Raw genomic sequence first — 230686 nt, 5'->3', positions numbered from 1 at the left:
GAAGCCCTGTTTATCCGTTCTTTGGTGTATTATCACTTGGCCATTGGCTTTGGAAATATACCGTTGCAATTAACTCCCTATGTATCTGGTGACGAGCTTGTTCAAGTGGACCAAAACACTGTATTGGAGCAATTGATAACCGATTTGACCACTGCCGAAGGCAACCTTCCCGTGTCATATTCAGGAAGTCAGGTAGGCAAGGCAACAAAAGGAGCTGCAGCTACCTTATTGGCCAAAGTATTGTTGACCATGGGAGATAATGGTGCCGCAGAAACTGTTTTGAGACGAATCATCTCCGATTACGGTTACGAATTATTGCCTAACTATTCGGATTTATGGGGCGTTGCCAATGAAAATAATGCAGAATCCATTTTTGAGGTTCAGTACATCAGTGGAGGTATTGGCCAAGGAAGTCTTTACACCAACGATTTTTCACCCAGCACCGATTTACAGACAGGTTCCGGGTTTGGAAGAAACCGTCCAACAGTTTCTATGTTAGAGGCTTACGAAGATGGAGATTTAAGATTTGAACCCTCAATGGGAGCTACGTACGTCAATCTTGAAGGAGAAGTTGTCGAGGCAAGACATGTCAGAAAATACCAATCCGATTTGGCCATAGAGAACGATTCCGACATCAATTTTGTGGTGTTCCGCTATGCAGATGTTCTACTTATGCTAGCAGAAGCCTTGGGTGAAACACCAGAAAGTTATGACTTGATCAACGAGGTAAGAAACAGGGCCGGGTTACCGGATATCGATGCCACTACACCAGGCACTTTTGAGGAAAAGCTGTTACATGAAAGAAGAGTGGAACTTGCCTTTGAGAACCATAGGTGGCCCGACCTAAAGCGCTTTGGTGCCACGGAAAAAGTTATAGAGGCAGAGGATTTTATAACAAGTACGAAAGAGTTTTTCTTTATCCCGCAAAGGGAAATGGATATCAATCCAAATTTTAATCAGAATTAGTATCAAAAATTAATGTTTTCATTCATTAGGTTAGTTTGATTGATCAGTGCACCCAAACCATGGATTTCCTACTTATCACTATGCGCGATAACTGACCTGTAAATGGAATGTTTTTAATGCAAAGGTTTGGTTGCTTCACAAGAGGCGACTAGGACTGGAATTGTAAAATTTTAAAGAAACCATATAATAAAATAGAAAAATGAGAAAGTTAGTAATGGCAGTTTGTTTATGCTTTGCATTTACAACGATTCAAGCACAACAGAAAAAGGCCTTGAATATTCTGGCAATTGGTGCGCATCCCGATGATTGTGATTCCAAGTTCGGGGGAACAGCGGCACTGTTTGCCAAAATGGGGCATAATGTAAAGTTTTTGGCTTTGACCAATGGAGACGCAGGACATTATGCCATGGGCGGTGGCGTCCTTGCCAAAAAACGCCGGCAAGAAGCCAAGGATGCGGCAAAGGCACTTGGCATTGCAGAATATGAAGTGTTGGACAACCACGATGGGGAGTTGTTCCCCACCTTAAACGTACGATTGGAAGTAATCCGTAGAATCAGGGAATGGGATGCAGACATCGTTTTGGGACTGAGACCGAACGATTATCACCCAGATCATAGAAATGCAGGTTCCGTGGTACAAGATGCCGCTTATATGAACATTGTGCCAAATGTGGCCCCGGACACACCACCATTGGAAAAGAACCCGGTTTTTCTTTATATGAGCGACCATTTCAAAAAACCGTACCCTTTTCAAAAGGATATAGCCGTGATTGTTGATGATGTTATAGATACCAAGGTAAAAGGCCTGGCGGCACACGATTCGCAAATGTTCGAATGGTTGCCATGGACCAATGGGGTAGATGTTTCGACCATTCCAACCGGTGAACAAGAACGTTTAAAGTGGCTCAAAGAAAAGTGGATGAACAGAAAGCCGGATGCAAGCACTTTGGAAGCCGTTAAAAAATGGTACCCTAACGTAGATACATCAAAAGTTAACCAAGTGGAGTTCTTTGAAATCTGTGAATATGGAAAACAGCCTACGGATGAAGAGATCAAACAAATGTTCCCAATGTTGGGGTCCAAATAGGTAAATACCACTGACCGCCCAGGTAGCATCCAAATTAAATAACCAACCAATATATCATGGAGACCAGCAAGCCCAAGACCAAAAGATACATCCACATTATAGGACTGGTAATGATCGTATTCTTTGTGATTTCGTTCATAACCAATATCCTAAATTCAATAATCGTGGACGTTAAGGATAGTTTTGACCTCAGTCTTACCTTAACAGGCCTATTGCCGTTTACTTTTTTTATAGCGTATGGCATTATGTCCATACCGGCAGGCTTTTTATCCGAAAAGTATAGTGAGAGGACATTACTTTCAATATCGTTCTTGGTCATGGCGCTTGCTTCCCTGGGTTTTGCCCTATTACCACAATACGGCGTTTTTAGCATAACCTTGTTTGTGTTGGGATGTTGTATGGCGGTGCTTCAAGTAATTATAAATCCAATGTTGAGGGTGGCAGGAGGCGAAGAACACTTTGCGTTCAATTCCGTGTTGGCTCAATTGGTTTTTGGAGCGGCATCATTTTTAAGTCCTTATTTATATAAATACCTGGTAAGCAAGAATAACACAGGTGACACATTTGCGGAAATGTTGCGCGGATGGGTGCCACAGGATTTACCATGGGCATCGCTTTACATCGTTTTTGCGGCGATATCGTTGGTATTGTTTTTCTATGTCTTTTTGACCAAATACCCAAAATTTGAAAAGACCGAGGAAGAAAAGGCCGGAGACACTAGTTCGTATTGGGATTTGTTGAAGAATAAATGGACCATACTTTATTTCTTGGGAATCTTTTGCTACGTGGGCACAGAGCAGGGTGTTGGAAACTGGATATCGCAGTTTTTGAACCAATATCACGGACTGGACCCACAGACAGTCGGAGCCAATACAGTATCCTATTTCTGGGCCATGTTGACTGTTGGTTGCCTATTGGGCTTATTGTTGTTAAAGTTTATGGACAGTAGAAAGCTATTGATTTTGGCAACTTCCATCACCATCATAAGTTTAATTTTGGCACTTACCGGTTCGGAGCAAATGGCGTTGATAGGTTTCCCAATGGTAGGATTCTTCATTTCCGTAATGTACTCCATAATCTTTTCCTTGGCACTCAACTCCGTAAAGGAACATCATGGTTCGTTATCCGGTATTCTTTGTACCGGTATTGCAGGAGGAGCAGTGATACCATTTATCGTGGGAGGCTTGGGCGAACTAATGTCATTAAAATCAGGAATGTTCTTTTTGATAATTCCCTTGGCGTTTATCCTATCCATAGGATTTTGGGCCAAACCCTTGGTGAACAATAAAACCATAAGCTTAAAAAAGGAATAGTGGGCAAAAAAGCAAAAACGGTTTTGGGGGTTGATATTGGCGGAACCAAAATCAAAACAGGGAGAATCTTTGGTGAAGAGGTGGTGCAGACCAGTCTTTCCAAAGTAAACCAAAATGACTCGCTGGAGGATTCGATCTCCAGATTATTGATGACCATTGATGAAGTCATGACCACCGACGTTGAGGCTATCGGTATCGGGGTGCCAGCGGTAGTAGACCCGGATTCTGGCATGGTATACGATGTGCAGAACATTCCAACATGGAAAAAAGTCCCATTAAAAGAACTGGTACAAAAACAGTTCAACGTCCCCGTACACCTGAACAACGATGCCAATTGTTTCGCATTGGGAGAAAAATATTTCGGAAAGGGAAAGCCCTATAAAAATTGTATTGCACTTTCATTGGGAACTGGACTCGGCATGGGGATTTTAATAGACAACAAACTCTACAACGGAGTCTTGTGCGGTGCAGGCGAAATAGGTATGCTCCCCTACAAAGATGGGATTCTGGAGCAATATGCGGGAAGCTTCTTTTTTGAAGAAACTTATGGGGAATCTGCCAAGATACTGTATCAAAAAGCCATGGACAACGATACCGCTGCATTGTCTGCTTTTAAAACGTATGGTGTTCATCTGGGTATTGCCATAAAGGCAATTCTCTATCTGTATGCACCAGAATGTATCGTTCTTGGGGGGTCTATCAGTAACGCGTATACATTTTTCAAGGCTTCTTTGGATGATGCTCTGGATTCATTTGCCTATCAAAAACAATTGGAAAACTTTAAAATCGAAACATCAGATTTGGTGGATTCGCCCATTTTGGGTGCAGCTGCACTATGTCTGTAAAAAATAACTTTACTACACTACACAAATGAGAATAATACTATCACTATTGCTGGCATGTTTTCTGCTCAAATCCTGCTCCCAACCCATAGAGAAAGGGAAACAGGTGGCCATAACGGTAGAAAACAATAAAAAGGGCGCTCCCATAACCTTGGGAATACCTTTCCCAAAAGGAGAATTGAATTCCGTAGATCATCTACGTTTACTCACCGCCGATGGCACGGAAATACCTTGTCAGACCACGGAAGTAAGCAATTGGGGGCCAACGGACGACAGTATCAAATGGGTATGGGTGTTCTTCTTTTCAGAAGATACACAGGACTATGTGCTGGAGTATGGGGATGGCGTGGTGCCCATCCTTCCAGAGAAGAAGGTGGTTTCCATGAACAACATGAGACCTCAGGGCGGAATAGATGTAAATACAGGACCGCTATCATTTTCAATACATAAAAAAGGAAACGGTTTTTTGGATGAGGTCTTTCTTGATTCCAACAAAGATGGAAAGTTTACCGAAGAAGAACTGATCGGTTCATCACCAGAGAAAAACAGAGGATCTTTCTTTGACCTTTTGGACGATTCGGGAATTGATGCGTCCAAAGCAGTGATTAACGAAGTTTTTAGGGAAAAGGGTTCCGGCCCCTTGCACACCATTTTCCGAATAGAAGGGACCTATACCTACAATAGGGAAGATAACAACCTATCACCATTTACCATTTGGTTGCATGCCTATGCAGGCAAGAGCTATATAAAAGTATTGCATACCATGACATATACCGGTATTCCCGACAAGCATAAAAAACAAAAGGGAGAGCACGCGAACATTGCAACGCAGAACAGCGAAATTATTTCGGAGAGTACAGAAGACGATATGGGCTGGACAGAGCCGAACGATCAGATTGCCGCCATAGGACTCCAGTTAAAATATCATTTGGATGATAACGTAAGCGTTTCGATGCCACTTTATGAGGGATCTTGGAAAAATGATGAAGCGGATACCGTTATGGAGGAAGTTGCCGTAAATGATGAAACACCAGTTCAATTATTGCAAAAAGGACCGGATAGACGTAAAAGCATTAGTTTAAGAAGTCTTTATCTTAACAACTTCAGCAAGAAAGGAAAGAACAGTGATTCCGAAGCAGAGTTGGATTTTGAGGCAACCGTCTCCAAAGGTGAAACCAATGTGGCCCAAGCTCAAAAAGCCAAGGGATGGATTAATGTAACCGATGGAAAAAGAGGTGTTGGCCTGGGCATTAAGAATTTTATGAAAGAATACCCAAAAGGTATTGAGGTAGATCCTGTCAACAACATCTTGTTGGGAAGTATCTGGCCCAAAGAAAATGGCCCAATGAACTTTGCCAGGCACAATACAGAGCCAGATGGAGGCATGTTGGACAATTTTGCCCAAGGTATCACCAAAACCACAGAGTTTGTTTATTATTTCCACGATAACGATGCCACAGAATCTGTGGGCGACAAAATGGAGTATGTTACCGAAAGCCCGGTAGCACATGCCACTCCCGAGTGGTACACAAATTCAAAAGTATATGGGAATATGGCACCAGCTTCCCAAGCACACCCAGAGTTTGAAAATGCATTGCAGTATAGATACCAGTGGTGGGCCTATAACCAAAAGAACGAGCCTTGGTATGGCATGTTCAATTATGGTGACGGAAAAAGCTATTTCTTTGATGGCAAATGGGTGCAATGGACCAACAATGAGCCTACTGTAGATTTTATGCTATGGACCAACTTTATGCGTACCGGTAATCCCAAGTATTTTAAAATGGCACAAGCCATGAGTAGGCATACCATGGATGTGGACAACATCCATTGGCCTAAAAAACGAACGTATTACGGAGAGATCAATGATGCCATTGATTTTTGGAATTATGAAGATGAGCCAGAATCCACACCATACCTTGGTATAGGGCGAAGACATGCCAATGAACATTGGTATGCACTCCTGAGTGCCCATGTTTGGATTCAGGGATGGATAGCGGATTATTACCTATCAGCTGACCACAGAGCGTTGGAGGTGGCCAAAATGACAGGAGACACTTATATCAACCGTATTTGGGGAGAGCACGACCTTAGGGGTAGAAGACTATATCTATCTGTGTTAAATCTAGTAGAGTTGTACGATGCGACTAAATTGAAGAAATACAAGGAAGAGCTAGATGATAGGGTTGGTTTAATGTTGGAACTTCAGGAAAGACAAGGGGGCAATTTACTATTGGATAGATATGGATACAGTCAGACCTATGTGGCGCAAGGACTTTATAAATATCAGCAAATAACAGGTGATGAAGAAGTAAGAAAGGCATTGTTGAAGCATGCCAGATGGGTCAGGGACGTACCTCCATTGAACCACGAAATGGAATCTTATTTAGCCACTATTTATCCTTTGTTGCTTGGTTATGAGATAAGTGGTGAAAAAGTATACTTGGACGAAGCATTGGCCAGGGCCGAATTGTTGAAAATAGGTGAGCTTCCAAAGTCACCGGAAGACTATGAAAATGCAGAGGCCTATAGCAAGGACCTTTTGGAAATCTCCAATTTGCCTATGAGCAAGGGACGATTTACCAATTGGCAAACCAACCAAGGGCTCAGGGTATTTGGTTGGACCCACGCATATAATATTCCTTATTTATTGTACTGGATAGACAAGGAGAATATCGATTAAATCTAGTAATCTTCAGAAAGGGATGGTGACGCCGCACATTGGCCGCCGTCCTTTTTTTTTGCACACAACTAAACAACAACAATATGTCATACAAGCGGTTTGGGGCTATTCTTGGCCCTATTCTATTTATTTTGATTCACTACTTTTTTAATGGAGAAGGGCTTTCGCCACAAGGACGGGACATATTGGCTGCAACCGTTTGGATTGGGGTTTGGTGGGTTTTTGAAGTACTTCCGATAGCAGTTACCGCATTGTTGCCCATTGTCCTCTTTCCACTACTGGGAACCATTCCATTGGGTGACACAACCGCGAGTTACGGCCACAAATATGTGTTTTTGTACATGGGAGGTTTTATGTTGGCCATGGCCATAGAAAAATGGAACCTGCACAAAAGAATAGCCCTCCAAATTATAAAGACCATAGGCACAAATATGTACACCATAGTCTTGGGTTTTATGGTCGCGACCGCTTTTCTGTCCATGTGGATTTCCAATACAGCGACTACCGTAATGGTGTTGCCCATGGCAATTTCCATAGTAAAACAATTCAAGGACAACCCCGACACACCCGAAGATGAGAACAAGATATTCAGTAAATTATTAATGCTGTCAATAGCTTATGCCGCATCCATCGGAGGAATCGCCACGTTGATTGGAACACCGCCAAACCTGGTCTTTGCAGGGTTTGTTCAAAAAACTTACGGAGTGGACATCAGTTTTTGGCAATGGATGAAATTTGGTTTACCGGTAGCATCCATACTTTTAATATTGGCGTGGTTATACCTTACTAGACTTGCCTATCCATTGCGTAGATCACGTTTCCCCGGCGGTAAAGAAGAAATCAATAGACTTTTAAAGGAACTGGGACCTCTGGGAAAGGAAGAGAAAATGGTATTGTTTGTTTTTGTTTTGACAGCTTTTTGTTGGATAACCAGATCTTTTCTTTTACAAAAAATCATTCCGAACATCGATGATACCATTATAGCCATTGGGTCCGCCATCCTACTTTTTATTATCCCTGCCAACAGGTCTGGCAAACCACTTATTCAATGGGCAGAAGCCGTACAGATTCCATGGGGGATAATCTTATTGTTCGGAGGGGGGATGGCCATCGCCAAAGGATTTCAAGAAACAGGGCTGGCTGGCTATTTAGGAGGACAAATGGCATTTTTTGAAGGATTGCCCCTCTTTTTATTGTTATTGTTGGTAATCACGTGCGTTAATTTTTTGACAGAAGTTACCTCCAATTTGGCCACCACGGCAATGATGCTTCCAGTTTTAGCTCCACTGGCCTTGACTTTGGGAATAAATCCTTATTTACTGATGGTAGCATGCACTTCGGCAGCATCATGCGCGTTTATGCTACCAGTGGCCACTCCACCCAATGCAGTCGTTTTTGGCTCAGGATACCTTCGGATTCCGGATATGGTACGGGCCGGGTTTTTAATGAACCTTATTTCCATTGCGATTATGTCATTGGCCGTATTTCTATTATTGCCCTTGCTTTGGGATTTTTAAGCGGTGGGTTATTCTTGAGACCGCCTACAACATTGGCTTTAGCACCTCCCAAACATTTTCAGCTACTAATTTTTGACCCTCAACGGTAGGATGGATACCATCTCCTTGATTGAGCTCGGGAATTCCTGCAACATTTTCCAATAGAAAGGGGATTAGGGCAATATTTTCCTGATTTGCCAATGTTGGGAATATGTTTTCAAACTCCGATGTGTATTCCGGGCCCATGTTTGGTGGAATCTTCATTCCGGCCAATATGATTTTGGCATTTGGAAGATCGTTTTGTACTTGATTTATCATTTCCTGAAGGTTCTTTTGGGTCTCTGAAAGCGGAACTCCCCTGAGACCATCATTGGCGCCTAATTCTATGATGACGATATCCATATCATCCTCCAGAACCCAATCCAATCGGTTTTTACCACTTGCCGTGGTCTCACCGCTCAACCCGGCATTGATTACGGTATAGTCCAAACCTAGTGAATCAATTCTTTGTTGGATTACCGATGGGAATGCTTGACCAAGCTCCAGACCATATCCAGCCGTTAGACTATCTCCAAAAAATAGAATCTTTTTGCCGGAGCCAGTAGTTTCTTCCACCACTTCTTCTTCAGCAGAAACTTTGTTATCTTCTTCCTGTTGCTTTTTCTCTCCACAGCTAGCTGCTAAAAGCATCAAAAAATAACAAAACATTAACGACGTGTTGACGGCTGAGTTTTTCTTGATCATGGACAATTTTAGTATTTTGAGAGTTTTAACTAAATGCATGGTATGTCAAAGATATTAAAAGTTCAAAACCTCTCTAAAACATATCGGAGCGGCGAACACGACCTAAATGTACTGAACAATGTGTCGTTTGATGTGGATAAAGGTCAAAGTTTTGCCATTGTCGGGCCTTCTGGCAGTGGGAAAACCACACTGTTGGGCCTTTGTGCCGGCCTAGATACGACCGATGAGGGTGAAATATGGCTCTGTAATGAAAATTTGATGGGATTGGATGAAGATGGAAGGGCACTTTTAAGAAACCAGAACGTAGGATTTGTATTTCAGGATTTTCAATTATTACCCACTTTGACCGCCTTGGAAAATGTTATCGTCCCCTTGGAACTTCGAGGGGTGAGAAATGCTTACGAACAGGGTAGGGAACTCTTGGAAAAGGTAGGTTTGCTGAACAGGGCCGGACATTATCCATCCCAATTATCCGGTGGGGAGCAGCAACGCGTAGCCTTAGCTCGTGCATTCTCCAACAAGCCATCCATTCTTTTCGCCGATGAGCCCACAGGCAACCTTGACGACGATACCGGAACCCGAATAGAAGAGCTGCTGTTCGAACTGAACAAGGAGCAGGGCACGGCACTGGTTATAGTGACCCACGATTTGGAATTGGCCAAAAAAACCGATAAAAGTATCCGGTTGAGGTCTGGGAAAATAGAAGAAACCGTAGGTTGATTATGGGAAAAATCAACGCTGGATTCTTATGGCTTCTAAAAATGGCCTGGCGCGATGGAAAAGCAAGCTATGGTAAACTTCTACTGTTCGTTTTTTCCATTACCTTGGGAGTGGCCGCAGTGGTCAGTGTCCATTCTTTTAGCAGGTTGTTGAAGGAAAATATAGCATTACATTCCAAATCCCTATTGGGCACGGATTATGTCATAGAAAGCGATAAACCTGTAAACGATAAAGTTCAGGGTATTATGGACTCCTTGGGCGGCTCCGATGCCAAGGAAATCAATTTTTTGTCAATGGCCGCTTTTCCAGGTAACAATGGCACCAAGTTGATGGAAGTCAGGGGAGTGGAAGGAGGTTTTCCGTTCTACGGGGATTTGGAGACCGATCCATCATCGGCGAAGAATAGTTATCTGGACAATGGAGCTTTGGTCGATGCCACCACCATGCTACAGCTCAATCTGAAGAAAGGGGATAGCATCAAACTGGGCGCCGTTACCCTTCCTATTGCAGGAGCATTGGAAAACGTTCCGGGCAGCACTTCTGTTTTCGGTGCGATTGCGCCTCCCGTACTTATCCCTTTTCAATTTATAGAGACTACTGGTCTGGTACAGACCGGTAGCCGAATCGAATACAAATATTATTTTAGGGCAGATGAAGGTCAGGATATGGCTCTTTTGAGCGAGAAAGTGGAACCAGTGCTGGATGCAGAAGAAGCCGACCTGGATACCCATTTGTCCGAAGCTAGGCGTCTGGGCAGACGATATGAGAATTTTGGAAAGTTCCTTAATCTGGTCGGGTTTATTGCTCTGTTGTTAGGGTGTGTCGGTATTGCTAGTGGCATGGGCATCTATATTCAAATGAAGATAAAATCCATTGCCGTGCTCAAATGTTTGGGTGCTTCAAAGAAGCAGAGCTATTTGATTTTCTTTGTTCAGATAGCCTGCATGGGTGTTATTGGAGGGCTTTTGGGTACCCTAATCGGTTATGGATTGCAACAATTGTTCCCAGTACTACTAGGCGATTTGATTCCGGTTGAAGTAGAAATAACTTTGTCTCTTCAAAGCATTGTTCTGGGATTGTCACTCGGGTTGGCTATGTCTGTACTTTTCGCGCTCTATCCCTTGATGAAAACACTATATGTATCTCCCCTGCAGGCTCTACGTGTGGTACAAGAGACACAAACCCGCTCAAGAAGGGCCACGGCATTAGTAGGCTTGGGAATCATACTTTTTGTGTTCGGGTTTTCCTATTGGTTATTGGATGATTTGTTAAGGTCACTCTTTTTCGTTGGAGGTCTACTGGTGGTGTTTTTGATTTTGACCGCTGTGGCCCGATTCTTTATGGCCCTATTGAAAAGGTTTTTCCCGTATTCTTGGGGGTTTGTTCCCCGCCAAAGTCTGAAAAATTTGTTCCGTCCCCAAAATCAGACCTTGGTATTGGTACTGTCAATAGGTATAGGCACATTTTTGATAAGCACTTTGTATTTTACCAAGGACATGTTGCTGGAAAAAGCAGCCATTGAAGATAGTGCGAACAGTGCAAATATGATTCTTATGGATATCCAAAGTGAACAAATGGAAGCGGTATCCAATACTATTGAAGCTTCGGGTCTGCCCATAATAGACAAAATTCCCATCGTGACCATGCGGGTAGAAACTTTGAACGGTAGACATGTGGAGGATATCCGAAAGGACACCACTTCGCAAGTAGGCCGGTGGATATTGAACCATGAATTTAGGGTAACTTATCGTGACAGCCTTATCGGTTCCGAAAAAGTACTACAGGGCGAATGGGTGAACAATTTTAACTCAGATGGTGACATTCCGATTTCCGTAAGCAGCGATTTCGCCAATATGGCCAAGGTCAATATCGGTGACCCGGTTTCCTTCAATGTTCAAGGTAGGATTATGAATACGGCCGTACAAAGTATTCGAGAAGTTGATTGGAGCCGATTGCAACCTAACTTTTCGGTGGTTTTTCCTGCAGGAGTTTTGGAAAATGCACCCCAATTTGGCGTGATGACCCTTCGAACACCGGATGACGATACTTCTGCCACGTTACAACAGACATTGGTAAGGGATTATCCCAACGTATCCATTTTGGATTTAAAGCGAATTTTATCCCTTTTGGAAGATATTTTGGCCAAGATTGGTTGGATAATCAACTTTATGGCCTTTTTCAGCATATTTGTTGGTGTTGCAGTGCTTATGGGCGCTATATACAGCAGCAAGCATCAGCGGGTGAAGCAAGGAGCATTGCTAAGGACCCTTGGCGCCAAAACCTCTCAAATATTAAAAATGATAGCCATCGAGTATACCGTTCTAGGATTTTTAGGTGCTTTTATGGGCGTTGTACTGGCGGTTTTGGGAAGTACCTTGCTGGCTTGGATGCTGTTTGAGACTACATTTGTACCCTCGGCCATACCATTTATTGTTATACTGCCGGCAATTACATTTTTGGTTTTTGCTTTGGGCGTCGGTAACAGTATTGGAATTGTTAGAAATTCCCCGTTATCCGTACTTAAAAAGGAAAAGGAATAATTATTCGGACATTACCGTTCTAAACCCTAAATGTTCCTGTCCCGAATCGGGACTGGTGGCCATACGTGCCGAAATTCGATAACTTGCACAATAAGAGGCGCTACAAAGAAACGAACCTCCTTTGATTACCCTTTCTTCCGCGTACGGATTGTTCGGATTAAAAGCGCGGGTCGCCCCTGTTGGATTTTGGGTGGTCTCATTGCTTGAGGCCAGTTCTTCGTAGTAATTGGTGTTGTACCAGTCACTGGTCCATTCCCAAACATTCCCGGCCATATCGTACAATCCAAAATCGTTCTTGGGATAGCTCATCACGGGCGCCCTGCGCTCAAAACCATCTTCCATGGTGTTTTCCACCGGAAATTCACCTTCCCAAGAATTGGCATGGGAGCTCAATTGTGAAATATCGTCCCCCCAGAAAAATTTGCTATCGGACCTACCGGCCCGGGCAGCAAATTCCCATTCGGCCTCGGTGGGCAATCTGCGTCCGGCCCATTCACAATACGCCAGCGCATCTTCATACGCTATATGGACAACGGGGTGGTCATCTTTGCCCTCGATGTTGGTATCAGGTCCGTTGGGGTGTCTCCAATCGGCGCCGATTTTCCACTCCCACCATTGTGAATAGTCGTATAGATTAGGAACACTGGACTTTGTCTTTTTGAAAATCAATGAACCTGGCTGTAAAATGGAGTCATGGGGTTTTTCCGTACCCGCAGGTAACTGTTTTTTCATTTCCTCCCAATCAATTTCCCTTTCGGCTACGGTGACATAGCCTGTTTCATCCACAAACTTTGCAAATTCATTGTTGGTCACTTCATGGATGTCCATAAAAAAGCCATCGACATATACTTTGTGAGCAGGCTTTTCGTGTCCCATGGCCATTCTGTCGTTGGGGACGGCACCTTGCATAAATTTCCCACCGGGAATCCATACCATACCCTCCGGCGCTTTTGCTGGAGGTTTTTGAGGGCTTTCGGTATTGGAATTTGCTGAATTATCCAATTTTTCAGTTTTTGATTTGCAGCCCAATATCAACATAAATGATACGAGGTAAATAAAATTTAAAGGTTTGGAAATCATCAATTTATTTTCTGGAAACTCAAACTATTTTTTTTAGGACGTATCACTACAGCGGAAAAAAATTATTCCCCTTTGTTTTTCATGTATTCTTCGAACATCTTAGCCCGTTCTTCAGGGGCGATTTTCCAATATTCGATCAATGGGTTGTCCTTTACTTTTTCATTATACTCCTCGATGAATTTCTGGTTCAAAGAATCGTTGTCCTCATATTTTGCCCTTAGCTTTTCAAGATCTTCATGCAATTTTGCTTGAACGTCTGCATAATCTGGGTCGCCATAGATATTGTTCATTTCGCTAGGGTCATTTTTTAGGTCATACAATTCCCATTTATCAAGGTCGTAATAAAAATGAATCAACTTGTACCTGTCGGTGGTTATACCGTAATGTCTGCGAACATCATGTTCCGAAGGGTGCTCGTAATAGTGGTAATAGTGTTCGTTTCTCCAATCTTCAGGGGTTTCACCTTCAAGAATCGGGACCAAACTTTTACCTTGCATATCACCGGGGATATTGGTCTGGGCAATGTCAAGAAACGTTTCTGCAAAGTCGATATTGGAAACCAAATCCGTGTTTATGGTGCCTGGTTTTACCTTGCCGGGCCATTTGACCAATAGAGGAGTACGTAAAGATTCTTTGTACATCCAACGCTTATCGAACCAGCCATGTTCTCCCAAATAGAAACCTTGGTCGGAGGTATAGATAACAATGGTATTTTCATCCAAACCTGCCTCTTTCAAATAATCCAGAACATGTCCAACACCTTTATCGACTCCCGCAACACTTGCTAAATAATCTTTCATATAGCGCTGATACTTGAAACGTGTCAGTGCATCTCCCGTTGGTTTGTTCTTGTTGTATTCTTCATTGATGGGTCCATAAATGGAATCCCACATTTTTTGTTGTTCCTCGGTAAAGCCATTCTGCGGTTGGTCGGTAATTTTAAGGTCTGGCCCCATTTTCATGGATTCGGAAATGGACATGTAGTTCATGCCCGCTACTTCACGGCCACCGGAATAATCATCGAACAGGGTTACCGGTTCAGGTATTTCAACGTCTTCGTACATACCCAGTTCGTTTGGCCCTGGCTGCCATGGTCTATGTGGTGATTTATGGCCCAAAAACAGCATAAAGGGTTGTTCTTCCGACTTCACCGAGTCCATCCATTCAATGGCTTTTTCCGTGATAATTTCGGTAGTGTAACCTTCGAGTTCATATTGACCTTGTTCGTTTATAAAGGTTGGATTGTAATATGATCCCTGACCTGGTAAAATATCAATGTAATCGAACCCTTTGGAAGGTGTATCCCCCAAATGAAGTTTACCCAAGACACCGGTCTTATATCCTGCTTGCTGTAACAATTCACCAAAGGTCTGTTGGTCAAAATTGAATTTAGAACCAATAGTGTTGTCGATAAACCCATTTAAATGACTGTACTTTCCGGTGAGGATGGCAGCTCTTGAAGGCCCACAAATAGAATTGGTGACCAAACAGCGTTCAAACAACATTCCTTCCGCTGCAATTCTATCGATGTTGGGGGTAGGGGCCACTTCGGCCAATCGTCCTCCATATGCGCTGATGGCTTGATAGGCATGGTCGTCGCTTATGATAAAAACAATATTTGGTCGTTTTTGGTCTTCTTTTTCTTGCTCCGCAGTTTTCTCTTTGTTGTCCTTGCAAGAAATAAACAAGCAAAGGCCCACTAAGGCGTAAAATAAGTATTTCATGATAATAAAGTTGTTTAGTTTTTAAGGCGGTATAATATACCAACTTATTTGGAATATTAACTCTGACCCCCATCAACTTCAAACTAAGTATTTTGTTATGTATTGTTCATTAGCGGCCATCACCTCGATAAAAATTTCTTTATGGTAGAAACGGCTTGTTAGTATAAACTTGACGTTGAGAGGTGTGGTAGTGTAGTTGGAGCAGTTTTATTTTTAAAATCCATTGAAATTCACGAAATTATATAGGTAGAGTTTTTATTAAACTACGTCCATCAAATCAAGGTAATGGTAAAAAACAATATGGTACGGGTGAATCCCAAAATTGGCCGTTGGCAAAACCTTTGGATTTTTGTCTGTATTCTTTCCGTAGGGGCACTTTACTTTAATTGCTCCCCCAAATATTCGAATCTATCACCTCCAATAGAAGATTTTCAGGAATTTAGGGCAAGTGGCGACACATTGGTGTCCGGCAAATGGTGGGAGGTCTTTAACGATGAGAAATTGAATACGTTCATAGATACCGCGATGCACTCCAACTTAAATTTAGCTGCTAGATGGCAGCAGTTTATAGCTTCCAGAGCTTCAGTGAGGTCGCAGACTTCTAACAGATGGCCCACATTGGAAGCATCCGCCCAAACAGCAAGAACGCTTCCCGAACCCGATTTTGTGGGTGGTGAGAATACACAGTTGGGATTTTTTTCCAGTTATGAAGTAGACCTATGGGGACGAATTGGTACTGCGATAGACGCAGAAACATTTAGGTCTGAAGCCAGTTATTTTGATTACGAGGCACTTTCCCTGTCCCTTTCTGCGGAAATAGCCACCACCTGGTATCAATTACAGGCGGCAAAAGAGCAGTTACAGATTACAGAAGATCAAATTAAAACGAATGAGGCCATCATCAAATTGATTCGGTCAAGGTTTGTGGGAGGCCAAATCAGGGCTGTTGATATTTTACGTCAAGCCCAGCTCTTGGAAAGTACAAAGGAGCAGAAAATAATTTTTGAGACTAATGTTCAACTATTGGAAAACCAGTTGTCTGTTTTGTTGGGCAAGCAACCACAACTCGGAATTTCAATGGAAGAATCTACCATGCCCAATATACCAGAATTGCCCGATACCGGTCTGCCCTTGGAATTGGTACGGCGACGACCGGATGTGAAACAGTCCTTTGCATTATTATTGGCAGCGGATAGGGATATGGCTTCAGCCGTGCAGAGCAAATATCCACGACTCTCCTTGAGTGGTAGGGGGCAACTGCGTTCCAATAATTTTGATAACCTTTTCGATAATTGGGCGTATTCCTTGGCGGGAAATCTTTTAGCACCGGTTTTTTATGGAGGAAGGCTAAATGCGGAGGTAGATAGGACAACTGCCATTAAGGAACAACGCTTGTATGAATATGGCCAAGCCACTCTAGTAGCTTTTAGAGAGGTAGAAGATGCCATGGTGCAAGATGTTCAGCAAACCGCGAGATTGGAAAATATCCAGCGTCAACTGGAATTGGCCGAAAAAAGCAACAAGCAACTACGTGTTGAATTTTTGAACGGCTTTAGCCCATATTTGGATGTGTTGTTGGGACTAGATCAAGAGCAACAGCTCCGAAGAGATCTGGTATTCGCTCAATTGCAACACGTTCAAATCAGAATTGCTCTGTACAGGGCATTGGCCGGAGGATTTGATACCGGTAGAAATATAGAAGACAAACAAAGTAAAGTAGACGAATTATATGAGCAATAAAAAAGTAATTTGGATATGTTTGGCCATAATTGTTGGTGGAATTTTGGTCACCACACTTATCTTCTCCACCGAACCGGAGGCAGAAAGCGAAGGGGCGACCATTGAAACCGCGATTTTGGTAGATGTGGTTACTATGGAGAAAGGAACCTACGCACCCATTATCTCGGCTACGGGCACGGTACAGCCTGTGGAAGACGTAACCTTGAGTCCGTTAGTGCCCGGACAGATTGTTCGCCGAGACCCAGCCTTTACCCCGGGAGGTTTTGTAAAAAAAGGAGAGGTGTTATTGCAGATAGACCCATCGGATTATCGCAATACTTTGGAACTTCGCAAAAGTGAGCTCCTGCAATCCGAAACAGCATTGGCCACAGAGATGGGACGCCAACAGATAGCCGAACAAGATTTACAGCTCATCAATAACGACTCCCTGTTCGGGGATAACCCATTATCCGATAATGAGACACAATTGGTACTTCGTAAACCGCAATTGAATGCAGTAAAGGCCAATATAGAAGCTGCTCGGGCCTCAAGGAATCAAGCACAACTTAATTTGGAGCGTACGACCATCCGTGCCCCTTTCGATGCACATATTCTAAGTCAAAATGTAACCGTTGGCTCGCAAGTCTCCCAAGGGGACGACCTTGGAAGAATTGTGGGAACGGATAGCTATTGGGTAACGGCGACGGTACCCGTTTCTCGTTTGCAATGGTTAAAATTCCCCGAATCCGAGGATGAAAAGGGTTCAGTTGTCCATATCGAAAACTCATCCGCATGGCCATCCAGCGCACAACGCGAAGGCTTTTTGGATAGACAGATAGGCGCTTTGGACAATCAAACCAGGTTGGCAAGGGTATTGGTGCGTGTGAACGACCCTTTGGCTACAAGTAAGGAACTAGAGGGAGCTCCCAAATTGATGATCGGAACTTTTGTCGAGGTAAATATCCAAGCAGATTCCATTCCAAATGTGGTTCGGTTGGACCGTGATTTGGTGCGGAGCAATCAAACGGCATGGGTAATGAAGGACAACCTTTTGGAAATACGTGAACTGGACATTATTCTGACTGACAACGAATATGCTTATGTGAAATCAGGACTCCAAGATGGAGAGAATGTGGTGACCACAAATTTGAGTACGGTTACCAATGGTGTGGAACTCAGAACACGTTCGGAAGAAATCACAGATAACGAAAACGACTAAAAGCTGCTATGATGGACGATAAGGAAAATGATGGAAAAGTAAGGAAGGAAGGGGCCATAGGTTATATGGCCCGAAATTCAATCGCCACAAATCTATTGATGCTGATACTTTTGGGTGGTGGTATTTTTACCATGTATACAATCCAAAAAGAAGTTTTTCCTGAGTTCCAGTTGGATTTTGTTGATGTATCCGTGGCCTATCCGGGTGCTTCGCCAGCAGAGGTGGAACAAGGCGTCCTTCAACCTGTAGAAGAAGCCGTACGAAGCGTTCAGGGCATAAAGGAAATCGTTTCACAGGCCGATGAGGGGTCGGGTCAAATCAGTATAGAACTTATCGCAGGCTCCGAACGAATGAAAGCCTTTCAGGACATTGATCAGGCCATCAACAGAATTCGAACTTTCCCTGATGATATAGAACGGCCAGAGGTTAGCCTGCGGTCCAGACAACGTGATGTACTTCAAATCGGTCTTTATGGAAAGGCGGACATTTGGACGCTTCGGATACTGGCCGAACGTTTGAGGACCATTTTATTGAGCAATCCGGCAATCACCCAAGTGGAGCTCAACAATGTTCCCGATTATGAGACACGTATCGAAATTAATCGCAACAACCTTCAAAAATATAACTTGACCCTTGGCCAAGTTGCGGACATTATACGCCAGAGCAGTAACGATGTGCCGGCAGGAGCAGTGCAGACACAGAGCGGTGAAATCTTGTTGAGAATGAAGGAGCGCAAGCAATGGGCGGACGAATACGGTAATATCACCATTGTATCAGCACCATCAGGAGCCAAAGTGAGTTTGAGCGATATTGCGACCATTACCGATGATTTTGAAGAAACCGGATTTCACGGACAGTTTAATCAACAAAATTATGTGGAACTCCAAATATTTAGGATAGGCGACCAATCCCCAATGGAAATCGAGGATGTAGCTTTAGGCATACTTGAGGATTTCCAGTTGCCGCCCGGTGTAAATTACCGTACCGATAGCAATAGGGCGTCCGACTACCGTGAACGATTGTCCCTATTGACAGAAAATGGTGTGCTGGCCATCATCATTGTTTTGCTGATACTCACCTTGTTCTTGGAATATCGTTTGGCCTTTTGGGTAATGATGGGGATGACGGTCTCTTTTATAGGTGGAATGATTTTTCTTCCTCTAATCGGAATCAGTGTAAACATGATATCCATGTTCGGGTTTTTGGTCGTGCTTGGTATCGTGGTGGATGATGCCATCGTGGTCGGGGAAAACGTGTACGAATACAGGAAAAAAGGGCTAAGTCCCATTAAGGCGGCCATTGCAGGAACCAAAGATGTTTCTCTTCCGGTGGTCTTCAGTATCACCACTACCATTATTGCTTTTGTACCACTGCTTTTTATGCCAGGGGAAACAGGTAAGTTTTGGCAACCCCTTCCAGCGGTGGTCATTGTAATATTGGCGGTTTCTTTGTTAGAGGCATTATTTATTCTACCATCGCATTTGGCCCATTTAAAAAAGGATCCGAGCAAGAATAAATGGGTGCATAAACTTGAAAGTTGGCAAGGTGCTTTTGCCAACAAGTTCAATGAGCTGGTCGATAAATGGTACCGCCCATTACTGGACAAGTGTCTTAAGCATAGATATATTACCCTGTCAAGTGCTGTAGCACTTTTATTGATAGTAGGAGGATATGGCTACAGTGGGCATATGGGAATGATCATGATGCCGGAAGTAGCGGCGGATGAAATAGAGGCAGGTGTCCGCTTGCCAGTAGGAACAACTCCGGACCAAGCTGCCAAGGTAGCCCACGATATCTCCGATGCTACCCAAAGAATGTTCGAAGAACATAATTTATACGAGGTTGCCGAGGGGATCAAGACCAATGTACGTGGACAAAATTTTATTGATGTGGAAATCGTAATGTTGCCGCCGGACCAGAGGGATATTACCGCCGGGGAGGTAATTGCTCTTTGGCGTGATAATATTGGGGACATAGAAGGTGTTGATCAAATTACCTTTGAAGCCGAAAGAGGTCCCGGAGGTGCCCGACAGGCAATCAGTATAGATTTGAGCCATACTGATATCGATGTGCTGGAAAAGGCCAGTACCGCATTTGTTGAGCGTATGGAGATGTTCTCTAATACACGGGACGTCACCGATAATTACAATAAAGGAAAATTACAGTACGATTTTAAGCTCTTGCCACAAGGAAGGAACTTGGGACTGACCTCCAATGAGGTGGGAAGGCAGGTAAGGAACGGGTTTTTTGGTGCATTGGCCATGAGACAGCTCCGGGGTATGGATGAAATTGAAGTCCGTGTAAAACTTCCCATGGAAGAACGTAAGGATATCAAAAACCTCGAAAATTTCCTGATTCGGACACAAGATGGAGTAGAGGTACCCTTAATGGATGTGGTTGAGGTTCAGCAGCGCGAGGCCTTTACCAGTATAAACCGTAGGGATGGCCGTAGGGTCGTCAATGTCGGCATGGATGTGGAACCAGCTAATGCTGTCAACAGGGTAATTGCAAAAGTTCAGGAGGAAACATTGCCCCAACTGAGAGCGGATTTCCCTGGGATTACATGGACTTTTGAGGGAAGTCAGGCAGATATGCGGGAAAGTACAAGTACCCTTCGGGCCGGTTTTGCCATAGCCATGCTTTTAATTTATGCATTACTTGCCATAGCTTTTGGCAGTTATGTGCAACCTTTGATTGTGATGACGGCCATTCCCTTCGGGATCGTAGGAGCTGTTATTGGACATATTTTATTGGGGTACGACCTTTCTTTGGTCAGTTTGATGGGAGTCATAGCATTGTCTGGTGTAGTTGTAAATGATTCTTTGATCATGATCGATTATGCAAACAAGCGAAGAAAGGAAGGCGATCCTATTTACAAGTCCATTCACGAAGCCGGGCTGAGAAGATTCCGACCGATAATTTTAACTACCATGACCACTTTTGGTGGTTTGGCCCCCATTATTTTGGAAACCTCAAGTCAGGCATTTTATCTGATACCCATGGCCATTTCACTTGGATTCGGTATTGTGTTTGCGACGGCTATCATATTGGTTATAGTACCATGTCTATACCTGATTCTTGAAGATGCACGGTTGTCCATTCAAAAAGGAAGAACGGTCAAGGAAGTGGACGTGTCGGAGAGTGCGATTTGATTTTATAATTTTAACCCGTAGCTCAAATCACCGGCATCGCCCAAACCTGGAACAATATAACCTTTGCTGGTAAGCCCTTCATCCACAGCTGCAATCCACAACTGGGTATTATCGGGAAATGTTTTAGCTACTTTTGCCACACCGGTTTTGGAACCAATGACGGAAATAATGTGAATCTGTTTTGGCGAACCATGACCTTTTAGGGCATTGAGGACATTTTCCAAAGTTTTTCCCGTGGCCAGCATGGGGTCCGTTAGCACCAAGATTTTATTATCAAGCGGAGGCGCTGCAAAATAATTTACAATAACTTCAAAATCATCATCATTATTGGGATGGTCACGGTATGCTGAAATAAAGGCATTTTCGGCCCCGTCAAAATATCCCAAAATTCCGTGGTGCAAGGGCAATCCTGCTCTAAGCACGGAGCAAAGCACCAATTTATCAGAACATGAAAAGGATTTTTTTGTGCCCAAAGGAGTTGTGATTTCCTTTGGTTCATAATCCAATGTTTTGCTCATTTCGTAAGCCAGAATCTCTCCAATGCGTTCAATGTTGCGGCGAAACCGCATGGAATCTTTTTGGATATTGACATCCCTTATTTCAGCAATAAAACTATTCAAGATGGAATTGGTCTGGTCGAATTGATGAATAATCATGTATTGGATTTATCAACTTAAAGATACTTCTTGTAGCTTAGATACGAAAATCAAAAACTTTCGAAGGCAAAGTGTGGTGTTCTGACAAAGGTCATTGTGAAGAAAGAAGATTTTAGCGAAATTTGATAAGGTAGTTTACGGTTCAACCTAACTCAGATTTCTAGATTGACTTATGGATTTTATCGATTATTATAAAGTATTGGGGGTGGACAATAAAGCATCCACTGATGAGATTAAAAAGGCTTATCGGAAATTGGCAAGGAAATATCATCCCGATCTTAACCCTAACGATTCGGAGGCGGAAAAGAACTTCAAACGTGTGAATGAGGCTAACGAGGTGCTTTCCGACCCCGAAAAAAGAAAAAAATATGATGAGTATGGTAAGGATTGGCAGCATGCTGAGGAGTTTGAAAAAGCAAGGCAATCACGTTCACAACATGCTCGTCAAAATACTGGTTCGGGGTATACGTACAGCCGTTCAGGAGGTTCAGCCCAGGATTTTTCAGACTTTTTTGAGTCGATGTTCGGCGGCGGAGGTGCCGGGTTCGGTTCCGGTGGCCAACGGGTACGGTTTAGGGGACAGGATTACAATGCTGAATTAAAATTGTATCTAAAAGATGTTTACACAACCCAAAAGCAAACGCTAACGGTGAATGGAAAAAATATCCGTTTGACCATTCCCGCAGGTGTAGAAGATGGGCAGACCATTAAAATCAAAGGGCATGGAGGCCCTGGTATCGAAGGCGGCCCAGCAGGAGATCTCTACATTACCTTTTCCATCGTCAACAATACAACTTTTAAACGCGACGGGGAAAATCTGTACAAGACCATTGAAATTCCTTTGATCAAAGCTGTTTTGGGCGGAGAGATACAGGTGGAGACGCTAACAGGAAGAGTGAAATTAAAAGTAGCTCCCGGAACCGATAACGGTACACAGGTAAAACTTAAGGGGAAAGGGTTTCCGAAATATAAAAAGGAAGGACAGTTTGGCGACCTGTACCTAACGTATGTGGTAAAAATGCCCAAAAACCTGACCCCGGAACAAAAGTCGTTGTTTGAATCCTTGGAAAAAACCAACCTAACATAGTACAAATGAAGGAAGAACAGTATATATCGGTAAAAACATTTTGTGAACACCATGGAGTTGGTGAATCTTTTGTTCGTTCCATGTGCGAATATGAGATTCTACATGTAGATTTTGAACAAGGAGACGGAAAGCTACATTTGGAAGATTTGCCACTTTTGGAAAAAATGGCCCGTCTACATAACGAACTTGATATAAACCCTGAAGGAATCCAGGCCATTCACCACTTGTTAGGTCAAGTGGAAAGTCTGCAACAAGAGGTGGCAGCTTTAAAAAGAAGACTCAATACATTAGAATAAGTATGTTTTTTTGACATGACAGGCGTCATAGGAAAATAATCGTTCAGAGATTATTTTTAAGGATAAGTTGGTTTGGAGACATTCCAGCCCCTAAAATTTGATGTCATGAAAAAAATATTGGTACCCGTCGATTTCTCCAAGCATTCCGAATATGCCCTTGAAGCAGCATCAAAAATTGCGAAGCAACATAAGGCCAAAATTGTTTTGCTCCACATGATCGGAATGTCAGATTCCGTTTTGGCCAATTCCGAAATAGCCGAAGAGGCAGAAGCCAAGTATTTCTTGAAATTGGCAAAGGATAAAATCAATGAATTTACCAAGAAGAAATATCTCAACGGTATTCCTGTGGACGGCGTTATCCAAAATTATAAGGACTTCGAAGAAGTAAATCAGGTGGCCCTTGAGCAAAACTGTGATTTGATCGTAATGGGGTCGCATGGGACCAGTGGACTGAAGGAATTATTTGTTGGGTCCAACACGGAAAAAGTGGTGCGTTCCTCTGAACTTCCCGTTATCGTAATCAAGGCAAGCTCCAATGAATTTGATGTTAAACGTATGGTGATGGCCTGTGACCTGGAGAAGGAAGCCATTCCGGTGTATCGCAAAGCCGAGGCTTTTGCCCAATTGAACAACGCTTCCTTGGAAATTGTATATGTGCACAGTGCTGGCGCCAATTTTATGGGCAGGGATGATGTGGTCGAACGGATGGAAAACTTTAAAAAGGAATTGGGCAAGGAAATCGATATCCATTTTTATGACGATAATTCCGTGGAGCGGGGCATACTGCGTTATTGTTTTGAAAGAAACGCTGACCTATTGGTAATTCCAACCCATGGCCGCAAGGGATTGGACCACTTTGTTGTTGGAAGTTTGGCCGAGAATGTATCCAATCACGCCAAGATACCGGTAATGACCATCAAAATTTAATTATTCTTCGAAGAGTAACTGGAGGCGACCCAATAAGATAAGTTCCGATTTATTGCTTCCATAAAATGCAGCGGCTATAGCCCTTGAAGTAGACATGGCCAAATGCTTGATTTTTGGGGTGAACAGAATTTTATGCCCCATATAGAATGCTTCAAACTCCTCATAGATTTCTTCACTGTCCTTTTGATATTCCAATAACCAATCAAAAACAGAAATAATTTGAAAAGCAGAATCAGTTCCATATTCATCTTCAATATCATCAACCTCCAGCCAATGGTCGCGGACCACTTCGTTCAGTTTTTCCATTTCCTTCATATGGACACTATGGTCTGCCATGGCCACGGCATAAAAGAGTTTTCCTAGGTTTTGGTATAATTCGTTCACTTGTTTTTTTCCAGATTTCAACATTTTCTTAATTTTTAACTCAAGATTAAATATACTGATCCAATTGACATGAATGCATGATCAAAATCAGTAATTTTAGTAATTGTTTTGAAAACATTCGAAGAAAGTAACGTCTTGGGTATGTTTTCGGAGGTTATCTCCGAGGGCATAGTCATTGTCAATGCCCAACAGCAAATTACTGCGAGCAATAAGGCCGCCAATAAAATGTTCGATTATAAGGAGGGAGAGCTTATCGGCAAACCTTTGGACATTTTAATTCCACAACGTGCAAAGCACAAACATGGCAAACTGGCCGATAAATTTATGGGCGAGGGCAAGGCCAGACAAATGGGAAAAGGGTTGGACTTGGTTGGAATCCGCAAAGGTGGGGAAGAGTTCCCATTGGAAATAAGCCTTAACCCGTTCAAGATTCAAGAAAAACAATATGTTTTGGCCCTGATCATGGATATCACTGAAAAAAAGAAGGCCGAACAGACCATAGATTATTGGTTCCAGATTTTTGATGAGTCGCTGAACGAAATCTATGTGTTCGATGCGGAATCTTTTATTTTTATCAATGTGAACCGTGGTGCCCAAATGAATTTGGGGTACAATATGCAGGATTTGGGCAAGATGTCCGTAATGGATATTAAACCAGAGGTCACTAAGGATGTGTTGGAACGTTTGATATCGCCACTGCTCTCGGGACGAAAGGAAAAGGTGATTTTTGAAACCATCCATCAAAGAAAGGACGGTTCCCTATATCCGGTTGAGGTACACCTTCAACTCTCCTTTATTGGGAAAAGAAGGGTATGTGTAGCGATTGTTCTGGACATTACCGAGAGGAAAAATTACACACAGCAACTGGAAAATACCGTAGAGGAACGAACTCAACAATTAAGGGAGGCGCTACAGGCCGAGAAAAAGCTCAACGAGCTCAAGACCAAATTTCTTTCCTTGGTGTCCCATGAGTTTAAAACACCGCTTTCCAGTATTTTGACCTCAACATCCCTTTTGAAAAAATACACTACATCGGAACAGCAGGAAAAGCGGGACAAACACATTATAACCATTAAATCCAAGGTAAGGTATCTGGATAATATACTTACCGATTTTCTTTCCATAGAGCGTTTGGACCTTGGTAAGGTAAATTATTCCATGACCTCCTTTCCGCTGAGCAAGTTGATAAATGAGGTGGTGTACGACGCCAATATGCTCTTAAAAGAAGGCCAACGGATACAGTATCCAAGGGATATCGATGGGATTGTAGTAGAATTTGATGAAAAAATTATGGGGTTGGCCCTTTCCAATTTAGTTCACAATGCCATAAAGTATTCTCCTGAGCATTCAGATATTGAATTAAGGGTATCCCAAGAAAATGACCAATTGAAAATTGATGTTGTGGATAATGGTTTTGGAATACCACTCGAGGACCAGCCATTTATTTTTGACAGATATTTTAGGGCCACCAATGTGCTTACCGTTCAAGGGACGGGAATAGGCCTCAATATTGTGCGGCAACATATGAACAACCTAAACGCTAATGTAACCTTTAAGAGTGAAATGGGGACAGGTTCTACGTTCACTCTGTTCATACCAATAAATAACAAGGAAAATGAAAAAAATTTTACTGGTTGAAGATGACATTTCGCTACGCGAAAATGTAGCAGAATTGTTGGAATTGTCTGGTTTTAATGTGTGTTCTGCATCAAATGGAAGAATAGCTGTGGATATGGCAAAAAAGGAACTTCCCGATTTGGTGCTTTGTGATATTATGATGCCCGAACTGGACGGATATGGGGTCTTGGAAGAATTATCATCTGACAAAAGCACACGACATATCCCGTTTATTTTTGTTTCTGCCAAAACCGAAAAACAGGATGTGAGAAGGGGCATGAACCTTGGTGCCGATGATTATTTGACCAAACCATTTGAAGAAGAGGAACTTTTGTCTGCCATTGAGTGCCGCTTAGAGAAGGCAAAACAAATGGATACCTTGCTCAAAGAACGGCCAGAACAAGTAAGGGAGGATGAGATTCGTACCTTGAACGAACTGAAAAACTTCTTTGATGATCATGGAGAACAGTTCTCTTTTAAAAAAGACGAGGTCATCTATAATAGCGGAGACCATTCAAACATGGTATTCCTTATCCTAAAAGGCGTCGTCAAAGGTTGTAGTCTGGATGAAGAAGGAAAGGAATTGATTACCTCCATATACGCCGAGGACGATTTTCTGGGGTTTACTTCATTGACCGACCATCTACCATATCAGGAATATGCCATTGCCATCGATGATGTGGAACTTGCGGGTATATCCAAAGAAAAAGTCAAGGCCATTATAGAGGACAATAAAAGCATTTCCCTGGAATTGATGGATGTTATTGCCGGCAACCTCACCGAAATAAAAAAGCAGTTGTTGCAAATGGCATACAGTTCGGTGAGAAAAAAAACGGCGCAAACGCTTTTGCTGTTTTCCAAAGCAATAAACAGGGATAAGCAACAGGCCTTAAAAATTACGCGAAGCGACTTGGCGGGCGTTGCTGGCATTGCAACGGAGAGTTTAATACGAACGTTGTCGGATTTTAAACAAGAAGGACTTATTGCCATCGAAAATAGAAACATTTTGGTACTCGACAAGGAGGCTCTGGAGCAGGTACATTAACTAAATCAATGTCATAAATAGTGTAAGTGATATTTATCATTCCTTATTTTTTTGTGAATGATAAACTTGTGCCCACAATTTATGACATAATGAAGAATATTCTGGTACCGACCGACTTTTCCCAGAACTCCATCAGGGCACTCAAGTATGCACAGATGCTGTTCAGCTCTTTGGAATGCAACTTCTATTTGCTCTATGTTGGTACGCTCCTAGATACAAAAAACGATGCTGGACTTTACCTAAGAACCGATAAGGTCACCGAAAGCACCAAAAAGGAACTGACTGAACTGGTCAAGGAAACAAGGGAGCACAGTTTGGAGGCCAATCATTTCTTTTTCCCTTTGCACGAATATGGGTTTTTTATCCCCACCATTAAAAAGCATCTACAGGAAAACAATATCGACCTTATTGTGATAGGGACCAAGGGAGCATCGGGCATCAAGGAAAAGGTAGTGGGAACCCATACTGGAGATGTCATCACCAAAGTCCAATGCAATACCTTAGTGGTCCCCGAGGATGTTGAAATCTCCAAACCCAGGGAAATTGCCTTTCCCACAGACTTGAACATTTTCTATTCTTTAAAAATCCTTCGACCTATGATGGAAATGGTGAAGCTGGGCAAGTCGCAATTTCGTATTATGCATGCAATACAGGAGGGCGACCACCTGACCGAGGAACAAAAGAACAATAAAGAATATCTTTTGGACTTTATAAAGGAAACCCTCCAAGAAGGTCATAGCTTTCACACCATTACCAATAAAAAAGTGAAGTCTGCCATTCAATGTTTTGTGGAAAGCCGGGAAATTGATATGATGTTCATGGTGGCCAAGAATATCAATTTTATACAACAGGTTTTGTTCGATTCCATTGTGGAACAAATCAGTTTTCATACAAAAATACCCTTCTATGTGATACATGAATAAGGGGTGGAAGATTATACTTTTGATTTTTTGGAAACCATGTGATGCAAATCATATCAGGACTGGGAAAGCTTGTGTAACTTTGATATGATTAGTATCTTAAAATCAACTGAGTAATGATCAAAGTCGTATTGCCCACCGATTTTTCTGAAAATGCGTTCCATGCCATTGCCTATGCCTTGAAGTTATTGCATAACCATACATGCAGGTTTTATTTAGTGCATACATACACACCGCCCATTTACAGAGTGGATTATACACTGGGCAGCCCTGGACAGTTGGGATTACCGGATGTTCAAAGAAATAGTGCAGAGGAAGCTCTGCAAGATACCATAAAAGCAATCAGGCCCCTGTCCAATCCCGCCAAGCATACTTTTGTGTCCCATGCCGCTTTTAACACACTGGCAGAAGAGATGGATTCCATTTCCCATAAAGAGGGTATCGATTTTATTGTGATGGGAACACAAGGAGCCACAGGTGCTATGGAAATTCTCTTTGGCTCCAATACGGTTCAGGTAATCCAAAAATCTGCAGTACCTGTTTTGGTGATTCCAAACGATTTTGAATATGAACCGCCAAGAAACATCTTGTTTCCTACCGATTATGAAGTGGATTACCAAAAGGCCCATCTGGATTTTCTGCTCAAATTCTCCAAGCTAGAGCATTCCAAGTTGCATATATTGCATATATCCTCACCAGAAGGACTCGATGAAGTACAAGTAAACCAAAAAGTAGGATTGGAAGGAAAACTGTTGGAACACAACCATGAATTCTACGACCTGCCCGACCAAGAACTGATAGCGGCCATCAATGCCTTTCAGGAAAAACAATCTATTGAATTGCTGGTCATGGTAAAGAACAAACATTCATTTTTGGAGCGTCTTTTTTTGGAACCTGTCATCAAAAAAATAGGTCTGTACAGCAAAGTCCCTTTTATGATACTTCCTTATACCAGTTGAGTAAAATAATCCCCATCAAAGTGATATAAATCATTGTAGAGAAGTATGAATCCTTGTATTTTATAGCAAAACCGATATACTGGTTAAGGGAGAAGAACATCCATGTTAAAAGGAATTATAATTAAAAAGGATGATGGTATGAAACAAGTAGGGATATGGATGGATAAGCAAGAAGCCAAAGGAGTGGTACTTAACAATAACAAGGAAAGTTTTTTTAATATTTCCTCAGAGCTTGATTTTTTTAACCCCAAAGGAGGTGCGCGTTCCAAAACTAAATGGGGTCCACAGGATGTGGTGCAGGACAGCAAATATCTTGAAAGGGAGAAACATCAATTAAAAAAATACTTTGAAGAGATAGCCGAGCAAGTTTCAGATGCTGACGAAATAGTCATTTTTGGCCCTGCCGAAACGCCGGATAAGTTTTTGGACGCCCTAAAAACAAGGCATTCCCGTATAGCCGAAAAAGTAAAGAAGAAAGAGACTGCGGACAGTATGACCGAGAACCAGATAAAGGCATTGGTTAAAAAATCCTTTGGAAAGGACGGTCGAAATTGATAATCCAGATAATCATCGTTTGATATGATTTAAATCATTATACATCAAATGATTGTGGTCTATTTTTGATTGGCCAGGAATTTGGCAATGCATGACATGTAACAATCTTCAAATTACCGTTATGGAAACAAAATCAAACAAAAGGAGGCTTAAAGAGTGGTTCAGTGCAGAGGAGCTACACGAGGAATCAAAGAAGTGGTTTTCTGAATTGAAATTTGCCAGAGACGAGCAAAAATTTCTGAATACCATGGTGAAGGATTATACATTGGACATTATTGATTCGGATATGTTCAAAAGCGTACAGCCCCTGGTGCAATCCTTGAACCAATCCGAAAAGGATTTGGTGGACTTGTTCAAAAGGGTGCAATTGCATGAAAATCAGCTCCAGATCATGGTAGATGATATTAATCAAGAAAAAATGGAAGCAGCCTATCTGGATACCCACAACGATTTGTCCATGGATGTATCCGATTATTTTATAAGGTACAGGCACACCAAGAACCTCATGTTCGATATTATATCCAAAGTGATCAAGCACAGAAAACAAAAAAGATTGTTGAATTAAATTGAGTCAGGAACACTTATGAAAGTATTGGTTTTCAGTGCCAAGGATTTTGAGATAAAAAACTTGGAGAAATTGAACGCAGGCAGGCATAAAATGGTATTTGTGCCCGAGGCCTTGGATTCCACAACGGCGGTAATGGCCGCAGGTTACGATGCCGTTTGTATTTTTTCGAACGATGATGCCAGTCTGGTAGTACTGGAAATACTCCACGACCTTGGCGTCAAGTACATTACCCTACGATCTACGGGCTATAACAACATAGGTGTAAAATCTGCCAAACGTATCGGGTTGAAAGTAGCCTATGCTCCGGAATATTCCCCACACGCCATTGCTGAACATACCATAGCCTTGACATTGGCACTCAACCGGAAGTTGATTCAGGCCAATGCCCAAGTAAAGCAATACGATTTTACATTGGACAATTTAATGGGGTTCGACCTCAACGGAAAAACAGTCGGTATTTTTGGAACGGGTAGAATCGGCTCTATTTTGGTGAAAATATTCCATGCCTTTGGATGCAAAGTTGTGGCAAATGACCTGCATCGTAATCCTTATTTGGAAAATCATTATGATCTGGAATACCTTCCTTTGGATGAATTATGCAGAAGGTCGGACATTATCACCATCAATGTACCGTTGAACTACGAAACCCACCATATACTACATGAACCCATGTTCTTGGCCATGAAGGAAGGAGCACTGTTGGTCAATACGGCGCGCGGTGGCATTGTAAAAACAGAAGACCTTGTTGAGGTGCTGAAAGGAGGACACCTTGGAGGGTATGCCACCGATGTATACGAGTATGAAAGAGGTGTTTTCTACAAGGATAACAGAAAAACGGGCATCACCGACGACCTCCTAAAGCAACTAATAGAAATGCCCAATGTGATTCTAACCCCACATCATGCATTTGCCACCAAAGAGGCCTTGTTGAGGATTGCCGAGACCACAATGTATAATTTGGACTGTTGGGAAGAAGGAAAAATCTGTAAAAATGAACTGGGTTTTGAAACGGTTACCTTATAGTAGCGGACTCAATAATTTGGCAAAGCCCTGAATCAACTTTTGGTTCCAAGGCCTTTCCTTGTATTTGTTGTAGTCGTTCAAAATCAAAGATTTTTCACAATCCTTTAAAAAATCTGATTTCATTCTTTTGCATAAGTCACTGTCATAAACAAACACTTGTGCTTCATAATTTTGTTGCAAACTCCTATTGTCCAAATTAGCCGTTCCTATGCTGGCAATCTCGTCGTCGCACAACATCACCTTACTGTGCAAAAAGCCATCTGCATATAAATATATTTTAATGCCCGCTTTTAAGTATGACTCAAAATAGGCCCTAACACACCAGTCCACCAATTTGATATCGGTGGTGGTAGACATTAGTATCCTCACATCTACACCACTCAAAGCTGCCGTCATGAGTGCCTGCAATATGGCATGGTTAGGAATTATGTACGGATTTACGATGTAGAGGTATTTTTGAGAGCTATTGATAATGGAAAAATAGACCTGTTCCATTACATCAAAATCATCGTCCGGACCACTGGGTACAATTTGAAGTGAAGTTTTACGCTTATGGATTGCATGGATTTTAAAATTGGTAGCATCCACTTTATTGCCACTGGCCAAAAACCAGTCCGTGATAAATAATCGGTTCAAAAAGTCAACCGCCTCACCTTCTATTTTTAAATGGGTATCGTGCCATTTTCCCAATGCTTGGTCGCCCTTAAGATACTTGTCCGAAATATTGATGCCTCCCGTAAACCCTATTTTATTGTCGATCACGATTATTTTCCTATGGTTCCGATAGTTTAATGAAGCCAGAAATCTTCCAAACTTAAAGGGAAGAAACTGTGCTGTTTCAACACCTATATCCTTGAGTTTTTTAAGGTATTTTTTACTAAGTGAATAACTGCCGATACCATCGTAGAGCAACCTTATGGTAACGTTATTGGCCACCTTCCTTTCAAAAACATCTAGAAGTCTATCGGCAAGTTCCCCATCTTCAAAAATGTAATATTGTAAATGAATGTGCTCTTTTGCCCCTTCTATAGCCTCAAAGATGCGTTCAAAGGTGATTTTTCCATCCTTCAACAACTCTAGATCGTTATGGCAGGTTATGCCGCAATGGGTTGTTTTGTTGATCAAATGGGTTATTTTGAGTTTATCGTCAGAAATCTGGAGATTACAATTTATGTTTTCCAACGGTTTGATAGGATCAAACTGATTTTTCAAGGAAAACATCTTGGACCTTCTCCTGTTCCTGCCAAACAGAATATAGAGCAGGACACCTGCTACGGGAATGGTAAAGATGGCCAACATCCAAGCCAATGTCTTGCTGGGCCTCACTCCATTTAACAACAAGCTAACAACCATGGTCAGTGCAACCAGAATGTAGAGCACAATGAGGATAGGTATGAGCATGTGGTCCATATAATCCACGTTTGTTTCAAAGATAAGATTATCGAAACATTCTAATCAATTTGGAATGTGCTGTAACAAAATATGGAAAATCAATACAGATACAATGGTCAATGCCATTGTAGGATAAACCTTGTACCTAGCTTGTTAATTTGGTTGTATAGTCATGAATAAACAATGCCAGATATTAAGGTATCCGTAATTATGCTAGGTCGTTCGGGGCCTATAGACTGTTGTTCAAGGATTTTAGGTTAAAATTAACATAAAGCTAAGGGTACGCTGTTTAATTTTAAAACGGATGGACTTAATCCCATCATCTTATAAAAAATGTTCTTACCTATTAATAACTCAAAATAAATCAAATAACTAATCAAAATGAAAAGAAGAGATTTTGTACAGTACGCTGGTATGGGTGCAGGGGCTATGATGATGCCCTCGCTTCTTCTGGGAAATGATATCCCTGCGGAGGCATTGCTCGAACCAGGTATGGACACCGTTCTTAAAAAGAAAATGGCGGATGTCGCCCTGAATACGGCAAAGTCCATGGGGGCCACCTATGCAGATGCCAGAATTGGAAGATATCTGAACCAGTATGTTTTTACCCGTGAGGATAAGGTCCAAAATGTGGTGAACACTGAATCATTTGGTATTGGAATCCGTGTTATTGCCAATGGCACTTGGGGTTTTTCCTCTACCAATGATGTGACCGAAGAAGGAATCAAAAAAGCTACACAGCATGCGGTTTCCATTGCCAAGGCCAACTCAAAGATTCAAAAAGAACCTGTTGTTCTGGCACCGGTTCAAGGACATGGAGAGGTATCTTGGAAAACACCAATAAAAAAGGACTTTAAAGAAGTGCCTATCTCCGAAAAGGTAGATTTGCTTTTGAGTGCAAACGCTGCCGCTATGGAAAATGGAGCCAATTTTGTGAATTCCGCCCTTTTTATGGTGAACGAACAAAAGTATTTCGCTTCTACCGACGGTTCTTATATTGATCAGGATGTGCACCGAATTTGGCCAACTTTCAACGTTACCGCAATCGACCGTGCAGAAGGTAAGTTCAGAAGCCGTCAGGCCTTGAGTGCTCCTATGGGCATGGGCTACGAATATATGGACGGTCTGGAATCTGAAAAACTTCAAGGTCCGGAAGGTATCAAACTATACAATAGAAGCTACGATATTGTTGAAGATGCTACCATGGCCGCAAAACAGGCCAAGGAAAAACTCTCCGCAAAATCCGTAGAGGCAGGTAAATATGATTTGGTACTAGAACCAAACCACCTTGGATTGACCATCCACGAATCTGTAGGACACCCATTGGAATTAGACCGAGTACTGGGCTACGAAGCAAACTATGCCGGTACCAGTTTTGCTACTTTGGACAAATGGGAGTCAAAAGACTTTAACTATGGTAGCGATATCGTGAATATCGTGGCCGATAAGACCCAAGAAGGTTCTTTAGGTGCCGTTGGTTATGATGATGAAGGCGTAAAGACCAAGAAATGGGATTTGATCAGAAATGGAACCTTGGTGAATTACCAAGCCATCCGGGATCAAGTTCATATGATCGACCAAAACGAATCGCACGGATGCTGCTACGCCCAAAGTTGGGAAGATGTGCAGTTCCAGCGAATGCCAAACGTTTCATTGGAGCCAGGGAAGGAGAAATATTCATTGCAGGATATGATCAAAGATGTGGAAAAAGGAATCTACATTTTGGGCCGAGGTTCTTACTCCATTGACCAACAACGTTACAACTTCCAATTTGGAGGAACCTTGTTCTATGAAATCAAGAATGGCGAGATAGTGGGTATGCTAGAAGATGTAGCATATCAATCAAATACCCAAGAATTCTGGAATTCCTGTGCTAAAATATGTGATAAGGACGACTATAGGTTGTTCGGTTCTTTCTTTGATGGAAAAGGACAGCCATCGCAGGTTAGTGCCGTTTCTCACGGTAGTTCCACATCAAGATTTAACGGAATCAACGTAATCAATACAGGTAGGACCATTTAAGGTTTATTCAAATTAAATAATAAGACAATGGCTATATATACTAAAGAAGAAGCAAAAAAGATTTTGGAGAAAGCCTTGAGTTTCTCCAAGGCCGATGCCTGCGAAATAAACCTAAGTGGAAGTAATAGCGGTAATATCCGATATGCTAGAAATACCGTATCCACAGCAGGATATAGATCTACACAGAGTTTGGCGGTACAATCCAGTTTTGGAAAAAAAGTAGGTACTGCAACAATCGATGAGTTTGATGATGCATCACTTGAAAAAGTGGTTAGAAGGGCAGAAGAACTAGCTCAGTTATCACCTGAAAATCCCGAGTTTATGGCGCCTTTAGGCCCACAAACTTATGATGAGGCCATCACCTACAAGGAATCTACCGCTAATATTACCCCTGAGTACAGGGCAGAGGTGGCCAGTAAAAGTATTGTTCCTGCGGCAGAGAAAGATGTTACTGCGGCCGGGTTTTTAGATGATTCCGCAGAATTTTCTGCGATGATCAACTCCAACGGGCTCTTCGCTTACAACCAATCCACCGATGTAGACTTTACGGTAACCATGCGTACCAACGACGGTACAGGCTCCGGTTGGGTGACCAGGGATTATAACGATATCAATAAGTTCGATGCTTCCGAAGCATCAAAAGTAGCGATAGACAAGGCGGTGATGTCTAGAGAGGCACGTGCCATAGAACCTGGAAAATATACCGTAATCTTGGAACCGGCAGCAGCATCAGATTTACTAAGAAACATGTTCCGTTCTTTTGATGCAAGATCTGCAGATGAAGGCAGGAGTTTTATGTCTGCCAAAGACGGAGGGACCAAACTCGGTCAAAAAATAGTGGACGAGCGTGTAAATATTTGGTCCGACCCTTTAAACCCAGATGTGCCGACATCCACTTGGAACGGTGCTGGGCAGCCACTCAAAAAAACGAGTTGGATAGAGAACGGAGTTGTTAAAAATTTGGCATACGATCGCTATTGGGCAGAACAAAAAGGCGTGGAACCAGTTCCATTTCCAAGCAACGCTATTATGGAAGGTGGCGATGAAAGCTTCGAGGATATGATCAAAGGCACCAAAAAAGGTATTTTGGTAACCCGTTTTTGGTATATCCGAAGTGTGGACCCACAAACCTTATTATATACTGGATTGACAAGGGACGGAACGTTCTATATCGAGAACGGACAAATCAAGTTCCCTGTTAAAAACTTCAGGTTTAACGAGAGCCCGATCATTATGCTTAATAATTTGGAATCTCTTGGGGAACAAGTTCGTGTCAACGGAAATTTAATACCCTACATGAAGATTCGTGACTTTACGTTCACCAGTCTTTCGGACGCGGTATAAACAGAAGAATCAAAACAAACTGGTGGTCAGGTTATCCTTGATTGCCAGTTTTTATTTTGACAATGATTTTTTAGCCTACCACCCAAATGGCATTGGATAACGAATTCTTTTTTACACGATTGCAATATGAATCAGGAGATTGGGATGTGGACCAGCGCATGCCTTCCAATTTACTGAATTCTCTAGTGGAGTACACCACGCTAAAAGTGGATACCCAAGAAAAAATCATTACGCTAGCTAGCGACGATATTTTTAAAAGTCCGTTCTGCTATATTTCCGGGCATAAATTGGTCCAATTCACTAAAAAGGAACGCGAGAACTTTGAAAAATATGTACGCAATGGCGGTTTTGTATTTGCGGACGATTGCAACCATGATATAGATGGGCTGTTTGCCAAATCGTTCGAAAGGCAAATGGAAGAAATATTCGGTCCGGGTGAACTTCAGAAGATTCCTAACGACCATGAGATCTACACCATTTTCTTTGAATTTGATGATGGTCCGCCTACCACTTCACAAGAACTGAACGGCTGGGGAGACGACCTTGTGCACGAATACCTCAAGGCAATCGTGATCAATGGAAGAATCGGGGTGCTCTATAGCAACAAGGATTATGGTTGCGAATGGGACTATGATTTTAGAAACAAACGCTGGTACAAAATTGACAATACCCGGTTCGGGGTGAATATTGTGTTATATGCTTTAACCTCTTAATGGAACTAATTTGGATAAAGAACTACAACAAATAGCAAATGAAGTAGAAGGGCTCTCCGAAAAGCTGACCGCCCTTAAAAAAGAAATTGGCAAAGTAATCATTGGCCAAGAAGATACCGTGTCACAACTGCTCATTACTTTTCTTGCAGGCGGACATGCCCTGCTGGAAGGAGTTCCGGGGTTGGCCAAGACCTTAATGATCCGGACACTTTCTAACGCTATCGATTTAAAATTCAAACGGATACAATTTACGCCCGATTTAATGCCATCGGATATTATCGGAACCGAGATATTGGAAGAAGACCATACCACGGGCAAAAAATTCTTCAAGTTCAACAAGGGGCCAATTTTTTCCAATATTATTTTGGCGGATGAGATCAACCGAACGCCCCCTAAAACGCAGGCCGCCCTTTTGGAGGCCATGCAGGAGTTTGAGGTGACCTATGGAGACAAAACTTATCCTTTGGATAAACCCTTTTTCATTCTCGCTACGCAAAACCCCATTGAACAATCGGGAACCTTTGTATTGCCGGAAGCACAACAGGATAGATTTTTGCTCTACATCAAAATAGGCTATCCCACCGACGATGAGGAAACCCAAATTTTAAAGGCTACTACGGGAACCAAAAAAGCCCAACTAAACAAAGTATTGTCGGGAGAAGATATTGTGAGGTTACAGCAGTTGGTACGTGAGGTATCCATCAGTGATGGACTCATACAATATGTAAGCGATGTTATACGCGCTACCCGCCCGGATACTACCTCGGTGGACTACGTGAAGCAATGGGTGGACTGGGGAGCTGGTCCACGTGCGGGACAGGCCATGATATTGACGGCCAAGGCCAATTCGCTTTTGGAGGGTAGATTGGCCGTTGGTTTGGAAGATTTGCAAACCGTTGCCTTGCCCGTTTTGCGTCACAGGGTGCTCGTAAACTTTAGGGCTGATGCCGAAGGAATCACCTCGGACACGGTTACAAAAGAGATATTGAAGGCAATTCAATTAAAAGATAGATAATGGCCTCAAGGGACTACCACGACCTTTTAAAACCTGAAGTCATCAATACCGTATCGGGCCTTAGCCTGATTTCGCGTATTGTGGTGGAAGGCTATACCTCCGGTCTACATCGGAGCAAGAGCGTGGGTCCTGGCATGGAATTCAGTCAATATAGGGGGTACGAACCTGGGGACGACCTTCGACTGCTCGATTGGAAAATGTTGGCACGTTCAGGTCGGTACTACATCAAACAATCCGAAGTGGAGAGCCATGTTACCGTTAAATTCATTGTGGATGCCAGCGCGTCCATGGAGCACGAAGAACAGGGGATTTCCAAATTGGAGTTTGCCCGTGTCATGGTAGCCTGTTTGTCCCACATGGCCCAAAAACAGGGAGACTCCGTAGGGCTTTTTGCCCTCAATGAAGATGATTTTGTCAGCATTTACCCGAAAGCTGACCAAAAACACTTTAACCGTTTGTTGTTGGAATTGTTGAACATCTCCACCAAAGGGAAATGGCCGGAACTTTCCATTGCTTCCAGAAGGATTCACAATAGGGGAGAAAAAGAACTGGTTTTTTTCTTGACCGATATGTACGAGGATGTGTCGGAACTGTCCGACTTTGTGAAGAATTTGAAAACGGCACACAATGAAGTAGTGGTGCTTCAAATTATGTCGGGCAGTGAAATGGATTTTGATTTCAAAAAATCCGTCACATTTGAGGATTTGGAGACTGGGGCCAAGGTTAAAGTGGACGTTAACAAGGCCAAGGTTGCCTATTTGAAAACCTTGGAGGAGAAAATAAATCAAACCAAAGAGCAATTGCTCTCCCAAGGAGTTCATTATCATCTGTTCCGGATGGACAATGACCTTGGTGATGCTTTACAGCTCTTTTTAAAGGAACGAATACGACTGGTGTAAATGGTTTTTGCAAATCCGTCATATCTGTGGGCACTTTTGGGACTTTTAGTTCCCTTGGCCATCCATTTATGGAGCAAGAAGGAAGCCAAGACCATTAAAATTGGAAGCATTCAGTTATTGGATGAATCCAATTCAAGGCAATCCAGCAGCATCCAATTGAACGAGTGGCTGTTGTTATTGCTACGAATGTTGGTTGTTGCCTTGGTGGTGGTATTGATGGCCGGTCCCCAATGGCGAACCAAAGGAGATAGGAAGCAAGTCATCTACTTTGTGGAAGCTAGCCTTGCCAACGATGCGTCAATCAGTAAAATATTGGACAGTGTACAAGAGAGTTCACAGGTTCTCCTGTTAGCAGATGGTTTTCCAGATTGGGTGGCGGACCGGGATTATCAAATGGATGGGAAACAGGCCAACTATTGGCAATTGGTGCAAAAAATGGATTCTTTAAGTTCGGATAGTGTGGTGGTCTTCGCCAAAGCATTGGCAAAAGGTTTCCGGTCGATGCGGCCCAATACCCAAAAGAAAATCCATTGGGTGGTCATGGATTCGGAAGAGACCCTGTCCCAACCTTTGATGGCCCTTATGCGTGATTCCGGAGTGGAATTGGTGACAGCTTCCAGTAATAGTTCGGCAACGCAAATTAAAAGGCAACCTTTGGTTGATGGTTTTGAGATTATTGCCGAGGGCGACAGCCTTCGACTACTTTCTGATGCTCCGCAAATTATTCCAGTAAGAAAGTTGGACACCCTTCATGTTAATATGTTTGTGGAAAAGGAATTTGAACGGGAAGGAAGCTATATCGAAGCATCTTTCAAGGCATTATCTACATTTTTGAAACAGGAAATACGTATTCACAAACAAGATGATTCAATGAGTAATCAAGCCGATTTGAACATTGTTTTGGGTACTGCACAGAACGGTCAATCGTATGGTAAACAATTAGTGTATCAGGAAAATCCATTGGCTGATGAATTGATTGAATCCGGGAAGGAGAAAAATGTATTTTATCTAACATCAAGGCTGAACCCAAAAAATACGCTGGAACAACGTTTACCGGAGCAATTGTTGCAAATATTGGATTTGGATGAGGATGTTAAGAATTTATTGGCGAGTGCCGATGTGCGTCAATTGGATGAGTCACAACTCAAACCGAATTACGTGGAACCTAAGCGAAAAAGGGAAAGAGCGTCCTTTTTGGATATTTCTCTCTGGGTATTTGGAATCCTTGCCGTGCTGATGATTGTGGAACGGGTGTTATCAAACTATAAAAAACAATGATGGGAGCGGCATCTATAGAACGGTTTCAAAAGCGATGGCAGCAATCCAAATATATGGAGGCGCTTCTGTACGCAATTGGATTCGGTGGCTTTGTTTACCTACTTACCCATAATCTGTTTTACGGGATCATTGGCTTTATGGTATCTGCCGGGATTGCTTTATTTGTTCTAAAACCATGGAGCATCAGTTCCAAAAATGCAGTGGACTATATCGATGCACATTTGCCCCAAGCGGGATTTAGTAGTGGACTTTTATTGTCGCCCTCTAACGAGCTATCCGATTTGTCCAAATTGCAGCAGTTTAGGGTAGCATCGCAGTTAGAGCCGGTTTTGTCCCGATTGAAACCGCCGCACAACATTTTTAAGGCGACTTTGGTTATGTTCGGTTTGATTCTTTTAGGCCTCGCAGGTGGTTTTATTTTGACAAGATATGGAGGTTCACCGGGAGGTAATTCTTCAACGAAGAAGCAAATCACTTTTGCACCAAAGGACAGTTTATCCAGTGCCACAAAAATTCCAGAGTTGATCAAAACCACGATCACTGTTCAATATCCAAACTACACCAGAAAATCGATTTTGAACACCACGGACCCCAACATTAAGGCCGTACAGGGTTCCAATCTCATATGGAATTTGGAATTTGACGGTAATGTGCAAGCCGTTCGGATGGACTTGATGGGAGAACGGATTGATTTTACAAAACGGGATGCATCTTATCAACTGACCAAGAATTTGGAAGCATCCGGATTTTATAGTTTTACTTTTAAAGATGCCAACGGAAACGATTATGTAAGTGATCTGTATTCTTTGGAAATGGTCAAGGATGAACCTCCCCTGGTCCAGATTGAAGGATTGGACAGTTACAGCTATTTTGAGTTTGATGACGACGAACGATTGATGCTCAACGCTAACATTTCTGACGATTTTGGAATTGATGATGCCTATATCATAGCTACAGTGAGCAAAGGCTCTGGTGAATCCGTAAAGTTTAGGGAAGAGACCATTCGCTTTACCAAAACCATTCCAAAGGGCAACAAACAAATGGAATTACAGCAACCTTTGGATTTGGACGCCCTAAAAATGGACCCGGGTGATGAGCTCTATTTTTATGTGGAGGCATTGGACCAAAAAACACCTTCGCCAAACGTTGCGCGCAGCGAGACCTACTTTGCGGTAATCCGCGATACTGTGACCGATATGTTCGCAGTAGAAGGCAATTTAGGGGTAGACCTAATGCCCGACTATTTTAGGAGTCAGCGGCAATTGATCATCGACACCGAGAAACTGATTGCCGAGAAACCCAATATCTCTGAAAAGGACTTCAAATTTAGGAGCAACGAACTTGGATTTGACCAGAAACAGCTGCGCTTAAAATACGGTCAGTTTATGGGGGACGAGACCGAAATGCAGGCGGCGGCCGGAGCGGTGTCCCACGAGCAGGGCGAAGCGGACCATGGTTCTGAAGAAGGGGAAGCCGATTTGCTGGATGAGTACAGCCACAAGCACGATAGCGATAACGAGCATAATTTAGTGGAAGAACATGGCCATGAAAACGAGGAAACCGAAGAGGAGGAGGACCCGCTTCATGATTATCTCCACAACCACTCGGATCCCGAAGAATCCACCTTGTTCGAGAAATCCTTGAAAGCAAAGCTTCGTGATGCCTTGAACATTATGTGGGATGCAGAACTTCATCTACGTCTATACGAGCCAGAAAAGTCATTGCCGTTCCAGTACGATGCACTGGCCATCATACAAGAAATTAAAAACAGTGCGCGGATCTATGTCCATCGGATTGGTTTTGACCCTCCACCCATCAAAGAAGAAAATAGGTTGAGCGGAGATGTTGAAAATATCACCAATTACGATAAGCGACAGGAATTCGAGTATCAAAAGTCCTTTGCATCAACAAGGCAGGCCATCTCCCGTTTGGAAACTCTCAGCCAAGGGAAAAAAACATTTGATGCCAATGACAGTGCGCTTTTTGTTGATGCCGGAAACGAACTGGCGCAAAAGGCCATTTCGCAACCCTTAAAATACATTAAAGTTCTACAGGGACTGCGCGATTTGGAAAAGGCTGCCAATAGGTCCAAGGAAAACTATATGGAAGTACAAAAAGGGCTTTTATCTGTTTTGCCCCCAATGGAGGACATTCCTATGAAAAAGACTAGGTATGATAGTGAAATCAATTTGTTGTACTTAAAGGAATTGGGCGTTTATGAATGATGGCATGGTGTTTTTGAACCAGAATCTTTTTTGGCCCGTGATCATCGTAGGTCTGGTCCTGATGGCGGTTTTTGTGTGGAAGGAATGGTCACAACGAAAAGAACAACGGTTTTTTGTGAAAATGATCGCATCATTTCTGGCCATCGTATCGCTCTCCATGATTATATTGAAACCAAGTACCTATCAAGAATCTGTGCGCGGCAAGGGAATTGTGTTGACAGATGGGTATCGCTCTTCGCAGCTGGATAGTTTAAAATCAATCTACAAACGCATCAAAACCGAAGAATATACAAAAGGACGAACATTGTTCCTTTTAACGGAGGTGGATTCCATTTTTCTGTTGGGACATGGAATGGAACCATTTGATTTTTGGCAGGTAGAGCATAAGTCGGTCGCTTTTTTGGGAGGCGATGCCAATCAGGGGGGGCAGGATATCTCCAACAAGAGTGAACTGATTTTGGGAGAACCTTTGGAACTTAGCGCTACTTATGCCAATCCTGTAGCCGGAAATTGGGCCGTATTGGCCGATAATGGAGGTAATCCTTTGGATTCCATCCCTTTGGAAGAAACGGAAAGTCAGTTGATACAACTTAGTGCCGAACCCAAGGCCAGCGGACAGTTTGTGTATCATCTTATGGAGCAAGACCAAGATGGACAGGTTGTATCCAACGAACCTATACCCATACAAGTAAAGGAGGGAAGACCCCTAAAAATTTTAATGGTCAATACGTTCCCCACCTTCGAGACCAAATACCTAAAAAACTTCTTAACGGAAAAAGGACATGAAGTTTTGGCTCGGACACAACTCACCAAGGGCAAATACAAGTTTGAGTATTTCAATGGAGCATCGGGCACCATTTATGGCTTCACTTCTGAAAACTTGAAGGATTATGACTTGTTGATTATCGATACGGATTCGTACACCGGTTTGGGACGTGCCTCAAAAGAAGCGATGGAAGAGATTTCTGCTTCAGAAGGTCTTGGAATTTTTGTCCAGGCTGATGAAGGTTTGTTCAGGCTTTCGGAAAGTCAATCCCCGTTCAGGTTCAATCGGGACTATGTGACCGAAACCGAATTGGGTCAGCCCGTGCGAACCTTGCCAAAATATCCTTACGCATTCCAAGAAAACTTGCGTACCCAAGAGATTTTATTGGATTCCGCCACCGTTGCATCATATATACCGGTGCAAAAAGGAAAAGTGGGTACAACCTTGCTTCAAAACACCTATCAATTGCTATTGGATGGTCAAGAAGCACTTTATACCCGAATCTGGACCAAAATACTCAATAATATAACACGGGAGCAGGAAACTGTGGTAGAATGGAAGTCACTTACCCAAATTCCAAGATTGGATGAGCCCTTTGAGTTTGAATTACAAACCTTGCTAACGGATGTTGAGATTACCACGGAAGAAGGCGCTAGAATTCCGTTGCTTCAAGATATTTTGATACCGGGTAAATTCACGGGTACGGTGTATCCTAGAAAAACGGGATGGAACCAGCTTCAAATTGCCAATGACTCCATTTCGCCATGGTTATATTTTGTGTATGATGACGGTCAACTTCAAAACATCCATCAAACCCAATTAAGGAATGCCAATTATCAAAAATTTGTTTCAAACAGCACTTTTGATGATTCGGCATCGGCCTCAAAAAAAGAACTGCAAACCATAGCACCATTTTGGTTCTATTTTGTACTTCTTTTATCGCTGGGTTGGTTATGGTTGGAGCCTAAATTATCGTACTGATCTGGTGTTGTTTTTTGATGTTCCAACATAATGAAACCCTAGTTTTTAAAGGAATTTCACCGATTTAGAATAGTTCTAAACACCAGTATACGTATGGTTTGCAACATTTTGTAAGCCTTCTACAACATAAGATTCCTCACGTTTTCTTCTTTGGATAGATTTGATACCGCAGTTAAATAACCAAGCACTATCCAAAACCTCAAGCATGAATTATAAGTTCTTTGCTATGAACTCAAACAGGGCCCTATCCCTGTTGTTTTTTATAGCTTTTGTATCGCTGTCCCAAGCACAACTTTCCGTACCATTCGAACCTAGATTGCCAGGTGACAATATGAAGGTAAAAGGAGATTTGGTATATGTGGCCAATAATATTGTGAGCATTGCCAGTAATCCCAATGCGGATTATAATGGTAGTTCCAGTAACCAGAATGTTACCATGAACTACATCGATATTGATGGCGATCCATCCACTTTTAGTTCCAGTAGTGCCGAGTTGAACGCCCCAAGCTGTTCTGCGGTGGTATATGCAGGCCTATATTGGGGTGGTATTTACAGGGATACTAACAGGGACGACCCATACAAACAGGTAAAATTTAAAATTCCCGGAGGTTCTTATGTGGATATAGGCCCCAACAGTGATCCAGAGTTTCAGTATGAACAAATCTATGATAAGGATGGTGACAGGGACGGAGACGGTGTAACGGATCCGGGCATTGTGGATGTAGATTACTTAAGCGGGGTCAATATGACGTCTTATCTTAATTACGCGAATGTCACACATCTACTTTCAGGATTGAGCGACCCTAATGGGGAGTATACCGTGGCCAATGTGGTTGCATCTACGGCAGAGAGCAATGTAAGTGCTGGCTGGACCATGGTGGTTATTTATGAGAACCAGAATTCAACAAGTAAGTATATTTCCACTTTTGATGGGTATGCAGCAATGGGCAGTACCTATTCCCAAACAAACGTGCCTTTCAGCGGTTTTAAAACTGTTCCGGCACCTTTACCGGTCAATGCTGTAATTGGGGCCAGTACAATCGATGGTGACCGCATAAATGGACCAAGTATGCGTTTTAGGGCCAATCCAACCGATAGCTGGACTTATTTGAGCGATGCCATTAACCCTAGCAACAACGTTTTTAACAGTACCATAAGTCACCTCGGAAGCTGGGTTGACACCCGTACTCCCGCCAGTAGGAACACTTTGGGCTGGGATGCGGATATATTGAACCTGCCAAACGCAGGAAATTCTGTGTTGCCCAACGACCATGATAGCGGTGAAGTATTGATCAGTACGTCCAGCGAAGGAGTAATTCTTTTTCTTACCACAGTTGCGGTTGAAATCATCAACCCGGAAATTATAGTAGAGAAAAAGGTAAAAGATCTGGTCGGAAACGATATCACTGGAGATGGTGTCAATCTTGGACAGTCCTTGGAGTATGTTTTACGATTTTGGAACCGTGGTAACGACGATGCTACCAATTTTACCATTCGAGATGTACTTCCTGACAACGTCAATTTAAATAATATTGACCTCTCTGGTGCTCCCGGTGTAACTATGACAACCAGTGGAACGGACCCAGAGGAAATCATTTTCCAAGTACCTGATGGATTGGTCACTCAAGGAGGAAATACTTATGAAATAATCATTCGTGTGGAGGTATCCGATAATTGTCATGATTTTGTCGCAGCCTGTAGTTCTACCATTCATAATACAGCTTACTCAACATATGATGGAGTTACAAGCAACCAGACCATTTCAAACGACCCGAGTGTATCCAATGTAAACAGTTGTGGTTTTGTCACCAATGGGGCAACCAACTTCCTTTTGGATGATTTAACGGATTGTGTTTTTGAAAGTGAAATCCAAATCTGTGGCGCTAGCGCTGAAATTACAGCGGGACAGGGTTATGATACCTATACATGGTACCGCGACCTAAATGAGAATGGACAAATTGATGCCACCGATACGGTGTATACCGACGGAGATGCCGATAACGACCCAACAACGGTAACTGTTACCGAAACAGGCTTTTACTTGGTTAGAAAAGAGTCTGCCAGTTGTGGAACCAATATAGAATCGGTAGAGGTTACCCGTTTTGGAACCACTCAGGTAAACCCGATAATAACGTATTTTAATACCTTAAATGGTGATGCGGATATCACCAATGATATACAAGGTGAAATTGTAACCTGTGCAAACGATGGTTCCCAACTACCACAGATATTTCTTTGTGGAACAAACGATACCCAGGATATTGTCCTAAATATTACCGATGCCCAAGCCATTAGATGGGAAAAATTGGATGAGGCCAGTTGTGCCGCAACCAATCCGGACTGTCCAAATACCCAAATGGGATGTACATGGAACCAAGTGGATTCTGGTAATTCCTTTACCGCTGATACTGGAGGTAGGTATCGATTGGTGTTGTCCTATGCCGGAGGATGTAACAGTATCTTCTATTTTGATGTGTTTCAGAACAATCTTGATTTTGATTACGATACCCAGAACATATTCTGTTCAACAGATGGTCATATAAGAATTAAAAATGTAGGATCAGGATATGGTTACCAATTGGTGGATACATCATCGGAAACTGTATTGGTTTCCTACGCCGATAACAATGGACCCAATTTTAATATCTCAACCCCCGGAACTTACCGTGTTGATTTTACCCAATTGGATCCTATAACTGGAGATCCGTTGGACGGCAGTTGTGTTTTTAGTACCGAAGAGATAGGTATACAGCGCAGGGACCTTAGCATCAACCTAACGACAAATCCAGTAACTTGTTTAGGACAGGGAAGTGTGAGGATACAGGCAACTCAAGCAAGGGCCAACTATGGTTATGTATTATATGAGGATGACGGTTCCGGCAACCCTGGCACCTTTGTCAACCAGAACTTGGCCAATGCCAATAGTGATTTTACTTTTGCAAACCTGAATGCTGGCGACTACGTTGTAGTTGTTCGAACCGATGATGGTTGTGAAGAAACCGAGTCGTTCACCATAGATGAAATTCCCGATCCGGTAGTTACCGCATCAACCACCAAACAAATAACCTGTACAGATGGAACCATTGCTTTGAATGCCTCACAGGGCGACCCAAGTCCATCTTACTTGTATGCCATTTGGGAGAAAAACGGAAGTACATCATACAGCGATATTTCAGACATTCCTTCCATTGAATTTCAAAGGGATACCATAGCACCGGGAGTTTTTAACTTTCCATCTGGCGAACAAGGTACATATCGTTTTGTGGTAGTGGACGGAAACAACTGTTGGTCACTATCCAATGAGGTTGCCATTAATGATTTAGGAGGTCTGACCGTAGCAGCTCCAACTATTGACTCCGAGATTACCTGTGAAGGATCTAATACAGGTCAAGTAACCATGAACGTATCAGGGTCTCAAACCCCATACACCTATAGTATCGATGATTGGGCGACGCAGCAAAGCGACCCGACCTTTGTGAATTTATCACCAGGAACCTATACCATTAGAGTGAGAAGTGCTGATGGTTGTGAAGATAACACAACATTTACGTTGGACGACCCGGAAACATTCAAAGCCAATGCGGGTATTTCCAGTACGGGAACTTGCGATGTTAATGGAAACTCCGAAGTACGGTTTACTAATGTGGAAGGTGGAACCGGACCTTACGAATTCAGTTTTGATGGAGGAAGTTCCTTTATCGCTGACGATCCTATGGATCCATCGGTAAGAATTGGCCTATTGCCACCAGGGAATCATATTTTAGTGGCCAGAGATGCCAGAGGTTGTCAAATTACATTGCCGATAACCATAGATCCACCATTGCCAATTCCAAACTTTGATTTGGATTTAGCTTATGATTGTGATGGTAATGGAAACGTGGTACTGACTCCGGACCAAGGGGTTTACGATTATAGCTATACCATAAATACATCGCCCAGTGCAACAACATCTACCGATGGAACTTTTACTGGTATTGCCCCTGGAACCTATACTATTACGGCAGAATATGCAGAGAGTGACCCGCCAAACCCAAGCGTATTGTTGCTAGAGGACTTCGGGAGCGGACCTACCGTTGATAGTCCTTACGTATTGGGCTATACTTATGAGGATCAGGTTGGTAGTAATACACAAATCAATGATTTTGAATATTCCATAACTAGCTACATCGTATCTCCTTTTGGCCCATGGATAAGGCCAACAGACCATACTTCTGGAGGCTCCGATTCCAATGGTAGATATTTGGTAATCAATGTAGGTTCTCCAGCACCGGGTCAAATAATCTATCAAAAACCAATTAAGGACATTATACCCAATCAAGATATGCGTATTTCCTTCGCGGCAATCAATTTGTTGGGAAGCGGAAGTCAACTAGATCCAGATATCTATGTGCAGATGAGAATACCTGGCACAAGTACTGTAATAGGTGAAGTTCAGACCAATGATATTCCAAAGAACCGAATTTGGAACACCTTTGATTTTACCATAAACCCAGGAGTTCATACCGAACTGGATTTCATTCTGATTTCCAAAAAAATAGGCAATAGCGGTAACGATGTGGCCATCGACGATATTTTGGTAGAACAGGTACCAGAATCTTGTCCAAGAACTATGGATATTCCCGTGGTCATAGAAGCGGGAAATGGCTTTGGCGCCACGGTAATCGGTCATACAGATATTTCTTGTAACGGAGCAAATGATGGCTCCATCACGTTTGAAGTGGAAAATTTTGATGCCACAGCAGGTTTTGAATACTCCATAGACGGGGGTAGCAACTGGATTGCATCAACAACATCGCCGGTAACTACAGCAACGACATTGTCAGGCGGTACCCAAAGCGTAATTGTACGAAAGGCGGATGATACCAGCTGCTCCATTACACTTAACCAAGATATTGACGAGCCAACAGTGCTTGCCATAAATGCCAATATTCTTCAAAATCCAAGTTGTAATGACCCATTGGGAAGTATTGAAGCCACTGTAACAGGAGGTACACCAACCTATCAATACGCTTTGGAAGATGGTGTTGGAGGGTCTATTGTAGCTTTTCCAAACCCAACAGGAAATACGTTTAATGGTCTGGCCGCTGGGGATTATGTGATTGTGGCACGTGATATTTCCGGTTGCGAGGTCAGAAGCGCAATCATAACCTTGGATGCTCCTGATACATTGGCTTACGATGTAGATTACACAAGTTGTTATGATGGCGGCAATAACGCGTCCATCGATATTACGGTAACTTCTGGAAATGGAGGATATCTCTTCCAGATTGATGGCGGTCCGTGGCAAAGTCCCGACCCTAGTACACCAGATTCCTATACCTTTTCAGGATTGGCCAATGGCACCTACGATATTAATGTAAAAGATGCTTTCGGCTGTGAGGATGTAGTAACCCAAGTTACCATTGATGCACAGTTATTGGTAAATGTTATTGCAACGGATGTTAGTAGCTGCGCGGATGGTTCTATCGAAGTTTCAGCCTCAGGAGGTACACCGACTTATGAATATGCTTTTGTACCGACGGGCGGAGACCCAACTGGTTTGTTCTCTTTAACGGATAATTTTTCGGTAGCTTCGGGTAATGAAGGTGATTATGATGTATATGTAAGGGATAATTCTGGTACCGGTCTATATTGTGAATATATAGAAACAGTGACCATAAATCCTGCAACACCATTGACCATGTCAGCAACACCGTCCGACCCTCAATGTCATGATGGGAAGGGTAATATATTGATTGATATAACTTCAGGCATAAGCCCTTATACTATTCAAATTATCGATGTGGATAATGGAGGAGCTTCAAATCGTACCGATACAAATGTGTTGGCGACGAGCAGAACATACTATAATCTTTCACCTGGAAATTATACCATCAACATAACCGATGCCACGGGTTGTACCATTACCGATACGCAGACGCTAAACAATCCTGATGAATTGACTGCGGACACCTTACCTATTTTGCCCTCTAATTGTGATCCAGACCCGAACCTCTATGGCTTTGAGTTTGATAATTATCCTTTGACACTTGATGGAACTCTTGAATTTAGTGGAGATGGAGGTTTGACATGGCAGACGAGTGACACTTTTATGGGAGCAGCCTTTGCATCCGGGACAACTGTAAACCCAGCTATTCGTACCGTTGATGGGTCGAACAACGTAATTTGTGAAAGAGATTTGCCCTCGTTCATTATGCCTTATCCTTTGGATGATCTGGACATTACCATTTCTGCCATAATAGTGGATTGTAATGAGCTTCAGGTAACTGTGCAAGGTGAAGAGGGGCTTGCCCCCTATGAATATGCCTATTCCGAAGACCCGGCAAATTTTGACCCCACAACAGCCACATGGATTCCAGGTGAGAATATTGATAATGAAGGTTTTTCGGTTCCAGCAGGACATGGAAAATTTACATGGACGGGGCTGGTACCCGGACGAACCTATGTCTTCTATGTAAAGGATGACTCCGGTACAGATGGTTGTACAAGGCAAAGTACGGTTAATGTAAATAATATTGCCCCTCCCCCTGTGTCTATCACGAGTGAGGTAACACCTTCTTGTGGCGGTCTTGACAACGGACAAATCACTTACACCATCACAGAAGATACACCTGGACAATTGGGTGGAACATTTGATTGGGAACTTTTCGAAATTTCCAATACTTCTGTACCTGTTAGTTCGGGAACAGTCAGTGGATTCACTTCAGGAGATTCCTTCACCACACCTACAGCTCCATTGTCTGGTCTTGCACCTGGCACATATTATGTAGAAATCCAAGGTGCAGCTCCAAATAATTGTTTTGTTGGAAGTGAAAATGCTATTTTGGCTGAACTTGATCCCATGACAGGCACTTTGAACGTACTGGAAGATATCAGCTGCAATAATCCGGGACTGATTGAAGTACAGAACCCAACTGGCGGCGGTGGTATCTATACCTATACAGTTACAGGACCTGGGTCCTTCTCGACCATAACAGCTACTTCGGACAACCCAATTGAAATTCCTGCAAATTCGCCTGCCGGAACATATACTGTTGAAATCAATGACCAATATGGTGATTGCCCAGTAAGTTTGGGAACAGTGCATTTGGATTTGGCCCCTAATCCAGTAATAGATGGCGTAAGCGTGGAAAATTGCACCATGCCTGCTATGGTTAGGGTAAATAGCTCATCACCAAATATTTTGTATTCCATAGATGGTGGAACCACATATCTCAATAATGGTGGAGTTTTCAATGGAATTACTCCTGGCACCTATATTGTTGCCATAATAGATGACAATGGCTGTTCAGCCACACAATCTGTAACGGTTCACCCGTCCCTCCAAGCAAATGCGCAATTGACCAAACTTATCGATTGTTCCAGTACACCGGATGGCACTATTGAAATCAAAGCGTTACAAGGTTCGGGCAGTTACGATTATTCAGTGGAAAACCTGACCACATCCTTGATGGAGGTGTCAAAGACATCCATGGGAGGTAATTACATTGAATTCCATCCAACGACCGCAGGCGATTATGAAATCAAAGTGTACGTTGATGCTACAACAGACCACGAAGCTTGCGAACGTACATTTACCATAGTGGTTCCTGACCCAATAGAACCGGACTTCACCGCTACACCTACAGATGTTAGCTGTAATGGTGCAAACGATGGAAGCATTGCAGTTAGACAGACCGATAATGGTATCACACCATTGACCTATGAACTTTTAGATAGCGGATTGACCCCAATTCCATCTGGAGGTTTTACTTGGGATGCAACCACAAGGACATTTAACGATTTGGCTCCTGGAGATTACGTGGTGAGGGCAACAGGTACCAATGATTGTACTACGGACATCGTTGTTCCGACAATCAATGAACCAGCCTTGATTACAGTGGCCATTCCTGCAGCTGATGTGGTACAGTTCGGTTGTACTGCAGGCAATAATGATGATAATGCCAGCATAACAGTGAATACATCATCAATTTCGGGAGGGACCGGAACTTATGTTCGATATGAGTTTGTTGACCCATCTAGCAATGTAGTACAAAACGGAAACAACAACCAACTTATAATTTCAAATAGAGCAGGGGGAGTATACACCATCAATGTGTATGATGATACTGGCTGTTTGGGAACCACTACGGCAACGATACGACCATTTGATGAGTTACAGGATGCGACCATCAGTGTGGATTACGATATTTCTTGTGCCAACGGAGGGGAAACCATTACCATAACCGCACAAGGCTTGTTGTCGGATTCCACTACAGGGCCCCACGACTATGAATTTGAAGAAATATCAACGGGCAATACCAACGCTGTCGGAACCTTCACGGGACTACAGGTAGGATTGCATTCCTTCCGAGTAACCAATACAGATACGGGCTGTTCCATAATCGTTACTCACAATGTGGAAGAAATCGAACAGTTCCAAATCAATATGGTCGAAGATGCACCGGTGGTATGTGCTGGTGAAGATGCCCAATATCATTTTGAACTAACAGGAGGATATTCCGGTGGATTTACATGGACCGTTTACAATACAAATGGCACATTGAGTGATACAAGTGACGATACGCAGTATGGTCCTCTAGATAGTGGAACCGGAACAACTAGTGGTAACATTGATTTACCCAAGGGTACTTACCGTGTTGAGGTGGTTCAGACTGATTTCCCATTCTGTACCGAAGAAACTACGATTACCGTAGGCGGAGCAGATGCCGTTTTGGATGCGACCATCAGCGAGATTGGCAATGCGTCCTGCTCAAACGACCAAGGAAGGTTGTCGGTTACGCCAACGGGAGGTATTGCTCCGTACACAATTTCGATACCTTCATTGGGAATATCGCAGACCAATGTGTATAGTTATGTGTTCACCAATTTGAACGACGGAACTTATACCATCGAGGTTACCGATGCTGCAGGTTGTACCAACGACACGCTGAGCGGAACCATTCAGACCGTAGATCCTTTATTGGCGGATATTACACCGGCCACCCAAACATTGGATTGTATCGGTGATTCCGATGGAAGTATTACAGCTACCTTGACCTCAGGAGGCGTAGGAACCGTATTGTATAGATTGAACAGGATTGAGAACGGAAGCACCGTTTCAACCTCTTCTACTCAAACTTCAAGTACCTTTAACAATTTAAGTGCGGGCACCTATTCCATCAACATAAGTGACGATGCAGGATGTACCGTTACAACTGCCGAAGTTGTAATTAATGACCCTACCCCGGTGAGGGCGAATTTGGTTATGTCACGTAGTCTCACTTGTGACACCGATGCCCAATTGACCCTAACGGTTACAGGAGGAACTCCATTTGCTGGAAATGTGTATCAATATAGTACATCAGCATCAGGTCCATATACGGCTATGTCTGGTGGAAACACTCACGTTTTTGATGTAAGTGCCAGCACCGACCCGTATCAATATTATGTTATTGATGCCAATGGTTGTGACCCCGTATTAAGTAGTGGCGTTACCGTAATCGATGTGGTTCCATTGACCGCCCTGGTAGATGAGAATGCAGCCTATGTAACTTGTAATGGTGAAAGCACCGCATCCATTTCCGTAGATGCGGATGGAGGTCTAGGAAATTATGTTTATGGACTGTATCAAGACAGTGCCATGACCATTCCAGTGGCACCGACCAATTCAAACGGCTATTTTGATGGACTTGCGCAAGGTACCTACTATGCAGGAGTGATCAGTGGCGATTGTGAATGGGTATCCGGAGCCATAAATGTTACGGAACCAGCACCTCTTGCAATTACCAGCGATGTTACCGATGTTACCTGTATGGGTGCCGATGATGGTAGCATTGTTCTTGAAGTATTGGGGGGAACAGCAGGCTATCAGTATGCCATTTCACCAAACCTGAATCAATTTGTTGATGAAGGAACATTCACAGATCTTGCGGCCGGTGATTATACGGTGATAGTACAAGATGCCAACGGATGCTTTGAAGTATTGGACTTTACCATTACCCAACCGGATGCATTGACCGTTACATCCACTGCAGAACATGAGATTTGTTTTGGCAGTGAAGATGGTTTGATCAACTTAGAAGTCCAAGGCGGAACAGCCCCATATAGCACAAGCTTGAACTCTAGTCAAGATGAGAATTTTGTAGAGGGACAGATGAGTTATGGCAACCTGGCCAGTGGTGACTACGTAGTATTCATAAGAGATGCGAATGGTTGTATGACGACCGAAATCGTTACCATAAACCCAGGGGTAAACTTGGAAGGTACCGTGGAGGTAGTTTACGAGTGTGATGGCGATTCACCAACGAACTATCTAGATATCAATTTTGAAGACCAAAGTGTGGTTTCAGATCTATTGTACGGCTTGGATTCCAATGATCCTAACGATATGGTATTGACACCCGATTTCACCAACTTGGCACCAGGGCAGCATACCCTTACTGTGGCCCACGCCAACGGTTGTGACCGAACCTTTACTTTTGAAGTGGAAGGGTTTGATCCATTGACCTTGGAATTGAGCAATGACAATATCAACGAGATAACTGCCACCGTCACAGGAGGTAATCCCGACTACACCTTTGAGGTAGATGGGGTGTCTTATGGAAATGACAATACTTTCTTGATTCGTGAAACAGCTACCTATGCTGTTACGGTTACAGATGAAAACGGGTGTAGTGTTACCCAGGAAATTTTTATGGAATTCATAGATATTGAGATTCCAAATTTCTTTACACCAGATGGTGACGGATTGAACGATACTTGGAAACCAAGAAACATCGAAGTATTCCCGAACATTACCATTTCCATTTTTGATAGGTACGGAAGAACCATTTATAAAATGTTGCAGGATACCGACCCATGGGACGGATTCTATAACCAGGCCGATTTACCAACTGGTGATTACTGGTACATCATAAAACTAAATGGCGATGAGGATACCAGGGAATTTGTAGGGCACTTTACCCTGTACAGATAACCACAACTACATATCCAATCAAAGGAATGGGGGCTTTTTCGCCCCCATTTTTTATTATTTGTACCTCCAGCTGGTTAAATCTGCTCCCTGCGGAGCGCTTTCGGCAATACGCTTCATGATTTTGGGCACGTACATTGAATTGTACCTTAAACGGCTGATCGCGTTGGGTTGGTCGGGGTCTCCGTTCCAGCAATGTTCCGCCCTGTCCCCATACAGAACTTCGCCATCATAATAGGGTTCGGTGGTGCTCTCTAAAAAGTCTTCCATCAAATAGACGGCATTGTTCAGATAATAATTGTCCATATCACCGCAATAAATATGGATTTTTCCTTTGAGCTGTGGTCCGAGCTTGTCCCAATCCCTTTCCAGTATATGGCGAAGGTCATAGTTCTCTTTCCAATATTCTGCCACTTCGTGGTCTATATCCCCTGTCATTTTATCCCAGATTCGAACAGGATAACCATCATCGCCCTGCGGGGAATAAGTGGCTTCCCAAATATCCCATTGTTGCCCTGAACGTGATTTATCACCCAATACAAGTTCCAAATGGTTGCCCTGTCTTAAGGTAGACTGTATATCACCCAAATAGTTTCGATGGGAAGGAACCTCCAGCTTTTTGTGAGCGGAATCATAATAGTAAGCATTCTCATCTTCATAAATGTTGGTAAGGCAGTATGCCCTAAAATCGATGGGATCCGGGCAGGCAGCAAAGCAACCGTTGTATTCCTCCGGATATTTGACCTGAACGGCCAAGGCTTCCCAGCCACCTGTGGATCCTCCATATAAAAATCGGGACCATCCTTCGCCCATGCCTCGGAACTGTTTTTCGATTTCCGGGATAAGTTCGTAGGTAATGGCGTCCCCATATGGGCCTTGACTGGCCGAGTTTACTGCGTAGGAGTCATCATAATAAGGAGTGGGATGCTGTATCTCGATAATAAGGAAGCGGGGAAAATCGGGCTCGTTCCATCTTTGATAAAAATCATAGGCTTCTTGTTGTTGAATAATATTATAACCCTCCAAACCAAAACGGGCAGAATACTCCGGTTCAAGGTTCGGGTCGGGAGGTGTAGTCCTAAAACCTCCAAAATTACTGGGAAAATGCCCGTGAAATACCATTAATGGGTATTTGGCCTCTGGATGTTCATCAAAACCTTTGGGCAATAATACGTGTGCGCCCAAATACATATCCCTACCGTAGAATTCCGATAATTTTTCCGACTTGATTTTAATATGTTTTATCCACTCGGTATCTTCAGGTTCGGGGATGGCAGGAATTTCTTGATCCATGACAACCGAAACATTTTCAATACCGTTCTCACCAACCGTTATTTTAAACGGTTTACTGTATAAATTCCCGGGAGAAGTGTTCCAATGCTGTCCTTCACCGTTGTCCATAGGAAGTTTTACGGTATGTCCTGTGGATAAATTAAAAGTTTCGTAGACATGCAAAAGGGCTTGGACATTGTACTCACCTGAAGGGACATCTGATAAACTAGGGTAGGGATAGCCAAAAATGGATTCATCAAAAGTAATGGATTGTCCTGGAGTCATATTTTCAACATTCATCCCGAAGATCAGTTGGGTATTTAGACCATCGTTGATTTGAAAACGAGGTTCTTTACTATCATCGGTTGAAAGCATCAACAACAATCGGCCGTCTTTGTTTTCAGGGCTAATGGATTCATTAAAACTAACAGTAATATCATATTTTGATTTTTCGGGTTGATTGCAGGAGGTCAATACCAATGCACAGCTACAAAAAAGAAAGAGGTATTTGTTCATATAGGTTGGTTTTTAAATGATTAAGGTACTCCATTTTCGACATAAACGAAAGGTTGCCGACTTTTTACAGATGAAATTCGGGAATCAAAAAATGGAAGGGTGAGACCGACCATCAAACCCCTTTTTGATTTTCTACTTTAAAAAGGGATTTCTATCATGCATGTTCCTCGCCGAATATTCCCATATATCCTCATCTTTTAAAAAAAACATCTCCTTTTTTCCCTTAGATATCAGCCCTTTAAGAAAAACCTGACATATATCATCTTTTAGGAAAACCCTGTAATAGATCTTTGACCTAACAAAAACCAAAAACTATGCAATATCATACAACACATCGGCAATCGCTTTTAAAAACAGTTATCCTTTGGATATCATTTACTCTGGTTCCCTTGGCACTTTCAGCACAAAATTTTAAGCTGAACAATGGAGAAGGAGAAGTTAAAGTGACAGGAACTTCTACCCTACATGATTGGGAAGAGGTTGCGGAGCAAAAATCGGGAACAATCGTTTTGGACAACACTGGAGAGTTGCCAAAAATCAGCTCCCTAAAGTTTATAGTGGAGTCCGAAAGCCTAAAAAGTGGTAAGGGTGCCATGGACAAGAATACCTATAAGGCTTTGGAGACAAAAGATTACAAGGAAATAGTATTTGAGCTCAAAAGCGTGAAGAGTATATCTCCGGTGACATCAGCTTCCAACAAATACAAAGTGGTTGCTACCGGTAGCTTGACGATTGCCGGAAGCACAAATACGATAGATCTTCCTTTCAATTTGACCATCCATGAAGGAAAGATATTGTTGGAAGGTAAAAAGGGTCTTAAAATGACCGATTATAAAATTGAACCTCCAAAAGCTCTTTTGGGCACCATCACTACCGGTGATGAAATAGAGGTTCACTACAACACAGTTTGGAAATAATTTAACCTTAATACTCAACTAATAAATATACAACGATGAAAAAATACGCAAAATACGGATTATTGGCTGCTGCTTTCTTAGTGGGCCTTATGGGATATTCCCAAAACCGAAATCTTGACAACTTCCGTTCACCCGATAAAGATGGAGTGAATGTATTTGAAGCCCCAAAAGATACCGTTTCCACTTTTGATGGAATTAAGGTAAGGGTAGGAGGGTCATCTACACTTCAATTTCAAGCTATTGATCATGAGAACTCTGGAGCTGTGGAACTTATCCCGATCGGCGACAACTTTAACTTGGCAACCGCCAACTTGGATTTAGACGTGGCATTGGCCAAAGGTGTGAGAATGCACTTAAGAACTTATTTATCATCTCGTCACCACCCAGAACCATATGTTAAAGGAGGTTATTTTCAAGTAGACAACTTGGACTTCATCAGTCCTGGATTCTTGGAAGAAACCATGAAGTATTTGACCATTAAAGTGGGTCATATGGAAAACAACTATGGTGATGCACACTTCAGAAGAACCGATAATGCCCAAGCGATGCACAACCCATTTGTTGGTAACTTGATTATGGATGCGTTTACCACTGAGGTGGGTGGTGAAGTTTACTTCAGAAAAAATGGATTCCTTGCCATGTTCGGACTTTCCAATGGTAAGTTGAACCAAGCGGTGAACAATCCAGAAACTACCGGAGCTTCAATATTGGCAAAATTGGGATACGATGCCAAAGTTGGTGAGGATTTGAGGTTGAGACTTACAGGTTCTATGTACAGTACAGGCAAATCAGGTAACGTGTACCTATACAGTGCAGACCGTTCAGGGTCCAGATACTATTTGGTAATGGAGGACACCGAGGCGTCAACTTCCGGGAACTTTAGATCAGGTAGATATAACCCCGGTCTTAGAAATGAGATCACTGCCTTTATGATCAACCCATTTGTGAAGTATAAAGGATTGGAATTCTTTGGAACTTTTGAGACCGCTTCAGGAAAAGCTGATGCCGAAACAGAGGACAGAACCGCCACGCAATTGGCAGGTGAACTGATCTACAGATTCGGGGGCAGTGAGAACTTTTTCTTAGGAACTCGTTACAACACCGTAACATCCGACGACCCATCAGGATCAGAGATTACCATTGACAGGTTCCAGTTGGGCGGAGGTGTATTCTTGACCAAGAACATTTTGGCCAAAATAGAATATGTAAACCAACAATACGATGGTTACGATACCACAAGTATCTTCCACGAAGGGGAGTTCAAAGGACTTCTATTGGAAGCTGTCATCAGTTTCTAACCGATACAATTGATTTTAAAGGGCCTGGGACAGCAATGTCCTAGGTCTTTACCCTTAAAACTAGTATTTTAGTTACCATGTTGACCTCAATGCCACATATCACAAAAACTATATTCTTCGGATTACTTTTTTTTATCGGGCTAAGCTTCAACGACCCCGAAAGAGAAACCAAGGTGAGGGTAGCCTCGGAAAGCGAGGTGGTGATTTCGGGTACTACCAATGTAAATCAGTTTAGTTGCGTATACAATTTAGAGGAACTGGAAATGCCCATCCGTTTGATCTACGATGAAAAATCCGAGCATATCGTCTTTAAAAATGCAGAACTGAAATTGGTGAACGATTGTTTTGATTGTGGCGGAAAGGCCATCAACAAAGATTTTAAGGAATTGCTCAAAACAGAACGGCATCCAAAGGTAAACTTGAGACTACTCTACGTAGACCCTCCTGCAGCAAATAAAGGAAGGGTAGATGTAGGTTTGGAAATAGAAATAGCAGGGGTTAAGCGTACTATTGAGACTCAGCTCTATTGTGAACAAACAAAAAACATTCAGGTTAAGGGAACCTTGGAGCTCAAATTGAGTGATTTTGAACTGGAACCACCTAAAAAAATGTTGGGCATGATCAAGGTAGACAACGAAATCAAGGTTAATTTGGCCATACAAATGAGCGAGATATAGAATTATCTGTTTTTTCTGGTAATGAAGAATCCGTTGAGTACATAATTGCTTAACGGATTTTTTAGTTTTACCCATATTTCATAAAACCAATAATCAGTATCTTGTAACCACATAGAAACTAAAATTAACTTCAAACTTTAATGATGAAAAAAATACTAGTTACAAAAGGGATTCTTGCTCTGGTCTCAATGTTTTTTGCTACAACATTTTATGCTCAGGAGAGCTTTGGTGGACTTGCCCTTTATACCGTACGAGAAAATATGGGAGAAGATGCAAAGGCGACCTTGCAGAAAGTTGCTGATGCAGGTTATGCCTACATTGAAGCAGCAGGCTATGCAGATGGAAAATTTTATGGAATGACCCCGCAGGATTTTAAATCTTATGTGGAAAGTCTTGGACTGACTCCGGTAAGCACACACATGGGAGGTGTTACGTTGGAAAATGCGGATCAGCAGATAGCGGATACAAAGGCAGCTGGGTTTGAATATTTTACTATTCCGGTACCACCTATGGGCATGTTTACTTTTGATCCAGAGAACCGTACTATGGGTATGAAAGGCACCATGGAAGACTTTGCTGAAATTTTGACCACAATCGGGAAAAAATGTGAAGCAGCCGGTTTAAAACTGCTTTACCACAACCACGATTTTGAGTACAAGGACAATGAAGATGGAATAAAACCAATTGTTTATTTGTTGGAGAATACCGATTCAAAATATGTCAACTTTCAAATGGACCTGTATTGGGTAACCAGAGCGGAAGCAGACCCAGTATCCTATTTTGAAAAATATCCAGGACGCTTTAAATTATGGCACGTTAAAGATATGGACGAAGAAGGTAAGTTTGCTCCAGTAGGTGAAGGTACCATCGATTTTAAAAGGATTTTGGATAAAAAGGACACCTCTGGAATGGAAAAGTATTTTGTTGAGCAAGATATGACTTGGGACAAAAAACCTTTGGAGGTTATCAAAATTAGCCATAAGGGGCTGAAAGAGATAGGTTTCAAATAAAAAATACGGTAACCGATTGTGATGTCATTTGATAAAAATGGCAAGAAATCAAAAAAATATTTTTTACAATCGGTTACATTAGTATCTTTGCACCCGCAAACTTTGGTCGCGTAGCTCAGCTGGATAGAGCATCTGCCTTCTAAGCAGACGGTCGAAGGTTCGAATCCTTCCGCGATCACTTATAGAGTTCAAACAAAAACAAAGCCTTGCATATATTATTGATTTGCAAGGCTTTAATGTTTTTAGACCCTTGTTTGAATTGGTTTGATTTGGTGTGTTTTGGTTTGTAATTCGGTTAGTAAATTTTTTTCTTCAAAATGTTAACCGAATAAGCGTGTAATTAGCTATATTACAGTCACTTAGTATTTGACTTTCGTAGGTAATTTTCGTTCAATTTAACACTAAACCTATGAGAACTCGGTCTACATTTTCAATTAGTTTCTGGATTAGCACTTCCCGGAGGAGTGACAACACGGCAAAGATCTATGCCCGAATCACCGTTGATTCACAAAGGGCTAACATGAGCCTGAAATATACTATCCCAACAGAAATTTGGGACAGTAAAGGGTCGAAGGTTCTGGGGCGGACAAAAGAAGCGCAAGAAATCAACACTTATCTTATGGAGGTTGAAACTGAATTATTCCAATGTTATAGGGATCTCAGATCTAGAACTTCACACGTAACTCCACAGATGGTGAAGGCTCACTATTTTGGAGAAGATGTAAGTGAATTTACTCTAAAGAATTTGTTCGAATATCACAATACGCACAATGAACATAGCCTTTGCAAGGCTACTCTTAGTCATTACAAAACCTGTCAGAAATACTTATTAGAGTATATACAGAAGCAATATAAATGTGATGATTACAGATTATCACAGCTTAATCATCAATTTATTGTTGGGTTCGAAACATATCTACGCAAAATGCATCCTATAAATCATCATGGAAACCTTTCAAACAATGGTGCTATGAAGCATATTCAACGCCTACGTAAAATGATAAGGATCGCTGTTGATAATGAATGGATTGATAAGGACCCATTTCATAAGTTCAAGGTTAAGATGGAAAGAAAGGAAAGGGAGTTTTTGACTTTGTCGGAGCTTCAAAAAATTCAAGATTATTTTACAGGAATTGAACGGTTACGAATTGTTAAGGACTTATTTATTTTTAGTTGTTATACAGGAATCTCCTATTGTGATATAATGGACCTTTCTGAAGACAATTTGGTATTAGGGATAGATAGAAAATATTGGATAAGTACAAGAAGGATGAAGACCAAAAACAGCTTTAAACTTCCATTGGTAGGTCCAGCATTATCTATTATTAAACAATATCAGTATCATCCTAAACGGGAATCTGAGAAATTATTCCCTAGGATATCCAATCAAAAATTAAATAGTTATTTAAAGGAAATAGCGGATGCCTGTGACATCACGAAAAATGTAACCTTCCATGTGGCCAGACATACTTTCGCCACCACTATTACTTTAAGCAATGGGGTTCCTATTGAAACTGTTTCCAAAATTTTGGGTCATACAAAATTGGCCACAACTCAAGTTTATGCTCGAGTACTGGATAAAAAAATCAGTGAAGACATGAGTGGTTTGGAATCAATTCTGGAAACTAAGTTTTCTGACTCAAATTACGATAGGGAGAAGTTGAGAAATTCCGACTTTTAAGTTCTATTGATTATTTGGTTAATCAATTTTTCAAAGTTATCTAAGACTTTTTGTCCCAATCTTACCCCAACTTTTGCACATGGTTCCTGTTTCAATTTTATAGTGATCGGAAAGATAAGCGTGTAGTAAAATTGAAATAGGGTGCAATAGCCTATTTGCAATAATTAAATCTTCTATTTTCCATCCTATTAAACATGGCTATTCAGGTTTTCTTTGCTTGCAAAGAAAAAATGAAGAGCAAGAGGATAGCGTGCTGGCGCAGCGCTATTGATTTATTTTCCTTCGGAAAAGCCCATTTTTAGATTGTTTTTCAAAAATATTGATTAATGGCGATTGGTACGTTTTTTACTAAAAAAGGCCAACAGCTCTGTAAAATCAACGTTTTTTTTACTAAAAAATGGTTTTCTGAGGTTTGGTCAACAGTAACAATAACAGTATCCCAATTGGAAATTTATTTTGCAGCAGTTTTCCCATTTTTGATGAAAAAATGCGCTCAGCCCAGTAAAATCAATGAATTTTTGATGAAAAAATGGGTTTCAAGAAGTCTAACAGGTCAAATTTTACCTCGCTCAGTAGTATTAGTTTTTGTAAGATTTGGGGCTTGCAGCACTCCACTTCGTTGCGTTCGCTTTTGTAGCGAATTCCATTAGGAACCGTAGGACTTGTAGGCCCGGTTTATTCAACTTTCAGGTTTTTTTTTTTAGATATGCAAGGGGTGATTACCATAGAGCAAAGTTTGGATATTCAACAGAATGGTTTTGTTATCATCAAGGCTAGTTTTGATGATAGGTTTAGACAAAGGATAAGATTCGAATTATTATCGTCTGGGAGCTTAAAAATGAGGTAATAGAATAGCAGGATTATCTAATCCTTACCTCTAAATTGTATAGAACAGTTAGGAATAATATCATTTGGAGACTACTCTTTCAGAATAATATGAATTCGAGTCTATCAACATACTTGTCTTTTTGTAGCTTTTTTTAGGTTTAGTTCGTCCTCCTTATTATTTTATTTTTAATTGCTATCTAATACTTTTAACTATCCAATATGCCCACAAACACTAAGAAATTAGTATTTATCTGTTTTCCCCAAACTCATCTGTTGGACATGGCCGGACCAGCACATGTATTTTATGAGGCTGTTGAATATGGTGCTAAATATGAGCTTCTTTTTGTAACCACGGACAAAAGTGAAGTGTTGTCCACAAGTGGATTGCATTTTTCCAAACTCATTCACTTTCAAGAACTGGAGCTTAACAAAGAAGATATTGTTTTTTTACCCGGATTGGATTTCTCCTTACTTTCCAATCAAGAATATTTAAATCAGCTTTCCGACTTTTTTGATTGGTTGAAGGTGCTGTATCATAAAGGTGTTTGGTTGGCATCCGTTTGCACAGGGGCATTCATCCTAGCAGAAACGGGTCTTTTGGATGGTAAAAGCTGTACTACTCATTGGAGGCGTTTTACAAGTTTCGAAGAGCGTTTTCCCATGGTGTCATTACAAAAAAACAGGCTATTTGTGGAGGACCAGTTTATCTTTTCTAGTGCAGGTATCTCATCTGGTATTGACCTATCGTTATTTCTGATCGAAAAGCAGTATGGTAGCCGATTTGCTATGGAAGTTGCTCGTGAGGTTTTGGTTTACTTCCGTAGGAGCGGCACTGATCCACAGTTGAGCCTCTTTTTACAGTATCGAAATCATCTGGAAGACCGAGTGCACAAAATACAAGATCTTATAACCAAAAATTTCCATCAAAAGTTAACTATCGATTCAATGTCGGAAATGGTCTATACCAGTCCTAGAAACCTCACCCGAATGTTCAAAAAAGCTACTGGAATCACCATTGGCAACTACATCGACAAAATACGAATGGAGCATGCACAGCAATTGATTCGAGAGAAATACAAAATGGACTATGTAGCCGAAGCTTGTGGATTTCAGACAACTAGCCAACTATTTAAGCTTTTGAAAAAAATGGATTTTACACATCAATAATGTCCTCAATGGATAGTGAAATGTCCTAGTTAAATTTAATGAATAGGATTTCCTTTGCCCTTCACTATTTGGGATTGATTCAAATCTCTTAAACATATTCATCTATCATGAAAAAGGAAAAAGAATTATTTTATAATTTACTCTTTGTGATTTGTTTTGTCTTTTTGCAAACGAACACTTTTGCACAATCTACCCAAGAATCCATTTATCAATGCGCTCCCTGTGGCTGTACATCAGACGGAAAGCATTTTCATCAACATGGAAACTGCCCTAGCTGCGGTATGGAGTTGGTATCGGTAACCACACCCTTTATTTCATTAAAAAATTTAGATAAACCCTTGAATGTGGCCATTTTGTTATATCATCACGCACAAGTACTGGACTATGCAGGTCCATATGACGTTTTTGTTGCAGGTGGTGAAAATTTCAATGTGTATACCGTTGCGGAAACGGAGGATGAGGTAATTACTATGCCCAATTTGAGCGTAAATCCACAGTACACCATATTAAACTCACCTACTCCCGATATTTTGATTGTTCCTGGGGGAATGTGGGGTACCTTAAGCGAAAAGACGAAAGACTGGATTAAAATTGCCTCAAAAGATGCGGATTATGTGTTCTCCATTTGTACCGGTGCATTTATCTTAGCTGAAATAGGTCTCTTAGATGGTTTGGAAGCTACCACCCATAGTGCAGGGATAACCCATCTGAAAAATAACTATCCAAAGATCAAAAATGTTAAGGATGACCAACGTTTTGTCGACAACGGCAAGATAATTACTTCTGCAGGTGTCTCAGCAGGAATCGACACCTCCTTTTACTTGATGTCGAAAATTTTAGGAGAGGATTGGGCAAAGGCGGCAGCAAAGAACTTGGAATACCCCTATTTTACCAAAGAATAGTTCGTCAATAAACTTACTTTTTGCCTCCCGAATTTTTTCGTTTCCAAATTTACGTTTAACCTCCCTAAAAAAAGGCTCCAAATTGCAAAAGCACTTATCCTGAATTTGGAAATCCAGAATTAGGGGAATGGAAAAACAGTCGAATGTAAAATAACTGATTAAAGAAAACTACCCATACCATTAATTAAAGTTCAATAAAACGATTCAAAAGAACACATCAATTTTATCTTAACTTAGTCCCACACATATATGATAAATAAATCATCCCTATGTTGGCAACAATTAAACTAGATTGAGATAATTCATAAAAATGAATCGCGAAATAATAGATATTAATGATTATACAATCTTATTGGAGGAAGCTTCTACCATTGATAATTTAATAGATTCATGTTTTTTTGACGAGCCCGTAATAGCTATTGCCTTCTATGGTGCAGGTGATGTTGGTCTTAACGTAAAATTTGATGGAAAAACCAAAGAATTCCATCAAACAAAAGGAATGGTATTATCATTTTATGCCGATAATACTGTAGCGTTTGAACATCATGTATCAAAGCTAAAACCACTGCAATGTTTAGTAATCGCAACCGCAATAAGAAACATAAAGAATTTACCTAATGGAGAAGGTCGGTTCTTAGAAAAATTTTTATGTCAATTGGTCCACCCCAAAGACCATTATGTCGAAGGCCCCTCATTTAATATGAGTCCGGAAATGTTTCTATTAGTGGAACAATTTTTCAGCAATACGTATGAAGGAGAAATTAAAATGTTGTTCTATAAAAGTCATATTACAGCCTTACTCTCACATTATTTTGGACAACTGGCAAATCAAGAATCCATAAAAACAAATACCGAACAACTTGAAAAGATTCACCTGGCACAAGAAATTTTAGTATCCGATTTAGAAAACCCACCTTCCTTAACAGAACTTGCCCACAGAATTGGAACTAATACAAATAAACTCAAAACAGAATTTAAGGCGCAGTTTGGGGTTCCCGTTTTTAAATACTTACAAAACGAACGTTTAAAGAAGGCCTACGATTTAATTAAGAACGAGAGAAAGACGATACAAGAAGCTGCTTGGGCCGTTGGTTATGACAGTTTAGGTTCTTTCTCCAACGCTTTTGAAAAAAAATTTGGCTTTAGGCCCAGTCAAGTTTAAAATTCTTATCGAATAAATCATAATTCTTTTTGAATAAGTTGCTGGTTCACAGCTACCATAGATTTGCTTCATAATTAAAATTCAAAAATTATGGAATCAAACATTTTGGTAATCGGAGGAACAGGTAAAACTGGTCGCCGGGTAGTGGAGCAATTAGCTAAAAAAGGAATTGATCCAAGAATTGGCTCAAGAAATGGATTGCCAAGCTTTGACTGGGATAATAAAGATACCTGGGTAAATGCTTTGGAGGGAATTGAGAAAATGTATGTCACCTACTATCCTGATTTGGCTGTGCCGGGAGCCAAAGAGACTATAGAGAGTTTAACGTACTTAGCTAAAGAATTAGGCGTTAAAAAACTGGTTCTGCTTTCTGGAAAAGGTGAGATTGAAGCGGAAGCATGTGAAAAAATTGTGATGGAATCTGGTATAGGTTATACCATAGTTAGGGCTTCTTGGTTTAACCAAAACTGGAGTGAAAGTTTCTTTTTGGAACCAATTCTAACCGGTGAAGTTGCATTACCAATGTCCGATGTCTTAATTCCATTTGTAGATGCTGATGATATTGCCGAGGTCGCAGCAACTGTTTTATTGGATGACAAGTACTATGGTGAGATTATTGAGGTCACTGGTCCAGAATTGATCACTTTTAAGGATATTGTCAGTATTATTTCAAAGGCAAGTAATCGAAACTTAAACTTCCATGAAATAACGTTGGATCAGTATGTTGTTGGTATGCGGCAAATGAAGATTCCAAATGATGTCGTGTGGTTGATGGAATACCTATTTAGCCATGTTCTAACCAATCCAAACAATCAACAGGTAGTTAATGATATTGAAAGAGTTTTAGGTAGAAAAGCAAAACCATTTTTAGCATATGCAAAGGAAACTGCCAAGACTGGAATTTGGAATTGATTTCCCAGAGGTTAATGTAAGAAAATATTTGGTTGACCGACCCAACCCTAAATTAGTTTGAAACAAAATTCAATAAACGATTCCAATAGAAGATGATCAAATACATCGATGGTATTCCAAATTGGGCGTATATGGATTTGACCCAACAAAAAAGCGAATAAATGAATAAATTTTTTAGAATAATTAGAAAGGTAATTTTATATACATTTTCAATTTTTTTACTTCTCTCAGTTGCGGGTTACATATACCTCTATGTGCTTCCAAAAGGACCTGAAGTCACAGCAACCCATAAAATGAATGTGGGAATAGACTCTTTTGTAATCCATGCTTATAAAGATAGTGAGAGAAAATCAATCAAGGTATGGACTTACAAACCTGAAAGTTGGAACGACAAAGACAAAATAGTTTTTGTTATGCACGGTGGTGGGCGAAATGCGGATGACTATCTAAACGCTTGGGTTGAATTGGCCAATAAGAACAACCTATTGATAATAGCACCTGAATTTGAGAATAAGTTTTCAAAATATACAACGAACGACTACCAAGAGGGGAATTTATTTACCTTTTTTGGAACTAAAAACCCGAAACCAGAATGGGCATATACAGTCGTTGAAAACATATTTGACCACATTAAATCGGTTAACAATATTACAAATGAGCAGTACGATATTTTTGGTCATTCAGCTGGAGCACAATTTGTACATCGAATGATAATGTTAATGCCCGAATCGAGAATTGGAACAGCTATCGCCGCAAATTCTGGATTTTACAGTCTACCAAACGAGAACCTTGAATTTCCGTATGGTATCAAGAATACAGATGCAGATTTGCAAAAATCCTATAAAAAAAGATTGATTGTTCTTTTGGGAGAACTGGATAATGACCCAAGTTTAGGGACTTTTAGAACAACGGATTTGGCAATGGAACAAGGAGCACATCGATTGGAGCGTGGAACAACTTTTTTTAATGTGAACAAGCAATTGACGAGTAAAAATAATTGGACATTTAATTGGGAAATGCACACTGTAAAAGAAGTAGGTCACGACTATAAAAAAATGTCTGAAAATGCAATTGAGTGGATAAAAAACCAACCCTGACAAAGGTTTAGCATATAAAAATTACGCGAGACTGTTAGAAGTCCCTCATCAGGTCGATTGAGATTTGAAGCCTAATTCGATGAAATTTTTAAGATCATAATATAGCGGTAGAAATAAGCCGCTGATACTTATCCATTGTATGAAAAGTAGGATTCTGGTACAGCGGCTTTTGCAGTATTTTTAGTTGAAAGGAATCTTTTTAAAAGCTTTTGAATTTCTCCAAGGTCTTCCAGTTCTTGTCTCCTTGTGCAATATGTTTGTCCTGCCCTTCCTTTTCCCATGCGGTAACAAATTCTGCCTCCACATTTACGGTGAACAGATACAACTTGTCATCCACTACCCGAAAACTATTAGGGTTCGGGCGGTACTTATAGCCAAGGGAAACGGCGTAGGCACACCAGCCACCATATTGGGGAACGTACTTTTTGGGATTGGATTGAAACTTTTTTTGTTGGTCTTGGTTAACGAAAAAGTAGGTCAACCCATCATAGGTAGCCTTAAAGGCCTTCTTTCCCAATTGTGCCTGGCCATTTTCTATGTAGGATACAGGGCTATAGCCTTCAAGGGCAATTGTGCTTTCATCTGTATTATAGCTATGGGATTGCGCTAAAAGCGATCCAATGCTGAATAGAAATAGTCCTATTGCAAGGGCTAACCACTTTTTTGGAATTGAATTCATCTTTGCTTTCATATTGAATTGATTTTAAAAGTTATATGATCATGCAAAATTCCTTCAAAGTTAGAGGTCATAGATAGGATAGGTTTCCTTGGAACTTGGCAATATTTCCCGAATAGTTTCAGGGGTCAATTTTTAAATAAAATTCAGGAGAAAGTTAGGTGAATCGTATGGTCTGGAATATTTATGCGACCAAGGTGTTGAATTGTAAAAAACAAGAGAAGGATAAAATCAGACGTATTAATGATGAGAAAAGGGTTTTGGAATATTGAAAAAATTGTAGGACTGACCGCCTTAATGGTTAGTTTATTGACATTGATTGTTTTTGTTTACCAAACCAATCTGCTCAGAAAACAGCAGTATATGTCTGCTTACCCACATTTGAGCCTGATGAATGAAAAATCGGGTACAATACAATATTCCTTTAGCCTGTCCAATCACGGTGTTGGGCCAGCATTTATTGAATCAGTTAAGGTATCTGCCTCGAACGATATGGTATATGACGATATCATACATTATGTTGAAAAAACAATAGGCAAACAAGATTCCATTAATTACGTCTATTCCAACCTTTGGGTTGGGCAATTGATACCTGCAAATGAGAAAATCAATTTGATTCAGCTTTTAGATGAGAACATGATTAAAGATTGGGGGCTTGTTACAACCGAAAAAACTACGAAAAGCACACTGGATAGGGCAAATAAACTATACCAGATTTTAAATGATAATGAGATGGATATTGAAATAATCTATTCCTCTGTCTATGGTGAGAAATGGAGCATCGGGAACCACTCCAATGCCCCTAAAAAGATAGAGTAATTGTTCATGCTTTAAAATCAACAACAAATTAAGTGAAACAAATAATACTAAATGGAACTAACAAATCAATCAAATTGAAAAACGATATGAAAAAAACTTTCTACTTGCTACTAATGGTATTGGCAACATCGTTCCAAGTTATGGGGCAAAAATCAATCCTGACCCCAGAAAATAATCCTGCGGACAAAAGCCTTATCCATGACGAAACCTATGAAATGGCTTGGTACATGCTCAAGGATAGTTCAAAAATTGAAATTGGAAAAGTGCGGACCGAGATCCAAAAGAAGAAAAAGGGAATTTACATCATATCAACCGTGGAAATGCCAAATACTCCTACAACTTGGGTGGACAGTACAATTGTTGGAAGAAGGAAGTTTGAACCCATATACCACTCATCTTTTAATCAACAGCGGGATATGGTGCTCAACTTTTCGGACTTGGTGACCGGATACTACAATGACAAACAATCTGGTAAAAAAACTGAAATTTCTGAATCGATGGATGCCCCTTTCTTTGACAGTAACTTTTACCCCCAATTCATACGTTGGCTGCCATTGAAAACTGGATACAATGGTTCAATTTCTATTTTTGATTACAATCCGAAATCAGGGACAGGGATACTTACTGCAACTATTAAAAATACAGAACAGTCCACATTGGAACTTAAAGGAGTAATTAAGAAAGTTTGGAAAGTCACCGTTACCGATGATATTTCCCATAACACCGCTATGAGTACGTACTATATAGAAAAAGAATCCCGTAAGGTCTTAAAGCAAGAAATTGACTTGGGTGGCCGTAAAATGGTCATGGAACTGGTTGATTGATAATTGTTGGCCAATACGTTTTAAAACAAAAACTTAGTAGAGCAATGAAAAGAATATTAATAAACGTAGCCCTTATTTTAACCATTTCCATGGTATGGGTTCTAACCTGTTTTTTTGGCATCGTAAATGGATGGTGGCACGCACCTTTTACCAATGAAACGGATCCACAATCTTTTGTTGAAGCCGTCGAAGAGGAAATCCAAAAAGAGTATGTGGGTAACTTTGCCATGGCCATTATCAAAAATGGGGAAGTAAAAGAGGAAGTTTTTTATTCGGCCGGAAAACAGGTGGATAGAAATACCATTTTCCAAGTGGCATCCATGTCCAAATTTGTTTCTGCCACAGGTGTCATGAAATTACAGGAGTTGGGAAAAATTGATTTGGACACCCCTATAAGTCAATACTTGACAAGATGGCAATTGCCGCCAAGTGAATTTGACAATGAACAAGTAACGGTTAGGCGCTTGCTAAGTCATACTGCCGGACTTACGGACGGTCTTGGCTATTCGGGATTCGAAACCCCAGATGCCGTACAGACCCTGGAAGCCTCTTTGACAAAAGCAGCAGATGCCGATGAAGGAAAAAGTGGGGAAACAAAAGTTGGTATTCAACCAAATTCGAGTTGGGTATATTCTGGAGGAGGGTTTACACTCTTGCAATTATTGGTGGAGGAAAGAAGTGGACAGTCATTTGGCGCCTTTATGAAAGAAAATGTATTTGCTCCGTTACAGATGACTCGGTCAACCTATGAATGGTCTGATTCACTTACCGATGATCTTTGTGAGTTTTATAATGCGGATGGAACCAAGGCCCCTCACTTTTTTTATACTTCTTTGGCCGCAACATCACTGTATACCTCTTTAGCGGATTTGGAGAAACTTTTTATGCTGTTCTTAAAGGATAAAAAAGATAATTCGAGTAGTCCACTCAGTCAAAGTTCATTGAGCTTGATGCAAGAATCCCATTGGGATATGATGGGAGAGGCAATTTACGGTTTGGGCACATTTCTTTATGTGGACGTTGGAAACGATCAATATATAATTGGACATGATGGACAAAGTAATCCTCCCATTAACACGGCACTTCGTATTGACCCAGTATCTGGAGATGGAATAATTATCTTGGAAACCGGAAATCCGGATTTGGCCACTAGGTTGGCAAGTGATTGGGTCTTCTTGAAAACTGGTAAAGTGGATACCCTTTTGTTTACCATGCTACAAGGAAAAATGTTGAATATGATGGGGATAGGTGTCCTGTTGATTACTGTTTTGGTAATTGCAATAGCATGGTGGCGAAAAAGGAAATCTAATTAAGTAACTAAACAGAATAGCAATTGAAAAAATGGAACTAACGATAGACAAAATAAATAAAATCGAATATTCAGAAGTAGTAAATGTCTGGGAAGCATCTGTTAGAGCAACCCATCATTTTTTAAAGGAAGAAGACATTGAATATTTTAAACCACTGATTTTGAACACCTACTTGGATGCAGTTGAGTTGAGGTGTATCCGAAATAGTGAGAATAAAATAGTCGGTTTCCTTGGTGTTGCAGAGCAGAATTTGGAAATGCTTTTTATTGACCCTGAATATAGAGGGAAGGGAATTGGCAAAACATTACTGGATCACGCTATCAAAAATCTAAATGTAACAAAGGTTGATGTAAACGAACAGAATGAGCAAGCCGTTGGATTTTACCAACACTGCGGATTTGAAGTAATAGGTCGCTCTGAATTGGATGCTACGGGAAAACCTTATCCGACCTTACATATGGAATTGCAAAAATGAACAATGAACCGCTGGTACAACCAATTTTGACAATAAACCATCGATTTTAAATATTGGTCCGTAGCCCTAATACTTTTACGGAATTTAACCTTGATATGGATGGAAGAGTTCCCTAGTAGATGATTTGCCATAAGTAAACAGATAGGGCAAGGTCAATGAAATAACTCCTAGTTATTCAAATATAAACCGCAACGACAATCAATTTAGAATGAAAAGAACACTTTTACTATTTACCTATCTATTCGGTATTCAACTAGGTGCACAAGAAACAATCCCCAAACTTGCAGGAAAGGTCAAAATCTCAATTGAACAAGGAACCATTGAAGCCGATTTGACTTTAAGTGACATTCCCCAGATCAAAGACTATTTCATCAGATTAAATTCGGGTTTGAACATATTGCATTTTAAAACTACCGAATCAAATGATTTCCTTCTGGGTTTTTCAGTGGCCCATAACGACACACTCTCTTATGGAGAAACAAAAGCATACTTTTTTCCCGATGATACGGGAAAAGGGAAATTTTTGCCAAATGAGGTTCAAGTTAAATATGTAGGTAAATATCCTGTGGTTAAAGATACACTCCACAATTACGCTAGGAAAGATTGGAGAGGTAACATCGCATTTAACCACAATTCCATTAGAGCCGATGGATTGCAATCATCTTGGTATCCCGTACTTTATGATATAACAAATGACAAAACCTATGACAACCTCAAGTATGATGTGGAAATTGATTGTCAAGATTGCACAACCCTTTACATTAACGGCAATAAACCAGTAAATGCACAAAATCATAAGTTCAAAAGTGATATTGCCCGCGAATTGACACTCTTTTGCGGAAATTTTGACTTTTCCGCGGTTGGGGACACCTATATTTTGAACCCTAGTTTTACCAGTAAACAAATAAATGACTTCAGTAACCTGATCAATTCATTTAAGGACTTTTATACCCAAAAACTGAACATACCATTTGACCAGGCGGTAACCTTTGTTGAAACTACGCCAACGTCAAGAAAAGACGGTTGGATGTTCGTTTCCTATCCTTCAATTTTCAATATTGGCTGGGGGAAGATGGGATTGATCAGTCTTTTTGACCCTAAAATTCAAAATTGGTACAGGCCTTTCATTGCGCACGAACTTGGACATTATTACTTCGGCACCTATAAGGTTCTCAATTCTGAACTTGGGGATATGATGACCGAGGGATTTGCAGAGTTTTTGTCATTGGAATTGACCAAAAAAATGATGGGAGCTGAGGTTTGTGACCAAAAGATATCGGATAAAATAGAAGCACTCGAGGATTTTGACCCGATCCCAATGGGTAAAATTACAGGTGAATCCCAGTATGGTAACAGGGAATTATATGTTTATTATTATGCCCCAATTGTTTTTACCGCCATCAAAAAAGAAATCGGGGAAGAAAAAATGTGGGAATGGTTAAATATCATCCTCACTACAGAGACAACTTTCACTAATTACAACTTCTTGATTCAAACTTTACAAACAATTGTAAATGACCAAAAACTAACCCAGTTTATATTAAATCAATATCTGAAAAGTGACGATTCACTAAAAAAAGCAATTGCCAAAATAACAATGAAATAATATTTCTATGTAACCATCTTTTGGCTATTCCATAGGATTTCACAATACATTGATAAGAGTCATTTACAACCACATATTTATGGATATTGCAATAGCGGTTTATTTATGATAATAAAATTATGAACTTTCCCAACCTTCGACTTTATGGAATATCATGTTTATAAGGAAAGGTTAAACAAACTAAAATGATAAATGAACATAGAATACAGTGATAAAAAAAGACCGACAGTAGACCAAGTAATTGAACTTTACGACAATGCTGGTCTACCAAGACCAACGCATGACAAGGAGAGAATGCAGCAAATGTTTGAAAATTCCAACCTAATTGTAACAGCTTGGGACAATGATTTATTGGTAGGTGTTGCTCGTTCCATTACCGATTGGGTTTGGGCTTGTTATCTATCAGACCTTGCAGTTAGGGAGGAATATAAAAAAATGGGAATTGGAAGAAAACTGATAAGCTTAACAAAAGAAAAAGTGGGCGATCAATCCATGGTATTGCTTCTTTCAGTGCCCACAGCAATGGAATACTACCCAAAGGTTGGATTCAAAAAACAAGAAAGTAGCTTTATTATAGACAGAGAGCAATGAGAAATTCACCAATAGAAATTTTTGAGCAATGGTTTAAAGAAGAACTTCGTTTGACTGAAGTTCGGATTCCAACGGCAGTTTGTTTATCGACCCATGGGACCGATGAATTTCCCAATGCCAGAATCGTCTCACTAAAAGAAATAATCAATGACGCCTTCATCATAACTGGGCCATTGAATTCTCTTAAGGGAATCGAGATAGCAAGGGACAACCATGTAGCTTTGACCTTTTGGTGGACCGAGACAGAAAGACAAATAAGGGTACAAGGAATAGCGAGAAAAATACCTGAAACACTGGCGGATAAATATTTCCATGAAAGGGATTTAAATTCTAAAATAGTTTCTTCGATTTGTGAACAGGGCAAAGAAACCAAGGATGCAAAATTACTTGAACAAGAAATACAACAAAGGGTTTCCAGAAAAGAAATGGCAGTTAGACCCGAAGATTGGGGAGGGTATTCAATTGACCCCGTTCGAATCGAATTCTTGGAATTTAAAGCATCCAGGTTCCATGACAGAAAGTTATTTGAACTTGAAAATGGGAAGTGGAGAGGAAAACAAATACAACCATAAAAGGCCAAGTAAAACAATCAATTTGCTATTTTAAGAGATTTAATATTTTATGATTAAATTTGGTAGCTACGAAAGTAGATTACTCATAGTGGTCTGTAATTCGGTTAGTTACAAATACATTGGCAAGGTAAAACCCAGTAAATATAAGGGATGGCGGAAGAGGTTCTAATCCTTCCGCGATCACAAGTAAAAACAAGGCCTTGGAGAGTTTAACTTTCTGAGGCCTATTTTTTTGCAAACAATTTGCAAATTGGAGTGAAAGGTTTTTATCGCAACTTGACTGATTTTGATGAAGAAGTTGTATCAATACTTTCAGGGAAGTACTTTTAATTTAAGCTTCTCTTTTTGATAACCCCTCTTCGAATCACAATAAAAAGCAGATAGTAATTTACTGAAGATTCCCCTTATATCGATAGGCTCGTTCATTTCCGATAGATTGGATGAAGTACCCATATTAAACCTACTACATAGCAATAGCCAAACAAACTTTCCAATCCTTTTATGGATTACTTTGAGGTAAATTGTATGGCTATGAATTAAACGTGATGTTTTATGGAAGGTCAACCAAAGGTCATATCCGATAAGCATGGAAAACGTTTACATTATTATTTTCGGAAAGCCCCCAACTTTAACATTTTTAAACACTTATTAATTAGTTGTTTATGATGTTTCCTAAGATTTATTTAAAATTAATCTAATTAAAAGTTGCGACAAAAAATGGTTCGCTATAAATTCGCAGCCAATTATTTAGAATAGATATAAATAAATTCAAAATGAATAAAAGTTACTTGCTATATTTCTTTTTGCTGGGAGCATTCAGCATAACCTTTGGCCAAAATTCTTCCATTCAGGGAAAAGTTATCTCCGATACAGGAGTGCCGATTGCGAATGCCAACGTTATTATATTAAACTCTAATATTGGTACAATTACAGATGACAATGGTACTTACAGCATAGATAATATTACACCGGGCAACTATATTGCCCAAGCTTCCTATATTGGCTATGAAACTATTGAAAACTCAATCATATTAAAGGAAGGAATTGCCTTAGAGCTGAATTTTACTTTAAGTGAATCGACTACACAATTGCAAGGAGTTGAGATAATCGGTAGAAAGGAAAGAAATTATAAAAACACAACATCTTTTGTAGCCACAAAATCAGCCACCAAACTGGTTGATGTGCCACAGGCAGTGAGTTACGTGACAAAAGAAGTCATACTGGACCAAGCAGCGTTTACGGTTAATGATGTAGTTAAGAACGTTAGTGGTGTTAACCAGTTTTCATTTTATAATGACTTGACTATGAGGGGTTTTCGTGTTCAAGGACAACGAAACAATAGTATACTTTTAAATGGCTCTCGAATGATGACCAGTTTTTGGAGCCAACAGATTATTCCACATGTTGAGCGTGTTGAAGTTATCAAAGGCCCAGCATCTGCTTTGTTTGGAAACGCCTCTCCAGGAGGAACCATAAACACAGTTACCAAGAAGCCTTTGGAAACAACCAAACAATCCATTAGTGCCAGTATGGGCAGCTTCAACACTTTTAGATTATTGTCCGACTTTACAGGACCGATGACCAAGGATAACAAACTACTGTATCGTTTAAATATCGGGTATCAAAATACGGATGGTTTTAGGGACTTGCAATTCAACAAGAATATAGTTGTAGCCCCTTCATTTTCCTTTATTCCAAACGAAAAGACTCGTTTGAACTTTGATGTGGTCTATCAGGACAACAAAGGGCGTTTGGATCGTGGACAGGCAGTTTTTGGAGACGGTGATCTTTACTCAACACCAATAACTACATCTTTAAGCGCAGAAAATGACTATCTGAACGAACAAAACTTAAATGTTACATTATCGTTCCAGCATAAGTTCAATGAAAACATAAGTTTTAACAGTACCTATCTGAACTCCTCCTATGATGAAGACCTATTGGAGCATAGAACCGCCAATAACTTTTTAGCACTTGGTGATGGTTCTTTTGATATTACCCAAGTGGCTATGAGGGTGTTTATTCGTAAGCGATCATGGAACAACCAGAACTTTACGAACTACCTCAATTTTGATTATGACCTTGGTGACATAAAAAACAAGCTTTTGGTGGGGTACGATTATTTTCAACAAGAGCTTGAACCTGGGGGGTCGCAATTAGAAGCAAACGCCTATCTTTTGCAGAATGGAACCGCGACCAATTCGTTCAATGTAGCAAATATTGATAATTATGTACTTGATGACGATGGGAACCCTGTAGCCAATGTAGCTCCTTTTGATTTAACCTCTACGAACGGAAATGCCATGAGGGACATGAGCAATTACGTTTATTCCATTAGAAATTATGATAGATATAAACAAACCGGGAATGGTATTTACCTACAAAACCAGTTCAGCTACAAAAAGTTTAATCTATTGGTAGGCCTTCGGTACGATGATTTTACCGATTACTTAAATTACAATACCAATGCGGAAGAAAAAGTAAGGCAGGACACTTTTTTACCGAGAGTAGGTATGGTTTATAAAGCTACATCAAATGTAAACTTCTATGGTACTTGGGTAAAGGGATATCAACCCCAAACTGCGACCGAGGTAAATAATCCCGAAGCTGGAGGACCTTTTGATCCTTTGACCAGTGAATTGTTCGAGGCCGGAGTAAAATCCGAGTGGTTCAACAAAAGGCTGAGTGCTACTTTAGCAGTGTATACCCTAAACCAAAAAGGGGCCTTGTACAATGCCAATGATTCCAGCAACTCCGATTTATTACAACAGGTTGGGGAAGAAAAATCGGAAGGTGTGGAGGTTGATGTTTATGGACAGATTATGCCCAATTGGAGTGTTATTATGAACTACGCCTACAATCATGCATATTTTACCGAAGCGGATGAATCCACAATCGCTATTTTTGGCAATCAAAAACCAAATGCACCCAGAAATACCTTCAATTTTTGGACAAAATATATCATTGACCGAGGCGATTTTAACGGTCTGGGCTTTGGACTTGGTTATGATTATGTGGGGGAACGAAACGGTTCCATTGTAAGGGACCCGGAGTTGATCCCTGTTTTTCCAAGCTATGGATTGGTCAATACAGCTGTTTATTATCAGGTTGATAAATTTCAGATACAATTGAACGTTAATAATGTGTTCGACAAGACTCATTGGGTAGGAGGATATGATTTCTTGAGAGCTTTCCCTGGGAGACCCCGAAATATTATGGCAACAGTCTCATATACATTTTAGAATTGAAATTATCAAAAAAGAAACTATTTAAAATCCACAGTTGGATCGGAACCAAGTTGAGCATACTATTTTTTATAGTATGCTTTTCTGGTACTATTGCAACCCTGAGCCATGAGCTGGACTGGCTGTTTATATCAGAAATAAGGGCAAAGCCACAAAAGGAGTTTGCTTCTAGAAATACAATTCTCGCCAACCTTAAAAAGCAATATCCAGATGGTCAGGTTTCTTATTGGATGCGTACGGAGGAACCCTACTTGTGCGACATAATCTACATGAAGGATAACGGCAGACAGACCTATGTCTTTGCAAATCCATATACAGGAAAAATTCAGGGAAATGCCAACCTCACTTTTCAACGCTTTTTCAGGGACCTGCACTACTTTTTATTCATGCCTTTTTATCAGTTTGGGTATTTCATCGTGTTGAGCTTTGCCTTTCTACTTTTAATTTCCTTTTTAACGGCATTGTTCTTCTATAAAAAATGGTGGCGAAAACTGTTTGTACTTGAAGTAAAAAAAGGGCCGCTAGTGTTTTTTAGAAGCCTTCATAGATTGATCGGGTTATGGTCGATTCCGTTCTCCATACTGTTTTCGATTACGGGAATATGGTATTTTATAGAGCGTTCAAACATTGCGGATGTCCGAACAAAAGTCAATCCCAAACTACCCAAGTTGGAAAACTACACAGTCACGGATAGTGTGAACCTCGCTTATGATATTGATTATGATAAGGTTGTCAATGTAGCACAAAAAGCAATTCCGCATTTCATGGTGGAAGACATGAACATACCTACTGATTATGAAAGCCCTGTTTATCTAAGGGGCAAATCAGATGTGCCATTAGTTCGGCAGCGTGCCAATAGGGTTTATGTAAATCCATATACTTATGAAGTGACCGGGGTTCAAAATGCTCGAACAATAAGTAAAACTATGTGGGTCAATGATATCGCCGACCCGCTGCATTTTGGATATTGGGGAGGATTGGTAACCAAGATTATATGGTTTTTTATGGGCTTGGGGATATCATCTTTAGTGCTATCGGGTATATGGATTACCTTAAAGCGAAGAGCAAATCAAAGGAAGAAGCAGCACAAACCCATTTTGGGCAAATGGAAATTCATAAACTGGGGCATATATATCTTTATAATGGCCAGTATGTATGTGCAATTGATTGGTAGTTATCATACCTCAATTACCGGTATGGTCGTTATAAGCTGCGGTTGGATATTGTTTTTATTGCTTACCTACTATGTTTTTGTTTACCGTCTGAACAAGATTGTAAATACGGGGCAGAATAAAATGTGATATTCTGGTTTTATATAATGATTCCTAATTTTCTACGAATCACTATCATTTTTCAGTTAATCAATCTGGCAGGCACTTTATTAAGCTTTTGACCCTATCAGAAAGAAAACCTTTTATCTTTCAACGACACTTAAATACCATTCGTCTACACTAAACTTTGTTTGGGCTAAGGATTGCATTTTTGCACATGTGAAATTCTTTTTTTTGTAATCAGCTAAAATTGGATAAAAATGTACATTTTATTTATCGAGGACGACGCCATCGAAACCATGAAGTTCCAACGCACAATGTCCAAGTTGGAAACCAAGCATAGTTTGATAGAAGCCAAAAATGGGGAGGAAGCTTTGGCATATTTGGAGTCGGGAAAATCTTTGCCAGACATAATTTTGCTTGATCTTAATATGCCCCGGATGAACGGGATAGAATTTTTGGGCATTCTTAAACAGCACGATAAAATAAAATACTTGCCCACCATCGTTCTTACAACGTCCGAGAATAGGGACGATTTGTTGGAATGTTATAAAATCGGCATAGCAGGATATATTATTAAACCCCTCAAATACGAAGATTACGAGACCAAGTTAAAAACGGTTCTCGAATATTGGAACATCAACGAACTGGTAAAAGCCTAGTTAAAAGCGCAATTTCACAACAAAACTTACCTGTAAGGTAAACGTTTTCCTACCTTTGAATCATATAAGCCAGATTATGAAGGGAATAGTATTTACCGAGTTTTTGGAAATGGTCGAAGATCAATTTGGGTTGGAAACCGTTGATGACATAATTGAAGCTTCAGACTTGCCCTCTGAAGGAATCTATACCTCCGTTGGAACTTATGATTTCAATGAAATGGTAATTCTGTTGCAAAGTCTGAGCGAAAGGACCAACATAGCCATAGATGATTTACTGTATGCCTTTGGTCATTACCTTTTTGTGAGTTTGGGAAAAGCCCATCCAGATGTGATCAAAAGTTATACTTCCCCCATAGGATTACTGTACTCTATAGAAGATCATATTCATGTACATGTAAAAAAATTATATCCGGATGCAGAGTTGCCCACCTTTAAAATCCTGGACAAAACGGATACCTCCATCTCCATGGTATATGTTTCTTCCCGTGGACTTTACCGTTTGGCACACGGTTTAATAGAAAAGTGTTTCGAACACTTCAACACCTCTTCCAAGGTATCCTTTGAATTGCTGAAAAACGATGGAACCGAAGTAAAATTTGATGTAGTGCAAGATGGAGAGTAACGAGGTTAAAGTGTTAAAAAGAGCTCTGGAACGCCAAAAGAAGGCGAGGGCACAAGCGGAGAAAATCCTTGAAGATAAGTCCAAGGAACTTTATGATACGGCAGAACACCTAAAACGGGCCAATGTACTGCTCGAAAACCTATTGAATGAAAGGACTGATGAAGTAAATGCCGCTTTCCTTAATATAATTGATCCTTATGTGGTAATGGATTTGGACTTCAACGTTATCCGAAGTAATGAATCCGCCAAAGAATTTTTGAAGTTTAATCGTTTAAAAAACGAAGTCAACCTTTCCCGTTACGTTCATCCAGATTTTGCTCAATACACGGCAGAATCCATCCAATCCTTACTGGAAACAGGTATTTTAAAAAATTATAGGGCCAAGATTGTTTTACCGGACAACCAACAAAAATATGTGCAGATCAATGCCAGCCTTATCTATGACCGTAAAGCCAATCCCATTGCTGCTCAAGGTATTATCCGAGACATTACTCAGGAAAAAGATGTTGAAAGTTTGCTTAAAAATCAACAAGAACAATTAAAAGAATCTCAGGATAGGTTGGCGACCTTGATAAAAAACCTCGAAATGGCCGTACTGCTCGAAGATGAAAACCGAAAAATTGCACTTACGAACAAAAAATTCTGTGATATGTTCGGTATCCAAGCCAATCCAGAAGATATGATCGGCGCGGACTGTGCAAATGCAGCAGAAGAATCCAAGGACTATTTTAAGGACCCGGAACAATTCATTGATCGCATAACCGAAATTTTGAAAAATCAAGAAACAGTTCTATCTGATGAATTACAGATGACAGATGGCAGAATTTTGGAGCGCGATTACATACCGCTATTCAACGATGGCGTTTACAAAGGCCATTTATGGAGCTATCGGGATGTTACACTCACCAAAACCTTTAGACAAAACCTACAGGCTGAAAAAGACAAGTACAGCGGAATTATTGCAAATATGAACCTTGGTTTGATCGAGGTTGATTTAAATGGCCAAATTCAAACTGTAAACCGAAGTTTTTGCAACATAAGCGGTTTTGAAATGAAAGAACTTGTGGGCAGTGTTGTCCATGAATTGAGAACCGCCAATAACAAACAGATAATCGATGATAAGGACATAGCACAACTGAAAAAGGGTCAGGACTCTCACCAAATGGCTGTATTTAACAAGAAAGGCGAACAGCGTCACTGGTTGGTGAGCTCCGCACCGCGTTTTGATGAAGCTCAGCGGGCAATCGGTTCCATAGGCATTCATTTGGATATTACCGAACACATAAAATTACAGCTCGAAAAGGAAAAACTATTGTCCAAATTGGAACAGAGCAACGAGAGCTTAAAGGAATATGCTTATGTAGTGTCCCACGATTTAAAGTCTCCTTTGAGAAGTATTGAGGCCTTGGCAAGTTGGTTGAGCAACGATTATGGGGATTCTTTGGACGATGCAGGCAAGGAATATCTCAAGCTAATCCAAGATAAGATTGAATCCATGGAAAACTTGATCAGTGGAATTTTGGCATATTCCACGGCCAATACTTCTGAACTTAAAAATACAGAAATAGATTTACACGATGTGGTTTCGGAAATTGAGGAAAGTATCTACATTCCTGAAAACGTAAAGGTGGTTGCCCCTGAAAAATTGCCCACGATTATTGCCGATAGAACAAAAATGCATCAATTGTTCCAAAATATTATTTCCAATGCAGTTGTGCATATTGAAAAAGAAAATGGAAAAGTCGAAGTGCTTTATCAGGATAAACATGGCTTTTGGGAGTTTTGCATTAAGGATAATGGTGTAGGTATTCCTAAAAAATACCATAAAAAGATATTTGAAATTTTTCAATCTGCTTCAGACGATAAAAAATCAACCGGGATAGGCCTATCCATAGTAAAAAAGATTATTGATCGTTATAATGGTGAGGTATGGGTGGAAAGTGAAGAAGGTAAAGGAACCGATTTCTATTTCACCCTTGAAAAACAAACATTAAATTCCAATCTACATGAAGATATTGCAAGCCAAAAAGTTATCTAATTCCAAATTTGAATTTGCCTCGGAAAGGATAGATCTAAAAGAACCATTGGTTTTGGTCTTTGGCAATAGATTTATGCTTCAGGACGAGGGGTTGTTTCAAGAAGTAAGGGAACTGTTTCCCGACGGCCATCTTGTTTTTGGGTCAACCTCCGGTGAGATAATGGGGGAGAAGGTCTTGGATGGTACGGTCGTGCTTACAGCTATTGAGTTTGAAAAAGGACACTTTATGGTAAAGAGTAAAAATGTTTCCGAATTTCAACATAACGATGATGCGTTGGGCAGGTGTCTCTCCAAGGAATTTCCAAAAGAGCAATTAAAGCACATTTTTGTAGTATCCGAAGGAAGCACCGTAAATGGGAGCGACCTTATTACAGGTATGGAATATGGAGGTAACGGTAGAATTGGACTGTCCGGGGGGCTATGTGGCGACGGTGACCGTTTTGAAAAGACGCTGGCTTCCTATAATCAATCTCCAAAAGAAGGAGAAGTTGTTGCCATAGGTTTCTATGGCGAATCGCTCGAGATCAGTTGCGCAAACTTCGGAGGTTGGATACCGTTTGGTCCAGAACGGATGATAACAAAATCAAGAAACAATATTCTGTTCGAACTCGACGGCAAACCTGCTCTTGACCTTTACAAACGTTATTTGGGCGACAAGGCCAGCGAATTGCCAAAATCGGCACTTTTATATCCTTTAAGTGTAAGAACGGATGGAGGTGCCGCCATTGTAAGAACCATATTAAACATAGATGAAGAAAGGAACGCAATGATTTTGGCCGGAGATGTACCGCAAGGATCTAAAGTACAATTGATGATGGCCACTGTGGACGATATTGCCAGCGGTGCGCGGTCAGCAGCGAAACTCGCAGTTCAAGGTCGCAATACCGAGTCGCAATTGGCCATTCTGATCAGTTGTGTGGGCCGAAAACTGGTAATGGACCAGCGTACCGAGGAAGAAATAGAGGAAGTGAGCCAGATTGTAGGTAAGCATGTTCCCATATCAGGATTTTATTCTTACGGTGAAATGGCACCTTTTGCGGGTCATCGCTCTTGCAAGCTCCACAATCAAACTATGACACTAACTTTATTTAGCGAATAATGCACAGCCTGCTCAAAAGACAGCTCAACAAATACTTGCCCGAAGCCTTATGTAATGAAAGCTCTCTGGAAGAACTTTTTGAGGCAATAGGAAAGTCTTACGAGCATTATGATGAAAAATTGTCCATGCTTCAAAGGGCCACGGCAATTAGTTCCGACGAACTTTATGACGCCAATCGGGAATTGGAAAAAGAGGCCGCCCGGCAAAAAAAAGTGCTCAATTCATTGGAAAATGCATTGACCGCATTGCAATCAAACTTTGAGACCCAAGAGGTCACAAAGAATATCGTAGACGAGAACTTTGATGCGGAAAAGTTGGCCAGACAGATTAAGGAGTTGGCTCAGCGTGCATCCGAAATGGGAATAGAGAAGGATGGCCTTTTAAAGGATTTGGCCCGTCAGAATGAATCCTTGAACAGTTACGCACATGTTGTATCCCACGATTTAAAGTCGCCCATTAGGAATATTAGTGCCTTGATTGCCTGGATCGAGGAGGATGAAAGGGATACACTTTCTGAGCAGAGTCAACAAAACCTTTCCCTTGCTCTTCAAAATTTGGAGAAAATGGACAAGCTCATAACGGGAATCTTAAAGCATGCCACACTTGGAAACAAAAACTCATCAAATGTAGAATTCAATTTGGAAGAGCTTTTAGGCGATATTCAACAAAACATTTTTGTACCTAACAACGTTTCTTTCCAATTTCAAGAAAACCTTCCAAAGCTTTGTTTTGATAAATATAAAATTGAACAATTGTTCATGAACTTGATGACCAACGCAGTAAAGGCATTGGAAAACAAAAAGAAGGGAACAGTTCGAATCGATTTCAAGGATAAGGGTGATAACTGGTATTTTGCCGTAGCGGACAATGGAAAGGGAATCCCGGAGGAACACCAAACGGACATATTTGAAATGTTCAACAAACTAGAAAATGATGAAATGGCTACAGGTATCGGTTTGGCATTGGTAAAAAAAATTGTAGGGCTATATGGGGGTAAGGTTTGGGTGGAAAGTTTAGAAGGATTGGGCACTACATTTCATTTTACACTAAAAAAACAAGAACAATGAAAGAGACTCCAAACCTAACTTACATTGACAATCTAGCTGATGGTGATGAAGCTTTTCGCCAAAAATTCATTGGTATCTTAAAGGAGGAGTTTCCTGCGGAAAAAAATGAGTACCTAACAGCGATGGAAAGTTCTTTATTTAGGGGAGCGTCCGAGCTCGTACACAAGATAAAGCACAAACTCAACGTTCTAGGTATACAAAATGCTTACACTTTGGCCGTTCAGCACGAAAACGAACTGCGAAATGGTGAGCATTCCTTAAAACAAGAATTTTTGTCGGTCCTGGAAACAGTGGAACAATACCTAAAAACCATTTAAAAATGAATTGTATTATAGTTGATGACGAAGCGGCAGCCAGAGCAATAGTGTCTCAATTATGCTCCAAAGCTCCTGAATTGAATGTTATGGAGGAATTTGATAGTGCCATAGAGGCCATCAAATTTTTGAACGAATATAAAGTGGACCTTATTTTCTTGGACATCCATATGCCTGGATTTACGGGGATTGATTTTATTCAAACACTCAAAAACCCACCCAAAATTGTAATGACCACTTCCGATACGGAATTTGCCATCGCATCATATGAATACGAAGCGATCGTGGATTATTTGGTTAAGCCCATCACTCAAGAAAGATTTGATAAATGTGTACAGAAAGTCTTAAAAGGCAGGTCATTTGGTTCAAAAACTTCTAGCGGATTTCCTACCGACCAAGAGAATGCCTCGGGAGAAGATCTCTATATAAATATAGACCGCAGGCTCATCAAACTAAAATATACCGAGATATTGCTTATTGAAGCCAAGGGAGATTATATCAATATCAAAACACAATCCAAGGATTATTTGGTACACACCACCTTGAAGAAAATTTTGGACAAACTCCCTGACGACAAGTTTTTACAGATTCATAGGTCTTTTGTGATCAACTTTAATAAAATTATTGATATTGAGGATAATAGCGTATTGATCGAAAAGAGCGTTGTCCCGATCAGCAGGTCCAATAGACCGGAATTAATGCGAAGGTTGAACCTTCTTTAAAAATTCAACACAACAATCTTTTAGCTTATCTACACTTTTTTTCGCTCACCGTTTCATCTAAATTCACTAAGGCAAAGAGAGCTAGTTTTGTGCCAGTGTTAATCATAAAACTTATACCATGAAACAGGTGATGTGTTTAAATTGGTTCTTAAAACATTGATATTCTTACACCTAGGTGTTCTTTATATAGTTGTTATAGGAACAGTTCATCATTATGGATTGATGTAATTGCAAATAGTTATTGGATATGATACGAAACACCTTTCGGGGTGTTTTTTTATGCTTGTCCTTTTCTAATATCCATCCGTCTATAGAAAATTTTAATTCACCGAAGCTACTCCATTTTTGGAGCAGGAAATCAGCAATTTTGAACCATATTCTAAACCTACAATTATGAAACAATTATTACTTCTATTGGCAACCATGCTTACTTTTTCCTGGGCAAGTGCCCAAGAGTATAATTATAAGTTTTTGGGAGACTATACATCTGATGGAACCCCACTATACCTGGATGGTAAGGACGATGTATCACAGGAAACCTTGGATATGATCAACAATGCATTGCCGGAAGGATATCCAGTGCCCGATTACAATCCTCAATATATTACTTCCGGCTATGATACTGATGTTATATTAGTGGAAGATGCAGAAGTCTGGGTCACCTTTGTGGCTGAAGGTGCAGGTTACAAAAACGTATTGGGCTATTATACCTATCAAACCGACCAACCTTTAACAGGAACACCCCAACAAGAGGACATTACCATAATTTTTCCAAACGTATCCGCTTTGTACAGTGGTGGAAGTTTGGAGACCGGACACCGAGTGAAAATAGGTGATTTCAAGGCAGGAACGGGTATTGGATGGGTTTTATTGGCCAATGGATGGAAGGGATATGTAACTTCAGGTCATTGGCAACTGTTCTCCAATCCTGATTTTAATCCTGAAGCAGAAGAATCTTTGAGGTATCACAATGTGTTGTTGAACGACCCGGACAACGAGCGAATTATTTTAGGTTTTGAGGACATTCGAAGGGATTACGCGAGTTGTGATAATGATTTTAATGATGCACTTTTCTACATAACCGCAAGTCCTTACACAGCGGTAAAAACAACCAATTATAATAAAATTACCGACCACGCTCCCGTAACTTCTGGGAACGATGGGGGGCTGGAAAGTAACGGTGACCTCGCTAGCTTGATCGCAAAGCGAAATTTTGACCGAAACAAGGCCAATACTTTTAAGAATAAGCGTGCCTTGCAAAGCAAGTACGATAAAAAGACCTACAAGTCCCTAATGGCCAAATCGGGTAATTTGGATGGTTATTTTCCCAGCACTGGAATGTTTGGCACAGAAACGTCTTATGTTTCAAGTCCAGAGGATTTGCTCAACATTACCAATGCCGATGAGGTATTCGGAATAGATTATTACCAAGATGGCGATAGGGTCTCTGCCGCTTTGGCTTTGAATACAAAGGGTGAGGTGTACAATCACACCAAGACCATTTGCGATAGGCTCAATGATTCCAAATTAAAAGATTTACGTACCATTCAATTGCATGGTCATAGATTGGTGTATTCCGAACTGGAAAGGGCCAATGGCAATGTGGAGTACGCAGTTGTATTTTCGGTACGCGAAGAAGGCTCCCAACGCAGCCTGTATAGTCGTTGGAACTTGGATGAATACCCCGCAGGCGATTATATGAATTTTCAGGTTTGGGGAAACAGTATGGGGCAGGTGAGTACGGTGGTCAATGAAATCCTTATGAATCTCGAGCAAGAAGGCCCTTTACAAATCAATAATGTTGATAATGTTCTTCCTACTGTCTTTATCCAAAATGGATATTATCAAAACGGAAAATTGCATTTGAATATCATTAATAAGAGTAACGCGAGCTGGCTATTGCTAGATGGAAATTATAAAACGACCGAACAGCAAACACTTCAAAATTTAAATAAATACATCGATTTAAGCGGGGAATGGGAGCAGCAGATTACAGTGGATTCAGGTCATCTGTTCGATATGGGATTGTCCATTATCGCGGAGAACTCATATCAGCACGATGCCATTTACCTGGCCGACGGTCCATGGGGTGTTGATTTAAACGCTCAAGTAGATAGCTTGGAGGTTTTTGAGGTAACTCCCCACGAAGCTTGGGAAGTGGATGGTCACGTAGTGGAACGCGGTATTGTGGCCAAAGGGGAAGTTAAGGAGACTGTAAATATCTTCAGAAACGTATTGGCTGGAGACCTTCAATTGGTTATCGGGGATTACGAGTATCTACAGCTCAACCTTACCAATAATGTTCCTTTGGAAATTAGTTTGGTGACCAATGCTATGACTGATTGGTCCGAACGTTTACGTTATACAGTGGAACCCAATACTGAAGAGAAGGCAATTAGCGTGGCATTTTCAGAATTTGCGAATCAAGAAGGTAAATACATTGGTTTTGAACAATTGCGTAGCATAGTTATTTCTGTCCAAGGGGATTATGAAAATTATCAACCTTTTGAATTGAATGTGGATAGGGTGGCTTTGGCCAAGTCGGCCATGGACCAACCGTCCGAAGAGGGTATGGAGTTTGGGACAAACGAATTGGATATAGATGAAGAGGCAATGTCCATTTTTGATGAAGTGGATACAGTTTTGACCCTCAAAAGTTACCCTAACCCTTTTGTGAACTACACCGATATCTCCATCCCGGAAAAGACGGATGAGGTGTATGTGCGTGTGGTCAACTTAAGCGGTCAGGTGGTTTATGCAGATACCCAAGCTCCAGCAGGTTACGAGAACAGCATTCGTTTGGAGCTGGGCCATCTGCCCAAGGGCATGTACCTCTACCGAATTGGCGATGTGGTCCATAATAAGACGTATAGTGGGAAAATAATACGACAGTAATTGTGGTTTTTATAGGTTGTTGTTTTTTTGATGAAGGCTCCCCTTTTAAGGGGAGTTTTTTTATGTATAAATCTGAAATAGAGCATACTGTTCGAATTAAATACCTGTAAATTGGAACAATCTTTGATATTGGAAACCAAATACCAAACCATGACAATAAAAAAGCAGCTGCTTGTCATCTTCTCGATTGCCAATACGAGTGTCATCTCATATTCTCAGACCAATACAACTATTGATCAAAGAATTGAACAGGTTGAAAATAGCCTTGCCCCCTTAGTCCTTAGAAAAGACCAATCTCTATGGAAGCTTAAGGACCGAATGCACAAATACAACACGAAGGGACTTAGCATTGCTGTAATTCATGACTATATAATTGAATGGGCCAAAGGATATGGAGAAACTGGTAACCCAATAAAACCAGATATTACTGAACAGACAGTTTTTCAAGCCGCTTCTATGAGTAAGTTCGTTAATGCAGTGGCAATGATGAGGCTGAAGGAATTAAATAAAATTGATTTGGATAAGGATATCAATCAGTATTTGACATCTTGGAAATTCCCATATAATATAGACTTTGGTGAAGAGCCAATTACTTTACGTCAACTGTTGAACCATACAGCAGGGTTATCCGTTCATGGTTTTAGCGGATACTGGAACTCGGAGCATCTTCCAAGCATTGTTCAAATTTTGAATGGTATAAAGCCATCGAATTCTGAAAAAGTTGTACAGATTTTACCAGCGAATAGCGAATTCAAATACTCAGGGGGAGGTGTCACTATATCCCAACTTATCATTTCGGATAATTCCAAAGTTGCCTATGAGCGCTTTGTAAATGAAAACGTATTCACTCCTTTGGGAATGGACCAATCCTTTTACTCGATAGAATTGGATAAATATCCTGAAGAATTGGCTTTTGCTCATTCTGAAAGAGGTAAACTTTTGAGTAATAATTACAATATCTATCCAGAGTCGGCAGCAGCGGGCTTATGGACAACGCCAACTGATTTAGGAAGGTTGATCATCGATTTTCAAATGTGCCTCTCTTCTGGTAATGGTAAAATACTAGCAAAGGATTCGGCGACTGAGATAATAGAACCAACACTTGAGGGAAGCATTTCGGCACTAGGCCTTTTTCGTGAAATAAAAAATGAAACATTGTATCTGCAGCATTCCGGTGCCAATAGGGGATTTAGGGGCAAATTCATCTTTAGCGCTGATAATGGAAATGGGGTTGTCGTTATGTCCAATGGTACAAATACGGAGATTATTGAAGAAATCATTAGAAGCGTAGGCTTGGTATACGAGTGGAATGGTTTTGAGACCTTAACAGTTTCAACCACTGTTGAGCCCAACGATATTGACTTGAGAAAATATGCCGGAACTTATATAAAAGGGAATAGAGCGATTGAGGTACGTTTAAAAAGGAACAAGTTGCTCCTAGAAGAAAAAGGTAAATGGAAATCAAACCTAACCTCTTTGAACGGTACTACTTTCGTAGTCGACATTGTAAAACCTCTAGCAACTATTGAATTTGTTAAGAATTCTGATGGAAAAGTTGTTAAATGTATCATGGAGCAAGGTGATAAAACAGAGTGGGTGAAACAGCATTGAAGCATAGCTTTTCCTTTATTGGGGTACAAATGGAAAAAGCCTGATTCATTTTGATCAGGCTTTTATTGTATTGCTAAAATTGATTTATCTGCTTGCCACCTTATCAAAGAAAAACGGTTGTTTTTTAAATAACCATTTCAGCTGAAGGCCTATTTCGGTAAACTGAAAGCCAGCAGCTGTGGCCGAAGCAATATTGCTGTACTTGCCATAAAAACCACCGCTCAATCTTTTTGAGAATTGATGTTTCACATTCATTTCCACTCGAAATATGGAGGTCATGTCGTCATCTTCTACTTGCTGCAATCCTGTTGCCGCATTAATGCGATAGGTAGAATTTGAAGCGAACTTACCGCCCAGTTCAGCGAAAATCTCTCCGGCCTGGTATTTCTCCGGACTAAAATAAATGGTAGATACTTGCTCGGCAAAACTCAAATATTGGTAATTGAGTCCAAACTTTAATGTGGGCTTTCGCAATGCCGTATAGTACAAAGAGGTAAACAAGAGGTCGCGTTGGTTGTCATCGCTCTGTTGGGTATGGATGAGTTGCGTATACCAGCCCAAACCGACATTGGAACCCAAATTATAGTTGAGTCCATAGTGTTGCATCACAATTTCACGCTCAATCAAATCCGTATTAAAGTTTTGTACCTCTCGCTGATAGCCCAATTCTAAATTTTGCAAGCGATACGGTTCTGTGACCAACTTGGCGTTCAAAATAGGTTGGGTATATGCGTTTCCGTCGAATTGTGCATTGTTCATACCAGCTACACCAACTACCTTTAGTTTTGGAATCAAAGCATAAGTAAGTCCAACCGTGGCTGTATGTGTGTTTGCCTTCGCTGAAGTTGCCGCATTTTCCGTTAAACGATATTGGTAATTTACGGAAGATTGAAACTTGGCGGATACCGGCAAGTTCACAGTGGTGTTGGTGGCATAGGCCAAGTTATTCCCGTTATCAAAACTATAGGACGCCGTTTCTTGCACATACGGACTGTATTGCCCATTGATTTTTTCAATAAGCCCTTGTGCATCTTTTTGATTTTCAAAAATATCCAAGGTCTTGTATGTAGCTGCATAGGCTTCCTCAATTTGCCCAAGGGCAAAAAGTGCATTGGCTTTGCCGAGATTACCATCAAAAGAAGTGCTGTCCGAAGCTAAAATCGCATCATAATGTGCTAGACTCTTTTTTATGTTCCCCGTGTACATTCCCAAGGTGGCCCTTAAGGCCAGGACCCAATTTCTATCTCCATATTGAGAGGAAAGACTATTGATGTACTTTTTTGCGGTTACAAACTTGCGGTTCCAGATGAGGGCTTGCGCATACCGTTCGTAAGTTTTCTCTCTAAGTTCGCTATCTGAAATTGAGGAAACTTTGTTTTTAGCCAAAACGGAAACTTTGAGGGCCTCTTTGTCCTTTTCCCCAATATGTTCTGCCAATGCGATTCCGTTCAATGCCACAATGGAGTCCTTGGCATTTATGGCCAATCTGCGATAGGTCGCTTTGGCACTATCGACTTCTTTGGTGATCAAAAACACATTGGCCAAGTTCAGTAAAGTTTCCCTGTCGTTTTCAAAATCATTGAAAATGGTTTTCAATTTGATTTTGGCCCCATCATAATCTTGAGTCTGTACCAAAGTGTTGGCCAAACCAAGGTTCATATATTTTTTGGAAATCAGGGCGCTTGGATTCCCAGGTTGAAGCAACAAGGCTTTCTCAATCCAAGTCAAAGCCTCATCATATTTTTGAAGATTACTCAATGTATTGGCGTACCCTAATATCGCACCGAACTTGTTTGGGTAATCCTCAACAAGGCCCGCATACAATTTTTCGGCTGCCTTATATTGTTTTCCCCATAAAAAGGATTCATAGTAATTGATACGAACCTCATAATCGTCTGGGTGCTGCGTCATCAAAACATTAAATAAGGTGTTCGCTTTGTTCGGGTTCCCGTTAAGACCTACTGCACGACCGTAGCAGATTTGTGCTGTCTTATTGTCTGGATGGTCTTTAAGGAAATCGTCAAAGAAGATTTCAGCTTTGGAAAAATCTCCTTTCTCCAAAAGTTGGAACCCCTCATCCATGGGCGACTGGGCAAAAACTCCGTTGGCGGCAATCCCTAAAATGATGATGTTGATAAAGCGTTTCATAGGTTAAGCTTTTAAGGTTTTTTCGATGATGTAAAGTTAAATCGACCTCCTCCGCAACCGAAGGGCGAAGTATTCCATTCATCTACAGTAATCCGCCATCCATCTATACCCACCAATTTAAGACGTCAAACCATTGGATATTTGCTGCAACAAGTCAAATAATCTTAACCTATAAAACTAAAAATCATGGCTTTACAAATTACAGAATGCGCAGGGATGTTCTCGGTTCATGGCAACTTGAACAGCAGCAACATCATCATTCTAGAACGACACATGAGTCGGTTCATCAACACCAAGAATCAGGTGATTTTAAATTTAGGACGCGTAGGACAACTCGATGAGACAGCAGCGCACATGTTACAACAGATGCATAAAAGGGCAATGGAAATCAGAGCTCATTTTACCATTATTGGACAGGAGAATGCCAATATACTTTCGGTAATGAGTAAAACAAAAACCTCAAATATTCTGAGCCATGACCGTGTTTAGTGTAGTTAAAAAACGAGTTTCCCCTCAGCAGCTCTTTATGTTGAGTGCCTTGTTAGTTAATGGGGGAAATTACATCTATAATTTGCTCTTGGGCCGTATTTTGGGTCCAGAGGCATTTGCGGATGCCGCCTTGTTGGTAACCTTATTATTGGTTCTTTCTTTTTTGGGGATGACCTTCCAATTGGTAACGGCCAAGTTCGTAGCGGTGCTGCCGCAAGAGCAATGGGAATCATTTAGAAACCGTATCGGTGTTTTAGCCCTTGTGATTGGTTGTGTTTTGGGAGCTGCAGTATTTTTTGCAGCACCTTTTCTTCAAAATATATTACAAACGGAAAATGCGCTGATGTTCCAAATTTTTGGAATAGGAGTGCCACTTTACTTTGTAATGAGCGTAAATCGGGGTCAATACCAAGGAGAGGAATCCTTCGCCAAACTTTCAATTTCCTATCAATCCGAAATGTGGGGCAGGTTGCTCATCACGCTTTTGGCCTTTTTGATTGTTCGAGATCATTTTGGAGTGTTGGTATCCTTTGGAATCCTGGGTTCCTTGGCTTTGGGCCTTTTTCCTTTTAAAAAGTTGCGATTTAACGTTGTCAGAACTGCTTCGCCGGATTTGGAATGGAACAAGGTCCGCACTTTCATGTTGATTACGGCCTGCTACGAGCTTACCCAGATTATCATCAATAACAGTGATATTATTTTGGTAAAGCACTTTTTTCAAGCACAAGAAGCGGGACTATATGCTTCCTTGGCCTTGATCGGGCGCGTGGTCTATTTTGTGGCCTGGATGTTTGTGATGTTGTTGCTTCCTACCGTGGTCCGACTCAAAAAAGAAGGAAAGCCTACAGGACATATCCTTTTTAAATATGTGGGATATATTGGACTGTTGTCCTCGGTCATCGTAGTGGTTTGTGCGACGTTCCCTGAATTGATCATTACCCTGCTTTTTGGAGATGCCTATTTGTCCATGGCCTCGTTGCTTTGGCAATATGCCTTGGCGACCTCTCTGTTTGCAGTCGCAAATATCTTCACGTATTACTTTTTGTCTTTAGATCAATACAGGCCCATTTGGTTTTCAGCAATCTTGGGCGTGTCACAGATAGTTTTGATTGTGTTTTTTCATAGTAGTCTGGCCCTAGTGGTGCAGCTACAGATTTTGGTGATGTTGGTTTTGCTTGCCGTTCAAGTACTCTATTTTTTATCTCATAGGAGATAGAGTTCCCCTATAATAGAGGGCAAGCGCGGGGCTGGAGGACACATGTTGTTTTCCGGCCTTTTTTTATTGGGTTTTTGCCTAATCGTCTCATCATTTCCATTCGTCTACACTTTAGAGTCAACCACCTTGTAACGACCTTTTTTATAATGGGTTATGCGGACATTTGTATCACTGAAATCTGATAAAGAATTAAAAACTTAACCTTATGAAACTAGCAATTGTAACGGCATATCCGCCAAGTAAAGTCACCTTAACCGAGTACGGTTACCATTTGGTAAAACATTTCAGGCTTCAAGATGAAGTAAGCGAAATTGTATTGCTTACCGATGTGACCGAAGCACCAAAAGATCTATCCTTCGAACAAGAAGGCTGTCCCATTACCGTAAAAGAATGTTGGAGCTTTAACGACCTTAAAAATCTGTACAAAGTGGCCAAGGCCATCAAACAAGAAAAACCGGATGCGGTTTTGTTCAATCTTCAGTTTTTGAAGTTTGGCGATAAAAAGGTTCCTGCCGCGCTTGGACTTTTATTGCCTTTTGTTTGCAGAATGATGCGCATCCCCACCATCTCCTTATTGCATAATATTTTGGAGCAGGTAGACTTGGAAAATGCAGGAATCACCCAGAACGGATTCCTTCAAAAAATATACAACTTTATCGGCACTACATTGACACGTTTTGTATTGGCTTCCGATGTGTTGGCAGTCACCATTAGCAAGTACAAGACCATCTTGGAAGAAAAATATAAAGTGAAGAATGTTGCTTTGGTGCCTCACGGTTCTTTTGAAACACCACCTGCACCAAATTATGATTTGCCAGTGGGGCCCATGCAAGTGATGGCCTTTGGAAAATTTGGAACCTACAAAAAGGTGGAGCCTTTGATTGAAGCCGTGGAAGTTTTGCGTTACAAATCCGATTTGAACATCGAAATTGTGATTGCAGGAACAGATAGTCCCAACACTCCGGGGTATTTGGACAGCATGAAAGAAATCTACAGTCACGTTGAAAACCTTCGTTTTACGGGCTATGTGGCCGAGGAAGATGTCCCTAAAATATTCGGGGACAGTGCCGTAGTGGTTTTCCCGTACACCTCAACAACAGGAAGCTCTGGTGTGTTGCACCAAGCAGGAAGTTATGGCAAAGCGGTGGTGTTGCCCGATTTGGGGGACCTTGGCATCTTGGTCAGGGAAGAAGGTTACCGTGGGGAATTCTTTGAGCCGGAAAACGTGGACTCATTGGCAAAGGCCTTGGAAAGCATATTGACCAACGAGAACTACCGAATCCATTTGGGAAAACAGAATTATAAAGCAGCTTGTTCGCTGCCCATGTCCAAAATCACTGAAATGTACCTAGACCATTTTAATGCGATACGATCAAAAAAGGGGTTGAAGCAACCCAAGGCCCAAAAACTGCAACGTATTGAAAAAACTAGTATCGCATAGGTTTTTAGGTTAAGTGTGGAGAGGGGTCAACTTTAGTTAGTTGTCCCCTTTCTTTTTACATCGATTATAGGATAGGCAGGTTTTTCTTTACCCTCGGAATCTATCAGTCCAAAATGCTTTTGTGGTGCCTTTCGCCATGGTTTCCGCCCCACCACAGAACTTGGAACGGTTTTAAAATCATACAAGGTCCAAATAAAATAGGGGAGTTGTTCCTTTGTAAGAATGGTTTGCATTTTTTCGTAATAGCTGGCTTGGGCATCCTCTGAATTGGAGAACAGGTTCCAAATGCCGCTATAGCTTGATTTTCCATACTCTTCCAAAACCAAAGGTTTGTCGTGAACGGAATCTTTCAAAGCCAAGAAACGTTCTTTAAAATTTTCAGGTGCCCCGTAATAATGAAAGGAAACAAAATCCACTTCGTTGGCCAAATGCACAGCTGCTTCTGGAGTGGACCATCCAATGGTAACGGGATGAATGCTATCGTTCTGTTTGATTTGTTTCGCCATTTCTGAAAGCCAACCCAGGACAGTATCCTTCCCGCGACTTTCAAAATCCAAGTCAGGCTCGTTTTTAATATCCCAGCCCAACAAGGCTTCATGAGATTTCAATCGAGAAACTATAGTTTCAGCATGTCGATGGGTCAATGTCCAATCCATGAGATCATAATTCCCATAAAAGTCGAATAGGGTCACTAGCACTTTGAGATTATGTTCTTTAGCGATATCCAATAGTTTTTCCAGTTGAGCCAACATTTCTTCTTTCACCGAGGCACCTCCAAAAACCTCGAAGGGTACAAACACACGGACCGAATGGAGCCCCATTGTATTTATTGTCCTGAAATCTTTTTGGATATAGGATTCATCAAAAGTTCTCCCGAACATATTCCAAGGGTTATCCTTTGGATAATAGTTGATGCCCCTCCATTTTTTGGTATCAAAAGAAAGCTGTTTAGGTTCATTTTCGGTTTCATCCGGATTGGGAATCTTCACCATTTGACGGATTCGCCAAAAGCCGTCCTCCAACATCAAAATCACTTGATAGCTGTGCAATGTCCGTTGTTGATGTACTAGGTTCCCATCGGTATAGACTTTTTCAAACTGGACCACACTGTTATCGGTCAGCACGGCCAATTTCCCATCCAAACTGTAAAATTCGAGTTGTGGATGATGTGATAGGGTAGTGGTCGCTATCCTAACATGGTTATCCCGATTGTTTTGGACCAAGTTGTTGACCTGCTTTCTCACATCTTCGGTGTAATAATCCGCTATGCCCAATTGATCATAGGAGTTCAAGGCGATATTTTTCACATACCAAGCATTCAGGTAATCTTTTTCAAGTTCCCGAAGGGCTTGTTTGGATATTTTTCTTCCTCGTTGGCCTTCGATGGTCCAGATTATTTTGGGTTGGTAGGCCTGTTCTATGGTGCCACCTATGTGAAGAATGGCGGATTTATCGGCCCCGGTATTCAAAAAGGACCATGCCGCGGCCAATCCATAAATGATTCCCGCATTCACGGCCAAAAAGCTCAAGAGGAGCAACGCACGATATAGATTCTTTTTTACCATTACTCTATGGTTCTCAGTATCCTTTTTTCAATTCCCGCAACTGTAATTTTTACGGTATTTTCGTAAGCATTCATGTTTTCGGGCAATTCAAATTCACCCATTCCCTTTCTGGAAGTTGTCTCTTGTGTGAGCAACGATTCCTCATCAGGACCTTTTATTTCCAAATGGATGCCCATTCCGTCGGGAACCCATTGTTTCATATAACTAAGGATGGGCCCTACAGTTATGGTTCTTCCGTTTTCTGAAACATGAACAGTATAATCCTTGACTGCAGCTTCAAACCCCAGTTCCAAGCTATTACTCTGGGATAGGCCACTGATGTGTGCTTTTACTTTCCATTGTGTCGGTGCTTCTGGATGAAGCATTTTTCCAACCGCGACCCCGTTCAACGTCTGGCCATAGGTTTGATATTGGTTTCCAGAACCATCTTCGACCACAAAATTGACCATCGTACCGTCGGCAACCGTATTTCCATTACGATCTTTAACAGTGGATGTGGTAAAGGAAATAATCTGGTTGCCATCGGCGAAGTTGTGCTGTCGTTCCATCGTGATGTTGAAGTCCGCAGATTTGGTTGGTAGCACACTTACCGTAAATTCCTTGGAAACTTGATTTTCTAAACTTGTGCTCAGAAACAGTTCACCCACCTCACCATGGCCTCCTACGTAGGCATGGGCAATCATACCCTGTACGGGCATTGATGTATTATTTTGGCTGTTCTTGAATTTTTCTGTCAGTTGTACAATGGTGCTGTCAGGCAATGGATTTCCAAAAGTATCTTGTGGTAACGATACAATCATCGCTTCATCTTGATTGTCGGCAAAGATGCTGGTAGGACCAATATAGGATTCCATGGATTCTGACAATGTTTTGCTGGGAAGAATATTGAAGCCACCTTCAGCCACCATCGTTTTTTCATGGAGTAAGCTCCAATGGGCCAAACCACTTTTCTGAGCCATGATTTGGGGGAGTGTAAAGGTCAAATTCGTAATGGTTGAATCGGGTTTTAGCAGCATGGTTCCCCAGCTATTTTGAACCAACAGCAACTGATTTTCGGATGTTCCATCAAATTGAAGAGTAATGGAGTCGCCAGCGACAAATTCTCTTGCCGTGGAGATAAGCTTTGTGGTATCGGGGATTTTTTCAGAAAGAGCATCAGGGGATTTGGAGCAACCCCAAGCCATAAAAACCATAAGCCATATGTATTGCTTCCACCTCATCTATTTTGGGTTTCCAATGTAATTGTTCAACTCCACCTGAAAATACGAAAAGCCTTCCCCATTGTAGGGACGCATCATTTCCCATTTAAGCTGCTCATTTCTATCGGAAAAGTACCGTTCCGCAATTTCAGCATTGGGCAGGCCGTTCACGTAGCAGTTTTCCAATCCCTCCGCAATGATTTCCAGTTCGCTCAAATCCAACAGCGGCATTTCAAAAGTTTGCTTCCGTTGAATGCGGATGCCATCCAAGGTAAAATGATGTTCCAACCACAAAATATCTCCAGCTTCAGTATAGTACGAGGTCAAGATTTGAGGAATGGTCACCTCTTGTGTACCGAAATTGAACAATGTCCCTTTTAAGATATCTTCATCCATGTTCCATTCTTGGAGTGCCACGGATTTGTAGAGGTCGGTCGTTGCCACGTTCCCTGCACATTGCAGATCAAAAGTGACGGGCTGTTCTTCCAAACTGATCGGGGTAAACTGGTCGGGGTCAAAAGTGGGAGGCAAGGTGTCTTTGGTGGACGACCAGGCAATTCCCTCAAAATCTATGCGGAACGATGTGGTTTCCTTGGGCATAAGTTTATGCTTTGCGTGGAACTTGACATCGTGCTGGGCCAGCTGATTGTCGTTTTCGTTGTATAGGGTCCCTTTTATGGAAATATCCGCGGGTACATTGTCAATATTCTGAAGCTCACCGACAATACTGTAACTGCCTTTATATTTGACCAATTTGGCAGATAATATCTCCAAAAGCGGTTGGCGTAAAATATCCTCATTATACGTTTGTTGTGTAGTGATGCGCCTTCGTCCATGATTGTAATATTGGGTCTGGTTGGAAGCAATCAACTGGTTGGGTGGAATATCGTTGTCCACTTTTTTTGGTTTGATGTACCATTGCCCGTTCTTTTTGATCACCGTATGTTGATAGGTGCGGTCTACTTTCTCCAAGGGGGTAATCCATTTGGTGGCCACTTCCATTTCTATTGTATTATTGGTTTCCTTGGTCTTTGTTATGCCAATGGAATCCATCTTGGCGTAAGAGCTCAATAAACCGTCCGTGACCGATACTTCCAACATATATTGGGATAGGCTCACGTCGGCATCAGGATCCAAATAGGAGTGTGCCCGTTCAAATTCCTTAAAATCCAGCGCGTCATAATAGGATTTGACCACATTCTCGGCACTGATCTGGGTGGCATTGTCCAAGTAAAAATGATAGATGCCAAAAACGAAAATTCCGATCATTCCGATGGCCCAAGCTCCATTGATGAAAGAAAGGCCCCTGGAAATACCGTTGAATTTTGGTGCGTGGTAGAAGTAATCGTCCACTTTGTTGGATTTTCCTTTGAGTTTCCAATACCATGGCAGTTGAATATTGATGATAAAAGCCAATAGCAAAGTCCCTACAGGAATCAATCCCCACATGAGCTTCAAGAAGTTGGGCACGTCTTCTTTGGGAATCACCTTGGGCAAAGGGGAAATATTGAGGCGCTCCCAGACCATAATACCATTTTCCAGTTGCTGTAAACGTTGCCATCCGCAGAAATAGAGAATAGGGTCGTAGAACTTATCGTTGGAAAATATGTACTTGAGATTGTATTTCTCCGGAACGGTCAAAAATTGTTGTAGGGAACCAATACCCTCCACACCCCTAAACTTTGAATTTTCCAGTCGTTCAATGGCCCTTGTGGTCAGCTCGGGCAACCTTCGGGCCGAATGATAGTTGCCATCCACCGTCATGGCCTTGGTCTGCGCGGAGAGCCATGCCATTTGATCTCCGAACCCCAAGGGCAAATAACGCCATTGATCATGTTGATCTTGGTTCAGGAAATTGACAATGGGCAGCATATTGATCCGTTGTGGTTGCGAAGGCCTAAAATAGTTGAGGCTCATGGTAAATATAGCCGCGGCGATGAAGGATATACCCAATCCACCGGCCAGCACATAGTGTAATGGTTTTTTAAACGCTTTAAGGAGTTGTTCCCTAATGTCGCCTTCCACCAAACGATACACAAACTCTCCAAATAGGGGCAAAGACATAATGGTGGCCCATAGCGTGAAACGGTCGAGTGTAAGGATGTTGAAGGCCGTGTCTCCCAATAACATTTTGGGTAGGGGGGTGGTGCCACCGGTTCCCAGTAATGTCAACATGGAAAAGGACAAACCAAAAAACAACAAACGCTTGCTGTAAAAACGGTAAAATAGGTAGGGTAAGATAAACAATAATATCCCCCAGGGAATCAAAAAAAACACTAACCCGGAAGAGGTAACTTCCAGAAAGTTGTCACGAGATCCATGCGGAATCGGAACTTGGGTAATCGGGTTTTTTTTGGAATTGACCCAATAGGGCAATATGCAACCTACAATGGCCACCAAGGAGCCGCCTCCAAATATGACAATCCGCCAAAACAGACGCTTAAACTGTTTCAGAAATACTTTAAACGTAATCTTGGTATTGATTTCTACCGCTTCCTTAGAAGCATCCATAATTACAAGTCCAATCAACGGGAAGATAAAAAAGACCATCCCAAAAATCGGTGTCACATGATGAGATGTAACCGTTACCGCAATCATGGAAAGCGAGGAAATCAGTTTAAATTTTCGTCCCGTCTTTATCCACATGTAAATCTCGGGAAGTGCATGCATTAAGATGGAGATACCCATCAAACTAGGTAATTGACCAAAAATGTGAAGTGTTTCCAAAAACATGGAGGAGAATGCCGCAAGAAGAGCGGTATAGCCAGCTATTTTTCGGTTTCCTGAAATGACCAGCGCGAATCGGTAAGCACCTGTAATGAACAGGGCGATGATGAGCAAAGCCATGGTAAACATTCCAAACTTTAATCCACCGATATACGAAAGCAATGCGATACATTGATGAACCAATGGCGGATACCCCTGTACAGTGAAACCGGTATACCAGCGATAATCCCAAGGCTCGAACCAACTATCAGCATAGTGGTCTGCAAAGAATAGGTGAATGAGCGCATCATAGGTGGTTTCCAACGTAAAAAAGATGGTCGCCCCGTGAAAAATGAGCCCAAAAACCAATGCAATGGCCAAGGTAATGTTGGTTTGTTTTTTCATGAATATCTATCAGGAAATATAACAGTTTAAAGGTCTAAATATTGTCGGAAAACCAATGAACTGTCCATCGCTTCAGTTTTACCATTCGTCTACACTTAATTGATTTCCAACTTTTTTGAGCGTTGGCGAACATCAATTGGTGATAGATTTGCTTCAAGTTTGATCAATAACATAAAACCTTAACCTATGAAAATTTTAGCAATTGATGATCAACAGTTAATACTGTTATCCGTACAGAGAAAACTTAAAGAGATTGGCTATTTGGTAAAAACGGCCTCTAGCGGCAAAGAAGGTATTGAAATCTTTAAGGAGTTTAAGCCTAATTTAGTAATCATGGACATGAATATGCCCGAGATGACCGGGTTGGAAGTTATTGATCAGCTCAAGGAAATTGATATGAACGTACCTATTATGGTCATGTCCGGTAACAATGATGAAAGTGTAATTTTGAATGGTTTTGAACTGGGTATCGTGGATTACATGAAGAAACCGATTGGTTTGGATGAAATGGTGGCTCGGGTAAAGCGTACTATTGGCGCTCCAATTTTGGAGAAACGTTCGGTAAAGAAGGAGACACAATTGATTCAAAAGCATTGTGTGGGTGTTGTCATCCCTTGTTATAATGAAGAAGACCGTTTGAGTGGCAAAGAGTTTCAAGATTTTGCCAGACGCCATCCAGGATATCACTTATGCTTTGTGAATGATGGCAGTACAGACAATACATTGGAGGTTCTACAGGAAATCAGAAAGGGGAACGAAGATAGCATCAGTATATACAACTGTGAGAAGAATGGTGGTAAAGCAGAAGCGGTGAGACAGGGAATTCTTCACTTGGCCAAAGATGGTCAGTTTGATTATATGGGGTATTTGGATGCAGACCTTTCCACGGATTTTACGGATTTTGATGAATTGGTACGAACCATTGAAGGGTCACAATTCGATATTGTGAGCGGATCCCGAATCAGCCGAATGGGAGCCGACATCACAAAAGAGTCTGCAAGAAAAATCATCAGTAAGACCATCAACTTAATCATCCAAAAAATCTTGGGAATGCCCTTTAAGGATACGCAATGTGGAGCAAAGGTAATGCGACCTCATACCGTGGCCTCTGTTTTTGACAAACCTTTTAAGACACGATGGTTGTTCGATGTGGAGATTTTCATCAGAATGGGAAAAAAATATGGAAAAGAAAAGGCTAATTCCCTTATTTGCGAGCAACCCTTAAAGCGCTGGATCCATGCTGATGGCTCAAAATTGTCCATGAAGGATTCCATTAAGATTATTTGGCAATTGGGTCAGTTGTCGTTTAAATACAGATGAGCGATTTCTAATTCGGTTAGAAATAAAAGTGTGTGCAGGGAAAAACCCAATAAAATTCAGGGTTTAGCGGATGTCCAAATCCTTACACGATGATATGAAAAATAAAGGCCTTAAAGATTAAATCCTTTAAGGCCTTTTTTATTGCTTACATGAATTTTGCTATAAAAAGCTCAATTTATCTTTCTGTACACAGAGACTTCACCTGCTACGTCCTATATGTGTACATCTTCTAATTAATCTTACCAATAATGACGATAGCCTATTAAATTCTACATAGATATCGGGCTATATGATACTATAAAAGACAGTACTTACTTCACAACGCTCAACATGAACTATTCTATCCTCTCCATCTTAAATTGGTAAAACCCTTTTTACCTGTCATCACTAACATCAAATTAGAGCTTGATAATTCAAACTACAAGCGATTAAACTTGATAGAGTTAAACTTATAATCAATAGGATGTCCTAAAATCATATCTCCTGTTTACATTGGTTACTTATTACTGGGAGCAGGTAATCCGTTCAAGACAAAAGTAGTCACCGAATAAAATTATTCCCAGTAATTGAACTGATTCAGGTCCAAATTTTAAAGGAAGATTAGAGTACCTAATATTTTTCGAAAAGACTAAAAAGTCTTTTTAATTCTATCTATGACAAAATTTTTTAAACCATTGGTTTGTAGGAGAATGGTGTTGTTCTTCGGGTCTATGTTATTTGCATCGTGCGCTACACTCAAGCTACAGCAAAGCGATGAAATTGTAAATAAGAATAGTGGTAAAGAGCCCAGTTATACTTTTTTTATAGCGGGGGGGATGGGAAACATTTCTGCAATGGACAATAGTCCTATTCTGGAAAGTTTAGGTAATCAATTAAGCCAAGCTTCCGAAAATAGCACTTTAATTTTTACAGGTGACAATGTTACGGATGGAACGGATAGTTGGGATTTGGATAGGCAACTGTTGGACAAGCACATTGGTCTGACCAAAAACTACAAGGGCAGCACCATTCTGATTCCTGGAAATAATGAATGGAAATCAGAAAACGTAGAGAATATAGAAGAGTTTGAAAACTATATAAAGGACCTGAATTTGGAAAGCGTAGATTTTTTTCCAGAAAATGCATGTCCAATAGAACGGATAGAACTAAGTGACAAATTGATTTTAATCTTAGTGGACTCCAACTGGTTTGTGTCCAATTGGTCCAAGGTTAAGAATATTAATAAAAAGTGTACGGATATTGTAACAAGGCAAAGATTTGTTCAGGAACTTGAAGATGCCATAGATGACAACTTGGACAAAAACATTGTAATAGCGATGCACCATCCCGTTTTCAGTAATGGACAATATGCCGGCCACAAAACTTTTGGCGACCATATGAAACCCCTTCCAGTTTTGGGAACGCTAAATGAGGGCCTAAAAGACCTAGCAGCTTTTGATCCAGAACATTTAAATTCAAGACGCTATAATTATCTCAGGGTATTTGTTACCACTCAGGCGCAGAAATCAGAAAGGATAACCATTGTTTCGGGCCATGAGGAAAACCTACAATACCTAGTAGCCAAAAATGTACGTCAAATCATCAGCGGAGCGTTGGCTTCAAAATCGGCGACCTATCTTTCCAAGGATGAATTGGTGTCCCTTGGTGGTTCTCTGCCTTTCGAAGGCAAATTTGCACATGGAACCCTGGGTTATGCAAAACTGGAATATTTTAAAGATGGTTCTTCCCAAACCACCTTCTATAGTTTTGATGGGGATGAAAACACCACTACCATGGATGTTCTGCCAAAATTTCCTGAGAAAAAACCCATCATCAAGATAGATTCAGACCTTCCCAAAGAAGTTTCGGAAAAGGTTTTGGATGATCCTGATGCATATTATAAATCAGGATTTTATGAGTTTTTGTGGGGAGAGCGGTACCGTTCTTATTTTGGAAAAAAGGTGACCGCACCTACTGTAAATTTAGATACACTCTATGGAGGGGTGAAAGTCACCAAAGAAGGTGGGGGCCATCAATCCTTTTCTTTGCGCCTCGAAGATAAGGATGGAGGTGAATATGCAATGAGATCGTTACGAAAAAGTGCATTAAAGTTTCTAAAGTTCAAACTCCCAGGAATAGCTTATAACGAAGACAAATATCGGGATTCTTGGCCGGAGGAATTGGTTTCGGATTTCTTTTCTACGGCACACCCCTTTATGCAGTTAGTTGTAGATCCTTTGGCACGAGCGGTAGAGGTAAACCATTCCGACACCAAATTATATTATGTTCCAAAGCAGGAAACATTGGGTGATTTTAATGAGGAATATGGTGACGAACTTTATTTTATAGAAAGGCGTCCATCCGAAGAGCAGGAAAATTACAAAGGGTATAGAAGAACCATCGATGAAAATGGTAAGGTTACCGACATTGAAAGCACTACGGGTATGCTGGAGAAAATCAAAGAGGATGAGGAATACGTCGTTGATCAAAAGGCCTATATACGAGCAAGAATCTTTGATATGCTCATTGGAGACTGGGACCGCCACCAAGATCAGTGGAGATGGGTAGAGTATGAAGGAGAGGACGGAATAAAAGAATTTATGCCCATTCCAAGGGATAGGGACAATATTTTTCCGCGTTTTGATGGATTTGCCCTTAAACTGATCAAACTGTTCGTGCCAAATTCCAGAAGATGGCAAACCTTTGATGATGACATCGACGATATTAAATGGCTCAATTTATCAGGCAGCCAACTTGATAAAGTTCTTGTAACAAATTTGGGAATAGAATCTTGGGTGGAAGAGGCAAAATACATTCAAAGTAATTTGGGGGAACAAGAAATTGAAGATGCCTTTAAATACCTTCCAATGGAAGTACGGGACAGTGTCTCCGATTTCATAAAAGAATCACTTAAGTTGAGGTTGGAAAAGCTTGATGATTGGGCGTTGGCATATGGTACCTATTTAAACAAGGTGGTAATCGTAAGAGGTACGGAGAAGGATGATAAATTTGAGTTCGCAAGGCAGGATGATGGCAAAACCATCGTTGTTGTTAATCGGATTCTTTCGGATGAACCCGATCAAGAAATTTATCGGAGGACTTTGGATAAATCAACAACCCATGAAGTTTGGGCGTACGGACTTGGAGATGATGATGTATTTGAGATAACAGGTGATGGGGACAAATACATCAAGATAAAAATAGTTGGAGGGTATGGGAGAGACCAGTACCATATACAAAACAAGAAAAAAGTTACCGTTTATGACTGGAAACATGAAGAGTCGGATTTTAAGAAAGAGAAACCCAAAACACAGCTCACCAATTTATATCAAAGCAATACCCTTCATTGGAAGTATTTTACACCAAACAACAATATACTAGCTCCCAACCTTGGCTTTAGGTCGGATGATAATGTGTTTTTAGGCCTCACGGAACGATACACCAAAAATGGCCTAAATGGTGCTCCTTACAAACAACAGCATACGTTCAGGGCCAATTATTACTTCTCTTTCGGCGCTTTTGAACTACAATATGATGGGGTGTTCGCCAATGTAGTACCAGGGTGGAACTTTGAAACTGGAGCTTACTATAGCAACGACAGGTATGTAAAAAACTTTTTCGGTTATGGCAACGAAACCGTCAACCAAGAAAATCAATTGGATATTGATTTTTACAGAGGACGTGTTCGTCAATTTAAATCGTACGTTGGCTTGGCCTACTACCATCTAAGACCAAGATTGATTTTTGAATCTTATGAGGTAAAACAAATGGATGATCGCTTCTTCAATTTACAGAATCTGAATCCAGAGGCATTTGCATCTCAAAATTATATAGGTGCGGAAGTCACAGGACATTACGATAGGGACAATGCAGGGGATTTCCCGACCAAAGCAATGTATTTTGGGCTCACTGTTGGGTACAAAGCCAACCTTGGCATTGAAGAAAATAGATTTGGCTACGCTTCCGTAAAAGCTGGTTTTGATCATAAACTGATTCCATCGGGCGACTTGGTATTCTCCACTATTGCGGAATATAGGGCCAACATAGGTGATAATGAATACTTTTTCTACCATGCTCCCTCCATTGGCGGGGACAATGGTTTACGTGGTTTTAGGGACCAGAGATTTACGGGACGGTCCTATTTTTATCAGAACACCGACCTTAAATTTCGAATAAAGGAATATGTTACCGCATTTACGCCCGTGACCTTCGGTGTTTTTGGTGGGTTCGATTATGGGAGAGTATGGGTACAAAACGATACCTCCCATACATGGCATACATCCCAAGGAGGGGGATTGTGGATTGGAAGTTTAAAGGAGTTGACTCTGAAATTGGGATACTTCAATTCCAAAGAAAACAATTTGTTCCAGGTAAGTTTAAGTGTTCCTTTTTAAATTCATGAACAGCATTTGGCAAATATCACTTTCTTCATTTTATTGTTCTGGGAGGGATTAAAATGCTAAATGTGATCAATTTGAAAAGTATATGAAATTTAGAAGAAAGACTATAAAATCTAGTTTAAAGCAGTTAGTTTCCAACGTGCAGGAGTGGCTCGCCCCAATATTGGACAAATACCGCCACAAGGGTGCCTATTTTGTAACCGCATTGATCGCACTGGTTCTGATTGTTTTGGGAATCAATGTTTTTGTTGAGCTTACCGAGACACTTAAAACAGAGTATTTAGGCACGATAGATAGCCAAATAACCCAATTCGTTTTTTCATTTCGTTCATCAACACTCACCGATTTTTTCATTTTTGTCACTAACATAGGAGATGTGAACGGTTATCTGGTTATTCTTGCCTTAATGGTACTGGCCACCGCATTTATTTATAAAAAATGGAAGTATGTTGGCCAGATATTTTTGGTCCTTTTATTGGCAACTACCTCAAATATGGTACTTAAACGTTTTATTGATAGGGCACGACCGGATTTGGAACATATAGTAACTGTAGAGACACTGAGTTATCCAAGTGGACATGCCATGAGCGCTATGGCCTTTTATGGTTTTCTAATTTATCTCCTCCACAAATTTAGGATAAAACCTTTGGTGAAAAATATACTTATAGTGCTCGTGTCACTTCTTATTTTGAGTATAGGGGTCAGTCGCATTTATTTAGGAGTACACTTTCCTTCCGATATTTTAGGTGGATTTATAGCAGGAGCAATTTGGGTGTTCTTCTGTATCCTATTGTTCAATTTGATGGAATTGTTTCGGAAAGATTCCAATACCTGATTTTTGTCATCAACTTTTTGATAATCAGTACTTCATCGGTTTGAATCAATAATCCAAGTTATCGAGCAAAGATAAATAGCAAAACTGTATTAGTTTAATGTTGCATGATTGAAAATCGATCAAGCGTAAAACATAAAATTAATATGCAGATAGTTTTTGAATATGACAATGTCGCCCAAAGCGACCGTTTGGAACAGATAGCTAAGGAAAAATTGGAGAAAGTTTCGAACAAATACGACATGGTAATCAGGGCAGATGTCTTTTTTAAGGAAGAGAACACTTCTTCCGACCAAGTAGGGAAGATATGTGGCATTCGATTGAGCCTTCCAGGCCCGCGTTTGTTTGCTGATTCAAGCAAAGAAAACTTTGTAAATGCCATCGGTGAATCCGTAGAAAATCTAGAAAGACAACTACGAAAGCAAAAGGAAAAAATGAATCAATAATAACCCTAAAAGTAAATTGCACTATGAAATTGAAAGATAAAAAAATAGCGATTTTAGCCTCAGATGGCTTTGAAAAATCAGAATTATTCGAACCCTTAAATGCTTTGAAAGAAGAGGGCGCAGAAGTACATGTTATATCCCCCGAGAGCGGTTCCATTAAAAGTTGGGACAAAAAGGATTGGGGAGAAAGTGTTTTGGTAGATATTACCATTAGCAATGCCAATCCAGAAGATTATGATAGCTTGGTACTCCCGGGCGGAGTCATAAACCCTGATACACTTAGAATCAATGAGGATGCAATCGCATTTATAAAATCCTTTTTTAAAAATAGTAAGCCAGTTGCCGCAATTTGCCATGCACCTTGGCTATTGATAAGTGCCGGTGTTATTGAAAATAGAAAGGTGACATCGTATAAAAGTATTAAGGATGATGTGATTAATGCAGGCGCCCATTGGGAAGATAAGGAGGTGGTGGTAGACCATGGCTTGGTGACGAGTAGGAATCCTAACGATCTACCTGCATTTATTTCCAAAATTATCGAGGAGACATTGGAAGGTAAGCACAAAGACCAAACTGTGGATGCCTGATCCAAGTAAACAACAGATTAAAAGTAAAAGCCCCGAAATTGGGGCTTTTTTAATACATCATTTATTTCTTCGGCAAAGGACTAGTCCAAACAGTCAAAACATTTGGAAAGTTCCTCACTAAGCTCTAAATCTTCGGAGCCGTTGAGCACTACCGGCTCCAATTCACGTTCGTCCAGAATTTGCTTAAAGATTTTGGCATATTCCACAATGCCCTCCCTGCGCGCGATCAATTTTGTTTTTATTTCTTCTCCGTTCAATTCATAGATGTTTTCTGGCCATACCCGAAAGGCGTTGTTTATTACAGAATCGTTAAGTGTTTCTTGTAAAAGCTTTGCTTGTTCGATAAAGGTTTCCTTTGGGACCGATTTTAGAAAGTACACATCGAATGCCTGCACCAAACCGGGCATATGTTCAATATCCTCTTCGTATGATTGCACTTCTGGTAGAAAAAGTTCATTTGATATAATGGAAGGGATTACACCGTCTTGTTTGAAAAAAGCATTGTCCCTGTCGCCTGCTATGGGGTGTGCTATCCATTTATCTTCCTTTTCCTCTATGGCCCAGCCCCATTGTTTGGCATGCCGGTCCCAGTCCCCAATAATCAGGTCAAAAAGCCTGGCACGTACAATTTGGGGATAGTCCAAGATAATCGGTTTGCCTTCGCTCTTCCATTCTTGAATGTCATCGGTATCAGCAAGTTCCCTTACATTGGTATAATCTGTCCAGTTTACATCCCCTTCTGTTTCATACTCTAAAAAGAACAAACGATTACCGTATTTGTCGTTATGTTTTTCCAATGTGGATTGCTCCGGCACAAAATATACCTTAGGATGTGTGTGTATTATCTTTGCCGCTTCTGACAGCTCTGCCACGACCAATGCCGAATAGGGATGCTGGGCAGAAATACCATCCACCACGATGTTTTCCAAGCCCAACTTCTCAGCTGCTTCGGGAATCAATTTGGAGGGATCCTTGGTAATGGAACGTAAGGAATACCGGACTCCGTTGTTATCGGCCAGTTCCAATGAGTGGGTCTGCATGCCACCCCCTTGTTCAATCACTTTTAAGCCTCCAAGCAAAGTATCGAGATAAACGATAGGTACACGGATAGGAGCACTCCATGCATCCCTGTATTGCTCTCCTTGCATTATTTTTTTTAACCAATCACCTTCATAAAGAGTGTTCGCGGCAACCACGACCGAATCATATTGTGTAAAATCCGTTTCTTTTACCTCGGAAATGTCAAGTATTTCACAGGTTTTGAATTTTTCCGAAGTGCTGTTTACCGAAATATAGGTGAGGCCTACCAATCCAATTAGCAAGACGATTGCCAACATTACTATTTTTTTCATATTGAAATAGTTTGTTTTTTATGTGTAGATATAATGGTTAAATACCTACTTAAGATATTGTGGTTTTACATTAAGGAATGCTTCTAAAACATTCAATTGTAATCCAAAAGAGTAGTTTTTTTAAGATGTAAAGTTGATATTGGTTATTTTTTATAGATGATAGTTTCAGTTGTCGGGATTGCTGTCTTGCTCCCCCGTTTTTTCATCTTCACTCACAGTAAGATAATGGTCGGTTTGTCCAAGGCCAACTATCTTAATTATGTTCACCACAGTATTGTACAACATAAGAATCACCACGATTAATGCAGCGCTAAGAATACTGGATATAGCCAAACTAGAGTAGTAAATAACGCTATACCAATTACTGGGTACATTCTCTGATTCTGTTATAGGTAGATTGAACAAAACAAAGGATATCAATGCGGCTATAAAAACCACGGTATCAAATTTTGCAATCTGAAGTACGTGTAGATAATGGTCGTTCTTAAGTTTTGATTTAGTTCCAGAACTCAGTCCTAACAAAGTCAATAACAAGGTCAATGTGGTTGCAGATGCGAGAACTATGGTATTGCAAAGCATATTCAGCCCCGAAAGGGATTTGTTTATGAGAACCTTGGCTTCGTAACCACTAAGCTCTCCCAACATAAAGGATCCAAATAAAATTACTATCAATGATATAACCCCGCCTGTGATGGCCCTTTTAGTATAAATACTCAGTTTTAAATTCATTGGTTGTTGATTGTACTGTTAAAAGTAAGGTCTTTGACACTAGTTGGTTAACGCTATTAGGATTAACATTGATTCGGATAGCATTCACCTTGATGGAAGGGTTAGATTATCTTTTCAAAAAAAAGAGAACTATGCATACTGGCCCGACATTAATATGTATTCCCGATATAAGTGGATTTACCCGTTTTATGGGGGAGATAGACTTTGAATTGAGCACCAAGATTATTCCATCACTGTTGAACAAGATTATATATTCCAACGAAATTGGGCTTAAAATATCTGAAATAGAGGGGGACGCTGTACTTTTTTATCGTACTGGTGAGCTCCCGAGCTTAAAGGATTTAATTGACCAGTGTATTTATTTTTACACCGAATTTTATAAGCAGATGAATGTACTGCGCAGTATGAATAATGGACATAAAGGTGTGGACAAGATACCCGAGCTCTTAGGACTTAAAATAATTCTTCATTATGGTGAGGAGGTAGGTCTGGTGCCCATTGGAAAGAACATCAAATTAATGGGGGAGGATATTATTGTGGCACATAGGCTCTTAAAAAATACCATCCCTACGGATGAATATATCTTGTTCTCAAGGGATATTCTTTCGAGCTATAGCCAAGAGGATAGGCAAGAACTTCAGATGGGAAAAAACTTAATATCGGGTAATATCCAAGTGGACCATTTGGGTCAAATCGATTTCAAGTATATTGATCTATTGCCCTTCCGTCCTGATATGTAGTTAGTTTCACGAGATTCTGCCATTTGCGAGCATTGAGATCAATAGAGTCCAAAAGATGATTGTTTGCATCAACCCACCCTGGATTTTCATGGTAATTTTAAATTGAACGCCAAACGGTAGGCAAAATAGTTACCGCAAAATTTACTAGTATGAACAAAGATATCAAAGAGGTAGAGGGTCATCTGAACGAAATTGTTCAAAAAAATGAGGATGCCATCAAAGGATATAAAAAGGCAGCCGAAAATGCCAAAGAAGTTGGACTTCAAAATTATTTTAAAAACAAGGCAAGAGAACGTAGAAATTTTCTAAATGAGCTCAAAGCCGCAACACCGGTCCTAGATCTGGACAAAGGTATGGATGGGAGCGCCAAAGGAGCAATGCACCGAGCATGGATGGATATGAAAGCTTTCTTTTCCGGTGATAATGATGAGTCCATGCTGGAAGAAGCCATTCGAGGGGATAAAGCAGCAGTAGAAAAGTACAACGAGGTTTTGGCCGATACACACTTGCCAATCAACTCTGCAAATGTTATAAGAAAACAACGGGATTGGATTGTGCAAGACTTGGAAGCCAATAAAAAACTGGAAGATGTAATGTAGTTAATTACAAGCCTTACAAAGTAAAGCCGGTCGTATGCCGGCTTTTTTAATGCCCAAATTCGGGAATAACCCAGCACACCATTTCATTTGAAATATGTGCTAAACCTTAGGTTTAGGAGTAACAGCGTCTATAATCTCTTGCTCCATTCCAAAATAATGTAAGGCAATGGCAAAAGCCAGCACGGATAGTATAATTCCCACCATAAAAATGGTATAGGTCCATCGTAACAATTGGTATTTTGATTGTAATACTTTTCCCAGATAGTATAAATCAAGCGTTAGGGAGTCGTAGATAGTTTCTTTACTCTCAATGATGTCCCTTATTTTTTCTTTGAATGCTTGTGATTCCAAGGCGTGGAAATTACCAAAAAACAAGTGGTTGGCATTTTTGGCCTGTATATCTCCTTCAACAACAGCCTTGTTCTCTATTTTGGGTCGTGTGGCCAAAACAGACATGATTATGGAAGCTATGCTGAATACGACAAAGATTACCGTTGGATATATTAAATAAGAATTAGAAGGCACACCGAGTTTGGGAATCAAATTAGCTAAGAGCAAGGATATAATAATTGCATTGACGGATAATAGGATGTTGGCCTTGGTATCTGCTATATCACTTAGCTTTAAATGATTTCTTAGCTGGGTCCTGTACATAGATTGAATTGCTCTTTCCGGGCTTTGGTTCTTTAGTTTTACCTTGAGCTTTTCTTTTTGCTTGGTCTTGACGATTTTTGCCGCTTTCTTTATTAAGGATATTATATTGTCCTCCTTTTGGGCTTGCCAATTTTCCAAAGCATAAACCGTATAATATCTATGATCGGTCCTTAGTATTTCTATATGATTTTTATACCATTGGTTCTGAGAAAGAGGATTTTGACCTAAGTTATCCATTTCCATACGTTCTAACTCCAATAATTCACTAAGATTGTTGGAAGCATAACGGAATGTTCTAATATCTTTTATCGCGCCCTCTTCAATTGTATTCGGAGCTTCGCTATTCCATGCGGCCCCTACTAACAAAACAATTCTTTCAACCTTATCATTGCCGTAGTCCTGATCATGTAAAAACTGTCGGACAATTTTTTGACTTTTTTCAACATGATTTTCATATCCTTTCGAAAAACCGGCATACAGAAACCATGATGCGACCATCACTTCCTCTCCTTCAATCCTCTCACTCGAACCTTCAATTAGTTCTTCTGCCGTGCCTACGGTATTTTTGGTCAAACTAAGGTTATGGAACAAATAGTTGTTGCTTATCTGTTCCGACATTAGCTGAGAAATAAAAGTTCTACAATGCTTTAAAATCGTTGTCATTTATGATGGTGGTTATTTACGGTTGCTTCAATAGTATTGTAGTCTGTACTTTGACCTGAAAAAGATATAGTTAATGACAATATTAAATTGGCTTAAATGATTGAAAAAGTAACTCAAAAAAGTTACGGCTCTGAAAGGCTTCTTACAATCTGTACTTATTATTTTGGATTCTTTAAACTTCTTCAATATATGGCTTAAGGGTTATCCTGGCAGGTTCCAATAAAGTCACTTCCTTCCAGATTCACTAACAGGTCGCCCTGAGTAACTTTCCCCAGTATAGTTGTCAATAAAATACAAGTTTCCCTTTCGCCAACAGGGGCTTGGGTTACATATACTTCAGTTCCATCAACAGCAAAATATAGAGGAATCCTGTCCATTTAAAAAACCGTTTCCCGCTATTCATTTTTTACTTTGAAGCTTTCATTGATTGTTTCCTAGAAGATTTTTCGGGTTAACAGGTATTGGTTCCTATTTTTGGATTAGGATAATTGTCGGATTGATCCTCGGTAGTGTTGTCCAAGCAAGCAAAATCCTTTTCAACCAACAGCGAAAGCTGTTTTCCGTTGGGTAAATCCATTGTGCCGCTAAAACCAACCTTATCCGAAATGTCCCATCCCGATTGTTTCTTATCGTCCAGATATAGGGCAATGGTATTTTCCTCATAAGAGGCCTCTAGGCTATCAATGCCTTTCTTTGCTTTTAGTACATAACTGAAAACACTGTGACCAAAATCTGTGGTTTCCTTGTACAACCCTGTTTTGCAAAAGGTTTCCACTTCGGTTTTCGTCAATCTGTACCGTATCGAATTTCCTTTTATCCTAATCTTCATACGTCTCTTTTTTTTGCTTTTTTGTCTCGTTCAAATTGTAATTGATGGTAACACGTGTTCCGTCACCGGGGCTGGAGTTGATGAACAATCTACCGTTTATGTAGCTAATGCGCTCCCTCATAAAAAATACGCCCATTCCACCCTCACTGTTGTTTTTTGGAGGACGTTCCAAAATAGTCGGGTCAAAACCTTTGCCATCATCATCTATGACCACGCTCAACAAATTGTCCGTATGGTTTATGGAGACCAAAATATAATTGGCATCCGCATATTTAATGGCGTTGTTCACGGCTTCTTGTGTAACCCTATAAATATTGGTTTCCGCCAACGAGTCAAAACGGATGTTCTGTTCAGCCTTGTTCTCGAACAAAATGTTCTTTCCCGTTAATTTACCCAATTCCGAAGTCATTTTTTGCAAAGCGGGAAAAATACCGTGGTCGCCCAATTCCGGAGGGGTAAGATTAAAGGTAGCGGTGCGTACGCCTTTGATCAGATCAGAAGTAAGCTCTTTTAGATAAGCTATTTTTTCTTTGGTGCGCTCCTTTTGGTCCAAGTTGATGGATTCGATATTGAACCTTAATGCCGTAAGCATTTGCCCAATGCCATCATGGATGTCCTTGGCGATACGTTTTCGTTCCTCTTCCTGGCCCTCCACGATAAGACTTGCCTGCAATTGTTTCTGGTGCATGCGATCTTCATAATTTTGAAGCGTAAGTTGTTCCACCTTTTCTTGGTTGTTCTTGCGCTCAGTTATATCTGAACATAACAGCAAAACACTTTGTTTTAGGCTTGTTTGGTGCATGGGAACAATGGACATGTCCAACCACAATTTGTTGCCCGCTTTGGTCTTTATTTCAATTTCCTCCGTTCTGATGCTCTTTCGGGGTTTCGTCAAAATCTCTCCAAGATATTGTCGTTGTCCTTCATCGGTGGTCAATATTTCCGAAAGATGTGTGTTAGGGGGAATGTTGGATTCATCCAAAAGTGTCAAGAATTTTTTACTGATAAACACAACGGTACCATCACTGCGGGCACTGGCAAAGAGAGCAGCATTGTCAATAACAAAGTTCAGTTCTTTCAGCTCTTGGAGTGAGCGTTCCTTTTCTTCGAATATTTTTTTGATTTCCTCGGCGTCTTGCTCCGATTGTAACTGACTTTTGACCAGATTACGTATAGTTTCCTTGATTTGAATGGACAACGGCCTGAAGATGAACAGGACCTCCAAAATCAAAATCAATAGAGAAAAACACAACAAAAGGTATTCCTTGACCTTTAGCTTTTGGAGTCGTTCTTTACTGATGGCATCATATTCATTGACAATGGTGTCCATTTTTTCTAAAAAGGGACCTTCACTGGCCAACAGAACATCCAATGCTTGTCCAGACGTATCTTTTTGGGAAAGGATTGTTTTTACGGCATTTATCATGGTATCGTAATGCATGGAAAGCTCATCAAAATGTTCTAGAATTGACACATTGTCCTCTTTGGGAAGCCCTATACTGTCGTTGCCCATTTGAAGCCCTTCGTGGGATGTCTTCCAGATATAAAGTGTACTGTTCAGCTCTTTTAAAAGCTCCTGTCTCTGGTTTTCTTCAAGATTTTCTTGGTTGAGTAACAAGGCCTCCTTGACCAATTTTTGGCTATAGGCACGTTGTCGACCCGCCACATTGATTACCCGGGAGTCGTTCAGTTGGGAGTTGAGGTGCTGTTGGATAAGGATTTGGGCTATGATAATGGTAAGGGCAATGGCCGATAGTGCCAATAGATACCACTTTCGGATTCTCAAGAAGGTCGAGACCTCCAATGTTTGCTGCTGATTGCTCCTTTTCATTTGTTTGTCCGCACCCATTTTGGGCATTAATTGGATAGGGCCTTGGAGACCAGTTCCATTCCTCTTTCCGAAAAGGCCAAGGTTAAGGCGGCTTTATGGCCTTTCTGTGACATTTTTTTCCAAGTTTTTTGCAAAATGGAGATAATTTTATCGTCATCGTGCTTTATGAGGAACGGCTCGTAATAGTACTTTAAAAAGACCAAGCAAATAACATCTTCCAATGTTTGGGTCTCCTCATCTTTTTTCAATTGTTTTTTGAGCAATAGAAACGATACCCTATCAATAGTATCTTCATCGTAACCTACTTTCCGTAATATATTGCTTGCTTTTTCCGCATGGAACTTTTTGAGTTCTTGCCTCCATTTCAGGTAACCCACCCGATTCATTTCATAGGATTCCCTAGGTATTTCCCACCTGCAAATGTGCTGGCAACGTGCCGTTAATTGCAATGCTTCCGAAGCATCCGGTTCAAATTCATTAAGTATATCGGTCATACGCTGTGCGTACAATAGCTCTTTTGGATATAATTTTCCTTCAGAGCTTTCCTTGTTGGGGTCTTGTGCATTGGCCCCATCAAACAGGTTGAATGCTTCCAGAAGTTTTTCGGACTTGCCCATATTCATTGGTTTTTCTTAAAACTATTCAGAAAAACCAATATACACAAAGCCATTTTCCACTTTTACGGGAAAAGTGGAAATCGAGGGCAGGTCTCCGTTTAGGTTTTCCCCAGTTTCCAAAGAGAATGTTTTTTTGTGCATGGGGCAGGCCACTTTGGCAATACCTTCGGAATCCCCTAACATGCCCCGCGATAATACCATTTCCATTTTATGGGGGCATAGGTTTTGACAGGCATACCATTTTTGTTTTCGTTTAAAATGATATAGCGCAATCTGTTTGTTCTTATATTTTACACATGCGCCCCCGTTTTCAGGTATGTCATGTTCTTGGCAAGCTTTGAACCAAACCGCTACCTTGTCCAAGGCAACCGGGCTGTATTGTTGAAATAATGTTTCCATAGTGTTTATAATTTAGTTGGTCCATGGTTCTGGCATTTTCTGTTCTCTCATGGGAACAAAGACCAAATTATCGTCCCTGTCATCCGTATTGACAAAATGCTTGAAGCGCTTACCGATTTCTTCATTTTCCACAGCTTGCTTCCATTCACATTCATACTTGTCCACAAGGCCCTGCATGTCAGTTTCGAGTTCCTCGGCAATGTTCAAACTGTCTTCGATGACAATTTTTTTAAGTTGTGCCATGCCCCCTTCCAGTTTTTCCAGCCAAGCGGCAGTGCGCATTAGTGGGGCAGCAGTCCGGATATAATACATTAAAAAGCGGTCCAGGTATTTGATGACAGTTTCATTATCTATTTGCTCCGCCAATAATTGTGCGTGCTTAGGTGTGGCACCACCGTTTCCACATAGATAGAGGTTCCAACCGCCTTCTACGGCGATTACCCCAAAATCTTTTCCGCGGGCCTCGGCACATTCACGAATACATCCAGATACTCCTCCTTTTAGTTTGTGAGGAGACCGAATTCCTTTATAACGTTCTTCGAGGGCAATGGCAAAGCTTACGCTCTCGTCCATACCGTATCGACACCATGTGGAGCCTACACAACTTTTTACGGTACGTAAGGATTTACCATAAGCATGGCCACTCTCAAAACCAGCATCAATAAGTTTTTTCCAGATGGCGGGAAGATCGTTCAGTTCAGCTCCAAATAAATCAATGCGCTGGCCTCCCGTAATTTTGGTGTACAAACCGTATTGTTTGGCCACATCTCCAAGAACGATCAGTTTGTCGGGAGTTATTTCACCCCCGGGTATTCGTGGCACTACCGAGTAGGAACCATTTCGTTGGATATTGGCCAAAAAGCGGTCATTGGAGTCTTGTATTACGTCTTCTTTGTTGGCGGTATGGTTATAGATGGTGGCAAAAATGGAGGCTAATGCCGGTTTGCATACTTCGCAACCATCACCATGTCCGCATTTGTCAAGAGCCTCATCATAACTTGTGATACCTTTTACCTTGATGATGCCGTAGAGTTCTTGTCGCGTATATTCGAAATGTTCGCAAATGACATCTTTCACCTCTTTCCCCATGGATTTTAGCGTCTCATTGACCAGCTCCACCACCATGGGCTTACATCCGCCACAACCCGTTGTGGCTTTGGTACAATTTATAACATCTTTTAGAGAATTAGACTTGCCATCCAAAAGAGAGGAACAGATGTTTCCTTTGGAAACGCTTTCACAGGAACAGATTTGGGCGGTATCGGGCAAATCCATGGCACTACCAAAAGCAGAGCCTCCTTCGCCGCGTGCCCCTACGATCAATTCTTCGGCATTATCGGGCAAAGCGATACCATTCAGGTACATCTGGTGCAGAATATTATAGTCTGCAGCATCCCCAACGAGAATCCCTCCCAAGAGCGTTTTTCCGTCATGGCTTACATTGATTCTCTTGTAGAGGTATTTTGTCTTGTTTTCAAAAATGATGGACAATCCTTTTTCTGTAGGCATGTATGGAACACCAAAACTGGCTACGTCCACACCCATTAATTTAAGTTTTGTTGACATATCTATATGCTCTGGCATAATGACCCCTTGATTACCCAATATCTGGTTGACAGCAACATCGGCCATTTCATAACCGGGTGCAACAAGGCCATATATCATTTGGTTGTACAAGGCCACCTCGCCAATGGCGAATATATCTTTAGTGGATGTTCGCATTCTATTGTCAACGATGATTCCACCTCTTGTTCCCATTTCCAGTCCGCAGGTTTTACCAAGCTCATCCCGAGGGCGTATTCCTGCCGAAATGATGAGCATATCCACATCCAGTCGGTCATCTTCCCCAAACTCCATTCCTTCTATTGCCTTGTCGCCCAATATTTTATTGGTTGCCTTGCTCAAATGTACCTGTATTCCCATATCCTCCAATTTTAACTGGAGAACATTACTACTTCGGCTATCCAATTGTCGGGGCATCAGTTTTGGGGCAAATTCCACTACGTGCGGTTCTAGGCCCATATCCAAAACAGCCTTTCCCGCTTCCAGTCCTAAGAGCCCTCCTCCTAAAATAGCTGCTTTTCCGTTGGGTTTAATGGCTTTGATTTGTGAAGCATAGGCCATCATTTCCTCTAAATCTTCTATGGTTCTGTAGACAAAGACACCTTCTTTTTCAACCCCGGAAATAGGAGGCACAAAAGGAACGGAACCTGTAGCCAAGACCAAATAATCATAGGTATAGGATTTGCCCGAAGCGGTATGGATCTCCTTATTCTCTTTTTTAATATCTGACACCCGCTGTCCTGTAATAAGTTCAATGTTATTTTCTTTGTACCAAGAGGCAGGTGCAAGTTCCAAAGCATTTGCATTTTGATTTTCAAAATATGCACTGAGGTGAACCCTATCATATGCAGGTCTGGGTTCTTCACCGAACACAATAAGCTTATATTCATCGCTGGAGGATTTAGCTACAAATTTTTCACAAAACTTATATCCCACCATTCCGTTGCCCACTACAATTACAGTTTTCATATACATATGATTTTAAAATACAAATCAAAACTAAGTATTATTACGTATATATTTAGTTATTTTTTAAAAATAAATACGTATTCTTGTTGTGGAATTCGTAAAAATCAAAACAAATAATTATAATGAAGCAATATAGGCAAGAGGCAAGAGTAACTTTGGTCGGTGCAGGTCCTGGCTCATCAGACCTCATTACTGTTAGAGGTTTAGAGGCTTTGAAGCAGGCTGATGCTGTTTTGTATGACGCATTGACGGATACAAATTTACTAACCGAAGCTCCAAGGCATATTCCGAAAATATACGTAGGCAAACGGTGTGGAAAACATAGCTTTGGTCAAGATGAGATCAATGCCCTTATCGTAGATAATGCATGTAGGTATGGTCATGTGGTCCGACTAAAAGGAGGTGACCCGTTTGTATTTGGTAGAGGAATGGAAGAAGTCGAATATGTGGAATCTTTTGGAATTCCAGTGGAGGTGGTACCGGGTGTGTCCAGTGCTATATCGGTACCGGCAAGTCAAGGAATATCCATAACCAAAAGAGGGGTGAGCAACAGTTTTTGGGTAGTGACCGCGACTACAAAAGAAGGTGAGCCCTCCAAGGATTTTCAATTAGCTGCGCAATCTTCCGCAACACTGGTCATTTTGATGGGGGTCCGTAAGTTGGTGGAAATAGCCACGGAAATAGGAAAGTATAGAAAAAGCTACACACCACTTGCCGTTGTTCAAAATGGAACCTTGCCAAACGAGAATTGTATTACAGGAACATTAAATGACGCCATTTATATATCGAGCAAAATGGATTTGTCATGCCCCGGAATAATTATTGTGGGTGATGTGGTGGCCGACCATCCATCATTTTTTGAAGATGCTATCCAAAGAGTTGTAGGAATGGAGCTCTAAACCCATACCTTATTATAGTATAGCTTCCTGTTGTGTTCAATGCCTATTTTCAAATTATCAGTAGCACAAGGCTCATTTTTATGATGTCATAATATGACAAGGTATCTTCAGGATATTTCATAAAAATACGTAGAAAACAGGTGTAAAATTCAATAAATACGTATAAATACTTAGATTTGATTGTCTAATCAATTAATCTAAGTATTATGAAAGCCACACGATTAAATCTATTGAATCTTAAAAGTATACCCATTAGAACGTTTTGGATTTCTGCCATTGCTTTCTTCATTTGCTTTTTTGCATGGTTTGGAATTGTTCCTTTTATGCCTGATGTTGTTAAGGATTTGGGATTGACTCCATCGCAAAAATGGAATTCTATAATTTTAGCCGTTACGGGTACTGTTTTTGCCCGATTGCTTATTGGTAAGTTGTGCGATAGGTTTGGGCCGAGATTGTGCTACACTTGGTTATTGATTATTGGGTCTATTCCCGTAATCTTGATAGGTTTGGTCCAAACACCCTTACAGTTCTTGTTATGTAGATTTCTTATCGGATTCATAGGGGCTTCCTTTGTTATTACCCAATTCCATACTTCCATTATGTTCGCTCCCAACATTGTGGGTACTGCAAATGCCACATCGGCGGGATGGGGAAATCTTGGGGGTGGTGCCAACAGATTGGGAATGCCTTTGATTGCTGCTGCCGTGGTAAGTTTTGGTGTTGCCGATGAAATTGCATGGCGTTACTCCATGGTTATTGCAGGAATAGTTTGTTTTTTAATGGGGCTTGTTTACTACTTCTTTACCCAGGATACCCCGGAGGGCAATTTTGCAGAATTGCGGAAAACAGGAAACATGCCGGTTTTGAAGAAGGATAAAGTATCTTTTGTGAGCACCTTGAAAGACTACCGCGTTTGGATATTGTTCTTGGTGTATGCTGCTTGTTTTGGTATGGAGCTTACCGTTTATGGTACCATGGACGATTATCTACAAAACACCTTTGGCTTGGAGAGGATTATGGCAGGGAACATTGTTTTGTCCTTTGCCCTGATGAATATTTTTGCTCGTACCTTGGGCGGCTTTTTCGGTGATCGTTTCGGAAAGTTAAAAGGGCTTCGTGGAAGGGTTTTGTTCCTGACTTTTATTTTGATGGCCGAAGGCGTTATGCTCTCCGTGTTCTCATTGACCACAAGTCTTGCAGTGGGAATCATCTTTTTGGTGGCTTTTAGTCTAACTGTTCAAATGGCCGAGGGTGCAACATTTTCTGTTGTTCCCTTTATCAACAAAAAAGCTATTGGTTCCATCTCGGGAATCGTTGGGGCAGGGGGGAATGTTGGTGCATTTTTGGCCGCACTTTTATTAAAATCTAAATCGGCAATAGCTGAAAGCATGGCTATAAAGGCTAATGAGGGGTTAGGTGAAGAAGCGGTAAAAGCGGCACAAGCTGCAGCTGCTTCAAGTGCCGTATCCAACGGATATTTTATTATTGGAATTTTTGTGGTCGTAGCGGCCATCAGTGCATTTGCCATTAAATTCTCTACCGTGGATGAAGAAGCCGTACTTCAAGAAATGGAAGGTAAAATGGCCATGTCGACCGTGGAAAGTTAGAACCCTGGGTTTTCCTTATAATTCAACCAAACAGTAAACAATATGAAGTTTTTCAATAAGAAAAGGCTATTGGTGTACCTATGCCTTATGGGAATACATTTTTCCTTTGCCCAATTTATTGTGGACGGGCAGTTTAGACCAAGAACAGAGTATAGAAATGGCTTTGGAAATTTAATTTCAGATGCTTCCGACCCTGGTTTTGCGACCGCTACGCGTGTTCGCTTGAATACGGATTACCAAACCGAAAAGTATAGGTTCTACTTGAGTCTTCAGGATGTTTTTGTATGGGGTGAAAACCGTCAATTACAGCTTGAGGATGAAAACAATTCATTTGCTGTTTTCGAAGCTTGGGCCCAACTTGATCTCGGTTCCGGCTGGTCCGCAAAATTGGGTAGACAAGTACTTTCCTATGATGACCAGAGGATATTGGGCGAAGTGGACTGGACCCAACAGGCCAGAAACCATGATGCGGCCCTGATACAATATTCTAAAGATAATTTGGTTATCGATGCTGCCTTTGCCTTTAATCAGGACTTTGATAATCCAAGTGGTTTTCAATCTATAGGAAATACCTATAATACCCTGGGCTTTTTTAGTTATAAGACCATGCAGATGCTCTACCTAAAACAAAAATGGGAAAGTTTTGCAATAAGTCTGTTGATGCTCAATAATGGCTTTCAAAATTTTGATGGGAATGATATTGCAAATGGTGTAAGTAATTTGCAGACATTGGGTGTGCACTTTGCGTATAAAAAGGGAGATTTCGGGTTGGCCGCAAATGCGTTTCTTCAAACAGGGGAAAGACAAGGGGAGTTGGATGTAAAGAGGGCATATTTGTTGGGGTTTGATGCCAGTTATAAGGCATCGAACACTTTTGGCCTAGGGGCTGGATTTGAAATCATAAGTGGGAATGACGGACAGGCTGAAGGCGAGACAAGTGCTTTTTTTCCTTTATATGGAACAAATCATAAATTCAATGGTTTTATGGATTATTTCTATGTGGGAAATCATGCCAATTCCATTGGATTGTTTGATGTCCATATCAGTACCAATATAAAATTAGGAGAAAAATCTAGCCTCTTGGCCAAGGTTTTAAATTTTAAGGGAGCGCAGGACCTGCCCGGTGGAGAAAACTCTTTGGGAACCGAAGTCGATTTGGTGTTCACCCAAAAATTCAATGGTTACGCACTAAAAGTGGGATATTCCCAATTGTTTCCTGCAGATGGCATGTATGAACTTAAGGGCGTGGCTGAGACAGATGCCGCCAGTGCCCAAAATTGGGCGTGGGCCATGTTGGTCATCAAACCAAAGTTGTTCTCAACGAACAAAGAAAATTAACAAGTAGAGTTGGTTGTAGTCAAGGCTGTTCCATTTGTTGAATGGGGTGGCCTTTTTTATGTTCTACGTATTTCAATAATTCGATTATTTTTGTGCAATGCAAAATTCGGAACAAAAAGCGATTATTACCATTGTTTTGGCCGACGACCATTCCTTGGTCAGGGATGGCATACGTGCTTTGTTGGAAGAAGAACCAGATTTGGATGTGATTGGGGAAGTGTCCAATGGTTTGGATGCCCTTAAAATGGTAGATGAAAAGTCACCGGACATTTTAATCATAGATATCCGAATGCCGGAATTGGGAGGTATTGAGACTGTAGAGCGTCTTAATGCCAAAGGCAAATCTAATACCAAGTGCATCATTCTTTCCATGCACGATTCCGAGGAGTATATTCTTAAATCCGTACAGGCAGGCGCCAACGGTTACCTCTTAAAGGATACGGGCAAGGCGGAGTTTGTAAAGGCAATCCACATGGTTCAAGAAGGGGGTAAATATTTTAGTGGAGATATTTCCAATGTATTGGTGAACAACTTGTTCAGCTCTGATAAAAAGACAAATCAATCATTGTCCAAAGCCAATAAAAACACTCCTTTTGAGTTGACCAACAAAGAGCTTCAAGTATTGGAATTGGTCTTGGCCGGGTATACCAACAAAGAGATTTCAGAGAAACTACAGAATAGTAAACGTACCATCGAGACACATCGTTTCAACCTGATGAAGAAGATGGAAGTGAAAAATTTGATAGATCTTTCCAAAAAGGCAAACAAATACAATTTAGTCTAGGTTTCATTTTTTCAACCTTTTGCCACAATTTTTATCATTCTCTCGATTTAGGGCATCACTTTTATTAAATTATCACTACGTATTTATACGTAAATTTTTAATTTTCAACATCGAAAAAATACGGTGTTGCCAGAATGCAGAAAAAAGACACACATAAAACTATTTGCTCGTATTGCGGAGTGGGGTGCGGCATCGAGGTTTCCAAAGATGCCAAGGGCATATTGTCCGTTAAAGGGGATGAGGATTACCCCGTGAACAAGGGAATGCTCTGTACCAAGGGAAAAACTTTGAATTACGTGGCCCAAGATACCAAGGATAGAATACTTTATCCAGAAATGCGATGGAGTAGAAATCATCCCATGCAACGGGTTACTTGGGATATTGCCTTTAAAAGGGCAGCTGCCGTTTTTGGAAGTATCATGGAAAAATATGGCCCGGACAGTGTTGGGCTGTATGTGTCGGGACAATGCCTTACCGAGGAATATTATTTGGCCAATAAGCTGACCAAGGGCTTTTTGGGAACCAATAATATCGACACGAACTCCAGGCTTTGCATGAGTTCTGCGGTGGTGGGCTACAAGAAAACCGTGGGCAATGACGCTGTTCCCATTGCTTATGCCGATATAGAACTGGCAGATTGTTTTTTGATCGCCGGCGCCAATCCTGCCTGGTGTCACCCCATTCTATTTCGAAGAATTGAAAAGCATAAGGAGCAAAACCCCAAGGTTAAATTGATTGTAGTGGACCCCCGTAAGACACAGACGTGTGCCTTGGCTGACCTACACTTACAAATTTTGCCGGGCACCGATGTGATTCTTTTCAATGCCATGGCCAGATGGTTGATAGAAAAAAAGAAGATTGACAAATCATTCATACAAAAACACACCTCTAATTTTGAAGCATGTAAGCAAATGGCTTTTGAACTTTCCATTCGGAAGGCTGCAGAAAAATGTGGGATAACTATCGAGGAAATTCGTAAGGCCGCTAAGATGATTTCAGATGCCAAAGGATTCATTAGCATGTGGACCATGGGATTGAACCAAAGCGTTATTGGGGTGGATAAAAATGTTTCGCTATTAAACCTTTCTTTATTGACGGGACAGATTGGCAAGCCAGGTTCCGGGCCCTTTTCGTTAACGGGCCAGCCCAATGCCATGGGGGGGCGTGAAGTAGGGGGTATGGCCAGTTTGTTGGCGGCCCATCGCGACTTGGGCAACCCTAGGCACAGGGAAGAAGTCCGGCAATTTTGGGGTGGCAAGGAAATCAATGGCGAGCCCGGTCTCACGGCAACGGAAATGTTCGATGCGCTGGAGTCTGGAAAAATGAAGGCCATATGGATTATCTGCACCAATCCCATTGTGAGTTTGCCCAATGCCAAAAAAGTAGAAAAAGCTCTCGAAAAGGCCAATTTTGTGATTGTTCAAGATATTTCCCATAATTCGGAGACCACGAAATATGCGGATTTGTTGTTGCCGGCAGCAGGTTGGTTGGAAAAAGAAGGCACCATGACCAATTCCGAGCGTCGGATAAGTTATCTGCCCAAGGTCATTGCTGCTCCCGGTGAGGCCTTGCCGGATGCAGAAATCTTGTGGAGGTTTGCCCAAGAAATGGGGTATGGCGGTTTTGACTACAACAATGTCTCGGAAGTTTATGATGAATATTGCTTGATGACCAAGGGAACCAATATTGACATTTCTGGACTATCCCACGAACGTCTTAAAAAAGAAGGAAGCTTTCAATGGCCTGTAACTTCGCCCGAACATACGGGAACACCGAGGCTTTTTCAAGATCAAAAATATTTCACTGCAAATGGGAAAGTACATTTCAATGCACCCAGAAACCTGTACAACAAATCAGAAGTCACAACAACGGACTTTCCATTGGTGCTCAATACCGGAAGGGTCAGGGATCAATGGCATACTCGCACAAAAACGGGAAAAGTAAAACGATTATTGACCCATATCCCATCTCCTTTCCTCGAAATGAACAAGGTAGATGCCTATGTGCGCAATCTTAAAGAGGGCGATATTGCAGTGGTAAAGAGCAGGCGGGGCAATGTTAGGGTCAAGGTAAAAATCAATTATGATATTCGCGAAAGGGTAGTTTTTCTTCCTATGCACTGGGGCAAAATCCTGAACAATGATTTTAGTCGGGCCAACAACCTTACCAATGATATTGTAGACCCCGTATCCAAAGAACCCGATTTTAAATACTGTGCCGTTCAGGTTGAAAAATACAAGAAGCCCCTGCAAAAAATAGTTGTTGTTGGAGCTGGGGCGGCAGCTTACCGTTTTATCCAAACCTACCGGGAAAAGAACAGGACGGATGAAATCCATGTGTTTTCCAAAGAGGAGCACCCTTTTTACAACCGTGTCTTGTTACCGGAATATGTGAACGAAGAACTGTCTTGGGAAGCCCTTCAAAAATTGAAGCAAGGAGAACTGGAAAAGCTCAAGGTCACGTTGTACCCTAACAATGGTGTCAAAGACATCGATGCCAAAGAAAAAAAGGTAACCGATGATTTGGGAAGCACACACAATTACGACCTTTTGATATTGGCAACGGGGAGTCGCGCTTTTGTGCCAAATGAGGTACGGATGGACCTGCCAGGAAGATTTACGATGCGGGAAAGGGGCGATGCGGACCGACTCAAAGACTATTTGTCCAAAACGGAACTCCCAGCAAGTGAACAGCACGTGGTCATTGTGGGAGGAGGTTTGCTCGGTCTAGAACTCGCAGCGGCACTTAAAAAAATAAATATCAATATCAGCATAATACAACGTGCCCCCAGGTTAATGGAACGCCAGTTGGACCCCGTTTCCAGTAAATTATTGGCCGAAGATGTTTCCGAAAGGGGAATTCAATTATTTTTTGACAATGAGGTAAGCACCATTTTTGAGGAAGAGGAATCTCAATATACTTTGATGGTCAATCTAAAGACAGGCCGGACCCTCCGGTGTAATGCCATTGTTTATGCTATCGGAACCAGACCCAACATATCTTTGGCAACAAGTGCCGGGTTGGAGACCCGAAGAGGCGTTTTGGTGGATCCTTATCTCAAAACGAGCGATCCGTCCATCTTTGCATTGGGAGAGATTGCCGAGTTCGAAAATGCACTCTACGGCATTACCTCGGCCGCGGAACAACAGGCCGATGTAGCAGCAAATTACATTCTAGGGGATTTAGGGAGCATTTATGGAGGTTCCGTATTGATGAACATTTTAAAGTTTGAAAACCTTGACCTATGCAGCATTGGAATGGTCAATGCTCCAAAGGACGATTCTTCCTATGAAGAGATATTGTTAATGGATGTGAGCAAGCGGTTCTACAAAAAGTGCATTGTGAAAGATGACACCTTGAAAGGAGCCATTTTGATGGGCGACAAGAATGAGTTCGCAGAGTTCAAGCGACTCATAGAAGAAGAAATAGAACTCTCAGAAAAAAGAGAGGAATTGCTACGGGGTACATCGACAATGGAGCCGCTTAAAGGAAGTTTGGTCTGTTCTTGCAGTCAAGTGGGGGATGGGAACATTAAGGATGCCATAGCGGGCGGATGTACTGATTTTTCGCAACTATGTTCTCAAACCGGGGCAGGATTGGGCTGTGGAAGTTGTAAGCCCGAGGTGCAAGCCATATTGAACGGAGAATTGAAAACAACACTGGTTTAAGATCATGAACGACGATTTGCACAGGATATTGATAAGTGGTGGCATTACCTCTCCGGGCGAGCTCAAGGACAGTGTAGCCATGCTCGAAGCGGCAGGGTTGTCGGAAGTTTACTTTGGATCAAGGCAGGACCTGCTTTTTCCCCTTGACAATAAGCATAAGGGACAGTTGGAAAAAACATCAAAATATAAAACTGATATTGTTGCTGACAGGTCGTATCAAAACATTGTTTGTTCTTATGTATCGGCAGATATTTTTGATGGAACCCATTGGCTCAAAGGTTCCACTTACCTGTACCTCTTGGAGCAGTTTGATTTTGTACCAAGATTGAAGATTAATATTACCGATCCAAAACAACGCTTGGTGCCCATTTTTAGCGGAAACCTCAATTTTGTGGCATCCGAAGACGAAGATTACTGGTATTTAAACATACTATTGCCCCATTGGAAAAAGAGTGCCTATTATCCAGTGCTGATTTATAGTTGGGATATTGTTTCGGTCTGTAGGGCTGTAGAAGAAGTGTACCATGCCATGGACAATGTAGATCAGCTGTTTACCCTATTGAATCAAAAATTGCAGGCAAATAACAACAAGACCATAAAGAAAGAACTACAAATACCATTTGTTACTTTTCCATACTACGAAGGGATGAACCGTATGGGCATAGATCAATATTGGTTGGGGCTTTATTGGCGTAATAATCGTTATGATCTACAGTTTTTAAAGGAATTCTGTGGATTTTGCTTGGACAATAGTATAGGGAAAATATGTATCACACCTTGGAAATCATTTATTGTAAAGGGGATTTCCAAGGAAAGTCGGCCTGAGTTGGAAAGGTTCCTTGGTCAAAAGGGAATCAATGTACGGCATTCCCAATTGGAAATGAACTGGCATTTGCCCGTGGATGATCAAGAAGCTTTGGAACTAAAACAATATTTAGTCAATAATTTTGATCAGAACGATATCAGCACTTACGGACTCACCTTTGGTATTAGTAAAGATGTAGGTAAACAATCCCATTTTTCATCCATAGTCATTGAGAAGAATCCAACCACTCAAATAGGATTGGATTTTGAAGTAAAACCTACCTATAATGTGTGTTATTTTAAAGATTTTGACCCCAACACGAGGCAGTATTTGATTTATGCTCAAGATGTGGATAAAAAGGAATTGCCCAATCTTTTGATTGAGCTGAGCAAAGCGTACTTCCAGCAACTCGGGCAAGAGAAGAATACAATAATAAAAAAGAAAGATACAAAGGAGCGTGAACCCAAACAGGTCTATCAATGCCAAAAATGCTTGACGGTATATGATTATGAAGTGGGTGATTCAAAATTTGGTATCGAGCCCAATACAAAATTTACGGATGTACCTGAGGAGTACACCTGCTCTGTGTGTGGTTCAGAAAAGATGGTTTTTGAACCTGTGGAAATGTAAGCGGTCAATCGGTGTTTTGCTTTGGTTTTCTGAAGGAAATAAATTTCTGGGAAGGAATGGATTTTTGTAATAAAAGCCAGAGTTGGATAATTTGAAAAAATACATTGCTCAAAAAAGTATCAATTCAACTTTTGTCCTTCATAAGTCTGGATAAGGTTTCCGGTCTTATGGCTAGATAGGAAGCAAGGTGTTTTCTCGGAATCCTGTCCATAATTTGGGGTTTCATGTTCGCCATAAAAAATTCAAGCCTTTTGCGTGCATTTGGAATTCTGGCCAGGTATACTCTTTGCTCTGCCAATATGTAATATTCTTCGAGCAAAATACGATTGATGTGCCTCATTTCTGGGAAATGGTTTAGGCAATATTTGTAATCCTCATATTTCAGGTAATCGCAATACGTATTTTCAAGGCTCTGTATGTACTCCTCGCTTCTTTGATTTCTAAAGAAGCCAGTTATAGATGTAAACACTTCATTTTCAGAATCAATCCAAGTGGTAATTTCCGACGAATCACTTACAAAATAACCACGAACCATTCCTTTTTTGATCAGATATAGACAATCACAGATTTCACCGGCCTTATTGATGAACTCATTTTTTTCAAAGGAACGACTGTTGATTTTCTGAGTAAGGTAATTCTTTAACTCTGGGCTCAAAGGGTAAATGGAATTGAGAAAGGAAAGGATGTAAAGGTTTTTCTTGGGATTTTCTTTGGTGAGCATTCAAAAAATGGTTTGGTTTTCAGTGATTTTAGGTGGCGCAAAACTAATGTATTGTACTTTAATTATTTTTTTGTTGGGGTTAAAATCACAGATAAACGATAAAACGTTTTTGATGTAAAATTTTGATTAAAAAAAGGTCCCCAATTATTTGGGGACCTTAAAGTATATTGCTCGACTATCTATTTATATGCTTGGGTTCTTTCATCATCAATTACTCCACTCCAATCCAGCCCGAAAGCAAAATCGTAGGAGTTGCCGTTAGTGTCGGTATACAGGTCCATATCCCGTGGAACATCTTCAAACTGTTGCTCAACGGTCAACATATTTTTGGGCATTTGAAATGGTAGCAAAGCAGAAGGTTCTACTTTGCCCGAAACTATGTCCATTAGGGCTTGGTCCTGAACGCCCATGTGTACCAATATAGCGTCAGCAGACGATTCAATTTCCGCAAAGACCAGGGGTTTGGCGACTCTCACTATGACTACAACAGGTTTGTCTCCCATCTTTCTTTTTGTATCGGTCACCAAACTCATATCGGAAATGTTTATGGATGTGGTCGTTTTACCATTGTAGGAGCGGTTGTCCACACCTTCTTCCAGCGGACTTCCAGCCGCTATGCTCTGCTCTCTTGCATTGGTTGCGGTGTAAGTGCCATATTGTAAGCTTATGGGAACGTAACCATTGCCACCATTTTCGGTGTCAGCGACATCGTAACCTACCCCCCCATTTGGGTTTTCAATACCAACAAGGGCAAAATCAGCTTCATCAGGGTTGTCCACTACCTCAAAATACTTGGCAACAACTTCCATATTGAAAGGATGTTCAGTGCGCTCTTTGGTAGCTACCCCGAACCAATTTACTGTGGGGGCTACATAACGCTGGGGCACATAGACTTTTTTCTTGTTCTCCACAGGAAGTGTTTTTTCATTGTTTTTAAGCATCACTATAGATTTGAGCTGTGCATTGTAACCTGCCGCCATAAACTCTGAATTGCCAACGATGTTTTCCGTTTGTGTCACATCCAAGTAAGGGTTTTCAAAAAGTCCGGTTCTAAATATGTTTTTCAGCAGGCGGACAGCAGAAGTTTCAAAACGCTTTCGCATGTATTCTTCTCCATGTTCCTCAACCCCCATCTGATAGGCTTCTATAACTGGGCCCATATCGTTGTTACCCCCAAATTGGTCACAACCGGCTTCGATAATTTTATAATGTCTTTCAGCAACACTCAAATTTTCTACACCCCATGGCTTGCCCCTAAACTCATATACATTGGGCGCATCGCCTGTGATACCCCAATCGGTACAGACGACACCATCATAACCATACTTTCCACGCAGAAGGTCTGTAATCAAATATTTGTTGTAGGCATTCCCAACGTTTTCCCCGTTTTTGCTATCCTGATTATAAGAAATGGTATAATAGGGCATTACGGCAGTTGCCATTTTGGTTGGCCCTTTTAAGGCAAATGCACCTTCCGTAAAGGGCTTTAAATGATCTTCCAGATTTTTTCCGGGATAAACGGCATAGGACCCATAACCAAAATGTCCGTCACGACCACCTTCTTCAGGTCCGCCACCTGGCCAGTGTTTTACCATGGCATTGACACTTTGCATGCCCCAATCGCCATTTTCCGATGCTTGAAAGCCTTCCACATAGGCACGGGCCATATCGGCCGCTAGCTTTGGGTCTTCTCCCATAGTGCCATCAAAACGAGACCAACGAGGCTCGGTCGCAAGGTCAATTTGAGGGGAAAGTGCGGTTGCTATGCCCAATGCTCGATATTCTTGAGAAGCGATTTCCCCGAACTGTTGCATTAAAGATGGATCAAAACTAGCTGCCAGTCCCAATGTACTGGGCCACATGGAAATTTTTCCGCCCGCACCCGCATTGAATTCTGCATAGGAATCACTGCCATGTCTTGGGTCTGAGCTTGTGTTTATGGGAATACCCAACCCGATACCTTCAACCATCGCTTGTGCATTATTGTTCCATTGTGCAGATACTCCCGGTGATTCAACGCTGGTAATCAATACATGACGTAAATTATCTTCGAGCAAAAATTTCTTCTGTGCATCAGAAAGGTCACTAGGTTTAGCACCACTTTCTTTATAGGGCTTTCCATTGTATGTTACAGCTCCAAAAAAGCTATTCCCTCCCCCGGGGATGGATTGGTGTGCGCTGTATAACATTAATCCAGCTATTTGCTCCACACTCATTTTGGAAGCAAGGTCTTTGGCTCTTTCATCTGCCGAGAGCCTCCAGTCTTCATAAGGATCAAGCGTGCCATTTTTGTTCAGGTCTTTAAATGCCATCTGGTCAACGGTCAAGATTGAGACACCAGAATCTTGACTATATCCGAGGGTTGCCCCATTTTCATTTTTTACAAGGTTGAAACCTTCTTTGGTTTCTTCTGTAAACTTGGGACTACAGCCCACAAAAATTGTTGCTAGGAACAAGCTGCCCAGTTTGAGGTTTTGTTTTAAAGTATGCATATTGTTATTTAGTTTTTATGTGCTCAATCAGAATATTGAAAGTTAAGAAAGTAGATTTATAACAAAAAGAAACAAGTTCAATTCTTGGAACAGCCAATAGCCTGATTTTCTATGTATTCAAGGTTTATTTGAAAGTTAATTAATTTCAATGATTACACGCTGGTATCTTGTCAAAGCAGGAAAACCAGTATCCGTACCTTCTATGATCACATGATATTTTTCACCGGTTTTAGCCGTTTTCGGAACTTGTATTTGAGCTTTGTCCTGGTTCAATTCAATTTGTACGGCGCCGTCTCCCGCCTCCGAGTAGGGCCAAGCTTTAAAATAAACTGGATGGCCATCTACATCCTCGCTGGAAATGTTCAGCGTAAGTGTTTCTCCAGCTGTTGAGGTTATCGTATTCCCCTCCGCTACGTTAATTTTTGGTGGGTGATTTGCTTCTGAAAAGGGTTTAATGCACCAGTCGGCACGTGCAGCAAAATCCAATTGCATGGGTCTGATCCATCGGGTTTGGGGATAGCTTTTGTCCATTTTTCCTGTTTCTGGATTTAGGTCGGAAGCAGCATCCCCGTCTTCGTATCTGTATGGATTTTCTTTTGATTGCACAAAACGACCGCTCCAACCACCTCTGGACGGGTCTTCGTAATTGTCCAAACCTACATCTACCAAATGCAGGAATGCTGGGGAGTCTCCTTCAGAGATAAAATCATATTTTGAAAAACTGCCCCTCTCTGTATCTACAATTTTTGAGATATCACCTTCAAAATGGTTGGGGTCGCCCTCTTGTTTCTGTCCATCCCCGTAGGAATAGTATTTTTTGAAAAGCGGGCCATGGCCATTTATGATATTTGGCCCCATAAAACTACCTTCTAGAAAAGGCTGCTGGCTTTTTGGAACCACTCTTTTCCAAGGGTAGGCAAAGCACCAAAATTGATTCGCATTATAGAATACACGGATTTTGGGCCAATTGGGGCCGATATACTTTTTGTAGGTGGCATCTTGGTCCATTATGGTATAAATAATGGCCTTTTTGGATACCTTTTCTTTGATTTCTTCCCAATTCTTATGGTTTGAATAATCTTCCTCAATAGATTTTAGGGCACGGGCAATGGTATTGGTTCCTCCCCAGGCTTGAAGAAATATTTCGCGTGGGTCATCGTCCATCAATTTTTGGGCAATCCATTCAGAACCTTCGGTCCGCTCTTCCATTTCTCCTTCAAAATCGATGTTGCCCACCTTCACTAATGACAAGAGCTCTTCTGCTGAAGGATAATTTTTATCATGCAGCAATAGATTGGGGTGAACTTTGGCATATTCGCTCAATAATTCTTCCATCCAAGTGGTACCGGGCCACCTTAATTCGCTTCGCTCCCCATACATGTTTCGGGTCATTTCCATTTCCGACACCATGGTGGTGCCTTTGCCATCTCCCTTCCAGTGCCACATGGAACTGGAGTAGATCAGTCCTTCGGTATCGAATTCGTTGGTGTACATCAAAAAGCGGATAAAGGTATCCACATCGTCGATTTCACCATCTGTGGTCACAATGGTCCGTTTATTGTTTTGTTGGGCCTGGCATATGGTGCATAAACAAATACAGAAGAGTAGGAGGCTGATATTTTTCATAATATGTTCAAGTGACATCGTTTGACACAACTTTTTAAGTTTTTTAAATGGATTCGTAAGGATGCTTCCATGGCCCTCTATACGTATTCTTCAATAAATTCGATGCTTCGGCATCATTGATTATCATCTTTTCTTGAGGATTGTAGGCCAAGGGTCGTTCCAATTTCATGGACAGGTTGGCCAAGATGCAACTAGCCGTTGAAATATGTCCTTGCAGCACATCGGCAACCGGAAGCCTATCATTTTCTATGGAGTCCAATAGGTCCAACATGTGTCCTCGGGTAGCAGGTGCGGTATGCAACTCTATATCCTTTTCTTTTAAATCTTCGGGATACTTTTCACGTTCGTAGACTACTTCCTTTTTTATGGTTTTTCCATCTCCGTTAGGAATAAATTCATACTGATGAACACTTCCTTTAAACGTACCTTTTTCACCATAAATGAAAAATGCCCATGGATAATCTGGGTCCGTCGGATTTCCCCAGCTACGATGCTGCCATACACAGTTTAGTTCATCAAATTCAAAAATGGCTGTTTGGGTGTCAGAAATATTGGCGATGGAATCCTTTTGAACATAGATTCCCCCGGTGGAGCTTACCTTTTTGGGCCAACCAAGGTCAAGCATCCAACGTACTGCATCCAACATGTGAACACACATATCGCCAACGATGCCATTGCCATATTCCATAAAGGCGCGCCAACTTCGGTGGGGCAACCCAATGTAGGGGCGGAGTGGGGCAGGTCCCGACCAAAAATCATAATCAAAATAATCTGGAACCTCTTGTACGGGAGGGTTGGCGTTCCACCGCATGTGATAGTAACAACACATTTCTACATGGGATATTTTTCCCAATAGTCCGGCATCGATGATATTTTTCTTGCCCTCTATCAAATGTGGTGTACTTCTACGTTGCGTACCTACTTGTACTTTTTTCCCAAGTTTCCGAGCAGTGCTCAAAATGGCTTCGCCTTCCAAAACATCTAAACTGATGGGTTTTTGCAGATAAAGGTGCGCACCAGCTTCCATAGCTTCTATGGCCTGTAATGCATGCCAATGGTCTGGAGAACCTATCAGAACGATATCCAAGTCCTTTTCAGCGAGCATTTTACGGTAATCATGATATAGGCGTGGTCTTTTTTTCGATGCCTGACGTTGGGCGACCAATTGGGCAGCTTCCTCGAGATGTTTTTTATCCACATCACAAAGTGATACCACTTCTACATTGGTAACTTGGATGAGTTTGAAGAGGTCACTTTTACCGTACCAGCCACAACCAATAAGCCCAACTCTCCATTTTTTTGGGGAATGGATCAAATCCAGACCATAGGCACCAAATGTTGAGAGTGCCAGAGCTGCCGTGGAACTTGCTAAAAACTTTCTTCGGTTGATATAAAAGGGTTTGGAGTCCATATTAAAGACTCCATTTGTTGCCTACCTCACTTAAGGGAATACAACCATTATATCCTCCTGGTATGGGATCATAACTCAAAACATTTTCACCGATTTCTTGCGAAGTGAAATAGCCCCAGAGCGCCGTTGATTTTAAGGAACGATAAAAACCTACAGGTTCAGGTTTGCCCACGGTGGTTCCCCACACGCCGCTTCCAAATTGTCCTGAATTCTCTTCCGCTTTTTGTAAAACCTTGATTTGGTCCGATTCGGATAGGTTTACAAAGCTGTCGCCAAAATCAGAAATGCAATCTTGATTGAATTTTTCTATTTCATTTCTAACATGCTCCTGAGCGTCAGCATCGTAAAGGTTGGCGTAGACCTTATCAATAAAAATATCGGTTTTTACATCGAGTGCTCCCGGAGTATCTGTCCGGGGCAATATCATATCCACGATTTTGGAGACGAATGCTGCTTCATCTATAGTCAAAAATATGGGTTGCCAATCCATTCGGGCCTCATTTTTACATGATTGTAACAATGATAGCAAGGACGGGCCTGAAACGGCCAATGCGGCCATACTTCCTGTAAATTTTAAAGCTTTTCTACGGTCCATGAGGTTAAATGTTGAGTTTTTTAAGTTCTTCTACGGCATGATTAGCGGCTCGTGCCGTGAGTGCCATATAGGTCAAAGATGGGTTTACGCAGGAGTTGGAGGTCATACAGGCCCCATCGGTAACAAATACGTTTTTCACCGCATGAATCTGGTTGGTACCGTTCAAAATGGAAGTTTTTGGGTCACGTCCCATTCGTGCCGTTCCCATTTCGTGGACACCGTATCCGGGTTCGTGCTCGTTGTCAAAACCAATTACATCTTTAACTCCCGCCTTTTCCAACATTTCCACGGCATCTTCCTGAATTTGTTTGTTTTGGGCCAATTCGTTTTCCTTATATTCGGCATCAATGGATAGGGTAGGCTGCCCCCATTTATCTGTAACTTCCTTATTAAGGAAAACCTTATTGTCATGATAGGGCAAACATTCTGCAAATCCTGTAATGAAAAATTCCCAAGGTCCGGGTTTCATGATACTGTCCTTGTAGTCGCCACCGAATTCCTTGCGGTTGGCAGCTTCACTATTGCCCATTCGGTATCCTCCACCTTGAAAACCAAAACCTCGAAGGAACTTGTCGGTTTTTGATTTTTCATCAATGTTCCAGTAGCGCGGAATATAAATGCCATTGGGTCTACGTCCACTATAATATTTATCTTCATAGCCTTCAACTTTTCCCAAGGCACCAACACGATAAGTATGGTCCATAAGGTTGTGGCCCAGTTCTCCGCTATCATTACCCATACCATTCGGGAAACGGTCTGAGGTTGAATTCAGTAGAATTTGAGTTGTACTCAACGTTGAGGCGTTACAGAAAATAATCTTTGCCTTGAACTCAATGTCCTCATTGGTCTCGGCATCAATAATGCGCACCCCGGATGCTTTTCCTGTACTTTCATCGTACATTATGGATTGAACAATGGAATACGGTCTAAAAGTAAGGTTTCCTGTTGCGTTCGCTGCTGGAAGCGTTACGGCATTACTGCTAAAATATGCACCGTACGGGCAACCTCGACTGCATCGGTTTCGATATTGACATTGCCCCCTTCCGTTCAGGGGCTGGGTCAAGTGGGCAACCCTACCAATAATCATATGTCTACCAGGGAAATCCCTTTCAATACGTTTTTTGATATCTTTTTCTACACAATTCAATTCCATGGGAGGGAGAAAGTGGCTATCCGGCAGTTGTGGCAAGCCAAGAGCCTCTCCGCTGATTCCTGCAAATTTTTCCACGTAGGTGTACCATGGCTCGAGGTCTTTATAGCGAATGGGCCAATCCACCCCATGTCCATCTTTTGCATTTGCCTCAAAGTCCATTTCGCTCCAACGGTAGGTTTGTTTTCCCCAAAGTAGGGAGCGACCTCCCATTTGGTGTCCCCGTATCCAAAGAAATGGCTTAACCTCCGTATATGGGTTTTCTTTGTCGTTGGCAAAAAAATGTTCGGTGTCCTGACCTATAAACCCAGACCTTATAGCTTTATAATGTTTTTCCTTTTGTTCCGGTGTAAGGCCGCCGCGAAGTTCCAAATCCCATGGGTCCAAATTAGCGGTGGTATAGTCACTTGGATGTTCTACCACGGGGCCACGTTCAAGAACTAAGGTTTTTAATCCCTTCTCACAAAGTTCTTTGGCTGCCCAACCTCCACTTATACCTGAGCCTATTACAATGGCATCATATGTTTGTTTTGGGTCGGCATCAATATTAAAATTTGGCATTTTGGTATTTAGTTTAGCTTTTAAAGGTTATAATTTTTGCTCAATTCTAATGGACGTTGTTCAATGGGTTATAGCTTTTCAATTTTTTCTTTATCAAAGCTATAAAGGTAAGGTGCTTTGTTGGCCGCTCCGGTATAGAGTTTTTCATGCCTTATAAGGATGTCCATACTTAGAATTTTACGTTGAAAAGTAGTCCGTCGAAGTTTTTTGTCCAAAATGGCCTCGTATACTTTTCGTAATTCTTTCATGGTGAATTTTTCGGGCAAAAGATTGGTCCCAATAGGTTTTTTACCGAGGTCGGTCCTGATGGCCTCCAATGCTTTTTTTACGATTTCCTCGTGGTCCATCATCAAAGGAGGAAGGTTGTTGATGCTATACCAATTTATGGAATCGGAGAACTTGTTAGGTGTTGGGCGAACCTCATTGTAATTGATCAAAGAGTAATACCCTACGGTAATGAACCTATCCAATACCCAGTGATCATCCGGCATCTCATAGCCCAGGCCCTTGGCAATCCTTTTAGATGGTTCAGGATTGGACCTGTTCAGCTTTCCAAACGTATGGAACTGCTCCAAGTGAATTGTTTTGAGACCTGTACGCCTCATAATGCCCTTTTTGGCAGCATCCAATAAGTTTTCATCTCTTCTAATGTAGCCACCAGGTAATGCAAATAAACCTGTATTCTGGTATTCGAGCACCAAAATTTTTAGTTCTTCCCCTGTGAAACCAAAGATTACGGTATCAAAAGAAACGTTGGTTAGGTATTTGTTTTCTGAAGGCAACATATTGTAAACATCGCAAAATTTACACTAAAAAAATATAAAAATAAAAAAACAGGGGCATTATTGTATCAAATTGATACAATATAAAGGGGAGATACTGAAATAATTACTGAACATGAACTATAATTTAGTCGGGAGCTTATTCTTTATCTAATGTTTGCTAACATTTTTCAGACTGGAGGAGAGATATATTATAATTGTAACATAGGTGGACTAATTTGTTTGTTTTTTGTTTTCTGAGCAGAAGAATATTTCATTGCCATAATTGCCATCCCGCTCTACGTCCAGTATAATTAACGTTTTTTTAGGATTACCAGATTTATATTTTAAAAGTATAGATTTTGTCATATTCAATATTTACTGTTAAAATATTGCCAATTATAAAAAAATAACTATTATTGTTCCTGATTGAGACAATATGCACGGTCGAGATCATTAGAAATAACTAAACTAAATAGACTATCTATGAATCAAAACAGAATTCAAGTTTTGACAAGGTTGTCTGGTGCCCTAAAGGCTTTTCAGACATTCTTTTTGTCAATGACAATGATGTTGGTGGGTGGATCTGCGTTTGCAGCGGCCCCGGACTCGGGTGATGCTACTTCGCCCCCTTACCAATTAACCATAACGGGTACGGTTGTGGATAATTTTGGAACACCTTTGCCAGGTACCAATGTTATTGTAAAAGGTACCACTAATGGAACACAGACAGATTTTGATGGAAACTATTCCATTACAGCAGCTTCCGATGCTACTCTAATCTTTTCTTATGTAGGGTTTAAAACCATAGAAATTCCTGTAAACGGTAATTCTACTGTGGATGTGACCATGCAGGAAGATGCCGCTGCCTTGGATGAGGTGGTTGTAACAGGTTATGGTACGCAGACCAGAGGTGAATTGACAGGTTCCGTAGGAACGGTTGATGTTGCTGAAGCAACCAAAACACCTGTGGTAAACGCAGCAGAGGCCTTACAAGGTAGGGTTGCGGGTGTTACCATAACCAATAATGGGCAGCCAGGATCTACTCCTGTTGTGCGTATAAGGGGTTTCGGTTCTGGTAACAGTAACGACCCACTTTATATTATTGATGGTGTCCAAACGGATGACCCTGGTATTTTGAACTCGATCAACCCAGCGGACATTCAGCAAATGAACGTACTAAAGGATGGTGCAGCCGCTATTTATGGTGCAAGAGCTTCCAATGGTGTTGTGATTGTAACAACTAAGAGTGGCGGATATAATCTGGATAGGGCTAGGGTGTCCTTGGATATGTATACAGGTTTTTCCGTAGCTACCAATTTACCTGAAATGTTGACGCCTGCCCAGCATGGACAAATGCTTTGGCAAAGTATACTGAATGATGGTGGTACACCTTCTCATCCACAGTATGGAAATGGCCCAACTCCTGTTGTGCCAGAAACTATCCAAGGTGTGCCAGTTACCATGAATGTTGCTCCAAATGGAACTGACTGGGTAGATGAAATTTATAGAAGTGCCATCACCCAAAATGCTTCGATCACGTTGGAAAACGGTAACGAAAAATCCAAATTTCTTTTCTCTGCCGGTTATTTGAACCGTCAAGGTATCCAGATTCACACAGGATTCAAAAGAGGAAACGTAAGGTTGAACTCGGAGTTTAAAGTCGGAGATAGAATCCGAATAGGAGAACACGCCAACATTTCTTTTGATAACAGAAGTGGAGGGCAATCTTGGTTCAATTTTGCACAAAGAATGTCACCATTGGTGCCTGTATATGATGCCGATGGTAATTTTGGTGGTAACTACAGTAACGATACAGGTCTTTCCAATCCTAACAACCCTGTTGCGGAGGCCACAAGACAGAAAGACAATTTTGCTAAGACTTTCAGGGTTTTCGGTGATATTTATGCAACAGTTGATATTTTGGATGGATTGCAGTTCAAAACCTCATTTGGTGGATCAATCAGGGCTTATAACGATAGACGTTTCAGAGCGTTGATTCCAGAATCTTCCGAGCCTATTGCCACAAATACCTTGACCGAAGCAGATCAAGATACTTACGAATGGGTTTGGACAAACACATTGAACTACAACAAATCTTTTGGAGATCATAGTATTAATGCCCTTATTGGTATTGAAGCATTGGACAACCATGGTAAAGGAAAGGAGATTTCTAGAACCGACTATTTTTATGAAAGACCTGATTATTATTTATTGAGCAATGGTGGAGGTGCGCCCAACGTGGCTTATGCCTATGATAACGCATCATCTTTGTTCTCTGTGTTTGGTACGGTCAACTATGACTACGACGGCAAATATCTTTTGACCGCAACGGTTCGTCGTGATGAATCTTCAAGATTTATTGGAGACAATAAGAGCGATATATTCCCTTCGTTCAGTGCAGGTTGGGTCGTGAGCAACGAAAACTTCTGGCCAACTGATTCCTTTATGAGCAGATTAAAGTTGAAAGGATCTTGGGGACAGTTGGGTAACCAAAGCTTACCAGTGGACAACCCAACAGTAAACTTCTCTATATTAAGTGAGCAGTATGCAAATTATGCCTATAATGGAAGTGCTGCAGGTATAACTCAAGGAGCAATATTGTCAGCAGCTGGAAATCCAGATTTAAAATGGGAAACTTCAGAGACCACCAACTTTGGTATTGAAATGGGCTTTTTTGACAATAAGCTGAACTTTTCTGCAGAATATTTTACCATTACGACCAAAGATTTGATCAATCAAGATGGTAGCTTATATAGTTCCACTGCTTTGGACGCAGCCCCTCCTTATGTAAACTTGGGTTCATTTAGAAATAAAGGTGTGGATGCCACTTTAAGCTTTTCAGATCAAACCGATTCTGGCTTTAACTATGGTATCGACGTTAACTTTTCACATTACAAGAACGAAGTACTTGATTTAATCAGTGCTTTCCAAACAGGTTTTGGTGGTTTTAGAACTACGGGAACTGTAACCAGAACACAAGAAGGTCAACCCATTTCCTCTTTCTATGGTAGAATCGTTGATGGTATCTTTGCTTCTGAGGCCGAAGTGGCCAATGCGCCAAGCCAAGGGTTTGCTACTAATGCAGATGGTGTTGGTAGATTTAGATATCGAGATATTAATGGAGACGGGACTATAAATGATGATGATAGAACTTTTATTGGTTCTCCTCACCCGGATTTCACGTATGGTATCAACTTAAGAATGGGTTACAAAGGATTTGATATGTCCGCATTCTTCCAAGGTTCACAAGGAAACGATATCTTCAATAATGATAAGGTATACACCGATTTCCCTTCTTTTTTCAACGCAAACAGAAGTGTCAGAGTATTGGATTCTTGGACTCCGGACAATCTAGACGCTGAATTACCGGCACTTAGCCAAAGTATCACAAACAATGAAGGTGCGGCGAACTCATTTTTTGTAGAGGATGGTTCCTACATGCGATTGAAAAACCTTCAAATAGGTTATACTTTCAATGAAGAGGTTTCAAGTTACTTAGGAATGGACAGTGTTCGTTTGTATCTTCAAGGAACCAATTTATTTACTATTACAGGTTACGATGGAGTAGACCCAGAACTACAGCCACGACTTGATGGGGGAGCCATAGATAACCTTACTATAGGGGTTTCGGACAACAATTACCCTTTGGCTGCAATTTATTCCTTTGGAGTTAATCTAAAATTTTAAAAAATGAAAAAGAAGATAATATTTTCAACAATGCTGATGGGTCTATTGCTATGGGCCTGTGCAGATGATTTTACGGAGAAATCGGCTACCGGGAACATACCGGATCAGGATTTACAGACCGCAACCGGTGTAGAGCTGAAGCTGACCGCTGCATACTCGGCCATGGATGGTGAGCGTGTAAATAGACAAGGAGAGGGAGTTGCCGCTGGTGGTGACAACTGGTGGGCCGATGTAGTTTCCGATGATGCGCACCGTGGAAGTACCGATGGTGACAACACGGCCTTGTTCCAAGTAGAAACCTTGGACTGGCAAACCGGTAATAGCTGGTTTTTAGGAAGATGGAGTGCGCTTTATGGCGGTGTAAACCGGAGTAATGCGGTTTTGGCGTTGATAGATCAGATTACGGACCAAGACTTTACAAGACAAGCAGGTGAAGCTTATTTTTTAAGAGGGTATTTTAATTTTGAGCTTCAAAAGTTCTATGGATATCCATCCTTTATTTCTGTAGAGAATTTGGTGAATGAAGAATTCAATCAACCCAATCCTGGACCTATCTGGGCCGAAATAGAAGCTGATTTTCAAGCTGCCATAGAAAGGTTGGATGATGAAATACTTGTTGGTAGAGCAAACGCTTGGGTGGCCAAGGCTTTTTTAGGAAAGGCATACTTGTACCAAGGCAAATATGACGAGGCATTGCCCTTGTTCAATGATATTATCAATAATGGACCATACACATTAAATACAGAGTTTGTAGACAACTTTAACGCTGCAGGAGAAAATAGTCTTGAATCAATGTTTGCCATTCAGTTTGCATCCGATGATGGACGTTCGTTTAATGGTAACGGTGCCGGTACATTAAATTTCCCAGGTGGAGGACCCTTGGGTACTTGTTGTGGTTTTTATCAGCCAACTCAAGATTTGGTAAATGCATATCAGACAGATGGCTCAGGATTGCCGCTATTGGACACTTATGCCGCTACCGATGTAGTCAGTGATTACGGAATCAACTCCACTTATGATCATGATGACAATGAAGAGACACCTGAAATTCCAACGGACTTTACACCTCATACAGGACCATTAGATCCAAGGTTGGATTACACAGTTTCCCGTAGAGGAATCGATTATAATGGTTTTGGACGTAATCCAGGAAAGGCTTGGATCAGGGCAACTTTTAGTGATATCTCAGGACCTTATTTGCCCAAGAAGAACGTTTACCAAGCAGATGAAGTAGGTGCCAACCGCGGAACGGGTGGTTGGGGATCCGACTGGTCAGGTATCAACTATAACATTATGCGCTTTGCCGATGTATTATTAATGGCGGCTGAAGCAGCTGCAGAACAATCCAGTCCAAACTTGCCTTTGGCATTGCAATATGTGAACAGGGTACGTGAGAGGGCAAAGAACATGACATATGTACAGGCCTTGGATGAAAACGATGATCCTGTTCCAGATACAGATGCGGCCAATTATCAAATAGAGCTTTATGCATCCTTTCCCGATCAGGCCTTTGCTAGAAAGGCAATACGTTTTGAGCGTCGCTTGGAATTAGGTATGGAGGGACATAGATTGTTCGACCTAAGAAGATGGGGCAATGCTATGGAAACAATCAATACCTATATAGAAAACGAAGCAGAGGATTTAGATCAAGCTGGTTATGATTCAAAATTCAATGAGTATCAACCAAAACATGATTTGTTCCCTATTCCTATCAATGCTATTGACCAAAGTGGGAATGTGTTGGAACAGAGCCCTCTATGGCAATAATGATAAGTAGACCTGAGTTAGTTTAATTTAATTCGAGTAGAGAGATAGGTTGTCAATTTTATTGGCAACCTATTTTAATTAGGGACAAACCTTATTAATTAAAAATTAATTCGTTTTTAATCAATATTAATCATAGATAGGTAAGATGGAAAAATCGAATTTGTATTTTTAGTAATTGGGTATATCCATCAACATAAACACATCAAATTTTCAATGGAACGGAGACAAATGCTTTAAAGCCGTCGAAATTTCATCAAAATTTTGGTTAATCATCAAAACCTTCAGCACAGTGAATAAAAGTTATATTTTCATTGCACTTTCATTATTACTGATTGCTTCTTGCTCAAAGAAAAAAGAGAATACTTTGTTTTCAAAGGTTTCTTCCAATCACTCTGGTGTATCATTCAATAATAAGATAGTTGAGACCGACAGCTTTAATATTCTTACCAGTGAGTATATCTTCAATGGAGGTGGTGTAGCAGTCGGCGATTTTAATAATGATGGCAAGCCTGATCTTTTTTTTACAGGAAATCAGGTCACCAATAAACTCTACCTTAACCAAGGAGATTTCAAGTTCAAGGATGTTTCTGCTGCATCAGGTGTCGAGGCATTGGATAAATGGAAGACAGGGGCAGCGGTAATCGATATCAATAATGATTCACTTCTTGATATTTATGTCTGCGCGGCGATGTATGAAAGTCCTGAAGAGAAGGCCAATATATTGTACATCAACCAAGGTGTGGATGATAATGGAGTCCCTATTTTTAAAGAAATGGCAAAAGAATATGGCGTGGCTGATACAGGTAACAGCATGAACGCTGCATTTATTGATTACAACAAAGATGGTCTCTTGGATCTTTATGTGCTTAATAATGTAGACATACATATTTTGCCTGCCAATTACAGAGAAAAAATAACCGACGGTTCGTCTTTAAGTAACGACCGTCTATATCGTAACAATGGTGACAATACCTTTACCGATGTAACATTGGAGGCTGGCATTACCATTGAAGGTTATGGACTGGGTGTTGCCGTATCCGACCTCAATTACGATGGATGGCCCGATATTTATGTAAGCAATGATTACTTGAGCAACGATATCCTCTATATAAACAATGGAGATGGAACGTTTACCGATAAGATAGGGGAATATGTAAAACACCAAAGCAAATTTTCCATGGGTTCCGATGTTGCCGACTTTAATAACGATGGTTACTTGGATATTCTCACTTTGGATATGCTCGGTGAAACAAATTATAGATTAAAGACTACCATCAAGGCAACAAATTATAACGATTACTACATGAACGACAAGTATGGTTACGACTATCAGTATATGCGTAACATGCTTCAAATGGGCCAAGGGCCCAATATGCCCTATAGCGAAATTGGCCTTATGGCAGGTGTTGCCAAAACGGATTGGAGTTGGTCGCCACTTTTTGTTGATGCCGATAACGATGGTCGCAAAGATTTATTGATTACAAACGGCTTCCCAAGGGATATAACCGATCTCGATTTTGGTGAGTTCAATTTTAATGTACAAAAGTATTTGAGCACGGCCCAAATCTTGGATTCCATCCCTGTTGTAAAAATACCTAACTATGCTTATCGCAATGAAGGTGATGGGCAATTTAAGGACGTAGGCAAAGAATGGGGCTTAAACATACCATCATTTTCAAATGGGGCAGCATTTGTCGATTTGGACGGTGATGGCGATTTGGACTATGTGGTGAGCAACATTAATGATGAAGCGTTCCTGTTCAAGAATAATTTGGAAAGTAAGCAAACAGGCACCAACAATTACCTGCAACTAAACCTAAAAGGGCCAAAATCCAATACCGCAGGTCTTGGAACAAAAGTGGCGGTTCGGTTTGCAGATGGAACTTTCCAGTATTATGAGCATCAGTTGAATAGGGGGTACCTATCCACTGTGGAAAGTATGGCACACTTTGGTCTTGGACCGCAAAAAACAATAGAATCGCTCGAAGTGTTATGGCCCGATGGGAGATATCAAACAATAAAAAATATAGAGGTCAATCAAAAGTTGACCATTGATCATAGCGAGTCCAAATCCATAGACCGACAAGAGCTGGCATTTCCTTTGGCTCCTAAACAAACCAAGCCAATATATCAGGAAATTTCTGACCAGATTGGTGTTGACTACGTTCACAAAGAGATGGATAAGGCCGATTTTTATGTGCAGCCAACCCTTCCGCACAAACTGACCCAAAATGGCCCAAGTTTAGCAAAGGGCGATATAAATGGTGATGGTTTTGAGGACTTTATCGTTGGAAGCTCATCTGGGTACTCACCTATGATTTTTACCCAAAATTCAGATGGGAGTTTTACAGGAAAACCTTTGTTCGAAGATGAAGGTAACAAAAAGCGGGAGGAAACAAGTATTTCCCTTTTTGATCTGGACAACGATGGTGACCTGGATATATACATGGTGGCGGGTAGTAATGAGTTCGATTTGGACTCACCGTACTATCAAGATTACCTTATGATCAATCAAGGAAATGGAAAATTCGAAAGATCAACGGATAAATTGCCAAAAATAAATTCAAGTGGTTCCGTAGTGGAAGCGGAGGATTTTGATGGTGACGGCTACGTGGATTTATTTATAGGTGGGCGTACTCCTTTTTCCCAATATCCAAAACCAGATGATTGCTATCTGTTGAAAAATGAAAAAGGAAAACTGGTCGATGTGACCGATGCCTATAGCAAAGAGCTTAGAAAACCTGGAATGGTCACCGATGCCAAATGGGCCGATTTGAACAATGATAATCTAAAGGATTTGATTTTGGTGGGAGAGTTTATGCCCGTGACCGTTTTTATAAATAAAAAAGACTCTTTTCAAAAGATGGATCAAACCGGGATGCAACAACTTTCCGGATGGTGGGAATGTGTGTTGGCTCAGGATTTTGATAATGACGGTGATGTGGATTTGATTGCTGGAAACTTAGGAAAAAACAATTTGTACCAGCCATCACAGGAAAGGCCGGTTACCATGTTAGCTAAAGACTTTGATAATAATGGAGCCATTGACCCTATAATGTTCGCTTACTTTAAAGGCAATTTTGGCGATACCGTTTACAACCCCTATCCAGTTAATTTTTGGGGTGATCTAATAGGGCAAAGTCCCCTGTTCAGAAAAAAATTCAACTATTTTAGGGAGTATGCCAAAACTACCAAGGATAACCTGTTCACTCCAGAACAGCTCGAAGGAGCAGATGAGCTCATGGCGAACCATGACCAAACCACCTATTTTGAAAATGATGGAACTGGGCAATTTAAAATGGGAAAACTTCCTTGGGAGACACAATCGGCACCAATCAAATGTATGATAACCACTAATGCAGGAAACACTGCGACCGACATTCTAATGATAGGGAACGATTTTGGCAATGAGGCTTTCATTGGAAGGTATGATGCTTTCAATGGAGGAATATTGCTAGGCGATAACAAAGGAGGTTTTGAATTTAAGAATGCCGAGGAAAGTGGTTTTAAGGTTACCGGAGACGCTAAGGATATGGTACAGGTGGAAAGAGCTGGAGGGGGAGACCCTTACATTGTGGTAACACAAAATAGGGGCAAGGCTTTGGTGTTTACCAAAACAAAATAACTTTTTAGTCGAAACTAGATAAACATGGTTTGCTCACTTAAAAGAACAAACCATGTTTATTTATATGCTATTTGCTAAGGCCTGCTTGAGCCAATGTAATCAATAAGGCTAGTTGAATAGACTCATCTCCTTCCTCATCGTTCAAGTACCATTCGTGTAGGGAATGGGCCCCACCACCTTGTCCGCCTCGACCAATGCAGACCGCGGGTATTCCTTTGGCAACAGGGATGTTGATGTTGGTGGAACCACGACCCAGTCTAGGGGTTTCTCCAAAGAACTTGGTGGCTGCCATGGTTCTCTGGACCAAGGGCAGGGAAGCTGGCAATTCTCCCGATGGCCTGTCGCCAATTTTAATAAGTTCGTAAGTAACTCTCCCTCGCACACCGCTGGCATTATACGCTGCAATTGCTTTTTTCACGGATTCCTTGAAAATGATTTCGATTTCATCAAGATTTTTAGGGTCAATGGCTCGCATATCCACTTCCATCCACGATTCAAACGGAATTGAATTGACGGAAGTTCCTCCACCGATCCTGCCCACATTGAAGCTTGTTTTAGTAACGTCGCCAGAAGTATATTCCCAAGCATTTTTTGAAAAGATATCGATGGCTTTGCCCAAAGCATGGTGAGGATTGGCCAGTCCAAAAGCCCCCCAAGAATGGCCACCTTTTCCTTTGATGAGCAATTTATACCTTTTGGAGCCCAATCCAGCATTGCTTATCCTGCCGAGATTTCCCCCATCAATAGCTATCCATGAATCAATATCCAATCCGGACTCATTGAACATATATTTCATGCCTCGGAGGTCACCGAGACCTTCTTCGCCGACAGAGCCAACAATGAGCAGGTCTTTTTCGGTTTTTATTCCAGATTTGTTCATGGCCTTTAGCATACTGATCAACATCGCAAGACCTCTGGTATCATCACCAATTCCAGGTGCTTTAAGGGTATCTCCTACCTTTTTTACGGTAACATCCGTTCCTTCGGGGAAAACAACGTCCAGATGAGCATCAATCCCCACATAGCCCCTTTCACCGGAAGTTCCTTTTCGTAATCCGATTACATTTCCGACTTTATCCGTCCACAGGCTATCCACTCCGGCTTCTTCCAACATCTTGGCAAAAACTTTGCCTCTTTCGTCTTCCATAAATGGAGGGGCCAAGACCTCTGTCAAGGTAATCAGGTCTTCAGTGGTCTGGTCTTTTTGTGACCTTATGATATCAAAAGCTTGCCCGACCTCTTTTTTCTCAGTCAAGCGTTCTACTTCTTTGGAATACTTTTTTTCGATTTCTTGAGCCATCATTGTATGGCCAAATAAAGCAAACGTCAAAACTAGGCCTAAGGTGATTTGTTTCATAATTGAAGTTTTAGTGGTTCGTTTCAAAGGGTAAACTTTAGAGTTTTGATTGTGATGTGTCCATGCTTCTTAGTTTGGCAAATGCCTCTTGAAGCCTTTTTGTGATTTTGCCAATATTGTCGTTTTCATAAAATTGATGCTCACCTAATATGGCAATGGATGCTATCTGGGTCGTGGTACCTGTAAAAAATGCTTCGTCCATGTGTTTAATTTCGTCTTCGGCAATAGGTCTTTCGATTACTGGAATATTAAGATTTTGACAAAGTTCTATCACAATCATTCTTGTAATGCCGTTCAAAATATGATTGTCAGCAGGGTGAGTGATCATGGTTCCATTCTTTACAAAAAAGATGTTGGTGTGCGAGCCCTCCGAAATCATGCCATCACGTACCAATGCAGCTTCATCTGCCAATTGTTTCATTGCAGCTTCATTGGCCATAATATTTCCCAGCAGGGAGATGGATTTAATATCACATCGATGCCATCTAAAATCTGGCTCCAAGATAGCTTTTATATGTTTTAGGTTGATGGTGGGAAGTACATAGGGAAGCGCATACATCATCACGCTTGCAGGAACATCTTTTGGGTAGGAGTGTTTCCTTGGAGCTGTCCCACGGGTTACTTGCATATAGATCAAACAAGATTTTTCCGTTAGACCCGAGGCTTTGAGAAGTGGTTCCAATGCATCATCAATATTTTTGACATCGTAGGATATACCGATTTTATTCAAATTGTCCTGTAATCGGTCCAAGTGGGCCTTTTTGTAGAATATACCGTTCTCCAATTGTACCATAACTTCGTAAATGCCGTCTCCGAACAAAAAACCTCGATCAAAAACTGATATTTTGGCATCTTCGGCAGATACGATTTCTCCATTCAAAAAGACTTTTTCGGGAAAATTTCCTTTTGGCAGCATGCAAGGTTGGTTTTTAACGTAAAGAAAACATTTGGTATCCCCCTACGTATTTGTAATGTGTGAAGGTAGTGGATATTTGCCAAAAGTAAAACCAAGTGCCCATTATCTATGGATACTTGGTTTTGACTAGGGGAATTATGAGGATTGACCTTTATAAAATTTCAAAATCATATCCATGGCCACAATTGGATTACCACTTACATTATCTTTGGACGTTCTCCATATTTTCATTTTTTTCAACGATGATAAAATCTGAACGCCTATTGAGCAAATGTTCTTGCTCACTACATTTGACACCGTTGGAGCATCTATTTTTTAATCGATATTCCCCATAACCATCGGCGCTTACGATTCTATCATGGTCTATGCCCTTGGATATTAAATATCTCATGGTTGATTTTGCCCTATCGTCCGATAGCTTAAAATTATATTGGTCACTACCTCTAGAATCGGTATGGGATTCGATTTTTATTTTGATGCCTGGAAACTCCCTCATGGCATAGAGCACTTTTTCCAGCTCTATTTCCGCTCTAGTGGTGATATCCGATTTGTCATATTCAAAATAAATGGGGTTTACCTTAATTTTTTCAACATCTCCCTCCTTTACGACCAAGCTTTCGAAAGGGGTGAGGTATATCATATTTTCTTCAGAGGGTTCTTGAGGGTTTTCTCCGGTAATGATGCTTACTTCCTCTTTAGTGAAACGGGGTTTAGAGAATACAAGTTTATTCTCTTTGTTACAAGGCAGCGTAATGTTGAAGTAGCCATTACCATCCGTTTGAAGCGCACTTACAAATCCAGTTGCGCCATCGTAAAGTTCAATTTTGGAAAGAGGTATGGGATCCCCTGTATTTTTGTTCAAGACATAGCCGGAATATACTAGGCAGTCCACTGGTTTGGCTTTATTTATCTGGTAAATGTCGTCATCCCCAGCGCCTCCGAATCGGTTGGATGCAAAAAAGCCAAGGTCTTTTTTAGCATTGTAGATAAGGGAAAAGTCATCCATGTTTCCATTGATGGGCTCACCCAAATTACTGGGCAAATCAAACTTATTTTCCGATAAAATAGTGGAGCCAAAAACATCCAACCCACCAAGGCCATAATGCCCATCAGAAGCAAAATAAAGCGTATCACCATCTACAAAGGGGAACATTTCACGCCCCTTGGTATTTATCTGTTTCCCCAAATTTTTTGGTGGTGATATGGCATTCCCGTCCATTCCGAGTTCTACCATATAAATATCACTGTGCCCATATCCGCCGGGCATATTGGAGGTAAAGTATAGGAATTTACCGTCCGGACTTATTGCAGGATGGCCGCAGGAATAATCTTTACTATTGAACGATAGTGATGTAACCTCAATAAGCTTGTTCTGATAAATACTACCCTTTAAGATTTGCATATTGGATAGACCATCGTTGTTGGCGTTCAACTTGTTATTTTTAATGTAGTTTCGGGTAAAATATACGGTCTGTGACCCCGGAGCGAAGGCTACATTGGAGTCGTGGAAATCTGAGTCCATGTTGTCCAAGAACTTTTCTGGAACATAATCAGCAACGTTCGGGTTGGTCAGGTACACATCCAGATAAGGTTGATTGTTCCAAGGATATATCTTACCGCTGGACCTTAAAGTGTCCCTTGCCGATGCAAAAACGAGCATATCGTTGAACATTGCCGGGGCGAAGTCGGATTTTTTACTGTTAAATGCCAACTTTTTGATTTCGAACTTTTGATTTTTTTCCTTAAGACTCTCCAATTGTTCCTTTTGTGCCAGAATCATGTTCAACCTATCTTGATCGGAAGAATAAAAGTCCTTGAGCAACTGATCAGCTTTTTCGGGTTCCATACTGGCTTTTAAACATTGCACAAGTTTTATAATGTTGCTTTCGCCAACATTTTGTCCTTGCATGGCATAGAGTTTCACGTACCAATCCTTTGCATTCTGGTATTCGCTCATATTAAAATGGGCATCGGCTAAACGCTGGATTACGTGCGTGGATGTTTTTCGGCTTTCCGACGCAAGATCATGGTAAAGAGCGATAGCCTTTTCAAACTTGAACTCATCGAAGTATTTGTCAGCCCTTTCCAATTTGCTCTGTGCGATACCTGCAATTGAGTATCCGAGGACTATGAGTAGTATTATTTTTTTCATGATGCGGTTTTTTAAAAGAATCGGGGTGATAATGCTCTTTTGCTCCTATCAAAAACAGTGAACTTAAGAATGATTTCATGGGACCCATCATTATAGTTTTCGAGTCCTGTCAAAGAGTAATCATAGGCATAGCCAATAAAGAATTTGCTGCCCAAATGAAAACCGGCCAATGCACTTAGCGCATCGTCGTATCTGTAGGCCAGACCAAGGTTCACTTTTTCCTGAATCAAGAAGTTGGCCGAGATGTCCACTGTTAGGGGTGCCCCTGCTATATGTTTTGTAAGCAGTGCTGGTTTGAACTTTAAGGATGGGGATAGGTCAAACACATAGCCTCCCATAAAATAATATTGACTTTTTCTATCGGTTACTTCACGGTCATCATCATTGTATATTTCTGAGTTCAGAAAGTTATCTGTCGAAGCTCCCAAATACCAATGGTCGCTATAAAAGAATGCCCCAAACCCAACGATGGGCCTTGTCTTGTTCAGGTTTTCGCTAAAAACAGGGTCCAAATCGTCATTAAAGACCCCTTTGGACCAGTCAATGCTCAGGATATCGGCACCTGCATTGATTCCAAGGGATAGTTTTGTGCTTGCCCCGGTGGTAAGTTCATAAGCAAAATGGCCGTTTACGCGAACATTGTTGGATGCTCCGATATTATCGTTGATCGCTGTTAATCCGAGCCCTATTTTTTCACCAGTCCTTCCCTGAACGGTAAAGGATTGGGTTTCCGGGGCCCCGTCCAAACCTACCCATTGCGAGCGGTACAGGACATTTGCCTCGAAGTTGGCAGATGTACCGGTATATCCGGAATTGAGTACAGTGGTATTGTACATGTACTGTGTGTACTGTGGGGCTTGCTGTGCTGTTGTGCCAAAGTGAGCCAAGACTATGCACAGAGAAGCAACCATTTTATATTGAATGTTCTTTATCATAATTGATGGAATTGATTTTTAATATTTGGACTATCGGGCGAGTTGTAACCAGCCTACAAGGTTCCGGTCCAGTTCTGGAATGTTGATCACATAATAATATGTTCCAGAAGGAAGATGGTCTCCTTTGTTCAGGATTCCGTTCACATTTGCTATGCCGTTCCAAGTGTTGCGATAATCGACCGCTTTGAACACAGTATTTCCATTCCTGTTAAAAACTTCAATGGTATTGGAGTAGTCTTCAATGCATTCAATTTCAAAGAAATCGTTGAAGCCGTCATTGTTGGGCGAAAACTCATTGTATACCCGTAGGCAAAACTCCTCATCCAATACCTCTCCACATTCTATGGTCGCAATATCCAATTGAAATGAATCTGTAGATGTACAAGAAACAGGATCGTCGTATGCTACACTGATGGAATTATTATCAAGGCTGTTCCAAGTAACGGATACAAAATCATCGGATGTGCCGCCACCATCAACAACAGTGCCTCCGGTAACCGTCCATGTGTAATTCTGTTTTCCACTTTCGGTGGTATAGGTGTACTCTTCATTCAAGCACGTATCCTCGGATTGGCCGCTAACGGTAATTGGTTCCCCTTCTTCCACCAGCACGGATACTTCCAATAACGATGTACTTTCGCAGCCTTCTGGACTTACATTGGAAACGAAATAGGATTCTTGGTCTACAAGTGGTGTGGATGGGTCAAGAAGATTATTTCCTTCGGCATCCGAATAGAACAGGACACTGGATTCGTTGACTTGAAGGTCAGCCAGTGTTGCATTTTCACTTGCACAAAAAGTTTGTTCAGTTTCGCTAGTGGTTGGAGCCGGGGGATCAATAAGGTTTACTGAAATGCCTACACGTACAAGTACTTCAATGGGAACATCCAAGATTCCAGCAAAGTATACTTCGCCATCAACCAAGGGTGTGCTAAGGTCTAGGGCAAGGTCAGCATCAAGACTATCAAAGAAGAGTACATCGTTCACATTGACCACTAAATCCAGTAGGGTGGGATTGTCCGATGCACAGAATGTCTGAACCAAATCATCGATGATCAAATCAGGGATGTCTATTTCGATGCCTCCGGTCAGAGTACATAGGCCGGCATCCACAAATACATCAATGGTGCTGTTGGCATCCAAGGATAGGTCTATACCATTCACGTCTACACTGAAATCCAGATTTGTATCCAAGACGCCATTAAAGCTCTGTCCGTTTACGTTTAGGATAATGGCATCACCAGGACTGGCATCGCCACTTATACTTCCCGAGACGTTAAATGTAGGGTCCAGTTGAAAAATATCCGCCAGTATATCTAGTGTAATTTCTGGTGTGGCATCTATGGAGATGCTTGCTCCCGAGTCCACAATTTCCACTGTTGTGGATTGTAGATCTCCAGCAGGATTTTCACAGCCTGCGGATGATTCGGTCACTCGTACAAAATAGTTGTATGGGCTACCAGCTTCATCTAGTCCGGTAATAGTGAGTGATCCATCTTGGGGGTCAATGGAATAGTTGACCGAACCAACGGTAAGTCCATCGGTAATTTCACTGGTCGCATTGACATCGAAAAACCAAGTGTATGTTCCATCAATATCGCTTGACGGGATCAGTACCACATCGTTGGATGAACATATAGGTGATTCATCTCCAGAAATGTCTATATCGGCGGCTGTAGGAATATCCACGACATTTACCTCTACAGGAATTCTTGGTGATTCTTCTGGACATGCTGGATCTGCAGAAGCAACAAAATAGGTAGTGCTGGATGTTAAAACAGGGGTTGTATATGGGTCACCTGAATTTACCGTAGCCAAAAGTGTACCACCAGTCTGTGCATCGTACCATCTCACCTCGGCCCCACCAACCGTTGTCGCTATCAAATCGACAGATTCCCCCGAACAGATGCTTACATCTTGGGAATCGGCATCCAAATCGGGCAATGCAGGAGCACGAAAAACCTCATATAGATTGATGGATTGTGCAATGTCAACATTTAATAGCGACGATAGGCGAAGTGTAATTCGATTGGCCTGACCAGCGGGATCTATGGGTATGGTAGCGACTTGACCTGCTTCCAAAAGCCCTAAAAGGTCCAAATCCAGTAATGAGGAAAGGCTTCCGTTAAAGGTAGGTGAGTTAGAACCATTTTGTGCAATAACCTGTATGTTGTTTGCCAATCCCAAGCTCAATAGTGATGGATCAATGGCGAGTTGGATATAAAAATTGTCACCAGACTGGGAAAGGGATTCGAAATATATAGTTTGTTCAATGCTCGCAGCTACACCGAGAACACCGAGACCTATTTCGGAAGCTGTATTTGGGTCACCATCTATGGCCAAGTGTGAATCTGTGACACCGGCCCCTCCCAATCCCAATAGGTCCAAGGAAAGACCGCTCCCATCAAAGGAGGTGTAGCTTGGTGTTCCGCATACATTGGGGTCACTACCGGAAAAAGCTCCGAATACATCCAAAGCCCGAGTGTTGAACAAACCAAGGATAGCACCTATTTGGTTATCGATCCTGACGCGGTTATAATCCGCACTAGGGGATATGGCCAGAAAAAAATCGTTGTTGGCATCCGTTACGACTCTAAGTTGATCTGACGAAAAAGCATTGTTACTTCCTGATGATTCCTGTAGTAACATGGCGCCATTGTTACTTATGGTTACCGTAAATTCTTGATTTCCTATAAGGACCGTTCCTAGGACATCAGCCAATAGTCCCCCTAAACTACCTCCCAAAAGCGAAGGCAGTAGGTCATCTTCTGTATCAATTTTAACAAACGATTGTGTATTCGATGGTAATGTAGATGGGAATTCTAACTCTAAATGTCCATCATAAGCTCCTGCACCAAGAGCAAGGCCTGAGCTTGCCCTGATAGTGGCTTGGGTAGAAAGGTTCCCGTCAATTGCATTAGCAGAATTGTCAACTTCATTTTCGCTATTGACGGTTGTCGCGAAGGTTTGTGCTCCTACTGTCCAATTAATAGACAAGATTAAAATAGTAAATAAGCACTTTTTTAAGTAAAGTAATACTTGATCCATAAAAAAATGTTTTAATTATTGTTTAAAACGTAATTATATGTCAAATATTTTAAATTGTAGGAAAAAACTCGTTATTAAATAGGAAAAATGAACAAATAACTGATATTCAACGTTTTCGTGTAAATACGCATAAAATCTAGTAATACGGGGAAATCAGATATTAAATATTTTGATAAAAAATATGTAGGAAAATATTTTTAATAAAGCAGGAGTTAGACTATCTGTAAAACATTTGGGTGAAGTAAAAAACACCTTTGTCATTTAATTTTGCACTTACCGCAGTGAACTTATAATTACCCTCAATTGCTTTTCGGTGCGAATCACTTTTTAGCCAGGCATTGACCACACCTTTAGCCGTAACAAAATTTCGTCCAACAATTTCTGATACGTAGTTGGCCTTGGCCGCTATGGTAAGGTCAGAGGATCTTCGGTCAAAATTATCATGACTGATTTTATTTTTATCAATCATATCCATGGTGTGCTCAATAGCAAAATCGTAGGCAATTTTGTCAAATTCAAGTGTACTCAAACCAATTGAATCCCTATGCTGGTTGACAAGGTCAAGAATCTCCATCTCCATGGGTGATAATTGAGATTCGTAGTGAAAAGTTTCTACATCCTCTACAGAATCTGTGGAGCAAGAAACAACAAAAGTAAACACCATTAAAACACCTAATATTCTGCTAAATCCTTTCATAATCTTAAAATTCGGGTGCAAAAGTATTGAGCAATAAATGCTTGGCAATATGGTTTTTAAGGAGTTTTTTGAACAGTTTTTATTTGACGTTGAATTGCGTTAAGCTATTCTTAAACCGGTATTTCATCGGTTGATCATAGCCTTATGACCAAATTGTAAAAGTTGTATTTTGAATTGTGGAAAACTTTGATTTTTTATTCAGTTTTTGCGTACTTCACAACTTAAATACTACTTCTATGGTCATTTTTGTTGATATGGATGAGGTTATTGCAGATGCTTATACCGCCCATCTGGAAATTTACAATCAGGAGTTTAACGCCCAAGTAAAAATTCAGGACTGTTTTGGTAAGGAATTTTGGCAAACCGTTCCCGAAATTCATCAAGAATCCATTAAAGGCCATACAAGGCGCGATGGATTTTTTGCCGGTTTAAAGGTGATGCCCGACAGTCAAGAAGTACTCGAAGAATTAAGCAAGAAACACGAGGTTTACATAGCATCCGCAGCGATGGAGTTTCCACAATCTTTACGGGAAAAATCGGATTGGCTGGATACACATTTTCCATTTATTCCATGGCAAAATAGAATATTGTGCGGAAACAAACATATTTTAAAAGGCGATGTCCTTATAGATGATAGAAGCAAAAACCTTGATTTTTTTGATGGTAGGTCAATTATGTTTACCTCTCCCCATAATACCAATGTCACATCATTTGAGAGAGCGGATACTTGGAAGGATATAGCGGAGAAACTTTTGTAAATTGCAATTACAATGCAAAACAAACTATCCCGGTTTTTTATTTTTTTCGCAGTATTGATGCTTCAGGCCTGCGCCGGACAATCCCATTTAGTTCAAGATGAGCTGGAAACCGTTACCAAAGAACATTTAAAATACTACCTCTACTATCCTGAGGATTATTTTAAATCCGAAAACAAAGAATTCGGCCTATTGCTCTTTCTTCATGGAGGAGGTGAGTCGGGCAGAAATGTTGAGGAAATCAAAGATACTGGCCCGCCCAAAATGTTGGTTGAGGGCAAACAATTTCCATTTTTAATACTTGCCCCACAGAACCCACATGCACAAAAGTGGTGGAATACCGATGCGGTCGTCCAATTGTTGGATTCTGTAACGCAAGCCAACCGGGTGGATAAGAACAGGATTTATTTAACAGGATTGAGTAGGGGAGGTAGTGCCTCTTGGGAGCTGGCGACCCAATACCCCGAAAAGTTTGCCGCCATGGCGGTGGTCTGCGGCATGACGCCCCTGCCTTACGCCCATTGGATAGACAAAGAAATGCCCATATGGGTTTTCCATGGGGATAAAGACGATGTAATCAATGTGGAGGAGTCCGATAAGATGGTCGATAAGTTACGTGAAATGGGATACGATGTTCGCTATACAAGATATAAGGGCGTTGGCCATAATGCATGGGACAGAGCATACACCACAGATTCATTGTATACATGGTTGGCCAGCAAAAAACGAACTAAATAAACCCTATGAAATATTCAATTGTTTTATTCTCAATTCTTCTTACCATAAGTTGTAATCAAAGAAAAAAGACCGATCAAAACAATACCGTGGATGTGGAAACGAAAATGGTTTTGGATTCAGTTTTAAAAGATTCAACGGATAAAAGGACCAAACCAGCCCTAAAAACCTTTGATGGATTGGCCGACACCTTATTTGTAAGGCTTGCCGACTTTAGCGGGGATTTCACCTATGATATGCGCTATGCCACGGAGAATAATTTCCTAAAGGCCAAGGTTTACGATTGTGCCGAATGTTATACCCGCGTAAAAACAGCAAAAGCATTGATACAGGCCAATAAGGATTTTATGGAAAAAGGTGTCAAAATCAAATTTTATGATTGCTACCGACCCAACTCCGTACAATACAAAATGTGGGAAATAGTGCCCAATCCCCAATATGTTGCCAATCCTGATAAGGGCTCTATTCACAATAAGGGTGGGGCCGTGGACATTACGTTAGTGGACATGGACGGCAATGAACTGGATATGGGGACTGACTTTGATTACTTTGGAAAAAGGGCCTATCACGATAACATGGATTTGCCACAAGATATATTGGACAACCGGAAACTACTTAAAGAAACCATGGAAGCACATGGTTTTTGGTCCATAAGAACCGAGTGGTGGCATTACAATCTATCCGCAGCCTCCAATGATCCAGTGGCCAATTTTAAATGGGAATGTAATCAATAACCATTTCAACTTTATGAAAACACTTAAAAAATCAACCTTAGTTATAATATTAATTTCAGTTGGAATGTCGGCACAAGATACCATAATGCCACTTTGGCCAAAATCCATACCTAATCAACATCAATCTAATGAAGAAGAGGTAATAAATAAATCTGATGATGGTATTCTTTGGGTGACAAACGTTCAAAAACCTACTTTGGAAGTATACCTACCCTCAAAAAGAAACATGACCGGACAGGCAGTGATTATTTTCCCAGGGGGCGGATACGCTGGTCTTGCATACGATTGGGAAGGAACCGATATAGCCAAAGTGTTGACGACAAAGGGGATAGCTGGCATTGTGGTAAAATACCGATTGCCCGGGTCCAAATCCATTTCCGAAGGTAAACATGTTGTCCCATTACAGGATGCGCAACGCGCTATTAGATTGGTCAGGTCCAAATCCGATGAGTGGAACATCGATTCCAAAAAAATTGGAATAATGGGATTTTCTGCTGGCGGGCATTTGGCCTCAACTTTGGGGACACACTATAATGAAAGTGTTTACAAAAGGCAGGATGAAGTTGATGATTTATCCGCCCGTCCAGATTTCATGGCGTTGATTTACCCTGTGATTACGTTAGGGGTGCCAAGTACCCATACAGGTTCCAGGGTTTCGCTGCTGGGTGAGGATGCAGCTGATGAATCAGTGAATTATTTATCCAACGAAAAACATGTGCAAGCTAATACTCCGCCTACTTTTTTACTGCATGCAATGGATGATGGTGCGGTTCCCGTGGAAAATTCCATCATGTTTTTTGACGCTTTGAGGGAGCACAATGTTCCGACTACCATGCATGTGTACCCAACAGGTGGCCATGGGTTTTCTCTTGCATTGAAGGACCAAAAGTTGAAAGGTTGGATAGACCTCTTTTTTGATTGGATGGCCAATCTGGACTAGTCCTGTATTTTTTCGCAATTCAATACTAACAATGAATCATCGATGGATTTGGTAAAGAAAAGGTATCTGTTCCCACCATCCTTTATTTTATGTTTTTTACGGATTTCGGCCACTGATATGGGAAAATTACGTGTCGTAATATTTGCTTTGGCCACGTCCATTGATTTAACTGATTTTTTTGAGTAAGGCAGTGCTTTGATGATTTTAAATCTTCTGCCGGGAAAGTCGATGATTTTATCCGACGAGTACAAATGGGAATGAGGATGTAATTTGGCAAGGTTGTAGCTTTTTCCAACAGATTTGAACCCTCCTGATTTTAAAATTGCGGCATTGGGCTCATACAAGTAGGATGATGGTTTGCCAAAATCAGCTTGGGAATCTTGCTCTTGCTCCAGTTTAAAATCGAAGGTCTCTTCCTGTACCGGGGTTGCGTTAATGGTTCTTATTTTGATACTTCCATGGTACTCCTTTTCCAAAACAAACAAAAGTTCCTTTACTTCATTTTGAACGGCGACCACATGAACTTCCTTCACAAAATTCAATTCTTCAACACCCAATTTTATATCCAAAAGCGGAGAAGTTTTTACCAGTATATTTTGGGTTTTTTGAAAAAGTAAGGGGAGATGTTCGGGTAGGTTGGGCAGACAATCTTCCAACAAAAATACTTTTCCTTTTGCATCATTTCTTCGAGAAGGATCTACGTATATCCAATCAAAATTATAGGAGGAATTTTTTAAGAATTCAATACCGTCCTCAGCCAGACATTCAATATTTTTTTGTCCTAAAACTTTAAAATTATGGTGTGCAATTTCACTCAAATCCTTGTTGATTTCGCAGTGAAAAATGGTGGTGATTCTTTTGGAAAAAAAGTAGCTGTCAACACCAAACCCTCCGGTAACATCCAAGAGTGATTTTCCATCTGTTAACCTAGCTTTATATGTTGCGGTTGTCTCTGAGCTGGTTTGCTCAATATTCAGTTTGTTCGGATAATAAATGTTGGCCGTTCGGAACCACGTAGGGAGTTTGTTCTTGCACTTTTTCTTAGCTTCAATCTGCTCGGCTAGCTCTTTTTGCAGAATTCCTTCAAAAATAGGTTTCGCCAGTAAAACTGACACGATGTCAGTTGAAATATTTTTTAGTATAAATTCCTGTGGACCAGTATTTAAAATTAGTTTATTCAAACTAAAACTATAGGTTTTTAGTTAGTTTTTTAACAAAGGAGTTTTCGGCTAAAAACTCCTTCAAAATTACTTTGATCGCTGTATATCCAGGAACAGCAACAACCATTCCCACCACGCCAAAAAGAAGTCCGGCGATGATAATGATCAAGAAGATTTCCAACGGATGCGATTTAACACTTGTGGAAAAAATAAAGGGTTGGGAGAAGAAATTATCGATCAATTGTCCCACGGTCAAACCTATTAAAACATACATCGCTTTCGGGAGAATTACGGTGCTGAAATCGGCATCGATAAAAGTGGTCATTGTTAAAAGAACCATAGTTACCCCGCCTATGATCGGACCTATGTATGGGATGATGTTGAAAAGGGCACAAAGGAACGCGATCACGATTGCGTTTTCAACGCCTACGATCAAGAGCGAAATAGTGTAAATTACAAAGAGAATGAACAGTTGTAATAGGATACCGGCAAAATATCTTGAAAGTAAATTATTGATCTTGTCAACGGATTTAACCAGATTACTTTCCTTGTCATCGGGAACAAAGGTCAGGATACCGTTTTGCATCAATTTACTGTCCTTTAAAAAAAAGAAAGAGATGAAGAGTACTGAAAACAGGCCAATGCTAAAATTGCTCAAAACATTGATAATCGAATTGATGAAGTTGGGAATAAATTTTAGGTCCAGTCCCTTGAGCACGTTTTCTTCGATTTTAGATTCGTCAAGCATATTGTTCACACTTCGTGTGGATGCTCCAAAATAATCCAATGTTTGAAGGTACAGCGAATTAAGATCGTTTTTGAGCGTTTCCATATCCAATAGGGAAAGGTTTTTGCTCTGTTCGGCAACAAGCGGGATAAATAGCGCAAGTATTCCCAAGAAAAGGGACAACATAAATATCATGGTGATCACGACCGCAAATGTGTTCGGAAATTTCAGCCTGTCCCTCAAAAACCTGACAACAGGGCGCCCAAGCAAGGCTATTACGGCCGCTATGGCCAAATAGGCCAGTACGGACTGTATTTTATAAAAGAACCAGCAAATCAGTACTGCACCTACCATTATGGCTACAGCCCTCAATATTCCGTTGGCTATTGTTTTTGAGTTCATTGATCAACCTTTAAATACATACTCAATAATGTTTGACCCCATTTGAAGAGCCTTTGTCCTAACTTCTTCAGGGTCGTTATGTACGGTAGGATCTTCCCACCCATCACCAAGATCGGATTCGTAGGTATACAGCAAAACAAGTCGTCCCTTTTCAAAGATGCCGAACGCCTGTGGACGCTTGCCGTCGTGTTCATGGATTTTGGGCAATCCATCGGGAAAAGTGAACTTTTGGGAAAAAATGGGATGGTTCCCCCCAAGCTCTTCCAATTGCCTGTCCGGAAATAGTTTTTCCAGTTCTCTTTTTAAATAGGGTTCCATACCGTAGTTGTCATCAATATGCAGAAACCCACCGGATAAAAGATAGGTCCGTAAATTTTGGACTTCATCATCATTAAAAAACACATTTCCATGGCCGGTCATGTGCAAAAAAGGATATTTGAATATAGAAATGCTCCCGGCCTCAACAGTTTCGGGTTGCACATCTATTTTGGTGTCAATGTTGGTGTTGCAAAACTCAATCAGGTTGGGTAGTGCCGTGGGGTTTGAATACCAATCGCCACCACCTCCGTATTTGAGAATGGCTATTTGCTGACCAATGGACATATTTAATGCAAATAGCACCAGCAAGACCATAAAAATCAAATTCTTTTTCATGAAGAGTGGTTAACCGACCCTAAAAATAGGATAATCATTTGTAAAAAAAATGAAGTGTCGGTGTTTAGTTGTTGATAATGGCAACTGTTGTGCAGGCTACAATTGCAGCAGTCTCGGTACGGAGTCTATTTTGACCTAAGGAAATGGGGACATAGCCCTTTTCTTTGGACAAATCGATTTCTTCTTTGGAGAAGTCACCTTCGGGACCAATAAGTATGGTGACATCGTTATCTGCGATAACTCTTCGTTTTAATTCCATCTTTTCCCCGTTCTGGCAATGTGCAATGAACTTGAAGCCCACAGAAATATTTGTTTCCATGAATTCTTTATAAGAAATGGGTGGATTGATTTTGGGTAAAATGGTTTGCAAAGATTGCTTCATGGCCGATTGCAGCACTCTTTCCATCCGCTCCAGTTTGATGGTCTTTCTTTCAGAATGGTCGCAAACGATAGGAGTGATCTCATCCACGCCAATTTCCGTAGCCTTTTCCAAAAACCATTCGTAGCGGTCGTTCATTTTGGTCGGGGCTACCGCCATGTGCAGTTTGTATCTCTTGGGAATGGTCCTAATTTCCGAAATAATGCGCACCTTGCACCTTTTTTGGTCCGCCTCCAAAATCTCTGCCTCGAAGAGGTAGCCTTTGCCATTAGTGATTTGGACTGTATCCCCTTCGGATTTTCTGAGCACCTTTACGATGTGTTTACTCTCGTCCGGAGGAAAAACAAATTGCTTGGCGCTATTGTCCAATTTGGCGTTGTAAAAAAGTTGCATAGCTAAGGTTTAAATTAGTTAGCTGCCTATGGCATATCTTGCTTTGGCGGCAATATTTTGTTGGGTAAATTCCCCTTTATTGAATTTGAGGTATCCCACAATACCGATCATGGCGGCATTGTCCGTGCAATACTCAAATTTAGGAATAAAGGTTTGCCAGCCCAAGTTTTCCTCAGCATCTCTTAATCTCCCACGGATTCCTGAATTGGCGGCAACTCCTCCACCAATGGCAATTTGGGTTATATTGGTCTGCTCAACAGCCATTTGCAGCTTTTCCATTAGTATTTCCAAAATGGTATACTGTACCGAGGCGCAAATATCGTTTATGTTCTCTGTCACAAAATCAGGGTTCTTTTGGGACTCGCGTTGCAAAAAGTAAAGAATACTGGTTTTTAATCCGCTAAAACTGAAATTTAGACCATCGACCTTTGGTTTGGGAAAGGTAAAGGCGGTCGGATTTCCCAGCTTCGCATATTTGTCGATGAGTGGGCCTCCCGGATAAGGCAGTCCCATTAATTTGGCACTTTTATCAAAAGCCTCACCAACTGCATCGTCCAAGGTCTCACCCAAAACCTCCATGGTAAAATGGTCGGTCACCTTTACAATTTGTGTGTGTCCACCGCTAATGGTCATGGCCAAAAAAGGAAAAGAAGGAGCCCTCTGCGCCTCATCTTCTATAAAATGGGCAAGAATATGTGCTTCCATATGGTTGACCTCGATCAAGGGAATGTCCAACCCAAGTGCCAAGGACTTGGCAAAAGAAGTCCCTACCAATAATGATCCCATAAGTCCGGGGCCTCTGGTAAATGCTATGGCAGATAGTTGTTTTTTATCGATATTTGCCTTGGCCAAGGCTTGGTGCACCACGGGAACAATATTTTGTTGATGGGCCCTGGATGCCAACTCGGGGACGACACCTCCATATTGCTTGTGGATTTCTTGTGTGGCTACAACATTGCTCAGTACTTTTGTATGGCAAAGTACGGCCGCCGAAGTATCATCGCAGGATGATTCGATTGCTAGAATATATTTTTTTGAATTTTCCACAGGTTTTGGAACAAAAATTGGTCATCAAAGGTAAAACATAAAAGCCCTATCAAAAAACTTCGTAAAATACTGTTGCGTATCCTAATGGCCATCATCCTTATTCTGGTTTTGGGGTCATTGGTGCTTTCCATGCCATCGGTACAGACCAGACTGGGAAAATATGCAACGGATAGGTTGAACGAAGAGTTTGGGACCAATATCCAAGTTGATAGGGTTAGTATATCGCTATTTAATTTAAATGCGGGGTTGAAAGGCGTTTATGTTGAAGACTATAAACAGGATACCCTCTTTTATATACGCAAACTCACTACCTCCATTCTAAACCTGAGGAACATGGCCAATAATAAAATGGAATTTGGCGATATGGAGTTGGACGGTCTCACCTTTAATTTAAAGACGTACAAAGACGAGTCTCAGACCAATCTGGATGTTTTTGTGGATAAGTTGGATGATGGGAAGCCCCGTGCCCCAGGCACTCCTCCATTTTTCTTGTCATCGGGAGAGGTGGAGATCCATAATGGAAAGTTCAGGTTGGTCGATGAAAACTTGGAAGCTGCCGAAGTGTTGAACTTTTCCGAAATAGATATTCTGGCACATGATTTTCAAATCCTTGGACCGGATGTTTCTTTAAAAATTGAAAACTTGTCCACGTTGGCCAAAAGGGGTATCCGGTTAGAGAAACTGGCTGCCGATTTTCAATATACCACGGAATACATGCGTTTTGATTCCCTATTGATAGACACTGAGCAGTCCGAGCTCAAGGGTAACCTCATGTTTAAGTACGACCGTGAGGATTTGGCAAACTTTGTTGATTTGGTGGAAATAGAGGCAAATTTCACAGAATCCACTGTTGCCCTTAACGAAGTGAATGCCTTTTTCGATGAGTTTGGGCAAGATAAGATTGTGAATTTTACTGGGAATTTTAGCGGTAAACTTAATCAGCTTCAAGTAGATGATCTGTTTCTTTTTACGGACAATACAGGTATCAGGGGAGATTTCAGATTCGACAACATGTTCAGCGAGCAGGCTCCTTTCGTACTTCGGGGCGATATAGATAACCTCACCTCCAGCTACTATCAGCTACGGAGCATCCTGCCCAAAATTTTGGGAGACAATATTCCTTCGTCCGTACAAAAACTCGGGCAGTTCACCGTCCGTGGAGATACTGAGATCACGGAGACCTCAATAGATGTTACTGTGAACCTGAATACTGCGGTAGGGGATAGTTATGTTGATTTGCAAATGACAAATGTGCAGACTATTGAAGATGCTTCTTACATTGGATTTATATCCTTGATAGATTTCAACCTTGGAGAGTTTATAGACAATGACCAATTAGGGCTGGCGTCGATGGACATGAATGTTGAAGGAAAAGGCTTTGTAGCAGAGAGTTTGAACACGGAGATTTCGGGTGATGTTTACAAATTTGAATTCAATGGCTACGAATACAATAAAATAAAAGTATCAGGTATCCTAAGGAATCAATTGTTCGATGGGGTCCTTCTCTGTAACGACGAAAACTTCAGATTCGATTTTCAAGGGTTGGCCAACTTTGGTGAGCGTGAGAACAAATTCAATTTTGTTGCAGCCGTCGATTATGCGGATTTAAAAGCCTTGAAATTCATCAACGATAGCATTTCAATTTTCAAGGGGCACGTTAACATGGATATCGAAGGCAACAATCTGGACGATATGGCCGGACAATTGCGATTTTCCAACACCACATATCAAAATAAAAATGACACCTATTATTTTGAGGATTTTAGTGTAGTATCCTCTTTTGATAGCGATACTATCCGTACCATAGAGATCAACTCCCCGGATATTATTACAGGATACATGAGGGGCAGCTTTAAAATAAATGAGCTGGGCCAATTGGTTCAGAACTCCGTGGGAAGCATTTATACTAACTATCAACCCTTCAAGATTTCCGATGGGCAATACCTCGATTTCAATTTTAGGATTTACAATAAAATCGTGGATGTGTTCGTGCCGGAAATCACTTTTGATGCCAACACATTTATCCGTGGGGCCATTCAGGCCGACCAAAGTGATTTCAAGCTCACCTTTAGATCTCCCAGTATTGAAGCGTTTGGGAACAAGTTCGATAATATTGAATTAAAGATCGATAATAAAAACCCGTTGTTCAATACCTTTGTATCCGTTGAGGACATGTCCACGGTGTATTATGATATCAAGGATTTTAGTTTGATCAATACCACCTTGAAGGATACGCTTTTCTTTAGAACGGAGTTCAAAGGAGGGAGCGAGTTCAATGACAGTTACAACCTCAATTTTTACCATACGTTCAACGAGAACAATCGTTCGGTGATCGGTCTAAAAAAATCGGATGTGAGTTTCAAGGGCAATACGTGGGTACTTAACAAAAATGGAAACGACAAGAACAAGGTCATCTTCAATAGTTCCTTGGACAGCATCCGGATAGAGGATGTGGTGATGGACAACAATAACGAGGAACAGATTCGGTTAAGGGGCGAGTTGGCAGATTCGACATATAAGGATTTAGATCTTCAGTTCAAATTGGTTTCCCTCAACAAGATCACTCCGACTATAGATAGTTTAAAGCTCAATGGAGAAGTAGAGGGGTTTCTCAACATTTTGCAGAAAGATGGCAACTATTTGCCCACCTCCAGCCTAAATATCAAAAACTTTACCGTCAACGATATGCGAATGGGTGATTTGGAGGTCGGAATCTATGGGAACAACGATCTTACCGAATTTGGTGTCAGTACTTGGCTGAATGATGATGGAAAGGAACGCATGAGCGTAAATGGTAGGGTAACCAATATCAACAACAAACAGGAACTTGATCTAACGGCCAATTTTAAGGATTTTGCCATGGAACCCTTTAAGCCACTGGGACAAGATATCATTTCGAATATTCGGGGCTTTATAAGTGGGGATGCAGTGATTACAGGAGATGTGAACAATCCCTCAATTAATGGACAGTTGGCTTTGAACGATGCGGGAATCGGAATCCCATACCTCAATGTGGACTATGATTTTGCCCCGCGCTCTCAGGTAAGGCTCTTTGATCAAACCTTTTATTTTGAAAATGTGCTATTGTCGGATGTGGAAGAGGGAACCACCGCAACCTTGGACGGGACCATTAGCCATACAGGTTTTGATGATTGGTATCTTGGATTGGATGTTGATACCAAAAACGATCGTTTTATGATCTTGAATACCGAGTACGACGAGGAATCACTGTACTACGGACAAGGATTTATCAATGGAACGGGAAGTATTTATGGTCCTGTTGACGCTTTGACCATATCAGTGGATGCCAGCACAGCAAGGGGAACCTCGCTAAAGATTCCATTGAGCGATGTAACCAGCGTAGGTGATTATTCCTTTATCAACTTTATAGAACGGGGAGGCGAAGGAGCTTTGGAAGAAGAACGGATTCTTGAAGGATACCAAGGGCTAGAAATGGCATTTGACCTTGCCGTAACCCCGGAGGCCGAAGTGGAGATAGTGGTCGACCAGACCACCGGGAGTTCTCTGAAGGGAACCGGTGAAGGTATTTTGCTGATAGAGATCAACACCAATGGAAAGTTCAATATGTATGGGGATTTCGTAGTGGTCACAGGGGAGTATAACTTTAAATATGGTGGTGTTATCGATAAAAAATTCCAAGTGCGTCCAGGAGGAACTATTTTGTGGGAGCAAGACCCATTGGCCGCCCAATTAGGGCTGGAAGCCGTTTATTCCCTGAATGCAAACCCCGCACCACTTTTGGATAATGCCGGATACACGGGTAGAATCCCTACCGAGGTCGTGGTGCGATTGGATGGCGAACTTGAAAGTCCAAATATCACGTTTGATATCGACTTTCCGGGCACCACATCCGTTGTGCAATCGGAACTGGAGTATCGGTTGCAAGACCCAACTATCAAGGAAAGAAACGCATTCTTTTTATTGGCGCAGGGCACCTTTGTAAACCCGCAATCAGGAGGGATCAATCAACAGGCCGTAACCGGCAACCTGATTCAGACTGCTTCGGGACTTTTCAATCAAATTCTCTCGGGCAATAATGATAAACTGAACTTTGGTGTATCCTACGAACAGGGCTATAACGATCCCAATGCAGATATTGCCACAGAGGATAGGATAGGGGTAACGGTATCCACCCAATTATCCGACCGAATCTTGGTAAACGGAAGAGTAGGGGTGCCGGTAGGTGGAGTTTCGGAGACCGTGGTTGCAGGGGACGTTGAGGTACAAGTGCTATTGAACGATGAAGGTACCTTGAGTGCCAAGATATTTAACCGGGAAAATCAAATACAACAATTCTTGGCCGAACGGCAAGGCTATACTCAAGGACTGGGATTGTCCTACCAGGTGGATTTTGATAGTTTTAGAGAGTTGATGAGAAAGGTGTTCAATAAGCGGGAAGAGCCGTCAAAAGTTGAGGATTCGTTACCTAAAGAGCGGCAGGTTCAGGTCATGGGGAAGGATAGCCTGATTCGTTTTTCGGAAAAGCCCATAAATCGGCCATAATCAATCTGATATATTTTATATTTTTAAGTGTTTTTGTACTAATTTATTACGAAAACGTTTGAGAGAGGCCTTAAAAACAAATAAATTATTAAGACATTTAAAATTTGAATAAAGTTTCCTAGTTTTGATCTCTTAAAAATTTGAATGGCTTCAGAAATCAAAAAAATAGGAGTTTTTACGTCTGGCGGAGACTCTCCTGGAATGAATGCCGCAATTCGTTCCGTAGTCCGTACTTGTGCATATTTGGATATTGAGTGTGTTGGAATCTACCGTGGATATCAGGGGATGATCGAAGGAGATTTTAAAACTTTGGATGCCCGTAGCGTAAACAACATTATCAATAAGGGAGGGACTATATTAAAATCCGCTCGGTGCGAAGAATTTAGAACCAAGGAAGGAAGGAAGAAAGCTTACGACCAATTAACCAAAGAGGGTATCAATGCTTTTGTGGTAATCGGTGGAAATGGGAGCTTTACAGGAGCACTTTTGTTTACAGAAGAATATAATTTTCCGGTAATAGGAATTCCCGGAACCATTGACAACGATATCTTGGGATCATCGTTTACCATAGGTTTTGATACCGCTATAAACACAGTGGTGGATGCCATTGATAAGATACGTGATACAGCTAGCTCACATAACAGGCTCTTTTTTGTTGAGGTAATGGGGCGCGATGTTGGTCATATTGCACTCAATGCGGGTGTTGGGGCCGGAGCGGAAGAAATATTGATTCCCGAGCAGAACCTTGGATTGGAACGTTTGTTGGATTCATTGAAACGAAGTAAGGCTTCTGGAAAATCGTCCAGTATTGTTATTGTTGCAGAAGGCGATAAAATTGGTAAAAACGTATTTGAGCTTAAGGAATATGTAGAGGAACATCTGCCCATCTACGATGTTAGGGTTTCCGTGCTAGGGCACATGCAAAGAGGAGGCAACCCAACTTGTTTTGATCGCGTGCTGGCCAGTAGAATGGGAGTAAAGGCAGTAGAAAGTATATTAGAGGGGAAAACCAATCTAATGGTCGGTATTCGGGATACTAAATTGGTGCTTACCCCATTGGCAGAAGCCATTAAGGCACATACAGAAATAGACGAAGAACTCATTAGAGTTTCCGATATAATGACAACTTAAATTTAAACACAAAAAAAGTAAACATGTCAAATTTGAAAATAGGAATCAACGGATTCGGTAGAATAGGAAGGTTGGTATTTAGAGCAACCGTAAAAAGAGGTGATGTGGATGTTGTGGCAATCAACGATTTGTTGGATGTTGAACACCTTGCATACCTATTGAAATATGACTCGGTCCACGGAAATTTTGATGGTACCGTAGAAGTTAAGGACGGAAACCTGGTAGTAAACGGAAATACCATCAGAATTACTGCCGAGCGTGACCCAAAGAACTTGAAATGGGACGCTGTTGGTGCTGAAATCGTTGCAGAATGTACCGGTATATTCACCACATTGGATATGGCCCAATCACACATTGATGGAGGTGCCAAGAAAGTAGTTATCTCTGCCCCATCCAAAGATGCTCCTATGTTCGTAATGGGTGTTAACCATAAAGATGTTAAGGCAACAGATACCATTATTTCCAATGCTTCTTGTACTACCAACTGTTTGGCGCCAATTGCCAAAGTACTTAACGATGAGTTCGGTATAGCAGAGGCCTTGATGACAACGGTACACGCTACCACAGCTACCCAATTGACGGTTGATGGTCCTTCTAAAAAGGATTATAGAGGAGGTAGAAGTGCTCTTTTGAACATTATTCCAGCAGCAACAGGTGCGGCAAAAGCCGTAACCAAAGTTATTCCTTCGTTGGAAGGTAAATTGACAGGTATGGCTTTTAGGGTGCCTACTGCTGACGTTTCTGTAGTGGATTTGACCGTTAAATTGGAAAAAGAAACTTCTTACGAAGGTATCAAAGCTGCAATGAAGGCTGCCTCTGAAGGCGAATTGGCCGGTGTTTTGGGCTACACTGAGGAGTTGGTGGTCTCTCAAGACTTTGTAGGAGACGTAAGGACTTCTATTTTTGATGCTGATGCAGGGATAGAACTGAATTCCAAATTCTTCAAGGTAGTATCTTGGTACGATAACGAAACTGGGTACTCCAACAAATTGGTAGAATTGGCTCTGCACGCAGCTAGCCTTTAATTTATATCTTACATAACATTTATCCTGAAGAGGGGTCAACCCTCTTCAGGTTTATATACTTAAATCTCGACGTATGATTTTAATCGTGGATAGTGGCGCCACTAAATCCGATTGGATTGCCCTTGATGAAAAAGGGGAGCAGCTTTTTGTTACCCAGACACTTGGACTTAGTCCGGAAGTACTTACTAAAGAAGTAATAGAGGATAGATTGGCCAACAATTTTGAACTGTCCAAGAACAAAGAAAAAGTACGTCAACTTTATTTTTACGGGGCCGGTTGCGGAACCGATAGAATGAAGAATTTTTTAAAATCCATTTTCAAGGATTTCTTTCCCAATGCTAAGGCGGAGGTACGGGAAGATACTTATGCGGCCATTTACGCCACTACTAAAATTGGAAGACAAGGTATCGTGTGTATTTTGGGTACAGGATCCAATTGTAGTTATTATGATGGTCACCAATTGATACAAAAGGTAACATCTTTGGGATATATCCTAATGGATGATGGCAGTGGTAATTTCTTTGGACGTAAACTGATCAGGGATTATTATTTCCACAAAATGCCACAGGATTTGGGAATGAAGTTTGCCAAGGAATACGATCTCGATGCCGATGTAATCAAAGAGCATCTCTACAAACAGCCCAACCCCAATACCTATTTGGCCACTTTTGCCAGGTTCATTATTGAGAACAAGGAGCATCCCTACTGCAAGGGAGTCATTGAAAAAGGTCTACAGCAGTTCGTTAACAACTATATTATGCAATATGAACTGGCTACAAAGGTTCCTGTGAGCTTCGTGGGCAGTATCGCACATTTCTTGCAAGACGAATTAAAAGCTTGTATTGAGCGAAACGACCTGATTCTTGGTGTTATCAGAAGAAGGCCTATAGAAGGCTTGGTGGAGTTCCACAGAGATACTATTTAACCGCGATCATCGATATTTCTACGTTTACGAACTTGGGAAGGTTAGCAACTTCAACGGTTTCCCTAGCCGGTGCGGTATCGGCATCAAAGTAAGTTCCATACACCTCATTGATTTGGGCAAACTGGTTCATATCCTTTATAAAAATGGAGGATTTGATGACATGCTCAAAAGTCATCCCTGCCTCTTCCAGAATAGCCTTTAGATTTTCCATGGACTGTTTGGTTTCGGCTTTAATATCACCTTCAACAAGGTTTCCCGTAGCAGGGTCTATCGGAATCTGTCCGGAAATATAAAGAGTGTCTTTTACAAGTACTGCTTGATTGTATGGCCCGATTGGAGCTGGTGCTTTTGAGGTGTTGATTATCTTTTTCATGAGAATAGTTTTTATTGAATTTAGGATAAAGATAAAATAGAATCCATTAACGCTGGCTTCTATTTTCCCATTTAATATCGCTCAAAATGGAACTCTTTATCCCAATAAAGAAGTACCAACGCTCGTACCTTCCAAAGGGAGTCCAGTCAAAACTGAGCCTAAAACTACCAAGGTCACGTTTAAAAGCAAATCGGGTATCGGCAAAGCCCTTGTTCTTTAAATCGTAACCGGAGTTGAACCCTACTTCCCATTTCGGCGTTAGCTGAATATTTCCGGAAAACATCAGAGAGTGGTTGGTTATCTCACTTTGCCTATTACTATTGTTGTAAGAGGCAACATAGGTGAACCTTGCATCCCACGGTAATTTGTTGTTGTACAATTGTTGCTCGTCGTCCTTATTACTTTCCCTCTCATTGGTTCTTCCTCTGTCAAACCTGGACTGCTCCCCTCGAACATCGTCCATGGCAAATGGGTTGTCACTAAAGTTGGACTGTTTCTCCTCGTCGGTATTCTCCTTTGCCCCACCTTTTTGGAACATTTCGCTGTTCAAGGAAAAACTGGTGTTGACTCGGGCCGATGTTAAACGGGCGATACCTCCACCATTTTTTATGTTCAGCGTATTAATTCGTCTACCACTATTGTCGATGGCATAGGGATCGAACGTTGCCGCAAAGTTGATGGGCACATTTTTTATGATTTCCGTTGCACCGCTCATACTTATTGGACTGAGCTTTAATGAATCTGCTTCAAGGTTATAACTGGCGTTGAAACTCAGGTTGCTAAGGATTTTGACCTTTTTCGGTTCCGTAGCCGTGGAATCCTTGTCCCTTACCTTGGCCTCCAAGGAGTTTTGAAGAGAAAAACTCAAGGAACTCCCTTTGTTCAGTGAAGGTCTCCCGTATAAACTAGTTTCGTATGGGGTGTATTCCACTTCATCTCCATCTTCATCAATATAACTATCGTAGAATTGCTCAAAGGATGGGGTGTAACTATAGCTTATGGAGGGACGCATTACGTGGCGCAAAGCCTGTATTTTTTTATCTTCTCCGCGGTTCCATGTACCATAGACCGTTGTTCCGATACTGGTACCGAAACTATACCTGTTGAACCTATCGAATCCGGAAATAGTATCTGTCACTACCTCCTCTATTTCGGCATCATACCGGCGCCTTATGGTTTCCATGGTCCATACGTCCTCGTAGTTACCGTTCAAGCTTACACTAAGGTACTTTGCCAGCTTAAAGTTGGTAGCAACAGGGATTCTATGGCGGGCCCCGATACGGGCATCATCGAACATTCCACTTTTAAAAAAGTTTTCCTCCGTAGTGGTGATGCTGTTCTGTGCATTCACATCATACTGAAAATTGATGTTCTCAAAAACACCTTTTTTCACTGCATCCCGCTTCACAAAAGGGTAGATACGTTCCATACTTGCCTGAAAAGTTGGCAATGACATGTTTATCGTCCTTTCCTCCGAACGGTTGTTTTGCGTATGGCTCAGCGTAAGACTGGTATTTACGGACGGGTATTCTGGGAATGTTTTGGAGTAACTTATGGAGGATGCAAAGGTGTTTGTTTGTGAATTGTTCCGGTTAAATTGGTTCAGGGAGTTCGAATAATATTGACTGGAACCTAAGTTAACGGAAGCCGAAAACCGGGAATTTGGACTGGCCTTTGGGTCTTGGGAGTGGGAAATCCGAATATTATAATTGCTAGTTCGACTGTAATCATCAAAACCTTTTTGGCTGGTCACCAAGTTTTCGTAGCTTATATTTACGTTTCCGTTGAACTTGTATCTTTTGGAGTAAATGGACCTACCTTGCAATCCATAACTGCCATTGGTATAATAATCACCGGTGATACTAAGATCAACATAGTCGCTAATGGGCAGGTAATACCCGCCATTTTGTATAAAATATCCCCTTCTAGGGTCGTTACCGAAGGTAGGGAACAGGATACCTGCCACCCTTCCAGTGGTTAAAGGAAAATAAGCAAAGGGAAGCGCTATGGGTGTGGGAACATCCATAATGTACATGTTACTGTACCCTGCGATAATTTTCTTTTTAGGAACAAACTTTGCCTTTCGCACCCGAATGTAATAGTCGGGGTTAACGGTATCGTTGGATGTGGTCAACTTGCCTTCGTTCAAGAAATAGACGGAATCGTTCTCCTTTTTGGTCTTTTCGGCATAAACTTTCATGGCGTCGCTGCCCAATTGCCCGAGACCAGCCTCTTGTTCTGTTCTCGAATTCCAGATCAATGCTTTTTGTGTATCAAAATTGAACCGTATCGAGTCAGGTCGAACTTCCTGTTCTCCTTGTTTAAAAAAAGGCAATTGGGAGTAATTGCCCAACGAATCCTTCATGCGGCCTGCATATACCTCGTTTTTCACGTAATCCATTACAATTACACCAGCTTTGAGTTCGGTATCCTGGTAATAGATTTCCGCTTCGTCGTACAGGTAAATTTTATTGTCCTTTTGACTTAACTTTACATAATCCTTAGCTTTATATTTTATTTTATCCAATAGCAAAGGTTGCTTTTTGGTCACGGTATCAGTTTCAACAGAATCGGTTTTGGTGGAACTGCTAAGAATGTTCGCAGGAAGCAAAGGAGCATAAATTGTGTCCTTTATGGCCTTGATGGGCAAGGGTTTAATTGGATCTTCCTGAGCACTTAAGGTAGCGATGCCGCAAAGAAGAACAAATAGGAAAAGTAAAAGATGTTTATTTGGTTGCAACGTGATAAATCCTATTTTTGTGCTAGTTGGCCCAGTTCAGGGGTCAAACTTACATATATTTTTTGTTCTACTAATTGGGGATTACAATATTTTTAACCATTACTGAACACTATAATTACTCAAATCTTATGAATAAAAGTCGGTCGGCATTTTTAGTTTTTATACTTCTGGCCCTTCCTTTGACCTCATTCAACAAAAATGATACCGAGGTTCAATCGAAGGATAAATTTGTTGTTGTTTTGGATGCAGGGCATGGTGGGCATGACCCGGGAAACATTGGAAACGGCTATTTGGAGAAAAAAATTGCCCTTGCCATTGTACTCAATGTAGGAAGACAGCTCGAGAAGCATCAAGACATTAAGGTCGTTTATACACGGGATGACGATACATTTGTGGATCTGTTCGAGAGAGGGGAGATTGCCAACAAGGCCAATGCGGATTTATTTGTATCCGTACATTGCAATGCCCATAGTTCCGATGCGTATGGTACCGAGACCTATGTATTGGGGTTGCATGCCAATCGTCAAAACTTTGAAGTGGCCAAGAAAGAGAACTCTGTGATCTATTTGGAGGATAATTATGAACAACGGTATGCCGAGTACGACATCAATTCACCCGAATCAGTAATTGGTCTTACCATTATGCAGGAAGAATTTTTGGACCAGAGCATACAATTGGGCAAAAAGCTTCAGGACAATTTTACAAAACAGTTAAAGCGTAAGGACCGAAAAGTGAAGCAGGCGGGATTCATTGTACTTCACCAGACTTTTATGCCAAGTGTTTTGGTCGAGGCCGGATTTTTGACCAATAAGAATGAAGGAAGCTATCTTAATTCAAAAAACGGTCAGGAAGAAATGGGAAATGCCATTGCTAAAGCGGTTTTGGCATATAAAGAAGAAATGGGCCTTACTACTTCAATTTCCGTTCCCGATGAACAAAAGATCGAAGACGTTGAAGTTGTTGACAATGTCAAAGAAGAAACGCCTAAAGAAATAATCAAAGAAACAATAGTTGAAAAGGAGCCGGTAAAACAAGAAACCAATACTGCAGCTTCATCCGAATCGGAAAAAGAAACTGTTGTGGAATCCAAGGATACGGGTGTAGTTTTTAAAGTGCAGCTCATGGCAAGTGGAAAAACGATACCTTTAAGACCGGATAATTTTAACGGGCTGGACCAATTGTCCAAAGAGCCATATAAGAACATGTTTAGATATATGTATGGTAATGCCAGCAATTATGAGGCGGCTAAACGGTTGAAAAATGATGCGGATGCAAAGGGTTATACCACATCCTATATAGTTGCATACAAAAATGGGGTAAGGGTTCCGATAACGAACGCGTTGAAGTAGCAATGCTTCAAATGCCCTCTTGTGAAAATTATTCCTAATTTTGTTTAAAACATAAACCGAATCTTTTGAAACTATCCAGGGAAATAAAAACTGGGATCATTGTAGTCGCTGGAATAGTGGCCTTGATCTTTGGACTTAGCTACTTAAAATCCTCCGCTCTTTTTGAAAAAAGTAAAACTTTTTACGCCGTTTATGATGATGTAGGAGGTTTGCAACCAGGAACAAAGGTGACGATCAACGGTTTTGATGTCGGTAATGTCACCGATATCAGGTTCAGGGATGGCTCCGGGAAATTATTGGTGACCTTGACCGTTACCAACAAATTTGAGTTCTCCGGTAATAGTATCGCAGAATTGTTCGATACGGGTATTATTGGTGGTAAGGGAGTACAAATTGTGCCGGTATTGGATAATGCGCCACCGGCAAAATCGGGAGACACACTACAGTCCAAAATAAAACCCGGACTTACCGAATTGGTACAACAGAAATTGACCCCGTTGCAGATGAAGGTGGAAGGGGCGGTCTCCAATGCGGATTCATTGTTAATGAACGTAAACCAAATTTTGGACGACCCGACCAAAAAGCAACTTCAGGAAACCATAGCTTCGCTAAATCAGTTGGTAAAATCCTTTAAGACAAGTGCCGATAATTTGAACGTTCTGTTGGATAACAACAAAATGCAATTGGACAGCTCTCTTAAAAATGTAAGCCATATTACCTCTAACTTTTCAAAACTTTCCGACTCCTTGGTCAATGCTGATTTGGGAGGAACTTTGGAACAGTTTCAGGGTACTGTAGGTAAATTGAACGGTATTCTAGCCAAGATCGAGCAGGGCGAAGGTTCATTGGGTAAGCTGCATAAAGACGATGCCCTCTACAATAATTTGGCGTCGGCATCGCGCGAACTGGATTTATTGCTTCAGGACTTTAGACTAAACCCAAAACGATACGTCAACGTTTCCGTATTCGGTAAAAAGCAAAAGGAGTACACACTTCCGGAGGACGATCCTGCTGAACAAGAGGAAAATCCCACCGAACAAAAAGAAAATAACCCGTAAATGGAATATCTGCCCAATATCATATTTGCCGTGGCCCTGATAGCGGGCATTGGCTTTTTTGCACGTAACGTAAAAAAGTTGACCCGGAACATTAAGCTGGGAAAGGATGTTGATGTAAGCGACAACAAATCGCAGCGTTGGAAGAACATGGCAAGGATAGCCTTGGGTCAAACGAAAATGGTGGTAAGACCTGTAGCGGGCATTATGCACGTTATTGTTTATGTAGGCTTTATCATTATAAATATTGAAGTGTTGGAAATCATCCTCGATGGACTTTTGGGAACACATAGATTGTTTTCGCCACTAGGTTCTGTTTATGATTTTTTGATTGGTTCTTTTGAAGTATTAGCACTACTGGTCATCGTGGCGGTCATTGTCTTCTGGATACGAAGGAACATTATCAGGATTCAACGTTTCATAAAACCTGAAATGAAGGGATGGCCCAAGACAGATGGAAATATGATCCTTTACATTGAGTTTGTATTGATGATTTTGTTTCTCACCATGAACGCAGCCGATTTTCAGTTGCAGCAACTGGGTGCCGAGCATTATCACGAAGCGGGAGCATTTCCAGTAAGTCAATTTATGGTGCCATTGTTGGATAATATTTCCGAATCTTCCTTGATCTTGGTGGAAAGAACAGCATGGTGGTTACATATTTTGGGCATTTTGGCCTTTTTGAACTACCTCTACTATTCAAAACATTTACATATCCTTTTGGCATTTCCTAACACTTATTATGGTAAAGTGAAGCCACAAGGGCAGTTCAACAATCTGGAATCCGTTACCAAGGAGGTTAAATTGATGATGGACCCTGATGCAGACCCTTATGCTGCACCGGTCGAAGAAGATGCCGCCGAGCCAGAAAAATTTGGGGCATCCGATGTCATGGACCTGAACTGGGTGCAATTGCTCAACGCGTATACCTGTACCGAATGTGGGCGATGTACATCAGAATGTCCGGCCAACCAAACAGGTAAAAAACTATCACCACGAAAAATAATGATGGATACCCGTGACCGGTTGGAAGAAGTGGGCAAGATCATGGATGCCAATAACGGAGAATTTGTTTCCGATGGCAAACAATTATTAAACGATTATATCACCCCGGAGGAACTTTGGGCGTGTACTACGTGCAATGCATGTGTACAAGCCTGTCCCGTAAGCATCGACCCATTGTCCATTATTGTGGAAATGCGCAGATATTTGGTGATGGAACAGTCCGCGGCGCCTACCGAGTTGAACAATATGATGTCCAATATCGAAAACAACGGAGCCCCTTGGCCGTACAACCAAATGGACCGTCTGAACTGGGTAAACGAATAAATCTATAACTATGAGCGAACAATTGAAGGTTAAGACCATGCAAGAGTTTATGGCAGAAGGAAAACAGCCAGAGATATTGTTTTGGGTGGGTTCCGCCGGTAGTTTTGATGATCGTGCCAAGAAAATATCAAGAGCTTTTGTAAAGTTGTTGAACAAGGCCAATGTTGATTTTGCGGTATTGGGAACAGAAGAAAGTTCAACGGGCGATGTGGCCAAACGGGCAGGGAACGAGTTTTTGTTTCAGATGCAGGCCATGATGAATATCGAGTTGTTGAATGGCTATGAAATTAAGCGAATTGTAACCTGTGACCCACATTCCTTCAATACGTTAAAAAACGAGTATCCAAGTTTGGGCGGGAACTATGATGTACTGCACCATACACAATACCTTAAAGAACTTATCGACAACGGTCGTTTGACCATTACCGGGGATGGGTATAAAGGCAAGCGAATCACTTTTCACGACCCATGTTATCTGGGCAGGGCAAATTCCGTTTTTGATGCACCAAGAGAACTGCTTACGAAGACCAATGCGGAACTGGTGGAGATGAAACGTCATAAAAAAACGGCACTGTGCTGTGGGGCTGGTGGTGCACAAATGTTCAAAGAGCCCGAAAAGGGAGATATGGATGTCAATGTGCTACGGACTAAAGGTGCTTTGGAGACCAATCCCAATATTATAGCCACAGGATGTCCTTACTGTAACACTATGATGACGGATGGTATCAAGGCACATGAGAAGGAGGACAGTGTCACAGTTTTGGATGTAGCCGAAGTATTGGCGAATTCCCAGGGATTGTAAAAGAAGTTTTAAAATTCAGGTCGAGCATTGTCGAGACCTTATTGAAAAAATATATGCTAGCAGATTTTAATGAATTGCCAGACCACTCCAGAGTTTGGATATACCAAGCCAACAGGAGTTTTACTGACGAAGAACAGAAAGAATTGGAGGAAAGCCTGACCGCTTTTTTGAAGGAATGGACGGCCCATGGCAGTGATCTTCACGCTGGGTTCGAGATAAAATACAAACGGTTTATTGTAATTGGATTGGACCAGACCAATGTCAGTGCATCAGGATGTTCCATTGATACCTCTGTGCACTTTATCCAAAGTTTGGAGCAAAAATATAGTGTGGAGCTTTTGGATAGGATGAACGTTTCTTTCAAGCAAGGAGAATACATTGCCTATAAACCATTAGTGGATTTTAAGAAAATGGCCAAGGCCAAATCAGTTTCCCCAAGTACCATCGTATTCAATAATTTGGTCGCTACCAAACAGGAATACTTGGAAAACTGGGAGGTTCCCGCTAGCGAAAGTTGGCACTCCAGATTTGTATCGTAAAACCCTTAATTTATCTTAATTTCCATACTTTCCTCGACGAAATGCAATATTTTTATGAGCATTAAGTTGAGGTTTAAGACAAGATATTTATGCGGATAATACTCCAATTCCCCTTTTTCCTACTCGTATGCATTCAAACCTTTGGTCAATCAAATCCCTTGATTGTCAAAGACTCGATGGCTCAAATGGCATGGGTCGAAAATCAATATGCGAACATGTCTCTACAGGAAAAAGTAGGACAGTTGTTCATGGTAAGCGTTGCATCCAATCAAAGCAAAGCTGCGACCGATAAGGTCAAGAACCTTGTTGCGAAGCAGGGTATAGGAGGTGTTATCTTTTTGGTGGGCGGACCGGTACAACAAGCTAAATTGACCAACGAATACCAATCCGTTTCTAAAGTGCCATTATTGATTGGTTCCGATGCTGAATGGGGCATGGCCATGCGTCTGGACTCTACTTATGCATTTCCTTGGAACATGACGTTGGGAGCCATTCGAGATAGTACCATCGTAGAAAAGGTAGGTTATCAGATTGGAAAACATGCCAAGCGGTTGGGAGTCCATATCAATTTTGCTCCGGACCTTGACGTCAATAACAATCCACAGAATCCCATCATTGGAAACCGGTCTTTTGGGGAAGACCCTAAAAATGTCGCTAAAAAAGGACGAGCTTTTGTTCGGGGAATGGAAAAGGCCGGCGTACTTTCAAGTGGCAAGCACTTTCCAGGTCATGGAGATACCGCTACGGATTCCCATAAATCCTTACCTATCATTACCTCTTCCGTGGAACGGTTGGATTCCATAGAACTGTATCCCTTCAAAAAAGCAATGGAAGCCGGATTGAGTTCTACCATGGTGGCACATTTGGATGTCCCCAGCTTGGAGAGCAGGGAAGGGCATCCCTCCACATTATCAAAAAGCATTGTTACCGGAGTTTTAAAAAAACAGTTAGGTTTTGAAGGTTTGGTCATTACGGATGCTCTGAACATGAAGGCGGTTTCCGAATTTGCTCCTGAAGGAAAAGTGGAACTGGAGGCCTTTTTGGCGGGCAACGATTTGTTGTTGATGCCGGAGAACGTACTCAAGGCCAAAGAAACATTCGTTCAAGCTTATGATGAGGGTTTGATTACGGAGGAACGGTTGGCCGAATCAGTGAAAAAAATATTGATGGCCAAGTACAAGGCGGGCCTCTATAATTATAAACCCGTGAATCTGGAGAATTTGTACGAGGATTTGAACGGGCTCGAGAACGATGTAATATATGAAGAGGCCATTGAAGCAGCCATAACGGTTGCCAAGAATAATTTCTCCCTGATGCCCATCAGAAAATTGGACAATAAGAAGATAGCGTACGTTCATTTTGGAGACGATTCAGGAACCACTTTTAATGAATCATTGAACAAATATTTTAAAGTAACCCATATTAAGGCTAAGGATATTGCCCAGTATAAAAAGGAGCTGGCAAATTATAACTTGGTCATTATTGGGTTCCATAAGGATAATTCGAGTCCTTGGAAAGGATATAAATTTTCCCAGAACGAACTTTTTTGGATGGAGGAAATCTCCCGTATGAGGACTAGCAATACTATTTTAGCCCTTTTTGCAAGGCCCTATGCGTTGTTGGATGTCCTCAATTTTGATACCATGGACGGCGTAGTGGTCGGTTATCAGAACAGCAAGATTGCGCAAGAAAAGGTGGCCGAGGTCATTTTTGGCGCCACAGGGGCTACAGGGAAGCTTCCGGTATCGGCCCACGATGAGTTTCCCGTTGGGACAGGGGTCGATGTAGAACCCATTCAACGTTTGGGATACAGTATTCCTGAAAGGGTCGGGATGAGTTCGGAGCTTTTGGCAGAGGTGGACACCTTGATGCAGCACGGATTGGATTCCTTAATGTTTCCGGGTGCGCAGGTATTGATTGCGAGAAAGGGAAAAGTGATTTACAACAAGAACTTTGGTCACCCTACGTATGATTCTAAAGAAAGAATATCTGAAGAATCCATTTACGACTTAGCTTCCCTGACAAAAATACTTTCTACCCTGCCCATGATCATGAAAATGGAGGAAGAAGGAAAAATAGCCTTGAACGATACCTTTAAAGACCTAATTCCAGCTTATGCGGATACGGAGCTTAAAGATGTTTCTGTATTAAAGGCACTTTCTCACTATGGGCGCTTACCCTCCTGGATAGCTTTTTATTTGGATACGTTGGACAAGGACAGGAAACCATCATCAGAGTTTTATAGCCCTAATCCATCCGAAGCATTTCCATATAAAGTAGCTGAGCATTTATACCTAACCAGATCATACAAGGATTCGATCTACAATAGAATCGGTCGGCAAAGCCTAAAATCGAATCGGTACAGGTATAGCGATGTAGGTTACTACGTTTTTAAGGAATATATTGAGAAGGCCTACGCCATGCCTATTGATGAATTGGTCAATGAATTCCTCTACAGCCCCATGGGTTTACAACGAACAACCTTTAATCCTTTAAAAAAATTTCCCAAAGAAGAGATAGTTCCTACAGAAGAGGACGACTATTATAGATATCAAACTGTACAAGGGTATGTACATGATATGGGCGCGGCTATGCAAGGAGGAGTCGGTGGACATGCGGGGCTCTTTAGTACCGCCAACGAGGTAGCCAAAATTATGCAGATGTATTTACAGGGAGGTTATTATGGCGGAGAGCAGTTTTTTAATGCGAGAACGGTGAAACGGTTCAACACGTGCTATTTCTGTAACAAGAATGTTAGAAGGGGTGTGGGCTTTGATAAGCCCCAGTTGAATGAAAGTGGGCCTACCTGTGGATGTGTCTCCCAAAAGAGTTTTGGACACAGTGGGTTTACTGGAACCTATACATGGGCCGACCCTGATGAGGAAATTGTTTATGTGTTTTTGTCCAATAGGACCTATCCGTCGGCAACGAACACCTTGCTCATAAAATCCGGGCTGCGGACACGAATACAGCAGGCCATTTATGATTCCATTATTAATTAGGTATAAAATATTGCCGTAGATTTGTTCTTATGAAAATAGCGATTGTGTGTTACCCGACCTTTGGCGGTAGTGGTGTTGTTGCCACGGAATTGGGTATTGCCCTTGCGGAAAGGGGCCACGAAGTACACTTTATTACTTACCGTCAGCCCGTTCGATTGGAGCTTTTGGGAAACAATATCCATTTTCATGAGGTACATGTACCGGAATACCCGTTGTTCCACTATCAACCTTATGAGCTGGCGCTGTCCAGTAAGTTGGTGGACACCATCAAACTATATGATATTGAACTGCTGCACGTGCACTATGCCATTCCACATGCCTATGCCGGATATATGGCGAAAAAAATGCTTCAGGAGTATGGGATTTTTATACCCATGATCACCACGCTCCATGGTACGGATATCACTTTGGTGGGCAAACACCCTTTTTATAAACCAGCGGTAACCTTCAGTATTAACAAATCCGATGTGGTTACTTCCGTTTCCGAGGCACTTAAGAACGAGACTTTAAAACTTTTTGATATTGAGAAGGAAATCGAGGTGATTCCGAATTTTATAGAAACAACAAAATACAAAAAGACCTACACCGATTGCCAACGTAGTATGATGGCGAAGGAGAATGAACGCATCATAACACACATAAGTAATTTTAGAAAGGTAAAGCGTATTCCCGATGTCATTAAAATATTCCATCGCATCCAAAAGGAAATGCCCGCTAAACTTATCATGGTAGGCGAAGGGCCGGAAAAGGAAAAAGCGGAAGATTTGTGCGATTCATTGGGGATAAAGGATAAGGTCCTGTTTTTAGGTAACAGCAACGAGATTGACCGCATTCTTTGTTTCTCCGATATGTTCCTGTTGCCCTCTGAAACCGAAAGTTTTGGTTTGGCGGCATTGGAGGCCATGATCAATAAGGTGGCGATAGTTTCCAGCAACACAGGGGGTATCCCGGAAGTTAACATCGATGGTGTGTCCGGTTATCTGGCAGATGTTGGTGATGTAGAGACCATGTCGGCAAAGGCCATTGAGATTCTGAGGGACGATGAGACCCTTGTAAGGTTCAAGGAAAACGCATTCAATGTGGCTTCCAAATTTGATATTGTACACATTCTTCCCTTATATGAAGACCTTTATGAAAAGGCATTTAAATCACGTTTTAAAAACACATTTTAATATCAAACACTTTTTTATCATAGCGTCGATTTGCTTACTTTCCTGCAAGGCTCAAAAGTCTGCAAACTCTACCGTTGGTGAGCATATTGATGGTTTGACATTGATCGAGCATCAAAACTTTACAAATATTGATTCTTTTGAAACCCGTGTGATACGGGATACAAAAACATTGGGCAAATTTTATAAGCAAATCAACAAAACACGTAAACCTGGATTGCCGGTGCCAATGGTCGACTTTTCCAAGGATATGTTGATTTTGGTCTGTTTAGGTGAGCAGCATGGAGAAAAAACGATTCAATTGTCCAAATTAAAAGAAACGGACCAAGAAATGTTGATAGCACTGGATGTCCAAAATATATCAATAGAAGAAGAAATTTCAATTCAGCCTGTATACTTCCCATTTTATCTCTACAAAATGCCATTGGTCGATAAAGCAGTGGTTTTTCAAAAGATTGAGGAATAGTCTTTTCAATATTATTCCTACTTCTTATCGATAAATAGCGCACTTGAAAGGGCAAAGTTCCAAGATTAGAACGCTTAACATAGCTTTGAAAGCGTTAACCTCAAATCATTAAGAATGCATATTCTACGTCCTACCATTATGGTAATGGCATTGGCTTGTTTTACTTTTGGACATGCTCAAGACATGGAACTGACAAAAAAGGACAGTATTGTGCAAAGTTATTGGATGGTTTCTGTTGGAACCAATGCCGTTGATGACTCTGGAGACGAATTTCGAGAACTTTTTGATGTTCGCTCGGCTTGGAACATTGCTCCTTATCCGTCGAGGATAAGTATCGGTCGTTATTTTAAGAACGGCGTTGGATTGGAGGCAATCGGATCTCATAACCGATACAGAGAAGGTAAGGTGGTTGATGAAGTTGTTTTGACCGATGATATAGGCTACTGGGCCTTTGACTTTAGGTTAAGCTATGACCTGAACAAAATATTGGGACATACCGGTTTTTTTGACCCCTATATTGGTATCGGTGCAGGATATACCGACGCGAATAATCAGGGCAGGGGCACCTATAACGGCGTGCTTGGTTTTAAAACTTGGTTTTCAGATCATTGGGGATTGGATTTTAATACAACAGGAAAATGGGCTATGGACACAGAAAACGTCACCAACCATATCCAACATGCAGTAGCCGTTGCCTATAGGTTCAATGTGGAAAAGGGACTTTCCCGAAAAGGTCAAGAAAAACTGGCTCTTCTACAAGAAATGGAGAAAGAGCAAAAGAGAATTCAAGATTCCATTACAAGAGCTGATGAAAAAGCTCGTTTGCTTGCAGAACAATTGCAAAAGGAAAAAGAAGCAGCTGAACTGGCAGCAGCTGAAAAGGCGAAGAAGGAAGCAAAAGAAGCAGAGAAGAGAGCATTACAAACAAAACTGAACCAACTTGGGAATGTATACTTTAAATTCAATTCATCATATTTGACAGCTGAAGATAAAGAACTATTGGACCGTTTGGTCGCCATTATGAAGGAAGAACCAAGTTTGCACATCAAGGTAACCGCCCATACGGACTCCAGGGGTACCGAAAAATATAATCAATGGCTATCCGAGCGTAGAGCGCAAAGAACAGTTGATTATGTGGTATCCAAAGGAATCTCAAAGGACAGGATAGTCCATGCGGCTTTCGGGGAAACACAATTGGTCAACGAGTGTGCCGATGGAGTTTATTGTACCGAGGAAAAGCATTCAAAAAACCGGAGATCTGAGTTCTTGATTATTGAATTTTAAAGTGCAATCCTAATAAAGGAAAGAATATATTATGTTGTTCAACTCCCTTGAGTATTTTATTTTTCTGCCGATAATGTTCCTTTTGTACTGGTTCGTTCTTGGTAAGGGATTAAGGCTTCAAAATGCGCTTGTTCTTGTTGGAAGCTATTTTTTTTATGGGCTCTGGGACTGGAGGTTTTTGTTTCTTATAATTGCCAGTACGGTCGTAGATTATTTTGTGGGCATCATGATCCACAGGAACGATGGCGATAGGCCAAAGCAGAAATTGTGGTTATGGGTAAGTGTCATATTCAATATATCCTTGCTCGGTTTCTTTAAGTACTATAATTTTTTTGTGGATTCCTTTATAGATCTATTTGAGGTCATGGGATATTCCATAAAAAGTACTTGGACACTCAAGATTATATTACCGGTAGGGATTTCGTTCTATACCTTCCAAACGATGTCCTATTCCATGGATATTTATTACAAAAGGATAAAACCTTGCCACGATTTTCTGTCCTTTGCGACCTTTGTTGCATTCTTTCCACAATTGGTGGCCGGTCCCATCGAGCGGGCTTCCAATTTATTACATCAAATTACAAATAAGAGAACGTTTAACTACGATCAAATAGTAAGTGGGCTGAAACTCATTCTTTGGGGACTTTTTAAAAAGTTGGTGATAGCGGACGGTATAGCGCCGATCGTGGACGATATTTTCTTGAACCATGAAACATACCCAGCATCCACTTTGATATTGGGTGTAACACTGTTTAGTTTCCAAGTTTACGGGGATTTTAGCGGATACTCCGATATAGCCATTGGTACGGCCAAATTATTCGGAGTGGAATTGATGTCCAATTTCAAGTTTCCTAACTTTTCAAGAAATGTAGCCGAGTATTGGCAAAGGTGGCACATATCCCTATCCACTTGGTTCAGGCACTATGTTTATATCCCGCTGGGAGGGTCGCGCGTGAGTCGAGGAAAGGCAATACGAAATATCTGTATCATTTTTTTGGTGAGCGGATTTTGGCATGGGGCCAATTGGACCTTTATATTTTGGGGGGGCTTTCATGCACTGGCTTATATCCCTGTGTTTTTGATGGGAAGAAATACTATTTACAAGGATAATGTGGTAGGGGAAAACTCTCTTTTTCCTTCTTTTGTTGAATTGGGGCAGTTGATACTTACTTTTGGAATTGTCACCTTTTCCCGTATTTTCTTTAGATCTGAATCCTTGACAGATTCCTTTAATTTTATTGGAAGGATATTCAGTGATTTTAGTTATGCACCGTATGAGCATCCCAATGGATATCGTATGTTGGACTATTTTATCCTTCTGGCCGTATTTGTTCTTTATGAGTATCGAATCCGAAGAGATGAAAGGAATCCGTTCCAGTTCAAATCGAAGTCTGTCCGTTTTTTAGCGTATACCCTGGTCATTTTTGCCATGCTATTGTTCTACGATAGTGGTTTTGATAGATCGTTCATATATTTCCAGTTTTAACCATGAAAAAGTTAGTCATCAAATTAGGGGTTTATGCTTTTCTCATCCTGATTTCCTTGGAAGTCTTGGTCAGGATATTTTATCTCGGAGAAGATAAGCCATCCCGTTTTGTGGACGAAAACAGGGTTGAAAAATGGAGACCGAACCAAGAGGGGTATTCTGTTACCGGTAATAGAAACCAAAACTTTGTACGATATAATATAAATAGTTCAGGTTTTAATTCTTACCAAGAGTTTGAGCCCACCGAAGATGGTTATGAAGTTGCCTTGGTAGGTGATTCCTTTATCGAAGGATTTCACCAGCCCTATAAATCTTCCATAGGCAGAAAAATGGAATTGGAACTAGGGGAAAAAATAAAAGTGTTTGAATATGGTTATGCGGGTTATGATATGGCAGACCAGATGCATTTGATCTATGCCTACCAGGAAGACTTTGAGCTTATCGACCGCATATATATCAAAATGAAATTCTCCAACGATCTCAATAGGGGAGAGTACCATGTACAGAACGAAAGGTTGAGCTTGGAGTCGCCTTTGAACAAAATCCTAAAAAAAAGTAAGTTGTTGGTGTACCTCTCGGAAATAGGAGCGCTGACGCCAGTTAAGAATATGGTCAATGATGCTAGGATGTTGGTGCAAGGAGGAAACAGACCAAAACCGGTAACACACGGAAAGACGGAGTCAAAAGATCAAACGTTTCTTGAAAATTTTAAGAACTTAGTCGCCCTGTACGGATACGACAGGGACAAGACCGTTCTGTTGATGGATGTATCAACAACGCCAAAACTGTTTTTAGATTATTTGGATACCAATGGCTTTGATTACATCGATTTTGGAGAAAAGCTCAACAATGCCCATCGCAATACCACTTTGGTCTACGATCGGCATTGGAACAATTATGGACGTACCTTGGTTGCAGAACTATTGGTACATGATCTAAAAGTCGCTGGTATAGCCGACTAGTTTATAGATTTAAGCTTGTCCTTTTTCTATGGCCTTCACCAAATCAGCCACTTTTTCCAGGCTCATTAGGTCCATTAAAGAGAACTTCATGTCATATTTCTTCTCGACTTCATTGATGAGCATCATGTGTGTTACGGAATCCCAACCGTCCACATCATTGGCCGTGGTGTTCCCATCAAGCTCAAAATTATCATGACCAAGGGTCTCAATGAATATTTCTTTTAGTTCGGCCAGTATCTTTTCGTCGTTCGTCATTACTTTATGTTCTATTTATTTAAAAAGTGTTCTAAGTTTCTTCATATCAATTTTATCATTGACACTGTGAGGCAATTTGTCTACAAATAGGAACCTTGTTGGAATCATATATGGAGGTAAGTTTTCCTTCAAATATGAAAGGGTAGGTTTCAAGTCTATTTCCTTCGAACAAACGGCAAGACCGAGTTCGGTATTTCCGTTCCCGTCATCCAAATCGATTACCGTGATATCCAAGCCCGGTAATTTTTTCTTTACGTGGTATTCAATTTCCCCCAGTTCCACACGGAACCCTCTTATTTTAACCTGAAAGTCGGCACGGCCCACATACATATAATCCCCATCTTGATCACGATAACACATATCGCCTGATTTGTAAAACCGTAGAGATTTACCATTATGTTGTTTTTCAAAAAAGACTAGCTTGTTCCTTTCTTCGTTTTGGATATAACCAGGGAACAATTGCTCCCCCGCAATACATAATTCTCCCGTTTCTCTATCCTCCATTTCATTATTGTTTTTATCGACGACCAAATAGGTGGTATTGTCAAAAGGTTTGCCTATGGACACCACTCCGTTTTCCTCTTTGTTGTTCCCTTCTTTGTCAAAGAGATAACCTCCACAATATATGGTGGTCTCGGTAGGGCCATAGTAGTTGATGATCTGGGCATTTGGAATACACGCGTTCCACTCTTTGCCAATATCGCCATAGAGTTTGCCTCCTGCAAAACAGGAATATCGGACACTCTCACTTCGAATTTCTTTGAAATAAGGTCTTAGGAAATGAATAATTGAGGGGACCATGATCAACAGGGTCAGTTGGTGTTCCGATAACAATTTGATGATCTGAAAATACTTGATGCTATCCTTTGGCACCGTATATACACAGGCTCCTTTTAACAAAGGGGCAAGGTAGGATACCACGGACATGTCAAAGGTCAACTCGAACATTTGCAGGCAACGATCTGTTTCGGAAAGCGAGAAGGAAAGGTTGGTGTCGATGGCATTGGCAAAACCGTTCAGGTTCTTGAAACTGACCGGAGCCCCTTTAGGTATGCCCGTACTTCCAGATGTAAAGATAACATAGGCAATATCATTTTGTTCAACTTTCTTGGGCGAAGAATAGTGATTGTTACTCTCCATATCCAAACTATGGGTCGTTATGACCTTAAATCCTTTTCCAAAATACGGTGATGGTGAAGAGTCCATTACAAACATTGAATTGGTCTGGGCAAGAATCTCTTCGTTTCTTGATTTGGGATAAATGGGATTGATGGCAACATAGGCTTTCCCCTCGAACCAAAGCGCAATGATAGCCGCATAGGTCTCCAAGTCATCATTGGTGATCAGTCCCACATATTTCTCAGATAATGGTATTTCTTTCTGTATGGCCACTCTAATTGCCGTTATGGCCGTACCCAGTTCCCGATAGGTATAATGATTTCCGTTGATAAAAAAAGCATTTCGGTCACTGTGTACCTCAATGGAATTTTGAAGGGTCTCGAGAAATTTCATATTGCTGGGTTAAATAAAGTGTCCATCCTGTTCGGCCAATTGCGATACCTGTAGTTCTTTGTGCAAGGTATTATGTGCCATGGACTTTTTGGTTTGACGATAATGATAAAAAACGGACAAGGTCTTGGTGAAATGTTCCGCCAAAGTTTGATTGTCCGTGAACATATAAGAAATGTTCAATTTGTATAGGTTCTTATATAAACAAGCACATACCATTGGCATATCGGCATCGTTGGCAATACAATATTTCATATAGGCCGTACTGTGTATGTAGTGGAAGGAAATAAAACCGATCGACTTCCCATTACGGTACACAAGAAAGTTGACGATACCTATTCTCTCTGCAAATCCCTTAATTTTTGAACCATCCATTTTACCATGGTTCCATGGTTTTGATACATACTGCCTAGGGTCCAATTGCCAATTGATTTGGGCCAAACTTTTTGCAGCCAAGTCACTTTGGATGTAAGGTTGAATAAAATTCCAAGCCTCTCCATCCAATTGGTTCATATACCTGAGGTCTAAATCCTTTGTCAGAGTATTTATCCGGGAACTATTGATGGCATTATAGTATTTCATTGAAATGGATTCCACCCAACTCGTAATGGGGCTCAACCATTTGGGTAAATGTAGCTTTTGGTTTACCATGTCCTTGGCTGCCCCTATAAAAATGGTGTGCCGGTCCATGGTTCCGATGACAGTGAAAGGTTGCTTTTTATAAAAGGTATCGGCATTTTCTTCATAGGCCTTGGTCAATGCCATGTTGTTGCTCAACCGTAGGGCTTCACTAAAAACATAGGTAGAGACAACAGTACTTTTAACAGAAGGTGCCGCCCACCATTGCACTATCCAGTATATTTTGGTTCCAGTATCCTGATTGGGAGAAGACAGGAAATCCGGCACCAAGTGGGCAAAACTCAGTAGTTCCCCTCTTGAAACTGCCATTACGGCCAAGAGATCGTTTTCATCAAGTCCCGGTTTGTCCAAGAGCCATTGTGCCTTGTTCAGGGAAAAAGGTAATGGATATGTACGGTGGTCCTGTGGGGATTGAAGGTATTCTCGTAGTTCTTTTTTAGTTAAAAAAACTACTTGTAAATCATTTTTGTCCATAAACCTTACCCCTTTTTACCAATTTTATTTTTCAATGGGATAAGGTTCCATAATTTGGTCTGTCCCAAGTCAATAAGCATAAAATAATCTATCATAAAAATTGTGTTCAGGAAAAGACAATAGGGGGAGTTTATTTTATCTTTTTGATATTTAGGCCTCCAAAGAAACCGGTCCAATTCTTTTGTTTATCAATTACAGCTAAAATAAAAAGAGAAATTATCAATAGGGATATTTTTATGATATAATGCTCAAATTAGACGACATAATTTATTTAATATGCTCCTAATTAATCTAACCAATAGTGGTTTGTTTAATTTTATTAGCGTGTTAGTTCGATGAATTTATCTTTTCCTTGGTAATTATATCCTACCAAAAAGCCTCTGGAATTGCTATTGAGCTTATATACTTTGATTTTTGAGTAGGCCAAGGTATTTGTATAGAGAAAATCGTTAATAGCCTTTCTAAGCCCTTCTATCTGTTCCACCTCTTTGGGAGTTAACAGCGTTAGCATTTGAAGTTCGATCTGACCATTAACGGCTTCAGTTGAAAAATCAACTTCATCCAAAACTATTTTCTTTGTTTTACCAAAATTGATGAGTTCAATAACCCTATCACGGAGTTCGTTCACTTTTTTTGATTTTAGATATTCCTTTAGACGAATCTTCCAGAGTTCAATCTTACCGACCAACCCTAGGAACAAATTCTCTTTTGGGGTTATTATCCAGTGAGAAAACTGGTAGATATGGTTGCTCCATTTTCTTTTGTAATCCATTCCGCCGACACCCATTTCAAATAATTTATATCCATTGGATAGGCACCACTCCAGCTGTTTGTAGATTTCTACATGGCCAAGGCCGAACTTTCCGTAGTCAAGGTCGTATGAGGATACCGAACTGAAAAGAACCGGACCCAAATGATAGTTCAAGGATATCTCTATGGGTTTGGTCCCATCATAAATCACAAATAAGGAGGCCTGTTTATTTAAGATTTGTTGATAGGTGTTTTGTTTTAGTTCTTCCCATCTCCACATCTCTTTATGGGTATCTTCGCGTTCACGGAAACGTGCCTGAATCATATTTCTCAAAGCATCAAAAACAGTGTTGTAAATCTCCTTTTCAAGTTCCCCATGATACAGCTTGTATGATATTGGGAAACAAGTTTCCAGTCTGTTGACATAACGTCGAATGATACTCCTTGGCTTTGATTTGAACTGTGAAGATAGGTAGTCATCGATGGAGGAGCAATTGGAGAGATCAATGGAATACCCCCAATTATATTGATCGACAGTTCTGATGTTGCATGAGAATAATTGGTCAACCGTAAAATATGAGGGGACTAAACGACACGAAATGGCATTTTTGCCCTGTTGAAGCCATGTATATCCATCCTCTTCTAAAGAGGTGTCCATTATTTTGGCATACATCAATTCCATGGGCAAGTTCCCCCGTTCATAAAGGGATTGAAAGATATTTATGTGTTTTACTTTGCTCATGGTTAGGACTCAGATATATTTTTTAGGAATGATTTTTTTTAGCACTTAGCAGACCTTTGACCCTATATTTCCAAATAAACCATCTTTTGGCCAATTGGTGCACCTGTAGTTTTTTTAGGAATCGGATTCCATAAAAGCGAGAGATGTTCAAGGTCCAAGAAAGTAAAGCCCGCAACCTTGTTCCAATATTTTTAGGGTCGTACAGGTCTATTTGTGTATAAGTGTACGAAGTATTTACCCATTTTCTTTTGTGTAAAAAATCGCCCCGGCCCATATCTACACGGGTAATACCTTTATCAAAGCACCAGGCCACGGCTTCTATCATAATTTGGTTTCCCGGTCCATATTGCGAGTAGTCCATATCATATGCAATATTGAAAAGATAAAGCGTATCTCCATAAATAAAACCGATGCCCAAAGCTATGGGGTCGTTCCCATCGAGCAAGGAAAAAATCACAGCTTTTTTTTCTGGGAGCAATTTTTGGAACATCTTTTTATAAAGGGGCAAGAGTGGAATCTCATAGTTGGACACTTCCTTTTGCTCAAACCGCTTTTCCAAGAACTGGCCCAATTTTTCAAATAGCATGTCCAGAGTTTCTCTTTCTGTATTTCCGTAATAAGTGACCTTACGGGCAAAGGTTTCCTTGATAAGCTTTTTACCTTGCCTCCTTAGATTTCTAGCTCCTTTTGCGTTAAAACGTGCCCTGAAATAATCTTCGAAGCTATTGTGTTCGTTTAATTCTATAAGATAACCTTGGTATAGAGGGGAAACAAGTCTGTTATGGGAAGCAAGCGATTCCAGAAATTTTACCGGTTGATGGTCGGGCACATCGATTATAGTGTAAGCCTTATCTTTATTTTGGTTTTCGCCCAATGATACCTGATAGGTTCCATCGTCATCCAACTTGCCAGTAAGGACAGGTGTTTTGATATGGGAAGGCCCCAAAAGTATGTCAAGAAGAAACCTAGCTCTCATTGTTCTGTGGTTTTGGGAGGAATCAACATACCTTTAAAAAATAGTAACGGTCCTTGATACGGATATAGTATTCCATGGATTTTCCGTTTTTTAGGAACACTTGTATCTGGTCGAAACGGCATCGATGTTTATACGCTAGCTCAATAATCGGTGCAATTAGTGATTTGTTTTCTTTTAGGTTTATCTGGGCATTTTTTTGGATTATTTCTATGGCTTCTGTTTCTTTCAAAGGCAAAATAGCGTAGTTGGCTTTGTCAAAATGCTTTGCCCTTGTCCCTTTTATTCGATGTATGATTTTGTCCAGCCCTATATATTTTAATTTTTTTACCATGGTGTGCTTAAGTCGCAAACTTGTTAGGGTACCGCAAAACTTTAGCCGGTTCCATAATCTTGAGCTCCCGTTTACAAAAACCAGGTTGTTTGCATACGTTCTGTCCGACCATTTTTCCTTGATGTAGGCATATCCCTTTAGCAGGTCGTATGAGGTGTAGCCTTGATTTATGAACCAAGAAATATTCTGCCACATGTCCAACTTTCCCAATCGAAAAATATCATAATCCGGATCAAACGCACTGAGTATGTAAAAAGCCAGTTTATCCTTCATCATGTTGATTCTGATGCTTACCGGTTCTCCATTTGCATATATGACGAATAATGTTGCTCGATTTTGTGATAGCATCGGATACAGATCAGCCTTGATTTCGTCAAGATGCGGCAGTTCATAGTTCTCTTCGGTCTTTTCTTTGAACCTTCTTATCATGAGTGTTCTTAGTTGTTCAAAGATTTCATTGTACCATTTTTTATCGATGTTGCCTTGAAATACTTCATAACGGATATCAAAACATTCCTCTAAGCGTTTTTTATACCTTCTAAGCGCAGACCGGGTTTTTGGACCAAAATGTTGCTCCATGTATTGGTTACCGTCGGAATAGCGGTTAAGTTTGATAACATATGTCCGTTGAGTGGTAATGGTATGGATTGAAAACTTTTTCTGATGTTGATTTAATATCAAATTTACGTAACCGGGCACATCTTGAAGGACAAAGGACCTATTTTCTATCAATAGTGGTTTGGCTGAAGGTTTTTCATAGAGAGGAAGACCGTTTCTGGAATCCAACACCTGTTCAATGACATCAGGAAAATTTTCTTCCGCCAATAGTGATCTTAAAAAGATGATCTTTTTGGATGGTTTATTTCCCATGCTTTTCCACTCTGTTTTTGAAAATGACTTTTCCTAAACTGTTTGGGCATTCCAAAATAATCGAATGCTCATCCTCCAAACTGGTGTAGATTTTGAGATGCTCCAGTTTCTCTTTGGAAAGGTACAAAAAGTGATATACCGCCCGTTTGCCATAGGTCTCGTTCAAAGAGTTTATTCCAGTTTGCGAGAATCTTTCCTTGTCCATTTTTGCCCATTGCTCTTTGTCCAGTTTTTCCAAATGGTAGAAGAGCTGAATTCTTCTTTTCTTTCTTTTGGGCAAGAATGGGATTCGGTGGTAAATGGCTCTTAATCTTGACATGAATGGATAATAGATGTCAAATTTTAGTGAGAGCAAAAGCCAAGTTATTAAAGGACTTATTATAGAAAAAGGCACTTGTTTGGCAACCACTATATGGCAGGCATAGAGATAGGTATGATCGGCAAAACGAAGTTTATACTCCATATTTTCCCGTAAAAGGTCATAGATTTCGAAGCCCATCTCAAAACACCATTGTAGTTGGATCATAATATCAATATACCCCAGATAAAACTTGGAATAATCAATGTTGAAACCCCTGACATAGCCAAAAACCAATTGTTTCCAGATATAATTGAAGGAAATATGTATAGGCTCATCACCATGGTAAATTACGATCAAGGATGCTTTTTTTTCTCGAATAAGTCCTTTTCCTAGCTCCTTGAATCGATCCCATTCCGTGAGGGCCATATGGTTCATTTGTTTTTCATCAAAACGGGTGGTGACCATCCGTTTCAAGGTGTTCATCAATTTTTCATAGATACGATCCTGTATCTCACCATAATAATATTGATAGTCTATAGGGAACACCTTTTCCAAGGTTCTTTTGTAGGCCCTTAATCTTGAGACTCTTTTGGAACTCAATTTGCTTTTCAACAAATGGTCAAGGTCATTGTACTTCTTTAAATCAATATAGGAACCTTCAAAAGTAGCCACTGATTTTTCCCATTTTTTCTGGCCGTTTTGAGCAAAAGAAATGTTCAAGTATCCCGGCACGTCAGTATAGAGCACATTTTCTCTACTAGGCCCCAGCTTATCAGTTGTACTTAGATACACCTTGCTAGGATCATCTTTTAGGGAGATAGACCTTACATGCTCGGTAATACTGTCTTTTTCGAGTAGCTCTGCTAAAAAGGAAACGTTCTTCATATGGGGCTATAGATCCTTAAATATCAAAACTTCTTTCTTGGATATCATTTTTATATGGTCCTCTTTTAAATAAAATTTCAAGGAATCCATGGGCTCTCTGTTGTGATAACAATAATCACAGATGGCTTTTTGAATATATTGACTTTTTATTTCATCGAAATGCACTCTTTTCTCCTCAACGCTAGTGGTACCAGTTTCTTCAGGTATTTTTTGAACTTTCAACAAATTTCTGGATATGTTCCTAGACCTTTTGGCATTGGCCGATCTAACAAGTCTTGTTGCGTGATAGATAAAATAAAAAAGTTTTAGCCCCAAAAAAACGGAATGGCCCCAAATGCGTTGGAAGGTATCTTTCTTTTGGTATATGGTTTCGACCAAAAAAGGGTAGGAGGTATCTGCAAACCTATTTTTGTAGTTATATTCACCTTTCATAAAATCGAACACTTCAAATCCTTCATCAAAGGACCACTTTATGACATTGAGAAGTTCAATGTGTCCTAGACTAAATTTGGAATAGGCCGAATCAAAGGTTTTGGTGAATCCATGGAGAATTTTCCCCAGTATATAGTTCAGACTTATTGCGATGGGCGTATCCCCATTATATATGACCGAAATGCAAGCTTGTTTATTGCGAACAAGTTCCAAAGTTTTTTCTCGGTATTCCGATAGCATAGGATCGGTACTGGACTGTAAGCCCTTTTGTTTAAAACGCCTAGCCTGCATTTGCTCAAAAGCATTAAAAACTATTTGGTATTCTTCCTTTTCCATGGAACCATAATAGATTTGATGCCGGATGGTAAAACACTCATTCAGGAGATTCTGACATTTGGCAAAATGAGACCGTCCTTTTTGATCAAAGGTCTTTTTTAAGTACTCCTCGTAACTTTTATAGGTTGATAGTTTTATCAATGAGCCAGGGAAGGTCCTAACTTTTTTAATGATTATATCAGTTCCAAGGTCCAGTTCCGTATCAATATAACTAGGCACACTGGTAAGTACCATGAGTCTTTGTCCACCGTAGTTAGGATTTTCTTGGGGAAGCTTTTTTTGATATGCCAAATTACCGGTAAATGAATTCCTTATCCAGCGATACAACTTGTCCGCTCTTTTTTCAAGAAGAACAAGTTCATGAAAATCGATGTGATTGGATAGTATGTTAAGAATTCTCGACATGATTAGTGATTCTCACCTGTTATTGAAAATAACCTATTTGCGCCATTTATTTATGGTATATAACCATTTGTCCACCTGTATTAAATTTCCCAAAACCCCCATATTTCTGAACCATTGTAAGATGTTCAGTTCCATTTTTTTTGACTTTGCCCTTATGATGCCTACGAAGGATTTTTTGGAATATACGATTTCGTGGTACAAACGATAGCGATGATTACACCATTTTTCCTTGTAAGGGTTGGTACCCTTGGAAACGTCATAGATGTCAATATTATTGGAAAGACACCATTCCAACTGGAACTGCATATGTATATCGCCTAAATTGTAAAGTGAATAATCCGTATCATAGGTTTGGATATGACTGAACATCACACGGTCTACAATGTAGTTCAAGGCAATGCATATGGGCAATTTATCCTTATATATTACAAACAATTTGGCCTCGTCAGCACGTAACTTGGGCAGTGTAAAACCATACAATTGCTGCCAGTGGGCAAGGTCCCTGTTTAGAATACCCTTTTGATCAAACCTTTTGGACAGAAGTTCTTTAAAACGGACGAATGTTTTTTCATATTCAGATTCCGCCAAATCACCGGACAATACCTTATATTCTATCTTCCCCAAGGATTCCAGTTTTCTTTTTTTACTCTTAAGATTTTTGATATTACGTTTACTGAGTTGATCGTTCAAATACTCAGAGAGGTTCTGGTAGGAATATAGGTTGACCAAATGTCCATCATATTGTGGTACCTTGATAAAGCCATGGTCAAGGGGAATATGTTCTTGAAAATAAAGATAGTCGGGTACGTCTTTGATTATATAAAATGATTTTCCATCTTCTTGATAGATTGAGGGGGTAAGTGATAAATAACGGTTCACAAGCAGGTTCTGAACTTTCCCTTGGTGTACGGCATGCAGGGTTTTATTCAGGTATAACTGAAACAGACAATGGTCGGTATAGTGCTTGGGAAGGCTAGTCATTGCTCAACTTTTCACTTAGGTTTGTGTCCCAGTTTATAGCGTATTTTATGCAAGCTTTTATGAATTCCTTGTCTACGGGCCCAGTATTTAAGTTTGAACTTTGTAGCCAATAGGATGGCAATTCCCCTGCTCATCAAGCTCTTGGGATTGTACCAGATATGATAATTTAGCATATAGGAACGATTGCACCATCTCTCCTTATAATCAAATTGACCTTTGGAAAAGTCCAGAATCTTAAAACTGTTTTTAATGCACCAGTCTATTTGCTCAACTATACTGAGACTACCTATCCTATACTGTGAAAAATCGATATCAAAAACCCGTATGACGTCATAGGCATGGTCCTTGGAAAAATTAAGCAGTGTAATGGCTATTGGATTGCCCTGAACAGAGCCAACAAATAAACCAGCCTCCTTATTGCGCATCATTGGTAAAGTGACATCCTTAAAAAAAGACCATTCTTTTGGGTCAAGATTGTTGTTCACCACCTGTTTTTCATCAAACCGGCGGATAAGAAGTTCATGGAATTTTTCAAAAAGGGCGTCATATTGGTTTTCTGCTACATCGCCCCATATCATCTGGTATTCTACCGAATATTTCTTTTTCAATTTATTTTGGTAATTCCTCAACTTGGACCGGCTCCGTGAGCTTAGTTGGGTAGTGAGGTATCCTTCGGTGGACTTCTCATTGGTCAAATCACAAATATAGCCCTTGTATTGTGGTACTGTAATCAATCTAAGGCCATTTGGTATCTGTTTGCCTCGGAATCCAAAATCCGGAACATCGTATATAAGATAGACCTTGTTATCATTCACAATGGTCATGGACGAGGGATTGGTACTGTAGTGAATACCTTTTGTATTAGTGGCCCCAACATTGTTATATAGGGCAAGTTTACCTTTTTTATAAAACGATATTCCTTCAAAATAATCAACATTTATGGTTTCCAAACCTGTTGCAAAGTGTTGTGACCAAATGGAGGTGAAGGTATCCGAAGTATACGGGCCATCAAATGGTGGGGGAATTATATGTTTTTTTTCACTTATCAAGCGGCTATCACTTTTTTATATGAACGGCCATATCCTTGGCCAATTGTGTAGAAAATTGGATAGCGCTCTCAGAATGTAGGTGCGACCCATCATAGGTTTCGTAATCGGGTGTATTTTTGGAATAGTCGAGATAGGGAATTTGATGAATTTTTGTAATGCTGTCCATTGATTTTCTAAAATTGGGGGAATTCTCATTTTCGAAATCAATAATTTCTTTGTCGGCCGGCATTCTAACCAAAATTACCTGTCCCTTGTCCTTAAGGTATTCAATGGTCCTTCCAAACCATTCCCATCTATAACTTTTAGTTTCTTCCTTGGGTAGTCTACGTTGAAAATAGGCAAGATTTTGTCTTTTCCAGTCCATTTTCAAAGCATCGCTCAGGGTAAAGTCACTTCCGGATACCAAGACCTCGTTCCATCCATTGGTATGCGTGATTACATTTCCTGGAGCCCTTTGGGCAAACAGGGCATGGTAAAGCCCCTGTCCATAACAGTTTATGATGTAACTATAGTTGGGATTTGAGTTGAAGTCTTCGGTTTTTCCAATAGCGGCTTTCTCATCCATTTTTTTGATTCCTTCAGCTCCAAAGCCAATAGGGGCAGTAAAGCTTCCAGGAGATACACTTAAAATGAATAGGCCGTTGTCCTTCTTCCTAGAAAATTTCTTTTTGATGGCCTCCAGATATATCTCTCCATAATAGTACTGGTTAGCGGCGAAATTTATCAATGGCAGGTCTATTTCCTGATTGATATTTTCGGTGACCGTTTTGGGATCAATTCCTTGATCTGCCCTCGAGAGCCCAATCACCAAACTACCGGCATCTTGGGTATATTTAGGGTAATACATATCCACATAACCTTCGGAAAGTTTATTGACCATAAACGCATATGCCATTGCAAATAGCGTAAAAAACAGAATGAGTTTTAGGATAAAATATCTCATTACAATCAGAATTGAAAATAAATAAAACTCTCTTGCCTATTGATGCCGAGCATCACAATAATGGCGATATATGCCAAGTACATGGACCACCGGGCCCAAATTGGCCGCCCTTCCACCAATTCATATATTCTATTGTTCCCCTTAACAAAGTGAACCCATTGTACACCTACGATCAAAAGGATGCTCAAAAAGAGCTCCAGATAGTTGTTGAGTACATTGATGTGCAAGTTTGGAACAACAAAAAGGTTGCCAATAAAGTGGATTGCATCCTGTATCGATGCCGACCTAAAGAAAATCAAGGATAGCATCATTAAAGTAAATGATATTGCCCAACCCATAATGGATCTAAGCTTGGAGGGGATGTGCAAACGGTCAAAAATGTTTTTTCTCCATTTGTTGGTAGCCACTTCTATTATCAAAAACAAGGCATTGAGCAATCCCCAGACCACAAATGTCCAATTGGCTCCGTGCCATAGTCCCATAATAAAGAAGACCAATAGTACGGAAACCAACCGATTTAAATGAGCCTTTCTTCTCAAGGGACTATAGAGATAATCCCTGATCCATTGGGTCAGCGATATATGCCAGCGTTGCCAGAACTGTGTAATATTGATTGAGAACAACGGTCTGTTAAAATTATTGATCAATGAAATCCCCATGGTCTTAGCAGCTCCTATAGCAATGTAAGTGTAGGCAGCGAAATCAAAGTATATCTGGAAAACAAAAAAGAAAGCTGCCAACAAAGAGGGGAGTCCCTGATGGCCGTCTGGATCAGCATAAACAGCATCCACGTAAATGCCTAAACGATCTGCCACAACAATCTTTAACAAGAATCCCCATGCCATAATGATCATTCCTCTTTTGATTTGGGATATATCAGGAGAAATCGTTTTTTTTAACTGAGGTAACAGCCTAGTGGCCTTTTCAATAGGGCCAGCGACCAATTGCGGAAAGAAAGCAACAAAAAGGGCGAATCTACCAAGATGTTTTTCGGGCTCCATATTGCCGCGGTATACCTCTATGGTGTAGCTCATGGTCTGGAACGTATAGAAGCTGATACCTACCGGTAACAAGATTTGGTCAATTCTGTAGGACTGTACCTGTTCGGAAGAGGAAATTTCTACCCCAAAATATTCCAAGATGCTGTTTGTGGAATCAATGAAGAAAAACAAATACTTGAAGGCAACAAGGATACCTACGTTGACCACTATACTGAGCCATAGATAATATCTTTTCCTTCTGGGATCTACATTGCCGATTTTTAAGCCGCAATAGTAGTCCACCAGAGTGGATATGAGCAACAGGATAATCAGATAGGGTTCCGATGCGGCATAGAAATAATAACTTGAGGCCAATAAGAACAGCCACCGTAGTTTATGAGGTAGCAGATAGTACATTAAAAGTACTATTGGAAAAAAAAGTAGGAACTCAAAAGAATTGAAAAGCATGGATAATCCTTGTATTTGGGAAACTATTGGTCGGTTCATTGTAAAAGTAAGATTAATTGGACATTTCAACACAGGATCGAGTTAATCTCACAGGTTTCATCGATGAACTTACTAATTAATGATGTTCGTCATGTTACGGGTAAAATAAGGGCGTTCGGCAGAAATTCTTGGAGTATTGCCATGCCCGGGATTATCTTAGCGATTGTTGGAGCTAATACTATTGCAACGGCATCATTTATTTTTACTGAATTAGGAAAGTGATCAATCAGAATGAGCATATCTTTCCTATTTGTAGATGCTATTAATGAACACTTTATATGGATAAAAAAATCAAATGGGCCTTTTTATGTAGTTTTTGGGGCAAAAATGCCAAAGATGCCATTGCGTGGCATGCCGAAAATGGTCAAATCAATAAAATAGGGGTGGTCATTTATGAACAAGAAAATTGTGGGGCAGCCGAAGAGGCAAAATTGAATGGAATCAATCATGTCCATATGCCTTTAAAAGATTTTGACAATAAGAAGGATCATCAAGCGACAATAACCAATATTTTGTTGGAAAATGATATAACGCATATTTTCCTTCTGGGATTTGAACACTTGATCCGAAAGCAAATGTTGGATACATTTCCAAATAAAATAGCGAATATACATCCATCCTTGTTTCCTAGTTTTTTGGCCACCAAAACAGCCATACAGGATGCGCTTGATTATGGGGTTAAAGTAACCGGGATCACTACCCATATTATAGATGACAGGTTCGATCGTGGAACCATCTTGTGCCAAGAGCCTGTTAGGATAGATGAGGGAGATACTTTTGACACGCTTTATCCGAAGTTTTCAAGCAAGGGACTTCCATTGATCATTGAGACTATGAGATTGATGGAAAGCCAGAACCAAGGTTTTGATTTGAATAATACAACCAACTAAACTCATATCCCGTTGTACAGTAATTTTTTTAAAAGGTGTTTTGATTTAACCGCCGCATTGGTTGGTTTGATTTTGTTATCGCCAATCTTTATTTTGGTGACCATTTTACTTTGGATCGATTTTAAGGGTTCTCCTTTTTTCACTCAAGAGAGGCCCGGTAAAAATGAGAGGGTTTTTCATATTCTAAAGTTTAAGACTATGAACGACAAAACAGATAAATCCGGAAAGTTGCTGCCCGACAACCAACGAATCACCAAAGTAGGCGCATTCGTAAGAAAGACCTCCTTGGACGAGATTCCACAACTTATCAATATAGTAAAAGGGGATATGAGCTTGGTCGGACCCAGACCGTTGAGAACATACTATCTGCCTTTTTATAACGAGGTGGAGAAAAAAAGACATTTGGTACGCCCCGGTATCACAGGATTGGCACAAATTTCCGGAAGAAATTTTTTGACATGGGAGGAAAGGTTTGACCTAGATGTGGAATATGTGGAGAATATAGGCTTTTTGATGGATGCTAAAATATTGCTACAGACTTTTAAAAAGGCTTTGCTGGGCAAAGATGTTGCTGAGGATCCCAATGCTTTTATTGAGAGCTTTGATGTACACCGCAAGAAACAGCTTGAAGAAGCTGTGAAATCAACCTGAAAAAGTAACTGCCCCAATTTGGTTCTAGTAAGTTTTAGAGGTTAGGGAGTATCAAAATACGAATTGGTACGGTACGCTGGAAAATAATTGGTGTTTAAACTTTCTTTTCCTTCTTTTTCTTTTGCTATTTTGCACAACCTGTCATATACCTCGGTATTGGATATATACTTCCAAACTTTAAAAGGTGCTCTTTTCTTGGAAAAGGAAGCCTTAAAATCGTATAAAGAATCATTTTTACTGCCAACGCCCCCTCCCAGATTAAAGAAGTTGAATTTGTCGTACTTGTTTTTGCTCCGCACATGGTCTATAACACCACGAATTGGCGATAAGTGCCTGTAGGCATCTACCGTACCGGACAAGTGATATTGAACGATGTGATTTTTAGTACGGATGATAAAAGCACCAGAGGCAACATCTCCGTTTTTTTTGGAAGTTGCAAATACAAAGCTGGCATCAAAAAAACTGTTGTTCTGTAAAAGTTTGATGAAGTAGGGAAGTTTAAAATAGTACTGGCTACTGGCTCCTACGCGTTCCATACTTTGATAATATATTTCCAAAAACTGACGCGCATCATCTTCAGAATTTCCCTCTCTAATATTGAAAAGCTCTTTGTTTCGCTTTATGTATCTTTTTGTAGTCTTTGAGTATTGTTTTTTATGTCCTGTGGATTCCTTTAGGTCAAAATATACAATATCGCCAAGGGACTCTATTTCTCCCATATGGGAAAGCAGCTGTTCTTGATCATCGATAAAAGGGTTTGTACTTGAAAAAATACTGATGATCTTATCATCCAAGAAGTACCCGAGCATTTGTTCTTTCCAATCTTGAAAATCGAAGTGGGAGGGAAGGTGGGAAATCAATGGTCCAGCATATCCATATACCGATGTAGCGTCAAAAAAACCACTGCCATTGATGGGCCTTATTACCAAAGGGAATGCAATGGACGTATCACCGGAACTGTAGAAAAGAAGCTTTGCCACTTCATTGTCCTTTATGCAGACCTGGTGATAATCATAGGAGTGATAAAAGTCCTTTTTTTCAAAAGAACTTATTATCGTGTTCCATTCATTTTCCTCTGTAATAACTTTAAACATACAATAGCTTGGTTCATCTCTATGATGAAGGTTTCATCCGGTAAAGCGGAAAAAAGGAACCTGTCTCTTTTTCGTTCACAGGTTCACAGACCAACTCACAAAGTTCATCGTATTTAGTTTTATTTATGATTTTCCGCCCCGTATAAAAAACACGGTCAGTGGAATTTGGAAACAGGGATTTCTTGAATTTGTACAATCCGTCCCCATTGGTGATGCCCCCACCAAGAATATAATGGCTCTTTCCTTTTTCAATGCCCCAGCGGATGACCTCTACCCGCAAGTAGTCATTTGGACGACAATTGAAATAATCCGACAGGGTGCCACCCAGATATGCATACAGACAATCGTTAAGGTGGATGATAAGTTCTGTAGATATGGCAATATCGTCTTTATAGACAAGCACTATGGTGAAATTTTCCTTGTTCTTGAGAATCATGTTCTCAAAATGTTCCAAAGAAAAGTAGAGCATTTTAGAAGCCCCATTCCTTTTCATGGTACTTACATAAATGTTGTAAAATGTAGCTATATGATGGTCTTCAATACCTGCTCTTTCATGAAATTTTATGGTAAGGTCTTCCTTTTCTGCCTTACGATAGTTGTTTCTTACTTTAGAAACAAAGGAATCCCATTGTTCTTCAAAATTGTTCATCAATGGACCAAAAACATTGTTCAATGTTGATACCGTTTCACCAGAATAATTTTGGTGGTTACCATTTAAATGAAACCGAACGAACTCTGAAACCACATTGTTTTTGGAGTACCACTCATCGACAAGTTCCCAGAACTTTTTGATTATCTGTTTATTGATACCCTCTTCATAGAGCGGTCCATTGTAGCCATAGGGCGAAATGATATCATAAAAAGGTTCTTCTGAAACTTCAATTTCTCGCAATATCATAGGCATTACTATGGTTGATGCACCGTTTACCTTAAAGTTGAACGCTATGATCTTGTTGTTGTCCGATTTGTGATGGGACAAGTATTCGTATAAATAATATGGATTGTTATTCCATTCTGTTTTTATCAGATGCTTGTAGGAGTCTATGCCTTCTTGCTGGTTCAACTGAATGATGTCGAGCTCGAAATTATATGGGGAGTCATCAACTAAAAAATCAGAGAGCATTTTCGAAAAGGCAATGATTCTTCCGCAATGCTCGACATGCCAGACTGCTTTGCCGGTAATAATGTTACCAGCCAATAAAGGGCCTATGACATGAAGGTTCTCAGCGGCCTCAAACTCGTTGTTCACCCGTATACCTATCTCGGATTCATTTGCCTGAATCTTATTTTTGGAAATCAGACTAGCTATCAATTTTGGAATATTAGGATGCGAAAGCGTAATCCCACTAATACAATTGATAACAATATGTATTGGTTTCTCAACAGTTTGAGGCAAATTGTCCTGATCTGTATATACAAGCTCATATCCCGAAGGGTTTGGAATTATATCCGCGAATCTACCGGCAATGTGGGTAAACTTTTTTTTCTTTTTTAGAATCCTTGCCACGTTGGCATAATGTTCCCCTGCACATCGCTGTCTTCTGCCTATCTGGTTCCCATAATGACAGGCGAATCTTTCCAACTCATCTCGGTCGAGCTTTTCCAGGAGCGCTCCGAATTTTTGGGATACAATACCAACAGTACTGGAAGCACCCAATTTTATATTATCCGCTAAATCTAGATCTAGATATACGGCTTCGGCAATTTCTGATGCCTTTAAGGATTCTTTTTTATTTAAACCATCCAAATGGACAGTTTTAAACTGCTTTAGCTTAGTATGGTCTATTTTTGAATCGGGTAGGAGTCCTTGAGTGGATATCATGTAAAAATGGTTGATTCTTTCCTTGATATCCGGATGGTCGTTGAGCTGGTAAAGCATTTCTAGACCACTGGCATTGGCTCCTATAATGGAAACATTAATGGCTTCTTTGGATTGAAAAGCGAAGTCCCTGATACTTTCAATTGTTTTCGATAACCTTGGTTTGTAAGGGTCGTTGATCAAGAGGAAGTTGTCTTTTTTAAATCGTTTCTTTCTTTTCCACAAGTAATTGGAAGGCAAAGAACCAATGGCCAAGATGGCCTTTTCTGCAAAAATGGGGGATTGCTCCTTAAAATGGATTTCCCATGCTCCTTCATTTTGTGCCAAGTCGATTACCTTACCTCTGATATATGAAACTGAGACTTCTTTTTGCTTTTCTAGGGCCTGTACAACTGTCTCTATTTTTTCGTCCATGTAATAACCAAAGAACCTTCTTGGGATAAAGAGGTCTTCCCATTGATTGTTCTCTAGTTCATAATGGTGTTTTTGTATCCATTCCAGCGACAATGGTCCTCCCTGTTCTTTAAGCTCATTCAAAAGCCGTTGTTTGTTTTTGTTGAGCCATTCTATAAACTCTGACAATTCGGGTTCCGGCAAAAAGTTTTTGAGTGAGGTAATCAGTAAGGTTGTACTTCCCGACCTTTCACCATAGGGAATTCCACTATGGAAAGTTTCAAACTTTTCCACAACGGCAATTCGAATTGTATCACCATGTTCTTTTTTCTCCAGTTTCTTGAGGGTATGATACAAGGTGAAAGTTGACGAAATTCCCGAACCAATGAATGCAAGATTGAAAGGAATTTTATTTTCCATTACTTTCGTTTAAATTTTGATATCTGATAATTTTCGCAGGATTTCCAACTACGACCGCATTGTCCGGGACATCCTTTATAACTACACTTCCGGCACCTATGGTGCACCATTTACCGATTTTTATTTTTGGTATTACCACGGCACCGGCTCCTATGAAAGAACCTTCTCCTACCTCAACATGGCCTGTAAGTGCAGCTTTGGGAGCTACGTGTACAAAATCAGCTATGTAATTGTCGTGATCAATACTTGCCGAAGTATTTACTATAACATGTTTTCCAATGGTTGTATTGGGTTGAATTACTACTCCGGCATATACCACCGTTCCGTCACCAATACTGCTCTCTTTACTTATAACCGCAGATGGATGTATCAATGTTTTAAAAACAGCTTTTATTTTATGGGACAGTTCCGCCCTTGTTTTATTATCGCCAATTGCAATGATAAAAGGTGGCCCCTCATGCGGAAAGTCGTTACAAGATGTAAGGCCAATCTTGACTGTATCGGAATCCCAATGCACACTATCGGATGGATGATCATCAAAAACATCAACGATATTGCACCCTAAAAGTTGGGCTACATCCTTAATAACGCCGGAATGCCCCCCTGCACCATATAACCTTATATGTTTAACTTGACTTTTCACTACATTTAAATGTCAACTGCCATTAAACTATTGCGATACAAATGGGTTATTGATTTTAATTATCCTACCAGGGTTGCCCACCACGGTTGCGTAGTCCGGAACGTCTTTAATGACCACTGTTCCTGCTCCTATGGTACACCACTTTCCTATTTTTATTTTTGGTATCACAACTGCACCTACTCCCACATGCGAACCTTCACCAACCTCCACATGTCCGCAAAGTGCAGCTTTTGGGGAAATATGGGCATAGTCACCAATACTATTATCGTGATCTATACTTGCTGCCGTATTTACGATGACATGTTTGCCTACCGTAGTGTTCGGTTGTATGATTGCGCCGGCAAAAACAACTGTTCCTTCTCCAACTATTGCACTTTCGGCAATTATTGATGATGGATGAATAGCTTTCTCAAACGTACTTTTCAAAAATTCAGCAATTTCCGCTCGTTGTAAATTATTGCCAACAGCTATGATTACCGGATCTCCTTCGTGGGGGAATGCATCCTTTCCATCCCTCGCCCCAGTTTCAATATTTGTATTTTGATAAGCACTGTGAACTGTTGACGGCTTGTCATCATAAGTGTCTGTAACGACGATGTCGTTTAATTCGAGAACTTTTCGAATAACCTGAGAGTGTCCGCCTGCTCCATAGATTCTTACTTTTTTCATGTTGTGTAGTGTTCAGGGAAATTAATTTATATAGATCGGTCAATTACCGGCCCATTGGGGCATTGTTTTGTTTTCATTTTGATTGATGTCACTTTTCTTGATCACTTTTATAAATGTTTTATAGATAATTTTCAGGTCCAACATTGCAGAAATGTTTTCAACATACCAAACGTCCAACTTGAATTTTTGATTCCAGTCGATTGTATTTCTGCCATTTATTTGGGCCCACCCTGTTATTCCAGGTCTTACATTGTGCCGTTTGCGCTGTTCTTCATTATAAAGCGGCAGGTATTCTACCAATAAAGGCCTTGGGCCTACAAGGGACATATCGCCCTTAAGCACATTTACCAATTGCAGGAGCTCGTCCAGAGAGTATTTGCGCACAAACCCACCTATAGGTGTTACTCGCTTGGGGCTATGGATATCGATTGATGAACCAGGTTTAAAATCGCGCATGGTCTTGAATTTAATGATTCTGAAAACTTTACCATTTTTTCCAGGTCGAGGCTGCAAAAAGAATGGTTTACCATGGTTAACGACCAATAGTAAAAGTATCAGGACCAACAATAATGGCGACAGGAGCACCAGTAGAACTAATGCAATGAGAAAATCTATGATCGGTTTTATAAAAACGCTGTACATATATGAGGTTAAACAGGGATTTAGGGATAATATTCTATTTAGTACAAACAAAAAGCACTAATACACTTTAAAATTAGGGCAACATTGGCAAAATGCATTGATTAATGGTTTAAGGAAATGATATTTTAGACGAATTGTAAAAGTTCTAGATTAAAAGAAGAGTTTGGCTTCAATTCCATTTAGTATTGAACTTTACAGAATCCTTTAGATATTGGAGCGTAGCTTTGGGTAAACTGTATGTTTTGAATCAATCTTTGGTACCTTCCAGCTCTTGATATTCTTTTAAAATTTCGTTCCAAATAAAGGACCTTTCATACCTCTTTTTGATCATTTCCCGATAAATACCTTTTTCTGCGGCAAACTTCTCTTTGTTCTCCAACGCGTTTTTCATAGCGGTGTATAGCGCCTCGGTATTTTTAGTAGGTATGATGGTTCCGTTGATTCCATCTTCCACAATCTCATTGCAACCATTAATATCGCTGACGATACTATAAAGCCCCATTGCCCCGGATTGCATTACCACATTGGGAAAACCTTCACGATAGCTGGGAAACGTCAAACAATCACTGATGGCAAAATAAGGGCGCACATCATCTGCCCAACCCGTGGCTATTACTTTATCGGACTTGAAGATAAATTCTTCTGTTTCGGGCAGCATGGGGTCAAGTTCTTCTTCTGGGTTGCCCACCAACAATAGTTGTACATTGGTATGCTCCTCCAAGATTTTTTTAAATGCGGCAATAAGTTCATTGATTCCTTTGTCCCCAACCAATCGGCCAACAAATACAAACACATAGTCATCATCGGCGAGCTTTAGCTTTTTGCGAAGCTCAAGTTTTGATGCATTGGAATATAAGCTTGGGTCAAAATAGGAGGTATCTATACCATTGGAGCTGCCATGGCCGATCACCTTTAATTTTTTTGCATCCGTGAACTTGTGGTCCAATACAATTTCCTGTAGTCCCACCGAATTTGGATATACTTTAGTTGCGCAGAAATAGGTCAATTTTTCTACGGCATTCAACAAAACTCTTTTTGGTCCGGTAGCTTCCACAAGGGGTAGCCCGGCAATAGTGTGTAATCTGTGTGGAACGCCGGCGAAGCGCGCGGCCATCATGCCTATTGTCCCTGCCTTTGGTGTATGGGAGTGGACAATGAACGGTTTTTCTTTTTTTAGGATTTTGTAAAGCTTTATTAAAGCCTGTAAATCTTGAAAAGGGGTAATTTTTCTTGTAAGATTTACGGGAATCACTCTTATTTCTTCTTTGACCCCCACTTTTTCCAAGTTTTCCCTATCCGATGAGATACCCACAACCTCATAGAACTGACTCATAAATTTAGATTGTCCCTGCAACAGTCCCCCGAGTGAAATTGGTACTGTAGTTATCCTTATTAATTTTTGTTTCATGGAATAGGTAATGGGTTAGGTGGCAATTAATTTAAAATAAGGGGACTTTTCAGGGAGTCAAATATAATTCCATATAACTTGAAAAGGGTTAAATAAAAATTACTTTTAGATTTAATGTGATAAATTATAGATAAAGTGAATGGGGGCTAACCTGAAAAATAGCAAAGAAGATGTATTTCATCGATTTTTTTGTTAAAATCGATAGGTTGAACATCTAATTGTTTGGTATTGAACGTAAGTGCTGGTGTATTTCGTCGAAAAAAAGACACATTTTGTCGTTTTTTGAACTTAAAAGAACAAATTTGTAAATTAAAAAGTAACAGATGCAAAAGAACACCCCAAAATTACTTTTCTTTTCGGTAATTTTTCTTTGCTTAATTCAAGCCTCATTTATCTCTTGTTCGCAAGATGAAGACCTTATAGACTTAGTTGGTTTGGAAGACCCTGATGAGGAAACCGTTGATGGTTCGGATGGAGATTCTGATGGAAATCCCGATGATTCCAATGACCAAGATACTCCAGATTTGGGAGAAACGGACAATGGCCCTGATTTTGATTCCTCAGAGGGACTCAAGATAGATAATACCCCATGTGATTATACATTGGATGGTATTGAAAGCAACTCGACATTGGAAATAGCCTGTCGCATGGACTTGGGAGGACAAACCATAACGGTACCTTCCGGAGTCACTTTTGTTTTCGCAGGTGGTGAAATTATAAACGGAACGTTGAACTTTTCCGCTCAGGGTACAATTGATGGTGACTTGCTTAATAAGGATTTGACCATTGAAGGTGATGTTAAATTGGATGACCCAATTTTTCAGTTTTATCCAGAGCGATGGGATATTGTTCAAGGACAAGTAAATTCTGATCGCGCCTTGAAGAACAATACCAATTTTGAAGGATTAATGTTTTATGTAAAAGAGTTAGGGGCTACTACCTTTCAAACTGATGAATTTGATGCCTATTTTGAGGTTACCAAGGTTACTTCTACCACAACAAATCAGAATTTTTATCCAAGTTTAGAGGCAGTAAACCTACCTTCAGATTTTACTTTGTCAATGACTAATAATACCTTTTTGAGAGTCTTTCCAACAATAGGTACTACTTCAGCAGCTTTAATCGGTGTTAGAGAGGTCGATAATGTTACCATTCGGGGAGGTATTTTAGTTGGAGATAGGGATAATCGTTCTTATTCTAGGGAAAACGCAGAAGAGGGAGCCCATTTAATGACGATTCGGTCTGGTAAGAATATTGTTTTAGACGGTATAAAGTTTACAAAAGGATCATTAGGAGGACTAAACATAAATTCAGTTGGACATACATTTGATTCCAACTATGACCCAACTAACAATGTTGTGGTCAGAAATTGTGTTTTCGATTCCAATAGAATGATGAGTATTGCATTGACAGACGGTAATAACATAGATATAAATTCGAATACCTTCTTAAATAATGCTCAGCCTTCCTCAAATTCTGATGGAGGAGTAGTAGGTTTTGCAATTAATCTTGAGCCTGTAAGAACAAGAAATTCATCCAATGAATTAGTTGAATATCAAAAGGTTCATGATGTTACAATAAGAAATAATGTTGAAAGGGGTAGTAGGGAAGGCTCGATAATCGTTTTTATTGGTCAAAGAATCGTAATTGAAAACAATGACTTTGAGACCAGCGCCTCCTTTTCTTTAGCTTCAGATACACAAATCAGAAACAATAAATTTACAGCAAGTAATGTTTCTGCTGGTAAACCTGCAATTATTGTCGGTGGACCAGGAGAGACTGTATTTAATAATTCAGTGTCTGGTAATACAATTGAGGGTTATGGATTAGCCATTGCAACATATTATAAAGATATAGAGGTTACGGGTAACATCATAAATGATTGTAATTCAGGTATTCAAATAAAAGATGCTGAAGATATTTTTATAAGTGAAAATAGGATTACTAATACCACCAGCGGACGAGGTATATCAGGACAAATCACCACTGCAAACAATGTCGTTATACAAAACAACGACATTGATGTTAGAAATAATGCCATTTATTTTGTCCAGTTAAATAGAGATGCAGGATTAGATAATTCTGTGCAAGTGATTGGAAATAATTTCGCAAGTAGCGCAACCTCTGTTATCTCTAGCTCTTCAGGAGTGACTTATAGTAACAATATTTCAAATGGAATGGTTCAAGTTATTAATGCTTCAAATATTGATGTATTAAACAATACCTTATCTCCTGATAATTCAAATGGTATTCATTTAAAAGGTGGTTTGACAGAAACAACTATTCGAGACAACAATATTGATGTATCCGGCAATTATACCTGTATCCTGGACGAATCTACAGGTAGTGTGTCTATTGGAAACAATACTTGTCAATAGAGAATTAACTGGATTTATAAATTAAAAGGAGGTGCCATTGGCACCTCCTTTTAATTTATAAGCAACTTTGGTCGTATATAATGATCACTTATCGAATCAATCATTATGTGAATTATAAATTCAATTTATATTTGAAAGGCAACTCCAAAATTATTCGACTTGTTATTCAATTCTTTCGAGTTTACCGTTTTTATTCCAATAGTATTTATAGTTTATTGGTTTCTCCTCAATAAGAAATTAAAATTGCAGAATGCATTTTTATTGGCTTCAAGTTATGTTTTTTATGGATGGTGGGATTGGAGGTTTTTAGGTCTTATTATATTTAGTTCTTTTGTTGATTATACAATAGGATTCTATCTGGGAAAAACAAATAAAGTACCACTTAGAAAGAGATTGCTCGCTATAAGTCTTATTCTTAATATTGGCTTATTGGGCTTCTTTAAATACTTTAATTTTTTTATTGAGAGCTTTAATGATACAATTCGATTTTTTGGAAACAATTTTGATTTAGCTACCCTCAATATTATTCTGCCTGTTGGTATAAGCTTTTATACATTTCAAACACTAAGTTATACCATTGACGTCTACAATAGGAAACTTGAACCTGCCAAAGATGCAATTTCCTTTTTTACCTATGTAAGCTTTTTTCCTCAACTAGTAGCTGGTCCAATAGAAAGAGCAACTAATTTGTTACCACAATTTTATAAAAAAAGGACTTTTGATTATGACTTTGCTGTCAGTGGTTTAAAATTAATTCTTTGGGGGCTTTTTAAAAAGGTTGTAATTGCCGATAATGCAGCAACGTTTGTAAACATAATATTTAGTAATACGGAGAATTATTCTGGCAGTACAATTTTTTTAGGAGTAATACTTTTTTCATTTCAGATTTATGGAGATTTTTCTGGATATTCAGATATTGCTATTGGAACATCTCGTTTATTTGGGTTTAAATTGATGCGTAATTTTGCATTCCCTTATTTTTCAAGAGATATAGCTGAATTTTGGAGAAGGTGGCATATTTCTTTGTCCACCTGGTTCAGGGACTATGTTTATATTCCTTTGGGTGGTAGTAGGGGAGGACTTTGGCAAAAAGTAAGAAACACATTTGTAATATTTGTGTTAAGCGGATTCTGGCATGGCGCTAATTGGACTTTTATGTCTTGGGGCTTTTTGAATGCATTGTTCTTTTTACCTCTTTTAGTTTTGAAAAAAAATAGAATTAATACAGATTTGGTTGCGGAAGACAAGTTCTTGCCAAATCTTAGAGAAGTTTTTCAAATGCTTGTCACTTTTGTTATGGTGAATCTAGCGTGGATTTTTTTTAGAGCAGATAGTATGTCTCATGCCGCTCAAATTTATTTCAAAATAATTTCTCCATCCTTGTTTGCGATGCCAGAATTGATGCCCCTTAAAGTAATCATATTGATAATAATTTTTGTTATCATTGAATGGCTCAGAAGAGATAGGGAAGTAGTACTTGATTTTTCTGATTGGAGGATACCCAGACCACTTAGGTTTCTCATTTACTATTTAATTATATCATCTATCTTTTTATTAGGCGGACAGCAGCAAGAGTTCATTTATTTCCAATTTTAGCATATGAAAAAGTTTCTAAAAGTTTTGACTATTTTTTTCATGCCAATTTTAGTGATTACCTTGGGCCTAGAATTTTATCTGCGCAGCTATGAATCTGATTATGCTCAAAAGTTAGAGGGGCTAAACTTAAAAAAGGATAATATTCAAGTTCTTATTTTAGGTAATTCCCATGCTTTTAATGATGTTGCTCCAGATATTATAGAAAAGAAGGCCTTCAATTTAGCAGGATTAAACCAATCAATTTATTATGACAAAAGAATTACATTAAAATATCTTGATGATTTACCTCAACTTCAGTATGTTTTAATTAGCATGGACTATCATTCCCTTTATTTTTCTAGCCAAGGGATAAGGGATGTTTGGTCTTATTATTCGTATGGAATACCGTATGAAGACAGCTCATATTTCAAAGAAAGATTATCTTATTTCTGGTTCGGGTATACTCCCAGAATAACATTCTCCCTGTTGAAAACTAAATTACTGGATCGAATAAAAAATGTTAAGGATATTAGGTTGATAAATGGCTGGGAGCCTCTTTTGGAGATGGAGCATGGTGCATTCAAGGAATCTACTATTAATGCTCGTGCTAAATACTTCAATGATCTTGTGCACGGGTCGGTTGAAAGAGAAATGGTCCAGTCAGATTTAGAGTCGTTTATTCAAAAATTAAAAGATAAAGGAATCAACCCCATATTATTTACGCCACCAGTGCAAAGACGATTGACAGATAGGTTAGACCAAGAAATAATGCAAAAGAATGCAGAGTACATTCAACAATTGCAAACAACTTATGATGTTCCTTATTGGAACCTCATAAATGCTATATCGGATGAAAGTCTTTATTACAACGTAGATCATCTTAATTCTTCCGGAGCCAAAGAATTTTCACAGATTTTAAATGAAAAATTGGAGGATTATATTTTTGAGAAAAGCAATTATGATGAACTTCCTAGATAATTTTTGCAATACCATTTTTGGAAACAAAAATATGTCCATACCATAAAAGTATTGTCTTTTCCATTTAAATGATCGTTCACCAATTTTTGTATTGAGGAGGTATTGAAAATTTGTTGGGTTTCCAAAAAGGAAGGCTCAATATATTTCTTTAATTCTTTCTTTAGTGAAGATCTTAACCAATCCCCAATGGGAACCCCAAATCCAGATTTTGATTTATCAAGGAAGTCCTCCGGAAAATCTTCTTTAAATGCTTCTTTTAGAATGTATTTCTTGTTCCACCCTTTCATCAAAAAGTCTTCTGGAAGGCTATTGGTATAATCCCATAACTTTTTGTTCAGAAAAGGAGCTCTACACTCCAAAGATGTTAGCATACTTGTTCGGTCAACTTTCACTAACATATCACCTTCCAAGCTAATATTTCTATCCACTTCCCTATAATCAGTGAGTGAATTAGGAGCTGATACTCCGGTCAAAGATTTATAATAGGCAAATGGATCTAGCTCTATAAAATTTGGTAATAGGTAATCCTGTAAGCTATTATTTGCGAAACCTAAGGAAATTATGTCCCAATAATATTGATTTGAATAATCAATTGAATTCAACAACTTGTTTATTTTGAATCTAATACCTCTCTTATCACTTTTGGAATAAAGCAAAGGCTGCAATATTCTTTTACTTAATTTATGTAACTGATTGGGAATTAACTGAGTGTAACGTTCATTAATCTTGCCAATATAATATTTATTATATCCGCCGAAAACTTCATCCCCTCCATCGCCTGTAAGAGCAACTTTTACGTGCTTACTGGTTTGGTGTGCCACCAAATAGCTTGGGAGAGATGAAGAGTCCGAAAAGGGCTCATCAAAATTGTCCAATATTTCGCTAACATTAGTCTTTAAATCATCTTCATTAAGTACGAATTCATGATGATTGCTATCTATCAAGTTGGCAACTGTTCTAGACTTGTCTCTTTCATCAAAACCTTTTTTTTCAAATCCTATAGAAAAAGTATTGATTTTTTGGTTTGATATTCTTGAGAGACATAGGGATACTATGGAAGAATCAACTCCACCTGAAAGAAAAGTACCGATAGGCACATCTGATACGGATCTGCTTTTGACACTTTCCGCTACAAGCTCTCTCACTTTCAATTTTGCTGAATTAAAAGAAATGTCTTCTTTTTCATTTACCTGCGTTGATTTTATTGAATCAGTACTCCAAGACGACTTTTTTAAATCATATATGAGAAGATGGTTAGGTTGTAATTTATGTATTCCTTCATATATTGAAAAAGGTGCAGGAATGTATGTTAACTTAAAAAAAAGATTCAATCCCAACTTATTTATTGTGGGGACGGTTGGAATAGCTTTAAGGATTGATTTAAGTTCAGAAGCCCAGAGAAATTGATTTTTGTATTGTGTGAAATAAAGAGGTTTTTCTCCAAAGAAATCCCTTCCTATAAAAACCTTCTTTTTTATACGGTCGTATATACTAAAGCCAAACATACCATCAAGCTTCCTAAACCCTTCCACTCCCTCATATTGATAGAGTTTTAATATTACTTCGGTATCACTTTTTGTATTAAATGTAATATTTTTAGAAGAAAGATCGGCTCTGAGTTTTTTATAGTTATAGATTTCCCCATTGAACACAATTACAATATTATTGTCATCGGAGTAAATAGGTTGTTGTCCAGAATTTAAATCTATTATAGACAATCTACGCATTCCCATGGCAATTGAAAATTCCTTGGTTGACTCTGTAAAGCATCCATGATCATCAGGCCCTCTATGAATGATTTGATCATTCATCAGTTTAATTTTATTGGTAAGTACTGATGAGTCTATATGATTATCCTGGAGAATACCATTAATACCACACATATATTAGTTTTTAACTTTGGTTAAATAGAAGTTTTGTAGCTCGGCCGCATTATTTTTGATATCATAATTCCCATCTACTATTTTTTGGTGGGTGCTAACACGGTTGTAATTGAACATTTGGATTAATTGGTTTGCCCATTCTACAGGTGTACTTTCTAAGGACTTAAAAGTGATGTTACCAGTGATATCTAATTCATTCGAAATGTTTTCAGAAGCTATAATTTTTAGCCCAGAAGCTTGGGCCTCTATCAAGGTAACTGGCAGCCCCTCGTTTGTAGATGGAAATAGAAAAACATCAAATGCTTGCAATAGATGGTTAACATCTTTTCTAACACCTAAAAAAATCACATTTTCGGCAATTCCCATTTGCTCGGATAAGTCTTTATAATACTGCTGACCTGGACCTCCACCAACAAGGATTAATTTAGTTTTCGGTAATTTTTTCTGCACTTCATTAAATACATCTAATAGAAAGACATGATTTTTTTCTGGCACAAAATTTCCGACATGCCCTATGACCTTATACCCCTGAAGACCTAATTCTTTTCTTAAATTCGAAGAAGTCTCTTGGTCATATTCAAATTCGTCTGTGGCTATTGCATTGTTTATAATTTTCACATTAGGCTTGCTATCCAAACCAAAAAGCCATCGAGCTGCTTTATCCCCACACGAAAAGTAATAATTAGCATTTTTCCGTACCGACTTACGTAATAAGTTTTGTACCAAGAACTTAAAAACATATCCCAATGAAGCCTTTTTTTTGGAAAAAGGATTTATGTTTAAATGGAAAAGACTTGTATGGCTGTGTGCTATTCTAAAAGGAACACCTTCTTTTTTAGCTTGGCTTAAAATTATACCGCTTAATCCATTCAAATGGGAGTGTATTATTCGATGCTCCGTATGTGTTTTGAAAAATGCTCGAACAGCTGAGATATAAGAAAAATAATTCTTGGGACTTATATTAGGCATAATATAGATTTTACCTCCAAGTGATTTTATTTCGTCATCATAAGCACCTTTTTCTTGCCTATGTAATAGAAAATCGAATTGGACCTTGTTTCTATCTATATTTCTATAGTAGTTCATAATCATGGCCTCAGCTCCACCACGATTCATTATGGTTAAAACTTGGAGTATACGAATGGGTTGTTCTGCATTATTGTTCTTCATGGCCATATTCAAATTCCGCTTTTTGTTTTAAGGCGTATGTACAAATTGAGCAAAACTCCAAAGGGAATCGCAACAATGGTGGTTATTTTTTTAGGTGACTCTGTAAGGAATTTTGCGTTTTTTGTAAAGAGAGCACAAGAAACATAGTGGACAGCATTCTTAAACTTGACACCAAATGATTTAGCATATTTCATTCCTGTTATCCTTGTAAAGGCAAAACCTTTAGGATGTCTACGGTATTGTTTTAACATGTTTAAACTTGATCCATCCGGCATGTATTCCACAATGCAGTATACCTCATTTACAGGATAAAGTTTGTAATCTTGATCAATCAATTGGTATAAATAGCCCAATGGGACAAACCTTTCCCCTTCATAAATAGGGTACTTAGGATATTGTTTGATGATCTCTGTTCTGTATACAAGTTTTTTATCTCCTCTGACCTTGTGTTTATTATATATGTCATAAATCGTAGTCTCTTCCAGATGTTCTGGAAACCTAGTTCCAATAATATTACCAGTTTTGTCAGCATCTAGGCCGACAATTCCGGCAAATTGAGGCTTATCTTTTATTGACTCCCATTTTTCAAGAATTAGTTCGACAGCATTGTTGGGCATGAAATCATCACTATCAATACAAATATTAAGTGGTGTTTCGATCAAAGAATAGGCTGTGTTGTGACCACCGTGCATACCTTGGTTGCTTTGATATTGGTATCTAATTTCAATCTTATTCTCTTTGATCCAACTTGCAATGAGTTCTTTGGAATTATCTGTTGATCCATCATCAATAATCAACCAAATAAAATCTTTATTAGTTTGTGAAACCAAGCTGTTGTAGCATTGATGTAGACAATATGCACGATTGAATGTAGGGGTAAATATGGTTATGGTTTTCATTTTAACTGTAATAAAGGTAGAACATCAGATAAGTAAACGAAAAATATGCGAGTATAATATTTCCTAAAAGAGCATGTTGATTTTTAAAAAAATTTTTCTTCAATAAAGGGTATATGATAACTATTGCCATCATAAACCATGAAAGGTATGCGAAACGGTTGGAAAAATTTGCACGAATTACAAGAACCCAAAACCCGTTACAAATGAGATAAGTATTTAATAACCTATTATAAAGCGCATCGGAGAATCCTCTTTTAACAACAAAGTACCATCCTGCAAAAACTGCAAAAGCAGAGTGAAATAAAAAATCCCATCTAAATCCAGTTGCCGAAAAAGTCCCTTCTTCAGAGCTACTGGATAAATATCCAGATAGTCTATCATCTGCGAATCCCAAACTGCTAAAAAGGCTTATCCATACCCCACCAAGAACCAAGGAAAGAGGAATACACATTAACCATCCCTTGAAATAAAATTTTGGGTTGTTATAAAAATAGGTGGCTAAGTAAGCCAGAATAGGTAGGAAAAGTGTTTTGTGGAATAAGAGAGCAAACCCAAAAAACATTACCATAAGTATTTTTCTTTTTTCGTAACATAGTCCCCATAAAAACAAGGAGCACGCAGCCCCATTTCGAATACCATTGACACTATATGTCCAAAAAGAAAAGGACACCACGAACATCAAGAATGCATAGTACCAGTACTCTTTAAAATAAGTAGTTGAAATTTTATATAGTGGGAAAATATAAATGAAACTAATTATGGTAAAAAAGGCATGTATTGACATATATGGTGCCAATGCTTTCATAAATACATGCCATCCATAGTCTTCCGCGTTTTTTATGGGAAGTCCTATCTGATAGTTCGAATATGTAACAACATAGTTTACAGTATCACCAAAAATGGGATGAATAGGCCTTAAACCTATATATAATACGAGGAAGGCGAGAAGTAATAGTCCAGAAATATTTATAAATGATAAGTTTTTAGGACTCTCCATAGGCACAACTCTAGTATGAAGAATTGTGAACAATACCAAAAACAGACAAATATTGATATAGATTGGGTAATATGACTCTATAGGGACAAAATTAATCATCAAGTTGGTTTTTGTTGTCAATTTTAATTACACGAGCCGGATTACCTACCACGGTGCAATTATCAGGAATATCTTTGACAACCACCGAACCAGCCCCTATTATAACATTGTTGCCTATAGAGATGTTTCCAATAACTGTACAATTTGTGTAAAGTTTTACATTATCTCCTATTCGTGGTCTTAGTCCGTTATTCTCTCCAATAGTAACAAGTTGATTTATATAAAGATTCTTGCCTATTTTTTCAGCATTTATTATGGAACTATAAGGATGAGCCAAAATTACGCCACCACCTAATTGAGTGTTGATATCTATAGTAAAGCGATTGTCCTTTGGATAAAAAATCCTCAAAAAGTTACTTGCTAGTCCTCTTGTTCTGAAATAAAATAAGGTCCGGAAATATTTATCATTAGCTAATTTTTTTAATAAATCAAAAAATATTTTGTTGTTCAAGCTAGGGATTGTTCCTCCAGAGTATAAATCCTCCTTTATCAGGTGTTTATTGGCAGAGAAAGAAAAAAGCAATCCATGCGGAATAAACAGAAGTTGATATATGCTTAAAAACAAATGTCTCATTACAAATGATTTAAAATTTTTTGATCCCACTGTTTCATCACCGGGTCTAAAAGATATTTTTGTACGGATTCGAATCCGTTTCTCGCAAGTTCTTCTCGTTTATTATCTTCATGTGTTAACTCCAGCAATTTATTTATGAACATAACTTTATTGTCCATCTCAATAAGACAACCTGTTTTATCTTTTTCAATGATATTCCTTGGTCCGGTTGGGCAATCAAAAGCAATAATAGGTAATCCTGAAGATTGTGATTCTAGAAGAACCATAGGGAAACATTCTTGGATAGAAGTCATTAAGTAAAGTCCTTTTTTTTGCATGATTTCCATCAAATTGTCAACTGGCTTTATAAGACGTACTGAATCTTTTAAATGGTATTTGGTTATCAAACTATTTAACTCAGCTACGTCTATATCAGTTCCATCTCCATAAATTTCCAGATTCCATTCATTATCTGATTTTTTAAATTCGTTCCATATTTCTAAAAGTAAATCAAATCGTTTTACAGGTGAAAAGCGTCCTGCGGCAATGGCGGTTTTTTCTCTGGTTTCAATGCTAAAGCTTGGTTTCTCTATAAAACTATGTGGTATTGGGTTGGGAATATGTACAATACGCCCAGAATTATAGAAACCTTTTTCTTCTTCGTTAAGCACGACTTTAAAATCCAATTTTTTTTCAATTAACTTTTCAAATCGGATTAAGGGAGTGAGTTTTACCTTGGACCTGTAAAATTGAGTAAAGTGATACTCCTTTAAAAACTTAGCTTTTGAGTTCAAAAACGGAAAAAAGAAGGTTACAGGAATATGATTGGCTATAATAACTAAATCGGGATTTAAATTTTTCAACAACTTTTTTAGCCTTCTATAGTTTTTGAAAACTTTTACAATGTTGTTTTTGCCAAAGTAGCTGCTATTTCTATCGTACAGAATACCTAAATCATACAAACTTATTTGTTCGGTAAATGGGTAGAAGGTCGCTTTGCCTTCTTGTTCTGTAGTGACTATGTCAACTTTATGCTTTTTAACGGTGGACCAATAATTCGCTTTTATGTTGATTAAGCTATTAATCCCACCAATTTTATGAAGTTGGTCTGTTAGAATTACAATATTTAACTTTTGTTTTTCCATCTAACTATCTTGTGGCAGGGATATTAATAGAGTTTTTAATAGATATTATAGAATCACACAAGGTTTTTGTGAAATTTTGTCCGCCTATTTTATCCAAGTGATGCCCATCGTAGGTTTTGAATTTGGTTGCAAAGAATTGTTTGTCGAAATTGAAATAAGGAATGTTAAATTTTTGTGCAGCCCTTTCCATATCACTGTCAAAACTTGGATAAAATAAATGCTCCTTTTCTATAAAGTCTGAATCAATAGGCATTCTAACTAAGATGACTTCACCATGCTCTTGAAGTCTGACGACTAGTTTATGAAAGCTTTCTAAACGTATGTCCGAAACCACATATTCTTCCATCATATTGTCAAATATTTTGGATTGTCCCTCTTTCCAAGCTTTAAAAATCGCTTCACTTTGAGGTAAGTTTTTTTCTTCTAACCAGCCATCTTTGTGCATTTCGGCGGATTGTCTAAAAATAGTTCTAAAATGGAAGTACTGGAGGTTTTTTAAAAGATATTCATAGTTTGGGTTCACATCTACATAGTGCATGTTATGTGGAGGACTATTTTCCTCTCTAAATTCTCCTTTGGCGTTGTCATTGTTTTTATCAGAACCAAACATCCAAGGAGTAACTGAAATAATAAATAAACCATTGGATGATGATGTATCTAGTTTTTTTAAAATGCTTTCATTATACAGGGGCCCCATTGAAGCTTGGGCAATGGTGAAACTATAATTGAAAACTGGCAAGGAATAGTCCTTACTTGATAGGGCCTCGTTCACAACACTTGGTTGTATTCCTTGCATACTCCTAGAATCTCCAATAATCATTGATTTTGCCTTGGGAGTAGTGAACTTAACGTAGAAATAATCCACATAGCCTCCATACTTTAGTAAAACAAGTGTAATCACAGCAAAGCAGGCTAATAGAAATATGAGTGTCTTAAATAAGTATTTCTTCATAACTGGTTAGAATTGGAAATAAATAAATGCGTCCGATGCTTTGCCAAAGAATAGGATGAATCCAAAAATTAAGAAATACGTACCCCATCGTAACAATACAGGTTGATTGGCAATAGAAAGGCCATGTTCTTTTTTTCGATTAAGCCACTCAACCATTAACATAAAAACAATCACTAAAACGGAGACTTTATCTAAATTATCAAAGGAATTGCCTTCAAACATAAAAATTCTCTTGATGTAAAGGAAAGCATCTTCAATAGTGTTCGCCCTAAAAAACACACGTATAAAACAGGTCACAATAAAAGTTTCAAGAATTGCATAGCCTTCCCTCAAACTGGGCAGATAGCTGTTTGCGGCAACAATTTCTAAGTTTTTACGATTTCTCTTAAAAAGCATTAGAGGCACGTAATACAACGCATTTAAAAACCCCCAAAAAATAAATGTCCAATTGGCGCCATGCCAAAAGCCACTGACGAGGTAAATAATAAAAACATTTCGAATGTTTTTGTTTAAGCTGACCCTGCTACCTCCCAATGGAAAATACAGGTAATCTTTGAACCAGTTAGTCAAAGACATGTGCCATCTTCTGTAAAACTCTGCGATGTCACGTGCAAAATAGGGGTATGCAAAATTCTGTTTAAGATCAAACCCAAACAAACGGGCACTGCCAATTGCAATATCAGAATATCCTGCAAAATCGCCATAGAGCTGAAAAGCAAAAAATAGCATGCCTATAAATAACTCGCCAGATGAACTCGCTCCAGGATTGTCGAATGCAGCATCTACAAAAACAGCACAATTATCCGCTACAACAACCTTTTTAAAAAATCCCCACAACATCTGACGCATTCCATCCGCTGCTTTATCATAAGAGAATGTACGTTTCTTCTGAAATTGAGGCAATAGGTTTGTTGCTCTTTCAATAGGGCCAGCTACTAGTTGAGGGAAAAAGCTTACATAAGCAAAAAATTGAATCCAAGATTTCGAGGGTTCAATTTTCTCCCTGTAAACATCAATAGTATAGCTAAGAGTTTGGAATGTGTAAAAGCTAATACCTACAGGAAGGATAATATGAAGAGTTACATAATCTGCTTTAAACCCAACTAGGTTGAAAAGATCAGTAAACGATTCTATAAAAAAATTAAAGTATTTGAAAAAGCCTAATAACCCTAAATTCATGAGCAAACTAATGCCCACAAGTATTTTTTTGGATTTTTTACTTTTTGCTTTCGGAATACTCTTACCTATTTGATAATCAATTAGTGAACTAAATGATATAAGAAAAAGAAAGCGCCAATCCCAGCAACCATAAAAAAAGTAGCTGATGGCCAAAAGATATATATTCTGGAACTTTAGAGACTTTTTGGATATCAACCAATAGAGGCCGAAGGCAGCAGGCAAGAAAATTAAAAATACGACTGAATTAAAAATCATTCTTAAAGGCTTAACTAATTTTTTTGTAGTTGCTCAAATAAATCATTCCATTTTTCACCGATAACGGACATTTGAAACTTGTCAACGCTCTTAAATGCGTACACTCCCATCTTTTTTCTCTTTTCTGAATTTCCGATTATATCTATAAGGGATTGTCCAAGGGCTTTAATATCGCCATTGGGGATTAAGAATCCATTTTTACCATCTTCGATGATATCAGAAGGCCCATAAGGACAATCAAAGGAAACCGATGGCACGCCACAAGCCATAGCTTCAATAATGACCATGCCAAAACCTTCGTACCTGGAAGAGAGAACATGAACAGAAGACTCAATAAACTTTTCCTTGATATTTTTTACTGGTTTAAATAATTTAATTGAATCTGAGAGATTTAATTTCTCAATATCTTTTTCGATTTTTTTTGATGGATCTTCACTACCATAAATATGTAATTTCCATTCAGGAAATTTCTCTTCTACGTCTTTCCAGCTTTTGACCAACCGATCATAGCCTTTTTGGAAAGATTGTTTACCAACAGCAATTACAATTTTGTTATTTAAAGTAGAAACCTCCCCTTTGCAAAATGGAAGTGGATTGGGAATTACAATGTTGTTTGGGAAATTCCATTCCTTTAGGTTTTGTTGTGTTAGAACAACAAATGCATCAAACTTTTGACCTCCTAATCTCATCAGTAAATAAATCAATCGTGTTTTTAATCTATTAAAAAGATTGTTGGGACCGATTCCTTTAGCCACTTCTTTGCTAACATGCCTTTCATAAATCATTGGCCTTGATTTTCTTATCAAAAGGGGAAGAAGCATGCCCTTTAACCCATCATCGCAAACCAAAATAATATCGGGATCAACCTTGGAAATGGTATTCTTGATCCCTTTTAAATAACCTTTAATATAATGGATAGGGGAGTTTTTTAGCTCAATATTATGTGTTTGGATCGCAGAACTAAAATCGAAGAAAAGGGAGTCTGTTGTGTCATTTAAAGTCAAAATGTGTACATCATGCTCGAGTTCATCTGTAAAATAGCTTGCTTTAATGGATAGAACCCTTTCCAATCCGCCAGGACCGCTTATTTGATTTGTGATGTAAAGAAGTTTCATAGTCTTATTTGGACTTTTAGGATAATGCTTCTTTGACAGTCTTTTTCAAGGCATTGGCGAGGGCATGATGCTTTTCAAGATTTTTTATGATGGTATTTGCGTCAATCTTTCCGTTAAGTCCAAAGTTGGAAGTAAAATCCCCGGTCTGACTATTAATATCTATTCGGTTAAAGAGTTCAAGAATACCATCGAACCTACAAGAATCCACAAAGCTGTCAAAACCATTCACAAATATGACTGGAGTGCCCAAAGCCAAACAAGGTAGAGCACAATGAATCCTCGAAGTAATTACCATTTTAGCTCGAGCATACTTGTTCAATAAATCCTCGGCCATTTGAAATTTTTGCTCATCTGAATATGTATTAGAAGGAGGCTCTTGATTAATAAATTCAGCCTTTTTTAATAATTCCTCACTAATGAAATTCTTAAGATGCTTGTTCTTTTTTCCAAGCTGAAATGCTTTCCCATTAAGAATGTTCTTAACCGTAAGTTTTGGGTTGTAAAACACTTTTTCAGGCCTAGGATAGTTGTAGAGTGGGTCTACAATATATATTTTGTCTCCACGCTCAGAGTCATCAACTTTGTACGAATCCAATGTTAATGTAAGACAACCTGTAAAGTAGGCTTCAATTCCTTTTTCGTTAAGAGTATCTGCCGTGAATTGATCTCTACATCCAATAGGTTGGTGTTGTTTTAAGTACGATATCCCTTTTTCACTTAACATGAAAGGAGCTGCAGTGTTGTTCATATGGAAGGACACAAAAACAGGGTCGATATCCTCTGACGGTACCCAGTTATGAATATTATGTGTGAACCACCCATTCATTATCAACTTTATTCTTTCTCCTGTATAATCAGCTAACCGTTCGCGATTCAAATAAACATCTACTTGAGGTAAAAATTGCTTTGCAGCAAGACTTTGGATGTTATCGCCGACATTGAAAAACTTTCGGTTTTCATCGTATGTTAATAATCCGTATTTCATTTAATTTTTTTTGTGGTTGAGTATAAGTGTTGAGGTGAATAGTATTCTATTCTAGTATTTAATCTTTCGGTATATTTTTCTTAACCAAGGAAATTTGTTGCGTATAATAAACCGTCCCTTGGCTAGAATACCGGTTTTATTTTTCAACTTTGTTTCAATGATGGCATTAAGCTCTCCATTTTTGATTTTCTCAAGTTTGGCCCCTTCCAATTCTTTATCCTTAAAGACAAAAAACGAATTGGCTTTATCGGCTTTATCTTTTAGTTCGAGCCAGAAATATTGCATGCCTTTACTAGCTCCACCATGGTTTATTGTGGAAAAAATCTTATCATAGACACTTTCATCAACAACAAACCCATAATCGTTGGGATCCTCATTGTTTAATAGAATACCTAAGATAGTTCTAAAACATTTTTCACAATTACTACAATTAAAATCTGTACGTAACTCTGAATAACAGACTCTTAATCTGAAAGGAACTTTATTGGTCTTGGCAAACTCAGCTATTAAATCTACCTTATCTTGTCTTTTAAGTTCATATCCGTCATGGAATACCTTTGTGCCACACCATCTGATTGTCTCATCTGTTTTAGGTGTTGAACCCCATGCAATTTGGATTTCTTTCGTGTAAGATGAAGCTATATAGATGTTTTCATAGCCTCTAATAAAGCCAAGAGGGGCTAAAGAACCTATTAGAGAGAGCCCATGCTGTACTTTGCCCCACCAACCAATGTCTTTGAGAAGTAATTCGACTTGATAGGTGTAAAAACTTCTCACATTGGTTGTAATGTATTGTTTTTGATTTTTGGCCAACAACTCTTCATTTTCGATAAAGCTTTTGAAACGACCCCATTGCTCTGTATCTTCAATTTCTATATCAGCACCTAATATTGTAACAAGCTCGGGTTCTTTGTGCTTTATGCGTATATAGGTAGCGTAAGCATCCACACCTCCGCTAAATAACATTGCTGTTTTTTTACCAATACATTTATTCTCAACAAGAGTTTTTGCCTTTAAATTTCCTTTTAGGTTATAATCGGGGAACTGTTTTGCAAATTCATCTTTTAGGTCCTTCATGGAAGTGTAAAACTCACTATCTATTTCGTCGACTACAATATCAAAACCTGCAAACCATGCTATAGGAAGCCAATTGCTAATAAATGGAATCGCCAGAATGCTTTTGGGAACATGTGTTATGTTTTCCAGATACTTTATAAAGAGATTATCTTTTTGATTTACAAATTTGTTGATATCTGGGCTTGTGGTAAATGCATAGTCTATGCGTGTACCATTATCAGCAATTAAAATCTTATCTAGAGTAATCATAATCTATATTCCAAATTTGGTTCTTATACTAGAAAAAGTAGTTTTGAACAGCTGTTTTTCAAATTCTATCAGCCCTATTCTGTACATTACCAAGGCGTATACAATGGAATAACTGATTCCTTTCAAAACAAAATTGAACCAATCTTTTCCTGGAATGAATCTTATAAAATATCCAAAAACCAAAATTATTAGTATTGCCAAAAATGTTTTGTTCAGTAGTTCTTTAAAAAAACGAGGGATTTCCAAATGAATTACTTTATAGTAGTAAAAATTCATAATATTTTGAACAATAAGCCATCCGGATACCGTTCCCGCTATCATTCCTATAGCGCCATAACCTTTTGCTAGATAACCACCAAAAATGGTTCCCAGGATTAAAAAAATAAGGTAGATGATTGCTTTAAATGATAATTTATTTTGAGCCTCCAAAATGGAATTCCCAAAGGCTTGAACTAGAGGCAGGGTGTACGCAAACATGATTATAAGGGCAATTACCCATGAATCCTGATATGATTCACCTACCCAAAGAAATATGAACTGTTTTCCAAAGAGGATAAATGCGGTTAAGATAAACATTAAGACGATAAATGATAGACGTCCAATTTTTATCATCATGTCAGTTAGTTCCTTTGGGTTCGCATTAGTCACTGTCATTTGTGTTGCCCTAGGAAGAAAAACCCCGGAAATCGCGGTGGAAAATGCACCATAATAGGTGCCTAACATTACTCCTACTGCAAAGACCGCTACAATAGTGGGGTCGGTCATTATGCCAAGTACTAGTTGTCCAACTCTCCATTGAAATTGTCCGACAATTGCGAACACAAAAATCCAAAGTGAATATCCAAATATTTTTCTGAGAAGTTGTTTGCTAAATGAATGAAGTTTGATTTTTACTTTTAGTTTGACAATAACAAAATAAATCATAACCCCAAATAATACTAGATTCAAGCTAGCATCTAATATTACTAAAGAAAGAGCCCTCCCGCTCCAAAATAGAAGTCCAACTACTAATAGAGAGCGTATAACATAGTGAATTATTTTGGCAGTTTTAGGAAAGACAAATTGTTCGTAACCATAGGATGTAGCTTCAAATGTTCCAGCGGGTAAACCAACAGCTAGGGTAAACACCAAAATGACAAACATATTTTTTGCACTACCGATCTGGTCAGGAGTAAGAGAGTCTTTGAAAATTGATTCAATGTTAAAGTAACATATCGTGCCTATCACGACTACACAAAAAGAAATAATTGCATAGATAATCAGTGTGGTGGCCAAAAAGTTTTCCTCGCCAACCTTATCCTTTTCAGCCCTATATTTTGCAACAAACCTTACAACTGTATTGCCTAGGCCTAAATCTAAAATGGCAATATAGCCAACAAAAGCTCCTATTAAAGAGTAAAGACCAAATTCGGCATCACCAAGTTTTCGTATAAT

173 protein-coding genes and 1 tRNA gene (2 of these 174 only partly in view) are annotated in these 230686 nt (G+C 40.4%); 103 read left to right on the top strand and 71 right to left on the bottom strand.

Going from position 1 to position 230686, the window contains the following annotated elements:
• From DCK90_RS01390 to DCK90_RS01365, 6 genes are all read left to right on the top strand, one after another.
• Positions 1–966 carry the 3' portion of a RagB/SusD family nutrient uptake outer membrane protein gene (locus tag DCK90_RS01390; protein ID WP_108244375.1) on the top strand. Its footprint begins 414 nt before the window's first position, so 966 of the gene's 1380 nt are visible here — the last part of the coding sequence; the start codon falls outside the window, past its left edge; it ends in the stop codon at positions 964–966.
• A 199-nt stretch (positions 967–1165) separates the two neighbouring features.
• On the top strand, positions 1166–2053 hold the full coding sequence (locus tag DCK90_RS01385) for a PIG-L deacetylase family protein (protein WP_108244374.1): 888 nt from the start codon (positions 1166–1168) through the stop codon (positions 2051–2053).
• A 56-nt stretch (positions 2054–2109) separates the two neighbouring features.
• The gene (locus DCK90_RS01380; protein ID WP_108244373.1) at positions 2110–3366 is read left to right on the top strand and encodes an MFS transporter; all 1257 of its coding nucleotides are present in this window, start codon (positions 2110–2112) and stop codon (positions 3364–3366) included.
• Positions 3366–4211 carry an ROK family protein gene (locus tag DCK90_RS01375; protein WP_108244372.1) on the top strand — a complete coding sequence of 282 codons (846 nt, stop codon included), beginning with the start codon at positions 3366–3368 and terminating at the stop codon, positions 4209–4211. The genes DCK90_RS01380 and DCK90_RS01375 overlap by 1 nt, the downstream gene beginning before the upstream one ends.
• A gap of 25 nt (positions 4212–4236) precedes the next feature.
• Complete coding sequence (locus DCK90_RS01370; protein ID WP_108244371.1) at positions 4237–6891, top strand: exo-rhamnogalacturonan lyase family protein; 2655 nt, start codon at positions 4237–4239, stop codon at positions 6889–6891.
• 83 nt (positions 6892–6974) lie between these two features.
• Positions 6975–8408: an SLC13 family permease gene (locus DCK90_RS01365; protein ID WP_108244370.1), complete on the top strand. Its 1434-nt coding sequence runs from the start codon at positions 6975–6977 to the stop codon at positions 8406–8408.
• A gap of 24 nt (positions 8409–8432) precedes the next feature.
• On the opposite strand, the gene DCK90_RS01360 is transcribed toward DCK90_RS01365, so the two are convergent.
• The gene (locus DCK90_RS01360; RefSeq protein WP_108244455.1) at positions 8433–9131 is read right to left on the bottom strand and encodes an arylesterase; all 699 of its coding nucleotides are present in this window, start codon (positions 9129–9131) and stop codon (positions 8433–8435) included.
• Between the two features lie 42 nt (positions 9132–9173).
• Here DCK90_RS01360 and DCK90_RS01355 point away from each other — a divergent pair, with 42 nt between their 5' ends.
• Positions 9174–9851 (top strand): ABC transporter ATP-binding protein, encoded by a 678-nt coding sequence (locus tag DCK90_RS01355; protein ID WP_108244454.1) that lies wholly within the window; start codon positions 9174–9176, stop codon positions 9849–9851.
• Positions 9852–9853: 2 nt separating this feature from the next.
• Positions 9854–12391 carry an ABC transporter permease gene (locus tag DCK90_RS01350; RefSeq protein ID WP_199912631.1) on the top strand — a complete coding sequence of 846 codons (2538 nt, stop codon included), beginning with the start codon at positions 9854–9856 and terminating at the stop codon, positions 12389–12391.
• On the opposite strand, the gene DCK90_RS01345 is transcribed toward DCK90_RS01350, so the two are convergent.
• Positions 12392–13471, bottom strand: a complete 1080-nt coding sequence (locus DCK90_RS01345) for a formylglycine-generating enzyme family protein (protein ID WP_108244369.1) — start codon at positions 13469–13471, stop codon at positions 12392–12394.
• Between the two features lie 62 nt (positions 13472–13533).
• The gene (locus DCK90_RS01340) at positions 13534–15195 is read right to left on the bottom strand and encodes a sulfatase family protein (protein ID WP_108244368.1); all 1662 of its coding nucleotides are present in this window, start codon (positions 15193–15195) and stop codon (positions 13534–13536) included.
• Positions 15196–15480: 285 nt separating this feature from the next.
• Between DCK90_RS01340 and DCK90_RS01335 the strand changes: the two genes are divergently transcribed.
• The 3 genes from DCK90_RS01335 to DCK90_RS01325 are packed head-to-tail and all read left to right on the top strand — an operon-like array spanning position 15481 to position 21285.
• Positions 15481–16935, top strand: coding sequence for an efflux transporter outer membrane subunit (locus tag DCK90_RS01335; protein ID WP_108244367.1), 1455 nt, complete (start codon positions 15481–15483; stop codon positions 16933–16935).
• Entirely contained in the window at positions 16925–18133 is a 1209-nt protein-coding gene (locus tag DCK90_RS01330) for an efflux RND transporter periplasmic adaptor subunit (RefSeq protein ID WP_108244366.1), read from the top strand. The genes DCK90_RS01335 and DCK90_RS01330 overlap by 11 nt, the downstream gene beginning before the upstream one ends.
• An 8-nt stretch (positions 18134–18141) precedes the next feature.
• Positions 18142–21285, top strand: coding sequence for an efflux RND transporter permease subunit (locus DCK90_RS01325; RefSeq protein WP_108244365.1), 3144 nt, complete (start codon positions 18142–18144; stop codon positions 21283–21285).
• A 2-nt stretch (positions 21286–21287) separates the two neighbouring features.
• Here DCK90_RS01325 and upp read toward each other — a convergent pair whose 3' ends face one another.
• Complete coding sequence (upp, locus tag DCK90_RS01320; RefSeq protein ID WP_108244364.1) at positions 21288–21941, bottom strand: uracil phosphoribosyltransferase; 654 nt, start codon at positions 21939–21941, stop codon at positions 21288–21290.
• 172 nt (positions 21942–22113) lie between these two features.
• Between upp and DCK90_RS01315 the strand changes: the two genes are divergently transcribed.
• From DCK90_RS01315 to DCK90_RS01305, 3 genes are all read left to right on the top strand, one after another.
• Complete coding sequence (locus DCK90_RS01315) at positions 22114–23028, top strand: DnaJ C-terminal domain-containing protein (RefSeq protein ID WP_108244363.1); 915 nt, start codon at positions 22114–22116, stop codon at positions 23026–23028.
• 5 nt (positions 23029–23033) lie between these two features.
• A complete protein-coding gene (locus tag DCK90_RS01310; RefSeq protein WP_108244362.1) occupies positions 23034–23324 on the top strand; it encodes a chaperone modulator CbpM in 291 nt (96 codons plus the stop codon).
• Between the two features lie 105 nt (positions 23325–23429).
• Positions 23430–24251, top strand: coding sequence for a universal stress protein (locus DCK90_RS01305; protein ID WP_108244361.1), 822 nt, complete (start codon positions 23430–23432; stop codon positions 24249–24251).
• On the opposite strand, the gene DCK90_RS01300 is transcribed toward DCK90_RS01305, so the two are convergent.
• A complete protein-coding gene (locus DCK90_RS01300) occupies positions 24252–24659 on the bottom strand; it encodes a hypothetical protein (RefSeq protein ID WP_108244360.1) in 408 nt (135 codons plus the stop codon).
• Between the two features lie 84 nt (positions 24660–24743).
• On the opposite strand from DCK90_RS01300, the gene DCK90_RS01295 reads away from it, so the two are divergent.
• The 7 genes from DCK90_RS01295 (at position 24744) to DCK90_RS01265 (ending at position 31322) form a co-directional block, all read left to right on the top strand.
• Positions 24744–26273, top strand: a complete 1530-nt coding sequence (locus tag DCK90_RS01295; RefSeq protein ID WP_317046395.1) for a sensor histidine kinase — start codon at positions 24744–24746, stop codon at positions 26271–26273.
• The gene (locus tag DCK90_RS01290; RefSeq protein WP_108244358.1) at positions 26251–27297 is read left to right on the top strand and encodes a response regulator; all 1047 of its coding nucleotides are present in this window, start codon (positions 26251–26253) and stop codon (positions 27295–27297) included. The genes DCK90_RS01295 and DCK90_RS01290 overlap by 23 nt, the downstream gene beginning before the upstream one ends.
• Positions 27298–27386: 89 nt before the next feature.
• Entirely contained in the window at positions 27387–28220 is an 834-nt protein-coding gene (locus DCK90_RS01285) for a universal stress protein (RefSeq protein WP_108244357.1), read from the top strand.
• 113 nt (positions 28221–28333) lie between these two features.
• Complete coding sequence (locus DCK90_RS01280; RefSeq protein ID WP_108244356.1) at positions 28334–29176, top strand: universal stress protein; 843 nt, start codon at positions 28334–28336, stop codon at positions 29174–29176.
• A 138-nt stretch (positions 29177–29314) separates the two neighbouring features.
• A complete protein-coding gene (locus DCK90_RS01275; RefSeq protein ID WP_108244452.1) occupies positions 29315–29731 on the top strand; it encodes a hypothetical protein in 417 nt (138 codons plus the stop codon).
• Between the two features lie 121 nt (positions 29732–29852).
• Complete coding sequence (locus DCK90_RS01270; protein WP_108244451.1) at positions 29853–30296, top strand: hypothetical protein; 444 nt, start codon at positions 29853–29855, stop codon at positions 30294–30296.
• An 18-nt stretch (positions 30297–30314) separates the two neighbouring features.
• On the top strand, positions 30315–31322 hold the full coding sequence (locus DCK90_RS01265) for a 2-hydroxyacid dehydrogenase (protein WP_108244355.1): 1008 nt from the start codon (positions 30315–30317) through the stop codon (positions 31320–31322).
• Here the strand turns inward: DCK90_RS01265 and cls are convergent.
• Complete coding sequence (gene cls / locus DCK90_RS01260) at positions 31317–32723, bottom strand: cardiolipin synthase (RefSeq protein ID WP_108244450.1); 1407 nt, start codon at positions 32721–32723, stop codon at positions 31317–31319. The genes DCK90_RS01265 and cls overlap by 6 nt on opposite strands.
• Positions 32724–33095: 372 nt before the next feature.
• Between cls and DCK90_RS01255 the strand changes: the two genes are divergently transcribed.
• From DCK90_RS01255 to DCK90_RS01215, 9 genes are all read left to right on the top strand, one after another.
• Complete coding sequence (locus DCK90_RS01255; protein WP_108244354.1) at positions 33096–34736, top strand: TldD/PmbA family protein; 1641 nt, start codon at positions 33096–33098, stop codon at positions 34734–34736.
• A 27-nt stretch (positions 34737–34763) separates the two neighbouring features.
• Positions 34764–36080 carry a TldD/PmbA family protein gene (locus DCK90_RS01250; protein WP_108244353.1) on the top strand — a complete coding sequence of 439 codons (1317 nt, stop codon included), beginning with the start codon at positions 34764–34766 and terminating at the stop codon, positions 36078–36080.
• Between the two features lie 92 nt (positions 36081–36172).
• Positions 36173–36793, top strand: a complete 621-nt coding sequence (locus DCK90_RS01245; protein WP_108244449.1) for a DUF4159 domain-containing protein — start codon at positions 36173–36175, stop codon at positions 36791–36793.
• Between the two features lie 10 nt (positions 36794–36803).
• Entirely contained in the window at positions 36804–37808 is a 1005-nt protein-coding gene (locus DCK90_RS01240) for an AAA family ATPase (protein ID WP_108244352.1), read from the top strand.
• Positions 37808–38707, top strand: a complete 900-nt coding sequence (locus tag DCK90_RS01235; protein WP_108244351.1) for a DUF58 domain-containing protein — start codon at positions 37808–37810, stop codon at positions 38705–38707. The genes DCK90_RS01240 and DCK90_RS01235 overlap by 1 nt, the downstream gene beginning before the upstream one ends.
• On the top strand, positions 38708–39985 hold the full coding sequence (locus DCK90_RS01230) for a BatA domain-containing protein (protein ID WP_108244350.1): 1278 nt from the start codon (positions 38708–38710) through the stop codon (positions 39983–39985).
• On the top strand, positions 39982–42210 hold the full coding sequence (locus tag DCK90_RS01225; protein WP_108244349.1) for a tryptophan-rich sensory protein: 2229 nt from the start codon (positions 39982–39984) through the stop codon (positions 42208–42210). The genes DCK90_RS01230 and DCK90_RS01225 overlap by 4 nt, the downstream gene beginning before the upstream one ends.
• Positions 42203–43957 carry a hypothetical protein gene (locus DCK90_RS01220; protein WP_108244348.1) on the top strand — a complete coding sequence of 585 codons (1755 nt, stop codon included), beginning with the start codon at positions 42203–42205 and terminating at the stop codon, positions 43955–43957. Before DCK90_RS01225 ends, DCK90_RS01220 begins: the two co-directional genes overlap by 8 nt.
• 205 nt (positions 43958–44162) lie before the next feature.
• Complete coding sequence (locus DCK90_RS01215) at positions 44163–54914, top strand: T9SS type B sorting domain-containing protein (RefSeq protein WP_159075724.1); 10752 nt, start codon at positions 44163–44165, stop codon at positions 54912–54914.
• A 54-nt stretch (positions 54915–54968) separates the two neighbouring features.
• Here DCK90_RS01215 and DCK90_RS01210 read toward each other — a convergent pair whose 3' ends face one another.
• Positions 54969–56699, bottom strand: coding sequence for an alpha/beta hydrolase-fold protein (locus tag DCK90_RS01210; RefSeq protein ID WP_108244346.1), 1731 nt, complete (start codon positions 56697–56699; stop codon positions 54969–54971).
• 314 nt (positions 56700–57013) lie between these two features.
• Between DCK90_RS01210 and DCK90_RS01205 the strand changes: the two genes are divergently transcribed.
• The 12 genes from DCK90_RS01205 to DCK90_RS01150 all read left to right on the top strand — a co-directional run bounded on the left by DCK90_RS01205 (position 57014) and on the right by DCK90_RS01150 (position 68350).
• Positions 57014–57616, top strand: coding sequence for a YceI family protein (locus DCK90_RS01205; protein ID WP_108244345.1), 603 nt, complete (start codon positions 57014–57016; stop codon positions 57614–57616).
• 35 nt (positions 57617–57651) lie between these two features.
• Positions 57652–58914, top strand: coding sequence for a hypothetical protein (locus DCK90_RS01200; RefSeq protein WP_108244344.1), 1263 nt, complete (start codon positions 57652–57654; stop codon positions 58912–58914).
• Positions 58915–59003: 89 nt separating this feature from the next.
• Entirely contained in the window at positions 59004–59591 is a 588-nt protein-coding gene (locus DCK90_RS01195) for a YceI family protein (protein ID WP_159075723.1), read from the top strand.
• A gap of 143 nt (positions 59592–59734) precedes the next feature.
• On the top strand, positions 59735–60601 hold the full coding sequence (locus DCK90_RS01190; protein WP_108244342.1) for a sugar phosphate isomerase/epimerase family protein: 867 nt from the start codon (positions 59735–59737) through the stop codon (positions 60599–60601).
• Between the two features lie 104 nt (positions 60602–60705).
• Positions 60706–60779, top strand: a tRNA-Arg gene (locus DCK90_RS01185).
• Positions 60780–61010: 231 nt separating this feature from the next.
• The gene (locus DCK90_RS01180) at positions 61011–62282 is read left to right on the top strand and encodes a site-specific integrase (protein ID WP_108244341.1); all 1272 of its coding nucleotides are present in this window, start codon (positions 61011–61013) and stop codon (positions 62280–62282) included.
• A gap of 326 nt (positions 62283–62608) precedes the next feature.
• Entirely contained in the window at positions 62609–62932 is a 324-nt protein-coding gene (locus tag DCK90_RS01175; RefSeq protein WP_108244340.1) for a hypothetical protein, read from the top strand.
• A gap of 397 nt (positions 62933–63329) precedes the next feature.
• Entirely contained in the window at positions 63330–64277 is a 948-nt protein-coding gene (locus DCK90_RS01170; RefSeq protein ID WP_108244339.1) for a GlxA family transcriptional regulator, read from the top strand.
• A 107-nt stretch (positions 64278–64384) separates the two neighbouring features.
• Entirely contained in the window at positions 64385–65179 is a 795-nt protein-coding gene (locus DCK90_RS01165; RefSeq protein ID WP_199912630.1) for a DJ-1/PfpI family protein, read from the top strand.
• 310 nt (positions 65180–65489) lie between these two features.
• Positions 65490–66341 carry a helix-turn-helix domain-containing protein gene (locus tag DCK90_RS01160; protein WP_108244337.1) on the top strand — a complete coding sequence of 284 codons (852 nt, stop codon included), beginning with the start codon at positions 65490–65492 and terminating at the stop codon, positions 66339–66341.
• Between the two features lie 90 nt (positions 66342–66431).
• Positions 66432–67253, top strand: coding sequence for an NmrA family NAD(P)-binding protein (locus tag DCK90_RS01155; RefSeq protein ID WP_108244336.1), 822 nt, complete (start codon positions 66432–66434; stop codon positions 67251–67253).
• A gap of 161 nt (positions 67254–67414) precedes the next feature.
• The gene (locus tag DCK90_RS01150) at positions 67415–68350 is read left to right on the top strand and encodes a hypothetical protein (RefSeq protein WP_108244335.1); all 936 of its coding nucleotides are present in this window, start codon (positions 67415–67417) and stop codon (positions 68348–68350) included.
• A 199-nt stretch (positions 68351–68549) separates the two neighbouring features.
• Here the strand turns inward: DCK90_RS01150 and DCK90_RS01145 are convergent, their stop codons facing one another.
• The gene (locus DCK90_RS01145) at positions 68550–69041 is read right to left on the bottom strand and encodes a YHS domain-containing (seleno)protein (protein ID WP_108244334.1); all 492 of its coding nucleotides are present in this window, start codon (positions 69039–69041) and stop codon (positions 68550–68552) included.
• A gap of 228 nt (positions 69042–69269) precedes the next feature.
• Here DCK90_RS01145 and DCK90_RS01140 point away from each other — a divergent pair, with 228 nt between their 5' ends.
• The 18 genes from DCK90_RS01140 (at position 69270) to DCK90_RS01055 (ending at position 90769) form a co-directional block, all read left to right on the top strand.
• Positions 69270–69845 (top strand): hypothetical protein, encoded by a 576-nt coding sequence (locus DCK90_RS01140; RefSeq protein WP_108244333.1) that lies wholly within the window; start codon positions 69270–69272, stop codon positions 69843–69845.
• 86 nt (positions 69846–69931) lie between these two features.
• Positions 69932–70669 (top strand): DUF3108 domain-containing protein, encoded by a 738-nt coding sequence (locus DCK90_RS01135; RefSeq protein WP_108244448.1) that lies wholly within the window; start codon positions 69932–69934, stop codon positions 70667–70669.
• A gap of 44 nt (positions 70670–70713) precedes the next feature.
• A complete protein-coding gene (locus tag DCK90_RS01130) occupies positions 70714–71982 on the top strand; it encodes a serine hydrolase domain-containing protein (RefSeq protein ID WP_108244332.1) in 1269 nt (422 codons plus the stop codon).
• 28 nt (positions 71983–72010) lie between these two features.
• Positions 72011–72454 carry an acetyltransferase gene (locus DCK90_RS01125; protein WP_108244331.1) on the top strand — a complete coding sequence of 148 codons (444 nt, stop codon included), beginning with the start codon at positions 72011–72013 and terminating at the stop codon, positions 72452–72454.
• Between the two features lie 208 nt (positions 72455–72662).
• Entirely contained in the window at positions 72663–74060 is a 1398-nt protein-coding gene (locus DCK90_RS01120) for a gluzincin family metallopeptidase (protein WP_108244330.1), read from the top strand.
• A 192-nt stretch (positions 74061–74252) separates the two neighbouring features.
• Positions 74253–74651, top strand: a complete 399-nt coding sequence (locus tag DCK90_RS01115) for a GNAT family N-acetyltransferase (RefSeq protein WP_108244329.1) — start codon at positions 74253–74255, stop codon at positions 74649–74651.
• The gene (locus DCK90_RS01110; protein ID WP_108244328.1) at positions 74648–75223 is read left to right on the top strand and encodes a pyridoxine/pyridoxamine 5'-phosphate oxidase; all 576 of its coding nucleotides are present in this window, start codon (positions 74648–74650) and stop codon (positions 75221–75223) included. Before DCK90_RS01115 ends, DCK90_RS01110 begins: the two co-directional genes overlap by 4 nt.
• Positions 75224–75996: 773 nt before the next feature.
• Entirely contained in the window at positions 75997–78465 is a 2469-nt protein-coding gene (locus tag DCK90_RS01105) for a TonB-dependent receptor (protein ID WP_108244327.1), read from the top strand.
• Between the two features lie 2 nt (positions 78466–78467).
• Entirely contained in the window at positions 78468–79769 is a 1302-nt protein-coding gene (locus DCK90_RS01100; RefSeq protein ID WP_159075722.1) for a PepSY-associated TM helix domain-containing protein, read from the top strand.
• Positions 79770–79999: 230 nt separating this feature from the next.
• Positions 80000–80401 (top strand): response regulator, encoded by a 402-nt coding sequence (locus DCK90_RS01095; protein WP_108244325.1) that lies wholly within the window; start codon positions 80000–80002, stop codon positions 80399–80401.
• 76 nt (positions 80402–80477) lie between these two features.
• Positions 80478–81023, top strand: coding sequence for a heme NO-binding domain-containing protein (locus DCK90_RS01090; RefSeq protein WP_108244324.1), 546 nt, complete (start codon positions 80478–80480; stop codon positions 81021–81023).
• Entirely contained in the window at positions 81013–83061 is a 2049-nt protein-coding gene (locus tag DCK90_RS01085; RefSeq protein WP_108244323.1) for a PAS domain-containing sensor histidine kinase, read from the top strand. The genes DCK90_RS01090 and DCK90_RS01085 overlap by 11 nt, the downstream gene beginning before the upstream one ends.
• On the top strand, positions 83030–84160 hold the full coding sequence (locus DCK90_RS01080) for an FIST signal transduction protein (RefSeq protein WP_108244322.1): 1131 nt from the start codon (positions 83030–83032) through the stop codon (positions 84158–84160). Before DCK90_RS01085 ends, DCK90_RS01080 begins: the two co-directional genes overlap by 32 nt.
• Entirely contained in the window at positions 84160–85227 is a 1068-nt protein-coding gene (locus DCK90_RS01075; protein WP_108244321.1) for a sensor histidine kinase, read from the top strand. Before DCK90_RS01080 ends, DCK90_RS01075 begins: the two co-directional genes overlap by 1 nt.
• Complete coding sequence (locus DCK90_RS01070) at positions 85224–85544, top strand: histidine kinase (RefSeq protein ID WP_108244320.1); 321 nt, start codon at positions 85224–85226, stop codon at positions 85542–85544. Before DCK90_RS01075 ends, DCK90_RS01070 begins: the two co-directional genes overlap by 4 nt.
• 2 nt (positions 85545–85546) lie before the next feature.
• Complete coding sequence (locus DCK90_RS01065; RefSeq protein WP_108244319.1) at positions 85547–86263, top strand: LytR/AlgR family response regulator transcription factor; 717 nt, start codon at positions 85547–85549, stop codon at positions 86261–86263.
• 393 nt (positions 86264–86656) lie between these two features.
• A complete protein-coding gene (locus DCK90_RS01060) occupies positions 86657–89158 on the top strand; it encodes a DUF4114 domain-containing protein (protein ID WP_108244318.1) in 2502 nt (833 codons plus the stop codon).
• Between the two features lie 150 nt (positions 89159–89308).
• Positions 89309–90769 carry a serine hydrolase gene (locus DCK90_RS01055; RefSeq protein WP_108244317.1) on the top strand — a complete coding sequence of 487 codons (1461 nt, stop codon included), beginning with the start codon at positions 89309–89311 and terminating at the stop codon, positions 90767–90769.
• An 84-nt stretch (positions 90770–90853) separates the two neighbouring features.
• Here DCK90_RS01055 and DCK90_RS01050 read toward each other — a convergent pair whose 3' ends face one another.
• Complete coding sequence (locus DCK90_RS01050) at positions 90854–92917, bottom strand: tetratricopeptide repeat protein (RefSeq protein WP_108244316.1); 2064 nt, start codon at positions 92915–92917, stop codon at positions 90854–90856.
• 186 nt (positions 92918–93103) lie between these two features.
• On the opposite strand from DCK90_RS01050, the gene DCK90_RS01045 reads away from it, so the two are divergent.
• From DCK90_RS01045 to DCK90_RS01035, 3 genes are all read left to right on the top strand, one after another.
• Positions 93104–93406 carry an STAS domain-containing protein gene (locus tag DCK90_RS01045; protein ID WP_108244315.1) on the top strand — a complete coding sequence of 101 codons (303 nt, stop codon included), beginning with the start codon at positions 93104–93106 and terminating at the stop codon, positions 93404–93406.
• On the top strand, positions 93393–94622 hold the full coding sequence (locus DCK90_RS01040) for an MATE family efflux transporter (protein WP_108244314.1): 1230 nt from the start codon (positions 93393–93395) through the stop codon (positions 94620–94622). The genes DCK90_RS01045 and DCK90_RS01040 overlap by 14 nt, the downstream gene beginning before the upstream one ends.
• Positions 94623–94827: 205 nt before the next feature.
• Positions 94828–96063, top strand: a complete 1236-nt coding sequence (locus DCK90_RS01035) for a glycosyltransferase (protein ID WP_108244313.1) — start codon at positions 94828–94830, stop codon at positions 96061–96063.
• A 32-nt stretch (positions 96064–96095) separates the two neighbouring features.
• Here the strand turns inward: DCK90_RS01035 and DCK90_RS01030 are convergent, their stop codons facing one another.
• From DCK90_RS01030 to DCK90_RS01020, 3 genes are read right to left on the bottom strand one after another with little or no spacing between them, the layout of a single operon-like run.
• Complete coding sequence (locus DCK90_RS01030) at positions 96096–97628, bottom strand: cellulase family glycosylhydrolase (protein ID WP_108244312.1); 1533 nt, start codon at positions 97626–97628, stop codon at positions 96096–96098.
• Entirely contained in the window at positions 97628–98848 is a 1221-nt protein-coding gene (locus DCK90_RS01025) for a hypothetical protein (protein WP_108244311.1), read from the bottom strand. The genes DCK90_RS01030 and DCK90_RS01025 overlap by 1 nt, the downstream gene beginning before the upstream one ends.
• Positions 98849–101938 (bottom strand): hypothetical protein, encoded by a 3090-nt coding sequence (locus DCK90_RS01020; protein ID WP_108244310.1) that lies wholly within the window; start codon positions 101936–101938, stop codon positions 98849–98851.
• 186 nt (positions 101939–102124) lie between these two features.
• On the opposite strand from DCK90_RS01020, the gene DCK90_RS01015 reads away from it, so the two are divergent.
• The 5 genes from DCK90_RS01015 (at position 102125) to DCK90_RS00995 (ending at position 109502) form a co-directional block, all read left to right on the top strand.
• Positions 102125–103258 (top strand): response regulator, encoded by a 1134-nt coding sequence (locus tag DCK90_RS01015; RefSeq protein WP_108244309.1) that lies wholly within the window; start codon positions 102125–102127, stop codon positions 103256–103258.
• A gap of 653 nt (positions 103259–103911) precedes the next feature.
• Entirely contained in the window at positions 103912–107631 is a 3720-nt protein-coding gene (locus DCK90_RS01010) for a metallophosphoesterase (RefSeq protein WP_234414552.1), read from the top strand.
• Positions 107632–107722: 91 nt separating this feature from the next.
• Positions 107723–108472, top strand: a complete 750-nt coding sequence (locus DCK90_RS01005; RefSeq protein WP_108244308.1) for a phosphatase PAP2 family protein — start codon at positions 107723–107725, stop codon at positions 108470–108472.
• Between the two features lie 143 nt (positions 108473–108615).
• Complete coding sequence (gene hpf, locus DCK90_RS01000) at positions 108616–108915, top strand: ribosome hibernation-promoting factor, HPF/YfiA family (protein ID WP_108244446.1); 300 nt, start codon at positions 108616–108618, stop codon at positions 108913–108915.
• 23 nt (positions 108916–108938) lie between these two features.
• Positions 108939–109502: a type 1 glutamine amidotransferase domain-containing protein gene (locus tag DCK90_RS00995; protein ID WP_108244307.1), complete on the top strand. Its 564-nt coding sequence runs from the start codon at positions 108939–108941 to the stop codon at positions 109500–109502.
• Positions 109503–109582: 80 nt separating this feature from the next.
• Here DCK90_RS00995 and DCK90_RS00990 read toward each other — a convergent pair whose 3' ends face one another.
• Entirely contained in the window at positions 109583–110854 is a 1272-nt protein-coding gene (locus DCK90_RS00990) for a hypothetical protein (RefSeq protein WP_234414550.1), read from the bottom strand.
• 165 nt (positions 110855–111019) lie between these two features.
• The gene (locus DCK90_RS00985) at positions 111020–111583 is read right to left on the bottom strand and encodes a hypothetical protein (protein WP_108244306.1); all 564 of its coding nucleotides are present in this window, start codon (positions 111581–111583) and stop codon (positions 111020–111022) included.
• A gap of 131 nt (positions 111584–111714) precedes the next feature.
• Between DCK90_RS00985 and DCK90_RS00980 the strand changes: the two genes are divergently transcribed.
• Positions 111715–112323 carry a DUF2652 domain-containing protein gene (locus tag DCK90_RS00980; protein ID WP_108244444.1) on the top strand — a complete coding sequence of 203 codons (609 nt, stop codon included), beginning with the start codon at positions 111715–111717 and terminating at the stop codon, positions 112321–112323.
• A gap of 149 nt (positions 112324–112472) precedes the next feature.
• Positions 112473–112922 carry a ferritin-like domain-containing protein gene (locus DCK90_RS00975; RefSeq protein WP_108244305.1) on the top strand — a complete coding sequence of 150 codons (450 nt, stop codon included), beginning with the start codon at positions 112473–112475 and terminating at the stop codon, positions 112920–112922.
• 99 nt (positions 112923–113021) lie between these two features.
• Here the strand turns inward: DCK90_RS00975 and DCK90_RS00970 are convergent, their stop codons facing one another.
• The 7 genes from DCK90_RS00970 to nirB form a co-directional block, all read right to left on the bottom strand.
• Positions 113022–114194, bottom strand: a complete 1173-nt coding sequence (locus DCK90_RS00970) for a Pycsar system effector family protein (protein ID WP_108244304.1) — start codon at positions 114192–114194, stop codon at positions 113022–113024.
• Positions 114195–114433: 239 nt separating this feature from the next.
• Positions 114434–114616 (bottom strand): hypothetical protein, encoded by a 183-nt coding sequence (locus tag DCK90_RS00965; RefSeq protein WP_108244303.1) that lies wholly within the window; start codon positions 114614–114616, stop codon positions 114434–114436.
• Positions 114617–114690: 74 nt separating this feature from the next.
• The gene (locus DCK90_RS00960; protein WP_108244302.1) at positions 114691–115068 is read right to left on the bottom strand and encodes a DUF7009 family protein; all 378 of its coding nucleotides are present in this window, start codon (positions 115066–115068) and stop codon (positions 114691–114693) included.
• Positions 115058–116917 carry a PAS domain-containing sensor histidine kinase gene (locus DCK90_RS00955; protein WP_234414548.1) on the bottom strand — a complete coding sequence of 620 codons (1860 nt, stop codon included), beginning with the start codon at positions 116915–116917 and terminating at the stop codon, positions 115058–115060. Before DCK90_RS00955 ends, DCK90_RS00960 begins: the two co-directional genes overlap by 11 nt.
• 8 nt (positions 116918–116925) lie before the next feature.
• A complete protein-coding gene (locus DCK90_RS00950) occupies positions 116926–117516 on the bottom strand; it encodes a DUF4202 domain-containing protein (protein WP_108244442.1) in 591 nt (196 codons plus the stop codon).
• A gap of 21 nt (positions 117517–117537) precedes the next feature.
• Positions 117538–117915 carry a nitrite reductase small subunit NirD gene (gene nirD / locus DCK90_RS00945; RefSeq protein WP_108244301.1) on the bottom strand — a complete coding sequence of 126 codons (378 nt, stop codon included), beginning with the start codon at positions 117913–117915 and terminating at the stop codon, positions 117538–117540.
• Between the two features lie 12 nt (positions 117916–117927).
• Positions 117928–120447 carry a nitrite reductase large subunit NirB gene (nirB, locus tag DCK90_RS00940; RefSeq protein WP_108244300.1) on the bottom strand — a complete coding sequence of 840 codons (2520 nt, stop codon included), beginning with the start codon at positions 120445–120447 and terminating at the stop codon, positions 117928–117930.
• Between the two features lie 122 nt (positions 120448–120569).
• Here nirB and cobA point away from each other — a divergent pair, with 122 nt between their 5' ends.
• The 6 genes from cobA (at position 120570) to DCK90_RS00910 (ending at position 130178) form a co-directional block, all read left to right on the top strand.
• Complete coding sequence (gene cobA, locus DCK90_RS00935; protein WP_108244299.1) at positions 120570–121346, top strand: uroporphyrinogen-III C-methyltransferase; 777 nt, start codon at positions 120570–120572, stop codon at positions 121344–121346.
• Positions 121347–121552: 206 nt separating this feature from the next.
• Positions 121553–122953 (top strand): MFS transporter, encoded by a 1401-nt coding sequence (locus DCK90_RS00930; protein ID WP_108244298.1) that lies wholly within the window; start codon positions 121553–121555, stop codon positions 122951–122953.
• Between the two features lie 42 nt (positions 122954–122995).
• Positions 122996–124291, top strand: coding sequence for an alginate export family protein (locus DCK90_RS00925; RefSeq protein WP_108244297.1), 1296 nt, complete (start codon positions 122996–122998; stop codon positions 124289–124291).
• Between the two features lie 97 nt (positions 124292–124388).
• Entirely contained in the window at positions 124389–125075 is a 687-nt protein-coding gene (locus tag DCK90_RS00920; protein ID WP_108244296.1) for a response regulator transcription factor, read from the top strand.
• A 134-nt stretch (positions 125076–125209) separates the two neighbouring features.
• Positions 125210–128743 carry a nitrate reductase gene (locus tag DCK90_RS00915; RefSeq protein ID WP_108244295.1) on the top strand — a complete coding sequence of 1178 codons (3534 nt, stop codon included), beginning with the start codon at positions 125210–125212 and terminating at the stop codon, positions 128741–128743.
• Positions 128744–128747: 4 nt separating this feature from the next.
• On the top strand, positions 128748–130178 hold the full coding sequence (locus DCK90_RS00910; RefSeq protein WP_108244294.1) for a rubredoxin: 1431 nt from the start codon (positions 128748–128750) through the stop codon (positions 130176–130178).
• A gap of 124 nt (positions 130179–130302) precedes the next feature.
• Here DCK90_RS00910 and DCK90_RS00905 read toward each other — a convergent pair whose 3' ends face one another.
• The 7 genes from DCK90_RS00905 to DCK90_RS00875 all read right to left on the bottom strand — a co-directional run bounded on the left by DCK90_RS00905 (position 130303) and on the right by DCK90_RS00875 (position 139519).
• Complete coding sequence (locus DCK90_RS00905) at positions 130303–130899, bottom strand: Crp/Fnr family transcriptional regulator (protein WP_108244293.1); 597 nt, start codon at positions 130897–130899, stop codon at positions 130303–130305.
• Positions 130900–131078: 179 nt separating this feature from the next.
• Positions 131079–133391, bottom strand: coding sequence for a glycoside hydrolase family 3 protein (locus tag DCK90_RS00900; protein ID WP_108244292.1), 2313 nt, complete (start codon positions 133389–133391; stop codon positions 131079–131081).
• 135 nt (positions 133392–133526) lie between these two features.
• Positions 133527–135017 (bottom strand): DUF1593 domain-containing protein, encoded by a 1491-nt coding sequence (locus DCK90_RS00895; RefSeq protein WP_234414546.1) that lies wholly within the window; start codon positions 135015–135017, stop codon positions 133527–133529.
• 43 nt (positions 135018–135060) lie between these two features.
• The gene (locus DCK90_RS00890; RefSeq protein ID WP_108244290.1) at positions 135061–136428 is read right to left on the bottom strand and encodes a Gfo/Idh/MocA family protein; all 1368 of its coding nucleotides are present in this window, start codon (positions 136426–136428) and stop codon (positions 135061–135063) included.
• 1 nt (position 136429) lies between these two features.
• A complete protein-coding gene (locus DCK90_RS00885; protein WP_108244289.1) occupies positions 136430–137023 on the bottom strand; it encodes a gluconate 2-dehydrogenase subunit 3 family protein in 594 nt (197 codons plus the stop codon).
• A gap of 4 nt (positions 137024–137027) precedes the next feature.
• Complete coding sequence (locus DCK90_RS00880; protein ID WP_108244288.1) at positions 137028–138734, bottom strand: GMC oxidoreductase; 1707 nt, start codon at positions 138732–138734, stop codon at positions 137028–137030.
• Between the two features lie 68 nt (positions 138735–138802).
• Entirely contained in the window at positions 138803–139519 is a 717-nt protein-coding gene (locus tag DCK90_RS00875; protein WP_108244287.1) for an NUDIX hydrolase, read from the bottom strand.
• A 462-nt stretch (positions 139520–139981) separates the two neighbouring features.
• Between DCK90_RS00875 and DCK90_RS00870 the strand changes: the two genes are divergently transcribed.
• The 3 genes from DCK90_RS00870 (at position 139982) to DCK90_RS00860 (ending at position 148577) form a co-directional block, all read left to right on the top strand.
• On the top strand, positions 139982–143185 hold the full coding sequence (locus DCK90_RS00870) for a SusC/RagA family TonB-linked outer membrane protein (RefSeq protein ID WP_108244286.1): 3204 nt from the start codon (positions 139982–139984) through the stop codon (positions 143183–143185).
• A 3-nt stretch (positions 143186–143188) separates the two neighbouring features.
• Positions 143189–144952 (top strand): RagB/SusD family nutrient uptake outer membrane protein, encoded by a 1764-nt coding sequence (locus DCK90_RS00865; RefSeq protein ID WP_108244285.1) that lies wholly within the window; start codon positions 143189–143191, stop codon positions 144950–144952.
• A gap of 289 nt (positions 144953–145241) precedes the next feature.
• Complete coding sequence (locus tag DCK90_RS00860; RefSeq protein WP_234414544.1) at positions 145242–148577, top strand: VCBS repeat-containing protein; 3336 nt, start codon at positions 145242–145244, stop codon at positions 148575–148577.
• A gap of 67 nt (positions 148578–148644) precedes the next feature.
• Here DCK90_RS00860 and DCK90_RS00855 read toward each other — a convergent pair whose 3' ends face one another.
• From DCK90_RS00855 to DCK90_RS00830, 6 genes are all read right to left on the bottom strand, one after another.
• Positions 148645–149934, bottom strand: coding sequence for a M20/M25/M40 family metallo-hydrolase (locus DCK90_RS00855; RefSeq protein WP_108244284.1), 1290 nt, complete (start codon positions 149932–149934; stop codon positions 148645–148647).
• A 37-nt stretch (positions 149935–149971) separates the two neighbouring features.
• On the bottom strand, positions 149972–150850 hold the full coding sequence (locus tag DCK90_RS00850; RefSeq protein ID WP_108244283.1) for an aminotransferase class IV: 879 nt from the start codon (positions 150848–150850) through the stop codon (positions 149972–149974).
• 202 nt (positions 150851–151052) lie between these two features.
• Positions 151053–153002: an OmpA family protein gene (locus DCK90_RS17150; RefSeq protein ID WP_108244282.1), complete on the bottom strand. Its 1950-nt coding sequence runs from the start codon at positions 153000–153002 to the stop codon at positions 151053–151055.
• An 11-nt stretch (positions 153003–153013) separates the two neighbouring features.
• Positions 153014–153937: a PorP/SprF family type IX secretion system membrane protein gene (locus DCK90_RS00840; protein ID WP_108244281.1), complete on the bottom strand. Its 924-nt coding sequence runs from the start codon at positions 153935–153937 to the stop codon at positions 153014–153016.
• Between the two features lie 30 nt (positions 153938–153967).
• On the bottom strand, positions 153968–156985 hold the full coding sequence (locus DCK90_RS00835) for an Ig-like domain-containing protein (RefSeq protein ID WP_108244280.1): 3018 nt from the start codon (positions 156983–156985) through the stop codon (positions 153968–153970).
• Between the two features lie 217 nt (positions 156986–157202).
• On the bottom strand, positions 157203–157682 hold the full coding sequence (locus DCK90_RS00830; protein ID WP_108244279.1) for a CAP domain-containing protein: 480 nt from the start codon (positions 157680–157682) through the stop codon (positions 157203–157205).
• 236 nt (positions 157683–157918) lie between these two features.
• Between DCK90_RS00830 and DCK90_RS00825 the strand changes: the two genes are divergently transcribed.
• From DCK90_RS00825 to DCK90_RS00810, 4 genes are all read left to right on the top strand, one after another.
• Positions 157919–158440, top strand: a complete 522-nt coding sequence (locus DCK90_RS00825; protein WP_108244278.1) for a 5' nucleotidase, NT5C type — start codon at positions 157919–157921, stop codon at positions 158438–158440.
• A gap of 12 nt (positions 158441–158452) precedes the next feature.
• On the top strand, positions 158453–159175 hold the full coding sequence (locus DCK90_RS00820; RefSeq protein WP_108244277.1) for a carboxylesterase family protein: 723 nt from the start codon (positions 158453–158455) through the stop codon (positions 159173–159175).
• Positions 159176–159180: 5 nt separating this feature from the next.
• Positions 159181–159906, top strand: coding sequence for a M15 family metallopeptidase (locus DCK90_RS00815; protein WP_108244276.1), 726 nt, complete (start codon positions 159181–159183; stop codon positions 159904–159906).
• A 64-nt stretch (positions 159907–159970) separates the two neighbouring features.
• Positions 159971–160846 (top strand): alpha/beta hydrolase, encoded by an 876-nt coding sequence (locus DCK90_RS00810; RefSeq protein WP_234414542.1) that lies wholly within the window; start codon positions 159971–159973, stop codon positions 160844–160846.
• On the opposite strand, the gene DCK90_RS00805 is transcribed toward DCK90_RS00810, so the two are convergent.
• From DCK90_RS00805 to tsaD, 5 genes are all read right to left on the bottom strand, one after another.
• A complete protein-coding gene (locus tag DCK90_RS00805; protein ID WP_313790871.1) occupies positions 160843–161961 on the bottom strand; it encodes a THUMP-like domain-containing protein in 1119 nt (372 codons plus the stop codon). The two genes, DCK90_RS00810 and DCK90_RS00805, sit on opposite strands and share 4 nt — an antisense overlap.
• A gap of 73 nt (positions 161962–162034) precedes the next feature.
• Complete coding sequence (locus DCK90_RS00800) at positions 162035–163135, bottom strand: AI-2E family transporter (RefSeq protein WP_108244273.1); 1101 nt, start codon at positions 163133–163135, stop codon at positions 162035–162037.
• Between the two features lie 3 nt (positions 163136–163138).
• Entirely contained in the window at positions 163139–163789 is a 651-nt protein-coding gene (locus DCK90_RS00795; protein ID WP_108244272.1) for a DUF4159 domain-containing protein, read from the bottom strand.
• Between the two features lie 64 nt (positions 163790–163853).
• The gene (locus tag DCK90_RS00790) at positions 163854–164561 is read right to left on the bottom strand and encodes a 16S rRNA (uracil(1498)-N(3))-methyltransferase (RefSeq protein WP_108244271.1); all 708 of its coding nucleotides are present in this window, start codon (positions 164559–164561) and stop codon (positions 163854–163856) included.
• An 18-nt stretch (positions 164562–164579) separates the two neighbouring features.
• Positions 164580–165608, bottom strand: a complete 1029-nt coding sequence (gene tsaD, locus DCK90_RS00785) for a tRNA (adenosine(37)-N6)-threonylcarbamoyltransferase complex transferase subunit TsaD (RefSeq protein ID WP_108244270.1) — start codon at positions 165606–165608, stop codon at positions 164580–164582.
• Positions 165609–165692: 84 nt separating this feature from the next.
• Between tsaD and DCK90_RS00780 the strand changes: the two genes are divergently transcribed.
• The 4 genes from DCK90_RS00780 (at position 165693) to DCK90_RS00765 (ending at position 173213) form a co-directional block, all read left to right on the top strand.
• On the top strand, positions 165693–170132 hold the full coding sequence (locus DCK90_RS00780; RefSeq protein WP_199912629.1) for a translocation/assembly module TamB domain-containing protein: 4440 nt from the start codon (positions 165693–165695) through the stop codon (positions 170130–170132).
• A 144-nt stretch (positions 170133–170276) separates the two neighbouring features.
• Complete coding sequence (pfkA, locus tag DCK90_RS00775; RefSeq protein WP_108244268.1) at positions 170277–171263, top strand: 6-phosphofructokinase; 987 nt, start codon at positions 170277–170279, stop codon at positions 171261–171263.
• Positions 171264–171286: 23 nt separating this feature from the next.
• Entirely contained in the window at positions 171287–172288 is a 1002-nt protein-coding gene (gene gap / locus DCK90_RS00770; RefSeq protein ID WP_108244267.1) for a type I glyceraldehyde-3-phosphate dehydrogenase, read from the top strand.
• 73 nt (positions 172289–172361) lie between these two features.
• Positions 172362–173213: an N-acetylglucosamine kinase gene (locus tag DCK90_RS00765; RefSeq protein WP_108244266.1), complete on the top strand. Its 852-nt coding sequence runs from the start codon at positions 172362–172364 to the stop codon at positions 173211–173213.
• Here the strand turns inward: DCK90_RS00765 and DCK90_RS00760 are convergent.
• Together DCK90_RS00760 and DCK90_RS00755 are read right to left on the bottom strand one after the other, a co-directional pair.
• On the bottom strand, positions 173206–173586 hold the full coding sequence (locus DCK90_RS00760) for a RidA family protein (protein ID WP_108244265.1): 381 nt from the start codon (positions 173584–173586) through the stop codon (positions 173206–173208). The two genes, DCK90_RS00765 and DCK90_RS00760, sit on opposite strands and share 8 nt — an antisense overlap.
• Before the next feature lie 46 nt (positions 173587–173632).
• Positions 173633–176326, bottom strand: coding sequence for a putative LPS assembly protein LptD (locus tag DCK90_RS00755; RefSeq protein WP_108244264.1), 2694 nt, complete (start codon positions 176324–176326; stop codon positions 173633–173635).
• 128 nt (positions 176327–176454) lie between these two features.
• Here DCK90_RS00755 and DCK90_RS00750 point away from each other — a divergent pair, with 128 nt between their 5' ends.
• The 11 genes from DCK90_RS00750 (at position 176455) to DCK90_RS00700 (ending at position 189769) form a co-directional block, all read left to right on the top strand.
• Positions 176455–177675 carry an N-acetylmuramoyl-L-alanine amidase family protein gene (locus DCK90_RS00750; protein WP_108244263.1) on the top strand — a complete coding sequence of 407 codons (1221 nt, stop codon included), beginning with the start codon at positions 176455–176457 and terminating at the stop codon, positions 177673–177675.
• A gap of 65 nt (positions 177676–177740) precedes the next feature.
• The gene (locus tag DCK90_RS00745; protein ID WP_108244262.1) at positions 177741–178733 is read left to right on the top strand and encodes an MlaD family protein; all 993 of its coding nucleotides are present in this window, start codon (positions 177741–177743) and stop codon (positions 178731–178733) included.
• Positions 178734–180059 carry a (Fe-S)-binding protein gene (locus DCK90_RS00740; protein ID WP_108244261.1) on the top strand — a complete coding sequence of 442 codons (1326 nt, stop codon included), beginning with the start codon at positions 178734–178736 and terminating at the stop codon, positions 180057–180059.
• 10 nt (positions 180060–180069) lie between these two features.
• A complete protein-coding gene (locus DCK90_RS00735) occupies positions 180070–180861 on the top strand; it encodes a (Fe-S)-binding protein (RefSeq protein ID WP_108244260.1) in 792 nt (263 codons plus the stop codon).
• 53 nt (positions 180862–180914) lie between these two features.
• On the top strand, positions 180915–181400 hold the full coding sequence (locus DCK90_RS00730; RefSeq protein WP_108244259.1) for an ABC transporter ATPase: 486 nt from the start codon (positions 180915–180917) through the stop codon (positions 181398–181400).
• Between the two features lie 89 nt (positions 181401–181489).
• Complete coding sequence (locus tag DCK90_RS00725; RefSeq protein WP_108244258.1) at positions 181490–184402, top strand: glycoside hydrolase family 3 N-terminal domain-containing protein; 2913 nt, start codon at positions 181490–181492, stop codon at positions 184400–184402.
• Positions 184403–184431: 29 nt separating this feature from the next.
• Positions 184432–185574 (top strand): N-acetyl-alpha-D-glucosaminyl L-malate synthase BshA, encoded by a 1143-nt coding sequence (bshA, locus tag DCK90_RS00720; protein ID WP_108244257.1) that lies wholly within the window; start codon positions 184432–184434, stop codon positions 185572–185574.
• Positions 185534–186037: a hypothetical protein gene (locus DCK90_RS00715; RefSeq protein WP_159075721.1), complete on the top strand. Its 504-nt coding sequence runs from the start codon at positions 185534–185536 to the stop codon at positions 186035–186037. The genes bshA and DCK90_RS00715 overlap by 41 nt, the downstream gene beginning before the upstream one ends.
• Positions 186038–186151: 114 nt before the next feature.
• Positions 186152–187321, top strand: a complete 1170-nt coding sequence (locus DCK90_RS00710; RefSeq protein ID WP_234414540.1) for an OmpA family protein — start codon at positions 186152–186154, stop codon at positions 187319–187321.
• 31 nt (positions 187322–187352) lie between these two features.
• Positions 187353–188807: an MBOAT family O-acyltransferase gene (locus DCK90_RS00705; RefSeq protein ID WP_108244255.1), complete on the top strand. Its 1455-nt coding sequence runs from the start codon at positions 187353–187355 to the stop codon at positions 188805–188807.
• Positions 188808–188809: 2 nt separating this feature from the next.
• Entirely contained in the window at positions 188810–189769 is a 960-nt protein-coding gene (locus DCK90_RS00700) for a hypothetical protein (RefSeq protein WP_108244254.1), read from the top strand.
• A gap of 9 nt (positions 189770–189778) precedes the next feature.
• Here the strand turns inward: DCK90_RS00700 and DCK90_RS00695 are convergent, their stop codons facing one another.
• The 12 genes from DCK90_RS00695 to DCK90_RS00640 all read right to left on the bottom strand — a co-directional run bounded on the left by DCK90_RS00695 (position 189779) and on the right by DCK90_RS00640 (position 203044).
• Positions 189779–190024, bottom strand: coding sequence for an acyl carrier protein (locus DCK90_RS00695; RefSeq protein ID WP_108244253.1), 246 nt, complete (start codon positions 190022–190024; stop codon positions 189779–189781).
• A gap of 15 nt (positions 190025–190039) precedes the next feature.
• Complete coding sequence (locus DCK90_RS00690; protein ID WP_108244252.1) at positions 190040–191536, bottom strand: AMP-binding protein; 1497 nt, start codon at positions 191534–191536, stop codon at positions 190040–190042.
• Between the two features lie 9 nt (positions 191537–191545).
• Positions 191546–192646: a hypothetical protein gene (locus DCK90_RS00685; RefSeq protein WP_108244251.1), complete on the bottom strand. Its 1101-nt coding sequence runs from the start codon at positions 192644–192646 to the stop codon at positions 191546–191548.
• 319 nt (positions 192647–192965) lie between these two features.
• Positions 192966–194138, bottom strand: a complete 1173-nt coding sequence (locus DCK90_RS00680) for a GNAT family N-acetyltransferase (RefSeq protein WP_108244250.1) — start codon at positions 194136–194138, stop codon at positions 192966–192968.
• A 22-nt stretch (positions 194139–194160) separates the two neighbouring features.
• Complete coding sequence (locus DCK90_RS00675) at positions 194161–195114, bottom strand: GNAT family N-acetyltransferase (RefSeq protein ID WP_108244249.1); 954 nt, start codon at positions 195112–195114, stop codon at positions 194161–194163.
• A gap of 22 nt (positions 195115–195136) precedes the next feature.
• Positions 195137–196315, bottom strand: a complete 1179-nt coding sequence (locus DCK90_RS00670; protein WP_108244248.1) for a GNAT family N-acetyltransferase — start codon at positions 196313–196315, stop codon at positions 195137–195139.
• The gene (locus DCK90_RS00665) at positions 196305–197501 is read right to left on the bottom strand and encodes a GNAT family N-acetyltransferase (protein ID WP_108244247.1); all 1197 of its coding nucleotides are present in this window, start codon (positions 197499–197501) and stop codon (positions 196305–196307) included. The genes DCK90_RS00670 and DCK90_RS00665 overlap by 11 nt, the downstream gene beginning before the upstream one ends.
• Before the next feature lie 6 nt (positions 197502–197507).
• Positions 197508–198674, bottom strand: a complete 1167-nt coding sequence (locus DCK90_RS00660; protein WP_108244246.1) for a GNAT family N-acetyltransferase — start codon at positions 198672–198674, stop codon at positions 197508–197510.
• A gap of 33 nt (positions 198675–198707) precedes the next feature.
• Positions 198708–199655, bottom strand: a complete 948-nt coding sequence (locus DCK90_RS00655) for a GNAT family N-acetyltransferase (protein WP_108244245.1) — start codon at positions 199653–199655, stop codon at positions 198708–198710.
• Positions 199656–199666: 11 nt separating this feature from the next.
• Entirely contained in the window at positions 199667–200704 is a 1038-nt protein-coding gene (locus DCK90_RS00650) for a GNAT family N-acetyltransferase (protein ID WP_108244244.1), read from the bottom strand.
• A 7-nt stretch (positions 200705–200711) separates the two neighbouring features.
• Complete coding sequence (locus tag DCK90_RS00645; protein WP_108244243.1) at positions 200712–201647, bottom strand: hypothetical protein; 936 nt, start codon at positions 201645–201647, stop codon at positions 200712–200714.
• Positions 201648–201652: 5 nt separating this feature from the next.
• Positions 201653–203044 carry an MBOAT family O-acyltransferase gene (locus DCK90_RS00640; RefSeq protein ID WP_234414538.1) on the bottom strand — a complete coding sequence of 464 codons (1392 nt, stop codon included), beginning with the start codon at positions 203042–203044 and terminating at the stop codon, positions 201653–201655.
• A 368-nt stretch (positions 203045–203412) separates the two neighbouring features.
• Between DCK90_RS00640 and DCK90_RS00635 the strand changes: the two genes are divergently transcribed.
• Together DCK90_RS00635 and DCK90_RS00630 are read left to right on the top strand one after the other, a co-directional pair.
• Complete coding sequence (locus tag DCK90_RS00635) at positions 203413–204024, top strand: formyltransferase family protein (RefSeq protein WP_108244241.1); 612 nt, start codon at positions 203413–203415, stop codon at positions 204022–204024.
• 12 nt (positions 204025–204036) lie between these two features.
• Positions 204037–204675 (top strand): sugar transferase, encoded by a 639-nt coding sequence (locus DCK90_RS00630; protein ID WP_108244240.1) that lies wholly within the window; start codon positions 204037–204039, stop codon positions 204673–204675.
• Between the two features lie 41 nt (positions 204676–204716).
• On the opposite strand, the gene DCK90_RS00625 is transcribed toward DCK90_RS00630, so the two are convergent.
• The 6 genes from DCK90_RS00625 to DCK90_RS00600 form a co-directional block, all read right to left on the bottom strand.
• Positions 204717–205769 (bottom strand): GNAT family N-acetyltransferase, encoded by a 1053-nt coding sequence (locus DCK90_RS00625; protein WP_108244239.1) that lies wholly within the window; start codon positions 205767–205769, stop codon positions 204717–204719.
• A gap of 19 nt (positions 205770–205788) precedes the next feature.
• Positions 205789–208401, bottom strand: coding sequence for a GNAT family N-acetyltransferase (locus DCK90_RS00620; protein ID WP_108244238.1), 2613 nt, complete (start codon positions 208399–208401; stop codon positions 205789–205791).
• Complete coding sequence (locus DCK90_RS00615) at positions 208391–209044, bottom strand: acetyltransferase (RefSeq protein WP_108244237.1); 654 nt, start codon at positions 209042–209044, stop codon at positions 208391–208393. Before DCK90_RS00615 ends, DCK90_RS00620 begins: the two co-directional genes overlap by 11 nt.
• A gap of 27 nt (positions 209045–209071) precedes the next feature.
• Positions 209072–209713, bottom strand: a complete 642-nt coding sequence (locus tag DCK90_RS00610) for an acetyltransferase (RefSeq protein WP_108244236.1) — start codon at positions 209711–209713, stop codon at positions 209072–209074.
• Between the two features lie 39 nt (positions 209714–209752).
• A complete protein-coding gene (locus DCK90_RS00605; RefSeq protein WP_108244235.1) occupies positions 209753–210355 on the bottom strand; it encodes a sugar transferase in 603 nt (200 codons plus the stop codon).
• Between the two features lie 247 nt (positions 210356–210602).
• A complete protein-coding gene (locus DCK90_RS00600) occupies positions 210603–211763 on the bottom strand; it encodes a glycosyltransferase family 4 protein (protein ID WP_108244234.1) in 1161 nt (386 codons plus the stop codon).
• A gap of 323 nt (positions 211764–212086) precedes the next feature.
• On the opposite strand from DCK90_RS00600, the gene DCK90_RS00595 reads away from it, so the two are divergent.
• The 3 genes from DCK90_RS00595 (at position 212087) to DCK90_RS00585 (ending at position 216694) form a co-directional block, all read left to right on the top strand.
• Entirely contained in the window at positions 212087–214141 is a 2055-nt protein-coding gene (locus DCK90_RS00595; RefSeq protein ID WP_108244233.1) for a right-handed parallel beta-helix repeat-containing protein, read from the top strand.
• A gap of 159 nt (positions 214142–214300) precedes the next feature.
• Positions 214301–215737 (top strand): MBOAT family O-acyltransferase, encoded by a 1437-nt coding sequence (locus tag DCK90_RS00590; RefSeq protein ID WP_108244232.1) that lies wholly within the window; start codon positions 214301–214303, stop codon positions 215735–215737.
• Positions 215738–215740: 3 nt separating this feature from the next.
• A complete protein-coding gene (locus tag DCK90_RS00585) occupies positions 215741–216694 on the top strand; it encodes an SGNH/GDSL hydrolase family protein (RefSeq protein ID WP_108244231.1) in 954 nt (317 codons plus the stop codon).
• On the opposite strand, the gene asnB is transcribed toward DCK90_RS00585, so the two are convergent.
• The 12 genes from asnB to DCK90_RS00525 all read right to left on the bottom strand — a co-directional run.
• Positions 216673–218577 carry an asparagine synthase (glutamine-hydrolyzing) gene (asnB, locus tag DCK90_RS00580; protein WP_108244230.1) on the bottom strand — a complete coding sequence of 635 codons (1905 nt, stop codon included), beginning with the start codon at positions 218575–218577 and terminating at the stop codon, positions 216673–216675. The genes DCK90_RS00585 and asnB overlap by 22 nt on opposite strands.
• 3 nt (positions 218578–218580) lie before the next feature.
• The gene (locus tag DCK90_RS00575) at positions 218581–219747 is read right to left on the bottom strand and encodes a glycosyltransferase family 1 protein (protein ID WP_108244439.1); all 1167 of its coding nucleotides are present in this window, start codon (positions 219745–219747) and stop codon (positions 218581–218583) included.
• A gap of 8 nt (positions 219748–219755) precedes the next feature.
• Positions 219756–220646: a glycosyltransferase family 2 protein gene (locus tag DCK90_RS00570; protein WP_108244229.1), complete on the bottom strand. Its 891-nt coding sequence runs from the start codon at positions 220644–220646 to the stop codon at positions 219756–219758.
• Position 220647: 1 nt separating this feature from the next.
• Positions 220648–221643, bottom strand: coding sequence for an EpsG family protein (locus DCK90_RS00565; protein ID WP_229418509.1), 996 nt, complete (start codon positions 221641–221643; stop codon positions 220648–220650).
• A 91-nt stretch (positions 221644–221734) separates the two neighbouring features.
• Positions 221735–222316: a serine acetyltransferase gene (locus tag DCK90_RS00560; RefSeq protein ID WP_108244227.1), complete on the bottom strand. Its 582-nt coding sequence runs from the start codon at positions 222314–222316 to the stop codon at positions 221735–221737.
• Positions 222316–223440, bottom strand: coding sequence for a glycosyltransferase (locus DCK90_RS00555; RefSeq protein ID WP_108244226.1), 1125 nt, complete (start codon positions 223438–223440; stop codon positions 222316–222318). Before DCK90_RS00555 ends, DCK90_RS00560 begins: the two co-directional genes overlap by 1 nt.
• Positions 223441–223444: 4 nt before the next feature.
• The gene (locus tag DCK90_RS00550) at positions 223445–224392 is read right to left on the bottom strand and encodes a hypothetical protein (protein ID WP_108244225.1); all 948 of its coding nucleotides are present in this window, start codon (positions 224390–224392) and stop codon (positions 223445–223447) included.
• A 6-nt stretch (positions 224393–224398) separates the two neighbouring features.
• Positions 224399–225724 carry an MBOAT family O-acyltransferase gene (locus DCK90_RS00545; protein WP_313790870.1) on the bottom strand — a complete coding sequence of 442 codons (1326 nt, stop codon included), beginning with the start codon at positions 225722–225724 and terminating at the stop codon, positions 224399–224401.
• A gap of 116 nt (positions 225725–225840) precedes the next feature.
• A complete protein-coding gene (locus DCK90_RS00540) occupies positions 225841–226941 on the bottom strand; it encodes a glycosyltransferase family 4 protein (RefSeq protein ID WP_108244223.1) in 1101 nt (366 codons plus the stop codon).
• A gap of 16 nt (positions 226942–226957) precedes the next feature.
• Positions 226958–227926 carry a polysaccharide pyruvyl transferase family protein gene (locus DCK90_RS00535; RefSeq protein ID WP_108244222.1) on the bottom strand — a complete coding sequence of 323 codons (969 nt, stop codon included), beginning with the start codon at positions 227924–227926 and terminating at the stop codon, positions 226958–226960.
• Between the two features lie 51 nt (positions 227927–227977).
• Positions 227978–229252: a hypothetical protein gene (locus DCK90_RS00530; RefSeq protein ID WP_108244221.1), complete on the bottom strand. Its 1275-nt coding sequence runs from the start codon at positions 229250–229252 to the stop codon at positions 227978–227980.
• Between the two features lie 3 nt (positions 229253–229255).
• Positions 229256–230686, bottom strand: partial view of an oligosaccharide flippase family protein gene (locus DCK90_RS00525; protein ID WP_108244220.1) — the 3' portion only. 84 nt of this gene lie beyond the right edge of the window; the window shows 1431 of its 1515 coding nt (coding positions 85–1515); its start codon lies beyond the right edge, outside the window; it ends in the stop codon at positions 229256–229258.

The sequence above is a fragment of the Muricauda brasiliensis genome (assembly GCF_003057865.1).
Taxonomy (GTDB): Bacteria; Bacteroidota; Bacteroidia; order Flavobacteriales; family Flavobacteriaceae; genus Flagellimonas; species Flagellimonas chongwuensis.
This window is presented reverse-complemented; position numbering and strand designations above follow the sequence as displayed.

What these genes read in the sequence shown, in the direction of transcription:
- DCK90_RS01385 (WP_108244374.1), top strand. Translation starts at nt 1,166, where the DNA reads ATGAGAAAGTTAGTAATGGCAGTTTGTTTATGCTTTGCATTTACAACG.
- DCK90_RS01380 (WP_108244373.1), top strand. Translation starts at nt 2,110, where the DNA reads ATGGAGACCAGCAAGCCCAAGACCAAAAGATACATCCACATTATAGGA.
- DCK90_RS01370 (WP_108244371.1), top strand. Translation starts at nt 4,237, where the DNA reads ATGAGAATAATACTATCACTATTGCTGGCATGTTTTCTGCTCAAATCC.
- DCK90_RS01365 (WP_108244370.1), top strand. Translation starts at nt 6,975, where the DNA reads ATGTCATACAAGCGGTTTGGGGCTATTCTTGGCCCTATTCTATTTATT.
- DCK90_RS01360 (WP_108244455.1), bottom strand. Translation starts at nt 9,131, where the DNA reads ATGATCAAGAAAAACTCAGCCGTCAACACGTCGTTAATGTTTTGTTAT.
- DCK90_RS01355 (WP_108244454.1), top strand. Translation starts at nt 9,174, where the DNA reads ATGTCAAAGATATTAAAAGTTCAAAACCTCTCTAAAACATATCGGAGC.
- DCK90_RS01350 (WP_199912631.1), top strand. Translation starts at nt 9,854, where the DNA reads ATGGGAAAAATCAACGCTGGATTCTTATGGCTTCTAAAAATGGCCTGG.
- DCK90_RS01345 (WP_108244369.1), bottom strand. Translation starts at nt 13,471, where the DNA reads ATGATTTCCAAACCTTTAAATTTTATTTACCTCGTATCATTTATGTTG.
- DCK90_RS01340 (WP_108244368.1), bottom strand. Translation starts at nt 15,195, where the DNA reads ATGAAATACTTATTTTACGCCTTAGTGGGCCTTTGCTTGTTTATTTCT.
- DCK90_RS01335 (WP_108244367.1), top strand. Translation starts at nt 15,481, where the DNA reads ATGGTAAAAAACAATATGGTACGGGTGAATCCCAAAATTGGCCGTTGG.
- DCK90_RS01330 (WP_108244366.1), top strand. Translation starts at nt 16,925, where the DNA reads ATGAGCAATAAAAAAGTAATTTGGATATGTTTGGCCATAATTGTTGGT.
- DCK90_RS01325 (WP_108244365.1), top strand. Translation starts at nt 18,142, where the DNA reads ATGATGGACGATAAGGAAAATGATGGAAAAGTAAGGAAGGAAGGGGCC.
- upp (WP_108244364.1), bottom strand. Translation starts at nt 21,941, where the DNA reads ATGATTATTCATCAATTCGACCAGACCAATTCCATCTTGAATAGTTTT.
- DCK90_RS01315 (WP_108244363.1), top strand. Translation starts at nt 22,114, where the DNA reads ATGGATTTTATCGATTATTATAAAGTATTGGGGGTGGACAATAAAGCA.
- DCK90_RS01310 (WP_108244362.1), top strand. Translation starts at nt 23,034, where the DNA reads ATGAAGGAAGAACAGTATATATCGGTAAAAACATTTTGTGAACACCAT.
- DCK90_RS01305 (WP_108244361.1), top strand. Translation starts at nt 23,430, where the DNA reads ATGAAAAAAATATTGGTACCCGTCGATTTCTCCAAGCATTCCGAATAT.
- DCK90_RS01300 (WP_108244360.1), bottom strand. Translation starts at nt 24,659, where the DNA reads ATGTTGAAATCTGGAAAAAAACAAGTGAACGAATTATACCAAAACCTA.
- DCK90_RS01290 (WP_108244358.1), top strand. Translation starts at nt 26,251, where the DNA reads ATGAAAAAAATTTTACTGGTTGAAGATGACATTTCGCTACGCGAAAAT.
- DCK90_RS01285 (WP_108244357.1), top strand. Translation starts at nt 27,387, where the DNA reads ATGAAGAATATTCTGGTACCGACCGACTTTTCCCAGAACTCCATCAGG.
- DCK90_RS01280 (WP_108244356.1), top strand. Translation starts at nt 28,334, where the DNA reads ATGATCAAAGTCGTATTGCCCACCGATTTTTCTGAAAATGCGTTCCAT.
- DCK90_RS01275 (WP_108244452.1), top strand. Translation starts at nt 29,315, where the DNA reads ATGAAACAAGTAGGGATATGGATGGATAAGCAAGAAGCCAAAGGAGTG.
- DCK90_RS01270 (WP_108244451.1), top strand. Translation starts at nt 29,853, where the DNA reads ATGGAAACAAAATCAAACAAAAGGAGGCTTAAAGAGTGGTTCAGTGCA.
- DCK90_RS01265 (WP_108244355.1), top strand. Translation starts at nt 30,315, where the DNA reads ATGAAAGTATTGGTTTTCAGTGCCAAGGATTTTGAGATAAAAAACTTG.
- cls (WP_108244450.1), bottom strand. Translation starts at nt 32,723, where the DNA reads ATGCTCATACCTATCCTCATTGTGCTCTACATTCTGGTTGCACTGACC.
- DCK90_RS01255 (WP_108244354.1), top strand. Translation starts at nt 33,096, where the DNA reads ATGAAAAGAAGAGATTTTGTACAGTACGCTGGTATGGGTGCAGGGGCT.
- DCK90_RS01250 (WP_108244353.1), top strand. Translation starts at nt 34,764, where the DNA reads ATGGCTATATATACTAAAGAAGAAGCAAAAAAGATTTTGGAGAAAGCC.
- DCK90_RS01235 (WP_108244351.1), top strand. Translation starts at nt 37,808, where the DNA reads ATGGCCTCAAGGGACTACCACGACCTTTTAAAACCTGAAGTCATCAAT.
- DCK90_RS01230 (WP_108244350.1), top strand. Translation starts at nt 38,708, where the DNA reads ATGGTTTTTGCAAATCCGTCATATCTGTGGGCACTTTTGGGACTTTTA.
- DCK90_RS01225 (WP_108244349.1), top strand. Translation starts at nt 39,982, where the DNA reads ATGATGGGAGCGGCATCTATAGAACGGTTTCAAAAGCGATGGCAGCAA.
- DCK90_RS01220 (WP_108244348.1), top strand. Translation starts at nt 42,203, where the DNA reads ATGAATGATGGCATGGTGTTTTTGAACCAGAATCTTTTTTGGCCCGTG.
- DCK90_RS01215 (WP_159075724.1), top strand. Translation starts at nt 44,163, where the DNA reads ATGAATTATAAGTTCTTTGCTATGAACTCAAACAGGGCCCTATCCCTG.
- DCK90_RS01210 (WP_108244346.1), bottom strand. Translation starts at nt 56,699, where the DNA reads ATGAACAAATACCTCTTTCTTTTTTGTAGCTGTGCATTGGTATTGACC.
- DCK90_RS01205 (WP_108244345.1), top strand. Translation starts at nt 57,014, where the DNA reads ATGCAATATCATACAACACATCGGCAATCGCTTTTAAAAACAGTTATC.
- DCK90_RS01200 (WP_108244344.1), top strand. Translation starts at nt 57,652, where the DNA reads ATGAAAAAATACGCAAAATACGGATTATTGGCTGCTGCTTTCTTAGTG.
- DCK90_RS01195 (WP_159075723.1), top strand. Translation starts at nt 59,004, where the DNA reads ATGCCACATATCACAAAAACTATATTCTTCGGATTACTTTTTTTTATC.
- DCK90_RS01190 (WP_108244342.1), top strand. Translation starts at nt 59,735, where the DNA reads ATGAAAAAAATACTAGTTACAAAAGGGATTCTTGCTCTGGTCTCAATG.
- DCK90_RS01180 (WP_108244341.1), top strand. Translation starts at nt 61,011, where the DNA reads ATGAGAACTCGGTCTACATTTTCAATTAGTTTCTGGATTAGCACTTCC.
- DCK90_RS01175 (WP_108244340.1), top strand. Translation starts at nt 62,609, where the DNA reads ATGGCGATTGGTACGTTTTTTACTAAAAAAGGCCAACAGCTCTGTAAA.
- DCK90_RS01170 (WP_108244339.1), top strand. Translation starts at nt 63,330, where the DNA reads ATGCCCACAAACACTAAGAAATTAGTATTTATCTGTTTTCCCCAAACT.
- DCK90_RS01165 (WP_199912630.1), top strand. Translation starts at nt 64,385, where the DNA reads ATGAAAAAGGAAAAAGAATTATTTTATAATTTACTCTTTGTGATTTGT.
- DCK90_RS01160 (WP_108244337.1), top strand. Translation starts at nt 65,490, where the DNA reads ATGAATCGCGAAATAATAGATATTAATGATTATACAATCTTATTGGAG.
- DCK90_RS01155 (WP_108244336.1), top strand. Translation starts at nt 66,432, where the DNA reads ATGGAATCAAACATTTTGGTAATCGGAGGAACAGGTAAAACTGGTCGC.
- DCK90_RS01150 (WP_108244335.1), top strand. Translation starts at nt 67,415, where the DNA reads ATGAATAAATTTTTTAGAATAATTAGAAAGGTAATTTTATATACATTT.
- DCK90_RS01145 (WP_108244334.1), bottom strand. Translation starts at nt 69,041, where the DNA reads ATGAAAGCAAAGATGAATTCAATTCCAAAAAAGTGGTTAGCCCTTGCA.
- DCK90_RS01140 (WP_108244333.1), top strand. Translation starts at nt 69,270, where the DNA reads ATGATGAGAAAAGGGTTTTGGAATATTGAAAAAATTGTAGGACTGACC.
- DCK90_RS01135 (WP_108244448.1), top strand. Translation starts at nt 69,932, where the DNA reads ATGAAAAAAACTTTCTACTTGCTACTAATGGTATTGGCAACATCGTTC.
- DCK90_RS01130 (WP_108244332.1), top strand. Translation starts at nt 70,714, where the DNA reads ATGAAAAGAATATTAATAAACGTAGCCCTTATTTTAACCATTTCCATG.
- DCK90_RS01125 (WP_108244331.1), top strand. Translation starts at nt 72,011, where the DNA reads ATGGAACTAACGATAGACAAAATAAATAAAATCGAATATTCAGAAGTA.
- DCK90_RS01120 (WP_108244330.1), top strand. Translation starts at nt 72,663, where the DNA reads ATGAAAAGAACACTTTTACTATTTACCTATCTATTCGGTATTCAACTA.
- DCK90_RS01115 (WP_108244329.1), top strand. Translation starts at nt 74,253, where the DNA reads ATGAACATAGAATACAGTGATAAAAAAAGACCGACAGTAGACCAAGTA.
- DCK90_RS01110 (WP_108244328.1), top strand. Translation starts at nt 74,648, where the DNA reads ATGAGAAATTCACCAATAGAAATTTTTGAGCAATGGTTTAAAGAAGAA.
- DCK90_RS01105 (WP_108244327.1), top strand. Translation starts at nt 75,997, where the DNA reads ATGAATAAAAGTTACTTGCTATATTTCTTTTTGCTGGGAGCATTCAGC.
- DCK90_RS01095 (WP_108244325.1), top strand. Translation starts at nt 80,000, where the DNA reads ATGTACATTTTATTTATCGAGGACGACGCCATCGAAACCATGAAGTTC.
- DCK90_RS01090 (WP_108244324.1), top strand. Translation starts at nt 80,478, where the DNA reads ATGAAGGGAATAGTATTTACCGAGTTTTTGGAAATGGTCGAAGATCAA.
- DCK90_RS01085 (WP_108244323.1), top strand. Translation starts at nt 81,013, where the DNA reads ATGGAGAGTAACGAGGTTAAAGTGTTAAAAAGAGCTCTGGAACGCCAA.
- DCK90_RS01080 (WP_108244322.1), top strand. Translation starts at nt 83,030, where the DNA reads ATGAAGATATTGCAAGCCAAAAAGTTATCTAATTCCAAATTTGAATTT.
- DCK90_RS01075 (WP_108244321.1), top strand. Translation starts at nt 84,160, where the DNA reads ATGCACAGCCTGCTCAAAAGACAGCTCAACAAATACTTGCCCGAAGCC.
- DCK90_RS01070 (WP_108244320.1), top strand. Translation starts at nt 85,224, where the DNA reads ATGAAAGAGACTCCAAACCTAACTTACATTGACAATCTAGCTGATGGT.
- DCK90_RS01065 (WP_108244319.1), top strand. Translation starts at nt 85,547, where the DNA reads ATGAATTGTATTATAGTTGATGACGAAGCGGCAGCCAGAGCAATAGTG.
- DCK90_RS01060 (WP_108244318.1), top strand. Translation starts at nt 86,657, where the DNA reads ATGAAACAATTATTACTTCTATTGGCAACCATGCTTACTTTTTCCTGG.
- DCK90_RS01055 (WP_108244317.1), top strand. Translation starts at nt 89,309, where the DNA reads ATGACAATAAAAAAGCAGCTGCTTGTCATCTTCTCGATTGCCAATACG.
- DCK90_RS01050 (WP_108244316.1), bottom strand. Translation starts at nt 92,917, where the DNA reads ATGAAACGCTTTATCAACATCATCATTTTAGGGATTGCCGCCAACGGA.
- DCK90_RS01045 (WP_108244315.1), top strand. Translation starts at nt 93,104, where the DNA reads ATGGCTTTACAAATTACAGAATGCGCAGGGATGTTCTCGGTTCATGGC.
- DCK90_RS01040 (WP_108244314.1), top strand. Translation starts at nt 93,393, where the DNA reads ATGACCGTGTTTAGTGTAGTTAAAAAACGAGTTTCCCCTCAGCAGCTC.
- DCK90_RS01035 (WP_108244313.1), top strand. Translation starts at nt 94,828, where the DNA reads ATGAAACTAGCAATTGTAACGGCATATCCGCCAAGTAAAGTCACCTTA.
- DCK90_RS01030 (WP_108244312.1), bottom strand. Translation starts at nt 97,628, where the DNA reads ATGGTAAAAAAGAATCTATATCGTGCGTTGCTCCTCTTGAGCTTTTTG.
- DCK90_RS01025 (WP_108244311.1), bottom strand. Translation starts at nt 98,848, where the DNA reads ATGAGGTGGAAGCAATACATATGGCTTATGGTTTTTATGGCTTGGGGT.
- DCK90_RS01020 (WP_108244310.1), bottom strand. Translation starts at nt 101,938, where the DNA reads ATGAAAAAACAAACCAACATTACCTTGGCCATTGCATTGGTTTTTGGG.
- DCK90_RS01015 (WP_108244309.1), top strand. Translation starts at nt 102,125, where the DNA reads ATGAAAATTTTAGCAATTGATGATCAACAGTTAATACTGTTATCCGTA.
- DCK90_RS01010 (WP_234414552.1), top strand. Translation starts at nt 103,912, where the DNA reads ATGACAAAATTTTTTAAACCATTGGTTTGTAGGAGAATGGTGTTGTTC.
- DCK90_RS01005 (WP_108244308.1), top strand. Translation starts at nt 107,723, where the DNA reads ATGAAATTTAGAAGAAAGACTATAAAATCTAGTTTAAAGCAGTTAGTT.
- hpf (WP_108244446.1), top strand. Translation starts at nt 108,616, where the DNA reads ATGCAGATAGTTTTTGAATATGACAATGTCGCCCAAAGCGACCGTTTG.
- DCK90_RS00995 (WP_108244307.1), top strand. Translation starts at nt 108,939, where the DNA reads ATGAAATTGAAAGATAAAAAAATAGCGATTTTAGCCTCAGATGGCTTT.
- DCK90_RS00990 (WP_234414550.1), bottom strand. Translation starts at nt 110,854, where the DNA reads ATGAAAAAAATAGTAATGTTGGCAATCGTCTTGCTAATTGGATTGGTA.
- DCK90_RS00985 (WP_108244306.1), bottom strand. Translation starts at nt 111,583, where the DNA reads ATGAATTTAAAACTGAGTATTTATACTAAAAGGGCCATCACAGGCGGG.
- DCK90_RS00980 (WP_108244444.1), top strand. Translation starts at nt 111,715, where the DNA reads ATGCATACTGGCCCGACATTAATATGTATTCCCGATATAAGTGGATTT.
- DCK90_RS00975 (WP_108244305.1), top strand. Translation starts at nt 112,473, where the DNA reads ATGAACAAAGATATCAAAGAGGTAGAGGGTCATCTGAACGAAATTGTT.
- DCK90_RS00970 (WP_108244304.1), bottom strand. Translation starts at nt 114,194, where the DNA reads ATGTCGGAACAGATAAGCAACAACTATTTGTTCCATAACCTTAGTTTG.
- DCK90_RS00965 (WP_108244303.1), bottom strand. Translation starts at nt 114,616, where the DNA reads ATGGACAGGATTCCTCTATATTTTGCTGTTGATGGAACTGAAGTATAT.
- DCK90_RS00960 (WP_108244302.1), bottom strand. Translation starts at nt 115,068, where the DNA reads ATGAAGATTAGGATAAAAGGAAATTCGATACGGTACAGATTGACGAAA.
- DCK90_RS00955 (WP_234414548.1), bottom strand. Translation starts at nt 116,917, where the DNA reads ATGGGTGCGGACAAACAAATGAAAAGGAGCAATCAGCAGCAAACATTG.
- DCK90_RS00950 (WP_108244442.1), bottom strand. Translation starts at nt 117,516, where the DNA reads ATGGGCAAGTCCGAAAAACTTCTGGAAGCATTCAACCTGTTTGATGGG.
- nirD (WP_108244301.1), bottom strand. Translation starts at nt 117,915, where the DNA reads ATGGAAACATTATTTCAACAATACAGCCCGGTTGCCTTGGACAAGGTA.
- nirB (WP_108244300.1), bottom strand. Translation starts at nt 120,447, where the DNA reads ATGAAAACTGTAATTGTAGTGGGCAACGGAATGGTGGGATATAAGTTT.
- cobA (WP_108244299.1), top strand. Translation starts at nt 120,570, where the DNA reads ATGAAGCAATATAGGCAAGAGGCAAGAGTAACTTTGGTCGGTGCAGGT.
- DCK90_RS00930 (WP_108244298.1), top strand. Translation starts at nt 121,553, where the DNA reads ATGAAAGCCACACGATTAAATCTATTGAATCTTAAAAGTATACCCATT.
- DCK90_RS00925 (WP_108244297.1), top strand. Translation starts at nt 122,996, where the DNA reads ATGAAGTTTTTCAATAAGAAAAGGCTATTGGTGTACCTATGCCTTATG.
- DCK90_RS00920 (WP_108244296.1), top strand. Translation starts at nt 124,389, where the DNA reads ATGCAAAATTCGGAACAAAAAGCGATTATTACCATTGTTTTGGCCGAC.
- DCK90_RS00915 (WP_108244295.1), top strand. Translation starts at nt 125,210, where the DNA reads ATGCAGAAAAAAGACACACATAAAACTATTTGCTCGTATTGCGGAGTG.
- DCK90_RS00910 (WP_108244294.1), top strand. Translation starts at nt 128,748, where the DNA reads ATGAACGACGATTTGCACAGGATATTGATAAGTGGTGGCATTACCTCT.
- DCK90_RS00905 (WP_108244293.1), bottom strand. Translation starts at nt 130,899, where the DNA reads ATGCTCACCAAAGAAAATCCCAAGAAAAACCTTTACATCCTTTCCTTT.
- DCK90_RS00900 (WP_108244292.1), bottom strand. Translation starts at nt 133,391, where the DNA reads ATGCATACTTTAAAACAAAACCTCAAACTGGGCAGCTTGTTCCTAGCA.
- DCK90_RS00895 (WP_234414546.1), bottom strand. Translation starts at nt 135,017, where the DNA reads ATGAAAAATATCAGCCTCCTACTCTTCTGTATTTGTTTATGCACCATA.
- DCK90_RS00890 (WP_108244290.1), bottom strand. Translation starts at nt 136,428, where the DNA reads ATGGACTCCAAACCCTTTTATATCAACCGAAGAAAGTTTTTAGCAAGT.
- DCK90_RS00885 (WP_108244289.1), bottom strand. Translation starts at nt 137,023, where the DNA reads ATGGACCGTAGAAAAGCTTTAAAATTTACAGGAAGTATGGCCGCATTG.
- DCK90_RS00880 (WP_108244288.1), bottom strand. Translation starts at nt 138,734, where the DNA reads ATGCCAAATTTTAATATTGATGCCGACCCAAAACAAACATATGATGCC.
- DCK90_RS00875 (WP_108244287.1), bottom strand. Translation starts at nt 139,519, where the DNA reads ATGTTGCCTTCAGAAAACAAATACCTAACCAACGTTTCTTTTGATACC.
- DCK90_RS00870 (WP_108244286.1), top strand. Translation starts at nt 139,982, where the DNA reads ATGAATCAAAACAGAATTCAAGTTTTGACAAGGTTGTCTGGTGCCCTA.
- DCK90_RS00865 (WP_108244285.1), top strand. Translation starts at nt 143,189, where the DNA reads ATGAAAAAGAAGATAATATTTTCAACAATGCTGATGGGTCTATTGCTA.
- DCK90_RS00855 (WP_108244284.1), bottom strand. Translation starts at nt 149,934, where the DNA reads ATGAAACAAATCACCTTAGGCCTAGTTTTGACGTTTGCTTTATTTGGC.
- DCK90_RS00850 (WP_108244283.1), bottom strand. Translation starts at nt 150,850, where the DNA reads ATGCTGCCAAAAGGAAATTTTCCCGAAAAAGTCTTTTTGAATGGAGAA.
- DCK90_RS17150 (WP_108244282.1), bottom strand. Translation starts at nt 153,002, where the DNA reads ATGAAAAAAATAATACTACTCATAGTCCTCGGATACTCAATTGCAGGT.
- DCK90_RS00840 (WP_108244281.1), bottom strand. Translation starts at nt 153,937, where the DNA reads ATGATAAAGAACATTCAATATAAAATGGTTGCTTCTCTGTGCATAGTC.
- DCK90_RS00835 (WP_108244280.1), bottom strand. Translation starts at nt 156,985, where the DNA reads ATGGATCAAGTATTACTTTACTTAAAAAAGTGCTTATTTACTATTTTA.
- DCK90_RS00830 (WP_108244279.1), bottom strand. Translation starts at nt 157,682, where the DNA reads ATGAAAGGATTTAGCAGAATATTAGGTGTTTTAATGGTGTTTACTTTT.
- DCK90_RS00825 (WP_108244278.1), top strand. Translation starts at nt 157,919, where the DNA reads ATGGTCATTTTTGTTGATATGGATGAGGTTATTGCAGATGCTTATACC.
- DCK90_RS00820 (WP_108244277.1), top strand. Translation starts at nt 158,453, where the DNA reads ATGCAAAACAAACTATCCCGGTTTTTTATTTTTTTCGCAGTATTGATG.
- DCK90_RS00815 (WP_108244276.1), top strand. Translation starts at nt 159,181, where the DNA reads ATGAAATATTCAATTGTTTTATTCTCAATTCTTCTTACCATAAGTTGT.
- DCK90_RS00810 (WP_234414542.1), top strand. Translation starts at nt 159,971, where the DNA reads ATGTCGGCACAAGATACCATAATGCCACTTTGGCCAAAATCCATACCT.
- DCK90_RS00800 (WP_108244273.1), bottom strand. Translation starts at nt 163,135, where the DNA reads ATGAACTCAAAAACAATAGCCAACGGAATATTGAGGGCTGTAGCCATA.
- DCK90_RS00795 (WP_108244272.1), bottom strand. Translation starts at nt 163,789, where the DNA reads ATGAAAAAGAATTTGATTTTTATGGTCTTGCTGGTGCTATTTGCATTA.
- DCK90_RS00790 (WP_108244271.1), bottom strand. Translation starts at nt 164,561, where the DNA reads ATGCAACTTTTTTACAACGCCAAATTGGACAATAGCGCCAAGCAATTT.
- DCK90_RS00780 (WP_199912629.1), top strand. Translation starts at nt 165,693, where the DNA reads ATGGCCATCATCCTTATTCTGGTTTTGGGGTCATTGGTGCTTTCCATG.
- pfkA (WP_108244268.1), top strand. Translation starts at nt 170,277, where the DNA reads ATGGCTTCAGAAATCAAAAAAATAGGAGTTTTTACGTCTGGCGGAGAC.
- gap (WP_108244267.1), top strand. Translation starts at nt 171,287, where the DNA reads ATGTCAAATTTGAAAATAGGAATCAACGGATTCGGTAGAATAGGAAGG.
- DCK90_RS00765 (WP_108244266.1), top strand. Translation starts at nt 172,362, where the DNA reads ATGATTTTAATCGTGGATAGTGGCGCCACTAAATCCGATTGGATTGCC.
- DCK90_RS00760 (WP_108244265.1), bottom strand. Translation starts at nt 173,586, where the DNA reads ATGAAAAAGATAATCAACACCTCAAAAGCACCAGCTCCAATCGGGCCA.
- DCK90_RS00750 (WP_108244263.1), top strand. Translation starts at nt 176,455, where the DNA reads ATGAATAAAAGTCGGTCGGCATTTTTAGTTTTTATACTTCTGGCCCTT.
- DCK90_RS00740 (WP_108244261.1), top strand. Translation starts at nt 178,734, where the DNA reads ATGGAATATCTGCCCAATATCATATTTGCCGTGGCCCTGATAGCGGGC.
- DCK90_RS00735 (WP_108244260.1), top strand. Translation starts at nt 180,070, where the DNA reads ATGAGCGAACAATTGAAGGTTAAGACCATGCAAGAGTTTATGGCAGAA.
- DCK90_RS00730 (WP_108244259.1), top strand. Translation starts at nt 180,915, where the DNA reads ATGCTAGCAGATTTTAATGAATTGCCAGACCACTCCAGAGTTTGGATA.
- DCK90_RS00725 (WP_108244258.1), top strand. Translation starts at nt 181,490, where the DNA reads ATGCGGATAATACTCCAATTCCCCTTTTTCCTACTCGTATGCATTCAA.
- bshA (WP_108244257.1), top strand. Translation starts at nt 184,432, where the DNA reads ATGAAAATAGCGATTGTGTGTTACCCGACCTTTGGCGGTAGTGGTGTT.
- DCK90_RS00715 (WP_159075721.1), top strand. Translation starts at nt 185,534, where the DNA reads ATGAAAAGGCATTTAAATCACGTTTTAAAAACACATTTTAATATCAAA.
- DCK90_RS00710 (WP_234414540.1), top strand. Translation starts at nt 186,152, where the DNA reads ATGCATATTCTACGTCCTACCATTATGGTAATGGCATTGGCTTGTTTT.
- DCK90_RS00705 (WP_108244255.1), top strand. Translation starts at nt 187,353, where the DNA reads ATGTTGTTCAACTCCCTTGAGTATTTTATTTTTCTGCCGATAATGTTC.
- DCK90_RS00700 (WP_108244254.1), top strand. Translation starts at nt 188,810, where the DNA reads ATGAAAAAGTTAGTCATCAAATTAGGGGTTTATGCTTTTCTCATCCTG.
- DCK90_RS00695 (WP_108244253.1), bottom strand. Translation starts at nt 190,024, where the DNA reads ATGACGAACGACGAAAAGATACTGGCCGAACTAAAAGAAATATTCATT.
- DCK90_RS00690 (WP_108244252.1), bottom strand. Translation starts at nt 191,536, where the DNA reads ATGAAATTTCTCGAGACCCTTCAAAATTCCATTGAGGTACACAGTGAC.
- DCK90_RS00685 (WP_108244251.1), bottom strand. Translation starts at nt 192,646, where the DNA reads ATGGACAAAAATGATTTACAAGTAGTTTTTTTAACTAAAAAAGAACTA.
- DCK90_RS00680 (WP_108244250.1), bottom strand. Translation starts at nt 194,138, where the DNA reads ATGAGCAAAGTAAAACACATAAATATCTTTCAATCCCTTTATGAACGG.
- DCK90_RS00675 (WP_108244249.1), bottom strand. Translation starts at nt 195,114, where the DNA reads ATGAGAGCTAGGTTTCTTCTTGACATACTTTTGGGGCCTTCCCATATC.
- DCK90_RS00670 (WP_108244248.1), bottom strand. Translation starts at nt 196,315, where the DNA reads ATGGGAAATAAACCATCCAAAAAGATCATCTTTTTAAGATCACTATTG.
- DCK90_RS00665 (WP_108244247.1), bottom strand. Translation starts at nt 197,501, where the DNA reads ATGAAGAACGTTTCCTTTTTAGCAGAGCTACTCGAAAAAGACAGTATT.
- DCK90_RS00660 (WP_108244246.1), bottom strand. Translation starts at nt 198,674, where the DNA reads ATGTCGAGAATTCTTAACATACTATCCAATCACATCGATTTTCATGAA.
- DCK90_RS00655 (WP_108244245.1), bottom strand. Translation starts at nt 199,655, where the DNA reads ATGACTAGCCTTCCCAAGCACTATACCGACCATTGTCTGTTTCAGTTA.
- DCK90_RS00645 (WP_108244243.1), bottom strand. Translation starts at nt 201,647, where the DNA reads ATGAGATATTTTATCCTAAAACTCATTCTGTTTTTTACGCTATTTGCA.
- DCK90_RS00640 (WP_234414538.1), bottom strand. Translation starts at nt 203,044, where the DNA reads ATGTACTATCTGCTACCTCATAAACTACGGTGGCTGTTCTTATTGGCC.
- DCK90_RS00635 (WP_108244241.1), top strand. Translation starts at nt 203,413, where the DNA reads ATGGATAAAAAAATCAAATGGGCCTTTTTATGTAGTTTTTGGGGCAAA.
- DCK90_RS00625 (WP_108244239.1), bottom strand. Translation starts at nt 205,769, where the DNA reads ATGTTTAAAGTTATTACAGAGGAAAATGAATGGAACACGATAATAAGT.
- DCK90_RS00620 (WP_108244238.1), bottom strand. Translation starts at nt 208,401, where the DNA reads ATGGAAAATAAAATTCCTTTCAATCTTGCATTCATTGGTTCGGGAATT.
- DCK90_RS00610 (WP_108244236.1), bottom strand. Translation starts at nt 209,713, where the DNA reads ATGAAAAAAGTAAGAATCTATGGAGCAGGCGGACACTCTCAGGTTATT.
- DCK90_RS00605 (WP_108244235.1), bottom strand. Translation starts at nt 210,355, where the DNA reads ATGTACAGCGTTTTTATAAAACCGATCATAGATTTTCTCATTGCATTA.
- DCK90_RS00600 (WP_108244234.1), bottom strand. Translation starts at nt 211,763, where the DNA reads ATGAAACAAAAATTAATAAGGATAACTACAGTACCAATTTCACTCGGG.
- DCK90_RS00595 (WP_108244233.1), top strand. Translation starts at nt 212,087, where the DNA reads ATGCAAAAGAACACCCCAAAATTACTTTTCTTTTCGGTAATTTTTCTT.
- DCK90_RS00585 (WP_108244231.1), top strand. Translation starts at nt 215,741, where the DNA reads ATGAAAAAGTTTCTAAAAGTTTTGACTATTTTTTTCATGCCAATTTTA.
- asnB (WP_108244230.1), bottom strand. Translation starts at nt 218,577, where the DNA reads ATGTGTGGTATTAATGGTATTCTCCAGGATAATCATATAGACTCATCA.
- DCK90_RS00575 (WP_108244439.1), bottom strand. Translation starts at nt 219,747, where the DNA reads ATGAAGAACAATAATGCAGAACAACCCATTCGTATACTCCAAGTTTTA.
- DCK90_RS00570 (WP_108244229.1), bottom strand. Translation starts at nt 220,646, where the DNA reads ATGAAAACCATAACCATATTTACCCCTACATTCAATCGTGCATATTGT.
- DCK90_RS00565 (WP_229418509.1), bottom strand. Translation starts at nt 221,643, where the DNA reads ATGGAGAGTCCTAAAAACTTATCATTTATAAATATTTCTGGACTATTA.
- DCK90_RS00560 (WP_108244227.1), bottom strand. Translation starts at nt 222,316, where the DNA reads ATGAGACATTTGTTTTTAAGCATATATCAACTTCTGTTTATTCCGCAT.
- DCK90_RS00555 (WP_108244226.1), bottom strand. Translation starts at nt 223,440, where the DNA reads ATGGAAAAACAAAAGTTAAATATTGTAATTCTAACAGACCAACTTCAT.
- DCK90_RS00550 (WP_108244225.1), bottom strand. Translation starts at nt 224,392, where the DNA reads ATGAAGAAATACTTATTTAAGACACTCATATTTCTATTAGCCTGCTTT.
- DCK90_RS00540 (WP_108244223.1), bottom strand. Translation starts at nt 226,941, where the DNA reads ATGAAACTTCTTTACATCACAAATCAAATAAGCGGTCCTGGCGGATTG.
- DCK90_RS00535 (WP_108244222.1), bottom strand. Translation starts at nt 227,926, where the DNA reads ATGAAATACGGATTATTAACATACGATGAAAACCGAAAGTTTTTCAAT.
- DCK90_RS00530 (WP_108244221.1), bottom strand. Translation starts at nt 229,252, where the DNA reads ATGATTACTCTAGATAAGATTTTAATTGCTGATAATGGTACACGCATA.